This is a genomic window from Flavobacteriaceae bacterium HL-DH10, from assembly GCA_031826515.1.
In the GTDB taxonomy this organism is placed as follows: domain Bacteria; phylum Bacteroidota; class Bacteroidia; order Flavobacteriales; family Flavobacteriaceae; genus Thalassobellus; species Thalassobellus suaedae.
The window spans coordinates 2,477,844-2,708,529 of record CP134536.1; the positions used below are offsets into that span (position 1 = coordinate 2,477,844).

The window sequence follows — 230,686 nt, forward strand, 5'->3', positions numbered from 1 at the left end:
TTGTTTTTGTTTTTGTCATCTGAAGCGCCAATAGAGCCAATAGCAGAAACCTCTAATGTTTCAGCACCTCTAAAAATATTTCTAATTAGTAAACTCGGATTTAATGAAAGTCCTATAGTTTGAATATTATTTTTTGATACATCAGCATTAAAAACGAGGCTAAATTTCTTTAAAGGGGTTAAGCGTATGGTGTCAGACAAGGTGTTGTCTGGGTTTTCAATATATTCAATATTTGGGTATTTAAAAGTGCGTAACCCATTTAAATGTCTGTAAGTTCTTGTTTTGTCAATATCTTTAAATAGGGTTCCAGGATTTATAAACATCGCGTCAGTAATTGCTTTGGGACGGTACTTAATTTTGTCGTATGCATAAAGTTTATAACCGTTGTATCTTATCGAATCTTGAAATGGTTTTCCTCTGTTTTCATATTTGTAATCGGTAATAATATTCACATCATCAATATGATAAACTTTAAAAGGTTCTCTTCTAGTCGAATCAGGGGTTCTTATAGCTCTGTTTAAAATTTGTACATCAATATTTACTTTTTTATTTGTGCCAATAGTATCTATCTCAAATGTAACATAGTCCTGATTAAAATGAAAAATACCAGAGTTGCGTAATTCGTTAGAAATCCTATCTCGTTCATTGACTAAATTTTCGGTTTTATATTGTTCTTTTGGTTTTAAAAGCGAATTTTTTTTGATGGATTTATATAAAGAATCTATTATAGGCGATGCCACAATGCTAGAAATAGTATCTAAAATAAATGCTTTACCTGTGTTAGTCTGATATTCTATTGCTGCGCGTTTGTTTTCTTTTTTATCAATGCTATAAGTTGTTTCAGCATCAAACCACCCATTGTTTATGTGGTAATCCTGTAAACGTTTTACAGATCTTTTAGTTCTTTCATCATCAATAATAACTGGTGCTTCACCTGTAGTTTTTAACCAATTATTAAATCCTAATGAAGATTGTTTAAGTTGATCTACTTGTTTTTTTGAAAATTTATTTATTAAGCGTTGTCTACGTTTTGGATTTTTATCTAACCAAGCTTCAAAAATGGAGTCTCTATTTGGACGTGCCATATTATATATGTGTAAACGCAATGGGATACCAAGAATTTTTCTATTTGGTTTTTGATAAAGTAGGTTGTTTATAGTTTCATTACTTACTTTTTTATCGTTTATTAAAACCGTGTTTTTAGTAAGTAAATGCTCATCCTCAGCTACTCTTTTAACAGCATCACAAGACGTAAAAAAATTAGTGATTATAATGAGTGTTAATATTTTTAAGAGTTTTTGTTTCAAGTGAAAATGATAGTTTTTCTAGTTTTAAACTTTAAAAGCGTACAGTATTTGTAAGTTTGTAATTAAAATATTTTTAATAAGTTCAAAAATACATTATTTAAACAAAAAAAAATGTTTAAATAGTTTTATAAAATTGATATGCTTTCAAAAAGTCAAATAAAGTTAATAACGAGTTTAAAGCAAAAAAAATATAGACAGCAACATGGTTTTTTTGTTGTTGAGGGTATTAAAACAATAAAAGAACTCATACAGTCTCATTTAGAACTTCATGCATTATATACGACAGAAACATTCAATATTAATGCCAAAGATGAAATTTTAATTACTGAAACCGACTTAAAGCGTATTAGTTTTTTAACAACCCCTAATAAGGCATTGGCTATTTTTAAAATGCCTGAGGTTAAAGCTATAAATAACAATCGGCTTATTGTAGCTCTTGATGCGGTTCGCGATCCTGGAAATTTAGGAACTATTATAAGACTTTGCGATTGGTTTGGTATTACAGATTTGGTATGTAGCAAAGAAACTGTTGACTGTTTTAACCCGAAAGTAATACAAGCTACTATGGGGTCTATTACTAGAGTTAATATAAGTTATGTTGATTTAGAGGTGTTTTTAAAAGCAAGTAATGCCGCTATTTTTGGAGCCTTTATGGATGGTGAAACGGTTTATACTAAGCAATTACCAGAAACAGGTATTTTGGTTATGGGGAATGAAGCTAATGGAGTGTCAAAAGAAGTAGAAGCTATTATTAGTGAAAAAATTTCAATTCCGAGGTTTGGAGACATACAAGCTACTGAAAGTTTAAATGTGGCTACTGCAACCGCCATTTTGTTAAGTGAATTTAAACGAAGACTTTACTGAAATGTAAAATTAATAAATACACCACGTGTTTTCATACTAGCAATATTACTAGTCCATGGGCTATTAGGGTCTTCGTCTCTAATAAGCTCATCGTTAATAGCAAATAATCCTCGAATAGAAGGGGTGAATTTAAAGTTGTATAAGTAAAAATCTATACCGAAACCTAGCTCATAAAAAAGCATGTTTTTTTTAGTTCTAAATTGCCCATTGCTGTTGTCATTCGGATTTGTTTCGTTACTAGATAAATTCAAAGCTGTTGAGAAACCACCAACTATAAATGGTTTAAAATTATTAATTCGTTTTGTAGAAATTTTTACTAATAGAGGTACGTGTATATAGGTAGATTTAACTTCTCGTGTTAAATCAGAAGTTTTAAAATCAATACCTTGAAAATAAGTCTGACTATAGTAGAGTTCTCTTGTCGTAATGAGTAAACCTGGTTCTAAGCGCAAATCTATAAAACTATTTATGCGTAAATTACCTATTAAACCAACACTAAATCCTGGACTTCTTTTTACATAGATGTCGCGTAAGTCTTGGTTATAGTCAAAATTAAAGTCGTAATTATTAATGCCTAAAAAATATCCCCAGCGTAGTAAATCATTATCAGTACCACCTTTACCTTGATTAGCATCATAAGTCACTTTTTCTTTTTTAAATAACTGCGCATTAGTGGTTTGAATCACGAAAAAAAAGGCTAATAATATAAAAAAGTGCTTCATGTTACTACTTAGATGATTTATAAATTGTTGCCACACCAAATGTTTGCGGAAAATCTTCAACATTAATAAACCCAATTTTACGTAAAATATTGTTCAACGCTTCACCATAAGGAAAAACAGAAGCAGATTCGCATAAATATTTATAAGCGCTTCTGTCTTTAGAAAAGACTTTTCCTATTAGTGGTAAAATGTTTTTTGTGTAAAATTTATAACCTTGTTTATAGGGTGATTTTATTGGTATAGAAGTTTCTAATATAACAAAAGTGCCATTAGGTTTTAGTACTCTAAAAATTTCTTTTAGCCCATTTTCTAGACTTTCAAAATTTCTAACTCCAAAAGCTACTGTAATGGCATCAAAACTATTATCTTCAAAAGGCATATTTTCACTATCGCCTAAAATCATATCAATTTTAGATTCTAAACCTTTCTTTATAATTTTTTGTTTGCCAATTTCAAGCATACCACTACTAATATCAAAGCCAACTATTTTTGAGGCATTTGTTTCTGCAAGGTTTATTGCTAAATCACCTGTTCCTGTGGCAATATCTAAAACAGTATCAGGATTATTTTCTTTAACTAGTTTTACTACTTTTTTGCGCCATTTAATATCAATTCCAAATGAAATCACACGGTTTAATCCATCATAATCTCCAGAAATTGTATCAAACATTTTGGTAACTTGTTCCTTTTTACCTAAATCGCTGTTTTTGTAGGGCTTAATTTTTGACAATGCTATATTTTTTTCGCAAACCTACATAATTTATTTTGACTTTAAAATTCCAAAGAGGCTTAAAATGAGTTTGTGGAGACTTAGTTATTGCTTAAATTGTTACTTTAGTAATTATTAGAATTTATATTAATAAATTCATTTGGCTTGCCAATTATAATTTATAGTATCTTTGAACTTCTTTTTATTATATTTAAAAAATGAAAATAATCATTGCTGGTGCAGGTGAAGTTGGGTTTCATTTGGCAAAACTTTTGTCATATGAGTCTCAGGAAATTACCTTGATAGATCCAAATAAAAAAAGCTTAGCATACGCCGATACGCATTTAGATATTAGAGTTATTAAAGGCGATGCGACTTCTATTTCTATTTTAAAAGATGCACGTGTTAATAGTTGTGATTTATTTATAGCGGTAACATCTAGTGAAACAACTAATATTACAGTTTGTGTTTTAGCAAAGCAATTAGGAGCTGAGAAAACGATTGCTAGAATTACGAATACTGAATTTATTCATTATAAAGATGAAGTCGGGTTTACAAAATTTGGTATTGATGAGTTAATTTCTCCAGAAGCTTTGGCGGCTTCAGAAATTGAATTGTCTTTAAAACAATCTTCTTTTAACGAAAATTACGAGTTTGAAGATGGGGCATTAACCATGGCGGGTTTAACACTTTCTAAAACAGCTTCATTTATTGGGAAAACGGTTAAAGAAGCAGCTCAAATTTTTCCTGAAATACATTTTGTACCCATTGCTATTCAGCGTTTTGGTACACAATTCACTATTATTCCTAGAGGTGATACTAAGTTTAAACGAGGCGATAATGTGGTGTTTATAACATCTGAAGGTGGCGATGAAGAACTATGTAGACTTACCGGTAAGGTTAATAGAGAAATTAAAAACGTGATGATTCTAGGAGGAAGTCAAATAGGCTATAAAACTGCTAGAGATTTAAGTGAAAAAGGATTTAATGTCAAGCTATTAGAAGGCGATAGAGATAGAGCATTTGACTTAGCCGAGGAGTTAACAAAGGTACTCGTTATAAATAGTGATGGACGTAATGTTGATTTGCTTGAAGAAGAAAACATAAGTGAGATGGATGCTTTTATTGCAGTAGGCACAAATTCTGAAACAAATATTATGTCTTGTTTAGTCGCTAAATCTAAAGGTGTAAAAAAAACCATTGCTTTAGTAGAGAATATAGATTATTTTGATTTATCTCATTCCATAGGTATTGATACTTTAATCAATAAAAAATTATTAGCAGCAAATAATATTTTCAGGTATATACGTAAAGGTGAAGTTGTTGCTATGACTAAGCTTAATAACTTAAATGCTGAGTTATTAGAGTTTGAAGTAAAAGGCACGTCAGCTATCTGTAATAAAATAATTAAAAATATTAATTTTCCTCGAACAGCTATTATTGGAGGCGTTGTTAGGAACGGTGTTGGAATGATTGCACTGGGTGATTTTAAGATTGAAGAAGGAGATCGTGTTGTAGTTTGTTGTTTATTACAATCAATAAAACGCGTTGAAAAATTATTTCTTTAATCTGCTTAATTAAACTTAAATCAAAAATTGAAACTCAACTATAAAATTATTTTTCACTTTTTAGGATTACTATTATTGTTTAATGGTGGTTTTATGCTACTATCTGCTCTTGTAAGTTTAATTTATGAAGATGCTGTTGCATTTAGAATATTTCTTGCGGGTTTATTAACACTAGTTGTAGGGGTTATAGGGATGTTGTTTACTCGTAACCATAAAAAGGAAATGAATAAGCGTGAAGGTTATATTGTTGTAGCCTTTGGCTGGGTTATTATGTCTTTATCGGGAACATTACCTTATTTACTAACAGAAAGTATCCCTGGTTTTACAAATGCTTTTTTTGAAACCATGTCTGGTTATACTACCACAGGAGCTTCTATTCTAAATGATATCGAAGCAGTGCCAAAAGGTGTGTTATTTTGGCGTAGTACAACTCATTGGATTGGTGGTATGGGAATTATTGTACTTGCTATAGCTATATTACCATTATTGGGAATAGGAGGTATGCAGCTTTTTGCAGCTGAAGCACCTGGGCCAAGTGCCGATAAATTACATCCTAGAATTACAGATACAGCAAAACGTTTATGGCTTATTTATTTTGGTTATACAGTAGCTGAAACGTTATTGCTTAAACTGGCAGGTATGTCCTTTTTCGATGCTATAAATCATTCAATGGCAACCTTGTCAACAGGTGGGTTTTCTACAAAAAATGCGAGTGTTGCTTATTGGAATAGTCAACCTATTATTCAATATATTATTATATTGTTTATGTTTTTAGCAGGTTCTAACTTTGTATTAAGTTACTTTGCATTTAAAGGAAAAGTTCAAAAAATTATTAAAGACGAGGAGTTTAAATTGTACTTTAGGTTTGTACTTGTTTTTACTATAATTGCTGCACTTATTATTTATTTTAGAGCAGATGTTTCAATATCTTCAATAGCGCATCCAATGGTTTGGGGAGAGGGTGAAAGTGCTTTTAGGCATTCACTTTTTCAAGTCTTAACAGTAATTACAACTACAGGATTTATAACTGCCGATTATACATTATGGACCCCCTTTTTAACTGTTTTCTTTTTTGGAATTATGTTTTTAGGTGGTTCTGCTGGTAGTACTTCTGGTGGTGTTAAAGTTGTACGCCATTTAATACTTATTAAAAACGGTTTTTTAGAGTTTAAACGTACGCTTCATCCTAATGCCATTGTACCTGTTCGATATAATAAAAAAGCTATAAACAGGTTTATTGTATTTAATGTTTTAGCATTTTTTATATTATACATGCTGTCATTTATTATAGGTGCTTTAGTGTTTTCTATGTTCGATATAGATTTTACATCTGCCATTGGGTTGTCTGCCTCTAGTTTAGGTAATATTGGACCAGCGCTAGGTAATTTTGGACCTGTAAATAATTATGCGGCATTGCCACTTTTGGCGCAATGGTGGGCCTCCTTTTTAATGCTTATTGGTCGTTTAGAACTCTTTACGGTACTTATTTTGTTTACGCCTTTCTTTTGGCGTAATAGATAGATTGCTTTTTTTAAGTTATTAATATTCTTTATTATATTTATATCGAAAAGTAGGGTGTTTTTAACACTAATGTATCCCCTTCATACCTATTTATATAGCTAATATGTAGATGTTTAGCTCCTATCGTACATTTATTTTACTATAGAATAGAATATTATTAAAATTCTATAATAATTGGTGAAAATTGTGTAACAGCAAATGCTTACTGTTATCCTACCTTTGTATCAAAGAGTAAAGCATTCTTAAATTCATTAAATTATTAAGTTATGAACAAGATGATAAAAACAATTTTAACAATTGTAGGAGTAGGATTGATAGCTTACGGTATTTATACTATGATAGTTCCTGAAACTGTATTGAGTATTGGGGATTTAGATATAGGTAAAGTACATAATAATGATAATTCATACATAAGTATAGGATTGGGTTTGTCTGCGCTCATAATTAGTATTGTTGGAGAAAAAATTTTAAAAATTTAAATTATGAAAACAGATAATTTGAATAACAGAAAAAAATTTTGCATCGAATATTAAATACTTAACAGTTGTATTATCTAACGCGATGATACTTTATATTAAAACCAGAAAATATCATTGGGGCTAGTTTTATGGAATTACATAAACTATTTGAAAATCAATATAACGAATTAGAGCAAGACCTTGATGAAATAGCTGAGCGCATTAGCAAATTAGGAGGAAAACCTATTGGTACGATGTAAAACATGGGAGCTTAAAAGAAAGTGAAACAAATCCATCGCAAAAAGTTATGATTGAAGAATTATTAAACGATCATGAAACGGTAATAAAGGAATTAAGAAGCACAATAACTTCTATTGAGGAAGATACAGAATATAGGTTCAGCCGATTTTTTAAAGGCACTATTACAATCACACGAATCTAAAGCTTGCGTGCTAATAAAATACACAAAATAAATAAACAATAAAATTTTAAATTATGAATACTACAGAAATTAAAGGAAATTGGAACGAGCTTAAAGGTAAATTAAAACAAAAGTATGCGACATTAACTGATGATGATTTATTTATAGCTGAAGGAAAACAAGATGAGTTAATAGGAAGGTTACAAGAGAAACTAGGAAAAACAAAAGAAGAAGTGCATAAAATTATTTCTGATTTATAGAAACTAATATACTGTCTAGAATTGTTGCAAACTGTGGTTTTTGTTTGGTTAGTTACATTATGCTTTGTAACCTCTAGACAGTTTTTCAATTTTTAAAATAATATATGAACACAAAAAATCAAATAAACCACAGTGTGCTAAGTTTATTGGCACTCATTGCTGTGGTTTTTATTTTATATGTATTAAAACCTTTTATAGTTCCTATAATATTCGCTATAATATTAAGCGTTATGATATTTCCTATTCAAAGGTTTCTTGAAAAAAAATGGCGATGCAACAGGTTGTTTGCAACCCTTACTTCTATAATAGTTTTGTTTTTTATAACGGCATTAATCTTTGCTTTAATTAGTACTAGGTTACTATATTTTATGGATAATAGCGAGGTTTACTCTCAAAAATTAGCAGAACTCTTCCATAAGTTTGTAAATAGTATAGAGCACACGTTTAATATCGGGAATAATCGAATTTTTGCAAATCAGGAGTTAAAAGCCGAAAATATTATTAAAGACAATCTAGATAAAGTAGGTGTCGTTTTATCAGAATCTAGTAGCCTTTTAGGTGATTTAGTTTTAATACCCATTTATATTTTTTTCTTTTTATACTATAGAGCTTTTTTTAGAACATTTTTTTATAAAGCTTTTAAGTCAAAATCAAAATCATTTATAAATAGCATTTTAAAAAAGATTTATGAAATACAACAAAATTATTTATTAGGATTACTTAAGGTTATCGTTATAGTAGGTTGTTTAAATAGTTTAGGCTTGGTGCTTTTAGGAATAGGTAATCCGATTTTCTTCGGGTTTTTAGCAGCACTTTTATTATTAATTCCATATATAGGCGTTATTATTGGGTCGTTATTACCTGCCATTATAGCTTTGGCAACAAAAGACTCTGCTTGGTATGCTTTTGGTGTTATTGCCGTTTTTGGTTTTATTCAATTTTTAGAAGGTAATTTTATAACGCCCAAAATTACAGGGTCTAAAGTAAGTGTTAATGCCTTTGTTGTTATTACATCATTGGTTTTGTTTTCAATGCTTTGGGGAATAACAGGTATGATTTTAGCATTGCCAATTACGGCAACTTTAAAAATATTATTTGATAATACATCAGGATACGAAGCTTATGGTTTTCTTATAGGTGAGCCTATAGATAAACATTTACAAAGTAAAGCAAGGGGACGTTTAAAAAAATGGAAAAGTATTAGAAAAACTAAAAATGACGCCTAAAAATAAATTGAGGTTAAAACAAATTCCTTTCTTAACTTTACAATAATTATAATTTATATGATATTATTTATAAAGTTCGATTTTAATACTATTTGTAAAAAAGTTTTAGAGACAAAACTTAACGAGCTTAACATAAAACACAAAATTGTGGCTTTTGGAGAAATAGAGTTGCTAGAAAAAGTGCCTTCAGAAACATACGAAGCTTTAAATAATACTTTAATTGACTATGGTATCGAAATAGTTGAAAATCAAAAAAGTATTTTGGTTCAAAAAATAAAAGATGTTATTATTGATATGGTTTTTAATGATGACTCTACAGTAAATGTTAAAAGTTCGGTGTATTTGTCAGAAAAATTAGGTCATAGCTACGGGTATCTTTCCAATTTATTTTCAGAGGTTACATATACATCCATTGAAAATTTTATTATCATTCAAAAAATAGAATACACCAAACAACTTTTAATAACGACAGATTTAAGTTTAACCGAAATAGCTTTTAAGCTTAATTATTCTAGTGTAGCTCACTTAAGTACCCAATTTAAAAATACAACTGGTATTACACCTTCTGCTTTTCAGCGTATAATTTCAAAAAGAAGAATCATATCACAACAAAAAAACTAACTAATATTATATGCCAAACGACTATATACATATTATTCTTGCTGATGATGACGAGGATGATAGATTGTTTTTTACCGATGCTTTTGATGAGTTAAATATGAATACCAAGGTAAATACCTTTAACGATGGTATTGAACTTATGGAATATTTAAACGCTGATGATGTTATATTGCCAAATGTGCTTTTTTTAGATTTAAATATGCCTAAAAAGTCGGGGATAGAATGCTTAAATGAAATTAAAGCCAATAGCAAAATGTCTGATATTGCCATTGCTATTTATTCTACATCGGCATCAGAAGAAGATATAGAAGAAACCTTTGTGTTAGGGGCTAATATTTATATAAAAAAACCAAGTAGTTTTAAACAACTAAAAAAAGTGCTTTCAGAAGTTGTATCAATCAATTGGCAATACCATACTAACGGTTTAAACAAAGATAACTTTTTAATGAGATTGTAATGTCAAAAAGATTATTTTCAAAATCAGCTTTATTTTTAAAAATTATTTTTTTGGTTAGTGTATTTCTTGTCCTTTTAATAAGTGGTTTTACATATAAGCACATTTCTAATTTAACAAATTCTACAAAACTGGTAGTAACCACTTATAAAGTTAATGTTGAGTTAGAACAGGTTATTTCATATTTAAAAGATGCCGAGAATGGTCATAGAAATTATATTTTAACCAAAGATACGACGCACTTAGAGCCCTATTTGTCTGCTAGAGAAAAAGTTAATGTCTCTTTTGCTGAATTGAAAGAAGTGGCAAACCAGAATGAAGTACAAAAAGAAAACTTACGTATATTAAGTAAATATATTGACAATCTATTTAATAATTTTACCCAAACGAATGCTTTTGTTGGAAACAATCTAACATTAACAGAAGAGTTTAAATCCAATTTTTTTGAAGAAAAAATAATAATGGATTCTATTAGGCAAAAAGTAAATGAGATGATTGATCTTGAAAATAAACAGCTTAAAGAACGCCAAAAACAATATCAAAGTAATTTAGATTTTACACCTTTATTTTTATATTTAGTTTTGTTAGTTACGCTTGTGTTAATTATAATTTCATACAACAAAATAACTAATGATTATAAAAACACCAAGTTAATAAACAATCAATTGTCCATATTTAAAGAGGCCGCTATTCAATTAGAAACTATTGGTAAACATGGTAATTGGGTATGGTATATTGATACAAATGTATTCACGTTTTCAGATAATTTATACCACGTATTAGGAGAAAAACCAGGAGCTTTTAAGTGTACTTTAGAGAATTTCATGAGCTTTGTGCATCCAGATGATAAAGAAAAGCTAGCTGCTGCTGTAGATAGAATGATGAAAGAAGAAAACTTGCCTTTTACATACTTCAGAATCATTACAAAAGATGACGCCATAAAGCACATTAAAGCTTATGGTAAACTACTTGTAAGTGCCGATGGCGAAAAACGAATTGTTGGAAATATTACTGATATTTCTGATGAGGTTGAAAGTTATTTAGTTCTAGGTGAACGTAATTTAGAACTAGAAAAAAATAATGCTGAACTTTCAGAATTTAATTATGTTGCTAGTCATGACTTGCAAGAACCCTTACGGAAAATACAAACCTTTATATCTAGATTAGAAGACAAAGAAGCAAAAAAATTTTCGGCTTCAGGTATTCAATACCTCGAGCGTATTAATATAGCAGCTACTAGAATGCGCTTGTTAATTGATGATTTACTTCAGTTTTCTAGAACCAATAAGCCTGATAAAGAGTTTGTCTCAACTAATTTGAATGAACTTTTAGAACAGGCAAAGCAAGATGTAGCAGAAACTATTTTAGAAAAAGAAGCAACTATTACAAGCGATTTGCTGCCAACAGTATCGGTAATACCATTTCAAATTCATCAGTTATTCTTAAACTTACTAAGTAATTCATTAAAATATTGCAAAGAAAAAGTCCCTCCAAATATTAAAATAGAATATTCAAAAGTTAGTTCAAAGAACGATGTAAATTTGATTAATGTACCTAAAGGGGAGTTTCATAAAATCATCTTTTCTGATAACGGTATTGGATTCGAACAAAAATATGGCGATCAAATATTCGAATTATTCAGTAGGCTACATAACAAAGAAAATTATTCTGGTACAGGAGTAGGACTTTCTATTTGTAAAAAAACTGTAGATAACCATGATGGAATTATAATGGCTTTTGGAAAACCTCAAGAGGGAGCTGTTTTTACAATTTATCTTCCTGCGTAAGTTTTCTTTTTATCAATCTAAACATATTTTAATAAGCTCTAAAGTAAAATACTTTAGAGCTTATTTTTTATGATTAAAGTTTGTTTTCTTACCATTTGTTGAAATTCTATAACAAAAGCTAAAAATGCTGTAACATGAAAACCTTGTACTGGTTGCATCTTTGTAATGTAGAAAATAACAGAAAGTGAAATTAAATAAAAACATAAAAAAGTATTTAGCACTCTCACTAATAACAATAGGTGTTAGTATTGTTTCCTGTGATTTAGATAAACATAAAAAAGACACATACTTGTTTAATCCTGATCTTAAAAAAGAAAAAATTAAAACCAATATAGAAGAAGGAAAAGTATTGTCGGAAGTAACAATATTAAATGAAACAATTTTAAAGCTAAGCGAATTGGCTCTAACAGAAAGTGGTGAGTATAATATCTATACTATAGCTAATAAGCTAAAAAAAGATAATACAGAGATAAAGAATTCTATAATCGAATTGGCTAAAGCAAAACTAATAATACTGCCAAATGGATTTAATAAAGCAGATGTTAATAGACTATTATTAGTTGATGAAGATGGTTTTTCTAAAGCTTATTTAGGTAGAACTGGCAAACTTTTAGAAAGAGAAATTGCTCGGTTAGAATATCTGTCTAGTATAACAAATGATTTAGATTTTAAAGTATTTATAGTTAAGTCTTTAACGCGTTTGAATCATGATTTAGATCAACTCAATAAAAAAACAATAAAATTATTAACAATTAAAAATTCAATATTATGAGAAGTTTATTATACATAATAGCAGTAGTACTTGTAATTGGTTGGGCTTTAGGGTTCTTTGTTTATAGTGCTGGAGGGTTAATCCATATTTTATTAGTAATTGCTGTAATAGCTATTTTATTAAGATTAATAGGAGGTAAAGGTGTGTAATTTAAACACAAATTTAAAATAACAAAACACCATCATACAAATGATGGGGAATTATAAATTAAAAAAAAACAAACTTATGAAATCAAATGTATTAGGAGTATTAGCAGGAATTGCTACAGGAGCTGTTTTAGGTGTATTATTTGCACCAGATAAAGGGTCTAAAACAAGAAAAAAAATTCAAAAAAAAACAATAGAAGCTAAAGACACTTTAAAAGAAGAGTTTGATGATTTTTTAGATACCGTATCAGAAAAATACGATTCAGCAATTAAAAATGGGGAAGAAATTCTTGAAAAAGGAAAAAGTGAAGTTAAGAAAGCAGTGAATTCTAAAAGTTAAAAAATGGACAGCACCACAAACATGGCGAAAAGTGTAGAAAAGCTTTATGAAAAGGCGAAAAAGTATACAGAAACTAGTGCAGAATTACTTGCTCTAAACACTGTTGATAAAACAGCCGATGTGCTTTCGTCTTTAACATTCATAGTGCTTCTTGTTATAGTTGTTGCCATGTTTACACTGTTTATTAACGTGGGTTTAAGTTTGTTTTTAGGCAGTTTATTAAACGCGTATTATTTAGGGTTTTTTATAGTGTCTGCATTCTATTTAGTGGTGGCTTTAATTCTTTATGTATATAAAGATAAATTAATAAAAACACCTGTTGCTAATTTAATCATCGAGAAATTATTGAAATCTAAAAATTCAGCTTCTAAGGTTTTTGATTCACTTAAAGAAGGAGAACATGATTAAGCATAAAAACCAAATAGAAATTTTAAAAGCAAATATGTTGCTTATTGAAGACAGAAGACAGAAGGAGTATGAAGATTTAAAACATCAATTTCACGAAACTTCCGAAAGTTTTAGACCTATTAATATACTCAATCAAACAGTAAAAGATTTCGGAAAGTTACCAGATATAAAAACAAGTCTTTTTATAACCATACTAAGTATTACTGGAGGTTATTTTTCAAAAAAAATATTGGTAGGTAAATCTAATTCTTTATTCAAGAAAATTTCAGGACATCTTTTACAATATACTATAACCAATTTTATTTCAAAAAAAGTAAGCACAGATAAAGAAGAAGAATAGAAATTAACTAAAAATTCAAAAATATGAAAACATTAAAATTAATATTTTTTGCAACATCTATAATATTTGTAGCATGCAATGATAGCCAAAAAGAAATGGCTCAAAAAAAAGTAACGGGTTATGAGAATTATGTAGATTCTATAAGCGGTGTAGCAGCAGATAAAGCTTATGAGAACTGGGAGAATATTGAGATAGCATTTAAAGAAAAGAAAACAGAAACACACAATGCTATAGTGACTCTTAAAGAACATTCAGATTTACAAAATGCTATAGACGAATCTACTTTGAAATACGAAACATTTAAAGCAGAAGTTATTGCTAATCATGAAAGAATGGAAATAGAAAAATCTAAAAACATGATGCGTAAATCTTTGCTAGGCACTAGCTATGATGATGGTGATATGAAATTCACATGGGTTAATAAAGATAACATTTTAAGTGTTTACCAAAACTTTGTTGATACGGTTGATAAGAATAAAGATTCTTATTCTCGCGAAGATTGGGATGAAATTAAAATGCTATATGAAGCTATAGATACAAGAAAAAATACTGTTGAGAAGGAAGGTTTAACAAGCTCTGATAACAGAAAAATAGCAGGTTTGAAATTGAAATTTGCACCCATGTACACTATTAATAGAATGGGCGCTAAATCAGAAGAAAATGCAAAAGCAAAAATATAAGTATTAGTCTATATAAACAAAAAAATAAAAATAAATGAAAACATATTTAATTACAGGTATTTTAGTATTAATTGCTAGTGTATCAATGGAAGCACAGGATATCTCTAAAAATGCATTAGGATTACGATTGGGAGATAATGATGGCTTTGGAGGAGAAATTTCATACCAAAGAGGCTTGAATGAAAATAAAAGATTGGAGTTTGACCTTGGTTGGAGAGATGGTAAAAACTACGACGGTTTTAAACTTGCAGGTTTACATCAATGGGTTTGGAATATTGATAACGGTTTTAATTGGTATGCTGGTGTTGGTGGTGGTTTAGGGTCATTTAGTTTTAACAATAATAATGGTAATGTTTATACAGATACGTTTGTCTTTGCAGCAGGTGACATTGGTATCGAATATAATTTTGATATTCCATTATTACTGTCCCTAGACTTTAGACCCGAAATAGGTTTTGGAGATGAAAACTATGATAATAATGACCTAGATTTTGATATAGCTTTAGGTATTAGATATCAATTTTAAATATAATAAACATTAAAATTATAAATAAAGAAGCTTACAGAATCTAAATAAAGAAACAGTAAGTAATATTAATTAACTTTAAAAAAGCATAAATTATGTTACGATGGGCAATCACATTTATTATAATTGCATTAATTGCTGGGGTTCTAGGATTCGGCGGTATTGCAGGAGCTTCAGCAGGAATAGCTAAAATTCTATTCTTTATATTTTTAGTGCTTTTTATACTATCGCTTATAAAAGGTGGCATTAAAAAATAACTTAAAAAACAAAAACAGATGAAAAAATTAGCATATACATTTTTATTATTACTTACAGCAAGTACTATTATTACAAGTTGTAGAGATAAAAAAACAGCAGGAGAAAAAATAGAAGATGGTATTGAAGAGGTCGGGGATGGTATTGAAGACGCAGCAGATGAAGTTGAAGACGCTATTGATTAGTAAATAATAAAGTAATATTAAAACAAAGATGGTTTTTTCAAACCGTCTTTGTTTTTTGCTATAAGTATTAAACTAAACCTTCGTTAAAAAAAACAGAAAAAGTAGAAGTATAGTGTCTTTATAGGATTTTAACTTAGTGTTTTGTGTTTATTTGCATTTCTATTTTATGTGTTAAAATTACTGCTAATGTTATATAGATGTTTTGTCTAAATAATGCCTAATTTTTTTTTGCAGTTTTAACTAAATTAAAATTACCATCATTTTTTTGAGTTATTTCTTAACTTTAAGAATGAGCAGAAAAGTAGTTTTTAAGACCAGAAGCCAACGCCAATCGTTACACTTTTGTATGGGGCAAGTCCATAAAGACTAGCAAAGAACGTATCAAAAGGCAACTAAATGAGTTGTGGTCTTATGTTGAAAAGGTATATAAAGAAGAACAAAAAACGCCCAACCAAACACCGTTACCAATTCCAAAACTATACTGGATGCCCACCCACTAAGAAGCCTCTGTCATAAATCAAAAACCAATCGTAATATAGAACGCAATTACAACCTAATACGCCTTAAGGCAAAAGCAAAAATATTACGAACTAGCGCGCAAGGAATAGCAAACGCAAACAACGCTGTTGGGATGTTGAAGCTGTTTTTGGCAACATCAAGCAAAACATGAACTTTAAACGCTTTATGTTAATTGGAATCGATAAAGTAAATGTAGAAATAGGCTTAATTGCAATGGCGCACAACCTTAAAAAGTTTAGTTCAGCTATATAAGTCAAATGGGCCAATAATTATTGGCTCTTTTTAAATCCAAAAAAGCAATCCAACATCTATTATGGTCAAAACACAAAAAAGAAAATCGCCTAAAAATTGCTTTTTAGACGACCTCTTTTAAATTAATATTTTTTTGTGTACTATAGATTAGCTAACGGCTTCTTTAATACGTTTAATAGCTTCAATAATTTGTTCTTGAGAAGCGGCGTAAGAAATACGAATACAATCTGGATTTCCAAAAGCTTCACCAGTAACGGTTGCAACAAGAGCTTCTTCTAATAAGTATAAAGAAAAATCTGTAGCATTATTTATAGTCTTTCCACGAAGTGTTTTTCCGAAATAATAAGATACATTAGGGAAAACATAAAAAGCACCTTCTGGTGTATTTGATTTAAATCCTTCGACATCATTTAATAATCCTAAAATTAAATCGCGACGTACTTTAAACTCGTCAATCATGTATTGAACACGAGAAGGTGATTCGTTTAAAGCTGTGATTACTGCACGTTGCGCTATACAGTTAGCACCACTAGTAATTTGCCCTTGCATTTTGTTACAAGCACGAGCTATTTTTTCTGGTCCACCAATGTAGCCAATACGCCATCCTGTCATTGCAAATGCTTTAGAAACACCATTTACTGTAATGGTTCTGTCGTACATATCATCAAACTCTGCAATACTTGCATGACCACCAACATAGTTTATATGTTCGTAAATTTCATCAGAAACAACATATATGTTTGGGTATTTTGCTAATACATCTGCTAAACCTCTTAATTCTGCTTTACTATAAACAGAACCACTAGGGTTACAAGGCGAGCTAAACCACATCATTTTTGTATTTGGTGTAATAGCGGCTTCAAGTTGCTCTGGTGTCATTTTAAAATCGGTATCAATAGATGTTTTAACTTCTACAGGCACACCATCATTTAACTTAACAATATCTGCATAACTTACCCAGTAAGGGCATGGTAAAATAACTTCATCTCCTTTATTAAGCATAACAGCTGCTATATTAGCTAAAGCTTGTTTAGCTCCAGTAGATACAACAATTTGAGGTAGTGTATATGTTAAGTTGTTATCACGTTTAAATTTAGTAATAACAGCTTCTTTTAACTCTACATAGCCATCAACTGGTGTATACGAGTTATAATCTTCATTGATCGCTTTAATAGCTTCTTCTTTAATAAAGTCGGGAGTGTTAAAATCTGGTTCGCCTAAGCTTAACCCGATAATATCTTTTCCTTCTCCTCTAAGTTCTCTTGCTTTCGCAGCCATTGCTAAAGTGGCAGACGTAGCCATGTTTAAAATTCTTTCAGAAAGTAAACTCATTTTTTTTATTTGTTTATGATGGTATTTGTAAAGTTTAGGCTAAACTAGGTTTTTTACCTAGAGCCTTTAATTGGTTATAATGCTCTGAAACAGCTTTCCAAAATGTTTTGTATTCATTGTATGGTAAGCTAAATTCTTGAGCAGTTTCTTTAACTATTTTTGATATTTTACTGTAATGAACATGACTAATATTTGCAAACAAATGGTGTTCTACTTGCCTGTTTAATCCACCTGTATAAAATTCTACTATCCAGCTTTTAGGAGAGAAATTTGATGTGGTAAATAATTGGTGAATAGCCCAAGTGTTTTTCATGTTTCCATTTTCGTCTGGAGTAGGCATTTCGGTATTAGGCATTACGTGGGCTAACTGAAATATAACACTTAAAATAATGCCTGCCGTGTAATGCATAATTAAGAATCCTATTAAAACATGCCACCAAGCAAAACCTAATGATAGTGGTAAAACAACCCAAATAGAATAATAAATAATTTTTCCTATAATTAATTTAGTCCATTGTGTTGCAGGATGTGGAAGCTTACCATAGGCTAGCTTTCTTTTAAGATAGTTGTATGTTTGTATGAAATCGGTAGTAATAGCCCAATTTGCCGTTAATAAACCATATAAAAAGAAGGCATAATATTTTTGGTATTGATGAATTTTAAGCCATTTGGTGTGTTTAGAAAATCGAATAATTCTACCTGCATCAATATCTTCATCATGTCCTTGAATATTGGTGTAGGTATGGTGTAATACGTTGTGTTGTACTTTCCAATTGTAGTCGTTTCCAGCTAAAATATAAATACTACTTCCCATTAATTTGTTAACCCATTTTTTACTTGAAAAAGAGCCGTGGTTAGCATCGTGCATCACATTCATGCCAACACCAGCCATTCCAATCCCAACAATTATCATCAATAAAATTTGGGTCCAAGCAGGTAAGTCAATTGTTAATATTAAAACTACAGGAACAATGAGTAAAGCAAACATAACAATAGTTTTTATGTAGAGCTTCCAGTTGCCTGTGCGTTTAATATTATTCTCTTTAAAGTAATCATTAACACGCTTATTTAGCGTTTTAAAAAATTTGGCTGAGTCCGTTCTTGAAAAGGATAAAGCTTGTTTATTCATGCTATTAATTTTAAAAATACATACAGATTATTGTGTCTAAACCATATGCGGCGCAAAGATAGGTATAAACCAACTTAAGTAATAACGTTTTTTTGTAAAAATATGGATATAAAAAGTATATTTTTGTTGAAAATTTAACATTAATGGAACTTGTTTTAAAATATTTCCCAAATTTAACGAAAGACCAAATTGATAAATTCGAGACATTAGAATCGCTTTATCAAGATTGGAATTTGAAGATTAACGTGGTGTCAAGAAAAGATATTGACGAGCTTTATTTAAGGCATGTTTTACATTCATTAGGAATTGCTAAAGTTATATCTTTTAAAGATGGAAGTCGTATTTTGGATGTTGGTACAGGAGGTGGTTTCCCTGGAATACCTTTGGCAATTCTATTTCCCGAATGTAACTTTCACCTGGTGGATAGTATTGCAAAAAAATTAAAAGTAGTTGATGAGGTTGTTGAAGGATTAGGATTAACTAACGTTAAAACAACACATAGTCGTGTTGAAGACATTAATGAAACTTATGATTTTATAGTAAGTCGCGCAGTAGCAGCAATGCCAACATTTGTACATTGGGTAAAAGGGAAGATTGCTAAGCAACAAAATCACGACTTTAAAAATGGAATATTATATTTAAAAGGAGGCGACTTAACAGAAGAGCTTAAGGATTATAAAACGACTAAGGTTTATAATTTAAATGATTATTTTTCTGAAGATTTTTACGAAACTAAAAAAGTGGTGCATTTACCTTTAAAATTTAAAGGATAATTACTTCAATTTAATTAATTGATTCATGTTTTCGTTAAAATAGAAATATTGGTTTTGAAACCAGTACGTGTTTTTGTATTGTTCTATACTTGTAATTGTTTTACCAGGTACTAATATAGCATTTGCTCTATCAAAATTTAGTTTTGCATTAACAACATCATTTGTTTTATTATAGGCTATAGCGAGACCAAGGTAAGAATCAAAATCTACTGAATCAAATTCTATAGCAGTAGAAAAATCAGAAATAGCATCAATAAATTTCCCTAGAAATAGATTGGATGCTCCACGATGAAAATAAGCATAAGAATTATTTTTATTAAGCTTTAAAGAGTTATTAAAATCAGAGTTAGCTTCTTTGTAATAATTTATTTCCATTAAAAACACACCTCTGTTATAATATGAATCTGCATTGGGTTCAATCAAAACGGCTGTATTAAAATCTTGTATCGCATTTCGGTAATTTTCTAAAGCTTTATAAGCTGTAGCTCTTAAAGTATATGCGGTTGAATTATAAGGTACTTTTTTTATAAAACTAGTGAAATCTTTTATGGCATCTTCAAATTCTCCCAAATCAAGTTTAACACAGGCTAAGCTGTAATGTGCATCTAAAAAATTGTTATCTAGTTCCAATGCTTTGGCATAATCATTTTTTGCACCTTCAAAATCTTGCAAACTATATCTGGAGTTTCCTCTATTATAATAAGAGTCGGCATCTGGTTCGGTTACTATTATTTTTGAGTAATCTACAATAGCTCCGTGGTAATCGCCTAAATCATTTTTAGCAATTGCTCTATAAAAATAAGCGTCTAGTTTTTGGGGCTCTAATGCTATAGCTTTTGTGAATAATTCAATTTTTTCTTTTAAATCGGTGGTTTTAAGTCCTTGTCTAAGCAGTTTATTAGCTTGACTAAAACTGATTATTGGAAACACAAGAAGTATTAGAATAATGTTTTTTTTCATAGTTATAATAGCAACAAATAATATGCCGTTTTATAAGAATAAAGTTAGTGATATTTTTATTAGACTTTTTCTTATTAGAATTAATTTTTTTACATGGACGTAGAGTTTTATTCTATTATATAATTTACTTCTTTTTTTAATCATAGTTTTTGTAACAAAATAAAAATTTACGCATTTAATCGAATAAAAATGCTTTTTATCGATAAATTGTATTATGTTTGTCCCGATATTTTAACGAAGTTACTCGTTTCTTAGTTAAAATTTTATGTAATGCTATTAATAATTTATGTTTTAATTAAATATTATGAAAAGATTTTCTCTCACAAATCTTTCAAAAACTTTAGTTTTTGTATGCTTCTCACTGATCAGTTATTTTGGTAATTCACAAGATATCGAAGTTAATATTCTAGGTGGTTCAACCGTTACAGGGGGAGCAAGTATATCTATTTCTTCTGGTAATTCTATTTCTTTTAGAATAACAAACACTAGAACAGATTGTGATAAAGTTAAAATTGAAAGTATAAGTCTAACTAACACTACAGATTTTGAGATTTCAACTGATAAAATCCCGACAAATATAGACACAGAAAGCTGTAATGGGAAAACCAAGAAAATTGACTTTACTATTACTAATATTAGTGGTAATTGTGGTGCCAGTACAGATATTATTATTGAGGTTAAACAAGATCCAAATTTTACATTTACTTTTTCTATAAATGGAAATTCTGAAATTAACGTTTTAGGAGGGACTCCTTCTGCAGATATTCTTGATGGTTCTACCTTAACAAATTCAAGTAATGGAACTTATTTTGGTGTTGTAGATGACGGAGCAAGTGTTACGCGTTATTTTGTTATATCTAATACAGGAAGTTGTCCTCTTGATATTATAAATATTACCAATTCACCAACAGATCCGTTACCGCGTTATGATTTTACTGTGCCTACATATGTCCTACTATCTGATGGTGTAACGTCATCTGGTTTTACCACTAGTATAGACCCAGGTTCTTATGTTATTTTGCCAGTAACATTTACTGGTCCAGCTGGTGGTTTAGGAACATTAACCTCAACAATAAGTATAACCCACACAGTTAATACTACATTTACGTTTGATGTAAGTGCAGAAATGTTTAACTATAATATACCTGGACCAGGAGGAGTTACAGCTGATTTTCGACTATGGTTAAAGTCTACTAGAGGCATTACAACATCTGGTTCTAATATCACGGATTGGATTGATATAGGTACCAATGGAAAAGATGCAACTACAGTTTCAGGCAAAGAGCCAACATATTTAGATACAGCAACAGATAATATAAATTTTAATCCAGTAATAAAGTTTGAAAATGATGGAGGGGCTACAGAACAATATATGTACAACAATGACTCACCTCTAAGTGGGTTTTATAGTGCAGATATATTTATTGTAATGATTCCAGATGCATCGATGACAAATACTTCTTCAAGAAACACCATTTTTGCTAGTGTTGATTCAGAAACTACCGGGGATATTACTGGAGTTGGCTTTGGTGATTATTCTACTGAGTTTACAGACGAAACATTGTCTTATAATCAAGATGTTGCAGGGGGTGGAAGTTTTAATGGAGTGGCAGAGTTAAATACATCCTATTCTAATGTAGGTATAATAAATATTAGAAATAATACAATAAGTTCTCCAACTGGTCAAGAGATTTTATATAATTCTAATCTTTTATCAACATCTACAGTGTCTAATGCTTTTACTAATATAGAAGGTAATAAATATTGGATTGGCAAAAATTATGATGGAGTTGGCAACCTAAACGGGAGAGTCGCTGAAATTTTTACTTTTGGAACACGAGTTGATGCTAGTGGAAGGCAGAAAATAGAATCTTATTTAGCTGTTAAATATGGTATTACTTTAGGAGCCTCGACTGAAGCTCAAAAAGATTATATTAATTCTTTTGAAACTTCTGTGTGGGATGTGACATTAAACACAGGGTTTAATTATCATGTTGCTGGTATTGGTAGAGATGATAATTCCGATTTAAATCAAAAACAGTCAAAAACAATAAACACTACAAATGAAGTAACAATTGGGTTAAATGGTGTTTTTGATACTAACAGCGCAAATACGAATGAATTTAATGAGGATGGAGATTTTTTAGTTTGGGGTTGTAACAATAGCGCTTATACGGGTTCAAACACTAATACAATTACGATAGCTTCTGGTATTACAACTTCATTAACACGAATTGATAGGAAATGGAAAATTGTAGAATCTATTGAATCAGGTTCTGGAGGGGATGTTGAAAACGTATATGTCTCAATTCCAATCGATGCCTTTAATAGTTTTTCAAAAACTACAGATGAAGAATATGTATTAATAGTTGCAGATGACTCAAATTTTTCTGATGGTGATATTATAGATGTTATTCCTTTAAAGTCTGATGGAGCCGGAAACCTTAATATTTGGTATGATTTTGATGGAACCAAATATTTTACGTTTGGTAAAGCTCCTAAATTATCCGAAAAACATTCAGTTAGTTTTGCTTCTGGAGATTATATGGTTGGAGGAAATGCGCTTAATTTAAATATTAACGACTTTACCATTTCAGCTTGGATAAAAAATAATGCAGTAAGTGCGAATCCAAGAACGATTATGTCTAAAGGAAGTAAATTACAACTTAGACTTAATACAAGCAATCAAATAGAAGTTATGGTTGATGATGATTCAACACCTAGATTTACTTCTTCAATGATGATAAGTGATAGTAAATGGCATCAAATAACTTTTGTTTATATAAGCGGTACTATATTTTTGTATATAGACGGTGTTTTAGATAAGTCTGAGCAAAATATTTCTGCGCCGTCTCCAAATTTTAATCGATTTTCAATTGGTGCATTATATATAGATAAAAATACTGTTTCAAACCCATTTTTAGGAGAAATAGATGAGGTTTATGTTTGGGATCAAGGTTTAAGTGAAAGTGAAGTACGTTATCTTATGAACCAAGAAATAGAAAAGGTTACAGGTGATTATGTAAGTGGAAAAACAATTCCAACTACAGCTTCAAGTAATGAAGTGGCAGCCATATCTTGGAGTAAGCTTAAAGCGTATTATGATTTTAATTCGTTTTATGGAACAACAGTTGAAGGACTGGCTAATGATAGAACCTTTTTGCGAATAAAGTATTTAAATAAAAATAAAATGATTGTTGATTCTCAGACTACTCCATTACCTTATATTTCTGCTTCTAATGGCGTTTGGGATGATGATACGACTTGGAGTAATAATGTTGATCAAGTTATACCAAATTCGTTAAGTTTAGATGGTTCTACCAAAATTGATTGGAATATTGTAACGGTTAGCCATGATATTACTTCTGGCGATAGAGACATTTCGCTTTTAGGTTTAATACAAACAGAAGGAAAGTTAACTATTGCAGACCCTGTTGTTACATCTCCGGTTGAAAATAATACAGGTCAAGCATTAACAATTTCTCATTATTTAGAATTAGATGGTGTTATAGATTTAGTAGGCGAATCTCAATTAATACAAACCGAAGGTAGTATTCTTGATGCAGATAGTGGTGGTTATATAACGCGCGATCAACAAGGGACAGCAAATGCCTTTAATTATAATTACTGGTCGTCTTCGGTAGGTCCAATTAGCGGAGATACCTCAACAAGAGGAGTAGGTGTGTCTGCTACAAATACAAATTATACTGTTTCTGGGGTGTTAAATGATGGAACTGATGCTTCAGCTTATCAAAACCTGATGTTTAGTACAAGTCCTAATGTTGGCATTTCTATTCCCGAATCTGGTATCGCTAAAACAATCAGTACCTATTGGTTCTATAAATTTTATGGTGCTACAGATAGCTATAATTCTTGGGCAAAAATAGATGAACTATCTTCTTTACTTCCAGGTGAAGGTTTTACAATGAAAGGTGTATTACAAGGGGCTTCGGTAACAGATAATCAGAATTATGTATTTAAAGGTTTGCCTAATAATGGAGATATAACTCTAGCATTGAATAAAGTATCTGGTACAGGTGATGTTGATAGATTAATAGGGAATCCATATCCATCTGCTATAGATGCAACTGAATTTATATTAGATAACCTTAGTATTGCTGATGGTGGAAATAACACTAATGGAACTGTTTTTAACGGCGCATTATATTTTTGGGATCACTTTGGAGAAGAAAACTCACACTACTTAAGTAGTTATGTTGGAGGTTATGCTACTAGAAATTTAACAGGAGGAGCTGTAGCTATTTCAAATGATAGTAGGATTAACGATAATCTGAGAAAAGGAACCAAAGTGCCAGGGCAATATATATCTGTAAATCAAGGGTTCTTTGTGTCTACTGCTTTAGATGGTTTTGATAATGATAATGGAACTCCAATATTAACAGTTGATGGTGGGGATATTATATTTAAAAATAGTCAACGTGTGTTTGCAAGGGAAGACGGATCAACATCTTTGTTTTTTAAATCTTCAAAAACTAAAAAGACTAATAGTAGTGCGAAAAAGGATGTGAATGAAACACCAACCATAAAATTAATGTATGATTCTCCATTAGGTTATCACAGGCAAATTGTAGTTGGTTTAAAAGAGAGAGCTTCAAATGCATTTGATTTAGGCTATGACGCTTTTATGGCAGATGTAAATGTAGAAGACATGTATTGGGTATTTGATAATAATCAATTTGTTATTCAGGGTGTTAATAATTTTGAAGAATCTCAAGAACTTGCATTTGGGGTAGTTGTAAAAAAACCTGGTTTAGCATCTATTAAAATTGATGCTCTAGAAAATATTGATGCTAATAAACCTATATATATTAGTGATAATGTTACGGGAGAAGTTTCTGAAATAAATAGTAAGCCTTTTGAAGTTTATTTAGAAACAGGGACTTATAATGATAGATTTAAGCTTGTTTTTCAAAAAAACAACCAATCATTACAGGTTGATGAAGTTGAAAATATTGATAATATATTGGTGTATTTTGATTCAAAAGCTTCGCAATTAAAGATTGTTAATAAACAAAGGGGGTACTTGTCTCATGTTAAATTGTATAATATTTTAGGACAAAGTATTGAAGGTTTTGATGTAGATTCATCAAATAACATCTCTATTCCTTTGTATGTGAAAGCGGGTGCTTATATTGTGAAATTAGAAACAGAAAATGGTATGGTAAGTAAAAAAATAATTATCGAATAATTAATAATTGCCTTCCTTCCTAATTAGAGTCGTTTTTAATGATGGTTAAAGGTGTTTCTGTATCGCTAGCATAAAAAACAATTATCTCAGCAGGTTTGTTGCTTTTGTTTTCTCCGTAATGAAACTTATTAGGACTTATTTTGTTAATACACCAGTATGGATAACTAGATGTTTATGAACTTTCAATTTGGTGTTTGGGGGAATTGTGTGTTTTAAAAATGTTGGTTTTTTGTGAGTTTCAGCAAGTTTTATTCTGTTCACGAAGTTAAGCTCATGGGAGCATACACGAAAGTTTGTAAGAGCGGTTTACTATAATTTTCGTGTCGTTTAAATTAGTCCTGTCCCGAGTCCGATAGCAAGTAAAATAATCATTATTGTAACTGTCCATTGCACAAAGTTAAGAGTTACTTTCTTTAATAATTTACGTCCAATATATGCTCCTATAAACGCAGAAGAAACAGCAGTAATAAGAACCGTTAAGTTGTCTTCAATGTTGACACTTGACAAGCGGCTAAAGTAAACCGAAAGTCGTGTAAGGTCAACAAAACACGCAATGAGAATGCCTGTTGCAATAAAACTTTCTTTCGTCAAACCTGAACGAATAAGAAACATACTTCTCAATGCTCCTTGATTTCCTGATAATCCACCAAAGAAACCACTTATAAGTCCGCCAGCATATAATTTGTTTTCGCTGAATTGAATGTTTTTAAGAGTAGGAACAACTTCAAACAAAGCAAACACAATCATCAATGCTGAAATGATGAGTTTGATAATAGTAATAGAAAATAGTTTATCGTTAATGGTGTAGGTGTAAAGCGGTGAGTTGCTCGAAAACATTAGAAGAAGCTTCGCACCAATAAATGCACCGATAATTGCAGTTGAGCCAAACTTAATCCCTACCTGCCAATTAATTTGCTTACCAATCAAGCCGATTTTGAAAAAGTTGTTGAGCAAATGCACAATGCCTGTCAAGGCAATTGCAACCTCAACTGGAAAAAAAACAACAAGAACAGGTGTGAGAATTGTCCCAAGGCCAAAACCCGAAAAGAAGGTGAGTAAAGAAGCAACTAAAGCAACAAATGCGATGATAAAAATTTCCATATTCGTTTCAAGTTGTCAAAGTTTATTTTTTGGAGTAAAGTTTGATATTAGTAGGGTACACAAAAATTGCAACCAACGTCTTAATATGAAATCGTTTTTAATAGTTCGACTTCGCTCAGTACAGATTAAATATATCTAATATTAAACTAATTTAGATAATTTTTCTGGCTAAATCAAATCGATTAATTCTCTTAATTCAACAAAAAAAAACAGGCACCAAATATTATTGGTTGCCTGTTTTTTAAAATAAGATTCCTTTTTTGAAAGGAATTAATTTATTCTCCTAAAAACGGATAACGATAATCTGTTGGTGTTACAAACGTTTCTTTAATCATTCTTGGTGATACCCAGCGTAATAAGTTTTGTGGGCTACCAGCTTTATCGTTCGTTCCAGAGGCTCTAGCGCCACCAAAAGGTTGTTGTCCTACAACAGCACCTGTTGGTTTATCGTTTATATAGAAATTTCCAGCACAATTTTGTAAAGCTTCTGTTGCTTGCGTAACGGCGTATCTATCTTTAGATAAAATGGCGCCTGTTAATGCATAATCACTAGTTTCATCAACTAGTTTTAAGGTTTCAGCATACGCGTCATCTTCATAAACATATATGGTAATTACAGGTCCAAATAACTCGGTACACATGGTGGTGTATTTTGGGTTTGTAGTAACAATAACAGTAGGATCAATAAAGTAGCCTTTGCTTTTGTCGTAACCGCCACCAACAATAATGTCGGCATCACTATCTGCCTTAGCTTGATCGATGTATTTTGCCAATTTATCAAAAGAGCCTTCGTGTATTACAGCAGTAATAAAGTTACTCATGTCTTCAGGAGAGCCTATTTTAAACGAGTTAACATCTTCAATAACAAAGTTTTTTACTTCATTCCATAGACTTTTAGGTATGTAAGCTCTAGAAGCTGCACTACATTTCTGGCCTTGAAATTCAAATGCACCACGAACAATAGCCGTTGCTATTTGTTTCGGGTTAGCCGATTTGTGTGCTATAATAAAATCTTTACCACCAGTTTCTCCAACAATTCTTGGGTAGGTTTTATAGTTGTGAATATTGTTTCCTATTTGTTTCCAAAGTTCTTTAAAAATAAATGTGGAACCTGTAAAATGTAATCCAGAAAAATCTGGACTTGCCATAACAGTATTGGTAATCATTACAGGATCACCAAAAACAACATTAATAACTCCTGATGGAACGCCTGCTTCTTCAAAAACATCCATAATAACTTTAGCAGAATATATTTGGCTATCACTTGGTTTCCATACTACAACATTCCCCATTAATGCCATACATGCTGGTAAGTTTCCTGCAATGGCGGTAAAGTTAAAAGGGGTTACAGCATAGGTAAAACCTTCAAGCGGACGGTATTCAATACGGTTCCATGTTTCACTTGTGCTTTCTGGTTGTTCCATGTAAATGTCAGTCATAAACTGAACATTAAAACGCAAAAAGTCTATAAGTTCGCATGCGGCATCAATTTCAGCTTGATGTATGGTTTTAGATTGCGCCATCATTGTAGCAGCGTTTATTTTTGCTCGGTATGGTCCTGCAATAAGTTCGGCAGCTTTTAAAAAGACACCAGCACGTTGTTCCCAAGGTAGTTGCGACCAAGATTTTCTTGCTTCTAAGGCTGTAGAAATAGCGTCGTCTATATGTTTTTGTTCTGCTAAATGATAGGTTCCAACAATATGCTTATGGTCGTGTGGAGGCGACATGGTTCTAGTATCTCCTGTCTTAATGGCTTCGCCATTTATATATAAAGGAACGTCTACTTTGCTGTTAAACATGTCTTTATATGCTTTTAAAACAGCATCACGTTCTGGTGATCCAGGAGCATAAGATTTTACAGGTTCGTTTACAGCAATTGGTACGTTAAAAAAGCCTTTTCCCATGATATTTGATTTTTTGTTATTGAATATTCAGTAAATAGGGTGTAAATTTACGAATTTTCAAATGATTTATAGGTTGAACGTTTATTAAAAGCGCGTTAAATTTTATTTATTTTTTGTAAGTTGCCCATTCGTTTATAGACTACATTTTTATGTGTACAGTAACTCTTATCCCTAAAGGGAAAAATGATTTTGTTTTAACTTCTAACAGAGATGAAGCTCCAAGTAGAATATCATTAGCTTCAGATTTTTATGAAGTTGATAATACAACGCTACTATTTCCAAAAGATGAATTGTCTGGTGGTACATGGATTGGTGTAAGCGAAAAAAACAGATTGATTTGTGTGCTTAATGGCGGATTTGAATATCATGAACGAAAGAAAACTTATAGAATGAGTCGAGGCGTAGTCGCTAAAGATTTTATGGTAGCTGAAACTATTTTAGCTACGATTGACACCTATGATCTTCAAGATGTTGAGCCTTTTACCATGGTTATAGCAGATTGGAATGATGCTTTAAAATTCTATGAATTGGTTTGGGACGGTAAAGAAAAGCATTTTACAGTATTACCTTTAGAACCTAAAATTTGGTCGTCTTCAACTTTGTATAATAGCGCTATGAGAAATGAACGTTTAAAATGGTTTGAAAATTTTAAAACTGAAAATGCTTTAACAGCAAGTTCTTTATTAACATTTCATAAAACGGCAGGACAAGGTAATGACGATTATGGTGTTATTATGAATCGTGGATTTGTAAAAACAACTAGTATCACACAGGTTGAAAAGCAATGTGATGCCTTAGAAATGCGTTATGAAAACTTTCAAGATAATTTAGTAACTACAAAAACGCTAAAAACACCCCAAATAGTTAATGAATAATACGGGTATTATTTTAACCTTGGCGTATCCAGATACTATTGTTATGGTTTCTGAAGAATGGTTTTCTCCATTTTTACGATTTGTAGGTGTTGGTAAAAAGAATTATTTACGAGCAGGACATGCCGCATTGGTGTTAATTAATAAGGAAACGGGTGTTTTAGAATACCATGATTTTGGACGTTATATTACACCAGAACCCACAGGTAGGGTTAGAGGTCGTGATACCGATAATGAATTACATTTTCCTATAAAAGCCCAGATAGAAAACGAAACAATAAAAAACTTAGATGTCATTTTAGAGTTTTTAGCAACACATCCTAAATTAACTCATGGCGATGGAAAATTAGTAGCATCGGTTTGTAATGTGGTTGATTATGAAAAAGCCAGAACCCATATTACCAAAATGCAAAACAAGCATTTTATAAGATATGCGGCTTTTATTAAGGATGCTTGTAATTGTGCCCGTTTTGTTACCGATACTTTGATAGCGTCGGTAACCGATTTAAAGATGAAAAAAAATCTTGAAAATTCTAAATGGTTTACACCTAGTACGGTCGGTAATGTACTATTGTCAAATACTGGAGATTATGTTTTTGAAGTGTCTGAAACAGGTAAGATCTCAGAATTTAAAGGGTCTCAGAAAAGTGAAAACATGCGATGCTTTTTAGATAAATTGAAAGATCATAAACCTAACTTTATTGGAACATTAGAAGCTAAATCTGTTGATGGTTTACATGAAAAAGCACAGTGGTTATCTGGTATTGCAGCTGGTGCTTGGTTTGAATTGCATAAAGTTGGGCATGATGTAGAATACCATTTTAAGCGTATTTCTCCTCATGGAAATATTGATGTGCACGACAAGTTTGTTGTTGAAGATGATGCATTTGATTACGATTTAGAGTTTCAATTTGTGCATTATTCCAATTGTAAATTCTTTCATGTTGAGCAGAATGGAAAGGTTTTTAGGTTTGAAAGGGTTATATTATAAGGTTTAAAAAGGTTTTTAACTCAGTTCTTTGTTGGCATCAGGTTTTTTTTTGTCTGTTTCTTTAATTTAGGCTGATAAATTGCTGGCCACCAGCTCTGATAAAATTCAACAATGAATAGTGGTACAAGCCAAGAAAGCCAATCTCCGTCAACATAACGAACTATTGGGTCTTTGATGAAAGGAAGAATGTTTGTATCACCGACTGTATCAAGAATTCTTACAATCACAAAATAACTTGCACAAACAAAGCTCCTTGTCATAAATTGTCTGTGAGATTTGATGTTTTTATGAAGAACTGTCCACCAAGCAGAAAGGGTGAAAATCAGCCAAAGCGTCCCAACAAAAAATTTAGATGTCCATCCTGGCTCACAATTAGTACATTTTTGAAGGATGATATATAAAGTGAAAATTGAAATAATAGAACTCCAAATATAAATTTTACCTGCAATTCTGTGATAAGGCATAAACTTCCGTCTTAGAAAAGTCGAAAATTGCAAAGAGCCTAAAATAATTACTAAGCTGCCTCCCGTAATGTGTAAGATGAACCAAATGTGATTATCCCAAAATTCAGTTCCATAATCACTTGGGAACTTATTGTTTAAATATTTATAGATAAACCTTGTTACAAAAAGTATAGCAAAAACTGGAATTAGTGTCCTTACAATTATTAAAAGTATATGTTGATACTTCTGTTTCGTTGAGAGTCCTTTTTTTGTCATTAATTCTTATTTTTAAATTTCTATACAGTTAGAATGTCTTAATTTTATTTCAGGACGGGTCAAACTTATGGGTAGCGGTTGGTATAAGAATAGTAACTGGTTGCGGGGCATTTTCTTGTCAAGTTACAAGAAAGATAAAGCGGACAATAACCCTTTAATTTTATACTACCCCGGCTATTATTTTTATACATTGTAGGGTGCTGCCTTTTTTATTTATTTTCAAATTCTTTCCAAAGTCTTTCTATTAATTCAGCTGCTGTGGGAATATCTTTTATTTTACTTATGCCTTCTCCCGCATACATACACATGCTCTCTAAATCGCCAGTATCTCCTTCCACAGGCCTACGCGCTGAATACCTGTAAATATCACTACCAGATGCTGATTTTGCTATCACATCTCCTTCTCCCGGCTTATTTCCAATTAGAGGACATCCTTCGGCTTCCCAATTGAGAAATGTGTTCGTTCTTAACACTCTATGCATGGCATTCCAGTCCTTATTGTAACAATTGGTATAAACAGTACTGTTCTCTCCGGCTTCAAGTAGCTTTCGTGTGTAAATATCAGCCAGATTACTTTCTTTAGTGGTAATAAATCTGGTACCCATAACAACTCCAGCAGCTCCAATATGAATAGCTGCCCGAATATCCTCTCCTGTACTTATACCTCCAGAAACTAATACAGGTATTTCCCCGGCTACTTCTAATACCTGTGGCAATGCGTATTTGTTGTATTGTGTTGCCTGGATGTGTCCACCTGCTTCCAAACCTTGACAAATCAAAAAATCAGGTTTTAATTCCAATGCTTTTTCCGCATTATTTTTGCTCGATACCTGAATGCCAAATTTCGCACCGGCATTTCTTATTTTTGAAATAATTTCCAGACTCGGTAAACCCCATGAAAACTGAAAATATTTACAACCAGCTTCTATTACTTTATCTAATGATTTAGGCTCAAATTGAAGTATGTAATTAGCAAAATAATTTCCATTGGTTTTTAAACTCATTCGCTGAGCCTTTTTATAGGCAGAATCAGGAGATGACCATGTAAACTGGATGCATCCCATCCCTCCGAAATTGGCAATTGCAATTGCTAACTTTTCACCACCAGGAGCTGCCTGGAAAAATGGATATTTTAAATTGAATAAGGCTAAAAGTTTTTTACTGCTTTCGCTTAATTTACCAATCTCTTGTTTTTTTTCTTTTTCACTGGCTAGTGCATTTGAAGAAATGAATGCAGTTGATAATCCTATCCCGGCTAAAGAACTTTTTTTGAGAAAATTCCTCCTTGACGATTTGTTATCTTGATTTTCCATCTTTAAAGGTTTTTTATTTTATGGTTGCACCCAAAGGTCTCGTATAACCGTCAGTTACGGGTTAAAAGTTACTAAATTTCGGTTTGGCACTGACTTTAGCAATTCCGAGTGGATTCGGACGTAGTCGAATCCGCCGTAATTGCGGTTATACATTGTTGTGCCTAGTTTTTTCATTACAATCCAGAAATTTTATAAATTTTAGAACATATCATAGATATATTAAGTAAAAGTCTAAAGTGAATTCCGTTTATTATAGTTTTTTCGGTTTTACTTAATTTATATTCAATCTTGTCGTCAGGATTCATTATTTCAATATTATTTGCCCCTTGAATTGATTGAATGTAACATTCTTCAAAAAAATTGCTTAGTATTTTTGCATCGTATTCTACATTGTGAGCAATTGAATTCCTCAATCCGTTCAGTAATTTTAATAAGCGATAAAGTTGTGTATTTCCGTTTTCAAATAGTCCAAGTAACTTTGCGATTTCTAATTTATTTGAATATGTAAATCGTACTTTTTTAAAATTGACTTTCTTTTTTGCGAATTCATTGATATAATATTGAAGTGCCCATTCAGTCATTAAATGACCTTTCAAAATAAGGTTGTCCATATCTTTACAATCTAAAAGATGGTCAACATATAAATCAATTCTTGATGTTTTTTCTTTATCTGTACTCATTTTTCAAATTAGGCACAACTAAAGGATAAGTGTTGTTTTCGTAAAAATACTAAAAAAATAAATTATGAGTAATCAAATTCTTGTCGATGTTGAACGATTTTACCGTGTTCAATAGAAGTGAATTGTTTATGCTCCTCACAAAACGCAAGTAGTGAAATATTTATATTCAAGAGTTCCTTAATTAAAAAGTGGACCAACGAATAAAGTCCGATTTAATTGGCGAACGCTCAATTTGTTGATGGAATTTATAATGCTTTAGAATAACTCGAACTTTCAAACTTGCTGTCATTCCTGCGCAGGGAGGAATCCATTCTTTAAAAAAAATAAAGATTTTAGTTTATAGCAAACTTAGCACTTAGCTTAAATGTAGGAATTATAACTTCAAAGTTTTTGGTAGTAGTAAAGTTTACCATATTATAATGACCTTGCATAGCGCCAAAAGGAGAAGTAAGTAAGCAACCAGAAGTATACGTGTGAGATTCGCCAGGATTTAAAACAGGTTTTTTACCAATAACACCTTCGCCAGAAACGACTTCTACATTGTTTAATGCATCTAGTATTTCCCAATGGCGTGCGTTAAGTTGCACGGAGTCTTTGCTTTGGTTTTCAATAGTTACGGTATATGCAAAGGCGTATTGTATTTTATAATTTTTATAAAATGAACCTTCGTAGTTTGTTTCTACCGAAATTTTAATACCGCTGGTAACTTGTTGAACCATTATTAGTTATTAATGTAAATAAGTGTTTACAGTTGCTAAAATAATAAATATTAAGTGGTTAGTGTTAAAAAATAGTGTGATTAATGTATAAATTAGTTGAAATGCAAAAACAGATAGCTTAATTTGAGATATTAACAGAGTTACCTTCTCCTATTCCTATAATTTTATCGTAACGTGCGCCTAAATCTCTGTAATAAATAATGACTTTGTAATTATTTTCGGTTTGGTAATAGTTGCCGCTAATGGCACCTTCATCAAAAGTATAATCATTATTTACTACAATATACTTATAATTATAAAATCCTTGTTTTAATAGTAGGGTATTTGTAAAAATATTTTCTGCTGCGTTGTAGGTCATCTTTGTGCTCTCATCAATAGCGTAATTATTGAAATTTCCATAAATATGAACGGTTTTGTCTTTTAAATAATCGCTACCTAATAATGAAAAATGCATCCAAACATAATCGGATTCTATATTTGGGTTATCTGCATCAACATTAGTTATAACATAATTACCATTAATGTCTGGGTTGTATGTGTAAGGTTTATTTATTCTTTCAACATTGGTAAATAAATAATTATGATATAAATCTTTTAAATCTATAAACTGAATACCTGTATTGGCAGCACGTACATCTTTGTTTTCAAAATATAAATATTCGTTACCTCCCCAAAAACTAGTTTCATTATCGTACTTATAAATAAGTTTATTGCCAATAGTATAAAGTGGTTTTAGGTTTGAAATAGCAGTATTTAAATTATTGTTTTGAACAATTAAAGCTTTTACTGTTTGTTTGGGATTGTTAAATTGCATGCTCTCGGATGATACAATAATATCAACACGTTGTTTTTCTTCAATAAATTCAATATTTCTAGTGCGTTTTATATTAACACCAACATTAACTTTGTCTTCATAAATCATGAATTTTCTTGAAAAGACCAATGCATCATCATTATTATAAATGGAAAGCATATAATTTCCAGATACTTTTAGTCTTTTAGTTTGTGCATTTGGAATGGTTAATTTGTAATGAGAATATATTTGATAGGTGTTGTATGAATTTTCGTAATTTCTAATCCGCTGGTTGTCAAAACCATCTAAAAATTCAGATTTCATTAAAGCCGAAGGTGTCCAATCATAATTAAAATGATCAATTTTATAGTAGAAATCTGCTTCATCACCATTTAAAGCATCAAATTCAAGAATGACATACTCCCCTAATTTTAGAATAGGTAATTGAGTTTCAGGTGTGTTGCCTTTAAAGGTTATCGTTTTTATATAGTCTGGTGGATTTAATTCTTGAATTTGGGAAAATCCTAAAAGCGAAAAAAGGAATAGAAAGATAGTATATTTGATGTTTTGTTTCATTTAATTATGATAATATGATGTAAATATATGCAAATTTTATGCCTTAATATTATTTGATTATTTAGAATGGGTACAAATAATAAACAACAAAAAACATTTTCTTTTTTTACTGAAGAAATTCGTATTTTTGCCCCGATTTTTAGACAACTAATTTCAATAAAATAAATATGTCAAACGACATTCGTATTAAAAAAGGTCTGGACATTAATCTTATAGGCGAAGCTGAAAAAATCGTAGAAAAAGCGATTGTTAGTAACTACTGCATTATAAGACCAGAAGATTTTCACGGCGTTATTCCAAAACTTGTTGCAAAAGAGGGTACTTCAGTAGAAGCTGGAGGCACTTTGTTTTTCGATAAATCTCATGAAGCAGTTAAGTTTTCTTCACCAGTTTCGGGGAAAGTAATAGAAGTACAACGTGGACCAAAAAGACGCATTGATGCTATTAAAATTGAAGCAGATAAAACACAATCTTATGTAGATTATGGTGCTTTTAATTTAGAAACAGCAAAACCAGAAGCTATTAAAGCTCATTTGTTAGCTTCGGGCTGTTGGCCATTTGTTAAACAACGTCCATATGATGTAATTGCAAATCCAGATAAATCGCCAAAAGCGATATTTATTTCTGGTTATGCTAGCGCACCTTTGGCTGCCGATTTAGATTTTACCTTAAAAGGAAAAGAAGCAGAATTGCAAGCAGCAGTTACAGCTTTAAGTAAACTTACTGAAGGTAAAGTGCATATTTCGGTTGGTAGTTCTAATTCTCCACTTGCTGGTTTATCAGGAGCAACTATTCATAAAGTCTCAGGACCACATCCTTCAGGTAATGTTGGTACCCTAATTAATAAAATTGACCCTATAAATAAAGGTGAAGTTGTTTGGACTGTGAATGCTCAAGACCTAGTTATTATTGGTGAGTTATTACTAACTGGAAAGTTTAATGCAGAACGTATAATGGCTTTAGTTGGCTCTTCAGTTGAAAAACCAAGATATTTTATTACTAAAATAGGTAGCGAAATAGCGACAATTGTTTATGATAAAGGTATTGCTAAAGATGCTAACGATCGCATTATTTCTGGGAATGTATTATCAGGAAAACAAGTAAGACCAGATGGTGTTTTAGATTATTATAGTAATGTAATTTCTATCATTCCAGAAGGTGATGATTATGAGTTTTTTGGTTGGACTAAACCTGTTTTTAATAAAGTTTCTACCTCTAGAGCGTTAACCTTTTCGTGGTTAACTCCTAAAAAGAAATACGATTTAAATACCAATACAAATGGTGAGCATCGTGCTTTTGTTACTACAGGTACCTATGAAGCCGTTTTTCCTTTAGATATTTATCCAATGCAAATTTTAAAAGCTTGTATGTATAAAGATTTAGATGAAATGGAAGCTTTAGGTATGTACGAAGTAGCACCTGAAGATTTTGCATTAACAGAATTTGTTTGTGTATCTAAACAACCACATCAAAAAATAATTAGAGAAGGTTTAGACTTAATGCTTAAAGAGATAGGATAATGGGTTTAAAAGAAAAATTACATAGTTTTAAGGAAAAGAATAAAAGCAAAAAGTGGTTGCCAGCATTTTCTGCAATCCACACGTTTTTATACTTACCAAACGAGACCACACATAATGGAACTCATATAAAAGCAGCCGATGATTTAAAGCGTACCATGAATACCGTTATTATGGCAATGGTACCTTGTTTAATTTTCGGAATGTTTAATGCGGGGTATCAGCATAATGTTCAGATTGGAGATATTCAAGCAGTAACATCAGGTTTCTTTAGTTCAGAATTTTGGATTATGGATAACTTCTTAATTGGTTTCTGGAAAATATTACCATTAGTTATTGTGTCTTATGGAGTAGGTTTAGGAATTGAATTTATATTCGCAATTATAAAACAACACGAAGTAGAGGAAGGGTATTTAGTAACAGGAATGTTAGTGCCTTTAATTGTACCTGTTGATATTCCATTATGGATGCTTGCTGTTGCAGTAGTGTTTGGAGTTGTTATAGGTAAAGAAGTTTTTGGAGGTACAGGAATGAATATTTTAAATCCTGCACTTACTATTAGAGCCTTTTTATTCTTTGCATATCCAACGTGGATGTCTGGTGATAAAGTTTGGGTTGAAGGTGCTGTTGAAAGAACTAACGAAATTGCTGCAGGTGCAAATTTAGATGCTATTTCTGGTGAAACCATTTTAGGTACACTGGCACAAGGAAAAGAGATTGCGTATTCTGTATCAGATATGTTTTTAGGTTTTATACCTGGTTCTGTTGGAGAAACATCTGCACTTTTAATAGTATTGGGAGGATTGTTTTTAATCTTCACTAAAATTGGAAGTTGGAGAATCATGTTGTCTTCTGCTCTTGGAGCCTTAGTAATGGGGATAATATTTAATCAAATTGTTGATGCTGGTATAATTTCAGAAGGTAGTAAGTTTTACGGTTTAATGAGTACTACATTTTGGCATCACTTACTTATTGGTGGTTTTGCTTTTGGTACCGTATTTATGGCAACCGACCCTGTTACGGCATCACAAACCAATAAAGGAAAATGGATTTACGGATTTTTAATAGGATTTTTATCGATTTTAATTAGAGTCTTTAATCCTGCATATCCAGAAGGTGTTATGTTAGCTATTCTCTTAATGAATGTATTTGCACCAACTATCGACCACTATGTGGTTCAAGGAAATGTGAAACAAAGAAAGAAACGTTTAAAAGCAAAAACAGTCTAACGATGGAAAATAGAATAGATAAAAATTCATATACCATATTTTTTGCTATTGCAATGGTATTGATTGTTGGATCATTATTAGCATTTGCAGCATCATCTTTAAAGCCTACTATAAATGAAAATAAGCGTTTAGAAAAGCAGCAAAATATATTATATGCCATGGGTGTAAATAATAATGATGAGGGTAGCGCTGTCTTTGTTTCTACAGAAGAAGCACCCGAATTGTTTTCAAAATATATAAAGAAGCAATACGTTATACAAGATGGTAAAGCTACTGAAAATGATCAAGCTTATTTAATTGATGTTAAAAAGGAACAGGCTAGCGCAAAAGCTGGTAATGTTAGAAAGCTTCCTTTGTTTATAGGAGAAAAAGACGGACAAACATTTTATATCGCACCAATAAGAGGAAAAGGACTTTGGGATGCTATTTGGGCTTATGTTGCCTTGGATAAAAACATGGTAGTACAAGGTGCTTATTTTGATCATCAAGGAGAAACACCTGGTTTAGGAGCAAATATTAAGCAACGTTTCTTTATGGATGATTTTATTGGTGAGCATTTATTAGATGCCTCTGGTAACTTTAAAGGTATAGATGTTGCTAAAGGAAATGCAGATCCTAAGAATGAAAATAAAACAGATAATGAAGTTGATGCTATTGCAGGAGCTACTATTACAGGTAATGGTGTTACAGCAATGATTAAAAGCGATTTAAAACTTTATAAATCTTATTTCGATAATTTAAAAAATAATTAATTTATGGGACTTTTATCAAAAAAAGACGCCAAGTTAATCACTGACCCATTAGCCGATAATAACCCAATTACTATTCAGGTATTAGGTATATGTTCTGCTTTAGCAATTACAGCAGAATTAAAAGCTTCTATAGTAATGGCTATTTCAGTAATGGCAGTATTAGCTATTGGAAATGTAGTTATTTCTTTAATGCGAAATATTATTCCTTCTAAAATTAGAATCATCGTTCAGTTAGTCGTTGTGGCTGCCTTGGTAATTATTGTAGATCAGGTTTTAAAAGCTTTTGCTTACGAGTTAAGTAAAACGTTATCTGTATTTGTTGGGCTTATTATTACCAACTGTATTATTATGGGACGTTTTGAGGCCTTTGCATTAGCAAACAAACCTTGGAGGTCTTTTCTTGACGGCTTAGGAAATGCAGCTGGTTATGGTTTAATTTTAATCATTGTTGGTTTCTTTAGAGAATTGTTAGGTTCTGGTACGTTGCTAGGATATCCAGTTTTGGGAAATCCAATTCCAGGAGAGCTAACAGGTTTGTATAAATATGGTTACGAAAACAACGGGTTCATGTTATTATCACCAATGGCATTGATTGTAGTGGGTATTATTATCTGGGTTCAACGTAGTAAAAATAAAGCATTAGTAGAAGATAATTAAATAGTATGCAGTAAAACAGTATTCGGTAAGTAGCCTATGCTAAAACTGCAAACTTAAGACTTATAAAAAATGGAACATTTAGAATTATTTTTAAAATCAATATTTATAGATAACATGGTGTTTGCAACATTCTTAGGGATGTGTTCATACCTTGCTGTATCTAAAAAAGTAAATACAGCAGTTGGTCTTGGAGCAGCAGTTATATTTGTATTGGCAATTACAGTGCCTTTAAACTGGTTGTTAGATCAATATCTTTTACAGCCAGGAGCATTGTCTTGGTTAGGAGAAGAATATGCAGATTACGATTTAAGTTTCTTATCATTTATCATGTTTATTGCTACCATTGCAACCATGGTACAATTAGTAGAAATTGTAGTTGAGAAATTTTCACCTTCATTATATAATTCACTTGGTATTTTCTTGCCGCTTATCGCTGTAAACTGTGCCATATTAGGTGGGTCATTATTCATGCAATCTCGTGAAATACCTACTTTAGGATTAGCAACTGTTTACGGTATTGGTTCAGGTATTGGATGGTTTTTAGCAATTCTTGCAATTGCAGCTATTCGCGAAAAAATCAGATATTCTAATGTACCGCCTGCATTAAGAGGCTTAGGAATTACTTTCATCATTACAGGTTTAATGGCGATTGGTTTCATGAGTTTTGGAGGTATGTTAACAGGAGGTGATGAAGAAGCTCCTAAAGAAGAAAAGACTGTTAAAGTTGATTCTAAAGAAGAAAAAGAAGTGTTAGCTAACAACATAAAAGTAAATGAATAATATGATTTTAGCCGCAGGTACATTAGGAACAATAACGGTAACCGTAGTCGCGTTTTTAATTATTACGTTATTATTGGTAGTATTACTATTATTTGTAAAGCAAAAATTATCACCATCAGGTCCAGTAAAAATTACGATTAATGGTGAACGTGAATTAGAAGTTGCTTCTGGAGGTAGTTTATTATCGACTTTAGGTGCTCAAAAAATATTTTTACCATCAGCTTGTGGTGGTGGTGGAACATGTATTCAATGTGAATGTCATGTTTTAGAAGGTGGAGGAGAAGCTTTACCAACTGAGACACCTCACTTTTCAAGAAAAGAATTACAATATGGTGCACGTTTAGCTTGTCAGGTAAAAGTAAAACAAGACATGAATATTACTATTCCGGAAGAAGTTTTCGGAATTAAAAAATGGGAAGCAACAGTTGTTAGAAATTATAACGTAGCTTCTTTTATTAAGGAGTTTGTTGTAGAAATCCCTGAAGATATGGGTTATAAAGCTGGAGGGTATATTCAAATTGAAATTCCTCCATGTGAAGTGAAGTATTCAGATATGGATATCACGGCGCATCCAGAAGAGCACGAAACACCAGATAAGTTTCAAGCTGAATGGGATAAGTTTAAATTATGGCCTTTAGTCATGAAAAATACTGAAACAATTGAACGTGCATATTCTATGGCTTCTTTTCCTGCTGAGGGACGAGAAATTATGTTAAACGTACGTGTGGCTTGTCCTCCTTTTGATAGAGCCAAAGGTGGCTGGATGGATGTTAATCCAGGGATTGCATCATCTTATATCTTTAACCAAAAACCAGGAGATAAAGTAGTTATTTCTGGTCCTTATGGTGAGTTCTTCATTAACGAATCAGATAGCGAAATGCTTTATGTAGGTGGTGGAGCAGGTATGGCACCAATGCGTTCTCATTTATATCATTTATTCAAAACTCTAAAAACAGGTCGTAAAGTTACATACTGGTATGGTGGACGTTCTAAGCGTGAGTTATTCTATTTAGATCATTTCTACCAATTAGAAAATGAGTTTCCTAACTTCAAGTTTTACTTAGCTTTATCTGAGCCATTACCTGAAGATAACTGGAAAGTAAAAGAAAATATTGATGCACCAGGAGATGGTTTCGTAGGCTTCATTCATAACTGTGTAATTGATAATTATTTAAGTTTACATGAATCGCCAGAAGACATTGAATTGTATTTCTGTGGACCACCATTAATGAACAAAGCAGTTCAAAAAATGGGAGAAGATTTTGGTATCCCAGATGAGCATATTAGATTTGATGACTTTGGAGGATAATAACTTCAAATAAAGTATAAAAAAAGCCAACAATATTGTTGGCTTTTTTATGCTTAAATATTACTGAATTTGAGGTGGAATAGGAGCAGGAACTAGATTCTCTACAGGCTTAAAAGTTTTTAGATAAGCAAAAATAGCTTTTAAGTCATCATCAGTAAAATTTGCATAATGTTGCCAAGGCATTGGAGGTAATAAAGGTCTGCTTCCTTCAAGACCTTTATATAAACCTTTTTTTATAGCCGTTAAGAACTGTGCTTCGCTCCATGTGCCTAAGCCTGTATCGTCGGGTGTTAAATTTGCGGCAAAGGATGTGCCCCATGGGCCTGTTGTAGCCGTAAAACCCATTGAAAATAGTATATACGATTGTGCTGTTTTTTCATCGTAAGGTGGTAGTTTTTCATCAGCGGGATGACCAGATAATAATCTATCGGGATCTAATTCCATGCCTTTGTCAGTAAATTTTTTAGGTGAATGACAATCATGACATCCATTAGTGTTTACCAAATATGCACCTCGTTCTGCAGGATCGACTACAATCGTTTCAACAGGTTCATATTGTTCAAGAGATTTTTTTTTCCTTCTCTTTAGAGTTACATGCGCTTAATATTACGCAGATAATAGTTCCAGAAATTAAAATGTTTGTTTTCATATGCTTGATTGGTTTTAAATGACACTTTTGCATAGAAATGAGACGTAATAAATGTAATGAATTTTTAATTATCCTTTAAAAGGATAATCAAAATGTTATCACGTCATCTAATTGAAAACGAGGTTTTTCATTTATAAATTCAAAAAGTTTTGTATAGTCCATAACATTAGAAACGCCATCTAATTCACATAAAAAGGTAACAACTTTTGTAAGCCCATTAAATAAAACATCTTTGTTTGTTGGGTGTTTGGGTTTACTATTTTTGTAGTGTAGTGGAAGTTGGTAACCACAAGCTTTTAAAAATGTAGCTTCTATTTTTAATAATTCAGAAGGGGAATAGCCGTTAAATTTTCTACCAAAAGATTCGTTTACTTTACCAATATAATTTAATTCTAAAGCCCCATGATAGTCTGATAAATGTTTCCAACTATCGGTGTTATTTAAGATATTGCCTACCGCACATTGTTTACAACATTCTGGATGCAATGTATTATTATGAAAGGCAACATATAGTTTTTTTATGGCTTGTTCTAAACGAGTTGACGTTTTCATGATTTTTTATTTCTAATTTATTAAAAAAAATAATCATAATCAATTCTTGCATAGAATATTACTGGCAGAATAAATTGGAATAGCCCAATAAGTAAGCCTACAGAACTTATCAACATGCTCGTAAATGCAGTAAGAATAAAGGTATTTGCTTTTTTAGAAATTTTCCGAAAGATAAAAATTGAATATTGATAAATACTATAGATATCAAACCAAGACCAATTATTTTAGAATTAGAATAATGTATTATCATTTATAATAGGTCTAATAAATGATGAGTTTATTGATAGAAATTATTTATTAATGATTTTAAAGTTAAACAAAATTTTAATGAAATAGATATAAGTAGTAATTTTGCAATATGAGTAAACCGCTTACAGAACAAGAACTTCACAACCTAGCAATGAATCATGTTGGAAAAGATTTAGAACAACGTGGTTTTGAATTTATAGCTGTTAATAGCAAGCTTAAAAAACATCCTCAATTTGTTTGTATGGATAAAAACAAGCAGTATTATTTTGTTATTGTAAGAGCAGTGATATTACCAGATAATCCAAATAATTTTGATGTTATTTGGATGGAATCTTTTAAAAAGCATGCCAGAGAAAATGATGCTAAAGTATTATATGCTGGAGTTGGTTTAGGTAATACCAGTAAGAAAAAATCGCCTATTTATTTGAATGAAGAATATTTGTTAGAGTATAACGGTATTCAAGTTTTAGAAACGAATCTTAATTAAATGAATAGACTCATATTAATTCTTTTCTGTCTTGTTTGTATTGGCTGTAAAGAAGAATCAAAAAAAGTAGACAATCAAAACTTAAAGAACACTTTAATAGAAGGAGAAGTTTTTGGAACATTCTATCAGGTGACTTACGATTCTAAGATTGATTACAATAAGCAATTTGATAGCTTATTTTATGTGATAAATAAATCGATGTCAACTTATCAAGTGAATTCAGATATTTCAAAAATTAATAGAAATGAGATAGTTGAAGTTGATGCCCATTTTAAAAAGGTATTTCAGACTTCTAAAAAAATATTTCATGAAACAAATGGTGCTTTCGATCCTACAATAGGTGCCTTAGTAAATGCATGGGATTTTGGACCAGAAGGCAAAATAAAAAACTTGGATAGTTTGAAGATTAAAGAATTGATGCACTCTGTTGGTTTTGATAAAGTGTCTGTTATAGATAATAAAATAGTTAAACCACAAAATGCATTTATAGATTTTAATGCAATTGCAAAAGGATATGCAGTTGATGTTATTGCTAGGTTTTTAGATAAAAAAAATGTAGCTAATTATATAGTAAATATCGGAGGGGAACTGAATTGTAAAGGTATTAATGTAGATAAAAAATCTGGTTGGACTGTTGGTGTAGAAAATCCAAATTTTGATGGGACACAAAGTTGGGATAAAGTGTTTATTCTAAATAATGAAGCGATGGCTACCTCTGGGGTTTACCGAAAGTTTAAAGTTGATGAAAATGGTAATCGTTACGCACATATTATTGATGCTAAAACAGGCTACCCTAGTAAAACTAATTTATTGAGTATATCTGTAATTGCAAATAATTGTATGACAGCTGATGCCTATGCAACGGCATTTAAATCTATGGGTATTGAAAAAATAAAAGCATTTTTAAAAACACATCCAGAGCTTAAAGTCTATTTGATTTTTGAAAATGATAAAAAGGAATTTGAAACTTTAGCTTTAAATAACTTTCCTGAGTAAGTCATAGACAGGTTTTTTAATTGTGACTTCTCGTCGTTATTTATAAAGCATTAATTAATAATTGTAACCAGCCAATAACCAAAAGCAAACCACCTATTGGAGTAATAGGTCCTAAGAATCGAAGCTTTTTTCCTTTAGCATCACTTATAACTAATCCATAAATACTAAAAGAGAATAATAAAATACCTAGCGTAAAACACCAGTATGTTGCAGAAGATATATGAGAGCTATTAAAGCCTAAAGCTAGTAATGCAATAGCATGATACATTTGGTATTTCACACCAACTTCAAAACTATGTAATTGATCTGAAGATAAAATTTTCTTTAAAGCATGTGCCCCAAAAGCACCAAGTATTACAGATAACATACCAAAAATAGCACCTGTAGCAATTATAATTTGTTGTGTCATTAAAGAGAGAGTTAGTAACCTATTTCTGTGTGTAATTTATAATATCACCAACCGAAAGCGCCCAAGCATCAATCAAACCGGCATTAATTTCTAAAACATATTTTGCAGGCGTATTCGAAGGAAGTGAGCTTTCATCAAAAGGTTTTGCGTTTTTTTGAAAGCTTACTATTTTATAAGCATCATCAATATATATTAAATCTAAAGGAATATGTGTATTCTTCATGTAGAAAAAACGCTCTTTAAAATCATTAAAAATAAATAACATGCCTTGATTTTTTTTCATAGAATCTCTGTACATCAAACCTGTTTGAATATCAAAGTCGGTGTCTGCAATTTCTATATCTAAATTTACTTTTGTGGAATCTGATTTTATAATGGTGAGTTCGCCTTCTTTCTTAAACGTAATTACAGTTTGTTTTACAACTTTTTTATCGTCTTTACAGGATGTAAACAGGATAAAAAGAGTACTAATAATTAATAACGCATTTCGTTTTAATAACATTTTATTTGACTGCAGATTTAGGTTTGAAAACAAACATAAAGTAAAGACCTAATAGCACAAATGGAATACTTAACCATTGCCCAGTATTTAGTAGCCAATCTGCTCGTTCTTGATTTTGTGGTTCTTTAACAAATTCAACAAAGAAACGAATGGTCCAAAGTAGTACTAAGAATAGTCCAAAAAGAAACCCAGTTTGGTCTTTCTTACTGGTTTTAGTATAGAAATACCATAAAATTAAAAACACAAAAATATAGCAAAACGATTCGTATAATTGAGCGGGGTGACGGTATGGAACTTTTTCTAATAATTCTGCGAATTGCGGATCGTTAGTTACAGCAGCATAGGCCTTTTTCGCATCCTTGATTCCTGTAAGTTGGGTAATTTGACTTTTATAATACTCATCTTGAATAAAACGAACACCAAAACTAGAATTGGTTACTTTACCAATAATTTCAGAATTAATAAAATTTCCAATTCTAATAAAAACAGCTCCCGAAGCTACAGAAATTACAATTCTATCTAAAATCCATAAAAGCGATTTGTATTTATATTTTCTTCGGTATAAATACATACCGATAATAATACCTATAGCAGCTCCATGACTAGCGAGTCCTTGGAATCCTGTAAATTCAAATCCACCTTTAAATTTAAAAGGTAAAAAGATGCTAAAGAAATCTTCACTAATTAATTCTGATTGGTAAAATAGCACATGCCCTAAACGAGCTCCTAGCATGGTTGCTAAAACGGTATATATAAAAAGTGGATCTAAGTAATCTAAAGACACTTTTTCCTTTGTAAAAATACGTTTCATAATATACCACCCAACAATAAATGCAGTAACCCACATAAGGCTATAAAAGTGGAGTTTGAAATTTCCAATAATGTCAATGCCTGTTATAGGGTTCCAATCAAATTTTAATAGTTGCATAGTTTTTGTTTTTCAACGTAAATATAAAAGTTTGAAAACATCTTTAGTGTTAAAATTTAATTAATAAGTTCTATAATTTCAACTTCAAAAATAATATTAGTTTTTCCTGGGATACCTCTATTTCCAGCTTCACCATAAGCTAAATGGTAAGGTATAAAAAGGGTGGCTTTATCGCCAACACTTAATTGTTGTAAGCCTTCTTTAAAACCAGCAATCATACCTGCGTCAGGGCTAATATCTGCAGTTATAGGTTTATAAGCATCAGCAGCTTTTTTTCTTTCATTTACCGCATTAAGAGCTTCGGCAGTTTCTAGGATGCTTGTGTCAAGTAATTTTCCGTCTTCAAAGTAAACCGTATAGTGGGTTAAAACTTTGGCGTTTTGTGGTAATTTTTCACCTGTACCTTTTTCTGTAATGACATACTGTAATCCAGAAGCTAATGTAATAGCGTCTTCTCTTTGGCTATTAAATTTTTCTTTTGTTGCATTTAAAATAGCTTCAGCTTTTGCTAAGGCTTCTTTTTCTTTTTGTTCAGCTTCAGCAAAATGATTGATAAAGATATCTGGAGCATCAAATTTTTTAGCCTCTTTTCCTTTTCTAATAATATTTAATTCTTTTATAACAACATCTACTAGAGGTTTGTCATTAGCTCCTGTTTTAATGTTAGAGATGCTGTCTTCCACATCTAAACCTATTACAAGTTCGCCAAAAACAGTATGTCTGTTGTCTAAATGTGTGGTAGGTTTATCTGTTATAAAAAATTGACTTCCATTTGTTTTTGGACCAGAATTAGCCATAGATAAAATACCAGCTTTATCATGTGTTAAATCAGGATTAAATTCATCCATAAATTTGTAACCTGGACTTCCTGCTCCAGTTCCTGTTGGATCACCACCTTGAATCATAAAGTCATTAATTACACGGTGAAAAATAGTGCCATTATAGAATTTTTTCCCTTTATACTTATCGTCAACCATAGTGTTTTCTCCTTCAGCTAACGATACAAAATTGGCTACAGTAATAGGAGTTTTGTCGTAATCTAGTTTTGCAACCATAACTCCTTTTGTTGTAATAAATTCGGCATAAATACCATCTTCAAGATCTGGATATTGCGCTTTACATGCCGTTAAATTTATGAATATTAACAACAATAAGATTTTAATAGTACTTTTTAATAGTTGCATTTTAGTTTATTTAGTTTTGGGTTGTTATAGAATTTACTGTGACTTCGCATATTATAGGTGTGTTGTGAGATATTTTATTTTCATCACCATAATAACCATAAGCTTTTTGTGAAGGGAATAAAAAAGTTGCTGTTTCACCTGTTTTTAAAAGTTTTAAACCTTCTCTTAACCCCGTAAAAAGCTCTTGCTTATCCATAATATAATTTTGAGTTTTTATCTCTTCTTTAGAATATATGATATCGCCATTTAAACGCTTTACATTATAATTATAGTTTATCAGATCTCCAAAATCAGGTGTTTTTAAAGAGTCATTTTCAACTTTATTATTGTAGAAATACCAAAATCCACTTTTAGAAGCTATATAGCTGTTGTTTTGCTCTGCCATAATTTTTTCAATAGCAGTCTGTTCCTGAGCGTTCAATTTTTTGTTACGCTCTATAGAAGCATTAATAAAAGAACCCGATTTAGAAGAAATAGGTTTTCTTGCTTCGGGGCTTTTACAAGCAGCAATAAGGAGGGTTAATGTTAATATTAGAAATTTATTCATTATTCAGGGCTTTTTTATAACTAGGTAATAGATTGATAAATTTTTCAATAGTATCATGTAGTGATAAATGACTTTTTCCTCCAGCAGCATTTGTATGTCCGCCCCCTTCAAAATGTGCACGAGATAATTCATTAACTGAAAAATCGCCTTTTGAGCGCAACGATATTTTTATAATACCTTCTTGCTTGTCTTCAATAAAAATAGCTGCAAGTACAATGTTTTCTAGTGATAACGCGTAATTAACAACGCCTTCGGTATCACCTTTCTTATAATTATATTTAAATAATTCTTCCTGAGATAAACTAATATAGGCGGTTTTAGATTCAGGAATAACCTTTAAGTTGTTAAGTGCGCAACCCAGTAATTGCAAGCGTTCATAAGTATTAGTATCGTATACGTTATTATGAATTTGTGTATTGTCTGCTCCTTTATCTATAAGGTGTGCTATAATTTCATGCGTTCTACTTGTAGTGGAGCGAAATCTAAATGAACCCGTATCTGTCATGATTCCAACATATAGACAGGTCGCAATATCAGCTTTTATACTATCTGTATCGCCTAGCATATCAATAAAATGATAGATCATCTCACAGGTAGAGCTCATACTTACATCACTAAATATATAAGTAGCATAATCATCTGGTGCTTGATGGTGGTCTATCATTATTTTAATAGCACTACTTTTTTCTAAAACAGATTCCATGTTTCCTGCTCTATGGTAAGCATTAAAATCTAGAGTGAAAATAATATCGGCAGCTTCTATTAAAGCATTGCACATTTTCGTTTGTGAATCATGTTTTAAAATAATATTTTCTCCAGGAATCCATTTTAAAAAGCTAGGATAGTCATTTGGAGATATTACTGCTACGTCGTGATTCTTTTTTAATAAGTAATGGTATAATCCTAAAATTGAGCCTATAGCATCGCCATCTGGGTTTTTATGAGGAACAATTACTATCTTTTTTTTTGTAGAAAGCAGTTGTTTTATACTTGTAATTTCATCTTTTGTCATAGAAGGCGAATATACAATTTTTTAAAATTTGTTTATCTTGTTTTTAATTGGAAATGCGTTACTTTTGCCCAAAATTAAATTTTAAAAAATGGCAACAAATAGAACATTTACAATGCTAAAGCCAGATGCTGTTGAAAAAGGACACATTGGCGCAATATTAGAAAAGATTTCAGCTTCAGGGTTTAGAATTGTTGCAATGAAATTAACACAGATGACTAAAGCAGATGCGCAAACATTTTATGCAATACATAACGAGCGTCCATTTTTTGCAGACTTAGTTGAATATATGACTCGCGGCCCTATAGTAGCGGCTATTTTAGAAAAAGAAAATGCAGTTGAAGATTTTAGAACTTTAATTGGGGCTACAAACCCTGCTGATGCAGCAGAAGGAACTATTCGTAAAATGTTTGCCGATTCAATTAGTGAAAACGCAGTACATGGAAGTGATAGTGATGAAAATGCAGCTATAGAAGGTGCTTTTCATTTCTCTGGAAGAGATATGTTTTAGATCTTAAGGAAATAATATAATATAAAAATCCCGCAACATCGTTGCGGGATTTTTTGTTTCAATAATGTTAGCTAATATATATTAAACTACTTTTACATTTACTGCGTTTAAACCTTTTCTACCTTCCTGTAAATCAAATTCAACTTCGTCGCCTTCGCGAATTTCGTCGATTAATCCAGAAATGTGAACAAAATGTTCTTTTTGTGAACCTTCTTCTATTATAAATCCGAATCCTTTAGAATCGTTGAAGAATTTTACTGTTCCTTTACTCATTGTTTTAAAATATTAAATTAATTACTAAATGATATGCAAACTTAATGCCAAATAATAATTATCTATTTAACAATAAGTTCTGCGTTGAAAAGATAAGAAATAAAAAAAGTCTATCAAAAATATTTGATAGACTTTTAAGTTGTAATTGTTAAAGTATATGTTTAGATTACTTTTACGTTTACGGCGTTTAATCCTTTTTTGCCTTCTTCTAAATCGAAATCTACGGCATCACCTTCACGAATTTCATCGATAAGTCCTGAAATGTGTACAAAATGTTCTTTGTTGTTGTCTTCTTCTGTGATGAATCCAAATCCTTTAGAATCGTTAAAGAATTTTACTGTTCCTTTACTCATTGTTTAATGTATTAAAATTATAATTATTGCGTGAAGATAGTGCCAAAAAAGTTAGTAATGGCTAAAAACAAAAAAAAGTCTATCAAATTGATTGATAGACTTTTAATTGTAATTGTTAAAGTATATATCTTAGATTACTTTTACGTTTACGGCGTTTAATCCTTTTCTACCTTCTTGTAGATCGAATTCAACTGCATCACCTTCACGAATTTCATCGATAAGTCCTGAAATGTGTACGAAATGTTCTTTGTTGTTGTCATCTTCTGTGATAAATCCAAATCCTTTTGAATCATTGAAGAATTTTACGGTACCTTTACTCATTGTATTTGTATTAAAATAATTAAGCCCCAAAGATAGTATAAATAATAATAGCTTTTTGTTTTTATTAAAAATATTTTTTTTCTATCTGAACCAGTAATTATCGGATTATCAGTTTTTTAATAATTTCTTTTCCTAATTCTTCGTTAAGCATGTTAATTATTTTTTGTTTCCCATAGCCTAATTCTTCTCTTAGAACACTGGAGCTTAATTGTATATATAAGGTGTCGCGTTCTAGATTTACTGATGTTGTGTAGTTGTTAACACCATTGCCCATAAGGTTAGCCCAAGCATCAGCAACATTTACTTTGTCTAAACCTTTTTCTAATTTATTTGTTTCTACAAATTCTTTTAATGCATCACTTATGCTAATATGTTCGTTGTTGCGTTTTGCCATAATGTTTTTAAATAGACTTGGTTTTAAATGTTAAATTTAAATAATTTCTTTACGTGTTTTTCTTTCTGATACCAATCATTATAAACTAATTCTATGTTTTTGGGTGAAAATGAGCCAAAATTATAATCTTTAAAACTTTCAATCGTTTTTAGAAAGTTAGATTTTTTATTTAGCTTTTTTTTGAAACGAACTACCGTGCTATGAGCTGTTTGTATAGAATAACGCTTGTCAATACTTTGCTCTAAGGTAGTGTTTTTAAAATTTTCTCTTAAATTATTTCTTATAATGTTTAAGGATTCGTTGGTCATAAATCCTTGTATCATAATACAGGAAGGCGATGCAGTAATACCTTTAAATTTAATTTTAATATTAGAATTTGTAATAATACTTTCTTTAATAATCTTTATGTATTCAGATGGATTGATGTTTTCTAATTTGAATCCTTCATAACAAGATATTATTGACATAACTGTTATGTGGATATCTGAATTTTTATAATAATATTGATTTGGGTCTATTAATTTTAATTGATTCAGAAATTTTTGTATTTCATTTTTAATTTCAATAGAAGGTCTTATTAAAAGTGTGATTCCGAATCTTTGATCTAATGAAGCGTCTATTAAATCATCAATTTGATAATTATCATGGATTATTTTTTTGATAGATTCGGTGTAAAGATTATTGTAATGTTCTTTAAGATTCATTTAAAAAAAAACCTATAATTTAAAAATCTCATAAGATTGATGCACTTGTTTTACGGCGGCTTCGGTACGTTCGGCATGAGTGTCGCTTATAAATAGTTGTCCGAAATTTTCATCATCTACTAATTTAATAATTTGTGCAACACGGTTTTCATCTAATTTGTCAAAAATATCATCTAATAGTAAAATAGGATTGACACCGCCTTGTGCCTTTATAAAATCGAACTGTGCCAATTTTAGCGCTATTAAAAACGATTTTTGCTGGCCTTGACTTCCAAACTTCTTAATAGGATGTCCAGATATATTGAAATGTAAATCGTCTTTATGTATACCAACACTAGTGTATTGCAGGGCTTTATCTTTATTGATAAATTCTAGCAAAAGCGTGTTTAAATCATCGTCAAATAAATCACTATGATATTTTAAATCAACAACTTCATTTCCATTACTAATAGCTTCATAACGAGACTTGAAGATAGGGATAAACTCCTTTAAAAAAGCATTACGCTTATCAAAAATTTGTGTTCCATAATCTGTAAGTTGTTTGTTGTATACTTCTAGTGTGTCTTTGTTGAAGGTGTGATTTAGTGCGAAATACTTAAGTAATGCATTTCGCTGTGCTAAGATTTTGTTATAATTTATTAAATGACTTAAATAGTTTTTGTCGCTTTGCGAAATAACGCTATCAATAAATTTTCTGCGAGTAGTGCTTCCTTCTATAATTAAATCACTATCGGCAGGCGAAATAATTACTAGGGGTAAAAAACCAATGTGTTCGCTAAATTTTTCATACGCTTTTCCATTGCGCTTAATTACTTTTTTTGTCCGCGTTTTATACTAATAATAACTTTTTCGGATTTATTTTCTTTTTCATAATCACCATTAATTACAAAAAAATCTTCATCGTGCTTAATATTTTGAGTTGCTACTGGATTAAAATAACTTTTCCCAAAAGATAAATGATAAATCGCATCTAAAACGTTGGTTTTTCCAATACCATTATTACCAACAATACAATTTATTTTTTCGTTGAAAGTAAAGGTTTTACTATCAAAATTTTTGTAATTAAGTAATGAAAGTGATTTCAAAATCATAGAAATGGCAACTTATTGTGTGTCTCGAACTTGTAATTCTTAAAAAGAAGTGCAAATTATTGAAAAATATCAAATAAATACCCTTTTAGTTCTGAAGAAAAATTATATTTTTGCGCCACATTAATTTAGAAAGAATAAATGGCGACTTATAATAAAAGAGGTTATAAACCTAAAAATAAAGAAGAAAAAGAACATAATATAGAAGAAGGTTCTACAACTGCAGAAGTTTTTAACACGTTAGATGAAACAGCATCTAAAACGGAAGATTTTGTAGCTAAGAATCAGAAATATATTTTTATTATAATTGGGGTTGTAGCTGTTGTAGTTTTGGGGTCTTTAGCATATAAAGAATTTATAGCAAAACCAAAACAGGTAAATGCTATGAATGATATGTTTCAAGCTCAAAAATATTTTGATCAAGCTGTAACAGGTGTGGCAAAAGATTCTTTATACAATTTAGCATTAAATGGTGGTGAGGGTAAATTTGGTATGCTTGACATTATTGAAGAATATAGCGGAACACCATCAGCTAATTTAGCTAACTATTATGCGGGTACTGCTTATTTAAGATTAAAAGATTATAAGAATGCTGTTGAGTATTTGAGTGATTTTAAAAGTGATGATGAAATTTTAGCACCTTTAGCTAAAGGAAATATTGGAGATGCTTTTGTGCAATTAAACCAAAAAGAAGATGCTTTAGGGTATTATGAAGAAGCTGCTAAAATGCGTAACAATGGGTATACAACACCAATGTATTTGTATAAAGCAGGTGTTATTGCTTTAGATTTAGGAAATGCAGATAAAGCTTTAACTTATTTCGAAAGAATAAAAGAAGAATTTCCTAATGCTAATGAAGCAGCATCTGTAGATGTGTTTATTGGAAAAGCCCAAGTTTTAGCAAATAAATAAGTACCAATTTTAATATTAAATGGCTACGATAAATAAAAATTTATCAGATTACGATAAAACAACAATCCCAGACGCGAGTAAATTTCGGTTTGGGATTGTTGTTTCAGAATGGAATGAGACTATTACAGAAGGCTTATTTCAAGGTGCATATGATGCTTTAATAGAAAATGGTGTGTTGCCAAATAATATTATACGTTGGGATGTGCCTGGTAGTTTTGAGCTTATCTACGGTAGTAAGAAAATGCAGGAGCAAATGGTTAATGCGGTTATAGCTATTGGTAGTGTTATTCAAGGTGAAACCAAACATTTCGATTTTGTTTGCGAAGGTGTATCACAAGGTATAAAAGATCTTAATGTTTTGCATGAAACTCCCGTAATTTTCTGTGTACTTACAGATAATAATATGCAACAAGCCATTGAGCGTTCTGGAGGAAAGCACGGTAATAAAGGTACCGAAGCTGCTATAGCGGCTATAAAGATGGCTGAGTTGAGAAATAATAGCTAGTCCTTTTTTTATTCTAACAGTATTTTGCTTAAGGTGTTTTGTTAACAATTTTTGGCACTTCAATTCTTAGTTTCTCCCTATTTTTAAGTATTTTTGAGGTATAAGCATTCATACATTTTGTTTAAGCAGCGTAAAAATAAATCGTTTAATTACCGACCTAGATTTTCAAAAGAAGAAGACGTTAATTCTAATTCAGAGAAATCTAATGAAAAAGATTTTGCATCCAAATGGAAGCAAGGTAGTAAGCGTAAAGTAAGAGGGACTTTGTCAGTAGGTACTTTAATCTTCGTTTTGGTATTATTATTGATTTGTATGTATTTACTAGAAAAAAAATACATGTAATAATATCAAATGAGTTTTAAAATGATTGATAGTAAATTTGAATTATATTTTCTTTAGATAAAATAGAAAATTTAAGCATAGCCACCATAGTTACGGTTTTATTTTATGTTGAAGTATAAAGGAAATAGAAACGAAATTAATCGGTTATTTTGAAATTTATTTGGTTTTAAAAAACTTAGAAATTATGGGAATCTTAAAATTGCGTAAAAATAAAAAGTTTAGTTATACACCTCGTTATTACGATGATAAAGGGCAAGGTAACCCTTATGAAATCAAACATAAGTTTGATGAATATAGAACAACAGTTGGTAGTAATAATGGGTTAAAAACTAAGATTAATAATGCTTTAAACGAATTAAAAAATAACCGAGATAAAGAAGCAAACCGACGCATACTTATTATTATTGCTGTGCTTGTTTTGGTGTTTCTTTTTATTATCGATTTCGATTTATCTATTTTCTTTTCTAAATAATACATGGCAGATATAATTCAGCTTTTACCCGATCATGTAGCAAATCAAATAGCCGCTGGAGAAGTTGTGCAACGCCCAGCTTCAGTAGTAAAAGAACTTCTTGAAAATGCTATTGATGCAGGAGCTACTTCAATAAAACTTATTGTAAAAGACGCGGGAAAAACACTTGTGCAAGTTATTGATGATGGTAAAGGCATGAGTAATACGGATGCACGATTGAGTTTTGAACGCCATGCAACTTCTAAGATTCGTACTGCCGATGATTTATTTCAATTACATACAAAAGGTTTTCGAGGTGAAGCTTTAGCTAGTATAGCTGCTATTGCACATGTAGAATTAAAAACAAAACAAGAAAGTGATGATGTTGGGAATGTTATTGTTATTGAAGGCAGTAGTGTAACGTCGCAGGAAGTCATTGTAACGCCAAAAGGCTCTTCTATTTCTGTTAAAAACTTATTTTTTAATATTCCAGCACGACGTAATTTTTTAAAGTCGAATACCGTAGAATTACGCCATGTTATTGATGAGTTTCATCGTGTGGCATTGGCGCATCCAAATATTAGTTTTGCACTTTATAACAACGGAAGTGAATCATTTAATTTACCAATTAGTAATTTTAGACAGCGTATTGTAAACGTTTTTGGAAATAAAACGAATGAAAAATTAGTGCCTGTTGAAGAGGATACCGAGGTGCTTAAAATTTCGGGGTTTGTTGGTAAACCAGAATTTGCTAAAAAATCTAGAGGCGAGCAGTATTTTTTTGTGAACAATCGTTTTATTAAAAGTGCGTATTTAAATCACGCTATTTCTTCGGCTTTCGATGGTTTGTTAAAAAATGGCACACATCCAAGTTATTTTTTAAATCTAACGGTAGATCCACAAACTATTGATATTAATATTCATCCAACAAAAACAGAAATTAAGTTTGATGATGAGCATACGCTTTATGCGTTATTGCGTTCGGCAGTAAAACATAGTTTAGGGCAGTTTAATATTGCACCTGTGTTAGATTTTGAACGCGATCCTAGTTTAGATACACCATATAGTTATAATAATAAAGATAAAGCAGATACGCCTAAAATAGAAATAGATAGAAGTTTTAATCCGTTTAAAGAAGAAACAGACTCAAGAGCCAGAGCCGTAGCTTATAAAAAAGAACCCGCTTCAAGTTGGGAAAGTTTATATGTGGGATTGGAATCTAAAGGCACTAAAACCAATCAAGATTTTAGCGAAGTGCGTTTTGAAAGTGAAGCAGAAACGGTATCTGTATTTAAAAATGATAAAGATGTAGAACATATTCACACCACGTACCAGCTTCATAATAAATATATTGTAAGTACCATTAAATCTGGGATGATGATGATCGATCAGCATCGAGCGCATCAACGTGTTTTATATGAAGATTTTCTTAAAAACTTAACGGTTAAAGAAGCGATGAGTCAACAATTGTTATTTCCTCTTCAACTTCATTTTTCAAATCAAGAAATAGTTGTTATTCAGCAATTAAAAGATGATTTAGAACATACTGGGTTTATGTTTTCTAACATTAGAGAAGAGTTGGTAGAAATTACAGGCGTACCAGTTGGTGTTCCAGAAAGTGAGGTTTCTATAATTTTAGAACAATTAATAAGTGATGTTGAAAATGAAGTGCCAGATAGTAACTTTAGTGCGACCGATTTATTAGCAAAATCGATGGCTAAAAGTTTAGCTATTAAAACAGGGCAGTCATTACAAAAAGACGAACAAGAGCATTTAGTGAATAAGCTATTTGCTTGTAAAGAACCTAATGTATCACCTACTAATAGAGTAACCTTTATTACAATGAGTGTTGATGAATTAGATAAAAAATTTATATAGATTATGATGAGGATTTCAGAAACCGTTAAACATTTAATAATCATTAACGTGATTATGTTTATTGGTACATTAATGATTGGAAATGGTGAATTGTTTTATGAATGGTTTGCTATGTATTTTCCAAAAAATGATGCCTTTAAACCTTGGCAAATAATAACTCATATGTTTATGCACGGTGGTGTTACACATATTTTATTTAATATGTTTGCCCTTTGGATGTTTGGTACACCTGTTGAACAAGTTTTAGGATCTAAACGTTTTTTGTTTATTTATATTTCGGCAGGATTGGGAGCGGTTGCCATGCAGTTAGGCTATTACTACTTTGATTATTATCCATTAATAAATAATATTTCAGATTTGGGTTTTTCAAGTGATGTTGTTAAGCAAATAGTTAATTTTGATATAGTTGATTACAATATTAATGGAGGTGGATTTTTTAGTAAAGAAATATTTCAAGAAAAACTTTTTCCTTTATTAGCTAGCAATAATCTGGATACTAGTTTGATTAATCAGAATTCATTTAATAATTTATATGAAATGAATGTCATTGTAAACAATAGTGCAATGGTGGGAGCATCAGGCTGTATTATGGGTGTTATGGCTGCTTTTGGTATGATGAATCCTAATGCAGAATTAATGATGATCTTTTTGCCAATTCCTATAAAAGCTAAGTACTTTATTCCTGGTATTATTATTTTAGATTTAGTTTCAGGTTTAACAGGGCAATCATTCTTTAGTCCTAGTAATACGGCATATATGGCCCATGTTGGTGGTGCATTAACAGGATTCTTGATTATGTGGTATTGGAAAAAAACACAGTTTAATAGAAATCGTTGGTACTAATGACGTCACTCTCTCAAGACATAAAAGAAAAACTATCTAATCTTAATGTATTAGAAAAAATTATTGCTGTTAATGTGGTGGTTTTTGTAGTTGGTTTACTTTTTAAAAGATATTTAGGTTGGTTAGAATTACCTAGTGATTTAGCCGATTTTATTTTAAAACCTTGGGCTATTTTTAGCTATGCGTTTTTACATTATAATTTCATACATATTTTATTTAATATGCTATGGTTATATTTTATAGGACGTATGTTTTTAAACATGTTTAGTCCAAAGATGGCTTTAAATGTTTATTTTTTAGGAGCTATCTCGGGAGGTTTATTATTTATGCTTTGTTATACATTGTTCCCTAGCGTATTTGGGGTTAATACACATTTAGTTGGAGCTTCGGCAGCGATTAGGGCTTTATTAATATTCCTTTGTGCGTATATGCCTAATCAAGAGGTTCGGTTTTTTACGTTTAATATAAAGCTTTGGCATATAGGTTTAGCTATTGTGGTTATTGATGCTATTGGGGTTGTCGCTGGACTTAATGATCCTTTAGGTAATTCTGGAGGTAATTTAGCGCATTTAGGTGGGGCTTTACTTGGTTATTTATATGCTAAACAATTAATCAAAGGAACTGATATAGGTAAAGGTTTTGAACGTTTTATAAGTAGTATTTCAAGTCTATTTAAAGCTTCAAAAAAGTCGCCTTTAAAAACGGTACACAAAAACAAAAGTAAAGTTGGTGGTTATACTAAAGCTGATTTTAATGAGTTTAATGATCAGAAAAAAATTGATGTTATCTTAGATAAGATTAGTAAAAGTGGTTATGATGGTTTAACAGCTGAAGAGAAGGAATATTTATTTAGAGCTGGGAAGAAATAGAATGTTGTCTCTAAAAAAATAAGAAGTAAATGAAAAAGTTGCGTTTTATTGATAAAATAATCTATTTAATCAATGTTGTTTTTGCAGTTTTGTTATTGTTTTTTTATGCTTTACCTTTTTTGCCTCCTAAAACATTTTCTATATTATCAGTTTTTAATTTAGGGGTTTCTTTTATTGTTTTAATTAATGTTTTGTTTTTTATCTATTGGTTAGTAAAACTCAAAAAACAATTCATGGTGTCTCTTGTAATTCTATTACTTGGTTATTTGTCTTTTGGATCCTTATATGAATTTTCATCCTCTAATAAAGTTGAAAATTCTCAGGATATTAAGGTCATGAATTATAATGTGAGGCTTTTTAATTTGTATGATTGGATTCCCGAACAAGGAGTTGAGACTAAAATTTTAGACTTTATAAAAACTGAAGCTCCAGATGTTTTAGGTGTTCAAGAATACCATCCACATAAAAATATAGATTTTTCATTTTTCAAGTTTAAGTTTGAAAAACTATCAGGTAAGAAAACAAAATACGGACAAGCTATTTTTTCTCAATTTCCCATAGTTAATTCGGGTTCTATAGAGTTTCCAAATACTGGTAATAACGCTATTTTTGCTGATGTTGTAAAAGGTAGCGATACGATACGATTTTATAATATTCATTTAGAATCGTTGCATATTAATACGAAGGTTGAGAGTCTAAAAAAAGAAGATTCTGAGCGTCTTTTTAAGCGCATAGGAACAACTTTTAAAATGCAACAATTTCAAACAGAATTGTTTTTAATGCATAAAAAGCAATGTAAATATAAAATGGTTATTTGTGGCGATTTTAATAATACAGCATTCTCGTATGTATATAGAAAAATTAAAGGTGATTTAAATGATACGTTTAAAGAAGCTGGTAATGGTTTTGGACGTACTTATGAGTTTAAGTTTTTTCCGGTAAGAATTGATTTTATTTTTGCTGATGATGCTTTTGCTGTTAAACATTTTGAGAGTTATGAAGCGCATTATTCAGATCATTATCCTATTATGGCAACTTTAAGTCTGGATAAATAAGTTTGTCATTCCTGCGAAGGCAGGAATCTATTCATAAAGACTTAATATGGTATTACATAAAAGAGCAATCTACAAAATCAGAAAAGATATGTATAACTAAGCCTAGCGCTACTAATCTAGATTTTTTAGGAACTAAAAGGAATACATAAAACAATATAGCAAAATAGGAGTGAAGTGGGTGAAAACCAATACTACATCTATTCGGGTCGAAAATAGGATTTGCCACTAGATGATCTAAATCTATTAATATACCTGCAATCATAATTAAAAAGGCGGTTTTCCAAGTTTGTTTATAACAAACTATAGCCACAAGTAATGGAATGAGAATATGACACCCGTAATGCGCAATGGTTTGTAGCATTATTGAACTATTATAGTTTGAGATTCTAGATAGTTTAATGCATTAGGACCTTCATTAAATAGTAAATCTAAAATACTTAAATTAGGAATAAAGTTATGCTTCTCATTAAAAACTTGTGTGTAAGTATCAAAAGCATAAGGCTGTTCTTTTTTTGCATTTACTAAATATCTAAAATCTGATAAGCCATCTATAGTGTTTTGATAGATTTTTGTTTTTGATGTGTTTAATTCTAATTGTAAACAATCACAAATAACTTCAAAACATTTTAAATTAAAATCGAAAATATAATCTGCTTTTAATTCAAATAAAGGTTGAAGTTCATCTTCATAATATTCAAAAAAAGGTGATGTTCTGTATGCTGAAAGTAGTGATTTCCAATGCTGACTTTGCCATTTTTCTTCTTTAAAAATTTTTACATCTCGATATTTTTGACGATTTTTTTGTGAATGAATTACAGGAATATTTAAAGCTAGTTTTCCATTAGCACCATATATATAAGTGCGATTTCTATAGGTTTGCTTTAAAAAATTATCATCAAACTCGAGTATTACTTCCTTGGCTTTTGCCATAGCAACAAAATGTGCAATGTTTGGAAAGTATGTTGGATGAATAATGATTTTCATTTTCACTGTCTTTCCTGCAAAGGCAGGAATCTTATCTTTGAAACTAAATTTTACTACTATGGATTCCTGCCTATGCAGGAATGACAAACCATTAACAAATTAGCTATTCTTTTTACGTGCTCGCCATTTATTAAAACCTATGAAACCAAATAATAAAACTATAAACGGAATTAAATATGATGTTGCTTTTCCTGAGCCACTTACTGTTGTAAAGAAGCGTTCCCATCTAGGATTTTTACCATCCCAGCTCATCCAAATAAATACAGGTTTCCCAACTACATGGTCAAAAGGTACAAACCCCCATGATCGTGCATCAATAGAGTTATGGCGGTTGTCTCCCATCATCCAATAGTAATTTTGTTTAAAGGTATACGTGGTTGCTAATTCACCATTAATAAAAATTTGATTGCCTTTTACTTGTAGCGAGTTGCCTTCGTATTCTGTAATAGCGCGTTTATAAAGCGGTAAGACCTCTAGGTTTATATCAATTGTTTTTCCAGCTTCGGGTATGTATAAAGGTCCAAAAAAGTCGATATTCCAATTGTAATTTGGATCGTGAGGAAAAATATTAGAGTCTCTAACACCCTTTTCTTTTATAATAGGAGTAATATTGGCAACATTAGGATGATTTTTAAATTTAGCCAATGCTTCATCTGATATAGCAGAAAAATAATAGGTATTTTGATTATTTATTATACCAAAACCATCAGTAATATCGTAACGGTCTTTTAAATATGTTGGATTAAATTGATTTGTTTTTGGTTGTACATAGTAGCTAAATTGTAAATGAGCTCTATCTGGTAACTCATTTTTCTTGCCATTGATGTAAACAAAACCATCACGAACTTCTAAAGAATCTCCAGCAATAGCAACACAACGTTTTACTAAATTAGTTTTCTTATCAATAGGTTTATAATAATTTCTATCAGGGTGAAAATCATTCATATTCAACAGGGTATCTGCTGGCTGATTAAATACTACAATCTCGTTTCTTTTAATTTTTTCAAATCCTGGAAATCTTAAATATGGAAGTTGCAGTTTATTTATCCATGAATGACTTCCCTTATGATCATCGAATAAATACGATTTATTTTTTAAAACAGGTATGGTATCATGTACCATTGGCGCTCCAACAGTTGTCATTGGTACTCTGGCACCATAATGAAATTTGCTTACAAAAAGAAAATCGCCAACTAATAACGATTTCTCTAATGATGAAGACGGAATGGTAAACGGTTGTATAAAATAGGTGTGAACTATAGTTGCTGCTACAATAGCGAATAGAATAGAACTTGTCCATTCTCCAGAACCTGATTTCGGATTAATATTTCTATCTTTAACATGTTCTACATTGGTAAAATAATTTAAATAGTAGTTGTAAAAACCGAGTGTAATAATAGCTAAAAAAGTGTCTATAAGTTGGTTTTTTCCAAAACTTCTTGCTGTTTCCACCCAAACGACTATAAACATAATAAGGTTTACAATAGGTAAAAACAGAAGAATAACCCACCACCTAGGACGATTCATGATTTTCATTAATACAATGCCATTGTAAACAGGAATAAAAGCTTCCCATGCTTGTCTGCCTGCTTTAATATATAGTTTCCAAGTACCTAAGCCATGAATGACTTGTATAATTAGGATGAAAATAAACCATTGCATTAATGTCATAATCGTAATTTTTAATTTTTTGTTAGTAGTTGTACGGCTTTATGTTGTTACACAAAACTTTAAGTATTAACCAATATTTAACACATCGTTCATTGTAAAAACGCCAGTTTTTCCAACAATCCATTCGGCTGCAATAACAGCACCAAGAGCAAACCCTTGTCTGTTATGTGCAATATGCTCTATAGTAATTGTATCAACTTCACTTTCATAATTAACCGTATGTGTTCCAGGTACGTCTTCAATACGTTTAGCTACAATTGGAATAGTAGCTTCTTCTTTAGTTGAATCTAATTCCCAAGCTTTAAAATTAGTATTAAATTCGATAATATCATTTGCTAATGAAATTGCGGTACCGCTTGGAGCATCTAATTTTTTAGTATGATGAATTTCTTCCATAGAAACATTGTATTGTTTCAAAGTACTCATCATTTTGGCTAAGGTTTTATTCAACTCGAAAAATATATTAACTCCTAAACTATAATTAGACGCATAAATAAATGCGCCCTTTTTTTCTTTACATAAAGCCACTGCATTATCATAATTTTCTAACCAGCCTGTTGTTCCAGAAATAACAGGAACATTGTTATTTAAACAATTAGATATGTTATTGAAAGCAACGTTAGGAATGCTAAAATCTATAGCGACATCGGCTTTTGTGATATCGTAATCTTTATCATCTTTATCAACTTTTAAAACAATATTGTGTCCACGTTTAATGGCAATTTGTTCTATGGTTTGTCCCATTCTTCCGTATCCTAGTAAAGCAATGTTCATATTAAAATTTAAAATTTAAGGTTAATCCGAGATTGCCTGTAGCATCAATCTCATTAATGTTATAGTGTGGTGCCAAAGATAAGTTTTCATCGACATTAAATTGCATTAAATGCGACGATACATTGGCTTCTATAATATTTAAAGCGTAAATACCAACAATAGCTAAAAGCGACATTTCTTTGTTTTTTCTGTAGAATTTTTGAGCTCTTTCGAGACCTTCGGTAGTTACTCTAGGGGTGTCTAAAGGTTCGCCTTGAGAATTAAGATAAAACTCATCATTTTTAAAACCAGCTAATCTGCTTTTATAAGCATCTCTATATCGGTTGTATTCTTTATTGTTGTTGGTGTAAAAATAGATTCCAGTACCTAAAGCAGCATAAACAAGAGGGATTTTCCAATACTGTTTATTATAAGCTTGTCCTAAACCAGGCAAAACAGCAGAATAAAAAGCAGCTTTAGCTGGAGATAACGGATTCATAGGATTGTTAATACTAACAAGTGAATCTGTAACAATCTCTTTCTTAAGTTTTTGTTTTTTTGTTTTTTTTTCTTGTCCAATTATTGAAAAGCAAAAAAGTAATGTAAATAGACTTGCTATTATGAATTTATTTGGCACCTTGAACTAATTTTTTAATCCGGTTAAAATCTTCTTCAGAATGAAAAGGAATCGTTATTTTTCCTTTACCGTTCTTTGAGACTTTAACGTCAATTTTATGACCAAAGTATTCTGAAAAAGTGCTCATACCTTTTTTTATAAACTTAGGCAGTTCTTCGGCATCTTCTTCTTTGTTCTTTGAAGGTACTTTTACTTCATCATTGTCATTAAAGTTGCGTACCATAACCTCTGTTTCTCTAACAGATAACTTATTAGATAATACTGTTTCATAAATATCTAATTGTGTTGCTTGGTCTTCAATAGTTATTAAAGCGCGACCGTGTCCCATAGAAATAAAGCCATCACGCATACCTGTTTGTATGATAGGGTCTAATCTTAATAAACGTAAATAGTTTGTAATGGTTGAACGTTTTTTACCAACACGTTCGCTCATTTGTTCTTGCGTTAAATTAATTTCATCAATTAAACGTTGGTATGATAAGGCAATTTCGATAGGATCTAAATCTTGACGTTGAATGTTTTCAACGAGAGCCATTTCTAATGATTCCTGATCGTTAGCGATTCTTACATACGACGTAATTGTTTCTAGACCTAATAATTTAGAAGCTCGAAAACGACGCTCCCCAGAAACCAATTGATATTTGTTGAATCCTAATTTTCTAACGGTTATAGGCTGAATAATACCTAATTCTTTAATAGAAGAAGCTAGTTCTCGTAACGATTCTTCACTAAAATTAGTTCGAGGCTGAAAGGGATTGACTTCTATAAAATCAATATCTAATTCAATAATATTACCAATAACTTTATCAGCATTTTTATCTTGAACAGATTGTATGTCGTTGCTAGGGTCGCTTAAAAGTGCCGATAAACCTCTACCTAAAGCCTGTTTTTTTGTTGCCTTAGCCATAATTTAGGAGTTTTTATTGATAATTTCTTTTGCCAAACTTAAGTAATTACTAGCTCCTTTACTAGAAGCATCATAATTAATTATACTTTCACCATAGCTTGGAGCCTCACTTAAGCGCACGTTACGTTGTATTATGGTTTGAAAAACCATATCGTTAAAGTGTTTTTGTACCTCTTCAACAACTTGGTTAGATAATCGTAAACGCGAATCATACATAGTTAATAATAAGCCTTCAATATCTAATTCTGGATTGTGAATTTTTTGAACACTTTTAATTGTGTTTAGTAATTTTCCTAAACCTTCTAATGCAAAATATTCGCACTGTATTGGAATTATTACAGCATCAGCAGCAGTTAAAGCATTTAGTGTTAACAGCCCTAAAGAAGGCGCGCAATCAATTATAATATAATCATAATCGTTTTTAATTTCTATTAACGCCTTTTTCATCATATATTCCCGTTCGTCTTTATCAACAAGCTCTATTTCAATAGCAACTAAGTCGATATGCGACGGAATAAGGTCTAAGTTCGGTGTTTCGGTTTTAATGATAGCTTCTTTTGCAGAATTTGAATGTTCTAAAAGTTGGTAGGTTCCTATTTCAACATTTTCAACGTCAATTCCAATTCCAGAAGTTGCATTTGCTTGAGGGTCAGCATCAATAAGTAATACTTTTTTTTCTAGAACGCCAAGCGAAGCTGCTAAATTTATAGATGTTGTTGTTTTTCCAACACCTCCTTTTTGATTAGCAATTGCAATGATTTTACCCATTAAATGATTTGGTTTTATTAATGGTAAAAATACGATTATTTATGAGGAATAAAAATGGAATTTGTTAACAGCCAGAGTTTAATTATTAAAATAAATAAATTTAGTTGTAAAAATGAATTTGTAGCTTCACTTATGGCATTTTAACTTGTTATTTGATATGAAATTATCCGTTTTTATTTTTGAGGTATTTTATTAAAATCAACTTTCTCAACAGGTTTGTCAAAATTCACTTTTGAGAAATCTATGTTAAAAAGATTAGCATAAAATAAATCGAAAGCAACGTATGATGCTAAAAATTTATCGGAAAGTACATTTCTGTATTTTGTGTTTAGAGGTGCCCCAAATAACTTTGGACTCATACTATTTGTTGATATTAGCGCATTAAATGTTGTTTTTAAATTTTTGTCTTTTATGTTGTCTGCTATGCATTTAATGAGTTTGCTATTGTAGTTTAAATGACTTTTTGTATTGTTAGCATCCCATAAATCGTTGTCTTGCTTTAATGCTTTAAAAATATTTGAAGTATGTTCTGAAATTATTTCTTCATATTTAACGTTTCCATAAGTAGCATTTCTTATAAATTGGCTATAAGCCTGGATTAAAGAAAAATTAGGTTTGTCTTTGCTATAAAAAGTTAAGATATCATCTTCAAATGAATACAGTGCTTCATTGTATAATTTTGAATTTATATCGCTACAGGTTAGAGCAATGGGTTTTTCTGAATATTTAAATTCGGTTAACGTGTTTTCGTTTTTACAACTTAATAAGGTAATTCCTAAAAATAAAGCAATAAGTTTTAAATTTGAGTTCATGTTAAAGTTCATTTTTTAATCGTTTTTGTTCTAATGTTTCTGATAATCGTTTTTCTATTATAGGTTCAATCAATGTTTTTCTTTGATTGGTTTTTACAAAAGGATAAATTTCCAGTTCATTTTTCATTGTATCATCTGGGTTAGCATGTTTGTTAGTGCCTAATAATATGCATTCCCCTTTGTCAAATAGTTGTTGCTCTTTTGTTGCACTTTCCTTGATTTTCCGTTGTATAGTGCCTGCTTTTAATTGTTTTAAAAAGCCACCATTTTTTTCAATGTCTTTAAAAAGTTCTAAGGCTTTTTCGGCTAATTGATTTGTTAACGATTCAATATAATAAGCTCCATCAGTAGGATTATCAATTTTATCAAAATAGCTTTCATGCTTCAAAACTAATAGTTGATTTCTTGCAATACGCTCACCAAATGCATTGTCTTTATGAAAAATGGCATCGTAAGGTAAATTACAAATAGTATTAGCCCCACCTAAAATAGCGCTCATGCACTCTGTAGTGGTTCGCAACATATTAGTGTTATAGTCGTATAATGTTTTATTGCGTATTGATGGTGTTGCTGAAATATGACAATTAGTGTTGATTTTATATTTGGAAGCTACCGTTTTCCAGAGTAGGCGAAGGGCCCGTAGTTTCGCAATTTCGAAAAAATAATTGGAGCCAACAGCGATGTTAAAATTAACATCAATAGATTGTTTTACATCTTTAGTAAGATTGGTATCCAGATAATTTAAATATTCGTTTGCATGAGCCAAAGCATAACCTAATTCTTGTACGATAGTAGCTCCAGAATTTTGATATAATGATGCGTTAATGCTGAAATACTTGGTTTGTGTTATTATAGATTCAAATTGCGAAAAGTCGCCCTTTATATTGTTAAACCAGTTTCCTGTTTTTGCAAGATTTCCAATAATATCTGTATGATAATACACTTTGGCTTCCGCTGAAATAAAAGCATTTTTTTCAATAAAATTAGAAGATAGAAAGTGTAATTCAAAATGAATTGAAGTGGTATCTAAATCAATATTTTTTAATAAATTTTCAATTGAAACAGTTTCAGATGGAATAATAAACTTAATACTATTGGCGCCTTTATTTATGGCATTTATTGCTTTTAGGTTTGATTTTTCAATATTAGCGACATAAATAGATTGACAAATTTTCCATTCAGTTGCTTTAGTGCCTAATGATTTTTGAAGTTCTTTTAAATCATCGGCATGATAAAATGGTTTTACCGAAATGTCTTCATTTGATATCCAAATCAAGGTGTTGTTGTAGTCAGCTCCTTTTAAGTCAAACTGAATTTTTTGTTTCCATTGTTTTGAAGAAACCGAATCAAATTCGTTAAATAACTGTTTAGTCATTTTGCTTTACTTTTAAACTGTCTTCGTATTCAATTATAAAAATTTCTTCATTGTCACGTTTCATATAATATTCTTCGCGAGCAAATTTTTCTAAACCTTCTTCTGTACTTAATTTTTTTATTGCTTTTTTGTCTTTTTCAATTTCTCTTTCGTAATATTTTTTTTCAGCTTCTAGGTCGTTAATGTCGTTGTTTAATTCATTATGAATAAACCAAGAATTAGTGTCAAAAAAAATCATCCAAGCACCAAAAATTACTAGAATTAAAATGTACCAGTTTTTAAATGGTTTTAAATATTTATTTTTATTGAATTTTGCCACTTATAGTTTCTCGTTTATAATGGTTCGAACAATGTCTACCGCAACCGTGTTATATTTATTGTTTGGGATAATGATATCTGCATACTCTTTCATAGGCTCTATAAACTGATCGTGCATGGGTTTTAACGTTGTTTGGTATCTTGCTAAAACTTCGTCTATGTCTCTACCACGTTCAGTTATATCTCGTTTTAATCTCCGTATTAATCGTTCATCGGTATCGGCATGCACAAATATTTTAATATCAAAAAGATCTCGTAATTCTGGATTGGTTAAAATTAAGATCCCTTCAACGATCATTACTTTTCTGGGGTAGGTTAAAATAGTGTCACCAGTTCTATTATGTTTAACGAACGAATATATGGGTTGGTGTATAGGTTGATTATTTTTTAATGTTTTTAAGTGATTCGTTAAAAGATTAAAATCTATAGATCTTGGGTGATCAAAGTTTATTTTAACTCGATCCTCATATGATAAATGAGTGGTGTCATTATAATAAGAATCCTGAGAAATGATACCTACTTCGCCTTCAGGCAGTTCATTTAGTATTTGGTTTACAACGGTGGTTTTTCCGCAACCAGTACCACCTGCAATTCCTATAATTAACATGATATGTTCTTTAATTAGCTTTTCACAAAGTTAGTTAAATGTATAGTTTTATAAGTGTAATCACTTTTATTTTTTAATTTTAGAAACTTCTTCTTCTGTTACTATTTTATCGTTTTTGTTACCCCAACTGTTACTTATATAGTTCATTACATCTGCAACTTCATCATTACTTAAACCTAAAGCTGCCATAACATTGTTGTATTTTTCGTTATTGACTATTATTTCGCCATTTAATCCAAATTTAATAGCTTTAATACTGGCTTCTCTATTTTTTAATAAATAGTCTGAATTTGCAAGTGGAGGATAGATTTTTTTTACTCCAGTTCCATTTGGTAAATGGCAAGAGATACAAAAATCAGTGTATATTTCACTACCTCTATCTACACTTGCTTTTAAAGCATTATTTTGGGAATTGCATGACAATGATACAGTTGCTAATAAGCTTAAAAAAAATATTTTCATGTGTTTTAAATTATTGTTTTTTTATTGGTTACATGTAACATTCATTTTATCATTTCGTTGGGTATCGAAAATTTAGTTATGAATGTTTCATAATTTTATTTATTTGGGATGATTTTCACGATACCTTTTCCTTCAATAGCTACATAAATATACCCGTCTGGACCTTGAATTACATTTCTAACACGCCCCATGCCGTTTAATAGTTTTTCGCGTTTTATAACTTTATTGTTTTTTAGCTCTAATCGCTCTAAATAAGAAAATTTTAATGAGCCAACCAGAATGTTGCCTTTCCATTCTGGATAAATATCAGATGAAATAAATGTCATTCCGCTAGGGGCAATAGATGGTACCCAATAAAAAAGAGGTTGTTCCATGCCTTCTTTTTCTGTAATATCGGTAAAAGGCGTTCCACTATAATTGATACCATAAGAAATAATAGGCCAACCATAGTTTTTTCCTTTTTCTATAATATTTATTTCATCGCCACCTTTTGGACCATGTTCATTAACCCAAATGGCTCCAGTAATTGGATTTTTTGCCATGCCCTGTGGGTTTCTATGTCCGTAACTAAAAATAGCAGTTTTTGCATTTGGAGTGTCAATAAAAGGATTGTCTGAAGGAATACTTCCGTCATCATTTAATCTGTAAATCTTACCACAATCTCTAGTAATATCTTGCGGATTTACATCTCGTTGTCCACGTTCTCCAATAGAAAAATATAAGTAGCCTTCATTGTCAAATTCAATACGAGAACCAAAATGTTGCCCTTTTTTAGAGTTAGGACTCGCCTTGTATAGCATCTGTTTTTCAATTAATGTATCGTCTTTTAGTTTTGCGCGCATAATGGCTGTGTTCCCACCGTCGCCCTCACCTTCAGAAGATACGTAGGATAAATAAATCCATCCTGTATTTGGGTAATCTGGATGTAATTCAATATCCAATAAACCTCCTTGACCACGGACATAAACCTCTGGAACGCCATCAATAGTTGTTTTTTTATCATTTTTAAAGCGAATGATTTCTCCAGATTTTTCAGTTATAAGCATACTGCCATCAGGTAAAAATACCATGCCCCAAGGAATATTTAAATCTGGAACAACAACTTCTGTTGTATAATTTATATCTATAGGATCTTCTGCTTTTATTTCAGAATCGGTTTGTTGTGCACATGCAGAACAGGTGATAAATATTAGAACAAGTATAGAGTAAATCTGTTTCATTTTGTTTTTTGATTTAATATACATTAAAAAATATAATTTAAGCTAATGCCAGTATAATAATTATTGGGATTCCCAGGGTAGTAGTAACGTGGTGCATTGCCACCAAATCCTGAAGCATTTATTAATATTTGAGACGCATAGGTTTCATTAAAGATATTGTTTAAACCAATATATAGATTCAATTTTAGCTTTTTATTAAGATTTTTTTTGAATCCAAACTTAAGATTTGTTAGGTTATAACTGTTAGTGTATAAGCTATTAGAGTCTGTTATTGGCATACGTCCTATATATTGAAAATTTATATTTCCATAGAACCCTACAGTTGATTCGATATCCATACCTGCATTAAAAATTTTAGAAGGAACACCTGTTAAATCATTTCCAGAAAAATCATTTTCATCATCAATAAATTCTTTGAAGGTGAAATTATTATATGTATAATTTGTGAAGGTGCTTATTGTTAAGGCTTCATTCTGTAACCATATATAGTTTAAAGATATTTCTAAACCATCATGTTGCGTTTTTCCTGCGTTGATACCAATATATTCATCTTCAGCAATACGTCTAGAAACCAGAAGGTTTTTTATGTCTAAGCGGTAGATAGCAAGGTTAAATTGTAACTTTTTATTAAGTGTAGAACCACGTGTTCCTATTTCAAAATTCCAACCAGTTTCAGGTTTTAGATTAGTGTTTATTTGTCCGTCTGGTAATAAGGTTTCTGATAGTGTAATAGGAGAAAAACCATGACTTATATTTGAAAAAAGACTCACATTATTTGAAATTAAATGCGATATACCAAGTTTTGGAGATAGAATGTTTTTGAATTTATAACGACCTGATTGATCGGTATTAGTTTCTGAAATTGTAAATCTATCATCTAATTTATAAGACGTTTCATTTAAGTTTAAGCCAATTGAAAGTGTTGTATTTTCTGAAAACTCATAATTAGTTTCAAAGAATAGATTATAATAATTTCTTTTTTCTTTAAAATTTGACAATTCTAAACCCTTAACACTTCCTATGCCAGAAGGGAAATCTTCGTATAAGTTTTCAAAAGTTTTGTATTTATAATCGTCCTTAAAAAGTTCACCACCAAAAGTGTAATCTAGTTTTTTATTAAACAGTTTTGTTTGTCCTAAAAACCTAGAACGCATTCCAATTCCGATAGTATTTTCTTTTAAAATATTAAAAGGTCTAGGCTCATAAGCATTTCTAAAAGAAGAGAAAATACTTGTTATTTGCTTTAAACTATTAGTGTACTCATGTTTCCATGATAAACCAAAAACACCTCTTTTTGAATCTTCAAAGCCCTGAGCTTGTTTCCATGTAAAGGCCGCAGACTTTGGATTATTTATAAACGCAGATTCATTTATTGAACTTGGAATAAAAGCTTTTAAATCGACATAGCTAGCTAAAAATGAAATCTCATCTTTTTTTGTTAAAAAATGATTAGAGCTTAAGGTAAATGTTTGCCTGTCATATTTATTATTCTCTCGGTAGCCATCACTATGTGTATTACTATAAATAGCACTGTAACTGTTTTTGGCTGTACCATGATTTAAGTTAATGATTCCTTTTGTTAATCCAAAGGATCCAATTATTAAATCATTATTAATACTCGATGTATTTAAATAAGCGTTTTTAGGTGTTATGTTAATAGTCCCACCAAGTCCTGCACCATATTCGCTAGAGGTCGTTCCTTTTATAATTTCGAAACGAGATATAGATGCTAATTCAAAATCTTCAATATTAGTTTCTCCGCTGCCATTAGTTAATGGAATATCTTTAAAATATGCTCTAATTTTTGCCGTACCAAATAAATTTCTTGATCCAATGCCTCTAATAGTAATTCTATTGGTGTTAAGTGCTCCACTTTGCATAAAAACCCCTGGTGTTCTATTTAAAACAGAGGCGAAGTTTATACTATTTGAGCGTTCAATGTCTTTTAATGAAATTAAGCTAATTGATTTTGTTGACTTTTTTAGTTTTTTAGGAATATGATTTGCATTAATAATAATTTCATTTAATTCTGAAGGATTAATGCTTAATGCAATAATATAATATTTGTCTTTTTTTAATGAAACAACTTTGTCAAAATAACCTGCTTTTTTTAAAATATAAGTTCCTGCCTTTAATATCTTGAAATATTCATTTGAGTTTGACATTAAAGAATCGTTTGTTTGACTATTAATTATTTTAACATCATGCAGAGTTTCTTTACTGTCATTATCAATTATTTTAATTTGACCATAACTGAATAAAGTTAGACAAATAGCAAGTAAAGTGAGTAGTTTTAATTTTTTAGAATACAACTGGAATCATTTTTTGTTTGATATGCTAAATTATAGATTTTAAATAGTTATTTAGTTTTATTCTTTGTTGAATATTTTCTTTAAAAATTAATTTGTAAAATGAATAAATAAAGTATATTTGCAGCCTGTTACAAGATAACCAATTCGGGGTGTAGCGTAGCCCGGTTATCGCGCCGCGTTTGGGACGCGGAGGTCGCAGGTTCGAATCCTGCCACCCCGACTTAATAAAAAGCCTTACTAAAATTAGTAAGGCTTTTTCTTTTTATGTTAGTCCCATCCTGAAATAGGGATACACTAAACCTTTAGTGTTATGAAAACGGGTCATTCCTAATTGTTGTGTTTAAGCAAAAATTGTAGTTAATCTAAAAAGGAAGAACTCTACATTTTTAACACCTCTAATCCCAATAGTTATAGGGAGAGCCATAAAAGCTTTTATTTTCGCATTATAAGATTCAGCAGAAGCGTTAGTGCTTCTATTGATAAAATAATTAAGTATAGACCCATAGTTTAGAGTTATTGTATTTGCTATTGTATTAAATGCTCTAAAACCAGATTGTTCGACATCCTTGTGTCAATGAGCAAGTTTTGTGTATGCTATTTCTAGTGATTTTGCAGTATTGAAGATGGTTCTGAGTCCTTGAACTAAATTGAAAGCGGTTTTAATATCTGGATATTCTTGAAACAGTATTTTACTTCTCTCATATTGATTTTGTGTCCAGTTTTGAGGTGCTTTGTAGAGTAAATATCTACTTCTAGCTAAGAGCTGTTTTCTGGTATCTTCATTACAAAACAGCTGCGGTTTATATGCTTTATTATCGATTTTAGCTTCCTTTATTTCCTGATTCTCCAAGTCTATAGCGTCCCACCTATGTTTTATTCTAATATCTTGTAATGCTTCTAGGGCAAGCTTTTGTACATGAAATCGATTTGTAACCTGTATGGTTTTTGAGATTGATCCACTAAAAAAATAGAAATTATTCATAGTCTGTTTAGGTAATTTCATTAAATTTAATCCACATATTTAAATCGTTTTCTTAACAAAAAGAAATAACATGCCCCATTTTTTTATGAACTCGACCTTAATTTTGGTCGGTATTATTGGCTTATTTGTAATATCACTCATGCTATTTTCGTATAGGTCAAATATTTTCGTGAATATATATTTGGTGATAATTTTTATTCTATGCTCTATTAGGAGCATCATTATTGGCTTATTTGAAATAATAAATACTAACTCAATACTCACTTCAAAATATATTTCACCAATATACCTAATTGTAGTGCCTTCTTTATATCTGTACTTTAAATCTTTAACCAAAGATTATGAACGTGTTCATAAAAAAGATTTAATCCACTTTTTATATCCAGTTTTGAATTTAGTTTTGAATTTTGGTCAAGAATATTTTCCGATTTTAAAGAACCAGTCCATTGAAAATATACGGTTTATAAGCTTGAATGTGTTCATATTGGTTTATATTATCCTATCCTGTAATATTCTTTACAATGGCTTATGGAGATTGGATGTAAACAAATCTGTTGAAAAAAGACATTATCTTCTTATTAAAAATTGGACACTATTTATTTTTACAATTTCCTCATTTTTATTTTTACGAATTTTATATTCAATTCATTCTGAAAAAATTTCGGGTGAATTATTAAGAGCACAAAACTATTCCTTCTTGGTTGTCATACCTTGGTTTCTCGTTTATGGTAAAATTTTGATTCATCCAGAAATTTTATATGGTTATCCAGATCTGAAAAGAAGGGACATAGAAACTCTAAACCAAATTAACATTAATGATCATGTCTGGATATTTGATTCAATACGTGTTTCAAATCTTAAGGACAGTAAGGTGAGTGACAATATAGAGAAAAGAGTATTGCCTTATATATCTGATATTGAAAATTTTGTGAACAAAGAACACCCTTTTAGAAATACTAAATTTTCATTTCCTGATTTTGCAAAAGCAATAAACATCCCTAAATGCCATATATACTATATCTTTAAATATCACGCAATAGTTACTTTTGAGGAATACAAAAATTACTGTAAAATAAAAGATGCTCTAAAACTTATTGATGAAGGATATTTAAATACCTTAACTTTGGAAGAGTTATCTATTAAAGTAGGTTTCAGTTCATATAATTTGTTTTCTACCTCTTTTAAAAAACTAACCAAACTGGCACCAAAGGAATATTTAAACCGCCAAAACAATCTTAAATTACAGAATTCCGGTATTATAGTATTTAATTAAGGATTAGTCTCCAAAACTAAGAGGCTTTTAATAATTTGAAACTTTTAGTTAATATAATATTCTCGAAAAGCGAACCTCTTTAAAAATGAAGTAAGCTCGACCATAGCGAGCGCAGTAGTCTTATATTAGAATTTCTTTGTTCAGAATATCAAAAAGGCACTTTATAATCCATTGTCTGTTGCTTAATGATATTCTTTGCAAAGGTATTAATGTTCCTTTTGTTTTTACCAAAAATTGTGATCATTGCACTGTCTGGGTCGCATAGGCTATTGATAAGTATTTTTTCGTTGATGGATATTATTGTGATTTGCTCTTCCCAACTGAAAGGAAAAGTACCCCCTTCTCTTGTAGCAATAGTATAATTTGATCCAACATCGACGAGGTGCCATCTCAACTATTTGGATGTCATGTAAATGGCACTGTTAATTTCACTAGCAGTTAGGTTTGCCAGTATTGACTTGAATTTTAATTTTTTGTTTTGAGTTATCAATACAACCGTAGCAATTGACAGTCCTATTAATTCAACTGCCAATATGTTGTGCTGAATGAAATCTACCAATTTTCCAATCAGGATCAAAACGAAAAAAACCAATAAATAAAATGCAATGCCAAAATAGGTCAACTTATCCTTAAAATTTAATTGGATAGTTTTATCGGATATAATTTTATTGATATCAGTATTGACCATTTTATTGGATAACATTAAGACAAATCAATGAATACTAGTGTCCTATAATTTATCCTAATCTTTTTAAAGTTACAAAATTATATTCAATTCGAAGGGTAATATTTACAATATTTATGAATGGACTACATTGATTTATTTTTTAAAGGGAGAAAATCGATCGTTTTAAAGTTGTGGATTTAGAGACTGAAGAGCAAGTAGAATCCTTAAATTTAAAAATGCAGCAAGCTCAGCCAAAGTGAGCGCGGTAGCTTAAACACTTCGATTATGTTAATGCACCCAGTGTTTATAAGGGTTTTCGAAGGGGTTAACATAATTATGGTATTTTTTGCATGGAATAAAAATGATTTAATACTTGTTAACTGATTGTACTTTAATTTTTTACAATAAAAACAAATTATGTAATGTCGCTTTAGTGCATTGCCCTCTTGCTCTACAACTTCTTAGTTGCCCAGAATAGAATAAACTTAGAAGTGAGTCCATTTATAAGGCAATGAAGCTTTGATGGTAGAAGACAGCGAAGTACGGTTTTTCGAAAGGTTTTGAAAGGTTTTTTCCTTCGCCTAGACTTCCCTAGCTTTATAAATATCTATAATTCTGGTTAAATAAGGCGAAATGAGCGATAATTAATATGTTATGGGCATTAATTTATATTGTTTCCTTGAAACTTCGTGTAAATTCGCCTACATAAGTCTCTCAAAGAATTAATAAAGTGCGTTTAGGAATAAACTAATTGATTGATACTATAGATAATTTAGTTTCAATTAAAGAATAAAACAGACATGTAGAATGTCAAGACTATTAAAAACTTGATGAAGGATTTATTAAAAATTTTGGTGTGATTTATATGAGCTTATTCATAACCATAATTTTGTTGTTGTTATTTCTTCCTTCAATTAACCAGTCAGGTTTTGCCAATTCTAGCATAACATCAAAGACGGTATTTTTTATTTATACGCTCCTTGTTATATTAAGTTTTTACTTATTCAATATAGTCTTCAACAAAAGCAAAATACTTTCATTAAAAACATCAAAGATTGATATTTCTGTTTCTGCAATATTCATTTTTATCATTGTCAACAGGTATATTTTACAATCCAATTATGGGTTTTCTATCCGATTTATAGAATTATTAGGATTAGGGCTTTTATATGTAATATTAAGAAATATGCCTTCTAAAAGTATTATCTGGCTTTTGTTTGCTATCGTTGTTTCTGGTATTGTACAGGCCGTTTATGGTAATTTACAATTATTAGGCTATTGCCCTTCAAACCATTCGGGGTTTAAAATAACGGGGAGTTTTTTTAAACCAGGTCCGTATGCCGGTTTTCTAACGGCGGTCTGGCCCATTGCGTTTGGAATGTACCTGTTTAAGGACAATGTCTTTGGGCATGTACAAATAAAAAGCAGATCAAAGGCTATATATAGGATAACACTAGCTCTTTTTGAATACATCCCTTTATTGGGAATAATATGTATTGTGCTGGTAATCCCTGCGACTTATTCCAGATCCTAATGGCTGGGCATATTGCTGAGCAGCATTATTTTAATAGAGTACAGGTACCATATTTTAAGTGTCTTTTTTAAAAACAGTAACGGACTAAAAAAAAGCATTTTAATAATGGCTTCCATAGGGATCGTTGGTGCAGGGCTATTTGGTATTTATCACTTTAAAAAAGATTCGTCCGATGGGCGTGCATTTATTTGGAAAGTAACAACGGAAATCATGGCAGACGCTCCCGTTTTTGGAGTAGATTTCGATAGGTTCAAGGCGAACTACATGAACTACCAAGCGGATTATTTTGAAAAAAATGGCGAGACCCCAGAAGCCTTGGTCGCCGATAATACGTATTATGCGTTTAACGAATGGTTGCAATATGCCGTGGAAAATGGCCTTACGGGAGGCGTGTTTTTAGCCCTGTTCCTATATGCGCTATTTAAAGTCAATGTGGACAAAAAGGAGCAATTCATGGTAGCGATTTCATTCTCGGGACTGCTTGCAATAAGTGGTTTTGCCCTTTTTTCATACCCTATGCAAATACTGCCCATAAAAATGATAATTGTCATTCTTTTGGGATTTTTATCGGTCCTGGATAGAAGAAAGTATAAAATTTTAAATATCCAAAATAAACCACATATACCTGTATTTTTTAAAGCAACCGTTTTTATTCTAGGAACCATCGGAATTGTAAAAGGCGTTGAATACGCAAATAGCCTGGACAGGGGCTTTGAGACTTGGCAAAACGCTCTAAATAAGTATCGATATGGAGATTATGATGGCGCTTTGGAAGATTATGCAAAAGCCTACCCTGTTTTCAGGAAAGAAGGAGACTTTTTAATGAACTATGGTAAAGCACTATCTATAGCGGAGCAATACGGTAAAGCCGTTGGGATTTTGGAAGAAGCAAAGCAGCATTTGAATACAACCATTATAGAAACAGCTTTAGGCGATGCCTATAAAGGACTGAAACAATACGATAAAGCAGAAACTGCTTATTACCATGCCGTCACGATTTTATCCATTGTATTTACTAGTAAAACTTTATGATGAAAACAGAGAAAAAAACAAAGCGGTTGTATTAGCAAGGGATATATTAAAAAAGGAAGTTAAAGTGTCCTCAACAGCTATCAAAGAGATAAAAGCGGAAATGAGGAACATTATTGATACAAATAATAATGACAAACAACATTAATAACAAGTAATTATGCGCAACACATTAATTGACATTAACTTATCCCAATACAGAAATTACCTTTCTTTGGTCTTATTGCTTCTACCAATCATGTTGTTACATGCACAAAACACCTCCGACCAATTAGCAAATCAATTGCACGAGTTATCAAAAAACCATGCTTCAGAGTCTGTGTATGTACAAACCAGTAAAGGCATTTATGAAACCGGAGAAGATTTATGGTTTAAGGGCCATGTGCTGAACAGTCAATATTTAACGCCTTCAATACAGAGCAAAACCCTGTATGTTCAGCTTTTAGAGAGCCAAACAAAAAAAGCTGTTTGGGAAGAAAAGTATGAAATAGAAAACGGTTTTGTAAACGGACACATTTATGTGCAAGACACCTTGCAAGAAGGAAGTTACACTCTAGCCGTTTATACACCTTATTCATTTTATAATGATAAACAGCCTATAACGTCTATTCGTGAGTTGCAGATCGTAAAGAACATTACAGACTACCATCAATCAAAAAATAAGGACACTTTTGTAAAAACAGAAACCAAAGAAACCACCATCGATTTTCAGGTATTTCCGGAAGGCGGTCATTTAGTCTCTGGAATAACAAGTACCGTGGCCTTTAAAGCTGTAGACTCCCAAGGGCATCCAAAAACAGTATCGGGAACCTTGTATGAGAACAATAACCCAAAAATCAGTTTTAAAACAACGCATGCTGGTATGGGACGCTTTAGCTTTATTCCAGATAACAGCAAACACTATTATATAGAACTGGATTCAACAAGTATAAAAAAACAATATACTTTACCAGCTATAAAAACCAAAGGTTATGTTTTACAATTGGTTGGTAATACCAAAAAGAATTTAACCTTTAAAGTTTCAAAAAACACAAGCCATAAAGAAACGGTGTATCTAAGGGTTCAAGTGAGAGGTGTGGCGTATAGTGTTGCCAAAGTAGCAATAGCCAAAGAAAGGCTAATAAAAATTCCTTTAGAAGATATTCCCCAAGGCATAGCGGAAGTAACCTTGTTTGACCAAGAGCTTGAATCTGTGGCAGAACGCCTTGTGTATGTAAACCAAGACCAAAAGTTAAACATAAAGGCAGTATTAGATAAAGGAGAATACTTAATCAAAGGCAACGTCCAATTAAAGTTAAAAGTAACCGATCAACACAATAACCCTGTAGTTGCCCATTTAGGATTAAGCGTTTTTGATGCGTTTTATAATAACCTAGAAGATTCTAAAACTATAGAGAGCCATTACCACCTATCTGCCCAGTTAAAAGGGAGGTTATACAACCCAAGTTATTATTTTAATCCAGAGAACACCAATAGATATCAGGGATTGGACTTACTGCTTTTAACCCAAGGATGGCGGTGTTATGGATGGAAAGAGCAAAACCTGAAATCACAAAACACATTAAAAACAACACAGTTAACTAATGGGGTAGAAGGTGAGTTTACTTATATAAAGAAAGGTAAAAAGAGCCCTGAGCAAAGTTTTATAATTGTTTATGATCCGCTTGAAGAACAAATCAAATCAATGGTCCCTTTAGATACTAATAACAAGTTTGTTTTAAAGCCTTCCCATTTAAAAATGGGTAGAAGGTTATTTATTAAACATTTTGGCACAAAAAAGGATAAGGTACTAATTTCTGTTAAAAATCCTTTTATGACCATAAATAACATAAAAAAACTAAAGGATTATGGCTACCCAATAGAACCAGTTACAGAGAAAAGAGAAGTCAACGAAACTAAAACACTTAAATGGCAATCTATAAAAGATGCCATTAAATTAGACGAAATAGAACTAGTAGCTAAGAAAAGAGGTGTTGTTAAAAGAGATAAATATTTAGCAAAATTGGATAGTTTGGCTAAGCTAGAAATGGCTGGCGTCGATTACGTATGCAAGCTTGATAATTATTTTAATTGCCCAATTCATTCTTTTGGTGATAATAGTAAAAGACCCGTAGAAGAAGAAGTATATTTAGAGCTCCAAGTTAAGGAAGGAGGGCAATTTGTTACAGGGGTTGCTCCTGTCGATGGGCAAGTGTTTAGAAACCCTGAACTTCCAGCATACCGTTATCCAAAATTAACAGATGCGTATCTTTTAGAAAAGTTTAATATAATACAGACAAAAGGGTATTATACTAAAAAAGAATTTTATAATCCAATATATGATAAAACAGAACAAACCGATGGTTTTCCAGATTATAGAAACACGCTGTATTGGAAACCTGATATTTTGACCAATAGTAAAGGAGAAGTCCAATTAGAATTTAGTGTTTCCAGTATCAACTCCAAATTTATAGGCGTTATAGAAGGTGTAAGTGGCAATGGCGAATTAGGAAGACAAACCTTTGAATTTCACGTTAGAAAAAGAGAATAAAAACCTCTGAGGTTAAAAATTGATAAGATACAAATTTTTTCGAAAGGAAAAGAATCCTTTCTGGCCAAGCTGGCTTTTTATAATAAAAAAGGAGAATTATTAAAAGGAGAAGTGTTCAAAGAAAACAATATGCGCCAAGAATGGGGGGATGGTGTTTTTGATGATTATCCCTTAACGTTTTCAGGGGGAAAAGATTTTACGTTAGGGTTGAAGCTTGAGGAGCCTACATCTATTGGCTTTATTGAATTTCAGGTACGAAATGATGATAACCATATAAATATTGGAGAGGAATATGAATTGTTCTATTGGGATAGGGACTGGAAGTCCCTTGGGCGTCAAACAGCCAAAGATACGGTTCTTTTTTATAATGCGCCGGCAAATGCCTTGTTCTGGTTAAGAAATCACACCAAAGGAAATGAAGAGCATGTGTTTACTATTGATGAAAATAAAAGGCAGTGGTGGCTAAGTTTTGATAATAATCTAAATTAAGTGGTTATGTGCGAAAAAAAACGTTGAAAGTGAGCTATTTAAAACGGAGATTATTAAGCCAATCGACTTAAAATCGCACTCAGAAATGCAGCCAATGCCATTGGAAACTTAAAATTTGTACAGCCAATATTTATTGATAAATTTTGTGTCTTTATATAACCAAAAACAAACAAATTTTGTTTTTAAATAGTTCTTTTTGACTTTAGTGTGCAATTCGGTGAACCATACTAAATTAAAAGTGTTTAAAATACTGAAAAACAAATAGTTGCAGGTTATTAAGAAATCCTGCCACCCCGACTTAATAAAAAAGAAAAAGCCTTACTAATTTTAGTAAGGCTTTTTCTTTTAATTTTTTTAAATAATTTATTCTTCGTTAGAAGGTTTTCCTATAGTTGCAAGAATTCCTCCATCAACATATACTACGTGTCCGTTTACAAAATCACTTGCTTTAGAACTTAAAAATATAGCAGCACCTTGTAAATCTTCAGGATCTCCCCAACGAGCAGCAGGTGTTCTATTAATAATAAAATCATTAAAAGGGTGACCATCTAATCTAATAGGAGCTGTTTGTGTAGTCGCAAAATAACCTGGACCAATACCGTTTGTTTGGATATTAAATCTAGCCCATTCTGTAGCCATACTTCTTGTTAGCATTTTAAGACCTCCTTTAGCAGCAGCATACGCACTAACAGAAGTTCTTCCTAATTCACTCATCATTGAACAGATGTTAATGATTTTTCCACCACCTCTTTCAATCATTCCTTTGGCAACTTGTTTAGATACAATAAATGGACCTACAAGGTCTACTTTAAGCACTAATTCGAAATCTGTTACCTCCATATCAACTATTGGAGTTCTTTTGATGATTCCTGCATTGTTTACAAGGATATCTATAGGGCCTACTTCTGCTTCAATTTTAGCAACGGCTTCAATGACTGCTTTTTCATCAGTAACATCAAATACATACCCATGAGCATCTAGTCCGCAAGCTTTATATTCATTAACAGCTTCAGTTAATTTATCTGCAGAATTGTTATTTACAACTATTGTAGCTCCTGCATTACCAAGACCTTTTGCCATAGCCATTCCTAGTCCGTGTACAGCACCTGTAATTAAGGCAACTTTTCCTGTAAGGTCAAATAAGTTTATTGACATAATTTTTTATTTTATTTTAATTCGTTTATTTTACAATGATCCATATCTCCATAGTCTAAGTTTTCACCAGCCATTCCCCAGATAAAAGTATAATTACTTGTACCAGAACCTGAATGAATAGACCATGCTGGAGAAATTACAGCTTGATGATTTTGCATCCAAATATGTCTAGTTTCTTGAGGTTGTCCCATAAAATGACAAACAGCTTGATCTTCAGGAACGTCAAAATAGAAATATACTTCCATTCTTCTGTCGTGTACATGCGCTGGCATTGTATTCCATACACTTCCCGATTTAAGTTCTGTCATACCCATTTGTAATTGACAAACACTAACCACACTATTTACGATATATTTTCTTAGTGTACGTGCATTTGCTGTTTCAGGAGCTCCTAATTCAACAACTTCAACCTCGTCAATACCAATTTTTTTAATGGGATATGCTTTGTGAGCAGGTGTAGAGTTTAAATAAAACATGGCAGGATTACTTGACGATTTACTAGAAAAAGTAATGTCTTTATTTCCTTGTCCAACATATAGAGCTTCTCTATTATCTAATTCATAATCAGTTCCATCTACTGTTACAGTTCCAGAACCTCCAATATTAATAATACCTAACTCTCTTCTTTCAAGAAAATACTCTGCTTTTAAGGGGTCTATGGTTTCAAGCTTTAAAGTAGTATTAACAGGTACAGCACTTCCTGAAATAAATCTGTCATAGTGAGAATAGACTAAATTTAATGCATCAGGTTTCATTAAATTGTCAATTAAAAATTCATCTCTTAGTCTTTTAGTATCGTATGATTTTACATCTTGTGGAGATGCAGCATATCTAACTTCGTAATTGCTTTTCATTATTTTGGAATTATGTTTTAAGTGTTAGCTATTTTATTACTATGCTAATAGTAATAATGGAAATTATGCAAATATAAGTATTTATTTAAATCCAATCGATTGGATTTAAATAAATACTTATATTTGTTTGAAACAATAATATTAATTAATTAAAATAAGTGATTAATAAAATCAATAAGCCTACAATTCATGATATAGCTAGGGCTTTAAAAATAGATAGTTCAACTGTTTCTAGAGCATTAAATAATAGTCCAAAAGTAAAGGAAGATACGAAGAAAATTATTTTGGCTAAAGCAGAAGAATTAGGTTATCAACGTAATTTACTAGCTTCAAATTTACGTAAAAATATTACCAATACAATTGGTGTTGTTGTTCCTAGAATATCTCGTCATTTTTTTTCCTCAGCAATTCAGGGTATAGAAGAAACTGCGTATCAGGCAGGGTATAATGTTATAATTTGTCAATCTTTAGATCAGTTAGATAGGGAAAGGAAAATAGTAGATGGGTTAGTTTCAAATAGGGTAGATGGTTTGCTAATTTCAATTTCTATGGAAACAATTGATTATAATCATTTAGAAGTATTAAAAAGAAGCGGTGTTCCTCTTGTGTTTTTTGATAGACATTGTCAAATACCTGGTTATAGTAGTGTCATTATAGATGATTTTAAAGGAGGTTTTGATGCTACAGAGCATTTAATACTTAAAGGATGTAAAAATATCGTTCATTTTTCTGGTCCATTAGAAGTAGAAATTTATAAAAAACGCTTTGAAGGTTATCAAGCTGCTTTATCTAAATATGGTATTTCATTTAACAGTGAGTATATATTAAGTTCTAGACTTATGGAGAAGGATGGTTATGAATGTATAGAAAAGTTGTTAGAAAAAGGTTTGGAGATCGATGGATTATTTTCATCTAATGATTTAGCAGCAATCGGTGCTATGAAATATTTGAAAGAGCAAGATATAAAAACACCAGAAGATGTTGCTATAGTTGGTTTTAGTAATGAACCTGTTTCTAGAGTTATAGAACCATCCATAACAACAATTGACCAATCTGGATTTGAAATGGGGAAGTTGGCTATAGACTTGTTGTTAGAGCATATTACTAACAAAAGTATCCCAAAAAAAGGTCAAACCATTATTTTAGAATCAAAGTTAATAGAACGGGATTCATCTAAAAGAAAATAAAATTTATTTTACCCTTAAATAGTTTTCCGCATATATAGGTTTTCCAATACTATCGAATTCAATTTGGGTAAATTTATCTTTATCAAGTAGTATGTTGAAAATAAAATTCTTTTTTGATTTTATACGACTATTCATAGCTTTAGAACCGTAATCTAAAACTTCGGTTAATATGCCGTCTTTAAAGGTGTAATCCCCAACACCGAACCAATCAAGTGAATCCATAGTACGTAACCTGCTCCACATTACTTTAGTTTCAGAATACATTTTCATTTGTTTAAAAGAGTTGGAAGAATTTATGGTGTCCACAGAGCCATCTTCTCTATAGTTTAAAAAGCTAGTTAACTCCCAAGCTCCTTGTAAAGAAGTTGCTTTAGTTTCAGTATTATTAATGTTTTCATTTGTGTTTGTTGAATCAGTATTGTCTTTACAAGAAAAAAACAGAACGATGCAGATGATAAATAAATATTTTTTCATGATTTAAGTTTAAATAGTTAGTCGTTGGTTTTCTACAATTTACGAAAAAAATAAATATCTTGTTTCTTTTAATAGTAAGTAATTATGAATATATAAAAACTGTTGATAACTTATAGGTAAGGTTTTAATCAAAAATTCTACTTTTGTTTTATAAAATTTAATAGCGATTATGTCTAATACAATAGAAAAAGCAAAATGTTTAATAATAGGTTCTGGTCCAGCGGGCTATACAGCGGCAATATATGCTGCCAGAGCTAACATGAACCCTATATTATATCAAGGAACGCAACCTGGAGGTCAATTAACAACAACTAATGAAGTTGAGAATTTTCCTGGATATCCAGAAGGTGTAACAGGTCCAGAAATGATGATGCAATTGCAAGCACAAGCTCAACGATTTGATGCTGATATTCGTGATGGTTGGATTACAAAAGTAGATTTTTCAGGAGATGTTCATAAAGTTTGGGTTAATGATGAGAAAGAAATTCATTGTGATACTGTAATTATATCAACAGGAGCTTCTGCAAAATATTTAGGATTAGATTCTGAACAAAAATATTTAAAGCTTGGTGGCGGTGTGTCTGCTTGTGCTGTTTGTGATGGATTCTTTTATAGAAATCAAGAAGTGATTATTGTAGGAGCTGGTGATTCAGCCTGTGAAGAAGCGCATTATTTGTCTAAACTTTGTAAAAAAGTGACTATGCTTGTTAGAAGAGATGAGTTTAGAGCTTCTAAAATTATGGCTAACAGAGTAAAAAATACAGAGAATATAGAGATTTTATTTAATACAGAAACCGATGAAGTATTAGGAGATGATCAAGTGGTTACAGGTGTTCGTGTTTTTAATAATAAAACAAATGAAAAAACTGAAATTCCAGTAACAGGATTTTTTGTAGCTATTGGACATAAGCCAAATACAGATATTTTCAAAGGATTTTTAGACTTGGATGAAACAGGGTATATAATAAATGTGCCTGGGTCTTCAAAAACAAATATTGAAGGCGTTTTTGTATCTGGTGATGCTGCAGATCATGTTTACAGACAAGCTGTTACAGCAGCAGGAACTGGTTGTATGGCTGCATTAGACGCAGAACGTTATTTAGCAGCTAAAGATTCTACTTTTGAGGTGTCTACTTCAAATTACAACTAGAATATAATAATAATTAAAGCTGAGGTAGGAATCAATTATAATGAGTGTAGAAAGGTCATGTATAATTCATTTAAAAAAGTAAAATGTATCCCAATTATTTGGGATACATTTTAAAATAATTAGCTATTAATCAATTTAATTTCACAATTTTAAAATTAGTTGTGTTTTCTATGCTACTGCTAACCTTTGCTAAATAAATACTAGCAGGTAAATTAGAAATATTAAAAGAATACCCTTTTGCAAAAGAGCCTTTAAATGTTTTTACGACTTTTCCAGTAATATCATATATTAAAAGAACCTCTATCGCTTTGTTTATTTGAAATGACGTTGTTGCAGGGTTAGGGTAGACTTGTATGTTTAAATCGTTTTCAAAGCTATTAACAGATAACGCCGAAGGGTTGTTTCCAAAAACCTTGAATTCACCAGGCGCCAAACTTAATGATGTTGTAGAACCATTTATGGTTGTATTTCCTGTTTCGTCCATTAAATCGTACCAGATTCCACCCTCTTGAAAGTTAGTATCAATAGATTGCTGGGTAACTCCAAAATTACCTAATACTGTAATATGTTTAATGTCATTTCCAGTTGCAGAATCTAAAGTTAAATGGATGCTTTTAAGACCATTTGTACTGCCTAAATCCATGGAAAAATTTTGGGTATTAAAAATAGGCTCTTTATGTTTTAAGTAAATTAGTCGCGACCATGTATCATATATTGCCTTTCTATCTGGGTTAGAAAAGTACTCCCAGCGAATAGGTTTTTCTCCAGTTCTACCATTAAAATCAATATCGACTTCGTAACCCAATTCTCCAAACTGCCATATCATTTTTGGTCCTGGAACTGTAAAGAAAAAAGCCCCTGCCGTTTGTATTCTTGCTAAAGCAGTATTTGCTGTTTTAACTGAATAACCACCGTTTGAATTACCAAACTGAAGATTCTTATACATTAAACGCTGTTCATCATGGCTTTCCATATAAGAAACCGCGGAAGGTCCATCAAATCCCTTTACTGAATAAGATACATTTGAGAAATTAGATTGGTTATTAACATGGTATCCCATGGTCGCCTCATTATAAATACCATTTAAGTTATTCCAAAGCATGATACCTTTACCTTCATTTGCACGATAATCTGCCCAGTGCTTTTCTTCATCAATACCTCCTAAATGTTCAAAAATGATATAAAAATCAGAATCCATTGCCCATTGATAATCGGCATATTCTTTTAGAACATCTACCCTATCCTTTTTAAATTCATTTGTACAATTTTCATCTGAAGATGTGCAAAGTTGTGTAAACCCTTTTGTTAAATCCCATCTAAAACCGTCAATTTTATATTCTTCAATCCAGTATTTTACAGTCCTTTCAACATAACTTTTAGTCGCTTCAGATTGATGATTAAAATCATTAAAAACACTATAAGAGTGCGTTGCTGTTTGATTGAAAAACGGATTATCGACAGAAGCCTGTCCTCCATAACCCCCGTTATCTGTATTCCAAAGGCGATAAAAAGGGTTTTGACCCGTTGCGTGATTGTAAACAACATCTAATACAACTGCTATACCTCGGTTATGACATTCATCAATAAATTGCTTAAAAGCCGTTGGTGTTCCATAATACTTGTCCAGCGCCATATGAAAAGAAGGGTTGTATCCCCAACTTTTATTTCCATCAAACTCACTAACAGGCATGAATTCAATAGCATTTGCACCCAAATCTTGAATGTAATCCAAACGTGCCTTTATAGCATCAAAACTGTGTAACTCATCAAAATCTCGGATAAGTAATTCATAAATCACTAAATCTGTTTTTGCTGGTGGTTGAAAATTAGTTGTTTGCCAAGAATAATCAGGATCTCCTGTCCTTAATAAAGTTACAGCGTGATTTGTAGAACCCGTAGGATAAGAAGGCAAGTTAGGATATGTGGTTGCATTTATAGATGAATCGTTGAACTCATCTAAAATAGTCGTTGAATACGGATCTGCAACTTTAATCGTGGAATCAACCAAATATTGATACATATGGTTTGTATTTGGTGTTAATCCAGTTAATTCAATCCAAAATTTATCTCTAGCAGTATCTTTATTCATTTTGAAAATTGCATTTTCCTGCCAGTTGTTAAAATTACCTATGACATGCACTGTGGATTTATTCGGCGCATATAGAACTAAGGTTGCTTTCGTATTATCATTAGAATCTAAGTTAATACCGTCTAACATACCCGAAGGCACTGGACTGCTTGGTGTTAACCTAGCATTAAAAAATTCAGAAATCGTTCTGCTACCATCATTTGCCTCAAGTACAAAATCGACATCAGAAGTTAACGTATAATCAAAACTGTAATTTTTGGTTCCATTTGCGGTATTTACAGATGCTCCATTTGCTTTTAAAGTGAAATCTGAAGTTAGATTGGTAGTCGCTGAAATATTAATTAACGTTCCAGAATTAGCCACCGTAAGGTAATTGCTAGGTGCCGCTAAAGTCAGTTCATTTATGGCAAGATTTAGAAAAAGGTTTTGAGATTTTTTATCACCACTACCTGTTGATGCGCCATTATCTGCTTTTAGCAAAAAGCCAATCTTTGATATGTTTGTTGTTCCAAATAATGAACTTGGAGTAAATGTAAATCCATAGGTTCCGTTTCCATTATTTGTAAGTTGCTGCAATGCATTGGAATCGTTCCAAGAGCCATTAGTTGGAGAATCCCCAGCTTCAGCACCATTTAAATCGAAAGACCAAGCCCAGATATAAATATTATCTGGTTGTCCTGTATTCCATAATGTGGGATCAACATTAGAAACCGTAATTGTGACTTGATCATTCGCTGAAAAAGCGATTTTATCAATGTTAATGGTTACTTGCTGTTCCTGAGCAGATAAAAACAAAAATGAAAAGCAGCTAATTAAAAATATAATTTTTTTCATAGTATTATATTTTGAAAAAAAGGGCTGTCATCATTGTACAGCCCTTTTAAATCATTAGTTAAATTATTTATTGAACAGTCACTATACCTTTATTAAAGTCCACCGTAATTTTATACGTACCATCTCCTGGAGATTTCACATTACTTTCTCCGTCTCTAACTAACATACCTGGATACATTGAACTTACTCCCCAATCATTATCCCAAGAGCCTTGAACAGGTAAGAACTTAAATTCATCTGATGACACTAAGGCTTGATTAATTTCAAAGACGCCTTCTGATACTTTAGTGAATTGAGGTGCCGTACCATTATTCCAACCATTTGGCGAGCCCACTAAGTATAAATCAGCTGGTGCTTCTGTAAGGTTGAAGGATAGGGTGTTGAAATCTATAATAATCATATAAGTCCCCGCATTAGTGACAGGGATGTTATTTTCTCCGTCTTGCACTAACTTATTTGGAGTATTAGGATTTTCACCCCAATCACCATCCCAAGAACCTGAAATGGGTAATAGTTTAAACTCTGCACCTGCATCAAAGGTTTGCAACCTTACAAACACCCCATTGCCAGTAGTATTAAATTTTTGTGAAGCATCTGCATTATTCCAGCCATTTTGCGATCCTACTGAAAATAAATTATTAATTGGTGATACTTGAACAGTTAAGTTATTAAAATCAACAATAACTACATACTTTCCAGCATCTGTGATTTTTATATTTTGCTCACCATCTTGAATTAAACCTCCAGCATTTGAAGGGTCTTCACCCCAATCACCATCCCAAGAACCTAAAACTGGTAAGAATTTAAATTCATCGTTAGCATTAAAATCATAAGTTAAAGAGAAAACTCCATTATTGTCATTATAAAACGGAATAGCGCTACCATTATCCCAGCCATTAATGGATCCAACCATATATAAATTATCTGGTGCAGTAAATTCTTTTACTGTTATAGAAAGTGATGGGAAATCGACCGTTATAATATAGGTTCCTGCAGTAAGCACTTTTAAATTTTGTTCACCATTTTGAATTAGTTTACCAGGATTATTTGGGTCTTCACCCCAGTCGCCATCCCAAGATCCTAGAGTAGGCAGAAACTTAAACTCATCATTAGCCGATAAATCTAATTGAATTTCAAAGCCTCCATTACCGTTACTGGTAAATGCATTGGCTGTTGCATTATCCCATCCATTATGGTTTCCAACTAAATATAATTCGTTAATGACAAAAATATCCCAATTCAAATATTTCTTTTCTGCCTTTAATTCAGAAACATCATCACTAATCTTAGCTTTTACAGTCCATATAACATTTGTATTACCAGAAAACTCTGTTCCTATTTGAGTATTAGTCATCGTGAAAGAAGTCCCTGAAGGAACAGGAAACGATTTCAATGGATCTGAAAAGTCACCACCTAATTCATCAAACAATAAAGTATACTCAATAGTTCCGCTACCAGTGGTTGTAGAGGCTTCTTCCCAAGAAAAATTCACTTCACCATTTGGATTGCCATAAATATCAGCTTTAATAGTATTATTATTGTCAGGTAATAGTAAATTGAAGTTTTTAACGCCATTTGTTGAAAATCGAACAATTTCAATGTTATTCATACTTGTTGCAACTTCAACATCACCATTTGTTGCCACTACTTGCCATTGTAATTCCGCTGTTTCAGCCGCAGCATAACCGGCAGCTTGTAAGGCTTCATCAGTGGTTGCAAAAGATAAAGTCAACTTGTTTTCTTTACCATTATTATTCGATGGAAAGCTCACAAATTCTGGTGTTTCAGAACCTGCTTTAAAGAAAAGAACTTTATATGTTGGTGTTTTTGAAACTCCTGGAATGGCATTATTCCAAGTCAGTTCTATGGTGTTTTCTGGTGTGCCGGAATTTAACACATAACTTGAATCGGTACTTTCTACAATACTAAAACCATTTAAAGCTTCAGTATCGGAACTAAATTCTACGTCTTCTGTACATGATACAAAAAGTGCTACTAGAATTATTGATATCTTGTAAAGTATATTTTTCATAATATATAATTTTAATTACTAGCTGCTCTTAAACGAATCGTTCCTGTCGCAGATTTTATAGTTGGATTATCTGCATCATAAAAATAATACTGCAGTTCTACTAAATTTCCTGAGTTATACAAACTAGGAAAACTAGCCGCAGGTATTATAGATGCTTGGTAATATAGTCCACTAAACGTAGTGGCCATCTCAATAGCTAATAAAGGATCTACGGTTGGCTCAATATGTACACTAATATTTTGCGCACCCATCATTGCTGGGTTGCTTAAACCTGTAAAGTTTTTATTAAAACGAAGTGTTACAACATCTTTGGTTGTTGCCTGAGATGGGAATGTTCTCACTTCATCTGGTATAAACTTAAAGGGTGAAAACGGTATGGTTAAATCACCGGTTTGGAATGTAGGTGCTTGATCTCTTAGTAAATACCCAATAGATGTTATAGACCCAGGAGCAGCTTCCGCACCATATAATTCGGCTAATGTTTTGTAAGTATTTACTCCATCTGTGACAGGAAATATCATTCTGTATTCAGTATCACTTATTTTTGTTAATTTTGCAGCAGCCTTTATATTAGTCCAAGAACCATTCGTTTTAGAATCGCCAGCACTGGAAAAACTCCAGATATATAAATCTTTGCCTTCTAACGAGTTTCCATTATTATCTTTTGCACCCGCTACATTGAAAATGATTTCAATGTTTTCATCAATAACCGTATAACTAGCAGGATTTCCTGTAACTACTGGGTTTTGAGCTTGAACGGTTAGTATCGATAAAAAGAAAATACTAAAAAATATATTTTTCATAATTCAGTTTTTATTGTTTAGCTAATATATATTCGTACCTAGTAACAGGGTTGTTATCAGAATCGAACCTTTCGTAATTCAAAGACAATTTTGGTGCATCTCCAGAAATTCCAGAGAACGTTCTAATGTAAAAAATGACATTATCACCATTAATTTGAGTTTCTATACCCGATGATGCATTTATTCCTAATTCTGTATTAACAAGGTTGATCGCTTCACTGGTTATCCAAGACCAAGACCCTGACCCTTCAGATATTACGTACCTCATTGGAGAATTTCCAATACTTGTTGTTAAAGTACCATTCTCTATTTGTAAAGTAAAATCTGAGAATGGCATACCAGCAATAGCATTGGTGATATTTATCTTAGTAGCAAAGTCTGGAAAACTTTTCTTTTCGGCGTCAAGATCTATCTGACTTGCACTTTCTATGACCCAAGTACCCATTATTTGCTCACTTCTATTTACAGTATCACCAAATTCGCCTTCATTATCTGGACTACATTGGGTGAACATGACTACTAAGCTTATTAAAAAGATGTATTTAATTGTTTTCATAATGCTGTTTTTTTAGTTACAACCACCTGTTGGGTTTTGAATAAATCCTGTAAACACTTCGGTTGCTGGAAATTGAAATACCATCCCATTACAATCCCAAGGTGCGTTTCTTATAGTAAGTGACGTTTCGTTTACTCCAATTCTTTTAAGGTCGTTAATTCTATTCCCTTCTCCAAGTAATTCGATACGTCTCTGGTTTCTCACTAAATTGATTAATTGTGATTTAGAAAGTCCAGAAATAGTTGATAATCCAGCTCTATCTAAAATTAAGTTAATATCAGTTTCTGCTTGAGTAAGACTGTTAGTTTCAGCAGCAGCTTCAGCTCTTATTAAAAGTAATTCTGTATAATGGGCCAACGGTACATGTAAAATTCCTTTGTTAAATTTATTTAAGAAATATTCACCATCTGTTTCTTCAAGCAATGCTTTTCTTTTATCTGTTGAAGGAATGGAATTATATAAATCTTGCATAATTCTAATAGTGGTATTAGAAATTGACAAATCTGTGCGGTATCTTGAAAAAGTGCCTCCTTTGCTATTTGCTGTAGATTCTGAAACGATTCCGAAAATAGTTTCAACATTTGGTGACTCGGTATTATTGTTATCAACCAAGTTTCCTGCAAATCTTTCAGTACCTGTATCACCTTGATATAAATTAATATCGAAAACGGCTGAGGTATTGGTCAAGGCGCTATTCGCATAACTAAAAGCTTGTTCATAATTTGATCCAGCCGTGTCAATATCAGGTCCAAATCCTGCTTGGAAGAACACTTTTGCCAAATATGCTTGTGCAGCAGCTTTATTAGCATAGTACTGATTTTTAGAATTAGTTGTGTTCAATAAGCTTTCTGCTTCCTTTAAATCACTAATAAGATTTGCATAATTCTGAGAAACAGTACCTCTGTTCTGCCCAATGGCATTGTCGACTGAAGTAATATACTGAACACCCAAATGTGAGTTATCTGCACTGTATCCAGGAGAGTGCGACATGAATCTTGAAATTTCAAAATGCGCCATCCCTCTTAAAAGAAGCGCTTCTCCCTTTATTTCTTGCACTCTTGCATCTGTAGCAGATAAGCTCAAAGCCTCTAGGTTATTTTCAATATGCCCTAATACAACATTAGCATCTAATACAATTCTATAAAACCCTCGGTACATATTATCTCTAATGGTATTATTAAAGAATGAGGTGCTTCTATTATAAATTTCGGTTTCATCAGAGTTGATTCCATTAGGCCCGTCAACATTATCTCCATTAATTTCGGCATAAAGTTGAGCGTTTCCTCCTAAAGGCCAGCCTAAATTATTGTATCCTGCGTTTAATAACGCTTCTAAATCGGCCAAATTTGTTGGACCAACTATATCTACATTTTCTGGTAGTTCTTCTAAATCACAAGAAACAAATAATGAGATAGAGAAAAACAACCCTAATATTAATTTTAAATTCATTTTCATCGTTTCCATTTTAAAAAGTTGCATTAATGTTAAATGTGAATGATTTCGCTTGTGGAATACTTAAGTATGACACATTTGGCGATAAGTTTCTATCTCTTTGAAATTGGAAATCTCTCGCAATTTCAGGATCACCACCAGGAAACTTGGTCCATGTGAATATGTTAGACCCAGTTAAAGCCAATTTTAAGGAGCTTATCCCTGTGCCTTTTAAAAATTCGGCTGGTAATGTATAATTTAGTGTTACATTCCTTAACCTCAAATAAGAAGCATCGTATAAAAAACCTGTATGGTTATACTGCCATACACTTGAAAGTCCTTGCACTTCATTATGATCATGAAAAAGCCTTGGTTGTTCTGTGACATCGCCTGGATTTCTCCATCTATCATATATATCTGTTCTTACATTTGATGAATTGTTACCATCTCGAAAGGTGCCAAGTGCTCTTTTTGCATAACTATCATAGATATTTCCTCCTATGGTAAATACAAAGTCGGTATCCAAGCCCCAATTTTTATATTTAAATTTATTACCGAATCCGCCTGTGGCATCTGGAATAACAGAACCTGCTGAAACCCTATTAGCTAAATTGAAAGTTTTGGTTTCGTTACCTTCTTTATCCAAGAAAATAGGCAAACCATCAGTAGTATCTACTCTTGCAAAACGAACCAAATAATTAGTTCCAATAGGTTGACCTTCTATAACACGGGTATCATTAAACCCGCCTTCTAATAAATCTGGGCTAACCCCTCCTAAGCTAATTAACTTATTGGCGTTATGAGCAATATTGAAAGTAGTAGTCCAAGAAAAATTATCACTAACAATGTTTTTAGAAGTAACATTAAACTCAAGACCTTTGTTTTCAATTTCAGCAGCATTTATCCATAGACTTTCACCAAACCCTGAAGATGGGATTTGAAATAAATCCAATAATACATCTTTAGATTTTTTATAATATCCAGATATTTCAGTTTCAATACGGTTATTGAAAAGGTTTAATTCAATTCCAAAATCTACCGTTTGAGCGGTTTCCCATTTTAAATCAGGGTTGTCTAGTCTAATAATGGATTTATATGCGTTTCCTAAATAATTAGTTCCAGAATTTGGAATACTATACGCTCCAAATCTTGAATCATTTCCAATTTCTGAGTTACCAGTTATACCATAAGATGTTTTTATTTTTAATAGACTTATCGCATTACTATTAGCAATAAAATCATGCTTAGAAAAATTGTAAGCCGCAGAAACTGTTGGAAAAAAACCATATCTGTTGTTTTCTCCAAAACGAGAAGAACCATCTACTCTACCCAAAGCCATTAAATCTAAAGCATCGTTATAAGAATAGCTGATACGACCAAAATATGAGGCAAAAGAATAGGCCGTTTTACCTGTACTTTCTCTTGTATAATCTGGCGCATCTAATTCATAAAGTGGTACTGGGCTATTAATATGACCTTCTGGATTCCCAAACCGATATAATAATCTTTCACTTCTTTGATATTCTGTACCAAGTAAAAAGTTGAATGAATTTTTATCGTCCATATCCCATAAATATGAGGCTGTAAAGTTTGTGTTGTAATTAATAACAAAAAATGGATTTGCAGATGCAAAGGTATTCTGTTCTTCTGCTGGCGTGCCGCTAATTCTACCTACTTCTAAAGATTGCCAGTAAAAATCCCTAAAATCCATATAGTCTAAAGACCCAGTTCCTCTTAGGTATAGATTTTCTATAGGCTGGTAATCTATAGCAATAGAATTTATTGATCTCATTTCTTCCGATCTTCGATCTCTGTATTGCAATTCTATTAATGGGTTACCAAATGAATTATCAAGATCTCCATTGGCTAGATAAGGAGAGTAAAATGGTAAGGTAAAACTTTGGGCATTTCTCCAAGTATCATTAATATTAACTTTATCGTAAATACCTTTAGTTATTGAGGAGTTAAGTCCAATTTTTAGGTTTTTAAGTATTTGATAGTCTAAATTAAACCGTCCACTTAATCTTTTATATTCATCATTTTTAATAAAAGACTCCGTATCATCATAAGACACGTTAAAATAAGTTTTTAATTTTTCAGTTCCATAATTCACTGAAAAACTATGTCTGTTGGATATACCTGTTTTAGTCACTAAATCAACCCAATCGGTATTTGTATTTAGTGCATCTTCCCATGATATATTTCTTGGTAATGGAGACAGACCAATATTTCCATCATTTTCCCATGCTTCTTGATACACTTGTAATAATTGCTTGTTATCCAATATTTTAGGAGTATAAGTTGGTTCTGAAACTGTAACGATTCCTGTATATGAGAATTTTAACCCCTCTTTACCTCGTTTGGTTTTTATTAAAATAACGCCATTCGCACCACGAGATCCATAAATCCCTGCCGCGGCAGCATCTTTTAATACCTCTATACTTTCGATATCATTTTGATTTAAAGAAGCTAAAGGGTTGTTGTTTTGCCCATTAGAATCGCCTTGTAAAAAATAATCTTGTGTAATGGGTATCCCATCTACAACATACAATGGATCACCACCCGCAGATATAGAAGAGATTCCCCTAACCCGAACCACATTGGAAGAACCTGCTAATCCAGACCCTTGAATTACTTGTACACCGGCGGCTTTACCCTGAAGCGCAGCATCAATAGATGATACAGGATTGTCTTTTAAGTCATCGCCATTTACGCGTACAGCGCTTCCAAGAATTTTACTTTTCTTCTGAACACCGTAACCAATAATCACGATTTCATCCAGTTGGGCAGCATCTTCATCCATCTGTACATTTAATGTAGCCTGACCATTATAAATTATTTCTTTAGGTTGATATCCAACGTAAGAGAATACAATGACATCTCCTTTTGTAGCTTCAATTTGGTAGTTTCCATCAAAATCCGTCACAGTTCCGGTTGCTGTGCCTTTAATTAAGACATTTACTCCAGGCAACGGGATGGATGTTGATTGCTCTGTTACTGTTCCTTTAATATCTATTTGTGCAAATAAAGTTATTGGCACAAACAAGAATAGAAAAAATAACCTTTTTACAGTTGTTCTCATACAATTTAATAGTTTAACGAATTAGTTTAGTTGTTTTTATATTTTCACTTCTCAAGGTTAAAACTATGTAAAGAAATGGTTTATAAATAATTTTTGATTACGAAATTCTTATCGAAAACGTTTTCGTGTTGATAACTTTTGATTTTTACATCAAAATACTGAGAAAAATAAATTTAATCAAGATTAGTTTAATATATTTAGAGTAAATATTTTAAAGGCTATCATTTTAAAAATTAATGAAAAGAAAAATTACCTTAAAACAAATTGCACGAGAATTAGATGTGTCAATTTCTACCGTTTCTAAAGCGTTAAGTAACAGTAAAGAAATAAGTGAAGATACCACACAAAAGATTCAAGCATTTGCTAAACTTTATAATTATAGACCTAATAATATAGCTCTTAGTTTAAAAAACAGAAAAACTAAGACCATCGGTATTTTAATTCCTGAAATTGTACACCATTTTTTTTCAACAGTTATAAGAGGTATAGAGAGAGTTGCTAATAGGCGAGGTTATAATGTTATAGTTGGTTTATCTAACGAGTCGTTTACTAAAGAAATTATAAACATGGAACTATTGGCCAATGGTAGTATTGATGGGTTTATTCTGTCCATTTCAAAAGAAACATTATTGAAACAAGATTATCATCATTTTAATGCTGCTATAAATCAAGGGATGCCTATAGTTATGTTTGATAGAGTGGTGAATGAAGTAGACTGTGATAAAGTAATTGTTGATGACTTTGTAGGAGCAGTAAAAGCTGTAAATAAACTTGTTGAAAAAGGGAGCAAAAATATAGCCCTAATCACGACTTTTGATTATGTAAGTGTTGGTAGATTAAGAACTCAGGGGTATTTAGAAGCCTTAGAACAAAACAATATAAATGCAAACCCTAATCTAATATTAAAAATAGATGACAGTTTAGATGTTGAAAATCATTTAGAAATTTTAGAGAATGAAATAGATTTGTTTTTTAAAGCAAATCCAAAAATAGATGGGGTTTTTGCTGTAAACGAGCTTTATGCGGTAACTGCAATGAAAGTAGCTAAAAAATTAGGATTTAGTATTCCAGATGATATTCAAGTTATTGGTTTTACAGATGGTGTTTTATCAAAGCATGCAACACCAAGCCTTACTACTGTTAGTCAACATGGTCAAAAAATAGGGGAACAAGCTGCAAATTTATTAATAGATAGATTGGAAGCAGTAGATGTTGAAACTGAGCAATATTTTACTAATAATGATACAAAAAAAGACTTTATAAAGGTTGTTATAGAAACAGAAATTATTGAAAGAGAATCAACTAAATAATTTTTTTTATTAGGAATAATTAAATTCTTTTATATCTTTGCTGCAAATCAAAACTTATATTTTCACTTCTCATAATAAGTTTTGATAAGTCATATCAGTACAATTTTCTATTTTTTCATTTTTTGAATTGATATAGTATCGCTTATCAAATAGTATTAATTTAAACATACTATTTAATGCAAAAGCGTAAATTAAATTTTTGGCAAATCTGGAACATGAGTTTTGGGTTTCTCGGAATTCAAATGGGTTTCGCCCTTCAAAATGCCAACGCAAGTAGAATACTTCAAATTTTCGGAGCAGATGTTCACGAATTATCATGGTTTTGGATAATAGCGCCATTAATGGGCTTAATTGTTCAACCTATAATAGGTCATTATAGCGATAAAACATGGGGACGATTTGGTAGACGAAAACCTTACTTTTTAGTTGGTGCCATTTTAGCATCTATTGGTTTAGTGCTTATGCCTCAAGCCGATATGTTTATTGCTTTTTTGCCAGCATTATGGGTAGGAGCAGGCATGCTCATGATTATGGATGCATCATTTAACATTGCTATGGAACCTTTCCGAGCATTAGTTGGCGATAATTTAAGAACCGATCAACGTACTTCAGGGTTTAGTGTTCAAACCGCACTTATTGGTTTTGGAGCAGTTATAGGGTCCTGGTTGCCTTATACCTTAACAAATTGGTTTGGTGTTTCTAACAAGACCGTTGCAGGTGTAGTACCAGAAAATTTAATTTGGTCTTTCATTATTGGAGCTATAATTTTAATAGCTTCTATATTAGTCACTGTTTTAACAACTAAAGAATATTCTCCTGAAGAACTCGCTAATTTTGAGACAGATAAAGAGTATTCTGACAGCATAAAGAATGGTGACGAAGAAGAAAAATCTAGTTTACTAGATATTTTTGAAGATTTTAAAAAAATGCCAACAACCATGCGTCAACTAAGTTGGGTGCAATTCTTTTCTTGGTTTGGTCTTTTTGGAATGTGGGTTTTTGCAACACCTGCCTTAGCACAACATATTTACGGTTTACCATATACAGATAGTAGCTCTGCAATGTATCAAGATGCAGGAGATTGGATAGGCGTTCTTTTTGGGGTTTATAATCTTGTTTCTGCATTTTATGCCTTCGCTTTACCATACATTGCTAAAAAAGTAGGAAGAAAGAAAACACATGCTATATCACTTGTTATTGGTGGTTTGAGTATGCTTTCTATTTATATTATGCCAGACAAAAATTGGCTCATTGTTTCTATGATTGGTATCGGTATAGCTTGGGCAAGTATTCTGGCTATGCCTTATGCTATTTTAGCAGGATCTATCTCGCCTAAAAAAATGGGTGTTTACATGGGGATTTTTAATTTCTTTATTGTCATCCCACAAATTATTAATGCCTTAATAGGTGGTCCACTTGTAAAGTATGCTTATGGTAATCATGCCATATATGCTTTGGTTATGAGTGGTGTTAGTTTTTTAATAGCAGCATCTTTAGTTTTTAAAGTGAAAGATGTTGATGATGTAGTTAAATAAAATATAATGAATAAAACAGGAGTCATTTTCGATCTAGACGGAGTCATTGTAGACACTGCAAAGTATCACTTTTTAGCATGGAAAAACCTTGCAGATAGCTTAGGTTTTGAGTTTACAGAAGCGCATAACGAATTACTTAAAGGAGTTAGTAGAGTAAGGTCTTTAGAGATTTTGTTAGATATAGGAGACGCTACCGTTTCCGAAGAAAAAAAACAAGAATTTCTTATAAGTAAGAATGAAGAATATTTAAAGTATATCACAAAAATGGGAGCCGATGAAATTCTTTCTGGAGCTTCAGAATTGTTGGATGCTTTAGATGATTTAGGTATTCAATACGTACTCGGTTCAGCAAGTAAAAATGCTCCGTTAATTTTAAAACAAGTGGGTTTGTACAATAGGTTTTTAGGCATTGTTGATGGTAATAGTGTCAATCAAGCTAAACCAGATCCCGAAGTGTTTTTAATTGGAGCCAAAAAGTTAAACTTAAAACCAGAGAACTGTATTGTTTTTGAAGACGCTATTGCAGGTGTTGAAGCCGCAAATAGAGCTAATATGACATCTATAGGAATTGGTGATAAAAAAACGTTAAGTGAAGCCGATTATAACTTTAACAATTTAACAGAAATAAGTGCCGATTTTATTAAAGATTTAATAGAAAAGCTAGAAAATAATAAAGAACAATGAGTTTAGAAAAAGATACGATAGTTATTCAAAACTACATCGTTTATGTCTTTTTTAAATACTCTCTTATTTAAAAAATACAATGAATCAAAATTATATAAAACCAAATAATTGGTCTATCATAGAAGAAGGTTTTCAAACAGATCGTGTAAAATCTTCCGAAAGTTTATTCAGTATTGGCAATGGTGCTATGGGGCAACGTGCTAATTTTGAAGAGCATTATTCAGGTCCAACCTTTCAAGGCAGTTATATTGCTGGGGTGTATTATCCAGACAAAACCCGTGTTGGTTGGTGGAAAAATGGTTATCCAGAGTATTTTGCAAAAGTGCTTAATGCTCCAAATTGGATTGGTATTAATGTAGAAATAAATGGTGAACAGCTTGATTTATTCACTTGTAAAAGGGTTGAAAATTTTAAGCGAGAACTAAATATGCAAGAAGGTTGGTTATCTCGTCATTTTGTGGCAACTTTAAAAAATGGCATTACCATTGAGGTTATAACCAAGCGTTTTTTAAGTTTAGAATTAGATGAAGTTGGGGCCATTCAGTACAGTTTAAAACCAATAAATAGTGATGCTGAAATAACTTTAAAACCCTATTTAGATTCAGGAATTACTAATGAAGATACCAATTGGGATGATAAGTTCTGGGATACAACTAACGTAGTTCATGATAATCATCAAGCATTTATAGAGGCAAAAACCATGAAGACAAGTTTTAATACTTGTACTTTTATGGAATCTCAGGTGTTTATTAATGATAAAGCTTTGAAAATAGAACCAAGAATTAACGTCGAAGCTAATTATGTTTCGTTTTCTTATAAGCATCAAGTAAAACAAAATGAAACTTATACTATTCATAAGTTTGGTGGTTATGTGGTTGATACTAAGCACGATAAAAATGAATTAATTTCTGCGGCAAAAACAGTTCTTAAAACAGCTCTTAAAGCAGGTTTTAATACATTATTAGAAGACCAAAAAACGGCTTGGAAAGTCATTTGGAGTATGTCTGATATTACCATTTCAGGTGATGTAAAAGCACAACAAGGCATTCGTTTTAATATTTTTCAACTCAATCAAACCTATTTAGGTCGAGACTCTCGATTAAATATTGGACCAAAAGGCTTTACAGGGGAAAAATATGGAGGTAGCACCTATTGGGATACTGAAGCCTATTGCATTCCGTTTTACATGGCTACCAAAGACCAAAAAGTAGCACGAACGCTTCTAGAATATCGTTATAATCACTTAGCAAAAGCAATTGAAAATGCTGAGAAACTAGGTTATTCAAACGGAGCAGCATTATATCCAATGGTTACCATGAATGGAGAAGAATGCCATAACGAATGGGAAATTACCTTTGAAGAAATTCATAGAAACGGTGCTATAGCTTTTGCCATTTATAATTACCAACGTTATACAGGAGATTATAGTTATCTACCAGAAAAAGGTTTAGAAGTTTTAATTGGTATAGCTCGTTTTTGGCATCAACGTGCTACCTTTTCAACCGATAAAAATAGGTATGTTATTTTAGGTGTTACAGGTCCAAATGAATACGAAAACAATGTTAATAATAATTGGTACACTAATTATTTAGCGCAATGGTGTATTAATTATACTATAGAAAATATTAGTAAAATTGAAGACGAATATGCTTCTGATTTTACAAGAATAATGAATAAAGTGAAGCTAAGCACATTAGAATTAGCTGAATGGAAATCAGTAGCCCAAAATATGTATATTCCTTATTCTGATAAGCATAACATTTATCTTCAGCAAGATGGGTTTTTAGATAAAGAATTAATTACAGTTAAAGATTTAGATAAATTACAACGCCCAATTAATCAAAAATGGAGTTGGGATAGAATTTTGCGTTCGCCATATATTAAGCAAGCCGATGTGCTTCAAGGGTTCTACTTTTTTGAAGATCAATTTACTGATGAAGAATTAGAACGTCATTTCGATTTTTACGAACAATTTACGGTTCACGAAAGTTCTTTGTCTCCTTGCGTACACAGTATTCAAGCAGCAAAACTAAACAGAATGGATCAGGCTTATACTTTTTATTTACGAACATCTAGACTAGATTTAGACGATTATAATAAAGAAGTTCATGAGGGTTTACATATTACATCTATGGCAGGAACATGGATGAGTATTGTGGAAGGCTTTGGTGGTATGCGTATAAAAAACAATCAGTTATCTTTTACACCTAAAATCCCGGATCAATGGGAAGCATATTCATTTAAAGTAAATTTTAGAAATCAAATTTTAAAAGTGCATGTGTCTCAAACTGAAACTAAATTTGAATTGGAAGGGGAGGCAAAATTACAACTTTTAGTAAATAATACACCTGTATCCATTTTACCTATGCATTTAGTAACAATTTAAATTAAAAAATCATGAAGACATTTATAGTAGCCTTAGTTGTTTTGTTTTTATCCTTTATAGGGAACTCACAAGAGTTAAAATCGCCAAACGGTGAATTAGTATTGCAATTTTCTTTAGTATCTAACGGTGTGCCAACATATCAATTATCATATAAAAATAAACCTGTTATAAAATCAAGTAAATTAGGTTTTGAGCTTAAAGATGATAAAAATTCATTGTTAGATGATTTTATAGTTTCAAATATTAAAACATCAACTTTTGATAACACTTGGCAACCTGTTTGGGGCAAGCAAAAAGACATTAGAAACCATTATAACGAATTGGCTGTTACTTTAACGCAAAAAGAAACTAATCGTAATATTTTAATTCGTTTTAGATTGTTTAATGATGGCTTAGGGTTTCGATACGAATTTCCGTCGCAAGAGAACTTTGCGTATTTTGTTATTAAAGAAGAAAAAACACAATTTGCTATGACTGGTGATCATACGGCCTTCTGGATTCCAGGAGATTATGATACACAAGAATACGATTATACTGAATCGAAATTATCAGAAATTAGTCAAAAATTTGATGGAGCAGTATCTGAAAATGCATCACAAAAACAGTTTTCTAAAACAGGTGTGCAAACGGCACTTATGATGAAAACCTCTGAAGGGTTATATATCAACTTACATGAGGCGGCATTAATTAATTACTCGTGTATGCATTTAAATTTGAATGATGAAAATATGATTTTTGAATCTTGGCTAACTCCAGATGTAAATGGAGATAAGGGGTATATTCAAGCACCTTCAAATTCGCCATGGCGAACCATTATAGTAAGTGATGATGCTCGTGATATTTTAGCATCAAACATCACATTAAATTTAAATGAACCTTGTGAAATAGAAGATACCTCATGGATAAAACCTGTAAAATATATTGGTGTTTGGTGGGAAATGATTACTGGAAAAAGTTCATGGTCGTACACCAATGAATTAGCTGCTATTGAACTAGGTGTTACCGATTATTCTAAAGTAAAAACAAACAATACACATGCTGCAAACAATACCAAGGTTAAACAATATATCGATTTCGCTTCAGAGCATGGTTTTGATGCTGTTTTAGTAGAAGGATGGAATCAAGGTTGGGAAGATTGGTTCGGAAAATCGAAAGATTATGTGTTCGATTTTGTATCACCTTACCCAGATTTTGATGTGGAAGCTATTCATAATTATGCTAAATCAAAAGGTGTGAAAATGATTATGCACCATGAAACTTCAGGATCTACAAGGAATTACGAACGTCATTTAGATAAAGCCTATCAATTCATGAAAGATAATGGATATGATGCGGTTAAAAGTGGTTACGTTGGTGATATTTTACCTCGAGGTGAACATCATTATAGCCAATGGATTGTTAATCATTATCAATATGCTATTGAAAAAGCAGCCGAATATGAAATTATGGTTAATGCTCATGAAGCGGTTAGACCAACAGGTATTTGTAGAACTTACCCAAATTTAATTGGAAATGAATCAGCACGAGGTACCGAATTTCAGGCGTTTGGAGGTTCTAAAACTAATCACGTAACTGTTTTGCCTTTTACGCGCTTAATTGGTGGTCCAATGGATTATACGCCAGGTATTTTTGAAATGGATATTAGTAAACTTAATCCTAATAATAATTCGCATGTAAATTCCACTATAGCAAATCAATTAGCACTTTATGTAACTATGTATAGTCCTTTACAAATGGCTGCCGATTTACCAGAAAATTACAAGCAATTCATGGACGCCTTTCAGTTTATAAAAGATGTTGCTATAGATTGGGATGAGAGTGTCTATCTTGAAGCAGAACCAGGAGATTATCTTACTATAGCGCGTAAAGAAAAAAGCTCGAACAATTGGTTTGTTGGTAATGTAAATGGTGATAATTCACGAACATCTAATATTACATTAAACTTTCTTGAAAAAGGAAAGAAATACACAGCAACTATTTATGCAGATGCTAAGGATGCACATTATAAAACCAATCCGCAAGCCTATACAATAAAAACAAAAACAGTAACTTATAAAACAAAATTATCACAGCTATCTGTTCCTGGTGGAGGTTACGCTATAAGTATAATTGAAAAGAAATAAACGTATGGACTATCGTATAAAATCAAGAAATTATTTTTTATTTATCACAGTACTTTTAGTTTGTGTGTTGGTATTGAATACCTCGTGTAAAGAAATAAATAAAGCGTCTGTAAATATTCCAAAAACAGAATCTGTTATAGAACAATATGATATAGACCGTTTAGAGCCATCTCAATGGTGGGTTGGTTTTAAATCTAAAAATCTTCAATTGTTGGTTAAGCATCCACGAATTTCCGAAGCTTCACCAAGTATTAATTATCAGGGGGTTTCTATACAAAAAGTTCATAAAGCCGATAGTCCAAATTATTTGTTTATTGATTTAGAAATTTCAGATGAAACAAAAGCAGGACAGTTTAATATTTATTTTAAATTTAAAGAAGGAAAGGAGCTAGTTCAAACTTATACCTTAAAAGAAAGACTTTTAAATGCTGAAGATTACAAAGGTTTTGATAGTTCTGATGCTATTTATTTAATAACACCAGATCGTTTTTCAAATGGAAATTCAGAAAACGACATTGTTGAAGGGCTTTTAGAGCAAGATTTAGATAGAAAGCAAGATTACAAACGTCATGGCGGTGATATTGAAGGCATCACAAATCATTTAGATTATATTGAATCCATGGGTTTTACTCAATTATGGTCAAGCCCATTACTTACTAATAATATGTCTGATGGCTCATACCATGGTTATGCCATTACAGATTATTATGAGGTAGATCCGCGTTTTGGAACTCTAGAAACCTATATTGATATGTCTAAACAGGCTAAAGCAAAAGGTATAGGTATTATTATGGATCAAGTGGCAAACCATTGTGGTGTATCGCATTGGTGGATGCAAGATTTACCATTTAAAGATTGGGTAAACCAGCAAGAACGTTTTTTAAATAAAGAACATTTAAATAATTCTAACCATAGACGAACTACAAATCAAGATACTTACGCATCTCGAATTGATAAAAAAAATATGACAGAAGGGTGGTTTGTGCCATCAATGCCAGATTTAAATCAGCGTAACCCATTTTTAGCGAAGTACATCATTCAAAATAGTATTTGGTGGATTGAAACATTGCAATTAAGCGGAATAAGACAAGATACATACCCATATCCAGATAAAGATTTTATGGCAAATTGGGCAGGAACCATTATGAATGAATATCCTAATTTTTCAATTGTAGGAGAAGAATGGACTAACAACCCATTATTAATAGCATATTGGCAAGCTGGGCATAAAAACAAAGACGGTTATAACGGTAATTTACCTTCTACCATGGATTTTGCAATGCAAGAACATATAAGAGATGCTTTAAATCAAAAAGAATCTTTTGGAGAAGGGTTAATAAGAATGTATGAAGGTTTAGCAAATGATTTTGCTTATGCAAATCCAGACATGATTATGGCTTTTACAGATAATCATGATATGAGTCGTGTTTTTACACAACTAAATGGAGATGTGACTAATACAAAAATAGCATTGAGTTATTTATTAATGTTACCTAGAATACCTCAAATATATTACGGAACCGAAATATTAATGAATGATTTTGAAAAACCTGGCGATCATGGTTTAATACGTACAGATTTTGCTGGAGGTTGGAAAGGTGATAGTGTTAATGCGTTTACAGGAGAAGGCTTATCTAATGATCAAAAAGATATGCAATCATATTTAAAAACGATTCTTAATTTTAGAAAACACAATAAGACCATTCACCAAGGAAAAACAATTCATTTTATACCATCAGAGGGAACATATTTTCTATTCAGAATTTTTGAAGGAGAAGTTGTTGTTCATATTATCAATAAAAACGAAGAGCCTATAACTATAGATTTAAAACGTTATGCCGAAATTGGACTTAAAGGAAAAACTTTGAAGAATGTTGTTACTGGTGAGTCTTTTATTTGGAATGATGATATTACATTGAAAGAAAAAGGGAGTGTCATTTTTACTTCAAAATTATAATACTTGACTAGATAGATTTTATAAACCACTTGTGTATAAAAAGTTATTGAATATGGAATGCATTGCGAATTATTTTATAAAGATGAGATTAAGAGTGTTGTTACTTGGTAATTAATGTCTTTAAAATAAAATTATATTTCAAACATTAGTTCGGTGCAAAACCAATTGAAAATAATTTGCTACCAAATGCTATTTTTAAATATATGGAAGTGCGTTTGCCAGAAACAAAAACACACTGTAATTTATTTTGACTATGAAACCAAAATTTTAGAAGCGTATTATCCGCAATATAAACCACAAGTAAATAATATTTTAAAGTTAAAAGGTATACTTCTGAAAGCTCAATGAATAGAAAATTTGAAGGTACAGATCATTCTGAAAGTTCACGGAATAAATGCCAGGACATTCCTTTAATGTTTCTGTTAAAAAAACAAAGATGAAATTCAAGATAATAATAGCAGTAATAATAACTTTTGCTTTTTGCATAAATTGTAAAGAGAAGCAAGAATTGAATACACATTCTAAAAATTCAACAATTGTTAAAAATAGAAAAAAGGTAGTATATCAAGTGTTTACTCGTTTGTTTGGAAACACAAATACAACCAATAAGCCATGGGGAACTATTAAAGAAAATGGTGTTGGAAAATTTAATGACTTTACCAACAAAGCACTTCAAGAAATTAAAAATTTAGGGGTTACTCACATTTGGTATACAGGTGTTCCGCACCATGATGTAATAACAGATTACACAAAATATGGCATTTTAAATGACGATCCAGATGTGGTGAAAGGGCGAGCAGGTTCACCATACGCTGTAAAAGATTATTACAATGTAAATCCAGATTTGGCAGTAAATGTTGAAAATCGTTTAGAAGAGTTTGAAGCTCTAATAGCGCGTTCTCATAAAGCAGGTTTAAAAGTTCTTATAGATATTGTGCCTAATCATGTGGCTCGAAATTATAAGAGTATATCAAAGCCCAAAGGCATAAAAGATTTTGGTGAAAACGATGATGTTTCGGTTGTGTATAATGTGAATAATAATTTTTATTATAACCTAAAGGAATCATTTCAATTGCCTGAATGGGAGCAAAACTATAGAGTTTTAGGAGGTGAAAAACATCCTTTGGTTGATGGTGAGTTTAATGAAAATCCAGCAAAATGGACTGGTAACGGTTCTCGAGCATCAAAACCAAATATGAGCGATTGGTATGAGACAGTAAAAGTAAATTATGGGGTTACACCAGAAGGTGAAAAAGATTTTGATGGACTTCCAGAAGAGTTTGCCAACAAAAATTATAAAAACCATTTTGAGTTTTGGCAAGATAAAACTGTACCAAATTCATGGATAAAATTTAGAGACATCGCATTGTATTGGCTTGATAAAGGTGTTGATGGTTTTCGTTATGATATGGCTGAAATGGTACCCGTTGAGTTTTGGAGTTTTATGAATTCGGCTATTAAAATAAAAAAACCTGATGCGTTTTTATTGGGAGAAGTATATAACCCGTCGCTGTATCGAGATTATATAAAGAAAGGTAAAATAGATTATTTGTATGACAAGGTTCAGTTGTACGATACTATAAAACACGTAATGCAAGGTTATGGGAAAACCGATAATATTCCATCAATTTTTAACAGTTTAGAGGATATAGAACATCATATGTTGCATTTTTTAGAAAATCATGACGAGCAGCGCATTGCAAGTCCTGATTTTGCAGGAAACCCTGAAAAAGGAAAACCAGCCATGGTTGTTTCAGCAACATCAACAACGGCACCTACCATGATTTATTTTGGACAAGAACTTGGTGAAGATGGTAGTGAAAACGCAGGGTTTGGGAAGCCAACTCGAACCTCTATTTTCGATTATATTGGGGTGCCTGCTCACCAACGTTGGATGAATAACAAGCAATTTGATGGTGGACAATCTACAGATAAAGAAAAAGCATTAAGAGATTTTTATAAACGTTTATTAAATTTTACCATTTCAAGTTCGGCCTTAGTTGGGGCGTATCAAGATATTCATTTGTATAATCGCGAACACACCAAGAATTATAATGATAAAGTTTTGTCTTTTGTACGTTGGAGTGATGAAGAAAAATTGATTATTATTTCAAATTTTGATTCTGAAAAGGGGTTTCGATTCAATTTAAAAATTCCAAAAGAGATTATAAAAACTTGGGGATTGTCAAATGAAAATTATGTTGTGAATGATCAGTTGTACAATCAATTTTCATCTAACTTAAAGATTGAAAATGGTGGTGGTTGTATTGAAATGTCTTTAAAGCCATTAGAATCTTTCATCTTAAAAGTGAAGTAAATTCTAATGAAATATTTATTTCTACATTAGAATCTGTTAATGGCATTAATAAGTTGATTTTGCAGTGCTAAATAAGAAGCTACTCAAATTAAGTTTATTTCTCATATTTACTAGGACTAACGCCTATACGCTGCGAAAAAGTAGCCGTAAAATGTTGTAAAGATGAGAAGCCACAAGTAAAAGCAATATCAGACATATTCATTGATTTGTTGTTTTTAATTAAATCAATCGCTTTTTCAATTTTTAAATTAATAATAAAACTATTAGGCGGGTATCCTGTTAGTTTTTTTACTTCGTAAGTAAATTTTGTTTTCCCCATTCCAAACATATAAGCTAAATCGTCAATAATCCATTTTTTACTTAAATCGTTATTAACTATTTGGGTTAACCTATCTATAAAATTGTCTTCTTCATAATTTTGTTGCTCCCTAAGCGATAAATGTCTATGTAAATCAATAAATAAATTTTCAATAATATTACCAACCATTATTTCGAAGCCTTCCTCTTGGTTAGAAAGTTCTTTTTCTAATTCTATAAAGTATTTTTTAAAAGTTTTTGCTTTTTCAATAACCAAATTATTTTTATTGGCTATCATACTACCTATATTTTCTTGAAGGCTAGATGGTAGTTTAGTCCAGTTACCTAAGTTAAGAGGAGAATTTAAGGTATACTGTTTGGGTTTAATGACCATCCAGTTTATTTGACCAATATCCATTTTTCCAGTAGGACTTCCATTTAATTGCCATGGTGCAGTTATTGATAAATTACCAGGTAAAAGCTCTATTTCATTGTCATCAACCACCCATTTGTATTTGCCACTATTTACAAAATGTATTTCAATACCGTCGTTTAAATGAGGACGCATAGTTTCATCCATTCTTACTTTAGAAAATTTCATGCTACCAAATTGTATGATATATGGCAGATTTTCTAGTGGCCCCATATTATCTTTATGCCACCAAATCCCCTGGTTGCCTGTTTTGGGTTTAGTATTAGATAAATTGGTTTTGGTTAAATTTTCCATATCAAATTATTGAAAATCAAAGTTCTGTATTAATTAAAAGTTGTTAGATGTCATTTATAATACTTAATGAGGTTTTATAAAATTGACCATCGTTTAAAAATAACATTATTTTATTATTAAAACATTAATATTAGCTATAAATTAATAATGTAAGACAATCTGTTTAATAGCAGAAAAAGGCACTAAACCTTTTTATTTAGATTTTCTAAAGTTTTAATTTTTTTATAAAGTTGAATAAATAAAATATTAAATGTTGAAAATTTCTATTCTAGGACTGGGAGAAGGTCGTAGTACTATGTCGGCAGTTTTACAAAGTACTAAATTAGAGTTGGTAAAAATTTGTGATACTAACGAAGCGCTTTGTAAGCAAAGGGTAAAAGAATTTGATTTCCCATATTACACAACAAATTATGAAGATTTGTTAAATGATACAACTATAGATATTATAGCAATATATACACCAGATCATTTGCATGCAGAACATGTAAAACAAGCTTTAATGCATGGTAAACATGTAGTTTGTACAAAGCCGTTTATTGATGATTTATCTCAAGCAAAAGAATTATTGCAATTGAGTAAGCAATCAGGTAAAAAAGTATTTATTGGTCAGAGTTCTAGGTTTTCTGAACCTATGAAACGTCAACGAAATGATTTTGAAGAGGGGCTTATTGGTGACTTAATTACTATTGAAGCACATTATCATGCAGATCACCGTTGGTTTTTAACCAAAGAGTGGTCTTTATTGCAATCTTTTAAATGGTTGTATGGCGGTTTGAGTCATCCAGTAGATTTTATAAGATGGTATTTGCCAGACATAGAGGAAGTTATGGGTTATGGAATGATAAGTGATAATGGAGAAGTTGCAGGTTTAAAAAATGAAGATGTTATGCACTTTGTTTTTAAAGCTACAGATGGTAGGATTGCGAGAGTAAGTGGTGTGTATTCTTCACCCACACAACCTACAAAAAGAGATAGCACTTTGAGTTGTATATTAAGAGGAACACTTGGTGCAAATCAAGCCGATTATCATGAGTTGCGTTATTCTGTTACATCTAAAGATGGCGAAGAAAAAATTATTCATTGGGGAGATGATAAACTTAAATATTATTACCGCTTTGAAGGACAAACACACCATGCGGGTGAATATCAAAATTATTTAGAATATTTTGTTGATAGTATTGAACAAGGTTTTACGGCCTGTCCTAATATGGAAGAAGGTATAGGAACAGTGGCTTTATTACAAGCTATGGATAGGTCTTTAGAAACAGGAATGCCAGTTAAAATTGCTGATGTAAAGTCTGAGTTTGGTATTTAAAAAGTCAAATATATTATTTGTTTTATGTAAAGTTATAACAGGTAAATTCCCTGTCTTCTAGTCATTGATAGTGTATTTATAAAATTGACCATCGTTTAAAAATAACATTGTTTTATTGTTGAAATATTAATATTAGCTGCAAAATATTAATGACTTTAAATTGTATTGCTTTCTTTTTTTTAAAAGAGCAATCGATTACTTTAGTAAATTAAAGTATAAATATAGTTGAATATAAAGTTGTTAAATATTAAAAATCAATTAAATGAACCTAGTTATTAAACGCCACATCTCAATTTTTTTCTTTTAATACTGGTCGTTTTTTCGTGTGGAGCAAGCGAAATTTGGGTTGCCAAAAACGGAAACGATTCTAATGTTGGAACTAAAGAAAGTCCGTTAGCAACCCTAAATATGGCTTTAAGGAAAGCACGAAATATGCGTCGTTTAAACGACCCGTTAATAAAAGATGGAATTCGTATTATTTTAATGGATGGTACTTATTTTCTTAATGAACCTGTGTTTATTAGATCTGAAGATTCAGGAACAGAAGAGAGTCCAACAATTATTGAAGCTCAATATGGTGCAAAACCTATTTTAAGTGGCGGATTAGAAATAAATGGGTGGAAAAAATCTGAAGTTTCAATAAATGGGTTAAAACCTGGCGAAGTTTGGGTTGCTGATGCACCTAAAAAAGCTGGTGACCTAATTAATTACAGGCAGTTGTGGGTTAATGGTAAAAAGGCTGTAAGAGCAAAAAGTACTTCTGGAACTAAGATGGAAAGGATTTTATCTTGGGATAAAGCATCAGAAACTTGTTGGATTCCTTATAAAGATAAGTCTATTAAATTTGAACCTGGTGTCGAAATGTTTATCATACAATGGTGGGCTATTGCTAATCTTCGTGTAAAAGATATTGAAGTGCATCAGGATAGTGCTAAAGTTTATTTTGAGCAACCAGAAAGTCGAATTCAAAGTGAGCATCCTTGGCCTGCTCCTTGGATTTCAAAGAATAATGGAAACTCAGCTTTTTATTTAAACAATGGGATGTCCATGTTAAATGAACCTGGAGAATGGTATTTAGATAAACAAAACGCAAAAATCTATTACTATCCAAGAGAAGGAGAAACAATAGATGCTGTAAAAGTAACAGTGCCTGTTTTAGAAAACCTGGTTGAGGTAAAAGGTACTGTAGATTTTCCTGTTCATCATATATCATTTAAAGGTATTTCTTTTGAATATAGTAACTGGTTGAGACCTTCGCAGCAGGGTCATGTGCCATTGCAAGCAGGCATGTATTTGTTAGATGCTTACAAACTAGAAACTCCAGGAACACCAAATCAAACCACTTTAGAAAATCAAGCTTGGGTTGGTAGACCTAGAGCCGCTGTAGAAGTTAATTATGCTAATAATTTACAATTTGAAGCCTGTGCTTTTAAACATTTGTCATCTACAGGATTAGATTTAAATAAAGGGACAAATCATAACACAGTAAAAGGTAATTTGTTTAAAGATATTGGAGGAAGCGCTATTAATGTGGGGGTGTTTTCTGAGGAAGGTTTTGAAGCGCATTTACCTTATAATCCTAAAGATGAACGGGTAGTCTGTTCTGATGAAGTTATTACAGATAACTTGATAACGAATGTAACTAATGAAGATTGGGGAACAATAGGAATAGCTGCTGGATTTGTTAAAAATATTACAATTGCTCATAATGAAATTTCAGATATTTCATATTCAGGTATTAGTTTAGGTTGGGGTTGGAATGCTACTGAAAGCGTTATGCGTAACAATAAAATTATAGCTAATAAAATTCATCATTATGCTAAACATTTGCATGATGTATCAGGTGTTTACACGCTTTCTGCTCAGCCAGATAGTAGAATAGAAGAAAACTATATTGATAAAGTATATCACAGTCCCTATGCTCATGATCCATTTTTATGGTTGTATCTATATACAGATGAAGGTTCGTCTTATTTTACCATAAAGAATAACTGGATTCCAACCGAAAAGATATTAAAGAATAATAATGGTCCTGCGGGTAATATTTGGGAAAATAACAATCCATATGTAAGCGAAACAATAAAGAAAAAGGCAGGGATTAGAGATCCATATAAAAATGTGCTTAAAGATGAAGTCGTTATAGATGAGTTATGGGGCATGCAAAAATTGCCAGAGCCTGTTGCTATTGAATTAATAGGATCTGATTTTGATATTTCTAAAATAAGGTCAACAATAAAAGGATTTAGAATCGTTGGTCAACAAGTGTATCAATGGAAAAATCATTTAGTGATTTACGGAAAACTTAATCAACCAGAACGAGTAAAAAGAAAGCTGTCTTTAGCATTTCCATCTCTAAAAATTAAAATTTATGAAAACCCAATTTATGATTTTAAAAAAATAGAGAGATGTGAAGAATCAAAGCCAGAGTCAGAATGGGAACATATTGTATTAACGGCCAATTTAGTTAAAGACGAAAAGCTTCAACAAGAATATTTAGATTACCACAAAACACAATTTGAAGAATGGCCAGAAGTGGCTCAAGGATTTTGTAATGCCGATTTTCAGCAATTACAAGTGTTTAAAAATGGAAGACAGTTAATGTTAATAATAAGTATTCCAAAAGGAGAAAGTTTAGATAAATTAAACCCTAAAACAACAGAAAATAATCCTCGTGTATACGATTGGAATGCATTAATGAAAAAATACCAGACGGGTATTAAAGGTGCAAAAAAGAACGAAACTTGGGTGTTTTTAAAGAAAACAAACGAATAAAAAAACAATAAATAAAAACTTTTGAATGAGAAAAGAATCTAAAGTTAAAATCAGAATTTCTTATACAAAAACGGATAATAATTAGCCAAAATTATTTTTATTACAAAACGAACTAATTAATGAAATTAACCAATCATCAGTTTTTTGACTTTCTGGATTTTGATACAAATTTGTCTTCAGAAGAAGGTGTTTCTAGACTTTGGAAAGCCTGTAAACCAACCGATATTAATCAAAGTGGTTTGGGTGTGTTATTAACAGTACCATTTCAATGTCAATTATTGTCAAATGAAATAGCACCCGATATTGCGATCAAACGAAAAAGCTATCACGTTTTTTTACGTGCTTTTGGCAATAAAATATTAAGGGTAAGTATAGGTTTTGAAAAAGAAGTTATGGAAACATCGCATATGTTAGACATAGCTTCAGACCTAAAAGAAACTAAATTAACTTTCGTAAAATCTGAAGAACATTGGACTATAAGAGATGAAGAAGGAATAAAACGTGCCGTTTTTAATTTGTCTGATCCGGAAATTGATCATTGGAGCGATTTATTGCCAGAACCAGAAGAATCTATGGAAGCTACTTTTTATCCAGATGGTAAAAAGGAGATTGTAGTTAGTGCGTACGACCAATTTTTTCCAAATAGAATGGATGCCATGTGCTTGTCTTTTATAGAGCAAAATGGGAAACCAAATAAAGTATCAATTTCGTTTCATGCAAAAGCAGATGAAAAATTTGTGGGTACAGGAGAACGATTTTCTAAAATGGACTTGTCAGGACACACGTTTCAACTCAAAAATCAGGATGGGCAAGGTGTAAATAATAAAAGAACCTATAAGAATATTCCTTTTTATTTATCAAGCGAATTGTATGGTATGTTTTTGCATACATCATCATATTGTAAATTTTCTATGGCCGATTTTTCAACACGATCGGTTCAATTATTAGTTGAAGAACCTGTTTTAGATGTTTTTTTAATAGGAGAAGATACGCCAGAAAAAATCATCTATCAATATAAAAAATTAACAGGATTCCCTACAACACCACCATTATGGAGTTATGGTGTTTGGATGAGTAGAATGACTTATTTTTCTGAAGAAGAAGTGAATGAAATCTGTGATAGACTGAGAAATGAAGATTTTCCATGCGATGTCATTCATTTAGATACAGGTTGGTTTAAAACCGATTGGTTATGCGAATGGAAATTCAATTCAGAGCGTTTTCCAGACCCTGAAAGATTCGTTTCAAATTTAAAAAAGAATGGGTATAGAGTAAGTTTGTGGCAAATGCCATATATATCTGACCAAGCAGAACAGTATGAGGAAGCAAAAAACGAAAATTATATTGGTGCTTTAAACGGTGAAATAATTCAAGGAGGCTCAAATTTTAGTACGCTGGATTATGCAGGAACTATAGATTTTACAAACCCAAAAGCTGTTGAATGGTATAAAGATTTATTGAGAAAACTTCTTAATATGGGAGTTGCTTGTATTAAAACTGATTTTGGAGAAGAAATTCATTTAGATGCAGATTATTATAATATGGCGCCAGAGTTTCTTAATAATTTATACGCATTATTGTATCAAAAAGCAGCTTTTGAAGTCACAAAAGAGGTAACTGGAGATGGTTTAGTTTGGGCTAGAGCAGGTTGGGCAGGTTGCCAACGTTACCCTATTCATTGGGGTGGCGATGCTGCAGCCTCCTGGGACGGAATGGCAGGTTCATTAAAAGGAGGACTTCACTTAGGTTTATCTGGTTTTGGTTTTTGGAGTCATGATGTGCCTGGTTTTCATGGTGTACCTAATTTTATGAATTCGGTAATTCCAGACGATTTGTATGTGCGTTGGACACAATTTGGTGTATTCACTTCTCATATTCGTTACCATGGTACATCAAAAAGAGAACCTTATTATTATCCGAAAATAGCCTCAACCATCAGGAAATGGTGGAAATTGCGCTATGCGTTACTTCCTTATATTATAGAGCAAGGTGAGAAAACAACATCAACAGGTTTTCCCGTTTTAAGAGCTTTATTAATGCATCATCAAACGGATAAAATGTGTTGGCATTTAGATGATCAATATTATTTTGGTGATGAATTTTTAGTAGCACCTATGATGAATTCTGAAAATAAAAGAGATGTATATTTACCAGAAGGAAATTGGATTAACTTTTTTACAGGAGAGCATTTTGAAGGTGAGCGTTGGCTCAAGTCTTTTGAAACTCCTATGGAAGATATGCCAGTATGGGTAAAAGAAAATGCACAAATACCAATATATCCTGAAGCTGTAAATTGTACAGATGATATGGATATGAATAAAAAAATAACCATTAAAATTGATAAAAGCTTTCAGGGAATTTGGAAGCATTTAGATTTTATAAAATAAGAATTTAAACCAAACTAAAACATTAAAAAATTATAAAAATGAGTACAGTTATAACTAATGAACAACTAAATCAGTTTCAAGAGGACGGTTTTTGCATTTTAAAAAATGTTATTTCACAAGAACTTATAGAACGATTAAGAGGTGAATGTCAGCGTTTTATTAAAGAAAAGGATGATGAAATGGATAGAAAAGGTGTTGAGGTTGATGAGATTAATCATAAAGGGAAACGTTATTTTATCGCTTTGCGTTATAAAGATAGTAAGACTATGCAGGATCTTATTTTTGGAAAAGAAATGGAACAAATTACCCGTAAAATATTAGGCGAAGATGTGTTTTTGTTTCTAGAGCAATATGTGGTAAAGGCTGCCGATAAAGGTATGACCTTTTCATGGCATCAAGATTCTGGTTATTTAGATTTTGATCATAAACCATACTTGTCAATTTGGTGTCCGTTAGATGATGTTACCGAAGAAAACGGAACAGTTTACTTATTGCCTTATAAAGATGCTGGTGTAAAAAATAGAATAGAACACGTGCTTCAAGAAGGTACCAACGATAAAATTGGATATTTTGGAGATAACCCAGGAGTACCAGCAGTTCTAAAAGCTGGAGATGTTGCTTTATTTTCAAGTACTTGTTTTCATCGAAGCGGTTCAAATACTACAAACAAATCAAGACGCGTGTTGTTAATTCAATATTCAGCAGAACCTATTTTAAAAAGTACTGGAGAACCATTATATTGGGCAGAGCCCTTTATTAAAGAAGGAGAAAATATTAGCGCATATACAGTTTAATTTAATGAATAATAGTTTTTATTCTTAAAAAAAAAATAAAAACCAACTAACCAAAAAGACTTGTTATTTAAATTGACATTTTAAACTATAAAAATGAATATATACGACCAATTAGATGTTCTTGATTTTGCAGTTGTAGGCATATATCTCTTAGTATTGATAGGCATTGGTGCATGGATAAGTTTTCGGTCTAAAAGACCAGCGGATGAAAACTATTTTTTAGCAGGTAATTCTTTAAATTGGACGAGCATTGGGTTTAATATGTGGGGAACCAATGTAGGGCCTTCGATGTTAATAGCATCTGCAAGTATAGGATATACAACAGGTATCGTGGCTGGTAATTTTTCTTGGTATGCCTTTATATTTATATTTTTATTAGCCGTTGTTTTTGCACCAAGATATTTAGGTGCTAAAGTGCAAACCTTACCAGAATTTATGGGTAAGCGCTTCGGGAATTCAACTCAAAATATTTTAGCATGGTATACCATTGTTACGGTTTTATTAAGTTGGTTGTCTTTAACATTGTTTGCAGGAGGTATTTTAATTCAGCAGATTTTAAATTTACCTATGTGGGCTTCAGTAATTATATTATTACTTATTGCAGGTTTTTTTACAATGGCAGGCGGACTTAAAACTATAGCTTATACCAATGTAATACAAATGGTGTTATTAATAATAGTATCATTTTCTTTAATGTGGGTTGGTTTAGAAAAAGTTGGAGGAATAAGTGCTGTTATTGAAAAAACACCATCAAATTATTGGAATCTTTTTATGCCATCAGATGATGCTAGTTATCCTTGGACAGCCATATTATTAGGCTATCCAATTATGGGGGTTTGGTTTTGGTGTACCGATCAATCCATGGTGCAATCTGTGTTGGGAGCAAAAAGTGTAAAACAAGGTCAGTTAGGAGCTAATTTTACAGGATGGCTAAAAATAATAGATGTTCCCTTATTTATTTTACCAGGTATCATGTGTTTTATTTTGTTTCCTGATTTAAGTAATCCAGATGAAGCATACATGACCATGGTAACAGAGTTATTTCCAACAGGTATGAAAGGTTTGGTGATGGCGGTATTAATTGCAGCATTGGTGAGTACGATAGATTCCGCTTTAAATGCATTAAGTACCGTTTTTACGATGGATATTTTTGTTAAAAAATTTCAGCCCGATGCAAATCAGAAAAAAATTGTTAAAGTAGGGCATATGGTTACCGTTTCGGGTGCGATATTGTCTATATTCATTACCATGGCAATAGATAGTATTAAAGGTCTTAATTTGTTCGATGTTTTTCAGTCAGTATTAGGCTTTATTGCACCTCCAATGTCGGTTGTATTTTTGTTTGGTGTTTTATGGAAAAAAACAACTACAAAGGCTGCCAATAGTATTTTAATTTTTGGGACTTTACTTAGTTTAACAATTGGGGTTTTATACTTATGGGTTTTTCCTAACGATCCCAATTCAGCAGTTAAAATATGGCCACATTTTTTACTCTTATCTTTTTACATATTTGTGTTTTTATCCATTATGATTGTAGTTATTTCAAATTTAGATAAGCAAAGCAATACGTATCAAAGTACATTAAATTATACGAAAGCAAAACTGTCACCAAAAGTAAAGTTGCTTTGGGCAGCGCTTATTGTTACAATGATTGGATTATACCTATTTTTTAATGGACATTAGATATTTGAGTTTATAATAAATTAGAATAAAGAAAGAAAAATTTTATTATGATAAAAAACACAAACGATGGTAGTAATAATTTGCCATCATTGCGTATTGATATAAATTATAATACTTGTGATGAGCTACCTGACTTTTCAGTAGGTCCAAAAGGAACCGATAGAGAAAAGCATGAAGCTATTGCCCAAGCAGGTTTTCAGGGTATTCAAGACGGAAACCCAGAGCTATGTAAAGAATTTAATTTACAATTAACCGCTCATGCTAGGGTTAATGAAGTTGGTGATTTGGACGATTTATTACCAAAATGGAAAGCAGAAAATTATAACTGTGCTACTATTCATTTAGGTTGGGGTATGGAGTCTGATACTGAAATGGATGCTTTAGTAAGTTATGTTTTAGAAATTTCGGCAAAAAATAATTTTCCAATTTATATTGAAACACATCGCGCTACCATTACTCAGGATTTATTCAGAACGGTTGAATTAACAAAACGGTTTCCAGAAATTCGTTTCAATGGTGATTTTTCACATTGGTACACAGGACAGGAGATGGTTTATGGCGGAATTGAAAATAAATGGGATTTTATTCAACCCGTTTTTAATCGTGTTAGTTTTATGCATGGTAGAATTGGAAATCCAGGATGCATTCAGGTAAATGTGACAGATGACAAAAACCTTGAATATGTAATGCATTTTAAAGAGATGTGGAAGCGTTCGTTTTTAGGATTTTTAAAAACAGCTAAACCCGGAGATTATATTTGTTTTACTGTGGAACTTTTGAAAGCTGATATTTTTTATGCTAGAACAATTCCAACTGATAGTGGTGAGCAAGAAGAAGGCGATCGTTGGCAGCAAGCATTATTGTATAAAGAAATAGTTCAGGAATGTTGGGAGGCTGCTAGCAATGAATTTTATTCTTAGTAGAATTTAGACATATAAGTTTCTTTTGTTTTCTTTTATTTTCTTTTATTTGTCTTTTACAGGAAAGTGCAGGATGGAGGTGGCGAAAATTATTCACATATTTACTAAAAATATAAACCATTATTATGCATAATAAATTATTAGCTTCAATATTAAACTAGTCGGAGGTTAAAACGCATTATAAAATTTTAAATAAATAAAAATGGAACAAAAAAAGGAAGCTTGAAAAGTACGATCGCTGTATCGCTTACCAATTATCTTGATGCGGGAGCAATTGTAGCTGGCGCAAGCGGATTGACGCTTTGGCAAAATTACCTTGGACTTACCGAAGGGAATCTTGGCTGGCTTAATGCCATTAGTGCCAACTGTTTCGGTGCAGCTATCGGCGCGATTATTGGTGGTTTTCTTGCTGACAAATACGGACGAAAAACGATTTACACCTACAATATGCTTGTGTATATGTTGGGGATTGCAATAATCATGTTTACAGTCAATTTCCAAATGCTGTTGATTGGATTTCTGATTACGGGAATCTCTGTAGGAGCGGGTGTTCCTGCCTCGTGGACTTATATTTCTGAAAATTCAGAAGTGAATAATCGCGGACGCAATATGGGAATTTCTCAGTTTGCATGGGGCGTTGGTCCGACTATCATTTTACTTTTGGGAATGTTACTTGCTCCGGGTAAAGCTGATGCTGCAGCCGGTGTTCTATTCAGCTATGTGGAAAAAATAGCAACATTTTTTATAGGTAATGATGCAAGCCTTGAAGCAGTCAATGTATTCAGTAGCCGTCTTATTTTCGGTTCGTTGTTTATTGTAGCGTTTATTGCATGGACTCTGCAACGAAAACTCAATGAATCGAAAGATTGGGAAGATGCTCAGCAAGCTCAAGGCAAAGATAAACAACCGAGTGTTTTTGCGTCGTTTGGTTTACTTTTTACCAATAAGGTAAATATTCGTACCATGCTTTTTCTTGCGGGTATTTACGTTTCCTGGAATATGGTGGCTTCCGTTATGGGTTTCTTTCAACAGCATATTTATGAAAACGCAGGCGGTCTTTCTAACGGGCAAGCTAACATGGTATCGGCTGTACAATGGATCGTGATTATTGCGGTAACTTATTTTGGTTTTGCCATGATAGTCGATAAGGTAAATCAGCGCCTATTGTATTTTGTCGGCACGTTGATAGGCATAGTGGCATGGTGTATCCTCATTTTTATAGGAATAAAAAATTATGCTGCATTATGGACTTTCACCATTCTTTGGGGTATTCACGCAGGTATAAGTGTACAAGCATTTTATGCGCTTTGGGCTTCGGAACTCTTTCCTGCCAAATATCGCGCGGGAGCACAAGGGGTTATGTTCTTTGTTGTAAGAGCTATAGCTGCAATATGGGGATTGGCATTTGTTCATATTTATGGTGAAAACGGGGAAGGATTTAACACGGCGGCATACATTATGGTAGGATTGCTCCTTGTCGCGTTAATAATAGGGACTATTTGGACACCAAAAACTCGTGGTAAAACATTGCAAGAAATAACAAAAGAAAGATACGGAGACAATATTTAATACGGAATCTATATTATCATAAAAAACTAAACAGATGGGTAAAACTTTTTTACCGAATACCTCAACTGCTTCAACTTGGATTTGGTATCCAGGTGATTTCGAAGTTTGGTTGAGCAATAAAATGCAAGTAAGACGTACAGAACGTGAAGCTGTATTTCCTCCGCTTTGGAAATATTACAGTCCTGATCCTTTGGTTACCTTTCAAACAGAAGTTGATATTCCAGAACAAGATGAAGTGAAAATTTACTCAGAGGGTACGTTTCAACTACTTGTAGATGGTGTTCAAATATATGGGCTGCCTAAATCAATTACAATTCCAGCTGGAAAGCACAAAATATCCTTTAAAGTATATAATCAAGAAGTACTACCAGCTATTTATATTGAAGGCAAATATGTTAAATCTAATGCCAATTGGATGGTTACCAACGAGGATAAACTTTGGATTGATGAGACTGGTAAGGCCCAACAATCTGGAACGCCTTGGGTACCTGTTGGTTCTTGGAATTTTAATTCGCCAAAAGATAAGCCTTCTGAATTTAGACTCGCAACCGAACCTTGGAATGCGAAAAAAACAGAAAAAATAGCTAATGGCGAGTTGATCGATTTTGGTAAAGAAACGTTTGGTTATATCCGTATTCATGGTTTAAAAGGGAAAGGAAAGTTAGCATTGTATTATGGAGAATCTCGTGAAGAAGCATTAGATTCTGCAAAATGTGAAACATTAGATTATCTTTCTTTTGATGGTAAACAACCAGAAGTGTATACACATGATCAATCTAAAGCATTTCGGTTTGTTCAAGTACAAGCTGATGCATCCGTAGAATATGATTCTATATCGATGCTTTATGAATATTTACCATTAGAATATCGTGGTGCATTTAAATCTTCTGATGAATTATTGAATGACATTTGGGATGTGTCTGCATATACTATGCACCTAACGTCACGCGAATTTTTTATCGATGGTATTAAACGCGACCGTTGGATTTGGTCTGGAGATGCCTATCAAAGTTATTTAATGAATTATTATTTATTCTTTGATTCACCATCTGTAGAACGCACATTATTAGCCCTTCGTGGCAAAGAACCAGTAACAGCCCACGTCAATACCATAATGGATTATTCACTTTATTGGTTTGTGGGGATTTATGATTATTATTTATACACTGGTGATACAAAATTTATCGAGACTTTTTATCCTAGAATGAAAACACTCATGGAATATTGCTTAGGTAGAAGAAATCAAAATGGATTTTTAGAGCCATTAGAGGGTGATTGGGTTTTTATCGATTGGGCAGATGGATTAGCAAAAACCGGAGAGGTTAGTTTTGAGCAAATGTTATTGGTAAGAAGTTTAGAGGCTGTGGCAGTTAGTGCAGAAATTGCTGGAGAACTTGAAGATCATGAACAATATCAAAAATTAGCTAACGATTTAAAAACTAAATTGTTTGATGCATTTTGGGATAAAGAAGAGGGTGTTATGAAGCACCAACGTATAGATGGATCGGTACAAGATATTGTTACTAGATACGCCAATATGTTCGGGATCTTTTTTAATTATTTTGATGAAGCCCAAAAACAAAGTGTAAAAAATAAGGTGTTATTAAATGATGATATTCAGAAAATCACGACACCCTATATGCGTTTTTTCGAATTAGAGTCTTTATGCGCTTTGGGTGAACAAGAATTTGTTTTAAATGAAATTCGTGATTATTGGGGAGGCATGTTAGAACTTGGAGCAACTTCATTTTGGGAATTATATAATCCTAATGATAAAGGAGAAGAGCACCTAGAAATGTATGGTAGACCTTATGGAAAAAGCCTTTGTCATGCTTGGGGTGCAAGCCCAATTTATTTATTTGGAAAATATTATTTAGGGGTTCAACCAAGTTCTGCAGGATATAAAACTTATGAAATTAAACCAAATTTAGGTGGTTTAAAATGGATGGAAGGTAAAGTGCCAACGCCAAATGGTGTTGTGGATTTGTATTGCAGTACTAAAGAAATTAAAGTAAAGGCTTCAGAAGGCGAAGGGATATTAATTATTGCTAGTAAAACCAAGCCATTAACAGATTCAGGAATTATTACAGCATTAGGTAAAGATACATATCAGTTAAAAATTCAACCTAATGTGGCCTATCAAATTACATATAAAGCATTATAAACTCAGATGATAAAAACAAGATATATATTTATTTTATTATGCACTCTAGGATGCTTGTTAGGAGTAGCTCAAAATTCAAATCAGAGTTGGAAAGCAGGGTCATTTAAGATTGTTGAAGGTAATTACGAGACGTTCAAGACAACACAATATGCACATGTGTTTAAAGGAAGTAAACATAATATTGTACGATTAGCGCCAGAATTGGAAGGGTTGACTGGTATTAAATTTCCTCTTGAAAATACTGAGTCACTTAAATTAAAATTTAAAGAGTCTGTAAAAATACTTATTGGTGTTTTTAAAGAACAAGATTCAAATATTAAAGATTTAATAAATGCGAAACTTGTTCTAGAAAACGGACTTACTATAACAGGTTTGTCGCCAGTGAATGTTTATGCCATTCCATATTCAAGAGGGACGCATAGTATAAATATCTCAGGTTTGTTTACCATTTTAGGAGTAGTAAAAGGAAATGAAACATTAAATTTCAGGAATGCCGAATTTCCAGATGGAAACCTTTGGAATCCGACGTTTATTGTTGAAGGTTTTTCAGATGAGAAACCGTTATTTGACATTATTGGCGGACAAAATACACCAGTAGTTGATGAAGGTATGCCAGGAACAGAAGGGATTCAAGGTGGTTTTGAAGGCGGTCGTTGTGTAAAAGTGGGTGATACCTATCATATGTTTCCAACAGAGCGCGCTGGAGAAGTTGGGGTGGAAGCGTATTACGATCGGGTTAAGACTCGAATTGGACATTGGACAAGTAAAGATGCCATTCACTGGAAACGAGAGTCAACCATATATCAAGCCAGTGGGACTTATGCGGTTACCGAAGATGATAATCCTATGAATGACCGTAGAGCCGCTATTTGGTCATATATGCCCGTTTTTAATAAAAAAGCAAACAAATGGTACGGTTATTATTTGGCTTACACCGTTAGTAAAACCATAGATCCAAACCATTCTTTTGGTCGTATTTGGCGCTGCGAATCTGTAGTAGATGGTATAGAAGGTATTGGTGGTCCATATAAAGATGTTGGCATTATTATTGAACCAGGATTAAATTCGGAACCTTGGGAAGGACGTCAAGGTGTTGCTTCTTTTTTTCCATATAACGTTGGTGAGGATAAATGGCTAGGATTTTATAGTGGAGCATATCCGTTTAAAACATGGGACGATTACCCAAAGAAAACAGGAAAAGGTTGGTTTGTGGCTTTGGCAGAATCTAATAGTTTAGAAGGGCCATGGAAGCGTTTAGATGCGTCAATTAATCCAATAAAATCCATGCATCCTTTTTTTGTTGAAAACCCGATTGTGAGTCAGTTACCTGATGGTACATATATCGCTATTTTTGATGGAGGACCAGATGGTTGGGGACATCATTTACCAAATATGATGGCGTATTCTTTGTCTAAAGACGGCTTAAATTGGTCTGAAGCACGTTATTGGCCTATTGAAACCAAGGTTGATAAATGGTGGGATATCATGCGAACACCATTATGTTTAATTCCTGAAGGTAATGATGTGTATACCATCGTTTATGCAGCAATAGATTTGGAAAAAAGATTTCATCCTATGGGCATAGTAAAAGTTAAATTGAATAGAGATGTACTTGCTGAATGCGTTCAGAAGTTATAAAGAATAGTTAGTACATAAAAAGATAGATTTAGATGTCAGTCTGAGCGCAGTCGAAGACATTGGAAATATTGTTCTAATAGCATTTCGACTGCGCTCAATGTGACACTTTTCAATTTTTGTCATGTACAAAAAAAGAATAGATATATTTAAAATAGCAATCATAAAACATTTAAAATGAAAATATTAAATTATTCTATCATCACTATAATTTTAGTTGTGTTTATAGGTTGTGGTCAAGCGAAATATAAGAAGCGAGACATTACCAAAGAGGTGATGGAAGAGATTTATAATGAAATAAAAACACCATACAAATATGGGTTAATCATGGTTCCTACCGATAATTCATATAAAATGGATTGTCCGAGTATCTTTAAAAAAGATGGAAAATGGTTTATGACGTATTTAATTTTTGAAGGTCGCGGTTACGAAACTTGGCTAGCAGAAAGTAATGATTTATTAAACTGGAAACACTTAGGAAAAGTAATGTCGTTTTCAAAAGATACTACCGAGTGGGACGTAAATCAAAAAGCAGGATATATTGCCTTACAAGATCCAACTTGGGGTGGTTCTTATGAATGGAAAACATACGATGATAAATACTGGATGAGTTATTTTGGTGGAAATACCACAGGTTACGAAGCGGGAATTTTATCTATGGGAATGGCTTACACAGATAAGTCACCAACCACGCCACACGAATTTAAAAGATTACCAAATCCAGTTTTAAAGCCTACAGATTCAACAGCAAAATGGTGGGATAATAGCACGATGTATAAAAGTTCGGTGATTAGAGATATTCAGAAAGAAACAGGTCATGAGTTTATAATGTACTATAATGCTCGTGGTGATAGTATCAATCCTGCCAAAGGCGCAGAACGTATTGCCATGGCAGTTTCCAACGATATGAAAGATTGGAAACGTTATGGAGATGCACCGTTAATTAACCATCATAAAGGTATTTCAGGGGATGCGTTTATTCAGCGTATTAATGATACTTGGGTGATGTTTTATTTTGGAGCATTTTGGACGGGTTGGGATCAAGGTGCCTTTAACCGATTTGCGGTTTCTAACGATTTAATGCATTGGAAAGATTGGGAAGGCGAAGATTTAATAAAGTCTTCGGAAGATTACGACGATTTATTTGCGCACAAATCTTTCGTAGTAAAACATGATGGCGTTGTATATCATTATTACTGCGCCGTAAATAAAGCAGGACAACGTGGAATTGCATTAGCAACATCTAAAGATATCGGGAAAAGTGATCTACATTTTGTAAAACTAGAAGATGATCAAAAATAACATCATATTATGTATTGCCTTAAGTATCGCATGCTTAACAAGTGCCCAGACAGTAACGGGTGAGCCTGCTGGAATTCCAGAGTCGCCTAAAAAGTACAGTTATGCACCTTGGGAAGATCCTTTGGTAACAAGCATAAACCGCCAAGCTGCAAGAGCAACTGCATATTCATATAAAACAGTAGAAGATGCGCTGGAAGGCAATCGTGAAAAAAGCCGATTTTTATTATTAAATGGGGATTGGCATTTTAAATACTCGGTAAATCTTGATGAAGCACCTAAAGATTTTTATAAAAACGAAGTTGAAAACTGGGATAAAATTGAAGTGCCTTCGAACTGGGAATTAAAAGGCTATGATATCCCTATTTACAAAAGTGCTGTATATCCTTTCAGACCAATTAATCCTCCATTTGTACCGAAAGATACTAATGGAATAGGATCGTATCAGCATAAGTTTAAAGTACCTAACGAATGGAAAAAAGATATGACGGTGACACTTCATTTTGGAGGTGTTAGTTCAGCGTTTCAAGTGTGGTTAAATGGAACTTTTTTAGGTTATGGAGAAGACAGTTGTTTGCCATCAGAATTTAATATTTCGCCATATTTAAAAGAAGGAGACAATGTATTGTCTGTTCAAGTGATGCGTTATAGCGATGGTGTTTATTTAGAAGATCAAGATCACTGGCGCATGAGTGGTATTCAACGTGAAGTATTCATCATGGCTGAACCAAAATTGCGAATTCAAGATTTCTTTTATCAGGCTAAGTTGGATAAAAATTATGAAGATGCGATGTTTCAGTTGCGACCAAAATTAGAAAATCTAACAGGAGATACGATAAGAAATGCATCGTTTGAATTTCAATTATACAATGCTAAAAATGAAGCCTTATTCGAAAAACCGATTGATACTTTGGCTAAGAGTATTATTAACGAAAGCTATCCGCGATTAGATAATGTGCGTTTTGGATTTTTTGAAAAAATGATTAAAAATCCATTAAAATGGAGTTCAGAAGAACCGAATTTGTACACGTTGGTACTAACTTTAAAAGACGAAAACGGCAATATTTCCGAAGTAAAATCTTGTAAGGTTGGTTTCCGTTCTATCGAGTTTTCAAAAGATAATGGTAAATTATTAATCAATGGAAAAGAAACTTATATCTATGGAGTTAATCGTCATGATCATCATCCGGTTAGAGGAAAAGCATTAACTAGAAAAGATATTGAAGATGATGTAAAAACCATCAAAAAATTCAATTTTAATACCATTCGTACCAGTCATTATCCAAACGATCCGTATTTCTACCAATTATGCAATCAATATGGCATTATGGTTATGGATGAAGCCAATTTAGAAACTCATGGAATCGGTGGTAAATTAAGTAATGATTCTAAATGGACGCATGCCTATGTGGAACGCATGAGCCGAATGGTGGAACGCGATAAAAACCACCCAAGTATTATTATGTGGAGTTTAGGGAACGAAGCAGGTAAAGGCCCAAACCATGCAGTTATGGCGGCTTGGGCTCACGATTTTGATATCACGAGACCCATTCATTATGAACCAGCTCAGGGCGACCCAAGATTAGATGGTTATATCGATAACCGCGATGAAAGATATCCATCTACTGGAGACCACTCTCATCGCTTTGAAAACCCAAAAGATGAGCCGTATGTAGATATGGTTAGCCGTTTTTATCCAGGCGTTTATACACCACAATTTTTGGTGGATAATAAAGCCGATACACGACCGATTTTGTTTGTGGAATATTCACATTCCATGGGGAATTCTACAGGGAATTTAAAAGAACTTTGGGACGAATTTAGAAGATTGCCTAGAATAATTGGTGGGTGTATTTGGGATTTTAAAGATCAGGGTTTATTAAAAGTTAATGAAAAAACAGGAGAAGAATTTTATGCTTATGGAGGTGATTTTGGAGAAAAACTACACGATGGAAATTTCTGTATAAATGGTATTGTTGCTTCAGATGGAAGACCAAAAGCAGCCATGTATGAAAATAAATGGGTATATCAACCTGTAACTTGCAGTTTGCAAGGAAACCTACTGACTATTAAAAACAGACAAGCCACAAAATCGTTAATCGATTTTATTCCTGTTTTAAAAATGACATTAAATGGTAAGGCTTTTAAAGAAATAAATTTAAAACCTTTGGATTTAAAGGCAGGAGAAACAATGGCTTTAGACTTGGATAATTATCTGCCAAAATTTAAAACAAATTCGAATGTTCTTGTTGGTATTCAATTTCAGCTTTCTCAAGATAAGCCTTGGGCTAAGAAAGGGTTTGTAGTTGCTCAAGATCAATTTTTAGTTTCAAAAAAGAGACACAATCCAAATTTGTTTACTGATTATAAAATAGTTGCCTCAGTTTCTGAAAATGATGACATTATTGAAGTTTTTGGTGAAGATTTTAAATTAAAATTTAGTAAAGAAAATGGTGCATTAAGTTCGTATGTCTTTAAAGGTGAAGAGCAAGTATTCGCACCTTTATTACCAAACTTTACGCGTCCGTTAACCGATAACGATCGCAAAGGTTGGAAGCCTCATAAAGTATTGAAAGCTTGGTATGAAAATAAACCAAAATTAACTTCTGTGAATACAGAGAAATTAGAAAATAATGTGCTAGTCGTTTCTAACTACGAAGTTATTAAAGACAGCGCAAGCGTTTCAGTTACTTATATTATAAAACCTGACGGTCTTATTAAAGTAGAGTATCAATTAAAAGCTTCGGAAGCACTACCTAATATTCCAAAAGTTGGCATGCAAATGGGCATTAAAAATGAATTCAAACAAATTTCTTGGTATGGAAAAGGCGAGTTAGAAAACTACATCGATCGTAATCACGGATTTCCTGTTGAACGTTACTCGCTTCCTCTAGAAAAATTTACAGAACCTTACGTAATGCCACAAGAAAACGGCAACAGAACGGAGGTGAGATGGATGGCATTTACAGAACAAAATAAGAATGAAGGTCTTTTGGTAGTTAATCATGAACAGCTTTTAAGCATGTCTGTTTGGCCATATACACAAGAAAATTTAAACGAAGCAAAACATACTTACGATTTAGTAAATCCAGGCTATTTAACAGTCAATATTGATTTAAAACAAATGGGTGTTGGGGGTAACGACAGTTGGTCACCCGTAAGTGCGCCATTAGAAAAATATCAAATTCCCTCAAAAAATTACGAATACAGTTTTTATATCCTTCCGTTTCGTTCCGCGAAAGCGAGTTTAGAAAAAAATCTTAAAAAATTCCAATACTAGATGACGCCGAAAATAAAACACATATTGCTATTATTCGGTTTGATGATTTTATTTTCATGTAATGAAAAAGAAGAGAAACGCGTAACGTATTTTGAGCCAACCGAAGATTCTGCTAAACCTTGGGTGTATTGGTATTGGATGAAAAGTGCCTATTCTAAATCGGGAATTACAGCCGATTTAGAAGCTATGAAAAGTGCAGGAATTAGAGGTGCTTATTTAATGACTATTAAAGGGCCTGACGAAAACCCCTTAATCGATCCGCCAGTTTTACAATTGAGTAAGGAGTTTTGGGATATGGTGCATTGGGCATTAACTGAAGCCGATAGATTAGGTTTGAAAATAGCTTTTCATGCAGCCGATGGTTTTGCTGTTGCAGGCGGACCATGGATTACGCCCGAAATGTCTATGCAAAAAGTAGTTTGGGCCGATACTATTGTTTCAGAAAATGAAACACATCATTTAAAATTACCTATTCCAAATCATTATCAAGATTACTATAAAGATATTGCGACATTTGCATTACCTGTTAAAGAGGTTTTTAAAACTTCAATTAATATACAGCCAAAAATAACATCTACTTTACCAGATTTTGATGCCTCTTTTTTAGCTGATGATTCAACAGAAAAAACACAATTAAGATTATACGAAAAGGGTTGGATTCAATATGAATTTGAAAAACCATTTAGCTGTAAATCTATTCAAATAGAAACAAAAGGCAATAATTATCAAGCGCATCGATTAGGTATAGAGGTAAGCAATGATGGAGAGAATTTTAAAAGTTTAGGCAGACTGGAAGCACCACGTCACGGTTGGCAAGATACCGATGTTTTTTACACGCACAGTATTGTACCAACAACAGCAAAATATTTTCGATTTGTTTACAATCCAGAAGGAACAGAGCCTGGAGCAGAAGATTTGGATGCAGCAAAATGGAAGCAGGCTTTAAAAGTGACAAAAATTATCCTTTCAAACGAAGCTTTAATTGATAATTACCAAGGGAAATCGGGTGCTGTTTGGCGTATTAGTCCACAATCAACGAACGCACAAATTAAAAATCAAGATTGTATTGATCCTTCTAAAATGATTAATATTTCTGAGTTTGTTAATACAGATGGTGTTTTAAATTGGAAAGCATCAAAAGGGAATTGGCGTATTTTAAGAATGGGTCATACATCAACAGGACATGAAAATGCCACAGGAGGAGCAGGCAAAGGGTTGGAAGTAGACAAATTTAATCCCGAAGCTATTCGTTTTCAATTAGACCATTGGTTTGGTAAAATGTTAAGAATCGCTGGTCCGGAATTAGCTTCGCGCGTGGTTGAAATTTTACATCTCGATAGTTGGGAATGTGGAAGCCAAAACTGGTCGCCTGTTTTTAGGGATGAATTTAAAAAACGAAGAGGTTATGATTTAGTAGATTACTTGCCCGTTATGGCAGGTATTCCAGTAGAAAGTGTTGAAACAAGTGAGCAAGTTTTATACGATATTAGAAAAACCATTTCAGAATTAATTACAGATAATTTCTTTGGCACTTTAGCAGAAGAAGCTGAAAAATCAGGCGTAAAATTCAGTTCAGAAAATGTAGCACCGACCATGGTTAGTGATAATTTATTGCATTTTAAAACAGTGGATTACCCAGGTGGCGAATTTTGGTTAAAAAGTCCAACACACGATAAACCCAACGATATGTTAGATGCCATTTCTGGCGGACATATTTATAATAAAGATATTATTCAAGCAGAAGCATTTACAGAACTTCGAATGGATTGGGACGAACATCCAGGGAATTTAAAAACCTTGGCTGATAGAAATTATGCGTTAGGAATAAACCGTTTTTTTTATCATGTTTTTGTGCATAATCCGTGGGCAGATAGAAAACCAGGGATGACTTTAGATGGTATTGGTACATTTTTTCAGCGTGACCAAACATGGTGGGAACCCGGAAAAGCCTTTTTCGATTATTGCCAACGTGTTCAATTTCAATTACAAAAAGGGAAACCTGTTGTTGATTTGGCTGTTTTTACAGGAGAAGAAATTCCATCACGTTCTGTTTTGCCAGATAGATTAGTGCCATTAATGCCGAATGTTTTTGGAGATGAGCGTGTAGCTTCTGAAGTTATTCGATTAAAAAATGACGAGCAACCAACGGCAAAAATGCCAAAGGAAGTGACTTATTCTAAAAACACGACTGATTTATCGCAATGGGTAAACGCATTAAATGGTTATAAATACGATTCCTTTAATACTGATGTTTTACTAAATAATGCAACGGTAAAAGATGGTAAGGTGATTTTTAGTAACGGGATTGCATATGGCGCTTTGTTTTTTCCTGGAAAGACAAAAATGAATCCCAATAACAACATGTCTTTAGCTGTTGCTGATAAAATTCTTAATTTAGTAAAAGCTGGTGCGACGGTGTTTTTAGGAGAAAAGCCAAATGATATTCCTGGTGTGTATTCAAGTGAAGATAAAGTGAAATGGCAAAAAGTTATTGATGAGATTTGGAGTTTAAACGAAAAAAAATTGCCTTATTTAGGATCTGATTTTTCAGAAATTGGTATTAATCAAGATGTTAAGTTCTTGAATTTAAACAGAAATCAAGTAGGGAACATAGCTTGGACACATCGCGAAGCAGCTAATGAGTCTATTTATTTTTTATCCAATCAAAAATCAGAAACTCAAAATTTAGATGTATCCTTCCGTGTAGAAGGAAAACGGCCGATATTATTCAATCCAGTAACAAATACTTATAAAGACTTATCTATTTGGAAGATTGATAATGGGCGCACTGTAATTCCGTTAAGATTGGAAGCAAATGCTTCTTATTTCGTTATATTTAAGGAAGCTACAAGTGAAAAAGCTTCAGAAGGAGTTCAAAATTGGTCAAATTTTGAAATTATTGAAACCTTAAATGAAGATTGGGAGCTTCAGTTTGATGTGGATTTTAACGGTCCTTCTAAACCTATTCAGGTTAATAAATTATTCGATTGGAGTATGTCTGAGAACGACAGCATAAAATATTATTCTGGAACAGTAAGCTACACGAAAATCTTTGAATGGAAAGCAGATACAACTAAAGATTTATGGTTACAAATGGATGAGGTTAATAATCTTGCAAGCATTCAATTAAACGGAAAGGCATGTGGCGTAGTATGGACCTATCCGTTTAGAATAAATATATCTGATGCTATTAGAAAAGGAGACAATATTTTGGAAATTAAAGTAACTAATACATGGGCAAACCGGTTAATTGGTGACCAGAAATTGCCAGAAAAACAACGTTTAACATGGACGACAGCGCCTTTTAGATTAACAGACGAACCATTGTTGAAAGCAGGTTTGTTAGGTGCGGTAACTATTATAAAAGAGAATAATTAAAAAAATGAAAAAAGGAATTATTACAGCAGTATTATGTTTCATTGGAATTTTCTATATGAATGCGGACATAAAATTACCAGCATTATTTACCGATAATATGATGCTCCAGCAAAATATGGAAGCTCCAATTTGGGGTTGGGGAAATAAAAATGAAATGTTGCAAATTTCAACTTCATGGAATTCTAAAACATACGATGTAAAGGTTGATAAAGCTGGAAAGTGGCGAACTAAAATTAATACACCTAATGCTGGTGGAACATATAAAATTACGATTAAACAAGGTTTAGACGTCAAAACGATAAATAATGTGTTAATTGGAGAGGTTTGGTTATGTTCTGGACAATCTAATATGGAAATGCCGTTAAAAGGATTTATGGGGCAACCTGTAAAAGGAGGCCATGAAGCGGTTGTGCATTCTACTAATAATCAAATTCGATTTATTAGTGTTCCTAGGTCAACAGTTTTAGAGTCAAAAGACGATTTTGAAGGAAACTGGAAAGTTGCATCTCCAAGAACTACTGGTGATTTTAGTGCTACAGCATGGTATTTTGGATCGTTAATTCAAGAGGTTTTACAAATTCCTGTTGGATTAATTGAGGTGTCTTATGGAGGTTCGAATGTAGAAGCTTGGATGAGTGAAGAAATGCTTAAAGACTTTAAGGAAATTACTATTCCAACAAAGAAAGAAGATTTTAAAGAAGCACCAAATCGCGAACCAACTACCTTATTTAATGGGATGTTATCGCCAGTAATTGGTTATGGTATTAAAGGTGCTATTTGGTATCAAGGGGAATCGAATCGAGACCGACCATTTCAATATAAGGACTTATTTGAAAAAATGGTTTCTAGTTGGAGAGGGGTATGGAATCAAGGGGAGTTTCCGTTTTATTTTGTACAAATTGCACCGTTTGATTACACACGCTATCATCCTAATGATTATTTAGAAAAATACAATTCAGCATATTTACGGGAAGCACAATTAAAAGCTTCTAAAGAAATTCCGAATTCAGGTATGGCGGTTATTATGGATATTGGAGAAAAGGATAATATCCATCCAGTAGATAAGGAAAAAGGAGGAAGCAGGTTAGCGTATTTAGCATTAGCTAAAACCTATGGTTTTAATGGATTTGAATATGAAAGTCCAGAGTTTAATGCGATGGAAATAAAAGGAAGTAATGTAACCATATCGTTTAATAACGTGCCAAATGGCATCACATCTTATGGTAAGGAAGTTACAGGTTTTGAAATTGCAGGAGAAAACAAAGTGTTTTATCCTGCACAAACTTTTGTTAGAGGTAAATCTGTAGTATTATCTTCTTCAAGAGTTGATAAACCAGTAGCAGTTCGCTATCTCTTCAAAGATTTTACAACAGCTGAATTGTTTAGTGTTGGTGGTTTACCCATATCGTCTTTCAGAACAGATGATTGGTATAAGGATTAAATTTTTATTCAAATTATAAAATGAAGTATCTAGTAGTTTTCATGATTTTTTGTTTTTCACTTTTTTTAGAAGGTCAAACACCTGTACTTGAAGATTATAATCAGGTTTGGACTTCACAAAGTGAAAATGCATCAGAATCCATGCCCCTTGGAGGTGGTGATATTGGATTGAACGTTTGGGTTGAAAATGGAAATTTATATTTTTATGTATCACGTAGCGGTACTTTTGATGAGCATAATACCTTATTAAAATTAGGTCGTGTAAAAGTGGCATTATCGCCAAATCCGTTTCAAGATAATAATAGATTTCATCAAGAATTAAAATTAAAAGACGGGTATATTTTAATCACTCAGAATAATACGGAAATTAAATTATGGGTTGATGTGTATAGTCCTGTAATTCATCTGGATTTAAAAAGTAAATCTCCAATAACTATGAAAGCGTCTTACGAAAGTTGGCGTTATAAAAATAGAGAAGTAAAAGGGAAGGCTAATAATGCAAATTCATATAAATGGGCTCCTCAAGGAGAGATTTTAACATTTAAAGATTCTATTGATTTTGAGAATAATGGAGTGAAGTTTTATCACCAAAACCGAGATCAAACAGTATTTGATGTCGCTGTAAAACAACAAAAAATGGAATCGGTTAAAGGCCAAATGATGAATCCAATAAAACATTTAACTTTTGGAGGCATCATGTTAGGTAAAGGCATGAAACCCTCTGGGATGTATAGTGGGATGTATCAAGATACCGATTTTAAAGGGTTTAGTTTAGAAAGTGTTAAGCCAGCTAAAAAGCATCAGTTAAAACTGTATTTACATACCGATCAAAATGAAAATATTAATATTTGGAATGATGGATTACAAAATTTAGTATCATCATATAAATTAAAAGAAAAGAAAGCAAAAAAAGAAACCTTTACTTGGTGGAATCAATTTTGGGATAGAAGTTTTATTTATACACAAAATAACGATGGTTCTATAAAAGATTCGGTGTATCAAATAGGGCAGAATTATCAGTTATTTCGATATATGTTGGGTTGTAATGCCTATGGAAAGTATCCAACAAAATTTAATGGTGGTTTGTTTACGGTTGATCCTGTTTATACAAATTCAGATTTAAATTTCACACCCGATTTTAGAAATTGGGGTGGTGGTACGATGACACAGCAAAACCAACGGTTGGTTTATTTTCCGATGCTTAAAAGCGGTGATTTTGATATGATGAAATCCCAATTGGACTATTATTTAAGTCTGCAAAAAAATGCAGAGTTGCGCAGTAAAGTCTATTGGAATCATAAAGGAGCTTCATTTACCGAGCAACTCGAGAATTTTGGTTTGCCTAATCCCGCAGAATATGACTGGAAGCGACCAGAAGATTACGATCCTGGTATGCAGCATAATGCTTGGTTAGAATACCAGTGGGATACGGTGTTTGAGTTTTGTAAAATGATGTTGGAACAAAAAGAATATGCTAATTTAAACATTGAAAAATACAATCCGTTTATAATAAGTTGCCTTCGCTTTTTCGACGAGCATTATCAATATTTAGCTAAAAAAAGAGGAAGGAAAACTTTAGACGCAAATGGGCATTTGGTACTGTATCCTGGTTCTGCAGTCGAGACTTATAAAATGGCATATAATGCAAATAGTACGATTTCTGCTTTAAAAGTAATCTCAGAAAAACTATTAAATGTATCATCAAAAGAATTAAGTATTGAAGATATTAATTATGTAAAAGCATTTCAAACCAGAATACCGCCTTTAAATTTTAGAGAAATAGACCATCATAAAGTATTAGCACCTGCAAAATCATGGGAACGAATTAACAATACAGAAGCAGCACAATTATATCCCGTGTTTCCATGGAAGTTATATGGAGTTGGAAAGCCAGATTTAGATGTTGCGCATAACACTTATTTTTTAGATGAAGATGTGTTGAAATTTAGAAGTCATGTGGGTTGGAAACAAGACAATATTTTTGCTGCACATTTGGGCTTAACCAATGAAGCGGCAAAATACACACTTTTAAAAATGACCAATTCAGGAAGACGATTTCCATCCTTTTGCGGGCCAGGTTTCGATTGGGTGCCTGATCATAACTGGGGTGGCTCAGGAATGATTGGTATGCAAGATATGTTGTTGCAAGAAGTAAATGGAAAAATCCTTTTATTCCCTGCATGGCCAAAAGAATGGAATGTACATTTTAAGTTGCATGCTTCTCAAAATACGGTAGTTGAAGTCATGCTTAAAAATGGAAAAGTAGATATAATAGAAGTGGTTCCAGAAGAAAGACGAAAAGATATTCAGAATCTTTTGTTATTCACTTTAGATGAAAAAATAAATTTAAATTAAATGAGAATGATTAAAAAGGTATTGAGTTGTTTATTGCTATCAGCAATTTTAATTTTAAATGTGCAATGTCAAGACATCAAACCTGAAAAACAAATCGTAAAAGTTGATTTTGATTTTTCTGGAAGAAAACTTGAAGAAGTTCATAATCCAACTTATGAATCTTGGGTAATAAACGAACAGAAGGAAGCAGAGAAATCTTTTGATGGCGTTTCTATAAAGTTGAAAGGCGACTTTACGTCAAAGTGGTTTAAACTAGGAATGAGTGCGCCACATTATGCACAATTAGTTAGTGATGGTTTATTTTCTGAAGCACCTTTAGAAATGACAATTATTGGATTGAATCCAGGCAAACATTCTTTGCTTACATTTCAAAATACATTCGATAAAATAGGCGATAAAAAGTATGCGGCTATTCATGTTTATGTGAATGATAAATTAGTTAGAACGGTATCGCAAAGTAATCGTGTATTCGCTAAAATAGCATCTGAAACTGCTTATTTTGAATTTGAAGCTGAAGAAAATAAAGCCGTTGTTATTCGTTTTGAAATCAATGCAAAATCAGATTCAGAAATTCCTCAAATGATTATTAATGGTTTTGAGATTGATACACCAGATTTAAAAAGACAAGCCAATACACCGTTTCCAGAAAATGCCGATGAGCATGTGGTTTTTAGTGATAAATTAGAACTTAATTGGGCATCGCCCAAAGGAACTCGTGCGTATCATCTGTATTTTGGGGAAGATAAAAACAATGTAATTAATGCAGATAAAAATACTTCTGAATTTAAAGGCGAATTAGCCGATAATAAATTTTCTGTTTCAGATTTATATAGCATGAAAACCTATTATTGGAGAGTAGATGCTGTTGATGCTCATGGAAGTATAACTCAAGGAAATGTGTGGTCTTTTAAACCTGCACAATTAGCATTTCCAGATGCCGAAGGTTATGGTCGATTTGCTATTGGCGGTCGCGGAGGAAAAGTCATTGAAGTTACAAATTTAAATGATGATGGTCCAGGTAGTTTACGTGATGCTGTGAATCAAGATATTGGACCACGAACTATTGTATTCAATGTGTCTGGAAATATAGAATTAAAATCAAGATTGGTAGTTAATCAGCCTTATATAACCATAGCTGGTCAAACGGCTCCAGGAGAAGGTATTACTATTAGCAGAGCTCCAGTTGGTATTACAGGAGATGATAATATTGTTCAGTTTTTAAGAGTTCGTATTGGATCAGGAACCACATATGATGGTATGGGACTTACAGGTGCTAATTATAGTATTATAGATCATTGTTCTATTAGTTGGACTATAGATGAATCCTTTAGTTCACGTGGTGCACATAATATTACATTACAGCGCACCCTAATTTCTGAAGCTTTAAATGTTGCAGGTCATGATAAATATGAAGAGGGAAAGATGCATGGCTATGCAGCAACTATTGGTGGTGATATTGGTAGTTTTCATCATAATTTATTAGCACACAATTACGGAAGAAATTGGAGTATGGGTGGCGGATTAAATGGTGATGGTTATTACTCTGGTCGATTAGATATACGAAATAATGTGGTTTATAATTGGGGACATCGTACAACGGACGGAGGAGCAAATGAAGTTAACTTTGTTAATAATTATTATAAACCTGGAGCTTCTACCGATATTTTCTTTGCATTAACTGCAGATCATGAAGGTGTTGGAAAAGGAAGTCAGCGTTATTTTTTTGAAGGTAATGTGATGTCTGGGCATTTTAATGAAACTAATCAAGAATTAGGAAGACGGTCTAAAATTAAAAACAATGAAATAGTAGATTATGAGACTTTTGTAGAGGATCCGTTTTTTGAATCATATGTTAACACACAGTCTGCAAGGGCAGCTTATAAGAATGTGTTGTCTGATGTTGGAGCAAATCAACCCATTATAGATGCACATGATAAACGAATTATTGAAGAAACAATAGCTGGAACTTATAGTTTTAAAGGCAGTAAAAGCGGATTGGCTGGCATGATAGATACCGTTGAAGATGCTGGAGGTTGGCCAGAATTCTCAAGAGAGACAAGACCTGAAAATTGGGATACGGACCATGACGGGTTGCCAAATTGGTGGGAAGATGTGCATGGTTTAAATTTAGAATCACCATCAAATGATTTTTCTGATTCAAATTCTGATTTAGATAATAATGGATATACGCAATTAGAAGAATATTTGAATTGGATGGCGCAACCACATTATTTTATTACATTAGATGAGCTGTTAGAAATTTCGATAGCTGATTATTTTAAGGGTTATGAGAAAAGTCCGGTTTACAGCTTATCTAATGTAAAAAATGGAAATGTTTTATTAAAAAATAAAACAATTCAATTTAAAGCAATTCAAAAAGGATTAGCGTCTTTTAGAATAACAGTTAAGGATGCCGATGGGGATTCTATGAGTCGAATTATTAATTTATTTGTTAAGTAAACACATGATGAAAAGTAAAATTATGTTAATCTATCTGCTTAGTTTAAGTGTGTTAGTTTATTCTCAAGGAAAAGGCTTAGTCGCAAATGGTAATAGTCCGCATACAAAATTACAAAGTATCAATTTACAGGATGTAAAATGGACTAGTGGTTTTTGGAAAGAACAGTTTGATGTTGAAACCCAAAACACATTGCCTTATATGTGGGATTTATATCATAATGACAGCATTTCACATGCTTATGCAAATTTTGAAATAGCAGCTGGTTTAATGAAAGGAAAGCATGCAGGGCCTTCTTTTCATGATGGTGATTTTTACAAAATCTTAGAAGGAATGGCTTCGGCTTATGCCATTACTAAAAATCCAGAGTTAGATATACAAATGGATGAGGCTATTGCTATGTTTAGTAAAGTACAAAGAGCCGATGGTTATATAAATACACCTGTTTTAATAGAAGAACGTTGGGGCACTTTAGGTCCTGAAGAGCTGAAAAAGCAATTAGGCTTTGAAAAGTATAATATGGGACATTTAATGACGTCTGCATGTGTGCATTACAGAGTAACTGGAAAAACAAACTTTTTAGATGTTGCAAAGGGTGTTGCAGAATTTTTATATGATTTTTATAAAAAAGCATCACCAGAACTCGCTAGAAATGCTATTTGTCCGTCACATTATATGGGTATTATAGAAATGTATCGCACAGTAAAAGATCCAAGATATTTAGAATTAGCTAATAATTTAATTGATATTAGGGGAACCACGAATGATGGTACAGACGATAACCAAGATAGAATTCCGTTTAGAGACCAAACAAATGCAATGGGACATGCCGTAAGAGCTAATTATTTATATGCTGGTATTGCCGATTTATATGCCGAAACAGGGGAAGATAAACTATTAGAAAACCTGAAGTCTATTTGGGATGACGTCGTTTATAGAAAAATGTATATTACAGGTGGTTGTGGAGCACTATACGATGGTGTTTCGCCAGACGGAACATCTTATGATCCTACCGAAGTACAAAAAATACATCAAGCATATGGTAGACCATTTCAATTGCCAAATGCCACGGCACACACAGAAACCTGTGCTAACATTGGTAATGTATTGTGGAATTGGAGAATGTTACAACTTACAGGAGACGCAAAATATACCGATGTTATGGAATTAGCGCTTTATAATAGTGTACTATCTGGTGTAAGTCTTGATGGTACAGCGTTTTGTTATAACAACCCTTTAAATGTGTCAGATAAATTACCTTTTAAACAACGTTGGGGTAGTGAACGGGAAGGCTATATAGCATGGTCAAACTGTTGTGCACCTAATGTAACACGAACTTTAGCTCAGGTTAATAATTATGCCTATAATATTTCAAAAGACGGATTGTATGTTAATTTATATGGAAGTAATCATTTAGTTACTAAAAGTTTAGAAGGCGATAAGATTGAATTAGAACAAATAACAAATTATCCATGGAATGGTAAAATAGTCTTAAAAGTATTAAAAGCACCAAAAAAGGATTTTTCTATATTTTTAAGAATTCCAGGGTGGAGTAAAGAATCAACTATAACTGTAAATAGTAAAATGCTTGATTTAGAAATTGTTTCAGGTAGCTATACAAGAATTACAAAAAAATGGAAAAAAGGAGATGTTATAGAGCTTAATATACCAATGCCAGTAGAGCTAATGCAAGGAAATCCTTTAGTAGAAGAAATAAAAAATCAAGTAGCAGTAAAAAGAGGACCTATTGTTTATTGTTTAGAATCTGATGATATTTCAAAAAAAGCAGAAATTAATAATATTGTGTTAGATATTAATTCAGAATTCACTACGAATAAAATTAATATCGCTAATAGAGAGGTTCTAGCTATAAAGGGAAGTGCTTTTGTTGAAAAAGGAAATTGGGATAAAGTATTATACAAACCAATATCTAAAGATAAAGAAACAATTGACATAAATTTAGTACCTTATTACTCATGGGGAAATCGTTCAAAAGGAGAGATGACTGTGTGGATGTCGTATTGATTGTTCTTTAATAGAAAAAGAATTCCATTAGGGGGCTGCTTTGGGGTTTCCTATGAAATTGTAATTCCCGTGAAATCGATAGGTTTATGAATACATTATTATAACATTTAAATAATGAATAAAACGGGAATCTAAATACATGATTTTTATTTCAAATAGTTTTAGAGCAAAAAGGAACTAGCAAACACCTCTATGGCTCTGCATCAAGGATAGTTTGTTTTAAGAAGTTTATTGTAACTAAAAAAAATTATTCTCTTATTAAAGATAGTATTAAGTGTTGGATGCAAATTTATAAAATTGACCACCGTACAAAAATAGCACAGAATTATTGTTAATATCTCAATATTAGCAGAATACAATGATTGTTATATAATAATCGTTCATGTTTTTGCGTAAACACATAAAAAACAAACAAGAGTTGTTTATAAAATTGGTCGTTGTCCAAAAATAGCATTGAATTATTATTAAAATATCAAAATTAGCAGAATTATTGGTAGTGTGCTTTATCCAGTAATATAATTAAAACTTAAACTAAATATATTAATTAAACTAAACAAACAAGTATGAAAAAAACAATTACTAAAGCTTGTGTTTTATTACTTTTCAGTCTGTTATGTCTGTCAAGTTTTGCGCAAAATACGAGTGGCAAAAAGAACGTCACTGGTACAGTGGTCGATGTTTCAGGCGTACCAATGCCTGGTGTTAATGTTCTTGAAAAGAGAGCCAATAATGGAGCAGTTACAGATTTTGACGGAAAGTATAGTGTTTCTGTGAATTCTGATTCAACTTTAATATTCTCTTTTGTAGGTATGGAAACTCAAGAAGTTGTAGTTAATAATCAAAGTGTTATTAATATTATTTTACATGAGGATATTGAATCTTTAGGAGAGGTTGTTGTAGTAGGTTATGGTACTCAAAAGAGAGAAGCCGTTACAGGGGCTATTTCTACTATTAATCCAGCAGAAGTAGAAGATTTGCCTGTAGGGAACTTAGGAACGGCTCTTGCAGGTCGTGTTTTAGGTGTTTCAGTTAGTGGTGGTCAATCCAGACCTGGTGAAGGAGCTAGTTTAACTATTCGTCAGCCTTTTGGTAATGTAGCAGGTCAGATTACAGCCAAGGATGGTGGTAATACACAACCATTATATGTTATTGATGGTGTTGTACAAATTGATCCTTTTACAGGAACAAACGATAATTCGTTATTTAATAGTTTAGATGCTTCACAGGTAGAGAGTATTTCTTTTTTAAGAGATGGTTCGGCGGCTGTTTATGGGTCTAGAGCATCACAAGGGGTGGTTTTAGTTGTTACAAAAAAAGGAAAAAAAGGGCCTGCTAGGTTTAGTTATAGTGGCAATTTTTCTGTATCAGATGCAACCTATCATTCTAAAATGATGAATGCTAGCCAGTATGGTCAAGCGTTTAATATTATGAATGGTGCATACGGTAATGAAAGAAATGAAACTAATAATGATTACTTTTTTTCTTCTGAGGCCTTAGATCATTTTAAAACTCTTGATTATAATTTTTTAGAAGATGCATGGTCAACAGCGTCATCAAAAAGGCATAATGTTAGCCTAAGTGGAGGTACGGATGATGCTACTTATTATGCAGGAATTTCATATTTTGAACAAGATACTAACTTAGCCATTTTAGATTATGATAAATGGTCTTTTCGTGCAGGGAGTACTTTTAAGATAGCTTCAGGGTTATCTGCCGATTTTCAGGTTGCAGGACTTTTTGAAGAAAGAAGAAAGACGTTTAATAAGTTTGGTTCAGAATCTGAAGATGATTATATTCAATTACAATATAGAACCCCGTTTTTACCATATTATATTGATGGTTTACCAACTAAAATGCGAAATGCGAGTGGTTCAAATCAATTGGAGTATAACTATGCAGAAATGTTAAGACTTGGGAATTTAAATGTTAACAAAGGAAATAATGTAACTATAAATGCAAAGCTTAAATATGATTTCCCGTTTGTTGAAGGCTTAAGCACTCAATTAAGTTATGCAAGAACTGAAAGTAAAAATAGAGCAAAGCAAGTAGGTTACGGATATACATTGACTGAATTTAATGGAGCTGGAGATGATGAAGAAAGTTATATTTATTATGAATCAGGTTCTGGTCCTCTTGGAGATAATACAATTAGAAAAACAAAAACGACTAGTAGAGGACGTAGAGTTTTAATAGATAATGATACAAGATGGAGAGAGCAGTTAAATTTTCAATTAAATTATGCTAGAGATTTTGGTAAACATTCTTTGTCTGGTCTTTTTGCTATAGAAAAAAGCGAATCATCATTTGATCAAGATAGGCTTGTTTTTGAAGGAAATATTCCAGAATGGGCAACAGGTCAAGATTGGGAAATCGGTAATCGTGATGCTGGTAATAGTGGAACTAGTTCTAGTGAGGCAGGAGATTTAGGTTATATAGCTAGATTGTCTTATGGTTTTGATAATAAGTATTTTGTAGATGTTTTATATAGATCAGATGCTTCAACAAAATTTGCGCCAGAAAATTATTGGGGTAATTTTTATAACGTTTCTGCTGGATGGATTGTGTCTAAAGAGAATTTTTGGAGTTCAAAGACAGTTGATTATTTAAAAATTAGAGCCTCAGCTGGTAAGGTAGGTAATGATAATATAAAGTCATGGTTATGGAGACAAGGTTATAGTTATCAAGCTTCTAGTAGTAATAAAGGACCTGCTTTTGGCGGTAACGATAATAGAACCGACTGGTGGAAACCTAGTGCAATAGCTAATTACGATGCACATTGGGGGTCTGAGTTTAAAACTAATTTTGGTGTAGAAACAAGACTTTTAGATAATAGAATGTCAATAAATATTGAACAGTATTATAATATGGGTACAGATCTTCTTGCCCCGACTAGTAATACTTCTTTTTTCACAATTGGAGGAACACCACCTACTGTGAATTATGCTGAAGCAGATACTTATGGTACTGAAATTTCTATAGGTTGGAAAGATGTTATTGGAAAAGATTTTAATTATGGAATAACACTTCTTACTGGATGGAGTGATAATAAAATTATTAAAGGTGATTTTAATCCAGAAAGTGTTAAACCTTGGGATATTCAAGAAGGGAAATCTACAAATATAGGAACTTGGGGTTATGATAATCTAGGAATGTTTAAAACCTATGAAGAAATTGATAACTATGTTTCAGAAACGGGTGTTACCGATATTTTCGGATATGTTTATGATGCAGATCCAACTCAATCAGATCTTAAACCAGGCATGTTATATTATAGAGATGTTAGAGGTGAATGGGATCCAGAAACAAAAACTTTTGCAGAAGCTGATGGTGTAATAACAGAAGATGATCAAGTTCAATTAAAAAAACCAGCAAAATGGGTTCCTACTGGGTTTTCATCTATCATCAATTTGTCATATAAAAACTTTAATTTAAATACCGTTGTAGGTGTAAGTTGGGGAGGATATAGAACAGTTAATGGTACAGCAACCAAATACATGAATAGAGATCGAATTTATCAGAATTGGGAAAATAGACCTGAATTTTGGAGCAATATGTATGATCTTAATTTAAACCCTAACGGAACGATACCGAATTTAGCAAAAAATAATGGAAATATTAATAATAGAACTTCTGATTTTTGGGCGGTAAATAATTTTGCAATGAATATTAGAAATGTAAATTTAAACTATTCATTTTCAAAGAAAATATTAGATAAGCTTAAGATTAATAGCTTAAGGTTAAATGTGGTAGCAATAAATCCATTTATTATTGTAAATCCTTATAAAGATTGGGGACTAGGTCCTGATGGAAATTTTAACGAATTTCCTGTTCTTAAAACCTATTCTTTAGGGCTTAATGTTGGATTTTAATTTGATTTAAAATTTTAAAATTATAAATATGAAAAATATAAAAAATAACATTCTGTTAGTTATTATTATGACAGGATTTTTAGTGAGCTGTAGTACAGACTTTCTAGAAGAAAAGACTGAGTTAAATCAAGCAACAACTCAGATTTATGAAGATGAAAATTTGTCAAGAACATACATTAATGGTTTATATAAACTTGTTGTAGCACCAAATGATAAAGATTTATCTAATTACCATCTTATGGCATTTATTCATGGGAACGAATCTTTATTTGGATCAGCAACTGATGAAAAAGGAGATGAGAATGATTTAAATAAAGAGTATACCTCGATTTTAAATACAAATAATCATTGTTTAAAATCTATATATAGTAAGAGTGTGGATAACGATATATGGGGTATGATCAGATATTGTAATGAATATTTTGATAATGTAGATAATTATGAAGGGCTTAGTGATGAATTTAAAAATACAGCTAAAGGTCAGTTTTATTATTTTAGAGGGCTTCTTTATTTTGAATTGGTAAGATTGTATGGTGGTGTACCAATAATTACAACAAACAAGACTGAATTAGATATAGAAATACCTAGAAGTAGCTCAGGAGAAGTTATCAATCAAATTGTAGCGGATTTAGATATGGCAGAAGCATTATTGCCTACCTCATGGAGTGGTAGTGATTATGGTCGTGTAACAAATTTAAGTGCCTCTGCTTTAAAAGGACGTGTGTTATTAACTTGGGCAAGTCCTCTTTTTAACAGAACTGATGATCAAGCTAGATGGCAACGTGCTTATGATGCCTGTAAATCAGCATATGATGTTTGTACAGCTGCTGGAAAAGGGTTGAACCCAGATTGGAAAAACATGTGGTTTGAAGAAGAAGGGAATCCAGAAGCTATTACGGTTGTTGGATACAACAATCATGATGATTCTGATAGAAAGAATAATGCTAACGAAAGAAAAGCACGTTCTAGAGCAGCAGGAGGAGATGGAAGTATTTCTCCAACTAAAAATATTATGGATGCATTTCCAATGAAAGATGGTACAGCTTATGATCCTAACAGTAATCTTAATGATTTTTATAAAGATAGAGATCCAAGATTTTATAATACGTTTTCATATAATGGATCTATTTGGCCTTGGAGTCAAGAGCCAGAATGGAAAAACTGGACTTACTATTGGCATGATGAAGCAGGAGGAGATCCTGAAAATTCTACCGAACAGGATAACAATGCGACAGGAGTCTATTTAAGAAAATTTACTAATGATAATTTTGAATATGATGATGACGATAAGTTTAGATATAGCGGAACAGATTATATGGAATTTCGTTTTGCAGAAGTAGTTTTAAACTTAGCAGAAGCAGCAGTTGGAATTGATAATTTATCAGAAGCTAAAGGTTATTTAAAAAAGATTAGAGAAAGAGCTGGTATAGAGAATAATGATGGAGACTATGGTTTGTCTGCTGTAAGCTCAAGAGATCAACATTTTGCGGCTTGTATTAACGAAAGAAAAGTAGAATTAGCATATGAAAATAAACGTTTCTTTGATTTAAGACGTTGGTTACTTTTTAATGATAATTTTGGTACTGTAACTCAATTAAATCAAACACCTATTGATGGAATTAGAAGACAAGGATATTATGTTGTTGTTAAAGATTATGTGGGAAGTGATGATCCTTTAAAAGGAGACATTATTGATAGAGATGCAGATGCTTCTAATTACCCTGCAGGTGTAACAACTTATGAAGAATATGTAGATTATTTATACGATAATTATTTTGAGGTTGTTGTTAGAGATGATGTAGATGATAATGGTTTTTCTTTTACATGGTATGATGAGTATTACTTTTTTGGAATTTATGAAGATGCTCTTAAAAAATCACCATATTTAAAACAAACTCAAGGATGGGGTAACGGATTTGGAGCCGGTGTTTTTGATCCTTTAGCAGAATAAACGTTATTCAAAATAATTATTTAAAATATAGAAATTACCTGTATCCATATTAAATACAGGTAATTTTTTTAATTATTCCAATTTGTTTTCAGATTCAAGATGTTCATTTACACTAAGAAAATAAATTTTACTGCCAACTAAAAATAAACTTTATAATATTTATAAATAGGTGTAAGCCACTACATCGAATACAATAAAAACAAAAATGAATAAGTTTAATTTTATTTTAATAATCCTATTTCTAGGAATTACAAATGCTTATGCCCAATATCCAAAGCTTACAGATGAGGATAGAGCTAAAGAGAAAGCTATTAAAGATGAAGCTTATAAGCACTCAGACGAGGCTTGGGAAAAAGCTAAAATTATAGTTCAAAAAGAAGCTAGGGAAGGAAAACCATATATTCCTTGGGCAGGACGACCAACAGATTTGCCACAAGCAAGTATACCTGCTTTTCCAGGTGCTGAAGGAGGAGGCATGTACACGTTTGGTGGTCGTGGTGGAAATGTTTATACAGTTACAAGTTTAGCAGATGATGGACCAGGTTCTTTACGTGAAGCATGTGAAAAAGGAGGAGCAAGAATTATTGTATTTAATGTTGCAGGGATAATTAAACTTAAAACTCCATTAATTGTTCGAGCACCATATATAACCATTGCAGGTCAAACTGCACCAGGAGATGGGATTTGTGTTTCAGGCGAATCGTTTTGGATAGATACACACGATGTTATTATTCGCCACATGCGTTTTCGTAGAGGCGATACGTTTGTTGGTAGAAGAGACGATGCTATTGGTGGTAATCCAGTTGGAAATATCATGTTAGATCATATTTCAGCAACTTGGGGATTAGACGAAAATATGTCTATTTATCGCCATATGTATAGTCCAGGAGCCGATTATAAAGATGAGAAAAAACCGACCGTTAACATTACTATTCAAAACAGTTTATTTGGTGAAGCTTTAGATACGTATAATCATGCTTTTGGTAGTACTTTAGGTGGTGAGAACTGTGCGTTTATTAGAAATATGTGGGCTAGTAATGCTGGAAGAAATCCTTCTATAGGGTGGAATGGTATTTTTAATTTTGTGAATAATGTGATGTTTAATTGGGTACATCGTTCTGTAGATGGGGGAGATTATACAGCTAAATACAATATTATCAATAACTATTTTAAACCAGGTCCATTAACACCTAAAGATGCTCCTATAAGTTATCGTATTTTAAAACCAGAAGCTGGTAGAAGTAAACTAGATACTATGGTTTATGGTCGTGCTTATGTTAAAGGAAATATAGTAGATAAAAACCCAGCAATCACAAAAAATAATTGGGCAGGTGGTGTACAGATTGAAGGTAAAGATGGGGAGCTTTTGAGTTTTAAAGATGCTAAACCATATTTCGATTATATGAATGCGAGTACTCCTTTCCCAATGCCTTGGTTTAAGGAAATTATGTCTGCAGATGAGGCTTACAATTTTGTGATTAATAATGCAGGAGCAACATTACCAATAAGAGATGTTGTGGATACAAGAATAGCAAGAACAGTTAAAACAGGAGAGCCAGAATATATTAAAGGACTAGATCCAGATTCTTTTTATCAATTTAAACACAGACGCCTTCCTAAAGATTCATACAAAAAAGGAATTATTACAGATATTTCTCAAGTAGGTGGTTATCCTGAATACAATGGAACACCTTATCAAGATTCAGATAAAGATGGGATGCCAGATAAGTGGGAAGAAAAATATGGTTTAAATCCAAATGATGCTTCAGATGCAAATGGAGATAAAAATAAAGATGGTTATACTAATATTGAGGATTATATAAATGGTAATAATCCAAAAAAATATAAGGATTGGACAGATTTAAAGAACAATGAAAATTCTTTAAAAGAGCGATTACTTCAGTAATAATAAGTAAAATAAAAAACATGTCAATTAAAAAAATAAGTTTAAATATTGTATTTTTTACGTTAGTCATAGTGGGTTTAAATGCACAACAGCATCTAGACCCAGAGTATATAAAAGTTACAAAAGGTAGAGCTTCAAAAATTGTAAAAGAACTTGAGTTGTCTGATTCAGAAAAAGAAGCCGCAGTAATAAGTGTTATTGCAAAACAATATCAAAACTTGAGTAAATTTCAAGACGAAAGAGATGCAGAAATTGACGCATTAAAAAAAAATAAGCTTTCAAAAGAAAAGCAAAACAAAAAAATAGATAAGGTAAAAGCTAAAGCAAATAAATCAATTGAGAAGTTGCATAAAATATATCTTAAGCAGTTATCGGTTCATTTAAATGAAGAAAAAGTTGATGCTGTTAAAGATGGTATGACTTATAGTGTTTTGCCAAAAACATATGCGGCATTTTTAGAAATGATACCAAGTCTTTCTCAAGAGGAAAAGGATTATATATACAACAATTTAAAAGAGGCTAGAGAACAAGCCATGGATGGTGGTTCATCTAAAGAAAAGCATGCTTGGTTCGGAAAATATAAGGGAAGAATTAATAACTATTTGTCGGCAAGAGGATATGATTTAGAGAAAGAAAGAGATGGATGGTACAAACGAATAGAAGAACAAAAAAACAAGTCTGAATAACAGCTGTTTTAGTTAAAAATTGGTTAAAGATTTAAATTCTCATCATGCAAAATTCAAGTATTTATTCATTTAAAAGATTATTGCCGTTAATAACCTTTACTGCTGTATTTCAGTTGGCATTTGCTCAATATCCAGAAATACCTCATGATCTTCAGGCGAAAACAGATACAGTATTAGCGAAAGAAAATGTTAGACTGCATAAAATATGGGAAGATAATTATCATATTATAGTTGAAGAAGCCAAGCACGGTAAGCCGTATATTCCATGGGCAGCCTATCCATCCGATTTAATAAAAGCCGATATTCCTGCATTTCCAGGAGCAGAAGGTGGTGCTGCGTTTACACCTGGTGGTCGTGGCGGAAAAATATTTGTAGTCACCAGTTTAGAAGATTCAGGCAAAGGTACTTTTAGGGAAGCTTGTGAAGCAGTAGGAGCCAGAACCATTGTTTTTAATGTTTCTGGAATAATTCAATTGAAAAAGCCTATTAGTGTGCGAGCGCCTTATATTACAATTGCAGGACAAACAGCACCAGGTAATGGTATTTGTATTGCGGGAGAATCGGTATTATTAGATACACACGATATTATTATTCGTCACATGCGTTTTCGTCGTGGTGCTACCGATGTCACTAGACGAGACGACGGTTTGGGAGGCAATGTTATTGGTAATGTTATTATTGATCATTGTTCGGTAAGTTGGGGATTAGATGAAAATATTTCATTATACCGTCATCAATTTCAGGCTAATAAAAAATCAAAGTTAGAAAAATTACCAGCGGTAAATGTTACCATTCAAAACACGATTTCATCTGAAGGTTTAGATACTTATAATCATGCTTTCGGAAGTACTATTGGAGGTTTAAATAGTACCTTTATTAGAAATTTATGGGCTAATAATATTTCTAGAAATCCATCTATTGGGATGTACGGTAGTTTTAATTTTGTAAATAACGTGTTGTTTAACTGGTGGAATCGTTCCTTAGATGGAGGCGATTATCGCTCCATGTTTAATATTATAAATAATTATTTTAAACCAGGCCCAATAACACCAGAGGATAAGCCAATTCGTTACAGAATTTTAAAACCAGAATCAGGTTACATGGAGCCTAAAACCTTTGGTCGCGCTTATGTTTCTGGAAATTATGTTGTGGGATCTCCAGAAGTTACTGCTAATAACTGGGATGGCGGCGTTCAAATTGAAAACAGATTGCATACAGAAGCTAAAGACTATTTAGAGCTTATCAAGCAAGACAAACCATTTGAAATGGCACATCTTACTATAATGGATACCCAGAAAGCTTATGAATTTGTTTTAAACAATGTAGGTGCTACGCTTCCTAAAAGAGATGCTGTGGATAAACGTATTATTAATTATGTTAGAACGGGAAAGATAACTTATAAAGAAGGTTTAGAAAATACGATTGGTAAGGAGTTTATTAAAAGAAGATTACCTGCCGATTCTTATAAAAAAGGCATTATTACACACCCAGACCAAGTTGGTGGATACCCAAATTATTCTGGGAAATCTTATAAAGATTCTGATGGCGATGGCATTTCAGATAAATGGGAGAAAAAATATGGATTGAATCCTAAGGATGCTTCCGATGCTAATAAAGATTTAAATGGCGATGGCTATACTAATATTGAAAAATATATTAATGGTATCAATCCATTAGAAAGAGTCGATTGGACAAAAATAGAAAATAACACCGATACGTTGGCAAAATTACCAAACGGATTGTTACAATAAATAAACACTTAAAAGCTATTATGTTGCGATTTAAAGATTTAAAACATATTGTTTTTCAATTTGATATGAAGCTGTGTTTAATGGTGCTGGCTTTCTTTTTTTAATACCTCAGGTTTTTGCTCAAGCAAAGTTTCCAGATATTGTAAAAAATGAAAAAGGAAAAGTTACACATGTTGCAGATAGTTTAGGGAATAAAATTCCCGACTTTTCTTTTGCTGGTTATCAGGCTTCAGAAGTACAAATTCCAAATGTGGAAGCCCAAATATTTGTGCCAAAACAAGTAACAGATGCAACAGAAAACATTCAGGCAGCTATCAATTATGTTAGTAGTTTAAAACCCAATGCTTCTGGATTTAGAGGAGCCGTTTTGTTAGATAAAGGCATTTTTAAAATTGATGGTACTTTATACATAAAACAATCTGGAGTGGTGTTGCGTGGTAGCGGAAACAATATAAATGAAACCGTGCTTTTAGGTACGGGTATTAAACGCGAAGCTATTATTAGTGTATTTGGAGTAAACGATAAAAAGTTAAAAGATACTTTGAGTTTTAATATAGATTATACACCGCTTGGAGCTCAAAAGATTCAATTGAAAGACGCATCAAAGTTAAAAGTTTTAGATGATATTATCATTGAAAAACCTTTAACTCAAAATTGGATTGACACCTTACAAATGAATGAATTTGGAGGAGAAACTGGTTGGATAGGTTGGAAAACCAGAGACTGGGATATCACTTGGAATCGTGTGGTTAAAAGTATAAAAGGAAACGAAGTTACTTTAAATGCGCCTTTAACAATGGTTCTAGATGATACTTACGGAAAAGCTCAAGTGATTTCTTATTCTTGGCCAGGTAGAATAGAGCAAATTGGAATTGAAAATTTAAGTATACAGTCCACTTTTGATGCTTCCAATAGTAAAGATGAATTACATAGGTGGTTTGGAGTTACGATGCAGTATGTTAAAAATGCTTGGGTTCGTCAAGTTAATTTTAAGCATTTAGCAGGTGGAGCAGTTTCGTTATTAAAATCAGCACAACAAATTACGGTTGAAGATTGTATAGCAACTGAGCCTATTTCTGAGATTGCAGCATTTAGACGACATACATTTTATACGGAAGGTGAACAAACTTTATTTCAGCGTTGTTATTCAGAAAATGGATATCACGATTTTGCAGTTGGAGGTTTTGGAACAACAGGTCCGAATGCTTTTGTGCAATGTGAATCGTATTTGCCGTTTAGTAATAGTGGTACTATTGGTAGTTGGGCAACGGGTGTATTATTCGATGTTGTGAAAATTGATGGTGGAGCTTTAGGTTATGAAAATAGAGAACAAAGAGGAAGAGGTGCTGGTTGGTCTGCTGCTAACAGTGTGATTTGGGAAACTTCGGCTTCGAAAATAGGATGCTATAGTCCGCCAACAGCTCAAAATTGGGCGTTTGGTGTTTGGGGAGGAATTATGACAGGAAACGGTCATTGGAAAGACGTGAATAATCATATTACGCCGAGAAGTCTATTTTATGCGCAATTGGAAAATCGACTCGAACAGCTTCCATTTAATGCGTTTGTATTTGATACAGGTTCTGAACCTTCTTCAAGCCCAACGATTGAGCAAGCTGAACAATTAACAAAAGAAGCTTTAAAACCTGTGGTGATTCTGCCAGAATGGATCAATCAAGTTTCAAAACAAAATGTCATTCCTACACATTCAGAAAATGTAAAATCCATTAAAGATTTAAAACTAAAGCCTTTCCGCGAAAGCGAAAACAAGAAGGCTTTAAAAGTAGAAATCAAAAATGGTTGGCTTACTTTTAATGACCAAGTTATAATTGGAAATCAATCAAATGTACAATGGTGGCGAGGCAGTCTTAGAGATCATGATATTAGAAATGCTTCTTCACATGTAACTCGATTTGTCCCAGGAAGAACAGGCGCTGGTTTTACAGATAATTTACAAGACGTTGTAACTAATTTTTCAAAAAATAATACCATCGCTTTAGAACATAATTACGGATTGTGGTACGAACGCCGTATGGACGATCATGAACGCACGCGTAGAATTGATGCTGATGTTTGGCCACCATTTTACGAACAACCTTTTGCACGAACTGGAACCGGATTAGCTTGGGATCACCTAAGTAAATATGATTTAACAACTTACAACGATTGGTATTGGACTCGTTTAAAATGTTTTGCTGATTTAGCGCAATCTAACGGACAACTATTGATTAATCAGCAATATTTTCAGCATAATATTATAGAAGCTGGCGCACACTGGTCGAGTTCACCTTGGCGTTCAGCAAATAATGTAAATAATACAGGGTTCCCAGAGCCACCGCCATATGCTGGTGATAAGCGAATTTTTATGGCAGAGCAATTTTATGATGTAACAAACCCCGTTCGGAAAAAATTGCACCAACAGTTTATTAGAAAATCATTAGAGAATTTTGATGGAAATAGTAATGTTATTCAATTAACAAGTGCAGAATATACAGGACCTCTTCATTTTATGGAATTTTGGTTAGAAGAAGTTCAGAAATGGAAAGACGAAACGGGTAAAAATGGCATTATTGGTTTAAGTGCTACAAAGGATGTTCAAGATGCTATTTTAGAAGATGATAAGTTTACAAAAACAGTCGATTTAATAGATATTCGTTATTGGCATTACAGAGAAGACGGTACTGCATATGCGCCAGAAGGGGGTAAAAATTTAGCACCAAGACAGCATGCTCGTAAAATGAAAACAGGTAAAGAAACCGAAGAGCAAGTATATAGAGCTATAAAGGAATATCGTTCTAAATATCCTGAAAAAATAGTATTATATTCTACTAACGCATCACCAAGGTTTGGTTGGTCCGTTCTTATGGCAGGAGGTTCATTGGCTAATATTCCTAAGATAAAAATCCCTGGTTTTTATAAAGCTTTAGCTGAAATGAAAGTAGATGAAAATCAAAATGTCAACAGTGATTTTTGGACTTTAAAAGCTAGTGGAGATAGCTATTTGTTTTATTTAAAAAATACCAACAAAATTAATATAGATTTATCTGAATCTAAAGGAAGATATCAAGTTTTCTGGATAGATACTAGTAGTGGAGACGTGATTTCTACAAATAGCATTCAAGGAAAATCAAAGCACTTGCTATCAAATCCAACGAACAAAAAAGTAGCTGTTTTTATAAATAAGAAATAAACTAAATAAGTATGATAAGAAATAAAAAACTCTTTAAAGTTTTTACAATTTTAGGTATCGTTAGTTTGATAATATCCTGTAAAGAATCAAAAAAAGAAACTATAAATATTGAACCAGAAGTGGCAGGTATACAAAAGCTTGAAGTTTCAAACAATGGACATTATTTTCAAACGGAAGATGGAAAACCTTTCTTTTGGTTGGGTGATACGGGTTGGTTAACTTTTAAAAAGTTGAATCGTGATGAGATTAAAACGTATTTTCAAGATAGAAAAGCCAAAGGGTTTAATGTGATTCAAATTATGACATTACATTCCGAAGAAATGACCAATATTTATGGTGATTCGGCTTTAGTAAACAAAGATGTTTCCAAACCATTAATTACAGAAGGGAACGATTTCGAAAATCCTGAAATGTATGATTTTTGGGATCATGTAGATTATGCTTTAGATGTTGCAGAAGAAAATGATTTATATCTAGGTATGGTGCCAATTTGGGGTACATCTGTAAAAGGAGGCAAGGTTAATTTAGAACAAGCAAAGGCCTATGCAAACTTTTTAGGAGATCGATTTAAAGATAGAAGAAATATTATTTGGTTAAATGGAGGCGATACCCCTGGTGAGGAAAATACTGAAATTTGGAATGCTATAGGGAGCATTCTTAAATCGAAAAACCCTCAAGCTTTAGTAACATTTCATCCCTTTGGACGTACCGATTCTTCCGATAATTATCACGATGTATCTTGGTTAGATTTTAATATGTTTCAATCGGGGCACAGACGATACGATCAAGAAACCGAAGGAAAAATGTATGCTCAGGACAACTACAAATATGTTAATGTAGATTTCAATTTAAAACCTACCAAGCCTACTTTAGATGGTGAGCCTTCGTATGAAGGTATTCCGCAAGGTTTACACGATACATTACAACCGTTGTGGACAAACAATGATTTACGTCGTTACGCATATTGGTCTGTTTTTGCAGGTGGAGCCGGTTTTACTTATGGACATAATGCTGTAATGCAAATGTTTAGCGCTGGCGATAATCCCGCTTATGGAAATAAAAAACTATGGATTGATGCCATAAACGACCCTGGAGCACAACAAATGAAGTTTGTAAAAGATTTAATTCTGAAATTCCCATATTTTAATAGAATTCCTGATGCAACTTTAATTGCAAATCAAGGCGAAAAGTATGATTATTTGGCTGCTACACGAGGTGAAGATTATGCTTTAATTTATACCTACAATGCCCGAAACATATCTATAAATATGGGTAAAATTAAAGGCGAAGAAGTTGAAGCTTCATGGTACAATCCTAAAAATGGAGCGATTACTAAAGTCGGAACTTTTAAGAATGAAGGTATTCAGGAATTTAAGCCATCGGGAGAACCAATTGATGGTAATGACTGGGTATTAATTTTAACTTCTAAACAATAGTATTTTGAATTTTAAAAAAAATTATATAGTATTTTTTACTTGTTTGGTAACAGCTTTTTCAACGTTGCAAGCAAACACGACCAGTGGCTGGATTAATATTTTAGAAGCTGGTGGGAATAATAAAGGAGAACTTTGTACAGAAGCCATTCAAAACGCCATAAATGAAGCAAATGCTTCTGGAGGTGGAACCATTTATTTTCCAGCAGGAAATTATTTAACGGGCGCTTTAAAACTAAAAAGCAATATTGTTATCCATTTAGAAGCTGGTGCTCTTTTAAAATTTTCAACCAATTTCGATCATTATTTACCCTTTGTCGAATACCGTTGGGAAGGCACTGTTTTAAAAAGTTTTTCACCTTTACTTTATGCCAATAATCAGGAAAATATAACCATTACAGGTCGTGGCGTTATTGATGGGCAAGGTGAAGCTTGGTGGAAGGAAATTTGGCGTATCGAATCTTCTAAAGAAAAACTAGAACTTACCAAGTATCAGAAAATGACTCAGGAAGCAAATGCTAATGTAAAGACAGAACCGTATTACGAAAGAACCAGAAGTTATCTATTTCATAGACCACCATTATTTCAAACGTACCATTGTAAGAATATTAGAATTGAAGGCGTAACATTTCAGAACTCACCTTTTTGGACTATTAATCCAGCATTTTGTGACAATGTAACTATTGATAATGTCACGATTTTCAATCCGTATTCACCAAATACCGATGGGATTAATCCAACATCATGTAAAAATGTTCATATTTCAAACTGTCACATAAGTGTTGGAGACGATTGTATTACAATCAAATCTGGTAGAGATGCCGATGGTAGAAAATATGCAACACCAACAGAAAATGTCACAATTACCAATTGTACCATGTTGAGTGGTCATGGTGGCGTGGTTATAGGTAGTGAGATGTCTGGTGGTATTAAAAAAGTAACGATAACTAATTGTGTATTTGATGGTACCGATCGTGGGATTCGTATTAAAGCCGCGCGTGGACGAGGTGGTGTTGTCGAGGAAATAAGAGTGTCTAATGTGGTTATGAATAACATAAAGCAAGAAGCTTTTATGCTGAATTTGTTTTACGATAAAAACACAGTAGTAGAGCCAGTTACAGAGCGTACCCCCATTTTTAGAAACATTCATATTAGCAATGTTACGGCAACCCATGTAAATACAGCTGGGCGTATTATAGGAATTCCAGAAATGCCGATTCATAATATCTCATTTTCAAATGTTAATATAGAAGCTAAAGAAGGTTTTAATCTAACTACGGCTTCCGATGTGGAGTTTCATGATGTAAAGATAAATACAACATTAGGGGCTTCATTTAAAATTGAAGCGTCTAAAAACATTATATTAGATAATGTTGCCACATCGTCGCCATTGAAAAACACACCTGTTGTGAAATTAAATAATGTATCAAATTTGATGTTAAATAATTGTTTTCCTATGAATGCAACTGATGTTTTTTTAGAAGCAGATGGTGCACAAACTAAAAATATTTATTTGAAGAATAATGTTTTTTATAATGTGAAAACAGTTTTAAAAATGGGAGAATCACTTCAAAGTGAAATTAAAATAGAATAATAAAAGTACTTGCAAATATGAAAAAAGGCTTGTTTTTAATATTAGTTTCAGTGGTTTTTAGTTGTGCTTCAAAAAAAGACATCTACTTGTTTACATCCTTTAGAGAACCAGCAACCGATGGTTTGTATTTGGCTTACAGTGAAGATGGTTTTTATTGGGAAGATCTTAAAGGACCGTATTTAAAACCAGAAGCTGGAGCGAGTAAAATCATGCGTGATCCGTCAATAGCTAAAGGTAAAGATGGTGTTTATCATATGGTTTGGACTACCGATTGGAAAGGTGGAGATGGTTTTGGATATGCGAGCTCAAAAGATATGATTCATTGGAGTGAACAACAATACATTCCGGTAATGGCACATGAACCTGAGGTTGTCAATGTTTGGGCACCAGAAATTTTTTATGATGATGTTGAAGATCGGTATATCATTATTTGGGCATCAACCATTCCATTTCGTTTTGAAAAAGGTATAGAAGAAGAGAAAAATAATCACCGTATGTATTATGTAACGACGAAAGATTTTAAAACCTTTTCAGATACTAAATTATTCTTAGATCCCGGTTTTAGTGTGATTGATTGTGTAATCGTAAAGCGAGGACAAGATGATTACGCCTTAATAATAAAAGATAATACAAGACCGAATAGAAACCTGAAAGTCGCTTTTGGAAAAACACCTTTAGGACCGTTTGAGAATGTTTCAGAACCCTATTCGGGCTACCTTTCAGAAGGACCAACCGTATTAAAGCAGAACGGAAAATATATTATTTATTACGATAATTATGGTGAGAAAAATTATAAGGCAGTTCAAACTTCAGATTTTAAAACTTTTGAAGATATAAGTGCTCAAATAAGATTACCCGAAGGCCATAAACATGGTACCATAACAACGATTTCAAAATCTGTTTTAAAAAGTTTAATAGAAAAAAGTAAAACTATAAATGACTAAATTAAATACAAAAATGAAAAGCGGAATCATATTAATTGTATTACTGTTTACTGTGTTTTTTACTCAGGCACAACAAGATACTTTAAAATATGTTGGCTCGACTTTGTCGAATATAGATTATCATCACGGGCAATTAAGTCCAGCTGTAGGTGTTCATGCGACTCAAATTATGAGAGCGAGTCGTGAACATCCAGAAAAGTCGGATGGTTTTGGGTGGACATACAATCACGCACCTAATATAGCGTATTGGAACAATACCTTTTTTGTACAGTACTTAAGTGACCCTGTTGGAGAACACATTCCACCAAGTCAATCTTTTTTACAAACCTCAAAAGATGGTGAAAATTGGAGTTTTCCAGAAGTGGTTTTTCCTATGTATAATATTCCAGATGGTTACGTAAAAGAAGGTGTAAATGCGGTAGCCAAAAATTTAAAGGCCGTTATGCACCAGCGTATGGGCTTTTTTACATCATCGGATAATCGTTTTTTTACATTGGCTTATTATGGAATCGTTATGGAGCCGCATGATGATCCTAATGATGGTAAAGGAATAGGAAGAGTAATTAGAGAAGTTTATAAAGATGGCAGTTTTGGACCAATTTACTTTATTCGTTATAATAAATCATGGGATGTTTCTAAATCTGCTTATCCATTTTATACAAAAAGTAAAGATAAAGGATTCAAAAAAGCATGTAAAGAATTATTGGCCACACCTTTAATGATGCAACAATGGGTTGAGGAAGCCGATAGAGATGACCCTTTAATTCCGCTTAAAAAAGAATATAAAGCCTTTAGTTATTACCATATCCCAGATGGAAGAGTTGTTGGTTTGTGGAAACATGCCTTAACATCTATGAGCGTGGATGATGGTAAAACATGGCAATATGACGCTTTAAGAGCACCAGGTTTTGTGAATAGTAATGCTAAAATTTGGGGACAAAAAACTTCAGATGGTCGTTTTGCAACGGTTTATAATCCTTCAGAATTCCGTTGGCCGCTTGCCATTTCAACTAGTGATGACGGATTGAATTATAACAATTTATTTTTAGTGCATGGTGAAATATCCCGAATAAGATATGGAGGTGCATATAAATCTCATGGCCCACAATATGTGCGTGGTATTGTAGAAGGAAATGGAACGCCTCCAGATGGTAAAATTTGGTTAACCTATAGCATGAATAAAGAAGATATGTGGGTAGCTTCAGTTCCTGTTCCTGTAACAAGTATTGTAAATGAAGATGTTAAAGATGTTTTTAGTAAGCTTCCTAATGGTAAAGAATTAGAATTTTGGAATACTTATAACTTGTCTTGGGCTTCTGCTAAAATTGAAAACAAGAATAATGAGAAATGGCTAACATTGCGAGACCAAGATCCTTTTGATTATCCTCGTGTAGAGCGTGTAATTCCTTTTGCTGAAAAAATGGAAGCGACTTTCACAGTAATTCCAGAACAAAATAATCATGGAATAATGCAGGTAGAATTCCAAAACAAACAAGGCATGCCTGCCATTCGTTTTATATTCGATTCAGACGGGAATTTAAAACACAAAGCAGGCTATAGATTGAGAAATATTATGCCATATGAAGCAGGAAAAGAATATGCAATTAAAATTTCTTTAAATGCCGATTCACGATCATATACGTTTAGTGTCAATGGAGGAAAGGAAATTAGAGGTATATTTTTTCAACCAGTAGATGGTATTTCACGCATTATGTTTCGAACAGGAGAGCAACGCCATTATCCAAACCCAGATACACCAGTAGATACTCCTGATTATGATGATGTACCTTTTACGGGAGCATCTATTCTAGAAGCTGTATTTAATATTAAATCATTGATGACTAAAAAGCTATAATTTGAAAATTTTTAAAGCCATATTGATTCTTGTTTCAGTGTTTACAGCATGTAAATCTGTTGAAAATTCTAACCATGTTGAGGTTTCTAGTTTAACTTGTGAAATGGTGAAAAATCCATTAGCAGTAAATAGTGAAACACCTAGGTTAAGTTGGCAATTAGCTTCAAAGGGAATTAATGTTTTACAAAAAGCGTATCAAATTATAGTTTCAACTTCAGAGGAAAAATTAGAAAATAATGTAGGTGATGTTTGGGATAGTGGAAAAGTAATATCTAACCAAAGTCAGTTAATTCCCTATAGCGGCGCAGCTTTAAAAAGGGAAACAAAATACTTTTGGAAAGTTAAGGTTTGGAATCAAGATAACATAGCTTCAAAAGCCAGTGCGCCTGCATTTTTTAGGTTAGCCCCAGAAACTTCAAGTTTAAATCCGACATGGATTGGAGCCATTACTAAAGCCAATAGTCATTTACCAGAAGGCAGGCATTACCATACAGCGACTTTCAAAAGAGCTAAAAAAGATTCTATTATTAATGCATCCGATTCCTTGTCTCGACGAAGTATTATGTTGCGTAAACCGTTTTCAGTTTCAAAAAAAATTAAAGATGCCGTTGTTTATATTTCTGGTTTAGGACATTATGAATTATCGCTTAACGGAACAAAAATTGGTAATAGTGAGTTTGCACCGCTTTGGACCGATTATGATAAGTCGGTGAATTATAATGTTTACGAATTAGATGAGAATCAATTCCAAAATGGAGAAAATGTACTTGGCGTTGTTTTAGGAAATGGGATGTACAATATGCTGGCCAAACGTTACTCGAAGTTTTTTGTGAGTTTTGGTCCGCCAACTTTATTCTTAAAATTAAAACTGACTTTTGAAGATGGTTCAGAAGATATTATAAATTCGGATGTAAGTTGGAAATATTCAAAAAGCCCTATTACATTCAATAGTTTGTTTGGCGGTGAAGATTACGACGCCAATCTAGAACAAAAAGGTTGGAATGCTTCTGGATTTGATGATACGCCATGGGGAGGAGTTGTCTTGCAAGAAGCTCCAAAAGGAAGTTTAAAAGCACAACAAGCGCCACCAGTTTCTATTCAGAAAAAATATAAAGTAAAAGACGTTAAAGAACCGATTGATGGCACTTATGTGTTTAATATGGGGCAAAATTTATCGGGTTTTCCAACTATAAAAGTCAAAGGTTCAAAAGGACAAAAAGTGACGCTTTGGGTTGGTGAAGGTTTGAAAGAAGACGGTACCATTAGTCAAGGACGCTCAGGTAAACCTTATTATTTTCAATACACGTTGAAAGGGGATGGCGTTGAAGAATGGCAACCAAAATTTAGTTATTATGGCTATCAATACATACAAGTAGATAGTGTTAATTATAAAGATGAAAAGAACTCTAAACGTCCTACGTTATTAGATATTACATCAAATTTTATTTATAATGATGCTGGTGAAGCGGGTACTTTTGAATGTTCGAACGATATTTTTAATAAGGCACATGAGTTAATAAACAATGCGATTAAAAGTAATTTTCAAGCGGTGTTGACGGATTGTCCGCATCGTGAAAAATTAGGTTGGTTAGAAGAAGCGCATTTAAACGGACCCGGATTAATTTATAATTACAATTTGGAAACATACATTCCGAGCATCATGAAAAACATTGAGGATGCACAACGCGACAATGGAATGATTCCAACCATTGCTCCAGAATACGTGGTGTTTGGTGGCGATTTTACCGATTCTCCAGAATGGGGTGTTACAGGTGTTATTTTACCATGGATGTATTACGAATATTATGGTGACGATAGTTTAATAAGAGACTACTATTCAGTCATGAAACGTTATATTGATTATTTAACATCTAAATCTGAAAACTACATTTTGTCTTATGGTTTAGGTGATTGGTACGATTATGGAGAGCATGCTGCTGGATATTCAAAGAACAGTCCCATTGCGTTATCTGCAACCAGTCATTATTATTATGCGGCTCATTTATTTGCTAAAGCAGCAAAGCATTTAAATAAAACCGAAGACATTGCTACATACGAAACCTTAGCTTCAGATATTAAAACGGCTTTTAATACCGAATTTTTTAATGAAGAAACCAAACAATATGGTACGGGAAGTCAGTTTAGTAATGCCGTTCCTGTCTTTATGAATATTGTTGAGTCTCCATATAAAGAGGCGGTTATGAATAATCTTTTAGAAGATATAAAAGCTAGAGGTTACCGTTTAACAACGGGCGATGTTGGTAATCGTTATTTGTTTCAAGCTTTGGCAAGAAATGATGAAAATGAGGTGATGTATAAAATGAATAATCATTATGATACACCAGGTTACGGATTTCAAATTCAATTCGGATTAACCACTTTAACAGAGCAATGGGATCCACGGAAGGGTAATTCATGGAACCATTTTATGATGGGACAAATTGAAGAATGGTTTTACAGAAGTTTAGCGGGGATTGTTCCAGATGAAGCCAATCCAGGGTTTAAACATTTTTTCATAAAGCCAGAATTAGTGGGCGATTTGTCGTTTGTAAAAGCGAGTTATAAATCGGTTTATGGAAAGATTGTTTCAGAATGGGAAAAGAAAGATGGACAATTAATTTTAAATATTGAAATACCACCAAATACTTCAGCTTCAGTAATAATACCAGTGTCTAATGTGGCGCACATGAAAGTTAATGGAGAATCTTTTACAGAGTTAAATTTAGTTGAAGATAAATCAGGATTTACATTAGGTTCTGGGATTTATAAAATTGAATGTTCATTATAAAAGCAATAAAAAGTATGATGAAAATAAGAAAAATACATAAGAAGTTTTGGTTCGTATTGCTCGTGTTTTCGTTTGCAAAACTTACAGCACAAACATCTGATACCAATTTTGAAACGCCAGTAATTGAAACGATAAAAAAAATAGAATCTGTTTTCAATGTTAAAATCGAAGATGATAGACATTTGTTAAAAGATATAACACTGGAATATGCCGATTGGCGAATAGAGCAAGGTCGTTTAGAAGTGTCTTTAGCAAATGTGTTAGCTCCTTTTAATTTAACAACCTTCAAACAAAAAGATGGATCTTATACTGTTAGAAAGTTTCAACATCATAAAGTCTCAGAAGCTAAGGCACAAAGGCGTTTAAATTATTTAACTCATTTGTATCACGATAAAGAGGAATGGGAAACTCGAAAAGCAGAATTAAAAACCTGCATGATATCAGCTTTTGGTATAAATAAAGCTCCAGCAACACCAATTTCTAAACCTATTTTAACAAAGAAAAGAAAGTTTGATGGTTATAGCGTACAAAATATAGCTCTAGAAATTCTTCCAGGGGTTTATACAACAGGTTCTATTTATAAGCCATATCCTCTTAAAAATGATGCTGCTATTATTATAACACCTAATGGTCATTTTGGAAATGGTCGTTATCGAGAAAGTGAACAAATACGTTGTGCAATGTTGGCTAAAATGGGTGCCATTGTAGTGAATTTCGATTTGTTTGCTTGGGGAGAATCTCGATTACAATTTTCTTCGGAAACGCATAGAAATAGTATAGCGTCTACCATTCAAGTGTTAAGTGGTATGCGATTGCTAGATTATGCAGCAACACTTAAACATGCCGATGTTTCTCGTGTTGGCGTTACTGGTGGTTCTGGTGGTGGTTCTCATACCATGTTTTTAGCGGCATTAGATGATAGAGTTACGGTATCGGTTCCAGTGGTTATGGTTTCTGCAAATCATTCTGGAGGTTGTCCTTGCGAAAGCGGACGAGGTATTCATTTATGTGGTAACGGAACAAATAATGCTGAAGTTGCGGCTATGGCTGCTCCAAAACCACAACTCATTATTTCAGATGGAAAAGATTGGACACAAGCAGTACCAGAAATAGAGTTCCCTTTTATAGAAAGAACTTATGGTTTTTATGACAAAAAGGATTTCGTTAAAAATGCACATTTTAGAAATGAAGGGCATGATTACGGGCACTCAAAACGTATGGCTATGTATCCATTTATGGCAAAATATTTAAATTTAGATTTGAGTAAAGTAAAAAATGATAATGGAGAAATAGATGAGTCAACTTGTACTATTGAAACCTACGACGCTTTATATGTTTTTGATAATAAAGAAGAAAATTTACCAGAAAACGCTTTAAGAGATATTGATAAATTATACGCGTTATTTGGAGAGAAAAATAATAGAGTTTATGAAAAATAAATGTCATATTGTTTTTGGTAATTACGCAAAATCAAGGTTGTTAAGTAGTAAAGAACTTAATCTTCCAGAAGAAAATATCATTGACTTGAATGATGATTTTAGAGTCGGACCAATACAAAATCTCAATAATGATGCAGGAAGAGCTAAAAGAGATGCTTGGTTTCTTTCCAATATCTCTTGTAATTCAATGGATCCATCAAGAAGTCAGAATCTTAGAAAAATTGAATTAATAAAGCAAGGTTTTATCGATGGAGATCTTTATATCTGGTCTGGTAGTAGTGCTCTAGATATAATATCGTTCAGTGAACTTTTATATGCATTGAAAGATTTTAATCTTAATATATTCACATCTGATTTTTTGAAAATAAAATTGGAGCGAGAAGATGGTTCGTTTTATGTTCCTGATAGTATTTCAGTAGTATTACCACAACATATTCATGTCATTGCAGACCATTTTAAGCCGTTGTCCCAAGGGAATCGAAATGATTTAATTTATTTATGGGAACGTTTGGTTAAGGAAAATGATCTAGTAAGAGTTCTTGGAGAGGATTGTAAAATAAAGTCAGTTAAAGAAAATTACTTTGATGAGGCACTTAAAAAGCCTTGCAAAGAAGAACTTCAAAAAGCAGCTCGTGTTATAGGCTGGACGTTAGTTAATATTAATTTTAATGCTAGTGATTATACACTGAATTGGCGTTTAAAAGAATTAGTTAAAAAGAACGAATTAACGTTTGAAGGCGAATTAAAAGATATTAGAGATTATCAGGTAAAATTGGTTTCAGCCAATTAATATATGATAACCAATAATTAAGGTCATAAAAGATGAAATTGAAATTAAAAAAATATGTGTTTTGTAGTTTAATTGCCATTTTAGGAATTCAAACTGTTTCTTCACAATCTTCTCATGTATTAAAACTTTGGTACGATGAACCAGCAGAAATTTGGAACGAAGCATTACCATTAGGAAATGGCCGATTAGGAGCTATGGTTTTTGGCGATCCCGCAATAGAGCGATTACAATTAAATGAAGAAACCATTTGGGCAGGTTCACCAAACAGTATTGCGCATGATAAGGCATTAAAAGCGCTACCTAAAGTACGTCAGTTAATTTTTGATGGAAAATATGCCGAGGCACAGGCGATGGCAACATCAGATATTCGTTCGCAAACAAATAACGGTATGCCATATCAAACCTTTGGAAGTGTGTATGTATCGTTTCCAGGGCATCAAAATTATACCAATTATTATCGTGATTTAGACATTGAAAATGCTACTGCAAAAGTAAAATACACCGTTAATGGTATTGAATATACACGGGAGATTTTAACAGCATTTTCAGATGATGTCATTGTTGTTAAATTATCAGCAAATAAACCTGGAGCAATTACTTGTAACGTGTTTATGAATAGTCCGTTTGATAAAACAAAAACAACTACTGAAGATAATGAAGTAACACTATCTGGAGTGACAAGCACCGTTGAAGGACAAAAAGGACGTGTGAAGTTTCAAGGGCGAATGGCTGCTCGACATGTAGGCGGTGAAATATCAGTTAAAAATGGAATTATCAGTATTGATAAAGCAAACGAAGTAACCTTATATATTTCTATAGCAACCAATTTTAAAAATTATAAAGACATTACCGAAGATTATGTAGCAAAAAGCAAATCGTTTTTAGATAAAGCTATTGATAAGAATTTTGAAACCATTAAAAAAGCACATGTAGATTATTATCAGAAGTTTTTTAACCGTGTCTCTTTAAATTTAGGAACTACAGCTGTTTCAAAAGCAACAACAGATGTACGAATTCAGAAATTCGATAGTCAATTCGATCCGGAATTGGCATCTTTATATTTTCAATTTGGACGTTATTTATTGATTTCGTGTTCGCAACCTGGTGGGCAACCAGCTAACTTACAAGGCATTTGGAATGATATGTTATTTCCGCCATGGGAAAGTAAATATACCATGAATATTAATGCCGAAATGAACTATTGGCCAGCAGAATTAACCAACCTATCTGAAATGCATGAACCATTTATTCAAATGGTAAAAGAGGTTGCAGAAACAGGGAAACAAACAGCAAAAATCATGTACAACGCGAACGGTTGGGTGTTGCATCACAATACAGACATCTGGCGTATTACAGGGCCAATAGATAATGCGGCTTCAGGAATGTGGCCAACAGGAGGAGCATGGGTTTGTCAAGATTTGTGGGAGCGTTATTTGTATACTGGTGATGAAGCTTTTTTAAAAGAGATTTTTCCATTAATGAAAGGAGCTGCACGTTTCTTTTTAGATTTCATGATTCCCGAACCAGAAACAGGATATTTAGTAGTGGTGCCGTCTAATTCGCCTGAAAATACGCATGCAGGTGAAGATGGCAAATCAACCATTACAGCAGGGACAACGATGGATAATCAATTGGTTTTCGATTTGTTTACCAATGTTATGAAAGCGTCAAAAATATTAAACACAGATAGTGCTTTTGTAGAAGAATTAAATGTTGCGCTTTCTAAAATGTCGCCAATGCGAATTGGTAAACACGGACAATTACAAGAATGGATGAAAGATTGGGACGATCCTGAAGATCATCACCGTCACGTATCACATTTATACGGGTTATTTCCAAGTAATCAAATATCACCATTTAAAACACCCAGATTATTTGAAGCTGCAAAAACGTCATTAAAATTCAGAGGCGATGAATCTACAGGTTGGTCTATGGGTTGGAAAGTAAATTTATGGGCGCGTTTATTAGATGGTAATCATGCTTATAAATTATTGCAAGATCAGTTGCATTTAGTGACTGCCGATCAAAGAAAAGGCGGAGGAACTTATCCAAATATGTTAGACGCACATCAACCTTTTCAAATAGATGGTAATTTTGGTTGTACAGCAGGTATTGCAGAAATGTTGATGCAAAGTCAGGAAGGTGCGATTCATTTATTACCTGCATTACCAAGTGTTTGGAAAGAAGGCAATGTAAAAGGATTAAAATCTAGAGGGGGTTATGAAATCGATTTATCTTGGAAAAACAATAAAGTTTCAGTGCTAACAATAACATCAAAATTTGATGGAAATTGTAGGTTAAGATCTAAGTCGCCATTAAAATTTTCTAACGGAAAATCGCTTAAACGAGCTAAGGGCGAAAATTCAAATGCTTTATTTTTTAATGTTGAAGTAAAAGCTCCAATTATCTCAGAAAAAGCAGAGATTAAAAAATTAAAACTTCCGAAGTATTACGAATATGATGTGCTAATGAAGGCAGGAAAAGCATATACTTTTTACGGAAAATAACGATTACAGACTAATAAAATGAACATAAAAATAAATCTCATTAAGCTTACTTTGGTTACCACTATATTGGTGTTTAGCAGTTGTAAACCTGCACTAAACGAGGCGCACACGGCACAAATTTTAAAAGTTGAAGATTATAAGCATTACGCAGATTACTTCAATACAATGGAAGACGAAAATATAGCCAAAGCGGTACCGAATGATAGTGCTTGGTCTTGGATGAAAACCAACATTCCGTTGTTTGAATGTCCGCAACAAAACTTTGAAGAAATGTATTATTTCCGCTGGTGGAGTTTGCGTAAACACATTACAAATACACCACAAGGTTATGCCATTACCGAATTTTTGGTAGATCGTTCTTATGCCGATAAATATAATTTAATTGCATGTGCATTAGGACATCATATTTATGAATTTAGATGGGTGCATAATCCTAAATACATTGAGCAAAATGTAAATATTTGGTACAGAGGAAATGAAGGAAAACCAATGAAAAAGTTACATAAGTTCAGTAGTTGGACAGCTGATGCGCTTTACAGCCGTTACTTGGTAAATAAGGATGAAACCTATTTGTTAGATATGTATCCAGATATGGTAAATGATTATACTGCTTGGGAGGAAGAAAGACAACGACCAGACGGATTATTTTGGCAAAACGATGTAAAAGATGGTATGGAAGAATCGTTAAGTGGTGGACGTCATGTACGAAATGCGCGTCCAACGATTAACAGTTACATGTTTGCAAATGCAGAGGCTTTAGCTGAAATGTCTAAAATGAAAGGTGATGCTGAAAAAGAGAAGTATTTTGAAGCTAAGGCAGATACCATTCAGAAATTAGTAGAAAGCAAATTATGGAATGCAGAGGCTGAATTCTTTGAAACCTTAACAGAAAAAGATACATCGTCGCAAGTTCGAGAAGCTATAGGTTTTATTCCTTGGTATTTTAATTTGCCAACCAAAAATAAAGGTTTTGAAAAAGCTTGGGAGCAAGTAAAAGATGAAGCAGGTTTTGCAGCACCTTTTGGCTTAACGACTGCCGAACGTAGAAGTCCGCGGTTTAGAAGTCACGGTACAGGAACTTGTGAGTGGGATGGAGCTGTTTGGCCATTTGCAACATCACAAACATTAACGGCTATGGCTAACGTGCTGAATAATTACAATCAAGATGTTATAAATGAAGATGATTATTTTAATCAAATGAACTTGTATGTAGAGTCTCAATATTACCGTGGGCGACCATATATTGGTGAATATTTAGATGAAACTACAGGCTATTGGTTAATGGGAGATAGAGAACGTAGTCGTTATTACAACCACTCAACATTTAATGATTTAATGATTACTGGTTTGGTAGGATTACGTCCAAGAGCCGATGATAAAATAGAAGTGAGTCCGTTAATTCCAGAAGATAAATGGGATTGGTTTTGTTTAGATAATGTGTTGTATCACGGCGACATAGTAACTATTCTTTGGGATAAAACAGGTAAAAAATATAATAAAGGAAAAGGTTTTAAGGTTTTTAGAAACGGTCAAGAAATTGCTGCTTCGGAAAAACTTGAAAGATTAATTTCAGAATAAGGCTTTTATTATGGCGAAAAATAGTTTTAAAGAGTTTGTCAAAAAGTCTAAGAATTGAATAAAAAAATCCTACAGGGTTTTAAACCTTGTAGGTGTAAAATCCAATGAAAAAAATGCTAAAATATTTATTTATACTTCTTTTTTCTTTTTTTGCAATTGCTCAAAATGACATTAAGTTGTATGATCTTCAATGTGAAATGCTCACTAATCCTTTGGGAATTGATGTGGTAGAACCACGCTTAAGTTGGAAATATTTCACAGATAAAACAAAGTTAGAACAAACAGCTTATCAAGTTTTAGTAGCTTCTTCTGCCGAAAAGTTAGCATCTAATCAAGGAGATTTATGGGACAGTGGTAAAGTTGAAAGTAACACGTCTGTAAATATTCAATATAAAGGAAAGGCATTAGATAGTAAAGATGAAGCTTATTGGAAAGTAAAAGTTTGGACTAACAAAGGTGCGTCAAATTGGAGTGAGATAGCACATTGGAACATGGGTATTCTAACCTATGCCGAATGGAAATCTACCAGATGGATTGGTTACAATCAATTATTTCCTGGAGATTCTGTTGGGCAGTTTTCTAAATTATCGGCACGATATATTAGAAAGCAAATCGATTTAAAAAAGAACATAAAAAATGCGACAGTTTACATTATGGGCATGGGCTTGTATGAGTTTTATGTTAATGGAGAAAAAATAGGGAATCAAGTTTTAGCGCCGGTTCCAACCGATTATACCAAAAACGTAAAATATAATGTGTTTGATGTAACATCTAGCTTAAAACAAGGAGCAAATGTTTTAGGAACTATTTTAGGTAACGGTAGGTTTTTCGCTATGCGACAAGAATACAAACCCTATAAAATTAAAAGTTTCGGCTTTCCAAAAATGGCATTGCAACTTGTAGTTGAATATGAGGATGGGACGAAGGAAACCATAAAAACAGATCAAACATGGAAGTTTTCTCCAAACGGCCCTATTCGAGCAAATAACGAATACGATGGGGAAACCTACGATGCTCGTAAAGAATTACCCAACTGGAACAAGGTTAATTTTGATGATAGCGATTGGATGCATTTAATGTGGGTTCAAGAGCCAGGTGGCTTTTATGAAGCACAAATGACACCGAACATGAAAGTGATGGGAGAGGTTAAGCCTTTATCAATTAAAGCAACTAATCGTGGAACCTATATTTTGGATATGGGGCAGAATATGGTGGGGTGGTTGCAAATAAAAGTAAAAGGAGATAGTGGAGATAAAGTTATACTAAAGTTTGCTGAATCCTTAAAAGAAGATGGTTCATTATACATCGCCAATTTACGCGATGCAAAAACAACCGATACTTATATTTTAAAAGGCGACGGTGAAGAAATTTGGGAGCCAAAGTTTGTATATCACGGGTTTCGTTTTGTGGAAGTTTCAGGGTTAAAATCGAAACCTTCATTAGATCAGTTTTTAGGAAAAGTCGTGTATGATGATATGTCGACTACAGGAACGTTTGAATGTTCTAACGAAACCATGAATCAAATTTTTAAAAATGCCTATTGGGGCATTCGAGGAAATTATAAAGGGATGCCTATTGATTGTCCGCAACGTAACGAGCGTCAGCCTTGGTTAGGGGATAGAACAACAGGAGCTTACGGAGAAAGCTTTTTGTTTGATAACCAAACCTTATATGCAAAATGGTTAGATGATATTAAATATTCGCAAACTTTAGATGGTGGCATTCCAGATGTAGCACCAGCATTTTGGCGTTATTATGGCGATGGTGTGACATGGCAAGGGGCTTACTTAAAAGTAGCCGATATGCTATATCAACAATTTGGAGATGCCAAAGTAATTAAAGACCATTATCCATACATGAAAAAATGGATATTGTACATGGAGAATAATTACTTGAAGCATGATTTAATGACTAAAGATAAATATGGAGATTGGTGTGTGCCACCAGAATCGTTAGAAATTATCCGCTCTAAAGACCCTTCAAGATTAACAGATGGAGAAGTGTTATCTAGTGCTTTCTATTATCATTTGCTTCAAATCATGAAAAAATTTGCAGTTATTTCAGAAGCTAACCAATCAGATATTGCGCATTATGATGCTTTAGCAAATCGAGTAAAAAAAGCATTCAATGCTAAATATTTCAATAGAGAAACTTTTAGTTACGCAAACAATACGGTAACAGCTAATGTACTGCCTTTAGCTTTTAATATGGTGCCAGATAATTTGCAAAATAAGGTGTTTCAAAACATGGTTCATGAGGTTGAGGTAGTTAAAAACGGACATGTTAGTACTGGTGTAGTAGGAATACAATTTTTAATGCGAACCTTAACCGACTTTGGAAGAGGCGATTTAGCATACAAATTAGCATCGAATAAAACCTATCCAAGTTGGGGGTATATGGTAGAAAATGGAGCAACCACTATTTGGGAATTATGGAATGGAAATACAGCAGACCCAGAAATGAATTCACAAAATCATGTCATGCTTTTAGGTGATTTAATGATTTGGTATTACGAAAATATGGCGGGAATTAAATCGAGCGAAGTACATCCTGGGTTTAAACAAATTATCATGAAACCAGACTTTAATGCGGGTTTAAGTTATGTAAATGCATCTTATGAGTCCATACATGGTACCATTAAAAGTCATTGGGAACAAAACAAAAACAAGTTTAACTGGAATATAACAGTTCCTGCAAACACGAGTGCATTGGTGTATTTACCAACAACGAGTGCTTCAAAAGTGAAAATTAATAAAAATCGATTAGATAAGATTTCTGAACATTATAAAACAGAAGACAATAAGCTTGTTTTAGAATTAAAATCAGGAACGTATTCAATTCAAATAAACTAAACTAATTCAGAGTTAAATTAATAAATCAGATGAAGATGAAACGAATTCAAACCACATTAATGTTATTATGTGTTATCCTTTTAGGAAGTTGTAAACAACCTGAAGAAAAGAAAATAGTTTTAGCCGATAAAACATGGAAAGAAGGGATTTTAGTAGAAGAATTTATTAATGAAAATGCACCATATCCATCTTGTCATGCAGCAACCATAGTAGAAACAACACATGGCGAATTAGTAGCATCATGGTTTGGGGGTACAAAAGAGCGTAATCCGGATGTTGGTATTTGGGTAAGTAAACGTAAAAATGGAAAATGGACAGAAGCTGTTGAGGTAGCAAACGGTGTGCAAAATGATACGTTGCGTTACCCAACTTGGAATCCCGTTTTGTATCAAATTCCAGATGGCGATTTAGTATTGTTTTATAAAATAGGACCAAGTCCATCAACTTGGTGGGGTATGTTAATGCGTTCTTCAGATGAAGGAGAGACATGGTCTTCGCCAGAAAAAATGCCAGAAGATTATTTAGGACCCATAAAAAACAAACCTGTGTTGTTAGAAAATGGGACACTTTTATTACCATCGAGTGTTGAAGGTAATGGCTGGAATTTACGTATGGAATCGACTCCAGATTTTGGGAAAACCTGGGTTATGGGTGATACACTTCCTAAAGGCGTAAATAAAATAAATGCGATTCAACCAAGTGTTTTATTCCACGAAAATGGCAAACTACAACAAATAGGAAGAACTAGAAACAGACATTTATTTAGTACATGGTCTGAAGATAATGGAAAAACCTGGTCTGATTTAGAATTACTAAACATGCCTAATAACAGTTCGGGTACCGATGCCGTTACCATGAAAAATGGTGAACATGTTTTAATCTATAATCATGTATGGCCAGATGAAGGCACAACAAAAAGTTATAGAAGCCCATTGAATATAGCGATATCAAAAGATGGTGTTAATTGGGATGCGTCATTGGTTTTAGAAGATTCAAAAATCAGTCAATATTCATATCCATCCATCATACAAGGTAAAGATGGTATGTTGCATTGTGTTTATACGTGGAGACGTCAAAAAATTAAGTATGTAAAAATAGACCCATCAAAATTAGTATCGTTTCCAATAAAAGATGGTGTTTGGCCAGGACCAACAAAGGAACGTTATAAAGTAGCCGTTTGCGATTGGATGATTTTAAAACGCCAGAAATTGGGTGCGTTTGAACGTGCTAAAGAAATTGGTGCGGATGGTATTGAAATGGATATGGGTGGTTTAGGAAACCGTGAAACGTTTGATAGTAAATTTCTTAGCGGTGATACTATTGAAGAAGAGGTGTTTAAAAATAAAGCTGCAGAAACAGGTATTGGGTTTAGTTCTATAGCGATGTCTGGTTTTTACGCACAGTCTTTTGCTAAGCGACCAACCGTAAAACGCATGGTTAACGATTGTATAGAAGTGATGAAGAAATTCAACGTTCAAGTGGGGTATTTACCTTTAGGAACACAGGGCGATTTAGTTAAAAACCCAGAATTAAGACCTGCAATTATCGAGCGTTTGCGTTGGGCTGGTAAGCAAGTTGAAAAAATTAATGGTGTTATCGCTATTGAAACGTCTTTATCTGCTGCAGAAGAAAAAGAATTATTAAAAGAAATTGGAAACAGAAACATAAAAATAGCTTTCAATTTTGCGAATGCTATTAAAAACGGACGCGATATTTCTAAAGAATTAAAAACTTTAGGACGTGATAATATAGCTCAAATACATGCTTCAAATACTGATGGAGTTTGGATAGAAAATGATAAAGCCATCGATTTACCAAAAATTAAAGAAACCTTAGACAAAATGCATTGGAAAGGTTGGTTAATTGTAGAGCGCTCTAGAGATACATCAATGGTTCGAGAAGTTGTTAAAAATTATAGTGCTAATGTTGCTTATTTAAAAAAAGTATTTCAAAATAAATAATATATAAAGTACAGTTTTTAATGAAATATTTAAGTGTTGTTCTCATTGTTTTAATGCTTTCTTGTACAACAGAAAAGCAGGTTACTATTGTTGGAGATACAGAATCTCCAAGAATTATGTTTGGCGTAGATAAACTTTCCGAGACATTAAAAGACAAGCATTATGTGGTTAATATTTCATCTGAAATACCAACGGGTAAAACAAATTCTGTAATTGTTGTTTCAGAAAAAAAAGATAAGACAAAAAAAGAAAGTTTTAAAATAAGCTCTTCAGAACATATAATTTCTATTGAAGGCACTGATGCTTCAGGTGCGTTGTATGGTGCTTTAGAATTAATTGATGAAATTGAAAAAAACGGCGCATTACCTTCAGTAATACATATTGAAGATGGTCCCGAAATGGTATTGAGAGGCACCTGTATTGGACTTCAAAAAACAACCTATTTGCCAGGGCGTATGGTTTACGAATATCCATATACACCAGAGAGTTTTCCTTGGTTTTATGATAAAGCGCATTGGATTGAATATCTGGATATGATGGTTGAAAACCGTTACAACTCCTTGTATTTATGGAATGGGCATCCATTTGCATCTCTTGTAAAGTTAGATGACTATCCGTATGCTCTTGAGGTAGATGAGGAGACGTTTAAGAAAAACGAAGAAATTTTTAAGTTCTTAACCGAAGAAGCAGATAAGCGTGGAATTTGGGTTATTCAGATGTTTTATAATATTCTTGTTTCAAAACCTTTTGCAGAAAAACACGGTATTGAAACTCAGGAGAGAAGTCGCCCAATTACACCATTAATTGCAGATTATACACAAAAATCGATAACAGCATTTATTAAAAAATATCCAAATGTTGGATTTTTAGTAACCTTAGGGGAGGCTATGCATACCATTGATGATGATGTTAAATGGTTTACCGAAACGATTATACCAGGTGTGAAAAATGGGTTAGAAGAATTAGGCTTAACCGAAGAGCCACCAATTGTTTTACGTGGACACGATACCGATGCAGAACGTGTTATGGAGGCTGCATTGCCTATTTATAAAAATTTATTTACTACGTTTAAATATAACGGAGAATCACTAACAACTTACGAACCGCGTGATGCTTGGGAAGATATTCCTAAAGCCTTAAGTGAATTAGGATCTGTACATGTTTCTAACGTTCATGTTTTGGCAAATTTAGAACCGTTTCGTTATGGTTCGCCAGATTTTATTCAAAAAAGCGTGAAAGCAATGCATAACATACAAGGTGCAAATGGACTCCATTTATATCCTCAAGCATCCTATTGGGATTGGCCTTATACAGCAGATAAAACAACTGTAAGGTTAAAACAAATAGACCGTGATTGGATGTGGTATCAAGCATGGGCAAGATATGCGTGGAATTCAGATCGTGACAGAAACGAAGAAGTAGATTACTGGTCAAAAACACTTAATGCGTACTATAATAGTGATGAAAGTGGTAAAGACATCGTGGAAGCCTATGAGCAAATTGGTGAAATCGCTCCAAAGTTACTCCGAACGTTTGGTATTTCAGATGGAAATCGACAAACCCTATTACTCGGTATGTTTATGGGGCAATTGGTTAATCCATATAAATATCATGTTTACAAAAACTTTTTATCATCTAACGGACCTGTTGGCGAAATACTAATAGATTATGCTGAAAAAGAATGGAAAGGCGAGACTCATGTTGGCGAAACACCGCCTCAAATTATAGCCGAAGTTGTAGCACATGGAAAATTAGCTGTTGAAGCTATAGAAAAAGTGTCTTCCTCGATTGGAAAAAATAAGGAAGAATTTGAACGTTTAAAAAACGATGTGTATTGTTATGATGCGTTTGCTAATTTCTTTGCAGAAAAAGTAAAAGCGGCAATGTTGGTTTTAAATTACAAATATTCGAATGATATTGCTGATTTAGAAAAAGCAATTCCGCATTTAGAAAAGAGTTTGGCGCATTTTAATGAGTTAACCAGGCTTACAAAAGACACTTATTTGTACGCTAACAGTATGCAAACGGCACAACGTCGTATACCAATTACAGGTCGCGATGGAACCAATAAAACCTGGGAAGATTTATTACCACATTATCAAAAAGAGTTTGATGTTTTTAAACGTAATATCGACATGCTTAAATTAAATGGAGGTAATGGACAAATCGCAAAAGCGCATAAGATATTTGAACCTGTTGAGGTTGTAATTCTTAATAAAGATACGAAGCGTTACGCTTTGAAAAAGGGACAAAAAGTATATGCTGATAATGATGCAAAAATTAACGAAGTAGCAGAAGAGTTACAGCAACTTTCTGGAGTACAGTTTTTAGATGAACAGCAAAAAGAAGCAGGAACGGTTTTACATTTTAAAACCAATAAAACAGTAAAAATTTTAGTTGGGTATTTTAATACCAATAGTTATACCGTTTTAGAGCCACCAACTTTAGAAACCAACGCACATGCAAACAATCGAGGACAAGCAGATATTAAGATTGCTAATGCCATGTTAATTCCAGGGTTGTATCCTGTTAATGTTTATAGTTATAAATATGAGCCAGGAGAACACAAATTGGTACTTGGTAAAGGGCGTGTTTTAATTTTAGGGTTTATTGATGGAGAAGAAGACATTTTAATTCATGATGCAGGTATTACTAATTCAGAAGATGGTATGGCTGTAGATTGGTTGTTTTATTAATTTTTGTAACACTGAATATTACCTCGAGCGCAGACGAAGGGGGAAGCATCTCATAAATAGAAAAATATAATTTTATTAAATGAAGTTAAGTTTTAAGTACATACTTTTTTTTACGGCTTTAGGGTTGATTTCCTGTCAAAGTAAAATCGATAATGTTCGAAAAGAAATCGTTCTTAACAGCGATTGGAAAACTATTGTATTAGATAGTCTAGGACAGTCTGAAGCAGATTTTGTAAAAAATCTAAAAACAGATGCTTCTTGGAAACAAGTTTCGGTACCACATAACTGGGATCAATATTATGGCTATCGCCGAATGAAACACGGCAATTTACACGGTACAGCATGGTATTATAAAACGTTAGAATTAGATAAGGCAAATAACAATAAACAGCATTTTTTATTTTTTGAAGGTGTAGGTTCATATGCTACTGTTTGGGTTAATGGCAAGCAAGTAGGCGAGCACAAAGGCGGAAGAACAACCTTTACTTTAGATATAACACCTGCAATTAACTTTGACGTAGAAAACAGTATTGTTGTTAAGGCTTATCATCCTGCTTTTATTGCCGATTTACCTTGGGTTTGCGGGGGTTGTTCTGGCGAATGGGGATTTTCTGAAGGTTCACAACCTATGGGTGTTTTTAGACCAGTATCGTTAATTGTTACAGATAAATTACGAATAGAACCTTTTGGTGTTCATATTTGGAGTGACGATAAAACAAATAAAGAAAAGGCATTACTTCATATTACTACAGAGGTTAAGAATTATAGTAATTCAGAAAAAACAATTACAATTGAAAATGCGCTTTTAAATGCAAATGGAGAAGAAGTTGTTTCGGTTAAAACAGAAAATATTAATGTTTCAGAATTAGAGGAAATAAAGCAAACATTACCCGAAATTTTGAACCCAAAATTGTGGTCGCCAGAGCATTCATATGTATATCAGTTGTCGACAAAAATTTATGAAAACAGTCGTTTAATAGATGAGTTAAAAACGCCTTACGGTATTCGTTGGGTAAGTTGGCCAGTAAATAGAGATGGGAATGATAATCGTTTTTTCTTAAATGACAATCCGGTATTTATAAATGGCACTTGCGAGTATGAACATGCCATTGGTAAAAGTCATTCGTTTTCGAATACTGAGATTAAATCACGTGTAGAACAAGTAAAAGCTGCGGGTTATAATGCCTTTCGTGAAGGCCATCAACCCCATAATTTAAAATATCAGGAATATTTAGACGAAGAAGGTATTTTGTTTTGGAGTCAGTTTTCGGCACATATTTGGTATGATACACCCGAGTTTAAAGCAAATTTCAAAACATTATTAAAAGAGTGGATTAAAGAGCGCAGAAATAGCCCGTCGGTTATTATGTGGGGTTTGCAAAATGAAAGCACTATTCCTAAAGCTTTTGCAGAAGAATGTACCCAAATTATTCGAGAAATGGATCCAACATCAGCAAAACAACGCATTGTTACAACTTGTAATGGAGGTGAAGGTACCGATTGGAACGTGATACAAAATTGGTCGGGAACTTATGGAGGCAATCCTTATAATTACGGTGAAGAACTAACAACACAATTATTAAACGGTGAGTATGGCGCGTGGAGATCGGCAGATTTACACACCGAAGGCGACTTCAACCAAAAAGGTGAGTTAAGTGAAAACAGGTTTTCTCAGCTTATGGAAATTAAAGTGCGCGAGGCAGAATCTGTAAAAGATAAAATTGTTGGTCAATACCATTGGTTATTGTATTCACATGAAAATCCAGGACGTACACAAAATGGAGAAGGTTATCGTGATATTGATAAAGTGGGACCCGTAAATTATAAAGGTATTTTTACGATTTGGGGCGAGCCTTTGGATGCATTTTATATGTATAGGGCTAATTATGTTTCTAAAGAAGAAAGCCCGATGGTATATATCGTTTCTCATTCGTGGCCAAACCGTTGGTTAACTTCTGGCGTTAAAAATGGTATCGATGTATATTCTAATTGCGATGAGGTAGAATTGTTTAATGATGTAAATCATGAATCCTTAGGAAGGCTTAAAAATTCAGAGATTATTGGAACGCATTTTCAATGGAACAATGTCGATATTAAATACAATGTGTTGTATGCTATTGGTTATGTGAATGGAAAAGCGGTAGCGAAAGATTATATCATTTTAAATAATTTACCTGAAGCACCTCATTTTAATACATTAGTTTCAAATACAAACGAAATTTTAAAACCACAAGAAGGGTATAATTACGTTTATAGAGTAAATAGTGGTGGTGCAGATTATAAAGATACCTTTGGTAATACTTGGTTGGCCGACGTTCATAAAACAAAAGATAATACTTGGGGTTCTAAGTCTTGGACAGATGATTTTGAAGATTTACCAGCATTTTACGCAAGTCAGAGAAATACATTTGATGCCATTCAAGGTACAAAAGATTGGAAATTGTTTCAAGATTTTAGGTATGGAGCTGATAAACTAGAATACCAATTTCCTGTACCCGATGGTAATTATTTAGTTGAATTATATTTTAATGAACCTTGGTATGGAACAGGAGGTGGAATGAATTGTAAAGATTGGCGTGTTTTCGATATCGCTATTAATACTGAAGTTGTAGAAAAAAACTTAGATATATGGAATGCTGTTGGAACAAATGCAGCACTTAAAAAAACATATAAGGTAAGTGCTAAAAACGGGAGTTTAAATATATCATTCCCTAGAGCTGAATCAGGGCAAGCTATTATTTCTGGAATTGCCATTGCAACCTTAGATGAAAATGTAAAACCAGCAGATGCCTCACCTAAAAACATAATAAATGTTTCGGCTAATGTTGATTATAAACTAACGTCATGGTTAAATGTTTCAGATAAACAATATCAAGATTCTAAAGTCAATTTTACAAAATTACCACCTCTGGTTTACGGAGCCGATTATTTGCGTTTTCCAAATTCGGTAAAAAATGAGGTGTCAGGTAGTTTTATTTTAAAAGAGCATTCGAATATTTATATAGCAATCGATGCTAAACTTAATGAAACCCCTAAATGGTTGAACGACTTCAAGATTACGACAGATACCATTCAGAATTCAAAAGGGACGTTGTTTGTTGTATATCAGAAGGATGCTAAAATAGAAGAGAAGATAACGTTTGAAAGCTTAAAGAGTTGTCCAGATTGCGATATGTATACTATCGCTGTTGTTCCAAAATATAATATGGAAGAGCAGGACGATCGCGCTATTTTAAAATTAGAAGCTGAAAATGCCACAACAACGGGTTTAGGAATTAAAAAGGCATTTTTCAAGAAAAGTGATTATATCGAATTTACTCAAAACACAAAAAACAGCTTGACTTTTGTAGTGAATCCAGGGGTTGCAAATATTTATTTAATGCGTTACCGATTCATGAATATGAACGATTTTCCTGTAAAAGTTAGATTAAAAATAGAAGATGCCAATGGTATTTTATTAAGAAATGACGATATTGAGTTTCCGATACAGAACAAAAAATGGAAGATTTTAAATACCACTTCAGGAGGATTTATAAACGCCGGAATTTATAAAATAACCATTGAGTCAGATCAAATGAAGGGTTTAAGAATTGAATCTTTCGAATTTCAATAATATTAAAAATGAAAAAAGACCTAGTTAAGCATATTGTAATTTTATTTAGTGTATTGTTTTTAATGACTGCATGTAAATCTTCTGAAAAGGACATACGTCAGGTTAAAGATTTTAATTTCGCTTGGCGTTTTCAATTAGGCGATTTTCCAGATGCCATGAAAGCAGATTTTGATGTTTCGAATTGGCGTACTTTGAATTTACCTCACGATTGGAGTATTGAAGGTGCTTTTAGTGCGGAACACCCCGCAAAACCAGAAGGAGGCGCTTTGCCAACAGGTATGGGTTGGTATAGAAAAACTTTTAATTTATCTGAAGATTTAAAAGACAAAGTTATAACAGTTGAGTTCGATGGTGTTTATAGAAATAGTGAAGTTTGGCTAAACGGACACTATTTAGGAAAACGACCTTATGGTTATATTTCCTTTGCTTATAATTTAACCGATTATTTGAATTTTGGTGAGCAACCAAACGTGATGGCTGTCAAAGTTGACAATTCAGAACAACCCAATTCACGTTGGTACTCAGGTTCTGGTATTTATAGAAATGTGCGGTTGGTTGTTGCCGAAAAGCTTCACATTGCCCATTGGGGAACTTTTGTCACAACACCAGATGTTTCAAAAGAAAAAGCCAAGGTAAATTTAGAAGTTATGCTTCAGAATGATTCCAATTTAGATAAAACATTCAAACTTGTAAGTAGCATTGTAAATGCCGAAAATGTTCAGGTTTCTATGGTGTCTTCCGAAGCAAGTATTCAAAAAAACAACATTAAAACGGCTGTTCAGGAATTTGAAATTTTGAATCCGATGTTGTGGGATACTAAGAATCCTTATCTCTATAAAGTGGTAACTAAAGTTTATGAAGATTCTAAGTTGGTTGATAATTATGAAACACCGCTTGGTATTCGATATTTTAATTTTGATGCCGAAAGGGGGTTTTCTTTAAACGGTAAACCTATGAAAATTCATGGCGTTTGTTTACATCATGATAATGGCGCTTTGGGTGCTGTTGCTAATCGAGCAGCCATAAAACGTAAACTTACTATCATGAAGGATATGGGAGTAAATGCAATACGCGTATCTCACAATCCGTCATCTGTAGAATTGTTGCAACTTTGTGATGAGATGGGTTTAATAGTACAAGCAGAAGCTTTTGATGTTTGGAAAAAGAAAAAAGTAAAAGCGGATTATCATTTAGAATGGGACAAATGGCATAAACGCGATTTAGAAGATTTAGTAAAACGCGATCGTAACCATCCATCAGTTATGATGTGGAGTATTGGTAATGAAATTCGTGAACAGTTTGATAGTACTGGTGTTGCCATGACTAGAGAACTGGTGAACATTGTAAAAACGTTAGATAAAACCAGACCTGTAACCTGTGCTTTAACAGAAAATGTTCCTGATAAAAATTTTATTTATCAATCTGGAGCTTTAGATCTTTTAGGTTTTAATTATAAGCATAAGGATTACTATGATTTTCCTGAGAAGTTTAAAGGAGAGAAAATAATAGCTTCAGAAAGTGTGTCGGCACTAGAAACTAGAGGACATTACGATATGCCTTCAGATAGTATAAAAAGATGGCCGTCTGCACATAATGTGCCTTTTGATGGTAACGACGATTTTACAGTTTCGGCTTACGACCAAGTTTCAGCCTATTGGGGTGCTACCCACGAGGAAAACTGGAAAACAGTAAAGTCTTTAGATTATATTAGTGGTATGTTTATTTGGACTGGTTTCGATTATTTAGGAGAGCCTATTCCTTATCCGTATCCAGCGCGAAGCTCGTATTTTGGAGTGGTAGATTTAGCGGGTATTCCAAAAGATGTCTATTATATGTACCAAAGCGAGTGGACAAATAAAGATGTCTTGCATGTTTTTCCGCATTGGAACTGGGAAGCAGGACAAGATGTTGATGTTTGGGCGTATTATAACAATGCCGATGAAGTGGAATTGTTTTTAAATGGTAAATCACTAGGTGTGAGATCGAAACAAAATGACGATTTACATGTGTCATGGCGTGTGCCGTTTCAATCAGGTACTATAAAAGCAGTTTCTAGAAAAGGAGGTGAAGTCGTTTTAGAAAAGGAAATTCATACGGCTGGAACTCCTTCAAAAATAGAATTGGTTACAGATAAAAAGAGTATTAAAAATGATGATTACGATTTAGTCTATGTGACGGTAAATGTATTGGATGAAAATGAAAATCTAGTTCCAGAAGCAAATAACTTAATTAAATTTGAAGTTACAGGCGGTGGTGAAATTGTTGGCGTAGATAATGGTTATCAAGCTAATTTATCTTCATTTAAAGCTTCAGAAATAAAAGCATATAACGGTAAATGTATTGTGATTATAAAATCAAATGGAAAAGAAGAAATTATTAATTTAGTTGCTTCAATAGACGGTGATCGCATTGTAGCATCAGTGGACATAAAAATAGAGTGAAATTTAGACATTTTAATATAGTTTAATGAATCTTATTTTTGAAGAAATAAAAAAAGGAAATCGACAAGTTTATCGAAATTTTTTTAATAAAAACTATGAGGGTTTGGTTATATATGCTAACGGTTATCTTTTTGATAAAGAAGCTAGCGAGGATGTAGTTCAAGAGGTGTTTATTCATCTCTGGGAAAAATCTCATAAAATTGAAATAGAATCTTCCTTACATGGCTACGTCCATACGATGGTAAGAAATCGGTGTCTAAACTTTTTGAAGTCGTTAAAAATTACAGATAATTTTAAGTCATTAGACTTTAATATTAATTTAATTGCTGATCATGTTTTTGATTCAACTTCAGATGAAAACAAAAAAATAGTATATCACCAAATACTCAAAATTGTGGATACACTCCCTGATAAAATGCAGCAAATAGTAAAATTGAAATTTCTACATAATTATAAATATAACGAAATAGCGACGGAACTTGATGTTTCAGTTAATACAGTTAAAACACAATTAAAACGCGCTAAATCTAAAATTAAGGAGCTTGTAACAACTGTCTTAATTCTTTTAGAATTGTATCAGTAAAAGGTGGATTATTTGCTATTTTAATAATATTATATACTAAATTGATATTTTTTTCTTGTTTTTTGTCACCCATTTTCTGTTTTTTTTGTCATTATAAATGAAAGCCTTATAAAAACAGTAATTAAATGGAATTTAAATTAATCTTAAAAAAACTTAATAATTCAATTTCTCCAAAAGAGGAATTAGTTTTCAAGGCTTGGTATCAAGAGAAAAAGGAGCATAGACAATTCTTCAATAATGTAAAGGCTAATTATAATAAGAATATTGAGATTGTTGATATTGAAGAAGCTTGGCAAAAAATAGTTGATAGAATTGATAAGCCAAAACCCCATAAAACTTATTGGAAGTTTGCAGTAGCCTCAGTTATTGTTGGGTTATTGGGTACAGGTTATTTTTTGAAAGATAATATATTAGGTGATTCTATTGAAAAAAAATCTGTTATTATAAATGAAAATAGTATTCTGCCTGGTATAGATAAAGCCATACTTACATTAGAAGATGGGTCTCAAATTGCACTAGAAAAAGGAGCCTCTTTCCAAAATAACAATGTTAATAGTAATGGGGAACAGTTAGTATATAGTTCAAAGGCAAAAGTTTCAAAAGAAATAGTATATAATTATCTCACAATCCCAAGAGGAGGTGAGTTTTACATTGTATTATCAGATGGAACGCAAGTGTGGTTAAATTCAGAATCGCAATTAAAATACCCAGTAAGTTTTAAGGAAGGAGATACGCGTAAAGTTGAATTGGTTTATGGAGAGGCTTATTTTGATGTGTCACCTAGTATGGAGCATAAAGGATCAAAGTTTATGGTGCTTAATGAATCTCAAAGTATAGAAGTTTTGGGAACAGAGTTTAATATTAAAGCATATAAAGATGAAACGAATATTTATACAACCCTTGTTGAAGGGAAAGTACTTGTTAAATCACCAACCCAAAATCAAGTATTAAAACCAAAACAACAAGCCAACCTTAATCTTCAAGATAAATCAATGTCCGTTGCTACAGTCAATGTTTATAACGAAGTTTCTTGGAAAGAAGGTGTTTTTAGTTTTAAGGGGAAACCTTTAAAAGAAATAATGAAAATAGTATCAAGATGGTATGATATAGATGTGGTTTTTGAAAACAAAGAACTTGAAAATATTACGTTTAAAGGCGTACTAGGTAAAAATCAAGAGCTTGAAGAAATTTTAATGACTATTAAAACTTTAAGTATTCTTGAAGACTTTGAAATAAATAATAAGACAATAATACTAAAGTAAAACAGAAATTCTACCTCACAAAATAAGGAAAGAGTATTTTTTTAAGAGAATTATTTGGCAAATAAATAGCGAAACTCAAGTATAATTAAACCTAAAAATATATGTAAAAATAAAAACTATTAAGTAAAAAAGTAAAGGGAACAGAGTTTACACCGTGGAAAGTATTAGACTTCATCCCCTTTTGAATTATTAATTATTTAACCAACTAATAACAGAACAAATTTATGGAAATTAAATTAAAAAATGTTCTTTCCTTTTTTAGAAAGAAACTACTAATCATTATTATGCGAACTTTCATTTTCTTATGTTGTATTACGGCTTTTAGTTTTACACCAAGTAATGTGTTATCTCAAAATTCTAAAGTTAAAATTGAGGTTACTAATAGCTTAACCGTTGACGAGGTTTTTGATCTTATAATGGAACAAACAGACTATAAGTTTATTTATCAAGAAGGTGTATTTAAGAATTTGCCAAGGATAGAAGTAAAAAAGGGGGTTATATCTGCTAATAAACTATTGAAGAAAAGTTTATCAAGTGGTAATTTCAATATTGAGCTATCTTCCGATAATACTATTCTTGTCGAAGAAATAAAAACTGTGATTACTGAGGTTCAGGGTATTCAAATATCGGGTACAATTACTGATGCTAATAATCAGCCTTTACCAGGAGCTAATATTATTGAAAAGAACACTACAAATGGAACTCAAACAGATTTTGATGGTAATTTCTCTTTGTTAGTAAAAGATGAAAATGCCATTCTTGTTGTATCCTATTTAGGATTTATAACCCAAGAAATTACGGTTAACAATCAAACTACTATAGCGGTTGTATTAATAGATGATGCTGCTAGTCTAGATGAAGTTGTTGTTGTTGGTTACGGTACACAATCAAAAAGAAATGTTACTGGATCTGTTGCTACTGTAGATGCTATTTCTCTTTCCGAGATGCCTGCAGCTCAGCTTACTCAAAAATTACAAGGACAAATATCTGGTGTGCAAATTAATCAACAATCAGGAACTCCAGGTCAAGGTATGTCTGTCCGTATTAGAGGGCAAGCATCAATATTAGCAAATAGTGATCCGCTATATGTTGTGGATGGTTTTCCAATTACATCTGATATTAATGCTATTAATCCAGATGAAATAGAAACCATAACAGTTTTAAAGGATGCTTCTGCTACTTCTTTATATGGTTCGCGAGGTGCAAATGGTGTTGTTCTTATTACAACTAAAGGAGCTAAATTAGGTCAGTCGAGATTTAGTGTTAATGTTTATACAGGTTTTCAAACGGTACCACAAAGAAGTAGACCAGATCTTATGAATGCTACAGAGTTTGCTCAATTTAAAAAGGAAAGTTTTGAAGCTAAAGGCTTAGCTGTGCCTACAGAATTCCAGAATCCTGAACAATATGGAGAAGGAAGTGATTGGTACGGTGCTTTATTAAATGATGCTGCACCCATACAAAACTATAATGTTTCTTATTCTAAGAGAGATGAAAAGCATAGTGTTTCTGTTATTGGTACTTATTTTAATCAAGACGGTGTGGTACAAAATTCAGGTTATAAAAAGTATTCTTTAAGAACTAATACGTCTTTTAATATTACAGATTGGTTAACATTAGGTGTTAATGTAGCACCTTCATATACCGTAGAAAGTCGATTAAACACTGATGGTTTGTTTTTTGGTTCTGGTGATCAAATATTGGCAGGTGCAATTCAAGCATGGCCTACAAATCCAATCAGAGATGCAGATGGAACCCTTTCAGCAACTGCTAATACAGCTTTTAATGCTCCCAATTGGCTTTATACTATTAATAATATTGACAGAGACTATAAAACCACTACTTTATTATCTAACGCATATATAGAAGCAGAAATTATTGAAGGGCTAAAAGTTAAAACAACGATTAATGCTGAATTTGGACAAACTATAAATAAGAATTTTACACCTTCACATGTATCTACTAGTTGGATTGCTGCTCCACCAAGAACAGCAATATCTCAAAATAATAATCTTAATTATTTTTCTTGGTTAAACGAAAACACGGCTACATATAATAAAACCCTTGCAGACAAGCACAATTTTGAGTTATTAGCTGGTTTTTCATCACAAAAGTATAGATTTGAAGCAACTAATATTCAGGCTTCAAACTTTCCTGATGATCGTATTTCAACTATACAATCAGCTGTCAATATTGATAGAGGAAGTACCGTAAATCAAATAGAAGAATGGAGTTTGCTTTCATTTTTTACTAGATTAAATTATAATTATGCAGGAAAGTATTTGTTTTCAGCATCTTTTAGAACAGATGGTTCATCGCGTTTTGGTCCTGAGAATAGATGGGGTAATTTTCCTTCTCTTTCAGCAGGTTGGATTGTTTCAGATGAAGATTTTATGGAGAATTTTGATACCGTATCATTCTTAAAATTAAAAGCAAGTTACGGTGTTACTGGCAACAATAATATTGGTAATTATACGCATATACAAAATGTTTCTATTACAGATGCAGCCATATTTGGATCTACTGTTGCTAGTGGTGGTGCTTTAACAGGGGTTGGAAACCCAAATTTAGGCTGGGAAAGAACAACACAGACTAATTTAGGATTTGAGATAGGGTTTTTGAAAAATAGAATTCAACTGTCTTATGATTATTATTTGAAAAAGACTACTGATTTGTTATTTAACTTAGATGTGCCAAGAGAATCTGGATTTAGTTCGATTACATCAAATGTAGGCGAACTTAAATTTTGGGGACATGAAATAGGTGTTAAAGCAAATGTGTTAAATGGTGATTTTGTTTGGAATGCAAACTTTAATATTGCAGCTAGTGATAATAGAGTAGAAGCGTTGTCAGGTTTAACTGATAGGTTATATTTTGATGATTTTGGTCGTGGTACAACAATAACTAAAGTTGGTGGAAGAATTGGACAATTTTATGGACTCATTCAAGATGGTGTGTATGTAAACCAAGCTGACTATGATAATTCACCCAAACATATTAGATCAGGTGTAGGAAGTATTAAATTTAGAGATGTTAATGGAGATGGTGTAATAACAGAAGGTGGTGATAATGATGATAGAACTATTATAGGTAACCCTTTTCCTGATTTTATTTTTGGTTTCACTAATAATTTTTCCTACAAAAATTTTGATTTAGCAATTGTTATGGCAGGGTCTGTTGGTAATGACATTAATCGTCGTTCAGATGAAGGAACAACTAATTTAGATGGTGTGTTTAATGTGCTTAAAGAAGTTAAATATAGATGGCGTTCTGAGTCAGATCCAGGAGCTGGGAAATATGGAAGAACTGATGGTGATACTGGTTTAGATAGAGGACCAGATCATTCGCGTTATATTCATGACGGTAGTTACTTAGCTGTTAAAAATTTGACACTTGGTTATAATATGCCACTTAAAGAGACTAGTGCGTTTAGTTCTGTTAGGTTGTATTCAAGTATTCAACAATTATTGGTGATATCGGGTTATGCAGGTAATCCAGAAGTTAGTACTAGAGCTGGAAGTAATAATGCTACTGCTTTATCTCAAGGAATTGATTTTTCTGCATATCCAGTACCACGTACCGTGACATTTGGGATTAATTTAACGTTGAAATAATTGATTATTCACATGAATTTAAAATTAGAAAAAATGAAAACAAAAATATTATATATAGTATTAGCATTTTCCATGGTTGCTTGTAGTGATTTTTTGGAAATTGACTCTGAAACAGATCTAAGTAATAGCACCTTTTTTCAAACACCTGAAGATTATGTAAAGGCTGTTAATGGTGTTTATGCTCCTTTACGTGAATCATACAATAAATCAGCCTATGTAATGGGCGAATTGCGATCAGATAACTCTTATTACGATTATAATAGTGAAAATAGAGGGCAAAATCCACCAGAGTTTATAGCAGATTTTTTAGAAACATCAACTAACGTTAATATACAAGCTAAATGGGATAATGACTTTTATGTTATTTCAAGAGCAAATAAAGTACTAGCTTCCATTGATGATGTAGAATTTGATGATAGTAGTTTAAAAGACAATCTTAAAGGACAAGCTTTGTTTTTACGTGCGCTTTCTTATTTTGATCTTGTACAATATTTTGGAGATGTACCACTTCATTTAGATCCTGTAACAACGTTAGAGGGAACAGCTTTGCCATTGTCAACTACCGAGGTTATTTATAAACAAATTATGGATGATGTAAAACTTGCTGAAACCTTACTGCCAAATAAGACTAATCAAGAACCTGGTAGAGCTACCAGTGGTTCAGCAAAAACATTATTAGGTAACGTTTATATGGTGCTTAAGATGTATTCGCAAGCAGCCACTGTTTTACAGGAAGTTGTAGATTCTAAGCAATATTCTTTAATTTTAACAAGCTATGCAGATGTTTTTGATCCTAGTAATAAAAATAATAGTGAATCTATATTTGAAGTTCAATATTTAGAAGGGTCAGCGGGGTATAATAGCAATTTTATTTATCAATTTATGCCACAACCAATTACTGCTGAGGAAGTAGCGCAAATTACGGGAGTTTCAAATGCTCAATCTATAGGGGTGGAAGGATTTAATTTACCAACACCTGATCTTATTGCAAGTTATGAAGCTGGTGATTTAAGAAAAGATGCTACAATCAATTATATTAATATTTCAGCAACTGGTATGTTAACACCATATGTCGCCAAATACAATCATGCGCATTCACAATTTAATAATACAAATGACAACTGGCCTGTTTATAGATATTCTGAAGTATTACTTTCTTTGGCTGAAGCATTAAATGAAAGTGATTCTGGTGATCCTTTAACTCCTTTAAATAAAGTAAGAAATAGAGCTGGTCTTGGAAATGTAGTTACAACTGATAAAGCACAATTAAGAGATATTATTCTACATGAACGAAGAGTTGAGTTAGCATTTGAAAATAAGAGATGGCTTGACTTGGTTAGAACAGGTAATGCAGATGCTGTTATGAAAGCTTTTGGAGATAAGGTTAAAGCTAATCCACAGGATTATTATTTTCCAGTTGGAACAAATCCAATATCTTCTTCATATACTACAATTAATACACTATTTCCATTGCCATCAAGGGAAGTGATTTTAAATCCAAATTATTAGTTTACATAAAAAAACAAGGCATATCCTTTTAAAGGATATGTCTTGTTTTCATATATAATGCACCTATATAACGATTTTACATAATGGAATTATTGTACAAAATCATGTTGAGATAAAAGGAAATGCAGTATATACTTGAAAACCTGAATATGAAAACCGGAAACTCAAACAGATGTATGCCTCTTTAACATTAGACCATCAAATGGTCAAGTAGATCATTGAAAAAAAGCTTTAAAGCCCTAGCTTAAACGAAGTATAAGTAAAGAACTTGTTCGTTATGGTATCAGTAGGGGTGTCGTGTTTTGAATATGAGCAAAAGTGTTTATTATTACCAACTTTTAGCCAAAGATGATTCTGAAATAGCAAAAGCTATACAACAAAGGTCTATCCAGCGCCCTGAAGAGGGATTTTGAAAGCTTATGATCGCTTGTGTGAAGAAGGTTAATTGTGGAATCATAAACGTGTATATCGTGTTTACAAAGCATTAGGTCTTTCTTTAAGACTAAAAGTAAAGAAACGCTTACCAGAAAGAATACTCGAGCCGTTGGAGATTCCTGTAGGACAAAATCACACATGGAGTATGGATTTTTTAACCGACGTACTGGAGTATAAAAGGCGATTTAGAGCATTTAATATTATAGATGATTATAATAGGGAAGCATTGCACATAGAAATAGACTTTTCATTAACGAGCAACTGTATTGTTTGGGTACTAAGCCATTTGATAAATAGAATCGGCAAATCAAAAAAATAAGAATGGATAATGATCCTGAATTTATAGCTAAGATCACATATGGATGGAGTACCATGCATAATATTGAATTTAAGTACACACAACCAGATAAATTTACTCAAAATGCTTTTATAGAACGATTCAATGGGTCTTATCGATGAGGTGTTCTTAATAAATATATCTTTGAGAATATTGACTAAGTTAGAGAATAAACACAAATATGGATGAAAGATTATAATCATAACAGGTCACATGATAGCTTAGGAAAAATATCATCAATGAAATAGGCAAAACTCAATTCCAGCAAGGCTAATGATATTAAACTTAAAAAGGATAACTTTATTGAAGTTTTGGAAAATTAAACAGTTCTAAAAAGGGGAAGCCTGCAATATGGTGTTTGAATACCATTTTTGATATTATACTTGTCAAAAGAATGAAGGTTTATAAAATTGGTCGACGTTCAAAACTAGCACTTAAAAATTATTAAACAAGCAATATTGCATATATTTAACCTTAAAATAGTTAATTATTAAGTGAATAAAAAAAACGCAGTTGTTATTGCAAATAGAAATAGTTTAAAAACAGAATAACAAGATAAAATGGAACGAATTTTTGCCGAATATCTTATTGAAACCCCATACAATGTAGAACATGCAGCAGCGGTATTGGCAGGAGAGCAATCTTCTGGAACTTTTGTTTCTGTTCCTGGTGAAACAGAAGCATTAAAACAACGTTTTGCAGCACGAGTTGAACATATTGAATTGTTAGATGTTGTTGATACACCTTCCATTCCTGGAGGCATGATTCCAGGAAAAAAATATCAACAAGCCAAAGTAAAAGTAAGTTGGTCTATAGAGAATTTTGGTTATAATTTACCTGTTCTAATTAGTACATTACAAGGAAACCTTTATGAAATAACACAGTTTACAGGATTAAAACTAATGGATTTAGAATTGCCAGATTCTTTTAAAAATCATTATAGAGGTCCAAAATTTGGAATTAAAGGTTCAAAAGCATCTTGTGGTGTAGGCGATAGACCCATGATAGGAACTATTATAAAACCAAGTATTGGTATGTCTGTTGAAGACACAGCAACTTTGGTTAAAAATTTAATTGATGCTGGCATTGATTTTATTAAAGATGATGAATTAATGGGAGCTGCCGCTAATTCGCCTTTTGATGAGCGCGTTAAAGCCATTATGAAAGTGATTAGAGATAACGAGCAGCAAACTGGAAAAAAAGTGATGTATGCGTTTAATATTTCAGATGAAATTGACGAGATGCAGCGTAAATATGACTTGATTGTAAAAGAGCAAGGTAGTAGTGCTATGATAAGTATTAATAGTGTTGGTTTAACAGGAACAAAGAAAATTTGTGATAATGGTGAATTAGTTATTCATGGTCATAGAAATGGCTGGGGGATGTTAAATAGGCATCCTTTATTGGGTATTGAGTTCCCTGCGTATCAAAAAATTCAGCGTTTAGCAGGTGTCGATCAATTACATGTAAATGGCATTCAAAATAAATTTTGGGAGTCTGATGATTCCGTCGTAACCTCTATAAAATCTTGTTTAAAACCCTTTTTAGGGGGGGTGAAATTTTACCAGTAGTATCTTCAGGGCAATGGGGCGGACAAGCATTTGAAACGTATAAAAGAACGCAAACTACCGATTTATTATATATGGCCGGTGGAGGTATTTTAGCGCATCCTATGGGACCAAAAGCAGGGGTTAATGCACTACAACAAGCTTGGGAAGGCGCAGTAAAAGGTTTGTCTATTGAAGAAACAGCAAGTAACCACAAAGAATTTGCAGCATCGGTTAAGAAATTTTCTAAATAATGAATCCAAAGAATAAATTATTATTGGCATTTTATGGTGATGATTTCACAGGTTCAACTGATGCCTTAGAGTTTTTAACACTAGCTGGTGTGAAAACAGTATTATTTCTTAAAACACCTGAGCAAAAAGATTTAGATAAGTTTGACGGTTTGCAGGCAATAGGTTTGGCAGGAAAAAGCAGATCAATGTCTCCTGATGAAATGGAAAAAGAACTGGTTTCAGCATTTAACAATTTAAACAGCTTTAAACCTGATCATTTTCATTATAAAGTATGTTCAACGTTTGATTCGGCACCACATGTTGGTAATATTGGGAAAGCGATAGAAATTGGTAGTAGCGTTTTTAATCAAAAAACAGTGATGGTTTCTCCATCAGCTCCTCATTTAGGTAGGTATTGTGTTTTTGGTAATTTATTTGCTAAAATGGGAACGTTTGGAAATGGTGAAATTTATAGAATAGATAGACATCCATCTATGAGTAAGCATCCCGTAACACCAGCTACAGAAGCCGATTTAAGACTTCATTTAGCAAAACAAACCTCAAAATCTATCGGACTTATTAATTTAAGTATGATAGAAAAAGGAGAAGTATTTGTATTATCCGAAATAGAAGTAAATAATGAAAAAGAGATTTTGTTTTTTGATGGTTTTAATACAGAGCATTTACAAACTATCGGAACTGTTTTTCATCAATTAGCTAACAATAAAACGGTTTTTTCCGTTGGATCGTCAGGTATAGAAATGGCATTGGGACTTGCTTGGAAACAACAAGACATTATAGGTAATCCTGAAACATTTAAACCTTTAGGTGAAGTTGGTCCTATACTCGTGTTGTCAGGCAGTTGTTCGCCAGTTTCGGCAAAACAAATAGAATATGCTATAGATAATGGTTTTGAACAAATTGCTTTAGAAAGTAAAGCGGTTGATGTTCGACATCATTCAGAAATAATCAAAAATGCAGTTTTAACAGTTGTTAATAATTTCAATAAGGGAATAAGTACAATTATACACACGAGTATAGGTCCAAACGATGCTCGTATTCGTGAAACGGAATTGTATTTTAAAAGCCAAGGTTTAGCTGAGGAAATGATACAAAAACAATGCAGTAAAATTTATGGAAGTATAATTGGCCAAATCACTAAAAAAGTGGTTTCAGAAATTAGTGTTAAACGTATTGTTTTTGCAGGAGGTGACACGTCTAGTTATGCGGCATCAGAATTAAATATTTCAGCCCTTGAAATGATAGCACCACTGGCACCAGGAGCCCCAATGTGTAAGGCAATTTCTGATGATGAATTTGTTAACGGATTGGAGTTAAATTTTAAAGGTGGTCAAGTTGGAACTGATGATTATTTTATAAAAGTTTTAAAAGGAGAAAAATTATGATATGAGTCATAATAATAAAATCGATATTTATCGAAATGATTACTGGCGAATTACATTTGACATTAAATAATAAATAAAAATTAAGAAATGAAAGCAAAAACATTAGGTTTTGTTCACACATCGGCAACTTTAGTGCCATTGTTTCAACAATTAACAAACGAGTTTATAGAAGGCATTGATACCTTTAATATTGTTGATGATAGTGTGATTAAAGATGTTATAAAAAAGGGAGAATTAACACCAAATACGGCAGCAAGAGTAGTTAGTCATATACAAGCTGCAGAGGCTGCAGGAGCTGATGTTATTTTAGCAACCTGTTCATCTATTGGTTCTGCAATTGAAACAGCTGCTACTTTATGTAACGTTCCGGTTATTAGAGTCGACCAAGCTATGGCAGATGAAGCAGTACAAATTAGTGACAAAATAGGGGTGATTGCTACATTACCAACAACTTTAGAACCAACAAGCGATTTGGTGAAAAGAAGGGCCGAAGTAGCTGGTAAAAATGTAACCATAACATCAAAATTATGTGAAGGTGCTTTTGAAGCTTTAATGAGCGGAGATGGAGCAAAGCATGACGAAATGGTAGCGAGTGCATTAAAAGAATTAATGAAAGAAGTTGATGTTATTGTTTTAGCGCAAGCATCCATGGCTCGAGTAGTAGATGGTTTAAGTGAAGGCGAAAAGCTAGTCCCTATTTTAGCGAGTCCAGCCATTGCTATGAAAAAATTATCTGAAACATATTTTAAATAAAAAACGATGCGTAAATACTTTCTTTGGATTGCTCTTATTCTATTTATAGCAGCTGGTTTTGGCGGATTACAAAATATCGATTTATTATGGAAAACGGGTTTAGTAGTTGGTTTTTCTAGTTTAGCAATTGGAGTAGGCGCTTTAAAATCCTTAGAAGGTTATCAATATACATTTTGGATTATTGCAGCAGTATTTGCCGGATTGTTATTCCCAAATACATTTTTAAATATTGGAGGTGTCGATTTACGTAACAAATGGCTCATTCTTATCATTATTCAATTAGTAATGTTCGGAATGGGAACTCAAATGAGTATAAAAGATTTTACAGGAATTAGAAAATCTGGAAAAGGGGTTTTGGTTGGTTTACTAGGGCAGTTTACTATCATGCCAGTAATGGGGTTTATTATAGCTAAAACATTTGGGTTTGATGCTGAAATAGCTGCAGGTATTGTGTTAATAGGTTCTTGTAGTAGCGGGTTGGCTTCTAATGTAATGACTTATATTGCTAAAGGTGATTTGGTGTTGTCGGTTACTGTTACAGCCATTTCAACAATAACTGCACCTATAATGACAACCTTTTTAATGAAGCTGTTTGCGGGTACTTTTATTGAAATCGATTTTTTTAATATGATGATGAGTATTGTGAAAATAGTATTGGTGCCTTTGTCGGCTGCTATGATTCACGATGCATTGAAAACCTATGGACCTGGAGTTACAAAAAAGATTGACTATTTAGCAATTATATCTGGTTTGTGGTTAATGCTAGCATTCATGTTATGGGATTCTTTTAATTTAGTTCAAGGAAGCACAACAGCAGTTTTATTAGAGATTGTAAACTTTATAAGTGGTGCTTTTCTAGTAGGTGTACTATATCATTTATTGTATAAAGCAAATAATAAAGTAGATGCATTTATGCCTTATTTTTCTATGTTTGGAATTGTGTATTTTACATTAGTAACCACTGCCGCAGGAAGCGATAATTTAATTGAAATAGGAGGGCTACTATTTTTAGCAGCCATATTGCATAATACCGCAGGATACTTATTTGGCTATTGGTTAAGTAGAGCAAGTGGTTTAGATAAAAAACAAAGTCAAACTATAGCTTTTGAAGTTGGTTTGCAAAATGGAGGTATGGCCTCTGGTTTAGCAGGGTCTATGGGGAAATTAGCAACCTTAGGTTTAGCAGCAGCTGTTTTTAGTCCATGGATGAATATCTCAGGTTCTTTATTGGCAAATTATTGGCGTAAAAAAAGAGAAAATAATACTAAGTAGTTTAAGAAAAAAATCATCTATCTGTATAGTCTAAATATGTATAGAAAATAGCTAAACAAATTATTGTAACTTTTACCCAAATTTTTTATTAATCAATATAGGTAAATGTATTAAGTAGTAAAACAGTGTTATTTTTGTTTTTTACTACAATATTTTCGTTTATTTATGATAATTTTCTTTTATTTGTATTATGGCAATATTACCAAACAAGCGTCGAGAAAAAATTATTGAATTTCTCCAAGAAGATGGGTCTGCTAAAGTAGTGGATTTAGCTAAGTTGTTTAAAGTTACAGAAGTAACAATAAGACAAGATTTAGAAAAACTGGAAAAACAAGATTTAATTATAAGAGAACATGGTGGCGCATATTTAAAGAATATTGAAGATAATGTAAAAAACTTTTCTTTAGTACAGCAAGATAATTTAGAGCAAAAGGAAATTATTGCTCTTAAGTGTCTGGAATTTATTGAAAGTGGAGATACTATTATTTTAGATTCAGGCAGTACTACTACGGAGATTGCAAAAAAACTAATTGGCTATAAAGATCTTACGGTTATAACAAATGCATTAAATATAGCTTTAATGTTAGGTACCGAGCCAGGAATTGAAGTGATTATGACTGGTGGAGAATTTAAACCGCCTACACTTTCTTTAACAGGTCAAAAAGCAGCCGATTTTTTTAAAGGTTTAAATGTGCAAAAATTGTTTTTAGCAACTGCTGGAATTTCTTTAAAATCTGGTTTAACGTATCCAAGTATTAGTGATTTAGTAGTTAAAAAAGCAATGATTGATGCTGCAGATATTACCTATTTGGTTGCAGATAGTACTAAAATTGGTAAAAGCGCATTAGCAAGTTTAGGAGCACTTTCTTTAATAGATTATATTATTACAGATTCTGGAATGGATGAAAAAGATAAAAAAGTGTTTAAAAACCATGAAATAGAAGTCATTATAGCTTAGTAAAAAAAAATATTAAAATTTATAAAAAATAGAGATGTCAAAATCAGCATTAAGTATCGGATTAATAATTGGAAATCGTGATTTTTTTCCTGATAGTTTAGTAGAAAAAGCAAGAACAGAAATTCTTGAAGTTTTTTCAAAATTAAACATAAAACCAATTTTATTAGAAACAACAGATACCAAACTTGGAGGTGTTGAAACGTATAAAGATTCGCAAAAATGTGCAGATCTGTTTAAAAAACACAGTCATGAACTCGCTGGAATTTTGGTGTTGTTACCAAATTTTGGAGATGAAAGAGGGGTTGCAGATACTTTGAAGTTAGCCAATCTAAATGTGCCTGTTTTAATACAAGCATATCCAGATGAATTGTCTAAAATGAATGTGGTTAATCGTCGTGATTCTTGGTGTGGTAAAATATCAGTATGTAATAATTTATATCAATATGGTATAAAATATTCATTAACTAGTCAGCATGTTTGTCATCCAACAGATCCTGTTTTTCAAAAAGACTTAAATGATTTTGTCGCGGTTTGTCGTGTTGTAAAAGGATTGAGAAATGTTAGAATTGGTGCTGTTGGTGCAAGACCAGGGGCATTTAATACTGTGCGTTATTCTGAAAAAATATTACAAAGAAATGGTATCACAGTTACAACCGTAGATTTATCTGAAATACTTGGTAAAGCAAATAAGCTTACTAAAGATGATGCATCGGTAAAAAGGCATTTAGAAAGTATTAATGCTTATGCTTCAAAAGGGAAAACACCTAATGAAGCTATGTTACAGATTGCTAAATTAGATGTTGTATTAAATGAATATGTTGAAGAATATCAATTAGATGCTACAGCAATTCAATGTTGGACTTCGTTGCAACAAAATTTTGGTTGTAATGTATGTACTAGTATGAGTATTATGTCTGAAAACATGATGCCATCGGCTTGTGAAGTAGATGTTACGGGGACATTAAGTATGTATGCTATGCAATTAGCTTCTGGGTCTCCAAGTGCTTTAGTAGATTGGAATAATAATTATGCCGATGACCCAAATAAGTGTGTGCTATTCCATTGTGGGAACTGGGCAAAATCTTTTTTGCCAGATATTGAAATAAGTAATGCGCCTATTTTAGGGACTAGTGTTGGTGTTGAAAACACTTATGGGGCATTAGATGGACGTACTCCTGCAATGCCACTTACGTATGGTAGAATTAGTACAGATGACCCTAAAGGAATTATAAAAGCATATATAGGTGAAGGGGAATTAACAGATGATCCTTTAAAAACTTTTGGAAACAGAGCGGTTGCTCAAATTGGAGATTTACAAGGTTTAATGAATCATGTGTGTAGAAACGGTTTTGAACATCACGTAGTTATGAATGCTTCTAAAACAGGAAGAATTCTGGAAGAAGCTTTAGGGAATTATATGGGTTGGGAAATTTATAATCATAAAGGATAACCGATTAGATTTCTCATAAATAAACAAAAAATGACGGATAAAGAATTAAAATTAAAATCTGTATTCTTAAGAAGAAATCTTCTTAAATACATTTATAAAGCAAAAGCAGGACATACAGGAGGAAGTTTGTCATGTGTAGACACACTAAATGTTTTGTATAATAGAGTTTTAAATGTAGATCCTGCAGATTTTAAAAATCCAGATAGAGATAGATATATTCAAAGTAAGGGACATTGTGTAGAAGCGCTTTTTGTAACCATGGCAGATCGGGGTTTTTTTCCTGAATCTGATTTAGAAACACTTTGTCAGTATCAATCACATTATATTGGTCACCCAACAAAAAAAGTGAATGGTGTTGAGCAAAACACAGGAGCACTTGGTCATGGCTTACCTATTTGTGTAGGAGAAGCTATTGCTGCAAAATTAGATAATAAAACACATCGAATATTTACTTTATTAGGCGATGGTGAGTTGCCAGAAGGTTCTAACTGGGAAGCTTTTTTATCGGCAGCACATTATAAATTAGATAATTTATATGCGATTCTTGATTATAACAAACAGCAAATAACAGGTGATAATGCCGAAGTGATGAATACTGATTCAGTTCGTGAAAAATTAGAAGCTTTTGGTTGGGCAGTTAAGGAAGTAGACGGTCATAATCTCGAAGAATTAGAAGCTGCCTTAAATAATGGTCCTTTAGAAATAGGAAAACCAAGCTTTATTATTGCGCATACTATTAAAGGAAAAGGAGTTAGTTATATGGAACGGAATTTAAAATGGCATCATGGTGTGCCTACACCTGAACAATACGAATTAGCCTTGTCTGAATTAAATGAAGCGGAAGCATTAATCTAAAGTTATGGAATTAGATAAAATAAAAGAGAAAGATTTAAAAATGGGTAAAGCTAACCAAGAGGTTTTTTCTGAAACCATGCAAGCATTAGCTAAAACCGATAAAAATATTATTGCCGTAACTAGTGATTCTCGCGGTTCTGGAAAATTAGTGCCTTTCGGACAAAAATACCCAAATCAAATTGTTGAAGTAGGTATTGCAGAGCAAAACTTAGTTGGTGTTGCTGCAGGATTAGCTTCGGCAGGTAAAAAAACTTTTGCTGTATCTCCAGCGTGTTTTCTTAGCGCACGTGCGTTAGAGCAAATTAAAAATGATGTATGTTATTCAGATAATCCTGTGACATTAGTTGGAATAAGCTCAGGAGTAAGTTATGGGGCACTAGGTACAACGCACCATAGTTTACATGATTATGCCGTACTTCGTGCTATAAATAATATCATAATTGTAGCGCCTGCAGATAATTTTGAAACAGAACAAGCGGTTCGTTTAGCAGCAGAATCAGATAAACCTGTTTATATGCGTTATGGTAAAAAAGCGATGCCGTTTTTAAATGAAGACAATAAAACGTTTGAGTTTGGAAAAGGTCGTGTTGTTAGAGAAGGAGATGATATAGCAATTATAGCTACTGGAGAGACTGTTTATCCAGCTTGGTTAGCCGCTAAAATGCTTGAAGATAAGCATGGCATTAAAGCAACAGTTGTGAGTATGCATACTATTAAGCCTTTAGATGTTAATTTATTAAAAGAACTTGCTGCTAATGGTAAGCCAATTATTACTGTAGAAGAGCATATGGTGAATGGCGGTTTAGGTGAAGCTTGTGCATCTTATTTATTTCAAAACGGATATAAAAATACGTTTAAAATAGTCGGCATTCCAGATGAATATACCGTTACAGGTTCTCAGGTTGAAATTTTTAATCATTATGGGATTTCACAAGACGGGTTATATAATATCTGTAAAAATCTATTAGATATTTAAATTAGATTTTTATGACCAACTCACCAACTAAACCATTCACACCACAAAATCTAATTTTATTATTACTAACACTATTTGCTTTATCTAGTTGTAGTAATAAAAAGGGGGATTCACCTAAAAAAGTAGCTGTAGTTATTGGGGGTACATCATTATTTGGAGGTCGTGGTTCTATTATGGGTACGGTGCAATGCGCATTTATTATAGGTGTGTTAAATAGTGGTCTAGTATTGTTGAATGTATCGCCTTTTTGCTAGTAAATAATAGAAGGTTTGGTGATTTCTTATAGCTGTTATAATGGATGGATTGAATCATCCAAACGAAGATTAATTTAAGTAAAAAGTATACATGTTAAAATCATATATTTTATCAATTGATCAAGGAACTAGCGGAACAAAAGCTATTATTTTTGATGAATTTGGAAAGGTTGTTATTAAAACAACCGAGCCTTTAAAATCGTATTATCCAGCATCTAGTTTTGTAGAGCAAGATCCACAAGAAATTTATCAATCGGTTATAAACGCAGTAAAGAGTTGTATAGCTCAATTTAATAATGAATTTCCAGGAGAAGAAAATAAAATAGTGTCTTGTGGTATTTCAAATCAAAGAGAGACGTTTGTGCTATGGGATAAAAATGGAAATCCTATACATAATGCTGTCGTTTGGCAGTGTAAACGTTCTGTAGAAGTATGTGAGCGTTTAAAAGAGCGTGATTTAGAAACTCAAATAAATGCTAGTACAGGACTAACCATTGATCCTTATTTTTCAGCTACCAAAGTAATGTGGTTGTATGAAAATAATGAAACAGTAAAAGACGCTATTGGTTCAGGAAATGCTTTTTTTGGAACAGTAGATACTTGGTTATTATATAAATTAACTGGAGGTAAAAGTTATAAGACTGATTATACTAATGCTTCTCGAACCTTATTTTATAATATTTACGATTTAAAATGGGATGCAGATTTATTAAAAATATTTGATTTAGAGGATTTAAATCTACCAGAAGTTACTTTTTCTTCAGATTATTTTGGAGATTCTAATTTTGAAGGTGTTTTTAATGAACCACTTCCTATAACTGGAATGATAGGAGATTCTCAAGCCGCTTTTTTTGGTGAAGAGTGTTTTGTTAATGGTATGGCAAAAGCAACTTTGGGAACAGGTTCTTCTATTTTGTGGAATGCTGAAAATATAGAAAAACAAACAAATAATGGTATGTTAACGACCATTGGTTGGAGTATAGAAGGACAGGTGAATTATGCCATAGAGGGCGTTATTGTAAGTTGTGGGTCTACTTTAGAATGGTTAAAAAATCAATTAGATATTTTTACATCTCATAGTGACATTGAAATCATGGCTACTTCTATAAAAACAAACGAAGGCGTATATCTTATTCCAGCTTTTAGTGGCATGGGAGCGCCTTACTGGAAAAAAGATTGGAAAGCCTCTATTCATGGATTAACCTTTGGAACAAAGAAAGAACACCTAGTAAGAGCCGCTTTAGAGTCTATAGCCTTTCAGTTAAAAGATGTAATTCACTCTATAGAACAAGAAACAAATACATCTTTAAAGGAATTAAAGGTAAATGGAGGCATTACTGCAAATGCCTTTTTAATGCAATTTATAGCAGACTTATTAAAAACACCTATTGTAAATATGGGTATTACAGATGTTTCTGGATGGGGAGCAGCTCTTGTTTCAGGGTTGGGAATAAAATTATGGAAGCATATTGAAGATTTTCCTAAGTTGCCTTCTGAAATGATAAAAAGGTATATCCCTAATTCAGAAAGTAATATTACTCAGCAAGCTTATGAAAATTGGCAGGTAATTACTCAAAATAAGACGCAATAGAGATTTGTTTTTGCATTTCTTTTAATTGTATTTCTTTTTGTTTCGATTGATTTCTTTTTATTTCGAATTACAGGATAGTACAGGATGGTTTAAAAGATAAATTTCATTAAAATTGAATAAGAAAATAAATTAGTAATTAGATTAGTTACCTAATTGCATTTAAGTTTATTTTTTGATAGTTAATTAGTTTTTAGTAGGAAGCGAGAATTGAATTATTTAGTAATTCTTCCTTCATTAGAAAAGTAAGGGGGTACAAAATAATATTTTGAGTATTCCCTTTTTTTTGTAATTTATTGTTTTAAACAAGAAATAAATTCTGTTTTAATTTATATTTAATATTATTGTTAAGTATTTTTTTAATTAAGATTTGCCGTTAGTTACTATGAAAATTAATGATTCTAAAATACTTGAGAAACTTAAAAAAGGGGATTCAAAAGCTTTTAAGGAGTTATTCGATTTGTATTATTTGCCATTAAGTACATATTCTCTTAAATATTGCGATTCCTTTTCTTTAGCAGAAGATATTGTACAAGATCTATTTATTAAAATTTGGAATGATAGGCTATATATGAAGTTTGATAAAAACATAGGTTCTTATCTTTTTAAAGCGGTTAAAAATAATACTTTACAGCAAATAAAAAAGAAATATAATTTTGTAGGTATTGAAGACTATGTGAATAATTTGATGGTTGAAGAGGCTGTCGATAACGAGTATCTAGAAGAAAAAAGGAACAGATTACATATGCAAATTGAAGCGCTTCCTAAAAAAAGTAAAGAAGTTTTTAAAGCAATTGTATTAGATAATCTAAAATACAAAGAAGCCGCTTTAGAGTTCGGAATTACAGTAAATACGGTTAAAACACATTATACAAGAGCATTAAAACAACTTAGAAATGCTGTTGAAATAATTATTATATTTTTCTTTATTTAAAAATACTTTATTTTTTTGTCACCCATTTTTAATGTTTTGTTATTATTAATATAACACACTTTGTGGTTAAAATAACATATGTTAAAATAGAATGATTGACGATAATCAACATATTATAAATCTTATTGCAGCCTATATTTCTAAAGAAATTAATGAAAATGAATTTCAGGAATTAACAGATTGGCTAAATGAAAGCTCCGAAAATGAAAAATTATTTTCAGAATACTTGTTATTATATAAGAAATCTAGAAGGCTAAATTTTATTAAAAAAGTAGATCAAGAAGTTGCTTGGAAACTTATTAATTCGAAAATAAAGAAACAATCCTCAAGTAAAAAGCTTGCTATCAAATTAAGTTCACATGTTTTTAAATATGCTGCTATAGCTATTTTGTTTATAGGAATTACCTATTTATATCAAAATGATTTTTTTAATAAAAGTAATGAAATAATTATTTCCACAGATAGTATAACACTTCAGTTAGAAAATGGTAATGTTCAAATTATAAATGAAGATGGAGCAACTGAAATAGTTGATAAAAATGGAAATATTGTTGGTAGTCAAAGCGGTCATCAACTAATTTATAGTAATACTGTTAAAGAAAAGGCCTTAGTATACAATACACTAAATATACCCTATGGTAAACGATTTGAAATAAAATTGTCTGATGGAACAATGGTTCATTTAAACTCAGGGTCTTCTCTAAAATATCCAATTAAATTTATTGAAGGAATGGATCGTTGTGTGTTTTTAAGCGGAGAAGCTTATTTTTCAGTAACCAAAGACGCTAAACACCCTTTTATAGTTAATGCCAAAGATTTGAATGTTAAAGTATATGGTACAAAATTTAATGTGTCTGCTTATTCTGAAGACACATTAACAGATGTTGTTTTAGTTGAAGGTTCTGTTGGTATGTATGCTAATAATGAAACATCAAACAAAGGCACTATTTTAATTCCAGGTACAAAAGGATCCTTTAATAGAGTAAATCAAAATATTTCTTCTGAAAATGTAGATACTCTAATTTATACTTCATGGATGGATGGAGGTTTGTTTTTTAGAAAAATGACATTTAAAAATATAGCTAAAAAACTAGAACGTCATTACAATAAGAAAATAATAATTTCTAATAAGCAATTAGAAAATGAAATTTTCAATGCTAATTTTAAAGACGAGCCAATAGAAAATGTTTTAGGTTATTTAAAAGAAAGCTTTTCTATTAATTATACTATAGAAAATGATACAATATATATTAATTAATCTTTAACCCTTATACATATGAAATAAAAAAAAACTAAACTCAATTACTAACAAAATATCACTTTTATCTGTTAAAACTAAGGATAAAAAAAACCGGAAAATGCTGCAACATTTCCCGGAAATATTTAAGTGATCAACTAAAATTAGTCATTCACCAATTAAACACTTTAAAAATATGAAAAAACTTCATAACAAAAGAGGTAAAAACCAGCCTTTTATGAAATTTGATTTAAAAATGAAACTAACCACATTTTTTCTTTTTGCTTCGTTTTTTAGTATGTTAGCTAATAGCGGATATACACAGTCAATTACATTACATGTAGAAAATAAAACAGTTGCTCAAATTATAGATAAAATTGAAGCTTCTTCAGAGTATAGGTTTGTATACAATACAAAATTTGTTGACCTAAGAAGAAAAGTTTCAATAAAAGTTGACGATGTCAAAATTGAAACTGTTTTAAGTCAATTATTTTATAATACCAATACATCATTTAAAATAAAAAACACCCAAGTAGTATTAAAAAACAAAGAAATTACTTTTAATACGTTAGGGCTTTCAGAACCTGTTATTTATGCAGAAATTCAAGAATATAAAATAACAGGAACTATTACGGACGAATTTGGACAACCTTTACCAGGAGCTAATATTCTTGAAAAGAATACCACAAATGGTGTGCAATCAGATTTTGATGGTAATTTTTCTTTATTAGTAAAAAATGAGAATGCTATACTAGTCGTATCTTATATAGGGTTTGTAACTCAGGAAGTTAGTGTTAATAGCCAAACTGCACTCGCTATAGTATTAAAAGAGGATGCAGCTGGTTTAGATGAAGTTGTGATTGTAGGATATGGGTCTCAAAAAAAATCTGATGTTACAGGTTCTGTTGCAAGAGCCGATCTAGAGACTTTTAGAGAACAAGGAAATACAAGTATTGTACAGTCATTACAAGGGTCTGTTGCAGGATTGAATGTAGGTGTAAGTACAGAAGCAGGAGGCGATGTGAATTTTTCTGTAAGAGGTCAGAATAATTTAGGGGGTGATGCTAGTGCAAATGCGCCTTTAATAGTTGTAGATGGTATTATTTTTAGAGGAACACTTCAAGATATCAATCCAGATGATGTTCAGTCTGTTGATGTATTAAAGGATGCAAGTTCTACAGCGATATATGGTTCACAAGCATCTAATGGTGTTATAATAGTAACTACCAGAACGGGTAAAAGTGGAGGCAGCGGAAAACCTGTTTTTAATTATTCAGCTCGCTATAGTTTTAAAGAAGATGCTAATAGATTAACTTATGGAACAGGAGAAGATTATTTAGATCAGATTAGAGCGTTTAATTGGAAATCGGCTTATCCTCAAGGACCTAATTATGATCCAAATTATGATGTGTTAACAGGTTTAGATCCTCAAGAAGTTGAAGGATATAACAACGGTACTAATGTTGATTGGCAAGATCTTTTGACTCAATCAGGGTTTGTTAACAATCATAATTTAAGTGTTTCAGGAAACACTGATAATGTAACCTATTTTGTATCAGGATCCTTTTTAGATAATGAAGAAATTATTATAGGAGACAACTACAGTAAGGTAACAGGGAGAGTTAATTTAGAACTGAAATTAAACAATTGGTTGAAAGTAGGAACAAATTCTTTTGTTACTTCTGCTGATTATTCGGGTATAGAGTTTGAAAGAGCAGATATTACATACTCGCCATATGCAGCGGCTTATGATGCTGAAGGAAATCCTGTTGTAAAAGTAACAGAACGTTTTGGAAGTAGTGCATTACTTACTGCAAACGATTTAGATGAAGATAAGAGAACACATTTAAATACAACCCTTTATACTGTTATTGATATTCCTTGGATAAAGGGATTGTCTTATAGAATGAACTATAATAACAGCACAAGAACTAGAAGACATAATCAATTTTTATATGCTACACCAGATCGTGTTGCCCAAGCAAGAAAAGATTTATTCTTTAATAAAGATTGGACTATTGATAACATTTTATCTTACAATACAACACTTAATGATGTTCATAACATAGGTGCTACTTTTGTTTATGGTCGTGAGGAAAGATATATTGAAAGTACTGAAATAGGTGCTTCTAATTTTAGTAATGAAATTTTAGGTTATAATGATTTAAGCTTAGGAGCAACTCAAGATGTTCAATCAGGAGCTGAAGAGGAAAGTAGTTTGTATCAAATGGGGCGACTTAATTATAATTATGATGGTAAATATTTTATAACAGGAACTGTTAGACGTGATGGTTTTTCTGGATTTGGAAAGAATAATAAATTTGCAGTCTTTCCTTCGGTAGCTTTAGGATGGAGTGTCTCAAAAGAGAAATTTTTTGAAAGCCTTAGTGAGACAGTTTCAAACTTAAAACTTAGAATGTCTTATGGAAAGAGTGGAAATAGAGCACTACCTAGATATTCTACACTGGCAAAAGTAGATCAAAACAATGCTTATGTTTTTGGAGATGGCGGAACTACTTTTGGAGGTCAATTTACTTCAACTGTGGCTGCTCCTAATTTAAAATGGGAAACCACTACAGGAATTAATATAGGGTTAGATTTCGGACTTTTAAACAATAGAATAAGTGGAAATATAGAATATTATAACTCAGATACTGAAGATATTCTTATTAATATAGATATTCCATCTGTGAATGGTTTTTCACAAGCTAGTGCTAACTTAGGTAAAGTCCATAATTCTGGATTGGAATTTATTATCAACTCTACAAATATTATTTCAGATGATTTTTCTTGGTCATCAACAGTGAATTTTTCAACTAATAAAAACGAGGTAGTTTCTGTTTTAGGTAAGGATGATGATGGTGATGGCATTGAAGACGATTTGCCTTCTTCTGGCTTTTTTATTGGAGAGCAATTAGGTGCTATATTCGATTATCAGATTGATCCAAATAATCCAATATACCAAATAGGAGATACAGATATTCCACCAGGATCAGAACCAGGTTTTTATAGACTTGTAGATCAAAATGGAGGAGGTATTTCTAGTACAGATGATAAAATTATATTAGGAAGTACAGATCCTGCTTACCGATTTGGAATCACTAATAATTTTAAGTATAAAAATTTAAAGTTAAGCGTTTTTGTAAACTCTATTCAAGGAGGTAAAAATGGTTATTTAGGAGATAATACGTATTGGGAAATAGATCAATGGACATCTGGTGGGAAAGGAAAAGTAAATGGATTATTACCAGTGATAGTTGATTATTGGACACCTAATAACCCAAATTCAGAATATCCTTCACTTAGATATGATGCTTATGATGGTTCTAGAAGGGCTAAGGTTTTCAGAGATAGAAGTTTTGTGAGACTTCAAGACGTTAGTTTAAGTTATTCTTTTGATGATAGTATACTTCAAAAATTAGGGCTTAAACATCTTACATTGGTTGCAAGTGGTAAAAACTTGGTAACATGGACAAATTGGAAAGGTATAGATCCAGAGGCTGGTTTTCGTATTAGCTATGGAGAGAGACCAGTTACCCGTTCTTATACTTTAGGTATAAATCTATCATTTTAATACATAAACATTTAAAAACAAGAATATGAAACATATAAAATATATTTGTTTATCTCTTCTATTTATAGCATTTAGTAGCTGTAATGAAGATAAAATATTAGAAGAAACTCCTTTGGATTTCACGACTGTAGATAACTCTTACAAGACTCAAGGTAATTTTGAAGCTGCAGTAGCGCAATTATATAATCAAGCAAGGCGTTATTTTGGAGATGCCGAAGGTTCAGCCACAGATATGGATGTCTGGTTTGGTACAGATGCAGGTTGGCATGCTAGAGAATTTCAATCGCATGTATATTCTCAATATGCTGGTTTTGGACCAGATAATAGTGATGTTGCCCAAAGATGGACCGATGCTTATAAAATGGTTTCTAACGCTAATACTGTAATAAGTAGAATTGCAGATGTTGATTTTGATAATGAAACAGCTAAAAATAGATTGCTTACTGAGGCTCGATTTTTTAGAGCTTGGGCATACCGAGCGCTAGTTTATTTATATGGTGATGTTCCTCTTATATTAGAAGAGGTTCCATCGGCGAGAAGAGATTTTGTTAGAGCACCAAAAGCAGATGTTTTAGCTGCTATAATAGATGATTTAGAATTTGCAAAAACTAATCTACCAAGTTTAGGAGATGAAGCTGCGGATGGTAGATTAACCAAAGATGTTGCAAGACATTTTTTAGCAGAACTTTATATTGTAACAGGTGATAACCAAAAAGCGGTTAATAATGCATCAGAAGTTATTGATAGTGGGAATTATGCTCTAATGGAAAATCGATTTGGTACAAGAGCGAGTGAGCAGGGTGATGTGTACTGGGATTTGTTTAGGTTAGGTAATCAAAATAGAAGCACAGGGAATACGGAAGGTATTTGGTTATATCAAGTAGAGTACGAAACTCTAGGTGGCTATGGTCGGGCTTCTGGTGATGCAAACTTTTGGGAACGTTTAATTGGCCCTGAATATAATAGATTTACTGCTAAAGATGAAAATCTTGGAGTAAGAACTTTTGTTTATGAATCAACTTATCATGGAGGAAGAGGGCAAGCGTTTTTTAGACCAAGTACACACGTTACTCATGGTATATGGAATAACGTAGACCCTGCTGATTATGATAATGATATAAGAAATTCAGATAATAATGTACTTAGAAAATGGTGGATAGACAACCCTTTATCTTCACATTATGGAGATATTATTGATTTACGTACAGACAGTAAGTTGGCTTATGAGACTTACCTAAATGCAGCAACAATTGAAAATGATTCTAATAGATATGTGTATCCAGTATTTTTAAAGCTTGTACAAATTAATAATCATTTTGATACCGATTTAACTGATGGTAGTTTAAGCGGTGCTCAAGAAGCGAAAGCGACACAAGCACACAAAGACTTAATTGCAAGTTATGGAGGTATTGGTCCTAAAATGAATGGAAATGCTAGACGGTATTTTGCAGATCATTATGCTGCAAGACTTCCAGAAACTTTGCTTTTGAGAGCTGAAGCTTATATGAATTTAGGAGGAGCAAACAACTTAGATTTAGCTGCCGCTGATATAAACGTTATAAGAAAAAGAGCAAATGCATCATTAATTACAGGGTCAGATGTAACTATTGATTTTATTTTAGATGAACGTTTACGAGAATTATTTTTAGAAGAGCCTAGACGATTAACATTAAATAGACTTGGTTTACTTTATGAAAGAACTAAAAAATATAATCACTATTCAAGTGCAAGTGTAGCACCACATAATAATTTATACCCTATTCCTAGTGTTGAAATTCAGAATAATACAGAAGCTGAATTAACTCAAAATGACGGATACGAAAATTAGTTTAGTTTGTTTAGTTAGTAATTAGAATAGAGTCACACTTTATTCTAAAGTTAGTTAGGGAATGCTATATCTTTTTGAAGCATTCCCTTTTTTTTTAGTTTTTAGAATCTAAAAATTCATTATATTTAAGAACATTAATATTTTATGAAAAAAAATAAAATAATAAACATGTATAAGTGTTTTTTAACAGTATTATTAATAATTCTATCACAAAGCTGTACTTCTAAAGTAGAAAATCCAATTTATAATGTTTATGATTTTGGTGCTAAAGGTGATGGCATTACAAACGACCAAAAAGCTATTCAAAAAGCTATTGATGCTTGTAAAAATACAGGAGGAACGGTTTTATTAAAAGAGGGCATTTTTTTAACCGGTCAGCTTCTCTTGGTAAATAAGTTAACTATAAATATAGATTCAACAGCAACCATTTTAGGAATTAAATCTGATGCTGAGACCGATTATCCACATCACCTTATTGAAACTAAATTCCCTAACAGAATGTTACAAGACTGTCAAAGAAGATTAATTTATGGCAACAAAGTAAACAATGTAACCATTACTGGTGGAGGTACCATTAACGGACAAGGTGATTATGAGCCATGGATGCACGTAAAGGAACTTGGAACAGAAAAAGACCGTCCTTCAATTCTAGCTTTTGTAGGTTCAAAAAATATAACAGTTTCAAATATTCAACTTATTAAACCCGCTTGTTGGACTCAAGTTTATATTGAGTCTGATGACATAACCATAAAAAATATTAAAGTAAATACAGGTAATTTAACACCTAATAGAGATGGTATTGATATTGTAGACTGTCATAATGTTTTAATAGAAGATAGTTTTATTCAATCTGAAGATGATGGAATCTGTTTTAAAAGCGGTAGTGAGTATGGTTGTAAAGATGTTGTGGTAAGACGATGTGTTTTAGATAAATTAAATGTAAATGCAGGTAATTGTTTTAAACTAGGAACCGATGGTTTAGGGAGCTTTATGAATTTTGATATTTCAGAATTAACTTTAAAAAATGCACATCAAAATTCAGCCATAGCAATAGAATCTATGGATGGTGCGGTTATCGATAATATAAATATTAAAGATTCTAATATAACCAATTGTGGTCAAGCCATTTTTGTGTTATTAGCTGACAGAAAGCGTACAGTGCCTAATAGAAAACCGAGAATAGGTGCAATTTCTAATATTCATTTTAAAAACATAACAGGAACTAATTTTACACAACAATATCCTTCAATTATTACAGGTATAGAAGGGCATCATATTCAGAATATAACTTTCGAAAATTTAGATTTTGAATTAAAAGGAGGGGTAAATACAGCTAACCAAACGGTTATGGAGTATGATGGTGAATATCCAGAAGGTAGTAAGTTTGGTAATACAAATGCTCATGGGTTTTTTATAAGACATACTGATGATGTTTTATTTAAAAATTGTAAAATATCGACTCAATTAAGTGATTCACGACCTTGGCTCGTAAATGAAAACGTTAAAAACTATAAATTATTAAAAGAATAAATTACCAATTAAACCACATAATATTTATAAACATTAAACTTTAAAACATGGAAAATTCAAGACGAACTTTTTTAGCTTCAATAAGCATGCTAGCAGCTTATAGTGCCTTTCCTATCAATGCTTTTAATTTCGGATTATCAAAAAAACTTAGAGTTGTCCTGGTAGGAACAGGTATTCGAGGTACTAGTTTTTGGGGAAAAAGATTAGTTGATGAATATTCAGATATTTTAGAATTTGTTGGACTTAGTGATATAAATCCAGGAAGACTGAAATATGGAAAAGAATATATAGGAACTAATTGTCCAACATTTATTGATTTTGATAAGATGCTGGTAGAAACAAAGCCAGATTTAGTAATTGTTACAACAATGGATTCTACCCATCACGAGTTTATTATTAAAGGTTTAGAATTTGGTTGCGATGTGCTTACCGAAAAACCATTAACTACCAATGAAAATAAAGCGCAAGCTATTTTGGATGCAGAAAGAAAATCTAATAAAAATCTTATTGTTGGTTTCAATTACAGATGGAGTCCTTACAATACAAAAATTAAAGAAATAATAGCTAGTGGTGCTATTGGTAAAATTACATCGGTAGACTTTCATTGGTATTTAAATACGTATCATGGAGCGTCTTATTTTAGAAGATGGCATGGTATAAAAGATAAAGGAGGCTCGTTATGGGTTCATAAATCAACGCATCATTTTGATCTTTTAAATTGGTGGTTAGATTCAGATCCAGAGCAAGTTTTTGCTTATGGAAGTTTAGAGTATTATGGTTCTAATGGTGCTTTTAGAGGAGATAATTGTAGGACTTGTGAATATAAAACAAGTTGTGATTATTTTTATGATATAACAAAGAATAAACGTCTTATGGATCTTTATGTTGCTAACGAAAAACATGATGGATACATTAGGGATAATTGTCTGTTTAGAAAAGAAATTGATATTTATGATAAAATGTCTGCTCAAATAAAATACGCAAATAACGTAACTGTAAATTACTCATTAACAACATATTCGCCATTTGAAGGTTGGAGAATAGCTTTTAACGGCACAGAGGGAAGAATTGAAGCGTCTTTAGATATTCCTTATGATAAAAAAGTAAGCATTAATCAGGCAGAGATGCATGCCAAAGAAATGGAACAAAATACTTTGGAAGAAGCAAATTCTGAGTCAATAATTGTTCATAAACTTTGGAATGATTTTGATACTGTTGAGGTTCCTTTTGAAAAAGGAGGCCATGGAGGTGGAGACAAACGCTTACATGATAAAATTTTTAAAACACCAAATACAGAAGATCCTTATGAAAGAGCAGCAGGAATTAGAGATGGAGTTATGTCTGCAATAATTGGAATAGCAGCTAGAAAAAGTATAGAATCTGGAGATCCAATTAAAATTAAAGATTTAACAGATATTAAACCAATGCCAAATAGAAATAAGTAAGATTTTAAATTTTTTTAAACCAATTAAATGATTCTAGATTGTATTGATAAATTAATTGTAATGCTTTTAAGCTAATCTAGAATCATTTAATTTTATTACTTTGCGATGTGTAAACTAATAAGGTGCCATTGAAAAATAATGAAATTAGTAATTTAAAATCGTTTAAAACTCTTATAAAAAAAGGGGATAAAAATGCATTTAAAATTATTTTTAACACCTATTATAAAAGATTGTATTTGTTTTCTCTTAACTATGTTGAAGATAAATATGCTGCTGAAGAGATTGTTGAAAATGTTTTACTTAAACTTTGGCAAAAAAGAAATAAACTAGATAAAATAGATAATCTAAAATCTTATTTGTACACAATGGTGCGAAATGCTTCTTTAGATTATATTAAAAAAGAAAAGAAATTTATACGTTTAGATCTAGAAAAGCATGATTCTGTAACTTTAAAAGATCAATTCATTATAGAAGAAGAAACTTATGCTGTTTTATTTCAAGCTTTAGATACTTTGCCATCAAAATGTCGAAAAGTCTTCGAATTATCATGTTTAGAAGGTTTAAAATATAAAGACATTGCAGAAGATCTTCAAATAAGTATAAATACAGTGAAATCTCAACGGTCAAGAGCCATTGAGCTCCTAAAATCACATTTAAAAAATCATCCTTTTTTTCAAATATTATTAGCGACTTTATAATATTTTAAATTTTATTTCATTTTTTTTCCACCCGAAACACCTTTTTTTTAGTCATATAGGTATATTGTCAAATTGCAAAAAAATATGTTATAATATTAGCATATTCGCAAACAATAAAATTCTATTTTATTATATTAAAGATAATGCGGGAAAACCTATCAGAATACCAAATAGCACAATTGATTTTTCAATCGATTTCGAAAACAATTACAATAGAAGAAAAAGCAATTCTAGATAATTGGTTAAAACATGAAGACAATCTTGCGCTTTACAATAAAATTATAGATAAGAAAAACATTCAAGACAAACTCTCTATTTACAAACAAATTGAAATTGAAAGAGTATATAGGAATCTTGAAGAAAAAATAATAAATAATAAAATCAAGGTTAGAAAGTTAAAGGTATTTAATGTTTTTAAATATGCTTCTGTTGCTATTTTGTTTTTGGGCATTGGTTATTTATACCAAACAGGATATTTTAACAGTAAATCGACTTTAATAACACCTTCCATCGAAAATATTACGCTTCAATTAGAAAATGGTTCAGTAAAAATTATTAAAGAAGATGGTACTTCTGAGTTACGAGATTCTAAAGGAAATATTATAGGAACACAAAACGGTACACAAATAGTATATAGTGATGAAGTTGAGAAAGAAACTCTAGTATATAACACATTAACTGTGCCTTATGGAAAACGTTTTGAAGTGTTATTGTCTGACGGGACACACGTTCATTTAAACGCAGGTACTTCGTTAAAATACCCAGTAAAATTTTTAGCAGGACAAAATCGCCAAGTATATTTAAAAGGGGAAGCCTTTTTTAGTGTTGCTAAAGATACTAAACACCCATTTATAGTCAATTCTGGTGCTTTAAATGTTCAAGTTTTAGGAACTCAATTTAATGTGTCTAGCTATCCTGAAGATAGTGAAACCGATGTCGTTCTTGTTGAAGGTTCTGTTAGCTTATATTCTAAAGTTAATGTAAATAATAATGTATTATTAAAGCCTGGATTTAAGGGGAGTTACAGTAAACAAAACATTAGTATTTCTACTAATCCTGTAATAACGAGTGTTTACACATCTTGGATAGACGGCGGATTAGTTTTTAGAAATATGACTTTTAATAATATTCTAAAAAAAATGGAAAGACATTACAATGTTAAGATCACTGCAAATAACATTGAATTAGCCAACGAGAAATTTAATGCAAGTTTTAGAAATGAACCCATTGAAAAAATACTGGAATATTTCAAAATCACCTATAACATTAATTACACCATAGAAAATAATAAAATATTAATCAACTAACTAAACTAAAATTCACTCTTGCCTATGACTTAGACACCACAAAAATTAAACTAAATCAAAAGCACATTTTTATTGTTCATTTTAACACATTTAAAATAGAACAAAAAAAAACCGGAAAATGGTGACACATTTCCCGATTTATTAAAAATGTGATTAAGCTAAATTAATAACCACAATTAACACTTCAAAAGTATGAAAAAACTTCTTAACAAAGAAAGAAGCCATAACCAACGACTGCTAAAATTTGACTTAAAGATGAAACTAAGCGTACTATTTATATTTGTTGTATTCTTCACGCTTCAAGCAAACAATTCGTATTCTCAAAAAACAAAGGTTTCTTTAAATTTAAATAACGCTTCAGTAAGTCAAATTATTGACGAGATTGAAAGCAATACAGAATTTCGATTTGTTTATAAAATTAAAGATGTAAATATTAAACGTAGTATCTCTATTAATGTAAAAAAGGAATCTATTGATGTTGTATTAAATAAAATGTTTTTGAATACAAATACGTCTTATAGTATTGTTGATAGACAAATATTTTTATTAAAAAATGAAGAGTCTACTACTCCTAAAGAAGTATTTAATCAATCGGTTAAAGAAAATAAGATACAAACATTCGATTTACAAGGAATAATCATAGATGCTTATGGGCAACCTTTACCAGGAGCGAGTATTTTAGAAAAAGGAACAAAAAATGGAACTCAAACAGATTTTGATGGAAACTTTTCTTTAAAAGTCTCAGATAAAAATGCCATTTTACTAATTTCTTACATTGGTTTTATACCACAAGAAATATCGGTTAACGGACAAACTAATTTAAGTGTTACACTACAAGAGGATGTTGCTTCATTAGAAGAGGTGGTACTTGTTGGTTATGGAACGCAAAAAAAAGCGCTTGTAACAGGTGCAAGTGTACAAGTTAGTGGTGAAAACCTTGAGAAAATGAGTGCGGTTAATGCGCTTCAGGCGTTACAGGGACAATCGCCAGGGGTACAAATAACATCTACTTCAGGACAGCCTGGAGAAAGTTTAAAAGTTGTAATTCGTGGTGTTGGGTCTACCTCAGGGAGTAACCCTTTATATGTAGTAGATGGGATATTAACGAATGATATATCATACTTAAATAATTCAGATATAGAATCTATTTCTGTTCTAAAAGATGCAGCATCTGCAGCTATTTATGGATCGCAAGCTTCTAATGGTGTTGTTTTAGTGTCAACAAAAAAAGGAAAAAGAGGTAAGGCTGCCCAAATTACTTTCGATCAGTACTATGGTCTTCAATCAGTGCCTAAAAAAATGGATTTGTTGAATGCTAGTGAGTATGCTATTATGATAAATGAAGCAGCAATGAACTCGGGTAAAAACCCTTATTTCACTAATGCTGAAATAGCTGGTTTAGGAAATGGTACAAATTGGATAGACGAAATGTTTGTTGATAATACTACTACACAAAATTACTCTTTAGGAGTGTCTGGAGGTTCAGATAGTTCTGTGTATTCAGCATCTTTATCTTATTTAGGTCAAGAAGGTATTGTTGGAGGTAAAGATTTATCAAACTACGAACGATATAATTTCAGATTTAATTCAGAACATAAACTTTATAAAGATATTGTCACTTTTGGAGAGAATTTAAGTTTTGCATATATAAATAAAAATGGAGTAGGTGTTGGTAATCAGTATAATAACTCGTTAAGAAGTACTTTTAGTGTTTCGCCTTTATTGTCTATGTATGATACTAATGGAGATTACTTTAATACTTCTAATAGTAGTGAACCTTGGTTAGCAGGTGTTGCCAATCCATATGCAGAGATGGCTTATAATAATCAGAATGAAAGTAATAATCAGAAATTGTTAGGTAATGTTTATTTGCAAATAGAGCCAATTAAAAATTTAACGTTTAAAACAACTTTAGGCTTAGATTATTATGCAGGAGAAGGACATTCTTATAGCCCTATTTATCAATTATCAGTTTATTCATTTAATGAATTTGATAGAGCTTCTCAGGATATGAATAAAGGTAAAACTTTAACTTGGGATAATTTATTAACATATAAGTTTGATGTAACAGATAATCATCATTTTGAAACTTTGGTTGGTTCATCTTCAATAAATTATGATGGCACCTATTTAAGTGGTAACAATGTGAATGTTATTTTTAGTGATTTAAATCATGCTTGGTTAGATAATGCTACAAATAGAGATGGTACTTTAATTGGTGGTCCTAATGGTGGGAAATCAGAAAATAAGAGAATGTCTTATTTTGGTAGGTTAAACTACAATTTTAAAGACACATACTTATTAAATGCCACGTTTAGAGCTGATGGTTCTTCTAATTTTCATCCAGATAATCAATGGGGGTACTTTCCATCGGTATCAGCAGGTTGGGTAGCTTCAAATGAAAATTTCTTGAGTGATTCTAATGCGATTAACTTTTTTAAATTAAGAGCGAGTTGGGGACAAGTAGGAAACCAGAATGTTGGAGCTTTTCAATATTTAGCACCAATTCAAACATCAACCACTAATTATATTTTCGGAAATCAAGAAGGGATATTAACACCAGGGGCATATCCAAATAGATTGCCAAATCCAGATTTAAAATGGGAAACATCAGAACAAATCAATATAGGTTTTGATGCCAGATTATTTAATAATACTTTAAATATTAATTTTGATTGGTATGAAAAAACGAATAAAGATTGGTTAATTGTAGCTCCAATTTTAGCAACGGCTGGTGCTGATGCGCCTTATATAAATGGAGGTAATGTTGTAAATACAGGTGTTGAATTAGCATTAAGTTATCAAAATAGAATAGGTGATTTTAGTTATAGTATTGCTGCAAACGGCGCATATAACAAAAATGAAGTTGGAGAAATACCGACGGCAGATGGTATCATACACGGCGCCACAAATCAATTGTATAATAATGCACCAGAGTTTTACAGAGCACAAGATGGATTTCCAATAGGCTATTTCTGGGGTTTTAAAACGGCAGGCGTTTTTCAAAACCAACAACAGGTAAATGATTATGGGATACAACCAAATGCTGCACCTGGAGATATTATTTATCAAGATATATCTGGAAATGGTTCCATAGGCGATGAAGACAAAACAATGATTGGTGATCCTAATCCAGATTTTACTTTTGGTTTTTCAATTACAGGAAGTTATAAAGCATTTGATTTTTCTGTTTCAGCAAATGGTGTAGCAGGAAATCAATTAGTACAATCTTACAGAGATCAATCAGGTGCATATGGAAACTATACATCAGCAATATTTAATCGTTGGCATGGAGAAGGTTCTTCAAATACAACACCACGAGTGACGGAAGATAACAGGAACTTTACTCAGTTTTCAGATTTATATATTCAAGATGGAGATTTCCTAAGGCTAAGTAACATTACCTTAGGTCTTGACTTAGCGAAATTAAAACAAAGTAAGCCCTTTTTTGCTAGTGAATTTAGAGTTTATGTATCTGTATTAAATCTACATACATTTACTAAATACGACGGTATGGATCCAGAAATTGGATTTGGAACCGATAGTTTTTCATCTGGTGTTGATGTAGGATATTATCCTAGACCAAGAACGATTATGATGGGATTAAACGTTAAACTTTAAAAAAAATAGAAAAATGAAAAATACATATTTATACATATTATTTTTAGGTTTATTGTCTCTAAGTTCTTGTAGTTTAGACACAGAACCTTTAACACAATTAACAGATACAAACTTTTATTCAAGTACAGATGATGCATATACCGCACTGGTAGGATGTTATGATGGATTACAAGTTGTTGGTGGTATTGGAGGTATGAGTTTTCCAGTAGCAAGCGAAGTCATGTCTGACGACTGCTTTGGTGGAACTGGCGCATCTGATGGCTATAATTTTGCTGCCGTAGATGAATTTGATATTAACCGTTCTCCTGCCGATGTAGATTTATTGAATGGTAATTGGGTAGCTTATTATAGAGCGATTTACCGTTGTAATGTTTTCTTATCTAAAATGGATCAAATAGACTGGAAAGGTGATGAGGCATTAAGAAATACTTACGAATCTGAAACACGAGTTATTAGAGCTTATCTATATTTTGAAATGGTAAGACTTTGGGGAAACATTCCTCTGTTAACAGAACCTTCTACTGAAAATATTCCGCAAGCAAATCCAGATGAAGTTTATGCTGTAATAGCACAGGACTTAGTTTTTGCTGCAGAAAATTTATCAAGTGGAGCTTACAATTCTGTTGATAGTGGGCGTGTTACAAAATGGGCTGCTAAATCATTACTTGGTCGTGTTTATTTATATTACACAGGGTATTATGGTAAATCAGATTTAGTAGGTATAGTTACTAAAGTTCAAGCATTATCACATTTAGAAGATGTTATTACAGGAAGCGGACATGGTTTAGTTGATGATTTTTCAACACTTTGGCCAGCAGCATCTATAGATAATTATGCAGGAGAAGATAATAAAGAAAATATCTTCTCAATTAAATATACATATACCAGTGATTATAATGGGAATACTGATGGTAACCATTGGATGGTTATGTTTGGTATGAGAGAATTCACATCTTATCCTTACGGAAACGGATGGGGAATTACTGTGAATGGTAAATTATGGGATTCCTATAAAGATACTGACACTAGAAGATCTGCATCGATTATTAGTGTTGATGATGAAGAAATTCCTTTTGATAAAATTAATAACCAAAGAGAATATACTGGGTATTATAATAAAAAGTATTCACCAATGTCTGATATAGATGGTAATAGTGTTGTAACAGCAGTTGGAGGTGTTAGTTTTCAAATTAGCCAATTTCAAGATTATGTGGTTATGAGATATTCAGATGTGCTTTTAATGGCAGCAGAATTAGGAAGTGCTAATGCGCAAACTTATTTTGATGAGGTAAGACAGCGTGCTTATAAAGAGAATTTTGTCTCAACTACCGTGTCTCAAGAAAATATTATGAAAGAAAGACATTTAGAATTTGCTTTAGAAGGTGTTAGATATTGGGATTTATTACGTCAAGGTGTTAATACTGCTGCATCAACAATTGCTGAAACTACAGAATTGTTAAGTGGTGGTGTATCAGATACTAAAATTATTTCTGAGGAAAATATCAAAACAACAAACGGTTTGATTCAAATTCCAAATACGCAAATTACATTATCTAATAATGTTTTACAGCAAAATGCTGGCTGGTAATTTTTAACTAAACTAAATATTTAAAAATGAAAAATATAAAAATATTAATTGCATCATTTTTGATGTTGGGAATAGGATTTCTAATATCATCTTGTGAGGCTGAAAAGTATTCACTTGGTAATACGCCTGATAAATCTGAAATAGATTTTGAAATTGTTCAAGATTTTACTGCAGATTCAGGTGGAAATACTGTAATCATGACTAACAATACCGATGGTGTTATTTTAACATGGAATTATGGAACTGGAAAATCTAATAAAAAAGTTGAAACAGTTAAATATGCTTTTAAAGGAGATTATACAATATATATTTCGGCAGTAACTGCTGGAGGTATTGTAGAATTAGATCCGGTTACAATTACGGTAACAGATGATAATTTAAGTTATGTAGATGACCCTTTATGGACCGCTCTTTCTGGTGGTGTTGGTCATTCTAAAACATGGTATTTAGACCTGAATGCAGATGGTGAATCTAAATATTTTGGAGCACCAATGTCTTTTTCTGGAAACGAACTTGTTTGGGATAAAGAATGTGAAGGGAATCCAGATGATGGTTTATGTTGGATATGGGAACCAGAATGGGCAGGAAATGAGTGGATTGCAGATGCTGGAGATTATGGTTCAATGACATTTAGTTTAGAAGGTGGGCCATTTATTAATGTAAACCACGCTCTTACTACTAATAGAGGCGAAGAAAATGGAACCTATTTTTTAGATGCTGATGCAAAAACACTAACACTAACTGATGCAGCTATACTACAAAATTCTTGGGGAGATAACGATGTTAATGATTGGTCTAATTATAGAATTTTAACATTAACAGAAGATGCGATGCAACTTGCAGCATTTCATAACTCTAAAGAAGAATTAGTGATTTTTAACTTTATTTCAAAAGAATATAGCGATAATTGGGTAGCAGAAGATTTACCAGATCCAAATCCTGCTATTGATTTAAACGGAGGGACTGTTGATGATTTATTATCAGTAACATCTACAACATCAAAAACGTGGTCTTTAAGTCCAGATACTCCTTTTAACTGGACAGATTTAAATGGAACATTCTTAAATGATTGGAACTCTGTTGAAGATTACCCAGACTGGGCAGCTTATACACCAGATGATCAAGTAGCTGTCGTTAATAATAAAATAACATTTAATGATGATGGTACAGTCACTACTATTGATAGTAATGGTAATGAAGCAGAAGGTACATATATAACTTCTACAGATGGAACTAATGTTATTACTTTCACAGATATTACACCTGTTTTTCCTGTAGGAAGTTCATTAGATAAAGTATCTACAACTGCCAATAATGAATGGAAAATTATAAAAACGGGCTTAACGGGTACAACGGTTACTGATGTTTGGTTTGGTAAGCGCGATGAAGTTAAGAGTGAATATATGGTATTCCATTTTGTGTTAGAAGATCCAAATGCTGATCCAAATGCTGAGGTTAAAGCTATTTTGACAGGAAATACTTGGAAAATAGATTCTAATAGAACTTATGATACTACTATTGGGGGTATTGCAGTTCAAGGACCTGCGGTGTATTCAGATTTTGCTTCTTGGTCTTGGAATCCCTTACCAGGAGAACAATATGCTGCTGGTGATGTTGGTGTAGATTACGGGGACATGACTTTTAACATTGATGGAACTATGGTTGTTAACCAATTAACAGATAGTGGTTCTGTAACGTTAAATGGAACATGGAGCGTAAGTGATGGTGAATTAACTATTACAGCAGAAATGCTACACCCATGGACTGCTGATTATGCTGTTGCAGACTGGACAGCAATTAGAACTTTTAAAATAGAACCAGGTGCATTGCTTTTACAAGCAGAAAGAGATGCTGCACTTTCAGGTGAAGACGCATTCTGGATAACCTGGATTTTTGTTCCAGGAGTTTAAACACATAAATATATCACTGTACCTTTTTAGGTGCAGTGATATATATTGCTTTGATTGAAGAATGCTTCAGTGGAGAAGGATACACCTGAAGTAAATTCTATAAACTTTGTGTTAATCTAAATAGGTTAAACTTAATCATCTAATATTTAAATTATTATAGATTTCTAATTATGTTTCCTTAGTCTTAATTTTTAATTTAGACAGGTAACAGCATTTAAATATTCAATATGTTCAAAAAAAATAAAATGAAATTTAATAAGCTTTTCACCCTATTAAGTCTGCTACTATATACATGCGTTTCAATTGCCCAACTTCAAAATAATAATACGCTAAATACGCCGCCAGATATTAGTAAAGATTTTGAAGATTATAAAAACACGTATTATCTAGCCGATGAATTAGCTTCTTTTAATCCAGAAACAGGACAAGGAACTATTAAATACTTACGATATAACTTTGCAACCAGACAAGCTTTTAACAATATGTTAAGCAAGCTTACTCCTAGTATTGCAAATGAATTTCCTTCAACAGAATATGCGGTTTCTCCAGAATTGCCATTCTCAGTTGAGTTTATTTCAGATAGAACCATTAGAATAAAAACATCATCAGGACCTCAATTTAAAAAACAAGAGGCATCTTTAATGCTTGTTGACGGTGTTGCGAAAGATGCTAGAAATTTATGGACATATTCTAAAGTTTCAGAAGGACATAAATACACAAGTTCAAAAGGATCTGTGTTAATAACTGAAAAACCTTGGCATGTATATATTTATGATGCTTCGGGAAAATTACTAACAAGTACGTTGCATTTAGATGATGTAAAAAGTACATATACACCCGTAACGCCTTTTTCATTTGTTAGAAGAGCCGAAGACTATTCTCGTAGTATGGATGCTGTGTTTTCCATGTCGCCAGAAGAAAAGATATTTGGCTGTGGTGAATCATTTACACAATTTAATAAACGTGGACAGAAAGTGATTTTATGGACAGATGATGCTAATGGTGTACAAAATGAAACCATGTATAAACCTATTCCTTTTTATATGAGTAGTCGTGGTTATGGCGTTTTTATGCACCATTCTACACCCATTACGGTAGATTTTGGTAAATATTTTAATGCTGCTAATTCTATGATGATTGGTGATGATGAAGCCGATTTATTCGTGTTTATTGGAGAGCCAAAAGATATTTTAGATGAGTATACGGACCTTACAGGTAAACCAGAAATGCCACCCCTTTGGTCATTTGGTTTTTGGATGAGTCGTATTACTTATTTTTCTGAACAAGAAGGGAGGGATATAGCAACAAATCTTCGTAAACATAAAATACCGAGTGATGTTATTCATTTTGACACCGGTTGGTTTGAAACAGATTGGAGGTGTAATTACGAATTTTCGAAAAACAGATTTGACGACCCTGCTAAAATGATTGCCGATATGAAAGCAGATGGTTTTAATGTTTGTTTATGGCAGTTACCATATTTTACGCCAAAAAACACGTTGTTTAATGAAATTATTGAAAAAGGCTTAGCTGTAAAAGACAAGAAAGGAAACATTCCTTATGAGGATGCTACATTAGATTTTACTAATCCTAAAACTATTGCATGGTATCAAGAAAAAATAGCTTCTTTACTTAAGTTAGGAGTTGGAGTTATTAAGGTAGATTTTGGAGAGGCTGGACCTGCATCTGGTATTTATAGTAATGGAAAAACAGGTTTTTACGAACATAATTTATATCCTTTAAGATACAATAAAGCGGTTGCTGAAATCACTAAAGAAGTTACAGGCAACAGTATTATTTGGGCACGTAGTACATGGGCTGGAAGTCAGCGTTATCCCTTACACTGGGGAGGCGATGCAGCAACAACTAATACAGCTATGGCATCAACCTTAAGAGGAGGACTCTCTTTAGGGTTATCTGGTTTCTCTTTTTGGAGTCATGATGTAGGTGGATTTACAACAAAATCTCCAGAAGATGTATATCGAAGATGGACGCCTTTTGGGATGCTTACTTCGCATGTGCGCAGTCATGGTGAACCACCAACAGAACCTTGGGAATATAGTAAGGCGTTTTTAAGCGGATTTAGAGATGCAGATAATATGCGTTACAAACTAATGCCATATATCTATGCGCAAGCTAAGCACGCTTCTGAAAATGGTTTGCCAATGCTAAGAGCGTTATTTGTTGAATATCCTAGCGATCCAGGTGCTTGGTTAGTAGACGATCAATACCTTTTTGGGTCAGATATGTTGGTCGCTCCATTATTTGAAAATGTAACGGAAAGAAAGGTGTATTTGCCAGATGGTAAATGGATAGATTATCAAACAGGTAAAGTATACAATAAAGGATGGCATACCATTAAAGCTGGAGCGATTCCTATTATTGCCTTAGTTAAAGATGGTACTGTAATCCCCCATATTAAATTGGCACAATCAACAAAAGATATGAACTGGAGCAAGATAGAACTAAAAGTTTATACTGCTGATACTACAGAGGCTAAAGGGTATTTGTATCTGCCAAACGATTCTGAATTGCACGAATTAATTTTAGATAAAAAAGATTCAGGATTTGTACTTAAAAATAATCCAGTTTCAGAAAAAACAAGTTTCAAAATTACTAATTAAAAGAAATAATAATGTTTAAACAGTTGTCTATAGTATTAGTAGTCGCCTTAAGTATTTCTTGTGTAAAACAAGAAAAAGATGCTATGTATCAAGTGGCATCACCAAATGCAAAAAATAATATAAAATTTGAATTACAAAATGGCGTACCAACATACAGTGTTTCTCATGGAGACAAAAGCGTACTAAATACATCAGATTTGGGTTTCATATTTAAAAACAACGATTCTCTAAGTAGTAATTTTGAAGTCCTTCATGCAGAAGAAACGGCTTTTGATGAAACTTGGGAACAAGTATGGGGAGAAAAACACCATATTCGTAATCATTATAACCAATTATCGGTAACACTTCAAGAAACCTCAAAAACCAAAAGACAATTAGAAATTCAATTTCGTGCCTTTAATGATGGTATTGCCTTTAGATACGTTTATCCAGAACAAGGTAAAGACAGCATTGTTATCATAGACGAACTCACGTCTTTCAATATAGCTAACGATGGTGATGCATGGTGGATTCCAGCTTATAAAACAAATCGTTACGAGCATTTATTTACAAAATCAGGATTAAGTACATTAGATACTGTTCATACACCATTAACAATCAAGAGTAACAATGGTTTATACTTAAGTTTTCATGAAGCAGATTTGAAAGATTTTGCAAGCTATACTATAGCTCATAAAAGCGGAACTCATTTTGATCTTGATTTAATGCCTTGGAGTAATGGTGATAAAGTACGAACCAATAGTTCTTTTAACACACCTTGGAGAACGCTTCAAATTGGAGAGAAGCCAGGGGATTTAATAGAGTCTTATATTGTTTTAAACTTAAACGAACCTAATAAATTAGAAGATACCAGTTGGATTGAAAATTACAAATACCTTGGTGTTTGGTGGGGTATGCATATTTCTAAATATTCCTTTTGGGAAGGTCCAAACCATGGAGCAAGCACTAAAATATCTAAAGAATATATTGATGACTGTAAGAAACTTGGAATACATCATTTATTAATTGAAGGATGGAATAAAGGGTGGACACCTGCTTGGTACGAAAATAAAATGCACGTATTCAGTTTTACTGAAGCTACAGACGATTTCAATTTAAAAGAAGTAACAGATTATGCCAGAGATAATGATGTGAAAATTATTGGATATCATGAAACAGGTTCTAATATTATTAATTACAGAAAACAAATTGATGCAGGTATGAAATTGTATCAAGATATGGGAATTAACGATGTTAAAATTGGTCAAGTTGGCGATAAATTAAATATGAAAGAATGGCATGGGAGTCAATTTGGGGTTCAATATTACAGAGAAGTTTTAGAAAAAGCTGCAAAATATAAATTAACAGTAAATTTTCATGAACCCATTAAGGCAACAGGAGAGCGTAGAACCTACCCAAATATGATGGCACGTGAAGGTGCTCGAGGTCAAGAATACAATGCTTGGAGTGATGGTAATCCGCCAAGTCATACGGTAACCTTACCTTTTACTAGAATGTTAGCAGGTCCTATGGATTTTACACCTGGAGTTATTGATGTTTTAGAAACAAAAGGTTTTAATAATCGTCGAGTACATACTACCGCAGCTAAGCAATTAGCATTATATGTAACGATGTATTCACCAATTCAAATGTTAGCAGATTTACCAGAAAATTACATTGGGAAACCAGAATTTCAATTCTTGGCAGATGTACCAACAGATTGGGAAGACACCAAAGTATTAAATGCTGAAATTGGCGAATATATTACAACTGTTCGTAAAGATTTAAAATCGGACGATTGGTATTTAGGAAGTATGACCAACGAAAATACGCGTGACTTAGAAATTGATTTATCCTTTTTAGGAGAGGGCACATTTGAAGCACAAATATATGCAGATGCAGAAGGAACCGATTTAGAAAATAATCCAGCAAGTGTTGGTATTTCAACTAAAAAAGTAACTGCTACAGATAAAATGACTTTAAAACTACCGTCGGGTGGTGGAACTGCTATTCGGTTTAAAAAAATATAATTTATAAAAATGAATAAAAATATATTAGTAGTAACAACAATAGGGTTACTTTTTTCGCTTCAGTCTTGTAAGCAAGAAGTCAAAAATGATTCAGTAATAACTGAAACAATAAATCCTTCAGAAAAAACATATCAACCAAAAGTATTTGATGCTTCAAAATTTGAAACAAAGATTAACTCTTTAATCTCTCAAATGACACTTGAAGAGAAAATAGGTATGCTCCATGGTAATAGTATGTTCTCTACTGGTGGTGTAGAACGTTTAGGAATTCCTGAATTAAAAATGGCAGATGGACCTTTAGGTGTTCGTGAAGAAATTTCACGCGATTCTTGGGCAGCAGCTGGTTGGGATAATGATTTTGCAACTTACTATCCTGCTGGAGGTGGTTTATCAGCCACTTGGAATATAGATTTAGCCTATGTGTTTGGAAATAGTGTTGGTCAAGAATTGAGAGCTAGAGATAAAGACATGTTACTGTCTCCTGCAATCAATATTATAAGAACACCATTGGGAGGAAGAACCTATGAGTATTTTACAGAAGACCCGTTCTTAAACAAAAAAATATCAGTGCCACTTATTATTGGTTTACAAGATAATGATGTGATGGCTTGTGTAAAACATTATGCTGCCAATAATCAAGAAACCAATCGTGATTTTGTAGATGTTCAAATTGATGAACGTACACTTCGTGAAATTTATTTACCTGCGTATAAAGCTGCTGTAACAGAGGCGAATGCTTATAGTTTAATGGGAGCTTATAACAAGTTTAGAGGCGAATATTTATGTGAGAATGATTATATGTTGAATAAAGTTTTACGTGATGAATGGGGTTTCAAAGGGGTTGTGGTTTCAGATTGGGCTGCGGTTCATTCCACAGTTAAAACTCTAGAAAATGGCTTGGATATTGAAATGGGAACACCTACAACTAATTTTAATGAGTTCCTATTAGCAGATAGGTTAATTGCTGCAGCAAAAGCTGGAGATATTTCAGAAGAAGAAATTGATAAACATGTAAAACGTATTTTAACCGTATTATTTCAAGTGAAAGCTATTGATGGTGAAGGACGTGTTAAAGGTAGCATTGCAACAGAAGCTCATTATAAAGATGCTTATGATATTGCAGCTGAATCTATTGTGTTGTTAAAAAATGATAACAATGTATTGCCTTTAAATTTAGAAGATATAAAGTCTATTGCTGTTATTGGAAATAATGCCACTAAGAAAAATGCTTTAGGCGGATTTGGAGCTGGCGTAAAAACAAAAAGAGAAGTAACACCTTTAGAAGGTTTAAAAAATAGATTGCCAGAATCTATTACTATTAATTATGCAGAAGGTTATTTAGAACGTTATGATGATAAGAAAAAAGGGAAATTAGGTGATATTACTTTAAATGGACCTGTAACTATTGATGAATTAGATGCTGCTAAATTGCAAGAAGCTATTGATGCTGCTAAAAAATCAGATATGGTTATCATTTTTGCGGGTTCTAACCGTGATTATGAAACCGAAGCCTCAGACCGTAGAAGTTTAGAATTACCTTTCGCACAAGAAGAATTAATAAATAAAGTTAGAGCGGTTAACCCTAATACAATTGTTGTAATGATTGCTGGTGCTCCATTCGACATTGTAGATATTAGCGAAAAATCACCCACATTAGTTTGGAGTTGGTTTAATGGTTCTGAAGGCGGAAATGCTTTAGCCGATGTTTTGTTAGGTGCCATTAACCCTTCAGGTAAATTACCTTGGACCATGCCTAAAAAACTTGAAGATTCACCTGCACATGCTACACATAGTTTTCCTGGAGATAAATCTGTAACATATACAGAAGGCATTTTAGTTGGATACCGTTGGTTTGATACAAATAAGATAGAACCTCTTTATCCGTTTGGTTACGGATTGTCATATACAAATTTCGAGTTCTCAGATTTAAAAACAGACAAGAAAACCTATAAAGCATCAGATGTTATTGAGGCAACTTTTACTATCAAAAATACAGGAGATGCAGATGGTAAAGAAGTAGCTCAATTATATGTTTCAGATCCAAAATCTTATGTTGAAAAAGCGGCACAAGAATTAAAAGGATTTAAAAAAGTATTTGTAAAAACTGGTGCCACAGAACTTGTAACAATACAATTACCTGTAAAGGAATTAGCATATTACAATGAAGTTAAAAAAGAATGGCTAGTAGAATCTGGTACATATAATATTAAAATAGGAAACTCTTCTAGAAGTATCAAGAAAGAAATTCAAATAAATGTTGAGTAAGATGAAAATAGTAAATAGCCTTATTGTTAGCTTAATGCTAATGGTGTTTTCTGCTTGTAGTTCAAGCAGTCCTTCTGATGAAAAAACTGATCCAGATCCAGTAGTTACATATACCTTAACCACCAGTGTAAATAGTATAGATCTTGATAATACAGAAAGTAATGAGGATATAACGATTACTACAAATGTAGATTCATGGGTAATTAGCAGTTCAGGAACAAGCTGGATAACGTTAAGCAAAAGTTTAGGTACAGCAGGGGCTACCGTAGTTAAAATTACAGCATCAGAAAACACGAGTATTGTAGGGCGTTCAACTGAAATTACTGTAAATGCAAATAATGTTTCTGCAGTTAAAATAACTGTAAATCAAGCAGGGGTACCTTCAGCAAATGGTATTTATCCAGATTATAATACAAACCCTATTCCTGCAGATGCCGCAGGTATGAGTAGTACAGCAGTAGAAATTGCAGCAAACATAACTTTAGGTTGGAATATAGGTAATAGTTTAGAAGCAACAGGGAGTGAAACAGCATGGGGTAATCCTCTTGTTACAAAACAATTAATAGATGCTGTTAAAGCAAATGGCTTTAATGCTGTAAGAATACCTTGTTCTTGGAATCAATATTTAACAGACGATGTTAATGCTAAAATAAAAACAGAATGGCTGGATAGAGTTAAGGATGTGGTTCAATATTGTGTTGATAACGATATGTATGCGCTATTAAACATCCATTGGGATGGGGGATGGTTAGAAAACAATATCGGTGAAACTAATAAGGTAAATGTTAATGCAAAACAAAAAGCATTTTGGGAACAAATAGCAACTCATTTTAGAGATTTTGATGAGCATTTATTATTTGCAAGTGCTAATGAACCCGCAGTAGAAAATGCTACACAAATGGCTATTTTGAACTCATATCACCAAACATTTGTAGATGCTGTTAGAGCAACAGGAGGTAAAAATGCATACAGAACTTTAGTAGTTCAAGGTCCTTCTACCGATATTGAAAAAACCAATGATTTGATGACAACATTGCCAATAGACACTGTTTCAGATAGAATGATGGCAGAAGTACATTATTATACACCTTGGCAATTTGCAGGACTTACCGAAGATGCATCATGGGGAAAAATGTTTTATTATTGGGGTTCAGGTTTTCATTCAACTACAGATACAGAGCGTAATGCAACTTGGGGAGAAGAAGCTGAATTAGACGGTTATTTTCAATCTATGAAAACGAAGTTCGTAGATCAAGGTATTCCCGTAATTCTAGGGGAATTTGGAGCTATTAGGCATACAACGTTAACAGGTGATGATTTAACATTACATTTAAATTCGAGAGCTTATTATTTAAAATATTTGGTTCAACAAGCAAAAGCAAATGGTCTATTACCATTCTATTGGGATGAAGGTAGTATAGGAAATAATGGTTTTGGTCTTTTTGATAGAAGTAATAACACCGTATCTGATCAACAAGCAATTGACGCACTTATAGATGGACTTAATTAATAGAATTATTTAGTTTTTAGTTTGAGTTAGTTTTTTTAAGATTCTTGTTTGGAGTTTTAAACAAGAATCTTTTATTAAATCATTTGACAACCTAATACGAACTATATATTATTTAGATTTATGAAACATTCTCTTTTTAAATCATTTTTCATTTTTATTTTAACGCTAAGTGTTGGGGCTCAAAATGCTTCAAAATTTTTTCCAAAGGAAAATTTAATGTCAATTGGCATATACTATTATCCTGAGCATTGGAACCATAGTGAATGGGAACGCGATATT

General features: G+C 32.4%; 172 protein-coding genes, 1 tRNA gene and 3 pseudogenes (2 of these 176 only partly in view). 124 read left to right on the top strand and 52 right to left on the bottom strand.

The window, feature by feature from the left end; all coding sequences use genetic code 11:
- On the bottom strand, positions 1-1,307 hold the 5' portion of the coding sequence (locus RHP49_10530) for a BamA/TamA family outer membrane protein (protein WNH11342.1). The gene continues 1,243 nt to the left of window position 1, outside the view; 1,307 of the gene's 2,550 nt are visible here — the first part of the coding sequence; its start codon is at positions 1,305-1,307; its stop codon lies off the left edge, out of view.
- 138 nt (positions 1,308-1,445) lie between these two features.
- Between RHP49_10530 and RHP49_10535 the strand changes: the two genes are divergently transcribed.
- On the top strand, positions 1,446-2,171 hold the full coding sequence (locus RHP49_10535; GenBank protein WNH11343.1) for an RNA methyltransferase: 726 nt from the start codon (positions 1,446-1,448) through the stop codon (positions 2,169-2,171).
- Here the strand turns inward: RHP49_10535 and RHP49_10540 are convergent.
- Positions 2,165-2,893 (bottom strand): porin family protein, encoded by a 729-nt coding sequence (locus RHP49_10540; protein ID WNH11344.1) that lies wholly within the window; start codon positions 2,891-2,893, stop codon positions 2,165-2,167. The genes RHP49_10535 and RHP49_10540 overlap by 7 nt on opposite strands.
- Positions 2,894-2,897: 4 nt before the next feature.
- On the bottom strand, positions 2,898-3,623 hold the full coding sequence (ubiE, locus tag RHP49_10545) for a bifunctional demethylmenaquinone methyltransferase/2-methoxy-6-polyprenyl-1,4-benzoquinol methylase UbiE (GenBank protein WNH11345.1): 726 nt from the start codon (positions 3,621-3,623) through the stop codon (positions 2,898-2,900).
- 197 nt (positions 3,624-3,820) lie between these two features.
- Between ubiE and trkA the strand changes: the two genes are divergently transcribed.
- The 19 genes from trkA to RHP49_10640 all read left to right on the top strand — a co-directional run bounded on the left by trkA (position 3,821) and on the right by RHP49_10640 (position 16,341).
- Positions 3,821-5,170: a Trk system potassium transporter TrkA gene (gene trkA / locus RHP49_10550; protein WNH11346.1), complete on the top strand. Its 1,350-nt coding sequence runs from the start codon at positions 3,821-3,823 to the stop codon at positions 5,168-5,170.
- Between the two features lie 27 nt (positions 5,171-5,197).
- The gene (locus tag RHP49_10555) at positions 5,198-6,691 is read left to right on the top strand and encodes a potassium transporter TrkG (GenBank protein WNH11347.1); all 1,494 of its coding nucleotides are present in this window, start codon (positions 5,198-5,200) and stop codon (positions 6,689-6,691) included.
- Positions 6,692-6,957: 266 nt separating this feature from the next.
- Positions 6,958-7,170 carry a hypothetical protein gene (locus RHP49_10560; GenBank protein ID WNH11348.1) on the top strand — a complete coding sequence of 71 codons (213 nt, stop codon included), beginning with the start codon at positions 6,958-6,960 and terminating at the stop codon, positions 7,168-7,170.
- Between the two features lie 128 nt (positions 7,171-7,298).
- Positions 7,299-7,409, top strand: coding sequence for a ferritin-like domain-containing protein (locus tag RHP49_10565; protein WNH11349.1), 111 nt, complete (start codon positions 7,299-7,301; stop codon positions 7,407-7,409).
- 235 nt (positions 7,410-7,644) lie between these two features.
- Positions 7,645-7,830 (top strand): CsbD family protein, encoded by a 186-nt coding sequence (locus RHP49_10570; protein WNH11350.1) that lies wholly within the window; start codon positions 7,645-7,647, stop codon positions 7,828-7,830.
- Between the two features lie 104 nt (positions 7,831-7,934).
- Positions 7,935-9,056: an AI-2E family transporter gene (locus RHP49_10575; protein ID WNH11351.1), complete on the top strand. Its 1,122-nt coding sequence runs from the start codon at positions 7,935-7,937 to the stop codon at positions 9,054-9,056.
- 57 nt (positions 9,057-9,113) lie between these two features.
- Positions 9,114-9,677 carry an AraC family transcriptional regulator gene (locus tag RHP49_10580; GenBank protein ID WNH11352.1) on the top strand — a complete coding sequence of 188 codons (564 nt, stop codon included), beginning with the start codon at positions 9,114-9,116 and terminating at the stop codon, positions 9,675-9,677.
- A gap of 10 nt (positions 9,678-9,687) precedes the next feature.
- A complete protein-coding gene (locus tag RHP49_10585; GenBank protein ID WNH11353.1) occupies positions 9,688-10,134 on the top strand; it encodes a response regulator in 447 nt (148 codons plus the stop codon).
- On the top strand, positions 10,134-11,918 hold the full coding sequence (locus RHP49_10590) for a CHASE3 domain-containing protein (GenBank protein ID WNH11354.1): 1,785 nt from the start codon (positions 10,134-10,136) through the stop codon (positions 11,916-11,918). Before RHP49_10585 ends, RHP49_10590 begins: the two co-directional genes overlap by 1 nt.
- A gap of 184 nt (positions 11,919-12,102) precedes the next feature.
- Positions 12,103-12,690: a hypothetical protein gene (locus RHP49_10595; GenBank protein ID WNH11355.1), complete on the top strand. Its 588-nt coding sequence runs from the start codon at positions 12,103-12,105 to the stop codon at positions 12,688-12,690.
- Positions 12,687-12,839, top strand: a complete 153-nt coding sequence (locus RHP49_10600; protein WNH11356.1) for a lmo0937 family membrane protein — start codon at positions 12,687-12,689, stop codon at positions 12,837-12,839. Before RHP49_10595 ends, RHP49_10600 begins: the two co-directional genes overlap by 4 nt.
- 76 nt (positions 12,840-12,915) lie before the next feature.
- Positions 12,916-13,176, top strand: coding sequence for a YtxH domain-containing protein (locus tag RHP49_10605; protein WNH11357.1), 261 nt, complete (start codon positions 12,916-12,918; stop codon positions 13,174-13,176).
- A 3-nt stretch (positions 13,177-13,179) separates the two neighbouring features.
- Positions 13,180-13,584 carry a hypothetical protein gene (locus RHP49_10610; protein WNH11358.1) on the top strand — a complete coding sequence of 135 codons (405 nt, stop codon included), beginning with the start codon at positions 13,180-13,182 and terminating at the stop codon, positions 13,582-13,584.
- Complete coding sequence (locus RHP49_10615; protein WNH11359.1) at positions 13,577-13,924, top strand: hypothetical protein; 348 nt, start codon at positions 13,577-13,579, stop codon at positions 13,922-13,924. The genes RHP49_10610 and RHP49_10615 overlap by 8 nt, the downstream gene beginning before the upstream one ends.
- A gap of 23 nt (positions 13,925-13,947) precedes the next feature.
- Positions 13,948-14,604 (top strand): hypothetical protein, encoded by a 657-nt coding sequence (locus RHP49_10620; GenBank protein WNH11360.1) that lies wholly within the window; start codon positions 13,948-13,950, stop codon positions 14,602-14,604.
- A 34-nt stretch (positions 14,605-14,638) separates the two neighbouring features.
- Positions 14,639-15,130, top strand: a complete 492-nt coding sequence (locus RHP49_10625) for a hypothetical protein (GenBank protein WNH11361.1) — start codon at positions 14,639-14,641, stop codon at positions 15,128-15,130.
- A gap of 95 nt (positions 15,131-15,225) precedes the next feature.
- Complete coding sequence (locus tag RHP49_10630) at positions 15,226-15,387, top strand: DUF1328 domain-containing protein (protein ID WNH11362.1); 162 nt, start codon at positions 15,226-15,228, stop codon at positions 15,385-15,387.
- A gap of 18 nt (positions 15,388-15,405) precedes the next feature.
- A complete protein-coding gene (locus RHP49_10635; GenBank protein ID WNH11363.1) occupies positions 15,406-15,570 on the top strand; it encodes a hypothetical protein in 165 nt (54 codons plus the stop codon).
- A 654-nt stretch (positions 15,571-16,224) separates the two neighbouring features.
- Positions 16,225-16,341 carry a transposase gene (locus RHP49_10640; GenBank protein ID WNH14413.1) on the top strand — a complete coding sequence of 39 codons (117 nt, stop codon included), beginning with the start codon at positions 16,225-16,227 and terminating at the stop codon, positions 16,339-16,341.
- 147 nt (positions 16,342-16,488) lie between these two features.
- Here RHP49_10640 and RHP49_10645 read toward each other — a convergent pair whose 3' ends face one another.
- Positions 16,489-17,673, bottom strand: coding sequence for a pyridoxal phosphate-dependent aminotransferase (locus tag RHP49_10645; protein ID WNH11364.1), 1,185 nt, complete (start codon positions 17,671-17,673; stop codon positions 16,489-16,491).
- 34 nt (positions 17,674-17,707) lie between these two features.
- Positions 17,708-18,802, bottom strand: a complete 1,095-nt coding sequence (locus RHP49_10650; GenBank protein ID WNH11365.1) for an acyl-CoA desaturase — start codon at positions 18,800-18,802, stop codon at positions 17,708-17,710.
- Positions 18,803-18,945: 143 nt separating this feature from the next.
- Between RHP49_10650 and rsmG the strand changes: the two genes are divergently transcribed.
- Entirely contained in the window at positions 18,946-19,575 is a 630-nt protein-coding gene (gene rsmG / locus RHP49_10655) for a 16S rRNA (guanine(527)-N(7))-methyltransferase RsmG (protein ID WNH11366.1), read from the top strand.
- Here the strand turns inward: rsmG and RHP49_10660 are convergent, their stop codons facing one another.
- Entirely contained in the window at positions 19,576-20,535 is a 960-nt protein-coding gene (locus tag RHP49_10660; protein ID WNH11367.1) for a tetratricopeptide repeat protein, read from the bottom strand.
- A gap of 304 nt (positions 20,536-20,839) precedes the next feature.
- Between RHP49_10660 and RHP49_10665 the strand changes: the two genes are divergently transcribed.
- Positions 20,840-25,744 carry a LamG-like jellyroll fold domain-containing protein gene (locus tag RHP49_10665; protein WNH11368.1) on the top strand — a complete coding sequence of 1,635 codons (4,905 nt, stop codon included), beginning with the start codon at positions 20,840-20,842 and terminating at the stop codon, positions 25,742-25,744.
- Positions 25,745-26,071: 327 nt separating this feature from the next.
- Here RHP49_10665 and RHP49_10670 read toward each other — a convergent pair whose 3' ends face one another.
- Positions 26,072-26,845, bottom strand: a complete 774-nt coding sequence (locus RHP49_10670; GenBank protein ID WNH11369.1) for a sulfite exporter TauE/SafE family protein — start codon at positions 26,843-26,845, stop codon at positions 26,072-26,074.
- Between the two features lie 275 nt (positions 26,846-27,120).
- Positions 27,121-28,749 (bottom strand): L-glutamate gamma-semialdehyde dehydrogenase, encoded by a 1,629-nt coding sequence (gene pruA / locus RHP49_10675; GenBank protein WNH11370.1) that lies wholly within the window; start codon positions 28,747-28,749, stop codon positions 27,121-27,123.
- Between the two features lie 149 nt (positions 28,750-28,898).
- Here pruA and RHP49_10680 point away from each other — a divergent pair, with 149 nt between their 5' ends.
- Together RHP49_10680 and RHP49_10685 are read left to right on the top strand one after the other, a co-directional pair.
- Complete coding sequence (locus RHP49_10680) at positions 28,899-29,624, top strand: NRDE family protein (GenBank protein ID WNH11371.1); 726 nt, start codon at positions 28,899-28,901, stop codon at positions 29,622-29,624.
- Positions 29,617-30,612: a hypothetical protein gene (locus RHP49_10685; GenBank protein ID WNH11372.1), complete on the top strand. Its 996-nt coding sequence runs from the start codon at positions 29,617-29,619 to the stop codon at positions 30,610-30,612. Before RHP49_10680 ends, RHP49_10685 begins: the two co-directional genes overlap by 8 nt.
- A gap of 20 nt (positions 30,613-30,632) precedes the next feature.
- On the opposite strand, the gene RHP49_10690 is transcribed toward RHP49_10685, so the two are convergent.
- Both RHP49_10690 and RHP49_10695 read right to left on the bottom strand, forming a co-directional pair.
- Positions 30,633-31,331, bottom strand: a complete 699-nt coding sequence (locus RHP49_10690) for a DUF2306 domain-containing protein (GenBank protein WNH11373.1) — start codon at positions 31,329-31,331, stop codon at positions 30,633-30,635.
- 209 nt (positions 31,332-31,540) lie between these two features.
- The gene (locus RHP49_10695) at positions 31,541-32,335 is read right to left on the bottom strand and encodes a nitronate monooxygenase (GenBank protein WNH11374.1); all 795 of its coding nucleotides are present in this window, start codon (positions 32,333-32,335) and stop codon (positions 31,541-31,543) included.
- Between the two features lie 70 nt (positions 32,336-32,405).
- Between RHP49_10695 and RHP49_10700 the strand changes: the two genes are divergently transcribed.
- Positions 32,406-32,636, top strand: a complete 231-nt coding sequence (locus RHP49_10700) for a hypothetical protein (protein WNH11375.1) — start codon at positions 32,406-32,408, stop codon at positions 32,634-32,636.
- Positions 32,637-32,817: 181 nt separating this feature from the next.
- Here the strand turns inward: RHP49_10700 and RHP49_10705 are convergent, their stop codons facing one another.
- The 3 genes from RHP49_10705 to RHP49_10715 all read right to left on the bottom strand — a co-directional run bounded on the left by RHP49_10705 (position 32,818) and on the right by RHP49_10715 (position 35,412).
- Complete coding sequence (locus tag RHP49_10705; GenBank protein ID WNH11376.1) at positions 32,818-33,324, bottom strand: hypothetical protein; 507 nt, start codon at positions 33,322-33,324, stop codon at positions 32,818-32,820.
- Between the two features lie 332 nt (positions 33,325-33,656).
- Positions 33,657-34,043, bottom strand: coding sequence for a Co2+/Mg2+ efflux protein ApaG (gene apaG, locus RHP49_10710; protein ID WNH11377.1), 387 nt, complete (start codon positions 34,041-34,043; stop codon positions 33,657-33,659).
- A gap of 118 nt (positions 34,044-34,161) precedes the next feature.
- Entirely contained in the window at positions 34,162-35,412 is a 1,251-nt protein-coding gene (locus RHP49_10715; protein WNH11378.1) for a DUF5103 domain-containing protein, read from the bottom strand.
- A 167-nt stretch (positions 35,413-35,579) separates the two neighbouring features.
- Between RHP49_10715 and RHP49_10720 the strand changes: the two genes are divergently transcribed.
- The 6 genes from RHP49_10720 to nqrF all read left to right on the top strand — a co-directional run bounded on the left by RHP49_10720 (position 35,580) and on the right by nqrF (position 41,656).
- Positions 35,580-36,932: a Na(+)-translocating NADH-quinone reductase subunit A gene (locus RHP49_10720; protein ID WNH11379.1), complete on the top strand. Its 1,353-nt coding sequence runs from the start codon at positions 35,580-35,582 to the stop codon at positions 36,930-36,932.
- The gene (locus tag RHP49_10725) at positions 36,932-38,158 is read left to right on the top strand and encodes an NADH:ubiquinone reductase (Na(+)-transporting) subunit B (protein WNH11380.1); all 1,227 of its coding nucleotides are present in this window, start codon (positions 36,932-36,934) and stop codon (positions 38,156-38,158) included. The genes RHP49_10720 and RHP49_10725 overlap by 1 nt, the downstream gene beginning before the upstream one ends.
- A 2-nt stretch (positions 38,159-38,160) precedes the next feature.
- Complete coding sequence (locus tag RHP49_10730) at positions 38,161-38,910, top strand: Na(+)-translocating NADH-quinone reductase subunit C (GenBank protein ID WNH11381.1); 750 nt, start codon at positions 38,161-38,163, stop codon at positions 38,908-38,910.
- Between the two features lie 3 nt (positions 38,911-38,913).
- Positions 38,914-39,567 (top strand): NADH:ubiquinone reductase (Na(+)-transporting) subunit D, encoded by a 654-nt coding sequence (locus RHP49_10735; GenBank protein ID WNH11382.1) that lies wholly within the window; start codon positions 38,914-38,916, stop codon positions 39,565-39,567.
- Positions 39,568-39,636: 69 nt separating this feature from the next.
- Positions 39,637-40,347, top strand: a complete 711-nt coding sequence (nqrE, locus tag RHP49_10740; GenBank protein WNH11383.1) for an NADH:ubiquinone reductase (Na(+)-transporting) subunit E — start codon at positions 39,637-39,639, stop codon at positions 40,345-40,347.
- A 1-nt stretch (position 40,348) separates the two neighbouring features.
- The gene (gene nqrF, locus RHP49_10745; protein ID WNH14414.1) at positions 40,349-41,656 is read left to right on the top strand and encodes an NADH:ubiquinone reductase (Na(+)-transporting) subunit F; all 1,308 of its coding nucleotides are present in this window, start codon (positions 40,349-40,351) and stop codon (positions 41,654-41,656) included.
- A gap of 60 nt (positions 41,657-41,716) precedes the next feature.
- Here nqrF and RHP49_10750 read toward each other — a convergent pair whose 3' ends face one another.
- Positions 41,717-42,193 (bottom strand): c-type cytochrome, encoded by a 477-nt coding sequence (locus tag RHP49_10750; GenBank protein WNH14415.1) that lies wholly within the window; start codon positions 42,191-42,193, stop codon positions 41,717-41,719.
- A 199-nt stretch (positions 42,194-42,392) separates the two neighbouring features.
- The gene (locus tag RHP49_10755; GenBank protein WNH11384.1) at positions 42,393-42,857 is read right to left on the bottom strand and encodes a Na(+)-translocating NADH-quinone reductase subunit F; all 465 of its coding nucleotides are present in this window, start codon (positions 42,855-42,857) and stop codon (positions 42,393-42,395) included.
- 358 nt (positions 42,858-43,215) lie between these two features.
- Here RHP49_10755 and RHP49_10760 point away from each other — a divergent pair, with 358 nt between their 5' ends.
- Positions 43,216-43,593, top strand: coding sequence for a Na(+)-translocating NADH-quinone reductase subunit F (locus tag RHP49_10760; GenBank protein ID WNH11385.1), 378 nt, complete (start codon positions 43,216-43,218; stop codon positions 43,591-43,593).
- Entirely contained in the window at positions 43,594-44,589 is a 996-nt protein-coding gene (locus RHP49_10765) for an FAD:protein FMN transferase (GenBank protein ID WNH11386.1), read from the top strand.
- Positions 44,590-44,629: 40 nt separating this feature from the next.
- Here RHP49_10765 and RHP49_10770 read toward each other — a convergent pair whose 3' ends face one another.
- Genes RHP49_10770 through RHP49_10795 form a run of 6 tightly spaced genes read right to left on the bottom strand, consistent with a single transcriptional unit; the run spans position 44,630 to position 49,171 of the window.
- Positions 44,630-44,998, bottom strand: coding sequence for a DUF423 domain-containing protein (locus RHP49_10770; GenBank protein ID WNH11387.1), 369 nt, complete (start codon positions 44,996-44,998; stop codon positions 44,630-44,632).
- A gap of 19 nt (positions 44,999-45,017) precedes the next feature.
- Positions 45,018-45,500 carry a DUF192 domain-containing protein gene (locus RHP49_10775; protein ID WNH11388.1) on the bottom strand — a complete coding sequence of 161 codons (483 nt, stop codon included), beginning with the start codon at positions 45,498-45,500 and terminating at the stop codon, positions 45,018-45,020.
- A gap of 1 nt (position 45,501) precedes the next feature.
- Positions 45,502-46,428 carry a prolipoprotein diacylglyceryl transferase gene (lgt, locus tag RHP49_10780; protein WNH11389.1) on the bottom strand — a complete coding sequence of 309 codons (927 nt, stop codon included), beginning with the start codon at positions 46,426-46,428 and terminating at the stop codon, positions 45,502-45,504.
- 56 nt (positions 46,429-46,484) lie between these two features.
- Positions 46,485-47,612: a peptidylprolyl isomerase gene (locus tag RHP49_10785; protein ID WNH11390.1), complete on the bottom strand. Its 1,128-nt coding sequence runs from the start codon at positions 47,610-47,612 to the stop codon at positions 46,485-46,487.
- Between the two features lie 10 nt (positions 47,613-47,622).
- Entirely contained in the window at positions 47,623-48,159 is a 537-nt protein-coding gene (gldI, locus tag RHP49_10790) for a gliding motility-associated peptidyl-prolyl isomerase GldI (protein ID WNH11391.1), read from the bottom strand.
- Complete coding sequence (locus tag RHP49_10795) at positions 48,152-49,171, bottom strand: bifunctional oligoribonuclease/PAP phosphatase NrnA (protein ID WNH11392.1); 1,020 nt, start codon at positions 49,169-49,171, stop codon at positions 48,152-48,154. The genes gldI and RHP49_10795 overlap by 8 nt, the downstream gene beginning before the upstream one ends.
- A gap of 88 nt (positions 49,172-49,259) precedes the next feature.
- Here RHP49_10795 and RHP49_10800 point away from each other — a divergent pair, with 88 nt between their 5' ends.
- Positions 49,260-49,679, top strand: a complete 420-nt coding sequence (locus RHP49_10800) for a nucleoside-diphosphate kinase (protein WNH11393.1) — start codon at positions 49,260-49,262, stop codon at positions 49,677-49,679.
- Positions 49,680-49,760: 81 nt separating this feature from the next.
- Here RHP49_10800 and RHP49_10805 read toward each other — a convergent pair whose 3' ends face one another.
- The 6 genes and pseudogenes from RHP49_10805 to RHP49_10830 all read right to left on the bottom strand — a co-directional run bounded on the left by RHP49_10805 (position 49,761) and on the right by RHP49_10830 (position 52,815).
- Complete coding sequence (locus tag RHP49_10805) at positions 49,761-49,952, bottom strand: cold shock domain-containing protein (GenBank protein ID WNH11394.1); 192 nt, start codon at positions 49,950-49,952, stop codon at positions 49,761-49,763.
- Between the two features lie 161 nt (positions 49,953-50,113).
- Positions 50,114-50,305 carry a cold shock domain-containing protein gene (locus tag RHP49_10810; protein WNH11395.1) on the bottom strand — a complete coding sequence of 64 codons (192 nt, stop codon included), beginning with the start codon at positions 50,303-50,305 and terminating at the stop codon, positions 50,114-50,116.
- Positions 50,306-50,434: 129 nt separating this feature from the next.
- Entirely contained in the window at positions 50,435-50,626 is a 192-nt protein-coding gene (locus tag RHP49_10815) for a cold-shock protein (protein ID WNH11396.1), read from the bottom strand.
- Positions 50,627-50,723: 97 nt separating this feature from the next.
- The gene (locus RHP49_10820) at positions 50,724-51,020 is read right to left on the bottom strand and encodes a DUF721 domain-containing protein (protein WNH11397.1); all 297 of its coding nucleotides are present in this window, start codon (positions 51,018-51,020) and stop codon (positions 50,724-50,726) included.
- Positions 51,021-51,043: 23 nt separating this feature from the next.
- Complete coding sequence (locus tag RHP49_10825) at positions 51,044-51,724, bottom strand: mutarotase (protein ID WNH11398.1); 681 nt, start codon at positions 51,722-51,724, stop codon at positions 51,044-51,046.
- 12 nt (positions 51,725-51,736) lie between these two features.
- Positions 51,737-52,815: pseudogene (locus tag RHP49_10830) on the bottom strand (DNA replication/repair protein RecF).
- A gap of 138 nt (positions 52,816-52,953) precedes the next feature.
- Here RHP49_10830 and RHP49_10835 point away from each other — a divergent pair.
- The 8 genes from RHP49_10835 (at position 52,954) to RHP49_10870 (ending at position 59,667) form a co-directional block, all read left to right on the top strand.
- Positions 52,954-53,724, top strand: coding sequence for a tetratricopeptide repeat protein (locus RHP49_10835; protein WNH11399.1), 771 nt, complete (start codon positions 52,954-52,956; stop codon positions 53,722-53,724).
- A 19-nt stretch (positions 53,725-53,743) separates the two neighbouring features.
- Entirely contained in the window at positions 53,744-54,229 is a 486-nt protein-coding gene (gene ribH, locus RHP49_10840) for a 6,7-dimethyl-8-ribityllumazine synthase (GenBank protein WNH11400.1), read from the top strand.
- A 117-nt stretch (positions 54,230-54,346) separates the two neighbouring features.
- Complete coding sequence (locus RHP49_10845) at positions 54,347-54,571, top strand: hypothetical protein (protein ID WNH11401.1); 225 nt, start codon at positions 54,347-54,349, stop codon at positions 54,569-54,571.
- Positions 54,572-54,755: 184 nt separating this feature from the next.
- Positions 54,756-55,043: a riboflavin synthase subunit beta gene (locus RHP49_10850; protein WNH11402.1), complete on the top strand. Its 288-nt coding sequence runs from the start codon at positions 54,756-54,758 to the stop codon at positions 55,041-55,043.
- A 3-nt stretch (positions 55,044-55,046) separates the two neighbouring features.
- Positions 55,047-56,900: a DNA mismatch repair endonuclease MutL gene (gene mutL, locus RHP49_10855; GenBank protein ID WNH11403.1), complete on the top strand. Its 1,854-nt coding sequence runs from the start codon at positions 55,047-55,049 to the stop codon at positions 56,898-56,900.
- 3 nt (positions 56,901-56,903) lie between these two features.
- Entirely contained in the window at positions 56,904-57,743 is an 840-nt protein-coding gene (locus RHP49_10860; protein ID WNH11404.1) for a rhomboid family intramembrane serine protease, read from the top strand.
- Entirely contained in the window at positions 57,743-58,612 is an 870-nt protein-coding gene (locus tag RHP49_10865; GenBank protein ID WNH11405.1) for a rhomboid family intramembrane serine protease, read from the top strand. Before RHP49_10860 ends, RHP49_10865 begins: the two co-directional genes overlap by 1 nt.
- 29 nt (positions 58,613-58,641) lie before the next feature.
- Entirely contained in the window at positions 58,642-59,667 is a 1,026-nt protein-coding gene (locus tag RHP49_10870) for an endonuclease/exonuclease/phosphatase family protein (GenBank protein WNH11406.1), read from the top strand.
- Positions 59,668-59,719: 52 nt separating this feature from the next.
- On the opposite strand, the gene RHP49_10875 is transcribed toward RHP49_10870, so the two are convergent.
- From RHP49_10875 to RHP49_10940, 14 genes are all read right to left on the bottom strand, one after another.
- Positions 59,720-60,028: a DUF6122 family protein gene (locus RHP49_10875; protein WNH11407.1), complete on the bottom strand. Its 309-nt coding sequence runs from the start codon at positions 60,026-60,028 to the stop codon at positions 59,720-59,722.
- The gene (locus tag RHP49_10880; GenBank protein ID WNH11408.1) at positions 60,028-60,651 is read right to left on the bottom strand and encodes a WbqC family protein; all 624 of its coding nucleotides are present in this window, start codon (positions 60,649-60,651) and stop codon (positions 60,028-60,030) included. Before RHP49_10880 ends, RHP49_10875 begins: the two co-directional genes overlap by 1 nt.
- Positions 60,652-60,750: 99 nt before the next feature.
- On the bottom strand, positions 60,751-62,322 hold the full coding sequence (gene lepB / locus RHP49_10885; GenBank protein WNH11409.1) for a signal peptidase I: 1,572 nt from the start codon (positions 62,320-62,322) through the stop codon (positions 60,751-60,753).
- 66 nt (positions 62,323-62,388) lie between these two features.
- The gene (gene dapB / locus RHP49_10890) at positions 62,389-63,096 is read right to left on the bottom strand and encodes a 4-hydroxy-tetrahydrodipicolinate reductase (protein WNH11410.1); all 708 of its coding nucleotides are present in this window, start codon (positions 63,094-63,096) and stop codon (positions 62,389-62,391) included.
- Between the two features lies 1 nt (position 63,097).
- Positions 63,098-63,712 (bottom strand): DUF5683 domain-containing protein, encoded by a 615-nt coding sequence (locus RHP49_10895; GenBank protein WNH11411.1) that lies wholly within the window; start codon positions 63,710-63,712, stop codon positions 63,098-63,100.
- Positions 63,702-64,619 (bottom strand): ParB/RepB/Spo0J family partition protein, encoded by a 918-nt coding sequence (locus tag RHP49_10900; GenBank protein WNH11412.1) that lies wholly within the window; start codon positions 64,617-64,619, stop codon positions 63,702-63,704. The genes RHP49_10895 and RHP49_10900 overlap by 11 nt, the downstream gene beginning before the upstream one ends.
- Before the next feature lie 3 nt (positions 64,620-64,622).
- Positions 64,623-65,387, bottom strand: a complete 765-nt coding sequence (locus RHP49_10905; protein WNH11413.1) for an AAA family ATPase — start codon at positions 65,385-65,387, stop codon at positions 64,623-64,625.
- A gap of 173 nt (positions 65,388-65,560) precedes the next feature.
- Positions 65,561-66,199, bottom strand: coding sequence for a hypothetical protein (locus RHP49_10910; protein WNH11414.1), 639 nt, complete (start codon positions 66,197-66,199; stop codon positions 65,561-65,563).
- A 1-nt stretch (position 66,200) separates the two neighbouring features.
- Positions 66,201-67,574, bottom strand: a complete 1,374-nt coding sequence (locus tag RHP49_10915; protein WNH11415.1) for a methylmalonyl-CoA mutase subunit beta — start codon at positions 67,572-67,574, stop codon at positions 66,201-66,203.
- The gene (locus RHP49_10920; protein ID WNH11416.1) at positions 67,567-67,893 is read right to left on the bottom strand and encodes a septum formation initiator family protein; all 327 of its coding nucleotides are present in this window, start codon (positions 67,891-67,893) and stop codon (positions 67,567-67,569) included. Before RHP49_10920 ends, RHP49_10915 begins: the two co-directional genes overlap by 8 nt.
- Positions 67,894-68,499, bottom strand: a complete 606-nt coding sequence (gene udk, locus RHP49_10925; GenBank protein WNH11417.1) for a uridine kinase — start codon at positions 68,497-68,499, stop codon at positions 67,894-67,896.
- A 66-nt stretch (positions 68,500-68,565) separates the two neighbouring features.
- Positions 68,566-68,961, bottom strand: a complete 396-nt coding sequence (locus RHP49_10930; GenBank protein ID WNH11418.1) for a cytochrome c — start codon at positions 68,959-68,961, stop codon at positions 68,566-68,568.
- A gap of 95 nt (positions 68,962-69,056) precedes the next feature.
- Positions 69,057-70,181, bottom strand: a complete 1,125-nt coding sequence (locus RHP49_10935; GenBank protein ID WNH11419.1) for a PQQ-dependent sugar dehydrogenase — start codon at positions 70,179-70,181, stop codon at positions 69,057-69,059.
- Between the two features lie 23 nt (positions 70,182-70,204).
- On the bottom strand, positions 70,205-72,493 hold the full coding sequence (locus RHP49_10940; protein ID WNH11420.1) for a TonB-dependent receptor: 2,289 nt from the start codon (positions 72,491-72,493) through the stop codon (positions 70,205-70,207).
- A 145-nt stretch (positions 72,494-72,638) separates the two neighbouring features.
- On the opposite strand from RHP49_10940, the gene RHP49_10945 reads away from it, so the two are divergent.
- Positions 72,639-72,713, top strand: a tRNA-Pro gene (locus RHP49_10945).
- A gap of 120 nt (positions 72,714-72,833) precedes the next feature.
- Here RHP49_10945 and RHP49_10950 read toward each other — a convergent pair.
- Positions 72,834-73,496, bottom strand: a pseudogene (locus RHP49_10950) (transposase).
- 514 nt (positions 73,497-74,010) lie between these two features.
- Between RHP49_10950 and RHP49_10955 the strand changes: the two are divergent.
- The 4 genes from RHP49_10955 to RHP49_10970 all read left to right on the top strand — a co-directional run bounded on the left by RHP49_10955 (position 74,011) and on the right by RHP49_10970 (position 80,997).
- Complete coding sequence (locus RHP49_10955; protein WNH11421.1) at positions 74,011-74,748, top strand: AraC family transcriptional regulator; 738 nt, start codon at positions 74,011-74,013, stop codon at positions 74,746-74,748.
- Positions 74,749-76,961: 2,213 nt separating this feature from the next.
- Positions 76,962-77,981, top strand: coding sequence for an O-antigen ligase family protein (locus RHP49_10960; protein WNH11422.1), 1,020 nt, complete (start codon positions 76,962-76,964; stop codon positions 77,979-77,981).
- Positions 77,982-78,138: 157 nt separating this feature from the next.
- On the top strand, positions 78,139-80,508 hold the full coding sequence (locus RHP49_10965) for a hypothetical protein (GenBank protein WNH11423.1): 2,370 nt from the start codon (positions 78,139-78,141) through the stop codon (positions 80,506-80,508).
- Positions 80,509-80,637: 129 nt separating this feature from the next.
- Positions 80,638-80,997, top strand: coding sequence for a hypothetical protein (locus RHP49_10970; GenBank protein WNH11424.1), 360 nt, complete (start codon positions 80,638-80,640; stop codon positions 80,995-80,997).
- Between the two features lie 363 nt (positions 80,998-81,360).
- Here RHP49_10970 and RHP49_10975 read toward each other — a convergent pair whose 3' ends face one another.
- Both RHP49_10975 and kduI read right to left on the bottom strand, forming a co-directional pair.
- Entirely contained in the window at positions 81,361-82,152 is a 792-nt protein-coding gene (locus tag RHP49_10975; protein WNH11425.1) for a gluconate 5-dehydrogenase, read from the bottom strand.
- Positions 82,153-82,163: 11 nt separating this feature from the next.
- Entirely contained in the window at positions 82,164-83,006 is an 843-nt protein-coding gene (gene kduI / locus RHP49_10980; protein ID WNH11426.1) for a 5-dehydro-4-deoxy-D-glucuronate isomerase, read from the bottom strand.
- A gap of 158 nt (positions 83,007-83,164) precedes the next feature.
- On the opposite strand from kduI, the gene RHP49_10985 reads away from it, so the two are divergent.
- Positions 83,165-84,193: a LacI family DNA-binding transcriptional regulator gene (locus tag RHP49_10985; GenBank protein WNH11427.1), complete on the top strand. Its 1,029-nt coding sequence runs from the start codon at positions 83,165-83,167 to the stop codon at positions 84,191-84,193.
- A gap of 3 nt (positions 84,194-84,196) precedes the next feature.
- On the opposite strand, the gene RHP49_10990 is transcribed toward RHP49_10985, so the two are convergent.
- A complete protein-coding gene (locus RHP49_10990) occupies positions 84,197-84,667 on the bottom strand; it encodes a hypothetical protein (protein WNH11428.1) in 471 nt (156 codons plus the stop codon).
- Between the two features lie 169 nt (positions 84,668-84,836).
- Between RHP49_10990 and trxB the strand changes: the two genes are divergently transcribed.
- The gene (gene trxB, locus RHP49_10995; protein ID WNH11429.1) at positions 84,837-85,817 is read left to right on the top strand and encodes a thioredoxin-disulfide reductase; all 981 of its coding nucleotides are present in this window, start codon (positions 84,837-84,839) and stop codon (positions 85,815-85,817) included.
- A gap of 130 nt (positions 85,818-85,947) precedes the next feature.
- Here the strand turns inward: trxB and RHP49_11000 are convergent, their stop codons facing one another.
- The 6 genes from RHP49_11000 to RHP49_11025 all read right to left on the bottom strand — a co-directional run bounded on the left by RHP49_11000 (position 85,948) and on the right by RHP49_11025 (position 96,644).
- On the bottom strand, positions 85,948-88,740 hold the full coding sequence (locus RHP49_11000) for an alpha-amylase family glycosyl hydrolase (GenBank protein ID WNH11430.1): 2,793 nt from the start codon (positions 88,738-88,740) through the stop codon (positions 85,948-85,950).
- Between the two features lie 67 nt (positions 88,741-88,807).
- Positions 88,808-90,772: a SusF/SusE family outer membrane protein gene (locus tag RHP49_11005; GenBank protein WNH11431.1), complete on the bottom strand. Its 1,965-nt coding sequence runs from the start codon at positions 90,770-90,772 to the stop codon at positions 88,808-88,810.
- 11 nt (positions 90,773-90,783) lie between these two features.
- The gene (locus RHP49_11010; protein ID WNH11432.1) at positions 90,784-91,575 is read right to left on the bottom strand and encodes a hypothetical protein; all 792 of its coding nucleotides are present in this window, start codon (positions 91,573-91,575) and stop codon (positions 90,784-90,786) included.
- A gap of 10 nt (positions 91,576-91,585) precedes the next feature.
- The gene (locus tag RHP49_11015; protein WNH11433.1) at positions 91,586-92,131 is read right to left on the bottom strand and encodes a hypothetical protein; all 546 of its coding nucleotides are present in this window, start codon (positions 92,129-92,131) and stop codon (positions 91,586-91,588) included.
- 12 nt (positions 92,132-92,143) lie between these two features.
- Positions 92,144-93,586 (bottom strand): RagB/SusD family nutrient uptake outer membrane protein, encoded by a 1,443-nt coding sequence (locus RHP49_11020; GenBank protein WNH11434.1) that lies wholly within the window; start codon positions 93,584-93,586, stop codon positions 92,144-92,146.
- Between the two features lie 10 nt (positions 93,587-93,596).
- Positions 93,597-96,644, bottom strand: a complete 3,048-nt coding sequence (locus RHP49_11025; GenBank protein ID WNH11435.1) for a TonB-dependent receptor — start codon at positions 96,642-96,644, stop codon at positions 93,597-93,599.
- A gap of 236 nt (positions 96,645-96,880) precedes the next feature.
- On the opposite strand from RHP49_11025, the gene RHP49_11030 reads away from it, so the two are divergent.
- The 7 genes from RHP49_11030 to RHP49_11060 all read left to right on the top strand — a co-directional run bounded on the left by RHP49_11030 (position 96,881) and on the right by RHP49_11060 (position 108,956).
- Positions 96,881-97,954: a LacI family DNA-binding transcriptional regulator gene (locus tag RHP49_11030; GenBank protein ID WNH11436.1), complete on the top strand. Its 1,074-nt coding sequence runs from the start codon at positions 96,881-96,883 to the stop codon at positions 97,952-97,954.
- Positions 97,955-98,130: 176 nt separating this feature from the next.
- Positions 98,131-99,489, top strand: coding sequence for an MFS transporter (locus tag RHP49_11035; GenBank protein ID WNH11437.1), 1,359 nt, complete (start codon positions 98,131-98,133; stop codon positions 99,487-99,489).
- A gap of 6 nt (positions 99,490-99,495) precedes the next feature.
- Complete coding sequence (gene pgmB / locus RHP49_11040) at positions 99,496-100,173, top strand: beta-phosphoglucomutase (GenBank protein WNH11438.1); 678 nt, start codon at positions 99,496-99,498, stop codon at positions 100,171-100,173.
- 79 nt (positions 100,174-100,252) lie between these two features.
- Positions 100,253-102,559, top strand: coding sequence for a glycoside hydrolase family 65 protein (locus RHP49_11045; protein WNH11439.1), 2,307 nt, complete (start codon positions 100,253-100,255; stop codon positions 102,557-102,559).
- Between the two features lie 11 nt (positions 102,560-102,570).
- Entirely contained in the window at positions 102,571-104,682 is a 2,112-nt protein-coding gene (locus tag RHP49_11050; GenBank protein ID WNH11440.1) for a glycoside hydrolase family 97 protein, read from the top strand.
- A gap of 4 nt (positions 104,683-104,686) precedes the next feature.
- Positions 104,687-106,639 (top strand): glycoside hydrolase family 13 protein, encoded by a 1,953-nt coding sequence (locus RHP49_11055; GenBank protein WNH11441.1) that lies wholly within the window; start codon positions 104,687-104,689, stop codon positions 106,637-106,639.
- Positions 106,640-107,075: 436 nt separating this feature from the next.
- Positions 107,076-108,956, top strand: a complete 1,881-nt coding sequence (locus RHP49_11060) for an alpha-amylase family glycosyl hydrolase (GenBank protein WNH11442.1) — start codon at positions 107,076-107,078, stop codon at positions 108,954-108,956.
- 94 nt (positions 108,957-109,050) lie between these two features.
- On the opposite strand, the gene RHP49_11065 is transcribed toward RHP49_11060, so the two are convergent.
- Positions 109,051-109,980 (bottom strand): AraC family transcriptional regulator, encoded by a 930-nt coding sequence (locus RHP49_11065; protein WNH11443.1) that lies wholly within the window; start codon positions 109,978-109,980, stop codon positions 109,051-109,053.
- Positions 109,981-110,230: 250 nt separating this feature from the next.
- Here RHP49_11065 and RHP49_11070 point away from each other — a divergent pair, with 250 nt between their 5' ends.
- The 68 genes and pseudogenes from RHP49_11070 to RHP49_11405 form a co-directional block, all read left to right on the top strand.
- Positions 110,231-111,295 carry a Gfo/Idh/MocA family oxidoreductase gene (locus tag RHP49_11070; GenBank protein WNH11444.1) on the top strand — a complete coding sequence of 355 codons (1,065 nt, stop codon included), beginning with the start codon at positions 110,231-110,233 and terminating at the stop codon, positions 111,293-111,295.
- Between the two features lie 408 nt (positions 111,296-111,703).
- Entirely contained in the window at positions 111,704-114,067 is a 2,364-nt protein-coding gene (locus tag RHP49_11075; GenBank protein ID WNH11445.1) for a right-handed parallel beta-helix repeat-containing protein, read from the top strand.
- Between the two features lie 119 nt (positions 114,068-114,186).
- Entirely contained in the window at positions 114,187-116,454 is a 2,268-nt protein-coding gene (locus RHP49_11080; GenBank protein WNH11446.1) for an alpha-xylosidase, read from the top strand.
- 38 nt (positions 116,455-116,492) lie between these two features.
- Entirely contained in the window at positions 116,493-117,248 is a 756-nt protein-coding gene (locus RHP49_11085) for a phytanoyl-CoA dioxygenase family protein (GenBank protein ID WNH11447.1), read from the top strand.
- Between the two features lie 93 nt (positions 117,249-117,341).
- Positions 117,342-118,931 (top strand): sodium:solute symporter, encoded by a 1,590-nt coding sequence (locus RHP49_11090; protein ID WNH11448.1) that lies wholly within the window; start codon positions 117,342-117,344, stop codon positions 118,929-118,931.
- Between the two features lie 47 nt (positions 118,932-118,978).
- Complete coding sequence (locus tag RHP49_11095) at positions 118,979-119,851, top strand: hypothetical protein (protein WNH11449.1); 873 nt, start codon at positions 118,979-118,981, stop codon at positions 119,849-119,851.
- A gap of 222 nt (positions 119,852-120,073) precedes the next feature.
- Positions 120,074-121,420 (top strand): MFS transporter, encoded by a 1,347-nt coding sequence (locus RHP49_11100; GenBank protein ID WNH11450.1) that lies wholly within the window; start codon positions 120,074-120,076, stop codon positions 121,418-121,420.
- Between the two features lie 34 nt (positions 121,421-121,454).
- Positions 121,455-123,584: an alpha-rhamnosidase gene (locus RHP49_11105; protein WNH11451.1), complete on the top strand. Its 2,130-nt coding sequence runs from the start codon at positions 121,455-121,457 to the stop codon at positions 123,582-123,584.
- A 6-nt stretch (positions 123,585-123,590) separates the two neighbouring features.
- Complete coding sequence (locus RHP49_11110) at positions 123,591-125,222, top strand: hypothetical protein (GenBank protein WNH11452.1); 1,632 nt, start codon at positions 123,591-123,593, stop codon at positions 125,220-125,222.
- A 174-nt stretch (positions 125,223-125,396) separates the two neighbouring features.
- Positions 125,397-126,521 (top strand): glycosylase, encoded by a 1,125-nt coding sequence (locus tag RHP49_11115; GenBank protein WNH11453.1) that lies wholly within the window; start codon positions 125,397-125,399, stop codon positions 126,519-126,521.
- Positions 126,508-129,798 (top strand): glycoside hydrolase family 2 TIM barrel-domain containing protein, encoded by a 3,291-nt coding sequence (locus tag RHP49_11120; protein WNH11454.1) that lies wholly within the window; start codon positions 126,508-126,510, stop codon positions 129,796-129,798. The genes RHP49_11115 and RHP49_11120 overlap by 14 nt, the downstream gene beginning before the upstream one ends.
- Before the next feature lie 42 nt (positions 129,799-129,840).
- On the top strand, positions 129,841-133,176 hold the full coding sequence (locus RHP49_11125; protein WNH11455.1) for a glycosyl hydrolase: 3,336 nt from the start codon (positions 129,841-129,843) through the stop codon (positions 133,174-133,176).
- A 4-nt stretch (positions 133,177-133,180) separates the two neighbouring features.
- Positions 133,181-134,617, top strand: coding sequence for a sialate O-acetylesterase (locus RHP49_11130; protein WNH11456.1), 1,437 nt, complete (start codon positions 133,181-133,183; stop codon positions 134,615-134,617).
- 20 nt (positions 134,618-134,637) lie between these two features.
- Entirely contained in the window at positions 134,638-136,971 is a 2,334-nt protein-coding gene (locus RHP49_11135; protein ID WNH11457.1) for a DUF5703 domain-containing protein, read from the top strand.
- A 6-nt stretch (positions 136,972-136,977) separates the two neighbouring features.
- Positions 136,978-139,431, top strand: coding sequence for a T9SS C-terminal target domain-containing protein (locus RHP49_11140; GenBank protein ID WNH11458.1), 2,454 nt, complete (start codon positions 136,978-136,980; stop codon positions 139,429-139,431).
- Positions 139,432-139,435: 4 nt separating this feature from the next.
- A complete protein-coding gene (locus RHP49_11145; protein WNH11459.1) occupies positions 139,436-141,454 on the top strand; it encodes a glycoside hydrolase family 127 protein in 2,019 nt (672 codons plus the stop codon).
- A 563-nt stretch (positions 141,455-142,017) separates the two neighbouring features.
- Positions 142,018-145,323, top strand: coding sequence for a SusC/RagA family TonB-linked outer membrane protein (locus RHP49_11150; protein WNH11460.1), 3,306 nt, complete (start codon positions 142,018-142,020; stop codon positions 145,321-145,323).
- Between the two features lie 28 nt (positions 145,324-145,351).
- Positions 145,352-147,274, top strand: coding sequence for a RagB/SusD family nutrient uptake outer membrane protein (locus RHP49_11155; protein ID WNH11461.1), 1,923 nt, complete (start codon positions 145,352-145,354; stop codon positions 147,272-147,274).
- 205 nt (positions 147,275-147,479) lie between these two features.
- Positions 147,480-149,180: a polysaccharide lyase gene (locus tag RHP49_11160; GenBank protein ID WNH11462.1), complete on the top strand. Its 1,701-nt coding sequence runs from the start codon at positions 147,480-147,482 to the stop codon at positions 149,178-149,180.
- A gap of 20 nt (positions 149,181-149,200) precedes the next feature.
- On the top strand, positions 149,201-149,866 hold the full coding sequence (locus tag RHP49_11165; protein WNH11463.1) for a DUF3826 domain-containing protein: 666 nt from the start codon (positions 149,201-149,203) through the stop codon (positions 149,864-149,866).
- Between the two features lie 44 nt (positions 149,867-149,910).
- Positions 149,911-151,617 carry a polysaccharide lyase gene (locus RHP49_11170; GenBank protein WNH11464.1) on the top strand — a complete coding sequence of 569 codons (1,707 nt, stop codon included), beginning with the start codon at positions 149,911-149,913 and terminating at the stop codon, positions 151,615-151,617.
- Between the two features lie 73 nt (positions 151,618-151,690).
- Positions 151,691-154,804 carry a DUF6298 domain-containing protein gene (locus tag RHP49_11175; GenBank protein ID WNH11465.1) on the top strand — a complete coding sequence of 1,038 codons (3,114 nt, stop codon included), beginning with the start codon at positions 151,691-151,693 and terminating at the stop codon, positions 154,802-154,804.
- A gap of 11 nt (positions 154,805-154,815) precedes the next feature.
- The gene (locus RHP49_11180) at positions 154,816-156,240 is read left to right on the top strand and encodes a glycoside hydrolase family 140 protein (protein ID WNH11466.1); all 1,425 of its coding nucleotides are present in this window, start codon (positions 154,816-154,818) and stop codon (positions 156,238-156,240) included.
- 4 nt (positions 156,241-156,244) lie between these two features.
- Positions 156,245-157,831: a glycoside hydrolase family 28 protein gene (locus RHP49_11185; GenBank protein ID WNH11467.1), complete on the top strand. Its 1,587-nt coding sequence runs from the start codon at positions 156,245-156,247 to the stop codon at positions 157,829-157,831.
- Positions 157,832-157,848: 17 nt separating this feature from the next.
- Positions 157,849-158,775 carry a glycoside hydrolase family 43 protein gene (locus tag RHP49_11190; GenBank protein ID WNH11468.1) on the top strand — a complete coding sequence of 309 codons (927 nt, stop codon included), beginning with the start codon at positions 157,849-157,851 and terminating at the stop codon, positions 158,773-158,775.
- Positions 158,776-158,788: 13 nt separating this feature from the next.
- Positions 158,789-160,630, top strand: coding sequence for a six-hairpin glycosidase (locus tag RHP49_11195; protein ID WNH11469.1), 1,842 nt, complete (start codon positions 158,789-158,791; stop codon positions 160,628-160,630).
- Between the two features lies 1 nt (position 160,631).
- Positions 160,632-163,418 carry a glycoside hydrolase family 78 protein gene (locus RHP49_11200; GenBank protein ID WNH11470.1) on the top strand — a complete coding sequence of 929 codons (2,787 nt, stop codon included), beginning with the start codon at positions 160,632-160,634 and terminating at the stop codon, positions 163,416-163,418.
- A gap of 14 nt (positions 163,419-163,432) precedes the next feature.
- The gene (locus RHP49_11205) at positions 163,433-164,857 is read left to right on the top strand and encodes an acetylxylan esterase (GenBank protein WNH11471.1); all 1,425 of its coding nucleotides are present in this window, start codon (positions 163,433-163,435) and stop codon (positions 164,855-164,857) included.
- A complete protein-coding gene (locus tag RHP49_11210) occupies positions 164,847-165,647 on the top strand; it encodes a DUF3658 domain-containing protein (GenBank protein ID WNH11472.1) in 801 nt (266 codons plus the stop codon). The genes RHP49_11205 and RHP49_11210 overlap by 11 nt, the downstream gene beginning before the upstream one ends.
- Before the next feature lie 32 nt (positions 165,648-165,679).
- The gene (locus RHP49_11215; protein ID WNH11473.1) at positions 165,680-168,154 is read left to right on the top strand and encodes a glycoside hydrolase family 95 protein; all 2,475 of its coding nucleotides are present in this window, start codon (positions 165,680-165,682) and stop codon (positions 168,152-168,154) included.
- A gap of 18 nt (positions 168,155-168,172) precedes the next feature.
- Positions 168,173-169,732 carry a trehalase family glycosidase gene (locus tag RHP49_11220; protein ID WNH11474.1) on the top strand — a complete coding sequence of 520 codons (1,560 nt, stop codon included), beginning with the start codon at positions 168,173-168,175 and terminating at the stop codon, positions 169,730-169,732.
- A 104-nt stretch (positions 169,733-169,836) separates the two neighbouring features.
- Positions 169,837-172,584, top strand: a complete 2,748-nt coding sequence (locus RHP49_11225; protein WNH11475.1) for a glycoside hydrolase family 78 protein — start codon at positions 169,837-169,839, stop codon at positions 172,582-172,584.
- Positions 172,585-172,619: 35 nt separating this feature from the next.
- Complete coding sequence (locus RHP49_11230; GenBank protein ID WNH11476.1) at positions 172,620-174,545, top strand: exo-alpha-sialidase; 1,926 nt, start codon at positions 172,620-172,622, stop codon at positions 174,543-174,545.
- A 20-nt stretch (positions 174,546-174,565) separates the two neighbouring features.
- Positions 174,566-177,241, top strand: coding sequence for a hypothetical protein (locus RHP49_11235; GenBank protein WNH11477.1), 2,676 nt, complete (start codon positions 174,566-174,568; stop codon positions 177,239-177,241).
- Between the two features lie 79 nt (positions 177,242-177,320).
- Positions 177,321-180,854 carry a malectin domain-containing carbohydrate-binding protein gene (locus tag RHP49_11240; protein WNH11478.1) on the top strand — a complete coding sequence of 1,178 codons (3,534 nt, stop codon included), beginning with the start codon at positions 177,321-177,323 and terminating at the stop codon, positions 180,852-180,854.
- An 8-nt stretch (positions 180,855-180,862) separates the two neighbouring features.
- Positions 180,863-183,295 carry a glycoside hydrolase family 2 TIM barrel-domain containing protein gene (locus RHP49_11245; protein WNH11479.1) on the top strand — a complete coding sequence of 811 codons (2,433 nt, stop codon included), beginning with the start codon at positions 180,863-180,865 and terminating at the stop codon, positions 183,293-183,295.
- A 25-nt stretch (positions 183,296-183,320) separates the two neighbouring features.
- Positions 183,321-183,878 carry an RNA polymerase sigma-70 factor gene (locus RHP49_11250; GenBank protein ID WNH11480.1) on the top strand — a complete coding sequence of 186 codons (558 nt, stop codon included), beginning with the start codon at positions 183,321-183,323 and terminating at the stop codon, positions 183,876-183,878.
- 125 nt (positions 183,879-184,003) lie between these two features.
- Positions 184,004-185,140 carry a FecR family protein gene (locus RHP49_11255; protein WNH11481.1) on the top strand — a complete coding sequence of 379 codons (1,137 nt, stop codon included), beginning with the start codon at positions 184,004-184,006 and terminating at the stop codon, positions 185,138-185,140.
- Positions 185,141-185,364: 224 nt separating this feature from the next.
- The gene (locus RHP49_11260; GenBank protein ID WNH11482.1) at positions 185,365-188,754 is read left to right on the top strand and encodes a TonB-dependent receptor; all 3,390 of its coding nucleotides are present in this window, start codon (positions 185,365-185,367) and stop codon (positions 188,752-188,754) included.
- A 33-nt stretch (positions 188,755-188,787) separates the two neighbouring features.
- Positions 188,788-190,263, top strand: a complete 1,476-nt coding sequence (locus RHP49_11265; GenBank protein WNH11483.1) for a RagB/SusD family nutrient uptake outer membrane protein — start codon at positions 188,788-188,790, stop codon at positions 190,261-190,263.
- Positions 190,264-190,379: 116 nt separating this feature from the next.
- Positions 190,380-191,358 (top strand): annotated as a pseudogene (locus RHP49_11270) (IS3 family transposase).
- 237 nt (positions 191,359-191,595) lie between these two features.
- A complete protein-coding gene (locus tag RHP49_11275; GenBank protein WNH11484.1) occupies positions 191,596-192,606 on the top strand; it encodes a RuBisCO large subunit C-terminal-like domain-containing protein in 1,011 nt (336 codons plus the stop codon).
- Positions 192,564-192,836, top strand: a complete 273-nt coding sequence (locus RHP49_11280; GenBank protein ID WNH11485.1) for a RuBisCO large subunit C-terminal-like domain-containing protein — start codon at positions 192,564-192,566, stop codon at positions 192,834-192,836. Before RHP49_11275 ends, RHP49_11280 begins: the two co-directional genes overlap by 43 nt.
- Entirely contained in the window at positions 192,836-194,221 is a 1,386-nt protein-coding gene (locus tag RHP49_11285; GenBank protein WNH11486.1) for a four-carbon acid sugar kinase family protein, read from the top strand. The genes RHP49_11280 and RHP49_11285 overlap by 1 nt, the downstream gene beginning before the upstream one ends.
- Before the next feature lie 87 nt (positions 194,222-194,308).
- Entirely contained in the window at positions 194,309-194,974 is a 666-nt protein-coding gene (locus RHP49_11290) for an aspartate/glutamate racemase family protein (GenBank protein WNH11487.1), read from the top strand.
- Positions 194,975-194,980: 6 nt separating this feature from the next.
- Positions 194,981-196,246 (top strand): bile acid:sodium symporter family protein, encoded by a 1,266-nt coding sequence (locus RHP49_11295; protein WNH11488.1) that lies wholly within the window; start codon positions 194,981-194,983, stop codon positions 196,244-196,246.
- Positions 196,247-196,436: 190 nt separating this feature from the next.
- Positions 196,437-197,204 carry a DeoR/GlpR family DNA-binding transcription regulator gene (locus RHP49_11300; GenBank protein ID WNH11489.1) on the top strand — a complete coding sequence of 256 codons (768 nt, stop codon included), beginning with the start codon at positions 196,437-196,439 and terminating at the stop codon, positions 197,202-197,204.
- A gap of 34 nt (positions 197,205-197,238) precedes the next feature.
- Positions 197,239-198,654, top strand: a complete 1,416-nt coding sequence (locus RHP49_11305) for an L-fucose/L-arabinose isomerase family protein (GenBank protein ID WNH11490.1) — start codon at positions 197,239-197,241, stop codon at positions 198,652-198,654.
- A gap of 30 nt (positions 198,655-198,684) precedes the next feature.
- Positions 198,685-199,509: a transketolase gene (locus RHP49_11310; protein ID WNH11491.1), complete on the top strand. Its 825-nt coding sequence runs from the start codon at positions 198,685-198,687 to the stop codon at positions 199,507-199,509.
- A gap of 4 nt (positions 199,510-199,513) precedes the next feature.
- A complete protein-coding gene (locus RHP49_11315; protein ID WNH11492.1) occupies positions 199,514-200,485 on the top strand; it encodes a transketolase C-terminal domain-containing protein in 972 nt (323 codons plus the stop codon).
- An 11-nt stretch (positions 200,486-200,496) separates the two neighbouring features.
- The gene (locus RHP49_11320; protein WNH11493.1) at positions 200,497-200,739 is read left to right on the top strand and encodes a hypothetical protein; all 243 of its coding nucleotides are present in this window, start codon (positions 200,497-200,499) and stop codon (positions 200,737-200,739) included.
- 91 nt (positions 200,740-200,830) lie between these two features.
- Positions 200,831-202,330, top strand: coding sequence for a glycerol kinase GlpK (glpK, locus tag RHP49_11325; protein WNH11494.1), 1,500 nt, complete (start codon positions 200,831-200,833; stop codon positions 202,328-202,330).
- A gap of 382 nt (positions 202,331-202,712) precedes the next feature.
- The gene (locus RHP49_11330; GenBank protein WNH11495.1) at positions 202,713-203,261 is read left to right on the top strand and encodes an RNA polymerase sigma-70 factor; all 549 of its coding nucleotides are present in this window, start codon (positions 202,713-202,715) and stop codon (positions 203,259-203,261) included.
- Positions 203,262-203,352: 91 nt separating this feature from the next.
- Complete coding sequence (locus tag RHP49_11335) at positions 203,353-204,519, top strand: FecR family protein (GenBank protein WNH11496.1); 1,167 nt, start codon at positions 203,353-203,355, stop codon at positions 204,517-204,519.
- Between the two features lie 175 nt (positions 204,520-204,694).
- A complete protein-coding gene (locus tag RHP49_11340) occupies positions 204,695-208,072 on the top strand; it encodes a TonB-dependent receptor (protein WNH11497.1) in 3,378 nt (1,125 codons plus the stop codon).
- Positions 208,073-208,097: 25 nt separating this feature from the next.
- A complete protein-coding gene (locus RHP49_11345; protein ID WNH11498.1) occupies positions 208,098-209,900 on the top strand; it encodes a RagB/SusD family nutrient uptake outer membrane protein in 1,803 nt (600 codons plus the stop codon).
- Between the two features lie 168 nt (positions 209,901-210,068).
- Complete coding sequence (locus RHP49_11350; GenBank protein ID WNH11499.1) at positions 210,069-211,430, top strand: glycosyl hydrolase family 28 protein; 1,362 nt, start codon at positions 210,069-210,071, stop codon at positions 211,428-211,430.
- A gap of 47 nt (positions 211,431-211,477) precedes the next feature.
- On the top strand, positions 211,478-212,875 hold the full coding sequence (locus tag RHP49_11355) for a Gfo/Idh/MocA family oxidoreductase (GenBank protein ID WNH11500.1): 1,398 nt from the start codon (positions 211,478-211,480) through the stop codon (positions 212,873-212,875).
- A gap of 128 nt (positions 212,876-213,003) precedes the next feature.
- A complete protein-coding gene (locus RHP49_11360; GenBank protein WNH11501.1) occupies positions 213,004-213,573 on the top strand; it encodes an RNA polymerase sigma-70 factor in 570 nt (189 codons plus the stop codon).
- Positions 213,574-213,716: 143 nt separating this feature from the next.
- Positions 213,717-214,880 carry a DUF4974 domain-containing protein gene (locus RHP49_11365; GenBank protein ID WNH11502.1) on the top strand — a complete coding sequence of 388 codons (1,164 nt, stop codon included), beginning with the start codon at positions 213,717-213,719 and terminating at the stop codon, positions 214,878-214,880.
- Positions 214,881-215,072: 192 nt separating this feature from the next.
- A complete protein-coding gene (locus RHP49_11370; protein WNH11503.1) occupies positions 215,073-218,501 on the top strand; it encodes a TonB-dependent receptor in 3,429 nt (1,142 codons plus the stop codon).
- Positions 218,502-218,514: 13 nt separating this feature from the next.
- Positions 218,515-220,089, top strand: coding sequence for a RagB/SusD family nutrient uptake outer membrane protein (locus RHP49_11375; protein ID WNH11504.1), 1,575 nt, complete (start codon positions 218,515-218,517; stop codon positions 220,087-220,089).
- Positions 220,090-220,115: 26 nt separating this feature from the next.
- Complete coding sequence (locus tag RHP49_11380) at positions 220,116-221,999, top strand: hypothetical protein (GenBank protein ID WNH11505.1); 1,884 nt, start codon at positions 220,116-220,118, stop codon at positions 221,997-221,999.
- A gap of 245 nt (positions 222,000-222,244) precedes the next feature.
- On the top strand, positions 222,245-224,623 hold the full coding sequence (locus RHP49_11385) for a glycoside hydrolase family 31 protein (GenBank protein ID WNH11506.1): 2,379 nt from the start codon (positions 222,245-222,247) through the stop codon (positions 224,621-224,623).
- A gap of 23 nt (positions 224,624-224,646) precedes the next feature.
- Entirely contained in the window at positions 224,647-226,632 is a 1,986-nt protein-coding gene (locus RHP49_11390) for a glycoside hydrolase family 97 protein (protein ID WNH11507.1), read from the top strand.
- A gap of 9 nt (positions 226,633-226,641) precedes the next feature.
- Entirely contained in the window at positions 226,642-228,897 is a 2,256-nt protein-coding gene (locus tag RHP49_11395) for a glycoside hydrolase family 3 C-terminal domain-containing protein (protein WNH11508.1), read from the top strand.
- A gap of 1 nt (position 228,898) precedes the next feature.
- Complete coding sequence (locus tag RHP49_11400) at positions 228,899-230,407, top strand: cellulase family glycosylhydrolase (protein ID WNH11509.1); 1,509 nt, start codon at positions 228,899-228,901, stop codon at positions 230,405-230,407.
- Between the two features lie 216 nt (positions 230,408-230,623).
- On the top strand, positions 230,624-230,686 hold the beginning of the coding sequence (locus RHP49_11405) for a beta-galactosidase (protein ID WNH11510.1). It continues 1,929 nt past the right edge of the window; only the first 63 of its 1,992 coding nucleotides appear in the window; its start codon is at positions 230,624-230,626; its stop codon lies beyond the right edge, outside the window.

What these genes read in the sequence shown, in the direction of transcription:
- RHP49_10535 (WNH11343.1), top strand. Translation starts at nt 1,446, where the DNA reads ATGCTTTCAAAAAGTCAAATAAAGTTAATAACGAGTTTAAAGCAAAAA.
- RHP49_10540 (WNH11344.1), bottom strand. Translation starts at nt 2,893, where the DNA reads ATGAAGCACTTTTTTATATTATTAGCCTTTTTTTTCGTGATTCAAACC.
- trkA (WNH11346.1), top strand. Translation starts at nt 3,821, where the DNA reads ATGAAAATAATCATTGCTGGTGCAGGTGAAGTTGGGTTTCATTTGGCA.
- RHP49_10560 (WNH11348.1), top strand. Translation starts at nt 6,958, where the DNA reads ATGAACAAGATGATAAAAACAATTTTAACAATTGTAGGAGTAGGATTG.
- RHP49_10565 (WNH11349.1), top strand. Translation starts at nt 7,299, where the DNA reads ATGGAATTACATAAACTATTTGAAAATCAATATAACGAATTAGAGCAA.
- RHP49_10570 (WNH11350.1), top strand. Translation starts at nt 7,645, where the DNA reads ATGAATACTACAGAAATTAAAGGAAATTGGAACGAGCTTAAAGGTAAA.
- RHP49_10575 (WNH11351.1), top strand. Translation starts at nt 7,935, where the DNA reads ATGAACACAAAAAATCAAATAAACCACAGTGTGCTAAGTTTATTGGCA.
- RHP49_10580 (WNH11352.1), top strand. Translation starts at nt 9,114, where the DNA reads ATGATATTATTTATAAAGTTCGATTTTAATACTATTTGTAAAAAAGTT.
- RHP49_10585 (WNH11353.1), top strand. Translation starts at nt 9,688, where the DNA reads ATGCCAAACGACTATATACATATTATTCTTGCTGATGATGACGAGGAT.
- RHP49_10590 (WNH11354.1), top strand. Translation starts at nt 10,134, where the DNA reads ATGTCAAAAAGATTATTTTCAAAATCAGCTTTATTTTTAAAAATTATT.
- RHP49_10600 (WNH11356.1), top strand. Translation starts at nt 12,687, where the DNA reads ATGAGAAGTTTATTATACATAATAGCAGTAGTACTTGTAATTGGTTGG.
- RHP49_10605 (WNH11357.1), top strand. Translation starts at nt 12,916, where the DNA reads ATGAAATCAAATGTATTAGGAGTATTAGCAGGAATTGCTACAGGAGCT.
- RHP49_10610 (WNH11358.1), top strand. Translation starts at nt 13,180, where the DNA reads ATGGACAGCACCACAAACATGGCGAAAAGTGTAGAAAAGCTTTATGAA.
- RHP49_10615 (WNH11359.1), top strand. Translation starts at nt 13,577, where the DNA reads ATGATTAAGCATAAAAACCAAATAGAAATTTTAAAAGCAAATATGTTG.
- RHP49_10620 (WNH11360.1), top strand. Translation starts at nt 13,948, where the DNA reads ATGAAAACATTAAAATTAATATTTTTTGCAACATCTATAATATTTGTA.
- RHP49_10625 (WNH11361.1), top strand. Translation starts at nt 14,639, where the DNA reads ATGAAAACATATTTAATTACAGGTATTTTAGTATTAATTGCTAGTGTA.
- RHP49_10630 (WNH11362.1), top strand. Translation starts at nt 15,226, where the DNA reads ATGTTACGATGGGCAATCACATTTATTATAATTGCATTAATTGCTGGG.
- RHP49_10635 (WNH11363.1), top strand. Translation starts at nt 15,406, where the DNA reads ATGAAAAAATTAGCATATACATTTTTATTATTACTTACAGCAAGTACT.
- RHP49_10645 (WNH11364.1), bottom strand. Translation starts at nt 17,673, where the DNA reads ATGAGTTTACTTTCTGAAAGAATTTTAAACATGGCTACGTCTGCCACT.
- RHP49_10650 (WNH11365.1), bottom strand. Translation starts at nt 18,802, where the DNA reads ATGAATAAACAAGCTTTATCCTTTTCAAGAACGGACTCAGCCAAATTT.
- rsmG (WNH11366.1), top strand. Translation starts at nt 18,946, where the DNA reads ATGGAACTTGTTTTAAAATATTTCCCAAATTTAACGAAAGACCAAATT.
- RHP49_10660 (WNH11367.1), bottom strand. Translation starts at nt 20,535, where the DNA reads ATGAAAAAAAACATTATTCTAATACTTCTTGTGTTTCCAATAATCAGT.
- RHP49_10665 (WNH11368.1), top strand. Translation starts at nt 20,840, where the DNA reads ATGAAAAGATTTTCTCTCACAAATCTTTCAAAAACTTTAGTTTTTGTA.
- RHP49_10670 (WNH11369.1), bottom strand. Translation starts at nt 26,845, where the DNA reads ATGGAAATTTTTATCATCGCATTTGTTGCTTTAGTTGCTTCTTTACTC.
- pruA (WNH11370.1), bottom strand. Translation starts at nt 28,749, where the DNA reads ATGGGAAAAGGCTTTTTTAACGTACCAATTGCTGTAAACGAACCTGTA.
- RHP49_10680 (WNH11371.1), top strand. Translation starts at nt 28,899, where the DNA reads ATGTGTACAGTAACTCTTATCCCTAAAGGGAAAAATGATTTTGTTTTA.
- RHP49_10685 (WNH11372.1), top strand. Translation starts at nt 29,617, where the DNA reads ATGAATAATACGGGTATTATTTTAACCTTGGCGTATCCAGATACTATT.
- RHP49_10690 (WNH11373.1), bottom strand. Translation starts at nt 31,331, where the DNA reads ATGACAAAAAAAGGACTCTCAACGAAACAGAAGTATCAACATATACTT.
- RHP49_10695 (WNH11374.1), bottom strand. Translation starts at nt 32,335, where the DNA reads ATGAGTTTAAAAACCAATGGAAATTATTTTGCTAATTACATACTTCAA.
- RHP49_10705 (WNH11376.1), bottom strand. Translation starts at nt 33,324, where the DNA reads ATGAGTACAGATAAAGAAAAAACATCAAGAATTGATTTATATGTTGAC.
- apaG (WNH11377.1), bottom strand. Translation starts at nt 34,043, where the DNA reads ATGGTTCAACAAGTTACCAGCGGTATTAAAATTTCGGTAGAAACAAAC.
- RHP49_10715 (WNH11378.1), bottom strand. Translation starts at nt 35,412, where the DNA reads ATGAAACAAAACATCAAATATACTATCTTTCTATTCCTTTTTTCGCTT.
- RHP49_10720 (WNH11379.1), top strand. Translation starts at nt 35,580, where the DNA reads ATGTCAAACGACATTCGTATTAAAAAAGGTCTGGACATTAATCTTATA.
- RHP49_10725 (WNH11380.1), top strand. Translation starts at nt 36,932, where the DNA reads ATGGGTTTAAAAGAAAAATTACATAGTTTTAAGGAAAAGAATAAAAGC.
- RHP49_10730 (WNH11381.1), top strand. Translation starts at nt 38,161, where the DNA reads ATGGAAAATAGAATAGATAAAAATTCATATACCATATTTTTTGCTATT.
- RHP49_10735 (WNH11382.1), top strand. Translation starts at nt 38,914, where the DNA reads ATGGGACTTTTATCAAAAAAAGACGCCAAGTTAATCACTGACCCATTA.
- nqrE (WNH11383.1), top strand. Translation starts at nt 39,637, where the DNA reads ATGGAACATTTAGAATTATTTTTAAAATCAATATTTATAGATAACATG.
- nqrF (WNH14414.1), top strand. Translation starts at nt 40,349, where the DNA reads ATGATTTTAGCCGCAGGTACATTAGGAACAATAACGGTAACCGTAGTC.
- RHP49_10755 (WNH11384.1), bottom strand. Translation starts at nt 42,857, where the DNA reads ATGAAAACGTCAACTCGTTTAGAACAAGCCATAAAAAAACTATATGTT.
- RHP49_10760 (WNH11385.1), top strand. Translation starts at nt 43,216, where the DNA reads ATGAGTAAACCGCTTACAGAACAAGAACTTCACAACCTAGCAATGAAT.
- RHP49_10765 (WNH11386.1), top strand. Translation starts at nt 43,594, where the DNA reads ATGAATAGACTCATATTAATTCTTTTCTGTCTTGTTTGTATTGGCTGT.
- RHP49_10770 (WNH11387.1), bottom strand. Translation starts at nt 44,998, where the DNA reads ATGACACAACAAATTATAATTGCTACAGGTGCTATTTTTGGTATGTTA.
- RHP49_10775 (WNH11388.1), bottom strand. Translation starts at nt 45,500, where the DNA reads ATGTTATTAAAACGAAATGCGTTATTAATTATTAGTACTCTTTTTATC.
- lgt (WNH11389.1), bottom strand. Translation starts at nt 46,428, where the DNA reads ATGCAACTATTAAAATTTGATTGGAACCCTATAACAGGCATTGACATT.
- RHP49_10785 (WNH11390.1), bottom strand. Translation starts at nt 47,612, where the DNA reads ATGCAACTATTAAAAAGTACTATTAAAATCTTATTGTTGTTAATATTC.
- gldI (WNH11391.1), bottom strand. Translation starts at nt 48,159, where the DNA reads ATGAATAAATTTCTAATATTAACATTAACCCTCCTTATTGCTGCTTGT.
- RHP49_10795 (WNH11392.1), bottom strand. Translation starts at nt 49,171, where the DNA reads ATGACAAAAGATGAAATTACAAGTATAAAACAACTGCTTTCTACAAAA.
- RHP49_10800 (WNH11393.1), top strand. Translation starts at nt 49,260, where the DNA reads ATGGCAACAAATAGAACATTTACAATGCTAAAGCCAGATGCTGTTGAA.
- RHP49_10805 (WNH11394.1), bottom strand. Translation starts at nt 49,952, where the DNA reads ATGAGTAAAGGAACAGTAAAATTCTTCAACGATTCTAAAGGATTCGGA.
- RHP49_10810 (WNH11395.1), bottom strand. Translation starts at nt 50,305, where the DNA reads ATGAGTAAAGGAACAGTAAAATTCTTTAACGATTCTAAAGGATTTGGA.
- RHP49_10815 (WNH11396.1), bottom strand. Translation starts at nt 50,626, where the DNA reads ATGAGTAAAGGTACCGTAAAATTCTTCAATGATTCAAAAGGATTTGGA.
- RHP49_10820 (WNH11397.1), bottom strand. Translation starts at nt 51,020, where the DNA reads ATGGCAAAACGCAACAACGAACATATTAGCATAAGTGATGCATTAAAA.
- RHP49_10825 (WNH11398.1), bottom strand. Translation starts at nt 51,724, where the DNA reads ATGAATCTTAAAGAACATTACAATAATCTTTACACCGAATCTATCAAA.
- RHP49_10835 (WNH11399.1), top strand. Translation starts at nt 52,954, where the DNA reads ATGGCGACTTATAATAAAAGAGGTTATAAACCTAAAAATAAAGAAGAA.
- ribH (WNH11400.1), top strand. Translation starts at nt 53,744, where the DNA reads ATGGCTACGATAAATAAAAATTTATCAGATTACGATAAAACAACAATC.
- RHP49_10850 (WNH11402.1), top strand. Translation starts at nt 54,756, where the DNA reads ATGGGAATCTTAAAATTGCGTAAAAATAAAAAGTTTAGTTATACACCT.
- mutL (WNH11403.1), top strand. Translation starts at nt 55,047, where the DNA reads ATGGCAGATATAATTCAGCTTTTACCCGATCATGTAGCAAATCAAATA.
- RHP49_10860 (WNH11404.1), top strand. Translation starts at nt 56,904, where the DNA reads ATGATGAGGATTTCAGAAACCGTTAAACATTTAATAATCATTAACGTG.
- RHP49_10865 (WNH11405.1), top strand. Translation starts at nt 57,743, where the DNA reads ATGACGTCACTCTCTCAAGACATAAAAGAAAAACTATCTAATCTTAAT.
- RHP49_10870 (WNH11406.1), top strand. Translation starts at nt 58,642, where the DNA reads ATGAAAAAGTTGCGTTTTATTGATAAAATAATCTATTTAATCAATGTT.
- RHP49_10875 (WNH11407.1), bottom strand. Translation starts at nt 60,028, where the DNA reads ATGCTACAAACCATTGCGCATTACGGGTGTCATATTCTCATTCCATTA.
- RHP49_10880 (WNH11408.1), bottom strand. Translation starts at nt 60,651, where the DNA reads ATGAAAATCATTATTCATCCAACATACTTTCCAAACATTGCACATTTT.
- lepB (WNH11409.1), bottom strand. Translation starts at nt 62,322, where the DNA reads ATGACATTAATGCAATGGTTTATTTTCATCCTAATTATACAAGTCATT.
- dapB (WNH11410.1), bottom strand. Translation starts at nt 63,096, where the DNA reads ATGAACATTGCTTTACTAGGATACGGAAGAATGGGACAAACCATAGAA.
- RHP49_10900 (WNH11412.1), bottom strand. Translation starts at nt 64,619, where the DNA reads ATGGCTAAGGCAACAAAAAAACAGGCTTTAGGTAGAGGTTTATCGGCA.
- RHP49_10905 (WNH11413.1), bottom strand. Translation starts at nt 65,387, where the DNA reads ATGGGTAAAATCATTGCAATTGCTAATCAAAAAGGAGGTGTTGGAAAA.
- RHP49_10910 (WNH11414.1), bottom strand. Translation starts at nt 66,199, where the DNA reads ATGAACTCAAATTTAAAACTTATTGCTTTATTTTTAGGAATTACCTTA.
- RHP49_10915 (WNH11415.1), bottom strand. Translation starts at nt 67,574, where the DNA reads ATGACTAAACAGTTATTTAACGAATTTGATTCGGTTTCTTCAAAACAA.
- udk (WNH11417.1), bottom strand. Translation starts at nt 68,499, where the DNA reads ATGTTAATTATAGGAATTGCAGGTGGTACTGGTTGCGGAAAAACCACC.
- RHP49_10930 (WNH11418.1), bottom strand. Translation starts at nt 68,961, where the DNA reads ATGAAAATATTTTTTTTAAGCTTATTAGCAACTGTATCATTGTCATGC.
- RHP49_10935 (WNH11419.1), bottom strand. Translation starts at nt 70,181, where the DNA reads ATGAAACAGATTTACTCTATACTTGTTCTAATATTTATCACCTGTTCT.
- RHP49_10965 (WNH11423.1), top strand. Translation starts at nt 78,139, where the DNA reads ATGCGCAACACATTAATTGACATTAACTTATCCCAATACAGAAATTAC.
- RHP49_10970 (WNH11424.1), top strand. Translation starts at nt 80,638, where the DNA reads ATGCGCCAAGAATGGGGGGATGGTGTTTTTGATGATTATCCCTTAACG.
- RHP49_10975 (WNH11425.1), bottom strand. Translation starts at nt 82,152, where the DNA reads ATGTCAATAAACTTATTTGACCTTACAGGAAAAGTTGCCTTAATTACA.
- kduI (WNH11426.1), bottom strand. Translation starts at nt 83,006, where the DNA reads ATGAAAAGCAATTACGAAGTTAGATATGCTGCATCTCCACAAGATGTA.
- RHP49_10990 (WNH11428.1), bottom strand. Translation starts at nt 84,667, where the DNA reads ATGAAAAAATATTTATTTATCATCTGCATCGTTCTGTTTTTTTCTTGT.
- trxB (WNH11429.1), top strand. Translation starts at nt 84,837, where the DNA reads ATGTCTAATACAATAGAAAAAGCAAAATGTTTAATAATAGGTTCTGGT.
- RHP49_11000 (WNH11430.1), bottom strand. Translation starts at nt 88,740, where the DNA reads ATGAAAAAAATTATATTTTTAATTAGCTGCTTTTCATTTTTGTTTTTA.
- RHP49_11005 (WNH11431.1), bottom strand. Translation starts at nt 90,772, where the DNA reads ATGAAAAATATACTTTACAAGATATCAATAATTCTAGTAGCACTTTTT.
- RHP49_11010 (WNH11432.1), bottom strand. Translation starts at nt 91,575, where the DNA reads ATGAAAAATATATTTTTTAGTATTTTCTTTTTATCGATACTAACCGTT.
- RHP49_11015 (WNH11433.1), bottom strand. Translation starts at nt 92,131, where the DNA reads ATGAAAACAATTAAATACATCTTTTTAATAAGCTTAGTAGTCATGTTC.
- RHP49_11020 (WNH11434.1), bottom strand. Translation starts at nt 93,586, where the DNA reads ATGAAAATGAATTTAAAATTAATATTAGGGTTGTTTTTCTCTATCTCA.
- RHP49_11025 (WNH11435.1), bottom strand. Translation starts at nt 96,644, where the DNA reads ATGAGAACAACTGTAAAAAGGTTATTTTTTCTATTCTTGTTTGTGCCA.
- RHP49_11030 (WNH11436.1), top strand. Translation starts at nt 96,881, where the DNA reads ATGAAAAGAAAAATTACCTTAAAACAAATTGCACGAGAATTAGATGTG.
- RHP49_11035 (WNH11437.1), top strand. Translation starts at nt 98,131, where the DNA reads ATGCAAAAGCGTAAATTAAATTTTTGGCAAATCTGGAACATGAGTTTT.
- pgmB (WNH11438.1), top strand. Translation starts at nt 99,496, where the DNA reads ATGAATAAAACAGGAGTCATTTTCGATCTAGACGGAGTCATTGTAGAC.
- RHP49_11045 (WNH11439.1), top strand. Translation starts at nt 100,253, where the DNA reads ATGAATCAAAATTATATAAAACCAAATAATTGGTCTATCATAGAAGAA.
- RHP49_11050 (WNH11440.1), top strand. Translation starts at nt 102,571, where the DNA reads ATGAAGACATTTATAGTAGCCTTAGTTGTTTTGTTTTTATCCTTTATA.
- RHP49_11055 (WNH11441.1), top strand. Translation starts at nt 104,687, where the DNA reads ATGGACTATCGTATAAAATCAAGAAATTATTTTTTATTTATCACAGTA.
- RHP49_11060 (WNH11442.1), top strand. Translation starts at nt 107,076, where the DNA reads ATGAAATTCAAGATAATAATAGCAGTAATAATAACTTTTGCTTTTTGC.
- RHP49_11065 (WNH11443.1), bottom strand. Translation starts at nt 109,980, where the DNA reads ATGGAAAATTTAACCAAAACCAATTTATCTAATACTAAACCCAAAACA.
- RHP49_11070 (WNH11444.1), top strand. Translation starts at nt 110,231, where the DNA reads ATGTTGAAAATTTCTATTCTAGGACTGGGAGAAGGTCGTAGTACTATG.
- RHP49_11075 (WNH11445.1), top strand. Translation starts at nt 111,704, where the DNA reads ATGGCTTTAAGGAAAGCACGAAATATGCGTCGTTTAAACGACCCGTTA.
- RHP49_11080 (WNH11446.1), top strand. Translation starts at nt 114,187, where the DNA reads ATGAAATTAACCAATCATCAGTTTTTTGACTTTCTGGATTTTGATACA.
- RHP49_11085 (WNH11447.1), top strand. Translation starts at nt 116,493, where the DNA reads ATGAGTACAGTTATAACTAATGAACAACTAAATCAGTTTCAAGAGGAC.
- RHP49_11090 (WNH11448.1), top strand. Translation starts at nt 117,342, where the DNA reads ATGAATATATACGACCAATTAGATGTTCTTGATTTTGCAGTTGTAGGC.
- RHP49_11095 (WNH11449.1), top strand. Translation starts at nt 118,979, where the DNA reads ATGATAAAAAACACAAACGATGGTAGTAATAATTTGCCATCATTGCGT.
- RHP49_11105 (WNH11451.1), top strand. Translation starts at nt 121,455, where the DNA reads ATGGGTAAAACTTTTTTACCGAATACCTCAACTGCTTCAACTTGGATT.
- RHP49_11110 (WNH11452.1), top strand. Translation starts at nt 123,591, where the DNA reads ATGATAAAAACAAGATATATATTTATTTTATTATGCACTCTAGGATGC.
- RHP49_11115 (WNH11453.1), top strand. Translation starts at nt 125,397, where the DNA reads ATGAAAATATTAAATTATTCTATCATCACTATAATTTTAGTTGTGTTT.
- RHP49_11120 (WNH11454.1), top strand. Translation starts at nt 126,508, where the DNA reads ATGATCAAAAATAACATCATATTATGTATTGCCTTAAGTATCGCATGC.
- RHP49_11125 (WNH11455.1), top strand. Translation starts at nt 129,841, where the DNA reads ATGATTTTATTTTCATGTAATGAAAAAGAAGAGAAACGCGTAACGTAT.
- RHP49_11130 (WNH11456.1), top strand. Translation starts at nt 133,181, where the DNA reads ATGAAAAAAGGAATTATTACAGCAGTATTATGTTTCATTGGAATTTTC.
- RHP49_11135 (WNH11457.1), top strand. Translation starts at nt 134,638, where the DNA reads ATGAAGTATCTAGTAGTTTTCATGATTTTTTGTTTTTCACTTTTTTTA.
- RHP49_11140 (WNH11458.1), top strand. Translation starts at nt 136,978, where the DNA reads ATGATTAAAAAGGTATTGAGTTGTTTATTGCTATCAGCAATTTTAATT.
- RHP49_11145 (WNH11459.1), top strand. Translation starts at nt 139,436, where the DNA reads ATGATGAAAAGTAAAATTATGTTAATCTATCTGCTTAGTTTAAGTGTG.
- RHP49_11150 (WNH11460.1), top strand. Translation starts at nt 142,018, where the DNA reads ATGAAAAAAACAATTACTAAAGCTTGTGTTTTATTACTTTTCAGTCTG.
- RHP49_11155 (WNH11461.1), top strand. Translation starts at nt 145,352, where the DNA reads ATGAAAAATATAAAAAATAACATTCTGTTAGTTATTATTATGACAGGA.
- RHP49_11160 (WNH11462.1), top strand. Translation starts at nt 147,480, where the DNA reads ATGAATAAGTTTAATTTTATTTTAATAATCCTATTTCTAGGAATTACA.
- RHP49_11165 (WNH11463.1), top strand. Translation starts at nt 149,201, where the DNA reads ATGTCAATTAAAAAAATAAGTTTAAATATTGTATTTTTTACGTTAGTC.
- RHP49_11170 (WNH11464.1), top strand. Translation starts at nt 149,911, where the DNA reads ATGCAAAATTCAAGTATTTATTCATTTAAAAGATTATTGCCGTTAATA.
- RHP49_11180 (WNH11466.1), top strand. Translation starts at nt 154,816, where the DNA reads ATGATAAGAAATAAAAAACTCTTTAAAGTTTTTACAATTTTAGGTATC.
- RHP49_11190 (WNH11468.1), top strand. Translation starts at nt 157,849, where the DNA reads ATGAAAAAAGGCTTGTTTTTAATATTAGTTTCAGTGGTTTTTAGTTGT.
- RHP49_11195 (WNH11469.1), top strand. Translation starts at nt 158,789, where the DNA reads ATGAAAAGCGGAATCATATTAATTGTATTACTGTTTACTGTGTTTTTT.
- RHP49_11205 (WNH11471.1), top strand. Translation starts at nt 163,433, where the DNA reads ATGATGAAAATAAGAAAAATACATAAGAAGTTTTGGTTCGTATTGCTC.
- RHP49_11210 (WNH11472.1), top strand. Translation starts at nt 164,847, where the DNA reads ATGAAAAATAAATGTCATATTGTTTTTGGTAATTACGCAAAATCAAGG.
- RHP49_11215 (WNH11473.1), top strand. Translation starts at nt 165,680, where the DNA reads ATGAAATTGAAATTAAAAAAATATGTGTTTTGTAGTTTAATTGCCATT.
- RHP49_11220 (WNH11474.1), top strand. Translation starts at nt 168,173, where the DNA reads ATGAACATAAAAATAAATCTCATTAAGCTTACTTTGGTTACCACTATA.
- RHP49_11225 (WNH11475.1), top strand. Translation starts at nt 169,837, where the DNA reads ATGAAAAAAATGCTAAAATATTTATTTATACTTCTTTTTTCTTTTTTT.
- RHP49_11230 (WNH11476.1), top strand. Translation starts at nt 172,620, where the DNA reads ATGAAACGAATTCAAACCACATTAATGTTATTATGTGTTATCCTTTTA.
- RHP49_11235 (WNH11477.1), top strand. Translation starts at nt 174,566, where the DNA reads ATGAAATATTTAAGTGTTGTTCTCATTGTTTTAATGCTTTCTTGTACA.
- RHP49_11240 (WNH11478.1), top strand. Translation starts at nt 177,321, where the DNA reads ATGAAGTTAAGTTTTAAGTACATACTTTTTTTTACGGCTTTAGGGTTG.
- RHP49_11245 (WNH11479.1), top strand. Translation starts at nt 180,863, where the DNA reads ATGAAAAAAGACCTAGTTAAGCATATTGTAATTTTATTTAGTGTATTG.
- RHP49_11250 (WNH11480.1), top strand. Translation starts at nt 183,321, where the DNA reads ATGAATCTTATTTTTGAAGAAATAAAAAAAGGAAATCGACAAGTTTAT.
- RHP49_11255 (WNH11481.1), top strand. Translation starts at nt 184,004, where the DNA reads ATGGAATTTAAATTAATCTTAAAAAAACTTAATAATTCAATTTCTCCA.
- RHP49_11260 (WNH11482.1), top strand. Translation starts at nt 185,365, where the DNA reads ATGGAAATTAAATTAAAAAATGTTCTTTCCTTTTTTAGAAAGAAACTA.
- RHP49_11265 (WNH11483.1), top strand. Translation starts at nt 188,788, where the DNA reads ATGAAAACAAAAATATTATATATAGTATTAGCATTTTCCATGGTTGCT.
- RHP49_11275 (WNH11484.1), top strand. Translation starts at nt 191,596, where the DNA reads ATGGAACGAATTTTTGCCGAATATCTTATTGAAACCCCATACAATGTA.
- RHP49_11285 (WNH11486.1), top strand. Translation starts at nt 192,836, where the DNA reads ATGAATCCAAAGAATAAATTATTATTGGCATTTTATGGTGATGATTTC.
- RHP49_11290 (WNH11487.1), top strand. Translation starts at nt 194,309, where the DNA reads ATGAAAGCAAAAACATTAGGTTTTGTTCACACATCGGCAACTTTAGTG.
- RHP49_11295 (WNH11488.1), top strand. Translation starts at nt 194,981, where the DNA reads ATGCGTAAATACTTTCTTTGGATTGCTCTTATTCTATTTATAGCAGCT.
- RHP49_11300 (WNH11489.1), top strand. Translation starts at nt 196,437, where the DNA reads ATGGCAATATTACCAAACAAGCGTCGAGAAAAAATTATTGAATTTCTC.
- RHP49_11305 (WNH11490.1), top strand. Translation starts at nt 197,239, where the DNA reads ATGTCAAAATCAGCATTAAGTATCGGATTAATAATTGGAAATCGTGAT.
- RHP49_11310 (WNH11491.1), top strand. Translation starts at nt 198,685, where the DNA reads ATGACGGATAAAGAATTAAAATTAAAATCTGTATTCTTAAGAAGAAAT.
- RHP49_11315 (WNH11492.1), top strand. Translation starts at nt 199,514, where the DNA reads ATGGAATTAGATAAAATAAAAGAGAAAGATTTAAAAATGGGTAAAGCT.
- RHP49_11320 (WNH11493.1), top strand. Translation starts at nt 200,497, where the DNA reads ATGACCAACTCACCAACTAAACCATTCACACCACAAAATCTAATTTTA.
- glpK (WNH11494.1), top strand. Translation starts at nt 200,831, where the DNA reads ATGTTAAAATCATATATTTTATCAATTGATCAAGGAACTAGCGGAACA.
- RHP49_11330 (WNH11495.1), top strand. Translation starts at nt 202,713, where the DNA reads ATGAAAATTAATGATTCTAAAATACTTGAGAAACTTAAAAAAGGGGAT.
- RHP49_11335 (WNH11496.1), top strand. Translation starts at nt 203,353, where the DNA reads ATGATTGACGATAATCAACATATTATAAATCTTATTGCAGCCTATATT.
- RHP49_11340 (WNH11497.1), top strand. Translation starts at nt 204,695, where the DNA reads ATGAAAAAACTTCATAACAAAAGAGGTAAAAACCAGCCTTTTATGAAA.
- RHP49_11345 (WNH11498.1), top strand. Translation starts at nt 208,098, where the DNA reads ATGAAACATATAAAATATATTTGTTTATCTCTTCTATTTATAGCATTT.
- RHP49_11350 (WNH11499.1), top strand. Translation starts at nt 210,069, where the DNA reads ATGTATAAGTGTTTTTTAACAGTATTATTAATAATTCTATCACAAAGC.
- RHP49_11355 (WNH11500.1), top strand. Translation starts at nt 211,478, where the DNA reads ATGGAAAATTCAAGACGAACTTTTTTAGCTTCAATAAGCATGCTAGCA.
- RHP49_11365 (WNH11502.1), top strand. Translation starts at nt 213,717, where the DNA reads ATGCGGGAAAACCTATCAGAATACCAAATAGCACAATTGATTTTTCAA.
- RHP49_11370 (WNH11503.1), top strand. Translation starts at nt 215,073, where the DNA reads ATGAAAAAACTTCTTAACAAAGAAAGAAGCCATAACCAACGACTGCTA.
- RHP49_11375 (WNH11504.1), top strand. Translation starts at nt 218,515, where the DNA reads ATGAAAAATACATATTTATACATATTATTTTTAGGTTTATTGTCTCTA.
- RHP49_11380 (WNH11505.1), top strand. Translation starts at nt 220,116, where the DNA reads ATGAAAAATATAAAAATATTAATTGCATCATTTTTGATGTTGGGAATA.
- RHP49_11385 (WNH11506.1), top strand. Translation starts at nt 222,245, where the DNA reads ATGAAATTTAATAAGCTTTTCACCCTATTAAGTCTGCTACTATATACA.
- RHP49_11395 (WNH11508.1), top strand. Translation starts at nt 226,642, where the DNA reads ATGAATAAAAATATATTAGTAGTAACAACAATAGGGTTACTTTTTTCG.
- RHP49_11400 (WNH11509.1), top strand. Translation starts at nt 228,899, where the DNA reads ATGAAAATAGTAAATAGCCTTATTGTTAGCTTAATGCTAATGGTGTTT.